221 protein-coding genes, 2 tRNA genes, 1 pseudogene and 1 riboswitch (2 of these 225 only partly in view) are annotated in these 224958 nt (G+C 58.8%); of the genes and pseudogenes, 89 read left to right on the top strand and 135 right to left on the bottom strand.

The genetic code is table 11. The features are described 5' to 3' along the window. Positions 1–154 carry the 3' portion of a YciI family protein gene (locus tag SSARUM2_RS13510; RefSeq protein WP_033634770.1) on the top strand. It extends 143 nt beyond the left edge of the window, so only the last 154 of its 297 coding nucleotides appear in the window; its start codon lies off the left edge, out of view; its stop codon occupies positions 152–154. A gap of 172 nt (positions 155–326) precedes the next feature. Continuing rightward, a complete protein-coding gene (locus SSARUM2_RS13515; RefSeq protein ID WP_039565837.1) occupies positions 327–1268 on the top strand; it encodes an amidohydrolase family protein in 942 nt (313 codons plus the stop codon). A 33-nt stretch (positions 1269–1301) separates the two neighbouring features. Here SSARUM2_RS13515 and SSARUM2_RS13520 read toward each other — a convergent pair whose 3' ends face one another. Then, complete coding sequence (locus tag SSARUM2_RS13520; RefSeq protein WP_060452601.1) at positions 1302–2168, bottom strand: LysR substrate-binding domain-containing protein; 867 nt, start codon at positions 2166–2168, stop codon at positions 1302–1304. Between the two features lie 92 nt (positions 2169–2260). Here SSARUM2_RS13520 and SSARUM2_RS13525 point away from each other — a divergent pair, with 92 nt between their 5' ends. Beyond that, positions 2261–3211: a DMT family transporter gene (locus tag SSARUM2_RS13525; RefSeq protein WP_060452600.1), complete on the top strand. Its 951-nt coding sequence runs from the start codon at positions 2261–2263 to the stop codon at positions 3209–3211. Positions 3212–3228: 17 nt separating this feature from the next. Here SSARUM2_RS13525 and SSARUM2_RS13530 read toward each other — a convergent pair whose 3' ends face one another. Both SSARUM2_RS13530 and SSARUM2_RS13535 read right to left on the bottom strand, forming a co-directional pair. Beyond that, a complete protein-coding gene (locus SSARUM2_RS13530) occupies positions 3229–4230 on the bottom strand; it encodes a LacI family DNA-binding transcriptional regulator (protein ID WP_039565832.1) in 1002 nt (333 codons plus the stop codon). 70 nt (positions 4231–4300) lie between these two features. Next, on the bottom strand, positions 4301–4855 hold the full coding sequence (locus tag SSARUM2_RS13535) for a D-lyxose/D-mannose family sugar isomerase (RefSeq protein WP_039567089.1): 555 nt from the start codon (positions 4853–4855) through the stop codon (positions 4301–4303). A 228-nt stretch (positions 4856–5083) separates the two neighbouring features. On the opposite strand from SSARUM2_RS13535, the gene SSARUM2_RS13540 reads away from it, so the two are divergent. Genes SSARUM2_RS13540 through SSARUM2_RS13560 form a run of 5 tightly spaced genes read left to right on the top strand, consistent with a single transcriptional unit; the run spans position 5084 to position 11237 of the window. Then, entirely contained in the window at positions 5084–6118 is a 1035-nt protein-coding gene (locus SSARUM2_RS13540; RefSeq protein ID WP_033634775.1) for an NAD(P)-dependent alcohol dehydrogenase, read from the top strand. 4 nt (positions 6119–6122) lie between these two features. Continuing rightward, complete coding sequence (xylB, locus tag SSARUM2_RS13545) at positions 6123–7640, top strand: xylulokinase (protein ID WP_060438586.1); 1518 nt, start codon at positions 6123–6125, stop codon at positions 7638–7640. Beyond that, entirely contained in the window at positions 7637–9142 is a 1506-nt protein-coding gene (locus tag SSARUM2_RS13550; RefSeq protein WP_049195458.1) for a sugar ABC transporter ATP-binding protein, read from the top strand. The genes xylB and SSARUM2_RS13550 overlap by 4 nt, the downstream gene beginning before the upstream one ends. A gap of 16 nt (positions 9143–9158) precedes the next feature. Beyond that, on the top strand, positions 9159–10196 hold the full coding sequence (locus SSARUM2_RS13555) for an ABC transporter permease (protein WP_033634777.1): 1038 nt from the start codon (positions 9159–9161) through the stop codon (positions 10194–10196). 33 nt (positions 10197–10229) lie between these two features. Beyond that, entirely contained in the window at positions 10230–11237 is a 1008-nt protein-coding gene (locus SSARUM2_RS13560) for a substrate-binding domain-containing protein (protein ID WP_060438585.1), read from the top strand. 143 nt (positions 11238–11380) lie between these two features. Here SSARUM2_RS13560 and SSARUM2_RS13565 read toward each other — a convergent pair whose 3' ends face one another. Beyond that, a complete protein-coding gene (locus tag SSARUM2_RS13565; protein ID WP_039565828.1) occupies positions 11381–11944 on the bottom strand; it encodes a TetR/AcrR family transcriptional regulator in 564 nt (187 codons plus the stop codon). A 127-nt stretch (positions 11945–12071) separates the two neighbouring features. Here SSARUM2_RS13565 and smfY point away from each other — a divergent pair, with 127 nt between their 5' ends. Both smfY and SSARUM2_RS13575 read left to right on the top strand, forming a co-directional pair. Further along, positions 12072–13544, top strand: coding sequence for a multidrug efflux MFS transporter SmfY (gene smfY, locus SSARUM2_RS13570; RefSeq protein ID WP_033634780.1), 1473 nt, complete (start codon positions 12072–12074; stop codon positions 13542–13544). A gap of 200 nt (positions 13545–13744) precedes the next feature. Continuing rightward, entirely contained in the window at positions 13745–14236 is a 492-nt protein-coding gene (locus tag SSARUM2_RS13575; protein ID WP_004932132.1) for a Dps family protein, read from the top strand. Positions 14237–14281: 45 nt separating this feature from the next. Here the strand turns inward: SSARUM2_RS13575 and SSARUM2_RS13580 are convergent, their stop codons facing one another. After that, the gene (locus SSARUM2_RS13580; protein ID WP_025159792.1) at positions 14282–14458 is read right to left on the bottom strand and encodes a YciY family protein; all 177 of its coding nucleotides are present in this window, start codon (positions 14456–14458) and stop codon (positions 14282–14284) included. 242 nt (positions 14459–14700) lie between these two features. Between SSARUM2_RS13580 and cls the strand changes: the two genes are divergently transcribed. Together cls and SSARUM2_RS13590 are read left to right on the top strand one after the other, a co-directional pair. Then, a complete protein-coding gene (cls, locus tag SSARUM2_RS13585; RefSeq protein WP_025159793.1) occupies positions 14701–16161 on the top strand; it encodes a cardiolipin synthase in 1461 nt (486 codons plus the stop codon). 56 nt (positions 16162–16217) lie between these two features. Beyond that, complete coding sequence (locus SSARUM2_RS13590; RefSeq protein WP_004932139.1) at positions 16218–16541, top strand: HI1450 family dsDNA-mimic protein; 324 nt, start codon at positions 16218–16220, stop codon at positions 16539–16541. Positions 16542–16614: 73 nt separating this feature from the next. Here the strand turns inward: SSARUM2_RS13590 and oppF are convergent, their stop codons facing one another. The 7 genes from oppF to SSARUM2_RS13625 form a co-directional block, all read right to left on the bottom strand. Continuing rightward, entirely contained in the window at positions 16615–17616 is a 1002-nt protein-coding gene (gene oppF / locus SSARUM2_RS13595; protein ID WP_025303071.1) for a murein tripeptide/oligopeptide ABC transporter ATP binding protein OppF, read from the bottom strand. Next, positions 17613–18629, bottom strand: a complete 1017-nt coding sequence (locus SSARUM2_RS13600) for an ABC transporter ATP-binding protein (RefSeq protein ID WP_033634782.1) — start codon at positions 18627–18629, stop codon at positions 17613–17615. Before SSARUM2_RS13600 ends, oppF begins: the two co-directional genes overlap by 4 nt. Before the next feature lie 11 nt (positions 18630–18640). Further along, complete coding sequence (oppC, locus tag SSARUM2_RS13605) at positions 18641–19549, bottom strand: oligopeptide ABC transporter permease OppC (protein ID WP_038877253.1); 909 nt, start codon at positions 19547–19549, stop codon at positions 18641–18643. 14 nt (positions 19550–19563) lie between these two features. Then, positions 19564–20484, bottom strand: a complete 921-nt coding sequence (oppB, locus tag SSARUM2_RS13610; protein WP_033654356.1) for an oligopeptide ABC transporter permease OppB — start codon at positions 20482–20484, stop codon at positions 19564–19566. Positions 20485–20567: 83 nt separating this feature from the next. Further along, entirely contained in the window at positions 20568–22205 is a 1638-nt protein-coding gene (oppA, locus tag SSARUM2_RS13615; RefSeq protein WP_033647597.1) for an oligopeptide ABC transporter substrate-binding protein OppA, read from the bottom strand. A 149-nt stretch (positions 22206–22354) separates the two neighbouring features. After that, positions 22355–23992 (bottom strand): ABC transporter substrate-binding protein, encoded by a 1638-nt coding sequence (locus tag SSARUM2_RS13620; RefSeq protein WP_049235051.1) that lies wholly within the window; start codon positions 23990–23992, stop codon positions 22355–22357. Positions 23993–24688: 696 nt separating this feature from the next. After that, complete coding sequence (locus SSARUM2_RS13625) at positions 24689–25333, bottom strand: YchE family NAAT transporter (protein ID WP_015378089.1); 645 nt, start codon at positions 25331–25333, stop codon at positions 24689–24691. A 531-nt stretch (positions 25334–25864) separates the two neighbouring features. On the opposite strand from SSARUM2_RS13625, the gene adhE reads away from it, so the two are divergent. Further along, a complete protein-coding gene (gene adhE, locus SSARUM2_RS13630) occupies positions 25865–28537 on the top strand; it encodes a bifunctional acetaldehyde-CoA/alcohol dehydrogenase (protein ID WP_033634787.1) in 2673 nt (890 codons plus the stop codon). A gap of 119 nt (positions 28538–28656) precedes the next feature. On the opposite strand, the gene SSARUM2_RS13635 is transcribed toward adhE, so the two are convergent. Next, positions 28657–29241, bottom strand: coding sequence for a thymidine kinase (locus SSARUM2_RS13635; RefSeq protein ID WP_033634789.1), 585 nt, complete (start codon positions 29239–29241; stop codon positions 28657–28659). 700 nt (positions 29242–29941) lie between these two features. On the opposite strand from SSARUM2_RS13635, the gene hns reads away from it, so the two are divergent. Further along, positions 29942–30349, top strand: coding sequence for a histone-like nucleoid-structuring protein H-NS (hns, locus tag SSARUM2_RS13640; RefSeq protein ID WP_004932170.1), 408 nt, complete (start codon positions 29942–29944; stop codon positions 30347–30349). Positions 30350–30535: 186 nt separating this feature from the next. Here hns and SSARUM2_RS13645 read toward each other — a convergent pair whose 3' ends face one another. From SSARUM2_RS13645 to rssA, 5 genes are all read right to left on the bottom strand, one after another. Then, the gene (locus SSARUM2_RS13645; protein WP_033634790.1) at positions 30536–31546 is read right to left on the bottom strand and encodes an NAD-dependent epimerase; all 1011 of its coding nucleotides are present in this window, start codon (positions 31544–31546) and stop codon (positions 30536–30538) included. 9 nt (positions 31547–31555) lie between these two features. Further along, on the bottom strand, positions 31556–32899 hold the full coding sequence (locus tag SSARUM2_RS13650) for a UDP-glucose/GDP-mannose dehydrogenase family protein (RefSeq protein WP_033634791.1): 1344 nt from the start codon (positions 32897–32899) through the stop codon (positions 31556–31558). Positions 32900–32939: 40 nt separating this feature from the next. Next, entirely contained in the window at positions 32940–33857 is a 918-nt protein-coding gene (gene galU / locus SSARUM2_RS13655) for a UTP--glucose-1-phosphate uridylyltransferase GalU (protein WP_033634792.1), read from the bottom strand. A gap of 212 nt (positions 33858–34069) precedes the next feature. Beyond that, a complete protein-coding gene (gene rssB / locus SSARUM2_RS13660; protein ID WP_060452598.1) occupies positions 34070–35083 on the bottom strand; it encodes a two-component system response regulator RssB in 1014 nt (337 codons plus the stop codon). Between the two features lie 103 nt (positions 35084–35186). Next, positions 35187–36089 (bottom strand): patatin-like phospholipase RssA, encoded by a 903-nt coding sequence (rssA, locus tag SSARUM2_RS13665; RefSeq protein ID WP_041035415.1) that lies wholly within the window; start codon positions 36087–36089, stop codon positions 35187–35189. 118 nt (positions 36090–36207) lie between these two features. On the opposite strand from rssA, the gene SSARUM2_RS13670 reads away from it, so the two are divergent. The 7 genes from SSARUM2_RS13670 (at position 36208) to SSARUM2_RS13700 (ending at position 40136) form a co-directional block, all read left to right on the top strand. Next, positions 36208–36672 carry a YchJ family protein gene (locus SSARUM2_RS13670; RefSeq protein WP_033634796.1) on the top strand — a complete coding sequence of 155 codons (465 nt, stop codon included), beginning with the start codon at positions 36208–36210 and terminating at the stop codon, positions 36670–36672. A gap of 68 nt (positions 36673–36740) precedes the next feature. Further along, positions 36741–37589 (top strand): formyltetrahydrofolate deformylase, encoded by an 849-nt coding sequence (gene purU / locus SSARUM2_RS13675; protein WP_016927485.1) that lies wholly within the window; start codon positions 36741–36743, stop codon positions 37587–37589. A 175-nt stretch (positions 37590–37764) separates the two neighbouring features. Next, positions 37765–37849, top strand: a tRNA-Tyr gene (locus SSARUM2_RS13680). Positions 37850–37945: 96 nt separating this feature from the next. Further along, a tRNA-Tyr gene (locus SSARUM2_RS13685) sits at positions 37946–38030 on the top strand. A gap of 179 nt (positions 38031–38209) precedes the next feature. Then, positions 38210–38782 carry a TIGR00730 family Rossman fold protein gene (locus SSARUM2_RS13690; RefSeq protein ID WP_004932190.1) on the top strand — a complete coding sequence of 191 codons (573 nt, stop codon included), beginning with the start codon at positions 38210–38212 and terminating at the stop codon, positions 38780–38782. 101 nt (positions 38783–38883) lie between these two features. Then, a complete protein-coding gene (gene xthA / locus SSARUM2_RS13695; RefSeq protein WP_033647602.1) occupies positions 38884–39690 on the top strand; it encodes an exodeoxyribonuclease III in 807 nt (268 codons plus the stop codon). Between the two features lie 44 nt (positions 39691–39734). Then, the gene (locus SSARUM2_RS13700) at positions 39735–40136 is read left to right on the top strand and encodes a pyrimidine (deoxy)nucleoside triphosphate diphosphatase (protein WP_060438583.1); all 402 of its coding nucleotides are present in this window, start codon (positions 39735–39737) and stop codon (positions 40134–40136) included. Between the two features lie 21 nt (positions 40137–40157). Here the strand turns inward: SSARUM2_RS13700 and SSARUM2_RS13705 are convergent, their stop codons facing one another. The 5 genes from SSARUM2_RS13705 to SSARUM2_RS13725 all read right to left on the bottom strand — a co-directional run bounded on the left by SSARUM2_RS13705 (position 40158) and on the right by SSARUM2_RS13725 (position 45246). After that, a complete protein-coding gene (locus SSARUM2_RS13705) occupies positions 40158–40454 on the bottom strand; it encodes a YnjH family protein (protein ID WP_041035422.1) in 297 nt (98 codons plus the stop codon). Then, positions 40451–42376, bottom strand: coding sequence for a DNA topoisomerase III (locus SSARUM2_RS13710; protein WP_033647606.1), 1926 nt, complete (start codon positions 42374–42376; stop codon positions 40451–40453). The genes SSARUM2_RS13705 and SSARUM2_RS13710 overlap by 4 nt, the downstream gene beginning before the upstream one ends. Continuing rightward, positions 42376–43485, bottom strand: a complete 1110-nt coding sequence (gene mnmH / locus SSARUM2_RS13715; protein ID WP_060418874.1) for a tRNA 2-selenouridine(34) synthase MnmH — start codon at positions 43483–43485, stop codon at positions 42376–42378. The genes SSARUM2_RS13710 and mnmH overlap by 1 nt, the downstream gene beginning before the upstream one ends. Before the next feature lie 8 nt (positions 43486–43493). Further along, the gene (gene selD / locus SSARUM2_RS13720) at positions 43494–44537 is read right to left on the bottom strand and encodes a selenide, water dikinase SelD (protein ID WP_033654374.1); all 1044 of its coding nucleotides are present in this window, start codon (positions 44535–44537) and stop codon (positions 43494–43496) included. Between the two features lie 157 nt (positions 44538–44694). Then, entirely contained in the window at positions 44695–45246 is a 552-nt protein-coding gene (locus SSARUM2_RS13725; protein ID WP_060438581.1) for an NAD(P)H nitroreductase, read from the bottom strand. Positions 45247–45406: 160 nt separating this feature from the next. Here SSARUM2_RS13725 and sppA point away from each other — a divergent pair, with 160 nt between their 5' ends. The 4 genes from sppA (at position 45407) to SSARUM2_RS13745 (ending at position 50537) form a co-directional block, all read left to right on the top strand. Beyond that, on the top strand, positions 45407–47263 hold the full coding sequence (sppA, locus tag SSARUM2_RS13730; RefSeq protein ID WP_033634806.1) for a signal peptide peptidase SppA: 1857 nt from the start codon (positions 45407–45409) through the stop codon (positions 47261–47263). A 93-nt stretch (positions 47264–47356) separates the two neighbouring features. Next, a complete protein-coding gene (gene ansA / locus SSARUM2_RS13735) occupies positions 47357–48373 on the top strand; it encodes an asparaginase (protein ID WP_033638505.1) in 1017 nt (338 codons plus the stop codon). 22 nt (positions 48374–48395) lie between these two features. Beyond that, positions 48396–49028: a bifunctional nicotinamidase/pyrazinamidase gene (gene pncA / locus SSARUM2_RS13740; RefSeq protein WP_033654376.1), complete on the top strand. Its 633-nt coding sequence runs from the start codon at positions 48396–48398 to the stop codon at positions 49026–49028. Positions 49029–49259: 231 nt separating this feature from the next. Next, complete coding sequence (locus SSARUM2_RS13745) at positions 49260–50537, top strand: glycoside hydrolase family 18 protein (RefSeq protein WP_060452597.1); 1278 nt, start codon at positions 49260–49262, stop codon at positions 50535–50537. Positions 50538–50583: 46 nt separating this feature from the next. On the opposite strand, the gene SSARUM2_RS13750 is transcribed toward SSARUM2_RS13745, so the two are convergent. Both SSARUM2_RS13750 and msrB read right to left on the bottom strand, forming a co-directional pair. After that, a complete protein-coding gene (locus tag SSARUM2_RS13750; RefSeq protein WP_033634809.1) occupies positions 50584–50856 on the bottom strand; it encodes a DUF1315 family protein in 273 nt (90 codons plus the stop codon). A gap of 63 nt (positions 50857–50919) precedes the next feature. Next, positions 50920–51333 carry a peptide-methionine (R)-S-oxide reductase MsrB gene (msrB, locus tag SSARUM2_RS13755; protein ID WP_004932219.1) on the bottom strand — a complete coding sequence of 138 codons (414 nt, stop codon included), beginning with the start codon at positions 51331–51333 and terminating at the stop codon, positions 50920–50922. Between the two features lie 348 nt (positions 51334–51681). Between msrB and gapA the strand changes: the two genes are divergently transcribed. Both gapA and SSARUM2_RS13765 read left to right on the top strand, forming a co-directional pair. Continuing rightward, complete coding sequence (gene gapA, locus SSARUM2_RS13760) at positions 51682–52677, top strand: glyceraldehyde-3-phosphate dehydrogenase (RefSeq protein WP_004932222.1); 996 nt, start codon at positions 51682–51684, stop codon at positions 52675–52677. A 207-nt stretch (positions 52678–52884) separates the two neighbouring features. Continuing rightward, a complete protein-coding gene (locus SSARUM2_RS13765) occupies positions 52885–53760 on the top strand; it encodes a D-hexose-6-phosphate mutarotase (protein ID WP_060452596.1) in 876 nt (291 codons plus the stop codon). A gap of 94 nt (positions 53761–53854) precedes the next feature. Here SSARUM2_RS13765 and SSARUM2_RS13770 read toward each other — a convergent pair whose 3' ends face one another. Continuing rightward, on the bottom strand, positions 53855–54619 hold the full coding sequence (locus tag SSARUM2_RS13770) for a MipA/OmpV family protein (protein ID WP_033647613.1): 765 nt from the start codon (positions 54617–54619) through the stop codon (positions 53855–53857). Positions 54620–54727: 108 nt separating this feature from the next. After that, positions 54728–55003 carry a hypothetical protein gene (locus tag SSARUM2_RS13775; protein WP_154067234.1) on the bottom strand — a complete coding sequence of 92 codons (276 nt, stop codon included), beginning with the start codon at positions 55001–55003 and terminating at the stop codon, positions 54728–54730. Between the two features lie 42 nt (positions 55004–55045). On the opposite strand from SSARUM2_RS13775, the gene yeaG reads away from it, so the two are divergent. The 5 genes from yeaG (at position 55046) to SSARUM2_RS13800 (ending at position 60263) form a co-directional block, all read left to right on the top strand. Beyond that, positions 55046–56980, top strand: coding sequence for a protein kinase YeaG (gene yeaG / locus SSARUM2_RS13780; RefSeq protein WP_004932230.1), 1935 nt, complete (start codon positions 55046–55048; stop codon positions 56978–56980). 132 nt (positions 56981–57112) lie between these two features. Continuing rightward, positions 57113–58381 (top strand): YeaH/YhbH family protein, encoded by a 1269-nt coding sequence (locus SSARUM2_RS13785; RefSeq protein ID WP_033634813.1) that lies wholly within the window; start codon positions 57113–57115, stop codon positions 58379–58381. Between the two features lie 337 nt (positions 58382–58718). Beyond that, a complete protein-coding gene (locus SSARUM2_RS13790) occupies positions 58719–58949 on the top strand; it encodes a hypothetical protein (RefSeq protein WP_004932237.1) in 231 nt (76 codons plus the stop codon). 54 nt (positions 58950–59003) lie between these two features. Continuing rightward, positions 59004–59282 carry a hypothetical protein gene (locus SSARUM2_RS13795; RefSeq protein ID WP_049212911.1) on the top strand — a complete coding sequence of 93 codons (279 nt, stop codon included), beginning with the start codon at positions 59004–59006 and terminating at the stop codon, positions 59280–59282. A gap of 804 nt (positions 59283–60086) precedes the next feature. After that, positions 60087–60263, top strand: a complete 177-nt coding sequence (locus SSARUM2_RS13800; protein ID WP_033634815.1) for a GhoT/OrtT family toxin — start codon at positions 60087–60089, stop codon at positions 60261–60263. Between the two features lie 267 nt (positions 60264–60530). Here SSARUM2_RS13800 and SSARUM2_RS13805 read toward each other — a convergent pair whose 3' ends face one another. Then, a complete protein-coding gene (locus tag SSARUM2_RS13805; RefSeq protein WP_033647615.1) occupies positions 60531–60824 on the bottom strand; it encodes a hypothetical protein in 294 nt (97 codons plus the stop codon). Between the two features lie 225 nt (positions 60825–61049). On the opposite strand from SSARUM2_RS13805, the gene SSARUM2_RS13810 reads away from it, so the two are divergent. Further along, on the top strand, positions 61050–61532 hold the full coding sequence (locus SSARUM2_RS13810) for a hypothetical protein (RefSeq protein ID WP_047567085.1): 483 nt from the start codon (positions 61050–61052) through the stop codon (positions 61530–61532). Positions 61533–61543: 11 nt separating this feature from the next. On the opposite strand, the gene SSARUM2_RS13815 is transcribed toward SSARUM2_RS13810, so the two are convergent. After that, positions 61544–61696 carry a hypothetical protein gene (locus tag SSARUM2_RS13815; protein ID WP_223479875.1) on the bottom strand — a complete coding sequence of 51 codons (153 nt, stop codon included), beginning with the start codon at positions 61694–61696 and terminating at the stop codon, positions 61544–61546. Positions 61697–61837: 141 nt separating this feature from the next. Between SSARUM2_RS13815 and SSARUM2_RS13820 the strand changes: the two genes are divergently transcribed. Beyond that, positions 61838–62398 (top strand): 3'-5' exonuclease, encoded by a 561-nt coding sequence (locus SSARUM2_RS13820; RefSeq protein WP_033654385.1) that lies wholly within the window; start codon positions 61838–61840, stop codon positions 62396–62398. Positions 62399–62475: 77 nt separating this feature from the next. After that, entirely contained in the window at positions 62476–63669 is a 1194-nt protein-coding gene (locus SSARUM2_RS13825; protein WP_033647617.1) for a multidrug effflux MFS transporter, read from the top strand. A gap of 8 nt (positions 63670–63677) precedes the next feature. Here SSARUM2_RS13825 and dadX read toward each other — a convergent pair whose 3' ends face one another. Both dadX and SSARUM2_RS13835 read right to left on the bottom strand, forming a co-directional pair. Continuing rightward, positions 63678–64751, bottom strand: coding sequence for a catabolic alanine racemase DadX (dadX, locus tag SSARUM2_RS13830; RefSeq protein WP_049212907.1), 1074 nt, complete (start codon positions 64749–64751; stop codon positions 63678–63680). A gap of 76 nt (positions 64752–64827) precedes the next feature. After that, complete coding sequence (locus SSARUM2_RS13835) at positions 64828–66132, bottom strand: D-amino acid dehydrogenase (protein WP_049232766.1); 1305 nt, start codon at positions 66130–66132, stop codon at positions 64828–64830. A 542-nt stretch (positions 66133–66674) separates the two neighbouring features. Between SSARUM2_RS13835 and SSARUM2_RS13840 the strand changes: the two genes are divergently transcribed. Further along, positions 66675–66992 (top strand): antibiotic biosynthesis monooxygenase, encoded by a 318-nt coding sequence (locus SSARUM2_RS13840; protein ID WP_041035447.1) that lies wholly within the window; start codon positions 66675–66677, stop codon positions 66990–66992. A gap of 46 nt (positions 66993–67038) precedes the next feature. On the opposite strand, the gene zinT is transcribed toward SSARUM2_RS13840, so the two are convergent. Then, the gene (gene zinT, locus SSARUM2_RS13845) at positions 67039–67689 is read right to left on the bottom strand and encodes a metal-binding protein ZinT (protein WP_033647622.1); all 651 of its coding nucleotides are present in this window, start codon (positions 67687–67689) and stop codon (positions 67039–67041) included. Between the two features lie 298 nt (positions 67690–67987). Here zinT and SSARUM2_RS13850 point away from each other — a divergent pair, with 298 nt between their 5' ends. Further along, entirely contained in the window at positions 67988–69523 is a 1536-nt protein-coding gene (locus SSARUM2_RS13850) for a SpoVR family protein (protein ID WP_004932268.1), read from the top strand. Positions 69524–69580: 57 nt separating this feature from the next. Here SSARUM2_RS13850 and fadR read toward each other — a convergent pair whose 3' ends face one another. After that, a complete protein-coding gene (fadR, locus tag SSARUM2_RS13855) occupies positions 69581–70300 on the bottom strand; it encodes a fatty acid metabolism transcriptional regulator FadR (RefSeq protein WP_033634827.1) in 720 nt (239 codons plus the stop codon). A 243-nt stretch (positions 70301–70543) separates the two neighbouring features. Here fadR and nhaB point away from each other — a divergent pair, with 243 nt between their 5' ends. Beyond that, positions 70544–72109 (top strand): sodium/proton antiporter NhaB, encoded by a 1566-nt coding sequence (gene nhaB / locus SSARUM2_RS13860; RefSeq protein ID WP_049212905.1) that lies wholly within the window; start codon positions 70544–70546, stop codon positions 72107–72109. Positions 72110–72229: 120 nt separating this feature from the next. Further along, entirely contained in the window at positions 72230–72760 is a 531-nt protein-coding gene (dsbB, locus tag SSARUM2_RS13865; RefSeq protein WP_060438577.1) for a disulfide bond formation protein DsbB, read from the top strand. Between the two features lie 663 nt (positions 72761–73423). Here the strand turns inward: dsbB and SSARUM2_RS13870 are convergent. The 4 genes from SSARUM2_RS13870 to SSARUM2_RS13885 form a co-directional block, all read right to left on the bottom strand. Then, positions 73424–73870 carry a YcgN family cysteine cluster protein gene (locus tag SSARUM2_RS13870; RefSeq protein WP_025159803.1) on the bottom strand — a complete coding sequence of 149 codons (447 nt, stop codon included), beginning with the start codon at positions 73868–73870 and terminating at the stop codon, positions 73424–73426. Between the two features lie 119 nt (positions 73871–73989). After that, the gene (locus SSARUM2_RS13875) at positions 73990–74646 is read right to left on the bottom strand and encodes a fumarylacetoacetate hydrolase family protein (protein WP_033634830.1); all 657 of its coding nucleotides are present in this window, start codon (positions 74644–74646) and stop codon (positions 73990–73992) included. A gap of 58 nt (positions 74647–74704) precedes the next feature. Then, complete coding sequence (locus SSARUM2_RS13880) at positions 74705–75667, bottom strand: lytic murein transglycosylase (protein ID WP_223307190.1); 963 nt, start codon at positions 75665–75667, stop codon at positions 74705–74707. Between the two features lie 88 nt (positions 75668–75755). Further along, on the bottom strand, positions 75756–76028 hold the full coding sequence (locus SSARUM2_RS13885) for a YcgL domain-containing protein (RefSeq protein WP_033634832.1): 273 nt from the start codon (positions 76026–76028) through the stop codon (positions 75756–75758). A 136-nt stretch (positions 76029–76164) separates the two neighbouring features. On the opposite strand from SSARUM2_RS13885, the gene minC reads away from it, so the two are divergent. The 3 genes from minC to minE are packed head-to-tail and all read left to right on the top strand — an operon-like array spanning position 76165 to position 77971. After that, the gene (gene minC, locus SSARUM2_RS13890) at positions 76165–76860 is read left to right on the top strand and encodes a septum site-determining protein MinC (RefSeq protein ID WP_025303113.1); all 696 of its coding nucleotides are present in this window, start codon (positions 76165–76167) and stop codon (positions 76858–76860) included. Between the two features lie 25 nt (positions 76861–76885). Further along, entirely contained in the window at positions 76886–77698 is an 813-nt protein-coding gene (gene minD, locus SSARUM2_RS13895) for a septum site-determining protein MinD (RefSeq protein WP_016927452.1), read from the top strand. 3 nt (positions 77699–77701) lie between these two features. Next, on the top strand, positions 77702–77971 hold the full coding sequence (minE, locus tag SSARUM2_RS13900) for a cell division topological specificity factor MinE (protein ID WP_004932303.1): 270 nt from the start codon (positions 77702–77704) through the stop codon (positions 77969–77971). A 237-nt stretch (positions 77972–78208) separates the two neighbouring features. Here the strand turns inward: minE and rnd are convergent, their stop codons facing one another. The 5 genes from rnd to SSARUM2_RS13925 form a co-directional block, all read right to left on the bottom strand. After that, positions 78209–79330, bottom strand: a complete 1122-nt coding sequence (rnd, locus tag SSARUM2_RS13905) for a ribonuclease D (RefSeq protein ID WP_125460729.1) — start codon at positions 79328–79330, stop codon at positions 78209–78211. An 81-nt stretch (positions 79331–79411) separates the two neighbouring features. Beyond that, entirely contained in the window at positions 79412–81100 is a 1689-nt protein-coding gene (gene fadD, locus SSARUM2_RS13910; RefSeq protein WP_033654397.1) for a long-chain-fatty-acid--CoA ligase FadD, read from the bottom strand. 208 nt (positions 81101–81308) lie between these two features. Beyond that, entirely contained in the window at positions 81309–81899 is a 591-nt protein-coding gene (locus tag SSARUM2_RS13915; protein WP_033638506.1) for a Slp family lipoprotein, read from the bottom strand. 100 nt (positions 81900–81999) lie between these two features. Then, the gene (gene tsaB, locus SSARUM2_RS13920; protein WP_041035465.1) at positions 82000–82701 is read right to left on the bottom strand and encodes a tRNA (adenosine(37)-N6)-threonylcarbamoyltransferase complex dimerization subunit type 1 TsaB; all 702 of its coding nucleotides are present in this window, start codon (positions 82699–82701) and stop codon (positions 82000–82002) included. 79 nt (positions 82702–82780) lie between these two features. Then, positions 82781–84697 (bottom strand): ATP-dependent DNA helicase, encoded by a 1917-nt coding sequence (locus SSARUM2_RS13925; protein WP_033647629.1) that lies wholly within the window; start codon positions 84695–84697, stop codon positions 82781–82783. 133 nt (positions 84698–84830) lie between these two features. Between SSARUM2_RS13925 and SSARUM2_RS13930 the strand changes: the two genes are divergently transcribed. Continuing rightward, the gene (locus tag SSARUM2_RS13930; protein WP_033654399.1) at positions 84831–85175 is read left to right on the top strand and encodes a RidA family protein; all 345 of its coding nucleotides are present in this window, start codon (positions 84831–84833) and stop codon (positions 85173–85175) included. A 62-nt stretch (positions 85176–85237) separates the two neighbouring features. Here SSARUM2_RS13930 and mdtI read toward each other — a convergent pair whose 3' ends face one another. From mdtI to zwf, 4 genes are all read right to left on the bottom strand, one after another. Next, complete coding sequence (gene mdtI, locus SSARUM2_RS13935) at positions 85238–85567, bottom strand: multidrug/spermidine efflux SMR transporter subunit MdtI (protein WP_033634839.1); 330 nt, start codon at positions 85565–85567, stop codon at positions 85238–85240. Then, complete coding sequence (mdtJ, locus tag SSARUM2_RS13940) at positions 85554–85922, bottom strand: multidrug/spermidine efflux SMR transporter subunit MdtJ (protein WP_033634840.1); 369 nt, start codon at positions 85920–85922, stop codon at positions 85554–85556. Before mdtJ ends, mdtI begins: the two co-directional genes overlap by 14 nt. 550 nt (positions 85923–86472) lie before the next feature. Beyond that, positions 86473–87114 (bottom strand): bifunctional 4-hydroxy-2-oxoglutarate aldolase/2-dehydro-3-deoxy-phosphogluconate aldolase, encoded by a 642-nt coding sequence (locus SSARUM2_RS13945; RefSeq protein WP_033634842.1) that lies wholly within the window; start codon positions 87112–87114, stop codon positions 86473–86475. A gap of 154 nt (positions 87115–87268) precedes the next feature. Further along, the gene (zwf, locus tag SSARUM2_RS13950; protein WP_033634844.1) at positions 87269–88744 is read right to left on the bottom strand and encodes a glucose-6-phosphate dehydrogenase; all 1476 of its coding nucleotides are present in this window, start codon (positions 88742–88744) and stop codon (positions 87269–87271) included. 447 nt (positions 88745–89191) lie between these two features. Here zwf and SSARUM2_RS13955 point away from each other — a divergent pair, with 447 nt between their 5' ends. The 3 genes from SSARUM2_RS13955 (at position 89192) to SSARUM2_RS13965 (ending at position 92666) form a co-directional block, all read left to right on the top strand. Further along, positions 89192–90064, top strand: a complete 873-nt coding sequence (locus SSARUM2_RS13955; protein ID WP_033634845.1) for a MurR/RpiR family transcriptional regulator — start codon at positions 89192–89194, stop codon at positions 90062–90064. A 189-nt stretch (positions 90065–90253) separates the two neighbouring features. After that, on the top strand, positions 90254–91696 hold the full coding sequence (gene pyk / locus SSARUM2_RS13960) for a pyruvate kinase (RefSeq protein WP_019452801.1): 1443 nt from the start codon (positions 90254–90256) through the stop codon (positions 91694–91696). Between the two features lie 88 nt (positions 91697–91784). After that, a complete protein-coding gene (locus tag SSARUM2_RS13965; protein WP_041035471.1) occupies positions 91785–92666 on the top strand; it encodes an adenylate cyclase in 882 nt (293 codons plus the stop codon). Positions 92667–92715: 49 nt separating this feature from the next. On the opposite strand, the gene lpxM is transcribed toward SSARUM2_RS13965, so the two are convergent. The 3 genes from lpxM to znuA form a co-directional block, all read right to left on the bottom strand. Then, a complete protein-coding gene (lpxM, locus tag SSARUM2_RS13970) occupies positions 92716–93684 on the bottom strand; it encodes a lauroyl-Kdo(2)-lipid IV(A) myristoyltransferase (RefSeq protein ID WP_033638507.1) in 969 nt (322 codons plus the stop codon). Positions 93685–93835: 151 nt separating this feature from the next. After that, positions 93836–95158, bottom strand: a complete 1323-nt coding sequence (mepM, locus tag SSARUM2_RS13975; RefSeq protein ID WP_033634847.1) for a murein DD-endopeptidase MepM — start codon at positions 95156–95158, stop codon at positions 93836–93838. A 21-nt stretch (positions 95159–95179) separates the two neighbouring features. Next, a complete protein-coding gene (gene znuA / locus SSARUM2_RS13980; RefSeq protein WP_060430831.1) occupies positions 95180–96124 on the bottom strand; it encodes a zinc ABC transporter substrate-binding protein ZnuA in 945 nt (314 codons plus the stop codon). Between the two features lie 78 nt (positions 96125–96202). On the opposite strand from znuA, the gene znuC reads away from it, so the two are divergent. Together znuC and znuB are read left to right on the top strand one after the other, a co-directional pair. Continuing rightward, complete coding sequence (znuC, locus tag SSARUM2_RS13985) at positions 96203–96961, top strand: zinc ABC transporter ATP-binding protein ZnuC (RefSeq protein WP_004932357.1); 759 nt, start codon at positions 96203–96205, stop codon at positions 96959–96961. After that, positions 96958–97743: a zinc ABC transporter permease subunit ZnuB gene (znuB, locus tag SSARUM2_RS13990; protein ID WP_033634849.1), complete on the top strand. Its 786-nt coding sequence runs from the start codon at positions 96958–96960 to the stop codon at positions 97741–97743. The genes znuC and znuB overlap by 4 nt, the downstream gene beginning before the upstream one ends. Before the next feature lie 228 nt (positions 97744–97971). On the opposite strand, the gene ruvB is transcribed toward znuB, so the two are convergent. The 7 genes from ruvB to SSARUM2_RS14025 all read right to left on the bottom strand — a co-directional run bounded on the left by ruvB (position 97972) and on the right by SSARUM2_RS14025 (position 103600). Further along, positions 97972–98976 (bottom strand): Holliday junction branch migration DNA helicase RuvB, encoded by a 1005-nt coding sequence (ruvB, locus tag SSARUM2_RS13995; protein ID WP_033634851.1) that lies wholly within the window; start codon positions 98974–98976, stop codon positions 97972–97974. Positions 98977–98995: 19 nt separating this feature from the next. Continuing rightward, positions 98996–99610 (bottom strand): Holliday junction branch migration protein RuvA, encoded by a 615-nt coding sequence (gene ruvA, locus SSARUM2_RS14000; protein WP_033634852.1) that lies wholly within the window; start codon positions 99608–99610, stop codon positions 98996–98998. Between the two features lie 112 nt (positions 99611–99722). Beyond that, entirely contained in the window at positions 99723–100244 is a 522-nt protein-coding gene (gene ruvC, locus SSARUM2_RS14005; RefSeq protein ID WP_004932367.1) for a crossover junction endodeoxyribonuclease RuvC, read from the bottom strand. A 57-nt stretch (positions 100245–100301) separates the two neighbouring features. Beyond that, positions 100302–101045 (bottom strand): YebC/PmpR family DNA-binding transcriptional regulator, encoded by a 744-nt coding sequence (locus SSARUM2_RS14010; RefSeq protein ID WP_033647638.1) that lies wholly within the window; start codon positions 101043–101045, stop codon positions 100302–100304. Between the two features lie 19 nt (positions 101046–101064). After that, positions 101065–101511, bottom strand: a complete 447-nt coding sequence (gene nudB / locus SSARUM2_RS14015; RefSeq protein WP_004932373.1) for a dihydroneopterin triphosphate diphosphatase — start codon at positions 101509–101511, stop codon at positions 101065–101067. Continuing rightward, positions 101511–103295: an aspartate--tRNA ligase gene (gene aspS / locus SSARUM2_RS14020; protein ID WP_033647641.1), complete on the bottom strand. Its 1785-nt coding sequence runs from the start codon at positions 103293–103295 to the stop codon at positions 101511–101513. Before aspS ends, nudB begins: the two co-directional genes overlap by 1 nt. Before the next feature lie 74 nt (positions 103296–103369). Further along, positions 103370–103600, bottom strand: coding sequence for a zinc ribbon domain-containing protein (locus SSARUM2_RS14025; RefSeq protein WP_320204121.1), 231 nt, complete (start codon positions 103598–103600; stop codon positions 103370–103372). A gap of 215 nt (positions 103601–103815) precedes the next feature. Here SSARUM2_RS14025 and SSARUM2_RS14030 point away from each other — a divergent pair, with 215 nt between their 5' ends. From SSARUM2_RS14030 to cmoB, 5 genes are all read left to right on the top strand, one after another. Then, positions 103816–104394 carry a hydrolase gene (locus SSARUM2_RS14030; RefSeq protein WP_033648128.1) on the top strand — a complete coding sequence of 193 codons (579 nt, stop codon included), beginning with the start codon at positions 103816–103818 and terminating at the stop codon, positions 104392–104394. Positions 104395–104447: 53 nt separating this feature from the next. Next, positions 104448–105263, top strand: a complete 816-nt coding sequence (locus tag SSARUM2_RS14035; protein ID WP_120151017.1) for a DUF72 domain-containing protein — start codon at positions 104448–104450, stop codon at positions 105261–105263. A gap of 102 nt (positions 105264–105365) precedes the next feature. Continuing rightward, a complete protein-coding gene (locus SSARUM2_RS14040) occupies positions 105366–105761 on the top strand; it encodes an MAPEG family protein (RefSeq protein WP_004932387.1) in 396 nt (131 codons plus the stop codon). 102 nt (positions 105762–105863) lie between these two features. Then, on the top strand, positions 105864–106607 hold the full coding sequence (gene cmoA, locus SSARUM2_RS14045) for a carboxy-S-adenosyl-L-methionine synthase CmoA (RefSeq protein ID WP_060438574.1): 744 nt from the start codon (positions 105864–105866) through the stop codon (positions 106605–106607). Then, entirely contained in the window at positions 106604–107575 is a 972-nt protein-coding gene (cmoB, locus tag SSARUM2_RS14050; RefSeq protein WP_033634857.1) for a tRNA 5-methoxyuridine(34)/uridine 5-oxyacetic acid(34) synthase CmoB, read from the top strand. Before cmoA ends, cmoB begins: the two co-directional genes overlap by 4 nt. Positions 107576–107611: 36 nt before the next feature. On the opposite strand, the gene SSARUM2_RS14055 is transcribed toward cmoB, so the two are convergent. The 3 genes from SSARUM2_RS14055 to cutC all read right to left on the bottom strand — a co-directional run bounded on the left by SSARUM2_RS14055 (position 107612) and on the right by cutC (position 111032). Continuing rightward, the gene (locus SSARUM2_RS14055; protein ID WP_060438573.1) at positions 107612–109444 is read right to left on the bottom strand and encodes an FKBP-type peptidyl-prolyl cis-trans isomerase N-terminal domain-containing protein; all 1833 of its coding nucleotides are present in this window, start codon (positions 109442–109444) and stop codon (positions 107612–107614) included. Beyond that, complete coding sequence (locus SSARUM2_RS14060) at positions 109441–109845, bottom strand: hypothetical protein (protein ID WP_033654407.1); 405 nt, start codon at positions 109843–109845, stop codon at positions 109441–109443. Before SSARUM2_RS14060 ends, SSARUM2_RS14055 begins: the two co-directional genes overlap by 4 nt. Before the next feature lie 428 nt (positions 109846–110273). Then, entirely contained in the window at positions 110274–111032 is a 759-nt protein-coding gene (cutC, locus tag SSARUM2_RS14065) for a copper homeostasis protein CutC (protein ID WP_282488496.1), read from the bottom strand. Positions 111033–111133: 101 nt separating this feature from the next. On the opposite strand from cutC, the gene SSARUM2_RS14070 reads away from it, so the two are divergent. Beyond that, complete coding sequence (locus tag SSARUM2_RS14070) at positions 111134–112282, top strand: PatB family C-S lyase (RefSeq protein ID WP_041035479.1); 1149 nt, start codon at positions 111134–111136, stop codon at positions 112280–112282. Here the strand turns inward: SSARUM2_RS14070 and SSARUM2_RS14075 are convergent. Beyond that, on the bottom strand, positions 112279–112845 hold the full coding sequence (locus SSARUM2_RS14075) for a VOC family protein (protein WP_060452593.1): 567 nt from the start codon (positions 112843–112845) through the stop codon (positions 112279–112281). The two genes, SSARUM2_RS14070 and SSARUM2_RS14075, sit on opposite strands and share 4 nt — an antisense overlap. Positions 112846–113673: 828 nt before the next feature. Here SSARUM2_RS14075 and argS point away from each other — a divergent pair. Next, a complete protein-coding gene (gene argS / locus SSARUM2_RS14080; RefSeq protein ID WP_033634864.1) occupies positions 113674–115404 on the top strand; it encodes an arginine--tRNA ligase in 1731 nt (576 codons plus the stop codon). Positions 115405–115466: 62 nt separating this feature from the next. Here argS and murJ read toward each other — a convergent pair whose 3' ends face one another. The 4 genes from murJ to rimJ all read right to left on the bottom strand — a co-directional run bounded on the left by murJ (position 115467) and on the right by rimJ (position 119263). Continuing rightward, on the bottom strand, positions 115467–117002 hold the full coding sequence (gene murJ / locus SSARUM2_RS14085; protein WP_033654412.1) for a murein biosynthesis integral membrane protein MurJ: 1536 nt from the start codon (positions 117000–117002) through the stop codon (positions 115467–115469). Between the two features lie 106 nt (positions 117003–117108). Continuing rightward, entirely contained in the window at positions 117109–118029 is a 921-nt protein-coding gene (locus SSARUM2_RS14090; protein ID WP_041035483.1) for a Gfo/Idh/MocA family oxidoreductase, read from the bottom strand. Then, positions 118022–118669 carry a YceH family protein gene (locus SSARUM2_RS14095; RefSeq protein WP_049232802.1) on the bottom strand — a complete coding sequence of 216 codons (648 nt, stop codon included), beginning with the start codon at positions 118667–118669 and terminating at the stop codon, positions 118022–118024. Before SSARUM2_RS14095 ends, SSARUM2_RS14090 begins: the two co-directional genes overlap by 8 nt. Before the next feature lie 9 nt (positions 118670–118678). Beyond that, on the bottom strand, positions 118679–119263 hold the full coding sequence (gene rimJ / locus SSARUM2_RS14100) for a ribosomal protein S5-alanine N-acetyltransferase (RefSeq protein WP_033638511.1): 585 nt from the start codon (positions 119261–119263) through the stop codon (positions 118679–118681). 346 nt (positions 119264–119609) lie between these two features. On the opposite strand from rimJ, the gene mdtH reads away from it, so the two are divergent. From mdtH to SSARUM2_RS14125, 5 genes are all read left to right on the top strand, one after another. Next, positions 119610–120815 carry a multidrug efflux MFS transporter MdtH gene (mdtH, locus tag SSARUM2_RS14105; RefSeq protein WP_049232803.1) on the top strand — a complete coding sequence of 402 codons (1206 nt, stop codon included), beginning with the start codon at positions 119610–119612 and terminating at the stop codon, positions 120813–120815. Between the two features lie 73 nt (positions 120816–120888). Then, positions 120889–121137 (top strand): hypothetical protein, encoded by a 249-nt coding sequence (locus SSARUM2_RS14110; RefSeq protein WP_033634870.1) that lies wholly within the window; start codon positions 120889–120891, stop codon positions 121135–121137. A gap of 127 nt (positions 121138–121264) precedes the next feature. Then, complete coding sequence (grxB, locus tag SSARUM2_RS14115) at positions 121265–121912, top strand: glutaredoxin 2 (protein ID WP_047571591.1); 648 nt, start codon at positions 121265–121267, stop codon at positions 121910–121912. Positions 121913–121944: 32 nt separating this feature from the next. Then, positions 121945–123585 (top strand): AarF/UbiB family protein, encoded by a 1641-nt coding sequence (locus SSARUM2_RS14120; RefSeq protein ID WP_049232807.1) that lies wholly within the window; start codon positions 121945–121947, stop codon positions 123583–123585. Between the two features lie 152 nt (positions 123586–123737). Next, on the top strand, positions 123738–124301 hold the full coding sequence (locus SSARUM2_RS14125) for a lipoprotein (RefSeq protein ID WP_004927555.1): 564 nt from the start codon (positions 123738–123740) through the stop codon (positions 124299–124301). Positions 124302–124357: 56 nt separating this feature from the next. Here SSARUM2_RS14125 and yebF read toward each other — a convergent pair whose 3' ends face one another. From yebF to cspC, 5 genes are all read right to left on the bottom strand, one after another. Next, positions 124358–124717 carry a protein YebF gene (yebF, locus tag SSARUM2_RS14130; protein WP_041035491.1) on the bottom strand — a complete coding sequence of 120 codons (360 nt, stop codon included), beginning with the start codon at positions 124715–124717 and terminating at the stop codon, positions 124358–124360. Positions 124718–124787: 70 nt separating this feature from the next. Further along, on the bottom strand, positions 124788–125096 hold the full coding sequence (gene yqfB, locus SSARUM2_RS14135; protein WP_004927562.1) for a N(4)-acetylcytidine aminohydrolase: 309 nt from the start codon (positions 125094–125096) through the stop codon (positions 124788–124790). A 39-nt stretch (positions 125097–125135) separates the two neighbouring features. Beyond that, the gene (locus tag SSARUM2_RS14140; protein ID WP_033654419.1) at positions 125136–125459 is read right to left on the bottom strand and encodes a YebG family protein; all 324 of its coding nucleotides are present in this window, start codon (positions 125457–125459) and stop codon (positions 125136–125138) included. Positions 125460–125547: 88 nt separating this feature from the next. Next, positions 125548–126930 (bottom strand): ATP-dependent RNA helicase DbpA, encoded by a 1383-nt coding sequence (gene dbpA, locus SSARUM2_RS14145; protein ID WP_060421399.1) that lies wholly within the window; start codon positions 126928–126930, stop codon positions 125548–125550. 147 nt (positions 126931–127077) lie between these two features. Next, complete coding sequence (cspC, locus tag SSARUM2_RS14150; protein ID WP_004927572.1) at positions 127078–127287, bottom strand: cold shock-like protein CspC; 210 nt, start codon at positions 127285–127287, stop codon at positions 127078–127080. A 246-nt stretch (positions 127288–127533) separates the two neighbouring features. Here cspC and purT point away from each other — a divergent pair, with 246 nt between their 5' ends. After that, a complete protein-coding gene (purT, locus tag SSARUM2_RS14155; protein ID WP_120150971.1) occupies positions 127534–128712 on the top strand; it encodes a formate-dependent phosphoribosylglycinamide formyltransferase in 1179 nt (392 codons plus the stop codon). A gap of 34 nt (positions 128713–128746) precedes the next feature. Here the strand turns inward: purT and SSARUM2_RS14160 are convergent, their stop codons facing one another. After that, positions 128747–128992: a YoaH family protein gene (locus SSARUM2_RS14160; RefSeq protein ID WP_060452588.1), complete on the bottom strand. Its 246-nt coding sequence runs from the start codon at positions 128990–128992 to the stop codon at positions 128747–128749. 70 nt (positions 128993–129062) lie between these two features. Next, the gene (locus SSARUM2_RS14165; protein WP_060452587.1) at positions 129063–130064 is read right to left on the bottom strand and encodes a glycosyltransferase; all 1002 of its coding nucleotides are present in this window, start codon (positions 130062–130064) and stop codon (positions 129063–129065) included. Positions 130065–130584: 520 nt separating this feature from the next. On the opposite strand from SSARUM2_RS14165, the gene pabB reads away from it, so the two are divergent. From pabB to SSARUM2_RS14185, 4 genes are all read left to right on the top strand, one after another. Further along, positions 130585–131958, top strand: coding sequence for an aminodeoxychorismate synthase component 1 (pabB, locus tag SSARUM2_RS14170; protein ID WP_060452681.1), 1374 nt, complete (start codon positions 130585–130587; stop codon positions 131956–131958). Continuing rightward, complete coding sequence (locus SSARUM2_RS14175; RefSeq protein WP_033654422.1) at positions 131955–132533, top strand: CoA pyrophosphatase; 579 nt, start codon at positions 131955–131957, stop codon at positions 132531–132533. Before pabB ends, SSARUM2_RS14175 begins: the two co-directional genes overlap by 4 nt. Positions 132534–132979: 446 nt before the next feature. Continuing rightward, positions 132980–134344 (top strand): L-serine ammonia-lyase, encoded by a 1365-nt coding sequence (gene sdaA / locus SSARUM2_RS14180; protein ID WP_047571586.1) that lies wholly within the window; start codon positions 132980–132982, stop codon positions 134342–134344. Positions 134345–134611: 267 nt separating this feature from the next. Beyond that, positions 134612–136198: an EAL domain-containing protein gene (locus SSARUM2_RS14185; protein ID WP_060452586.1), complete on the top strand. Its 1587-nt coding sequence runs from the start codon at positions 134612–134614 to the stop codon at positions 136196–136198. Between the two features lie 16 nt (positions 136199–136214). On the opposite strand, the gene SSARUM2_RS14190 is transcribed toward SSARUM2_RS14185, so the two are convergent. Beyond that, the gene (locus SSARUM2_RS14190) at positions 136215–137759 is read right to left on the bottom strand and encodes a TerC family protein (protein WP_060438570.1); all 1545 of its coding nucleotides are present in this window, start codon (positions 137757–137759) and stop codon (positions 136215–136217) included. Positions 137760–138322: 563 nt separating this feature from the next. On the opposite strand from SSARUM2_RS14190, the gene manX reads away from it, so the two are divergent. The 5 genes from manX to mntP all read left to right on the top strand — a co-directional run bounded on the left by manX (position 138323) and on the right by mntP (position 142493). Beyond that, positions 138323–139282 (top strand): PTS mannose transporter subunit IIAB, encoded by a 960-nt coding sequence (manX, locus tag SSARUM2_RS14195; protein WP_033654424.1) that lies wholly within the window; start codon positions 138323–138325, stop codon positions 139280–139282. 56 nt (positions 139283–139338) lie between these two features. Then, a complete protein-coding gene (locus tag SSARUM2_RS14200) occupies positions 139339–140139 on the top strand; it encodes a PTS mannose/fructose/sorbose transporter subunit IIC (RefSeq protein ID WP_033634888.1) in 801 nt (266 codons plus the stop codon). A 15-nt stretch (positions 140140–140154) separates the two neighbouring features. Beyond that, entirely contained in the window at positions 140155–140997 is an 843-nt protein-coding gene (locus SSARUM2_RS14205) for a PTS mannose transporter subunit IID (protein ID WP_033634889.1), read from the top strand. Between the two features lie 54 nt (positions 140998–141051). Then, positions 141052–141510: a DUF986 family protein gene (locus SSARUM2_RS14210; RefSeq protein ID WP_060452584.1), complete on the top strand. Its 459-nt coding sequence runs from the start codon at positions 141052–141054 to the stop codon at positions 141508–141510. Between the two features lie 218 nt (positions 141511–141728). Beyond that, a riboswitch (yybP-ykoY riboswitch) is annotated at positions 141729–141916 on the top strand. Between the two features lie 7 nt (positions 141917–141923). Further along, a complete protein-coding gene (mntP, locus tag SSARUM2_RS14215; RefSeq protein ID WP_033647683.1) occupies positions 141924–142493 on the top strand; it encodes a manganese efflux pump MntP in 570 nt (189 codons plus the stop codon). 64 nt (positions 142494–142557) lie between these two features. Here the strand turns inward: mntP and rlmA are convergent, their stop codons facing one another. Continuing rightward, positions 142558–143376, bottom strand: coding sequence for a 23S rRNA (guanine(745)-N(1))-methyltransferase (gene rlmA, locus SSARUM2_RS14220; protein ID WP_060438569.1), 819 nt, complete (start codon positions 143374–143376; stop codon positions 142558–142560). Between the two features lie 161 nt (positions 143377–143537). Between rlmA and pgeF the strand changes: the two genes are divergently transcribed. Continuing rightward, positions 143538–144254: a peptidoglycan editing factor PgeF gene (gene pgeF / locus SSARUM2_RS14225; RefSeq protein ID WP_060452583.1), complete on the top strand. Its 717-nt coding sequence runs from the start codon at positions 143538–143540 to the stop codon at positions 144252–144254. A 52-nt stretch (positions 144255–144306) separates the two neighbouring features. On the opposite strand, the gene cspE is transcribed toward pgeF, so the two are convergent. The 3 genes from cspE to SSARUM2_RS14240 form a co-directional block, all read right to left on the bottom strand. Then, positions 144307–144516 carry a transcription antiterminator/RNA stability regulator CspE gene (cspE, locus tag SSARUM2_RS14230; RefSeq protein WP_002221949.1) on the bottom strand — a complete coding sequence of 70 codons (210 nt, stop codon included), beginning with the start codon at positions 144514–144516 and terminating at the stop codon, positions 144307–144309. Between the two features lie 41 nt (positions 144517–144557). Beyond that, positions 144558–144674 (bottom strand): DUF2627 domain-containing protein, encoded by a 117-nt coding sequence (locus SSARUM2_RS14235; RefSeq protein WP_002211058.1) that lies wholly within the window; start codon positions 144672–144674, stop codon positions 144558–144560. Between the two features lie 682 nt (positions 144675–145356). Further along, positions 145357–146391 carry an MBL fold metallo-hydrolase gene (locus SSARUM2_RS14240; protein WP_060452582.1) on the bottom strand — a complete coding sequence of 345 codons (1035 nt, stop codon included), beginning with the start codon at positions 146389–146391 and terminating at the stop codon, positions 145357–145359. A 220-nt stretch (positions 146392–146611) separates the two neighbouring features. Between SSARUM2_RS14240 and SSARUM2_RS14245 the strand changes: the two genes are divergently transcribed. Next, positions 146612–146902: a hypothetical protein gene (locus SSARUM2_RS14245; RefSeq protein ID WP_033647690.1), complete on the top strand. Its 291-nt coding sequence runs from the start codon at positions 146612–146614 to the stop codon at positions 146900–146902. A 46-nt stretch (positions 146903–146948) separates the two neighbouring features. Here the strand turns inward: SSARUM2_RS14245 and SSARUM2_RS14250 are convergent, their stop codons facing one another. The 3 genes from SSARUM2_RS14250 to SSARUM2_RS14260 all read right to left on the bottom strand — a co-directional run bounded on the left by SSARUM2_RS14250 (position 146949) and on the right by SSARUM2_RS14260 (position 149099). Then, on the bottom strand, positions 146949–148310 hold the full coding sequence (locus SSARUM2_RS14250; RefSeq protein WP_060421412.1) for an amino acid permease: 1362 nt from the start codon (positions 148308–148310) through the stop codon (positions 146949–146951). A gap of 175 nt (positions 148311–148485) precedes the next feature. Beyond that, a complete protein-coding gene (locus tag SSARUM2_RS14255; RefSeq protein WP_025303167.1) occupies positions 148486–148722 on the bottom strand; it encodes a DUF4060 family protein in 237 nt (78 codons plus the stop codon). A gap of 74 nt (positions 148723–148796) precedes the next feature. Then, the gene (locus tag SSARUM2_RS14260; RefSeq protein WP_004927682.1) at positions 148797–149099 is read right to left on the bottom strand and encodes a phage protein NinX family protein; all 303 of its coding nucleotides are present in this window, start codon (positions 149097–149099) and stop codon (positions 148797–148799) included. 170 nt (positions 149100–149269) lie between these two features. Between SSARUM2_RS14260 and fos the strand changes: the two genes are divergently transcribed. Beyond that, a complete protein-coding gene (gene fos / locus SSARUM2_RS14265) occupies positions 149270–149677 on the top strand; it encodes a fosfomycin resistance glutathione transferase (RefSeq protein WP_033634897.1) in 408 nt (135 codons plus the stop codon). A 36-nt stretch (positions 149678–149713) separates the two neighbouring features. Here fos and SSARUM2_RS14270 read toward each other — a convergent pair whose 3' ends face one another. Continuing rightward, the gene (locus SSARUM2_RS14270) at positions 149714–149989 is read right to left on the bottom strand and encodes a YebO family protein (protein WP_060452581.1); all 276 of its coding nucleotides are present in this window, start codon (positions 149987–149989) and stop codon (positions 149714–149716) included. An 81-nt stretch (positions 149990–150070) separates the two neighbouring features. Then, positions 150071–150187, bottom strand: a complete 117-nt coding sequence (mgrB, locus tag SSARUM2_RS14275) for a PhoP/PhoQ regulator MgrB (RefSeq protein WP_019452853.1) — start codon at positions 150185–150187, stop codon at positions 150071–150073. Between the two features lie 203 nt (positions 150188–150390). Between mgrB and SSARUM2_RS14280 the strand changes: the two genes are divergently transcribed. Next, the gene (locus SSARUM2_RS14280; RefSeq protein WP_004927690.1) at positions 150391–150624 is read left to right on the top strand and encodes a YobH family protein; all 234 of its coding nucleotides are present in this window, start codon (positions 150391–150393) and stop codon (positions 150622–150624) included. 40 nt (positions 150625–150664) lie between these two features. Here the strand turns inward: SSARUM2_RS14280 and SSARUM2_RS14285 are convergent, their stop codons facing one another. Beyond that, the gene (locus tag SSARUM2_RS14285; protein ID WP_004927692.1) at positions 150665–150904 is read right to left on the bottom strand and encodes a DUF2766 family protein; all 240 of its coding nucleotides are present in this window, start codon (positions 150902–150904) and stop codon (positions 150665–150667) included. A 184-nt stretch (positions 150905–151088) separates the two neighbouring features. Between SSARUM2_RS14285 and SSARUM2_RS14290 the strand changes: the two genes are divergently transcribed. Together SSARUM2_RS14290 and SSARUM2_RS14295 are read left to right on the top strand one after the other, a co-directional pair. Beyond that, entirely contained in the window at positions 151089–151301 is a 213-nt protein-coding gene (locus SSARUM2_RS14290) for a YccJ family protein (protein WP_004927694.1), read from the top strand. A gap of 446 nt (positions 151302–151747) precedes the next feature. After that, the gene (locus SSARUM2_RS14295; protein ID WP_004927697.1) at positions 151748–152134 is read left to right on the top strand and encodes a helix-turn-helix domain-containing protein; all 387 of its coding nucleotides are present in this window, start codon (positions 151748–151750) and stop codon (positions 152132–152134) included. Between the two features lie 21 nt (positions 152135–152155). On the opposite strand, the gene SSARUM2_RS14300 is transcribed toward SSARUM2_RS14295, so the two are convergent. The 5 genes from SSARUM2_RS14300 to lysM all read right to left on the bottom strand — a co-directional run bounded on the left by SSARUM2_RS14300 (position 152156) and on the right by lysM (position 155037). Next, the gene (locus SSARUM2_RS14300; RefSeq protein ID WP_033654431.1) at positions 152156–152509 is read right to left on the bottom strand and encodes a DUF1304 domain-containing protein; all 354 of its coding nucleotides are present in this window, start codon (positions 152507–152509) and stop codon (positions 152156–152158) included. Between the two features lie 427 nt (positions 152510–152936). Next, entirely contained in the window at positions 152937–153878 is a 942-nt protein-coding gene (locus SSARUM2_RS14305) for a pirin family protein (protein WP_033634901.1), read from the bottom strand. Between the two features lie 105 nt (positions 153879–153983). Beyond that, entirely contained in the window at positions 153984–154148 is a 165-nt protein-coding gene (locus SSARUM2_RS14310) for a hypothetical protein (RefSeq protein WP_162846224.1), read from the bottom strand. Between the two features lie 23 nt (positions 154149–154171). Further along, positions 154172–154312, bottom strand: coding sequence for a hypothetical protein (locus SSARUM2_RS14315; protein WP_162846225.1), 141 nt, complete (start codon positions 154310–154312; stop codon positions 154172–154174). Positions 154313–154590: 278 nt separating this feature from the next. Continuing rightward, positions 154591–155037, bottom strand: a complete 447-nt coding sequence (gene lysM, locus SSARUM2_RS14320; RefSeq protein ID WP_033634902.1) for a peptidoglycan-binding protein LysM — start codon at positions 155035–155037, stop codon at positions 154591–154593. Positions 155038–155265: 228 nt separating this feature from the next. Between lysM and SSARUM2_RS14325 the strand changes: the two genes are divergently transcribed. Next, positions 155266–155457 (top strand): YebW family protein, encoded by a 192-nt coding sequence (locus SSARUM2_RS14325; protein WP_004934567.1) that lies wholly within the window; start codon positions 155266–155268, stop codon positions 155455–155457. A 123-nt stretch (positions 155458–155580) separates the two neighbouring features. Beyond that, a complete protein-coding gene (locus SSARUM2_RS14330; protein WP_033654433.1) occupies positions 155581–155805 on the top strand; it encodes a biofilm development regulator YmgB/AriR family protein in 225 nt (74 codons plus the stop codon). A 242-nt stretch (positions 155806–156047) separates the two neighbouring features. Here SSARUM2_RS14330 and ompC read toward each other — a convergent pair whose 3' ends face one another. From ompC to SSARUM2_RS14360, 6 genes are all read right to left on the bottom strand, one after another. After that, a complete protein-coding gene (gene ompC / locus SSARUM2_RS14335; protein WP_047571579.1) occupies positions 156048–157130 on the bottom strand; it encodes a porin OmpC in 1083 nt (360 codons plus the stop codon). 567 nt (positions 157131–157697) lie between these two features. Then, complete coding sequence (astE, locus tag SSARUM2_RS14340; RefSeq protein WP_033654434.1) at positions 157698–158681, bottom strand: succinylglutamate desuccinylase; 984 nt, start codon at positions 158679–158681, stop codon at positions 157698–157700. A 10-nt stretch (positions 158682–158691) separates the two neighbouring features. Next, positions 158692–160032, bottom strand: a complete 1341-nt coding sequence (gene astB, locus SSARUM2_RS14345) for an N-succinylarginine dihydrolase (RefSeq protein WP_049232831.1) — start codon at positions 160030–160032, stop codon at positions 158692–158694. Between the two features lie 52 nt (positions 160033–160084). Then, complete coding sequence (gene astD / locus SSARUM2_RS14350; protein ID WP_041038021.1) at positions 160085–161557, bottom strand: succinylglutamate-semialdehyde dehydrogenase; 1473 nt, start codon at positions 161555–161557, stop codon at positions 160085–160087. After that, complete coding sequence (gene astA, locus SSARUM2_RS14355) at positions 161557–162591, bottom strand: arginine N-succinyltransferase (protein ID WP_033647701.1); 1035 nt, start codon at positions 162589–162591, stop codon at positions 161557–161559. The genes astD and astA overlap by 1 nt, the downstream gene beginning before the upstream one ends. 52 nt (positions 162592–162643) lie before the next feature. Continuing rightward, entirely contained in the window at positions 162644–163858 is a 1215-nt protein-coding gene (locus tag SSARUM2_RS14360; RefSeq protein ID WP_060452580.1) for an aspartate aminotransferase family protein, read from the bottom strand. Positions 163859–164513: 655 nt separating this feature from the next. Here SSARUM2_RS14360 and SSARUM2_RS14365 point away from each other — a divergent pair. Continuing rightward, positions 164514–165488 carry an alpha/beta hydrolase gene (locus SSARUM2_RS14365; RefSeq protein ID WP_043147591.1) on the top strand — a complete coding sequence of 325 codons (975 nt, stop codon included), beginning with the start codon at positions 164514–164516 and terminating at the stop codon, positions 165486–165488. Positions 165489–165503: 15 nt separating this feature from the next. Here the strand turns inward: SSARUM2_RS14365 and SSARUM2_RS14370 are convergent, their stop codons facing one another. Continuing rightward, positions 165504–166922 carry a PLP-dependent aminotransferase family protein gene (locus tag SSARUM2_RS14370; protein WP_033647705.1) on the bottom strand — a complete coding sequence of 473 codons (1419 nt, stop codon included), beginning with the start codon at positions 166920–166922 and terminating at the stop codon, positions 165504–165506. 144 nt (positions 166923–167066) lie between these two features. Between SSARUM2_RS14370 and SSARUM2_RS14375 the strand changes: the two genes are divergently transcribed. The 3 genes from SSARUM2_RS14375 to SSARUM2_RS14385 are packed head-to-tail and all read left to right on the top strand — an operon-like array spanning position 167067 to position 169644. Beyond that, a complete protein-coding gene (locus SSARUM2_RS14375; protein WP_033647706.1) occupies positions 167067–168467 on the top strand; it encodes a cytochrome ubiquinol oxidase subunit I in 1401 nt (466 codons plus the stop codon). A gap of 2 nt (positions 168468–168469) precedes the next feature. Beyond that, positions 168470–169477 carry a cytochrome d ubiquinol oxidase subunit II gene (gene cydB / locus SSARUM2_RS14380; protein WP_033634913.1) on the top strand — a complete coding sequence of 336 codons (1008 nt, stop codon included), beginning with the start codon at positions 168470–168472 and terminating at the stop codon, positions 169475–169477. A 14-nt stretch (positions 169478–169491) separates the two neighbouring features. Next, positions 169492–169644, top strand: a complete 153-nt coding sequence (locus SSARUM2_RS14385) for a DUF2474 domain-containing protein (protein WP_071605360.1) — start codon at positions 169492–169494, stop codon at positions 169642–169644. Between the two features lie 9 nt (positions 169645–169653). On the opposite strand, the pseudogene SSARUM2_RS14390 reads toward SSARUM2_RS14385, so the two are convergent. The 27 genes and pseudogenes from SSARUM2_RS14390 to SSARUM2_RS14520 form a co-directional block, all read right to left on the bottom strand. After that, a pseudogene (locus SSARUM2_RS14390) lies at positions 169654–169919 on the bottom strand (hypothetical protein). Next, positions 169916–170140, bottom strand: coding sequence for a hypothetical protein (locus tag SSARUM2_RS14395; protein ID WP_025303190.1), 225 nt, complete (start codon positions 170138–170140; stop codon positions 169916–169918). Before SSARUM2_RS14395 ends, SSARUM2_RS14390 begins: the two are co-directional and overlap by 4 nt. A gap of 106 nt (positions 170141–170246) precedes the next feature. Next, positions 170247–171332, bottom strand: a complete 1086-nt coding sequence (locus SSARUM2_RS14400) for an acyl-CoA desaturase (protein WP_060452579.1) — start codon at positions 171330–171332, stop codon at positions 170247–170249. Further along, positions 171329–172411 (bottom strand): acyl-CoA desaturase, encoded by a 1083-nt coding sequence (locus SSARUM2_RS14405; RefSeq protein WP_060452578.1) that lies wholly within the window; start codon positions 172409–172411, stop codon positions 171329–171331. The genes SSARUM2_RS14400 and SSARUM2_RS14405 overlap by 4 nt, the downstream gene beginning before the upstream one ends. Further along, positions 172404–173537: a sterol desaturase family protein gene (locus SSARUM2_RS14410; RefSeq protein WP_060452577.1), complete on the bottom strand. Its 1134-nt coding sequence runs from the start codon at positions 173535–173537 to the stop codon at positions 172404–172406. Before SSARUM2_RS14410 ends, SSARUM2_RS14405 begins: the two co-directional genes overlap by 8 nt. Continuing rightward, a complete protein-coding gene (locus tag SSARUM2_RS14415; RefSeq protein WP_049234798.1) occupies positions 173534–174151 on the bottom strand; it encodes a phosphatase PAP2 family protein in 618 nt (205 codons plus the stop codon). The genes SSARUM2_RS14410 and SSARUM2_RS14415 overlap by 4 nt, the downstream gene beginning before the upstream one ends. Next, positions 174148–175434, bottom strand: coding sequence for a F390 synthetase-related protein (locus SSARUM2_RS14420; RefSeq protein ID WP_049234800.1), 1287 nt, complete (start codon positions 175432–175434; stop codon positions 174148–174150). The genes SSARUM2_RS14415 and SSARUM2_RS14420 overlap by 4 nt, the downstream gene beginning before the upstream one ends. Further along, the gene (locus SSARUM2_RS14425; protein WP_033647714.1) at positions 175431–176237 is read right to left on the bottom strand and encodes an MBL fold metallo-hydrolase; all 807 of its coding nucleotides are present in this window, start codon (positions 176235–176237) and stop codon (positions 175431–175433) included. The genes SSARUM2_RS14420 and SSARUM2_RS14425 overlap by 4 nt, the downstream gene beginning before the upstream one ends. Beyond that, positions 176230–177246 carry an NAD(P)-dependent oxidoreductase gene (locus SSARUM2_RS14430; protein ID WP_043147593.1) on the bottom strand — a complete coding sequence of 339 codons (1017 nt, stop codon included), beginning with the start codon at positions 177244–177246 and terminating at the stop codon, positions 176230–176232. Before SSARUM2_RS14430 ends, SSARUM2_RS14425 begins: the two co-directional genes overlap by 8 nt. Then, a complete protein-coding gene (locus SSARUM2_RS14435; protein WP_033634922.1) occupies positions 177243–178250 on the bottom strand; it encodes a 3-oxoacyl-[acyl-carrier-protein] synthase III C-terminal domain-containing protein in 1008 nt (335 codons plus the stop codon). The genes SSARUM2_RS14430 and SSARUM2_RS14435 overlap by 4 nt, the downstream gene beginning before the upstream one ends. Before the next feature lie 276 nt (positions 178251–178526). Beyond that, positions 178527–179204 (bottom strand): respiratory nitrate reductase subunit gamma, encoded by a 678-nt coding sequence (gene narI, locus SSARUM2_RS14440; RefSeq protein WP_025303199.1) that lies wholly within the window; start codon positions 179202–179204, stop codon positions 178527–178529. A gap of 2 nt (positions 179205–179206) precedes the next feature. Then, a complete protein-coding gene (gene narJ / locus SSARUM2_RS14445; protein ID WP_060438561.1) occupies positions 179207–179929 on the bottom strand; it encodes a nitrate reductase molybdenum cofactor assembly chaperone in 723 nt (240 codons plus the stop codon). Continuing rightward, positions 179926–181470 (bottom strand): nitrate reductase subunit beta, encoded by a 1545-nt coding sequence (gene narH, locus SSARUM2_RS14450; RefSeq protein ID WP_049234802.1) that lies wholly within the window; start codon positions 181468–181470, stop codon positions 179926–179928. Before narH ends, narJ begins: the two co-directional genes overlap by 4 nt. Further along, a complete protein-coding gene (locus SSARUM2_RS14455; protein ID WP_060452576.1) occupies positions 181467–185228 on the bottom strand; it encodes a nitrate reductase subunit alpha in 3762 nt (1253 codons plus the stop codon). Before SSARUM2_RS14455 ends, narH begins: the two co-directional genes overlap by 4 nt. A 292-nt stretch (positions 185229–185520) precedes the next feature. Then, a complete protein-coding gene (locus SSARUM2_RS14460; protein WP_225369031.1) occupies positions 185521–187389 on the bottom strand; it encodes a carbohydrate-binding protein CenC in 1869 nt (622 codons plus the stop codon). Positions 187390–187391: 2 nt separating this feature from the next. Further along, positions 187392–188135 (bottom strand): glycosyltransferase family 2 protein, encoded by a 744-nt coding sequence (locus SSARUM2_RS14465; protein ID WP_033634927.1) that lies wholly within the window; start codon positions 188133–188135, stop codon positions 187392–187394. A 7-nt stretch (positions 188136–188142) separates the two neighbouring features. Further along, on the bottom strand, positions 188143–189198 hold the full coding sequence (locus tag SSARUM2_RS14470) for a glycosyltransferase family 4 protein (RefSeq protein ID WP_033653670.1): 1056 nt from the start codon (positions 189196–189198) through the stop codon (positions 188143–188145). A gap of 1 nt (position 189199) precedes the next feature. After that, positions 189200–190105 carry a glycosyltransferase family A protein gene (locus tag SSARUM2_RS14475; RefSeq protein ID WP_033647723.1) on the bottom strand — a complete coding sequence of 302 codons (906 nt, stop codon included), beginning with the start codon at positions 190103–190105 and terminating at the stop codon, positions 189200–189202. Between the two features lie 3 nt (positions 190106–190108). Continuing rightward, on the bottom strand, positions 190109–191263 hold the full coding sequence (locus SSARUM2_RS14480) for a hypothetical protein (RefSeq protein ID WP_060438558.1): 1155 nt from the start codon (positions 191261–191263) through the stop codon (positions 190109–190111). Between the two features lie 6 nt (positions 191264–191269). Then, complete coding sequence (locus SSARUM2_RS14485) at positions 191270–192118, bottom strand: ATP-grasp fold amidoligase family protein (RefSeq protein WP_033647726.1); 849 nt, start codon at positions 192116–192118, stop codon at positions 191270–191272. Then, positions 192099–193397, bottom strand: a complete 1299-nt coding sequence (locus tag SSARUM2_RS14490) for a flippase (protein WP_039565578.1) — start codon at positions 193395–193397, stop codon at positions 192099–192101. Before SSARUM2_RS14490 ends, SSARUM2_RS14485 begins: the two co-directional genes overlap by 20 nt. Positions 193398–193401: 4 nt before the next feature. Next, positions 193402–195582 (bottom strand): polysaccharide biosynthesis tyrosine autokinase, encoded by a 2181-nt coding sequence (locus SSARUM2_RS14495; RefSeq protein WP_033647729.1) that lies wholly within the window; start codon positions 195580–195582, stop codon positions 193402–193404. A 27-nt stretch (positions 195583–195609) separates the two neighbouring features. Next, positions 195610–196743: a polysaccharide export protein gene (locus SSARUM2_RS14500; protein WP_033647730.1), complete on the bottom strand. Its 1134-nt coding sequence runs from the start codon at positions 196741–196743 to the stop codon at positions 195610–195612. 45 nt (positions 196744–196788) lie between these two features. Further along, positions 196789–197838 (bottom strand): UDP-N-acetylglucosamine--undecaprenyl-phosphate N-acetylglucosaminephosphotransferase, encoded by a 1050-nt coding sequence (wecA, locus tag SSARUM2_RS14505; protein WP_033647732.1) that lies wholly within the window; start codon positions 197836–197838, stop codon positions 196789–196791. A gap of 174 nt (positions 197839–198012) precedes the next feature. Further along, on the bottom strand, positions 198013–198975 hold the full coding sequence (locus tag SSARUM2_RS14510; protein ID WP_033634936.1) for an NAD-dependent epimerase/dehydratase family protein: 963 nt from the start codon (positions 198973–198975) through the stop codon (positions 198013–198015). Positions 198976–199155: 180 nt separating this feature from the next. Further along, positions 199156–200061, bottom strand: coding sequence for a helix-turn-helix domain-containing protein (locus tag SSARUM2_RS14515; RefSeq protein WP_282488497.1), 906 nt, complete (start codon positions 200059–200061; stop codon positions 199156–199158). Positions 200062–200832: 771 nt separating this feature from the next. Further along, complete coding sequence (locus tag SSARUM2_RS14520; RefSeq protein ID WP_033647734.1) at positions 200833–202227, bottom strand: NarK family nitrate/nitrite MFS transporter; 1395 nt, start codon at positions 202225–202227, stop codon at positions 200833–200835. A gap of 351 nt (positions 202228–202578) precedes the next feature. Between SSARUM2_RS14520 and narX the strand changes: the two genes are divergently transcribed. Beyond that, positions 202579–204363, top strand: coding sequence for a nitrate/nitrite two-component system sensor histidine kinase NarX (gene narX, locus SSARUM2_RS14525; protein ID WP_060438557.1), 1785 nt, complete (start codon positions 202579–202581; stop codon positions 204361–204363). A 10-nt stretch (positions 204364–204373) separates the two neighbouring features. Further along, positions 204374–205024, top strand: coding sequence for a two-component system response regulator NarL (gene narL / locus SSARUM2_RS14530; RefSeq protein WP_004934684.1), 651 nt, complete (start codon positions 204374–204376; stop codon positions 205022–205024). On the opposite strand, the gene SSARUM2_RS14535 is transcribed toward narL, so the two are convergent. Next, entirely contained in the window at positions 205021–206532 is a 1512-nt protein-coding gene (locus SSARUM2_RS14535; protein ID WP_080377032.1) for a YchO/YchP family invasin, read from the bottom strand. The genes narL and SSARUM2_RS14535 overlap by 4 nt on opposite strands. A 429-nt stretch (positions 206533–206961) precedes the next feature. On the opposite strand from SSARUM2_RS14535, the gene SSARUM2_RS14540 reads away from it, so the two are divergent. Further along, positions 206962–207720, top strand: coding sequence for an A24 family peptidase (locus SSARUM2_RS14540; protein ID WP_225369032.1), 759 nt, complete (start codon positions 206962–206964; stop codon positions 207718–207720). Positions 207721–208032: 312 nt separating this feature from the next. Here the strand turns inward: SSARUM2_RS14540 and SSARUM2_RS14545 are convergent, their stop codons facing one another. From SSARUM2_RS14545 to SSARUM2_RS14570, 6 genes are all read right to left on the bottom strand, one after another. Beyond that, positions 208033–209607: an ABC transporter substrate-binding protein gene (locus SSARUM2_RS14545; protein WP_060438556.1), complete on the bottom strand. Its 1575-nt coding sequence runs from the start codon at positions 209605–209607 to the stop codon at positions 208033–208035. Between the two features lie 132 nt (positions 209608–209739). Next, positions 209740–210411, bottom strand: coding sequence for an ATP-binding cassette domain-containing protein (locus tag SSARUM2_RS14550; RefSeq protein ID WP_033634942.1), 672 nt, complete (start codon positions 210409–210411; stop codon positions 209740–209742). Beyond that, positions 210408–211250 carry an ABC transporter ATP-binding protein gene (locus tag SSARUM2_RS14555; protein WP_060438555.1) on the bottom strand — a complete coding sequence of 281 codons (843 nt, stop codon included), beginning with the start codon at positions 211248–211250 and terminating at the stop codon, positions 210408–210410. The genes SSARUM2_RS14550 and SSARUM2_RS14555 overlap by 4 nt, the downstream gene beginning before the upstream one ends. After that, positions 211240–212109, bottom strand: a complete 870-nt coding sequence (locus tag SSARUM2_RS14560) for an ABC transporter permease (RefSeq protein WP_033647740.1) — start codon at positions 212107–212109, stop codon at positions 211240–211242. Before SSARUM2_RS14560 ends, SSARUM2_RS14555 begins: the two co-directional genes overlap by 11 nt. After that, positions 212106–213161, bottom strand: a complete 1056-nt coding sequence (locus SSARUM2_RS14565) for an ABC transporter permease (RefSeq protein WP_033647742.1) — start codon at positions 213159–213161, stop codon at positions 212106–212108. The genes SSARUM2_RS14560 and SSARUM2_RS14565 overlap by 4 nt, the downstream gene beginning before the upstream one ends. After that, entirely contained in the window at positions 213161–214729 is a 1569-nt protein-coding gene (locus SSARUM2_RS14570) for an ABC transporter substrate-binding protein (RefSeq protein WP_039565559.1), read from the bottom strand. The genes SSARUM2_RS14565 and SSARUM2_RS14570 overlap by 1 nt, the downstream gene beginning before the upstream one ends. Positions 214730–215008: 279 nt before the next feature. On the opposite strand from SSARUM2_RS14570, the gene SSARUM2_RS14575 reads away from it, so the two are divergent. Continuing rightward, entirely contained in the window at positions 215009–215419 is a 411-nt protein-coding gene (locus tag SSARUM2_RS14575; RefSeq protein ID WP_225369033.1) for a hypothetical protein, read from the top strand. 226 nt (positions 215420–215645) lie between these two features. Next, a complete protein-coding gene (locus tag SSARUM2_RS14580; RefSeq protein WP_033634949.1) occupies positions 215646–215837 on the top strand; it encodes a hypothetical protein in 192 nt (63 codons plus the stop codon). Positions 215838–215879: 42 nt separating this feature from the next. On the opposite strand, the gene cbl is transcribed toward SSARUM2_RS14580, so the two are convergent. The 3 genes from cbl to chaB all read right to left on the bottom strand — a co-directional run bounded on the left by cbl (position 215880) and on the right by chaB (position 218311). Next, positions 215880–216833, bottom strand: coding sequence for an HTH-type transcriptional regulator Cbl (gene cbl / locus SSARUM2_RS14585; protein ID WP_033634950.1), 954 nt, complete (start codon positions 216831–216833; stop codon positions 215880–215882). A 302-nt stretch (positions 216834–217135) separates the two neighbouring features. Then, positions 217136–217831, bottom strand: coding sequence for a gamma-glutamylcyclotransferase (locus SSARUM2_RS14590; RefSeq protein ID WP_060438554.1), 696 nt, complete (start codon positions 217829–217831; stop codon positions 217136–217138). A 252-nt stretch (positions 217832–218083) separates the two neighbouring features. After that, the gene (gene chaB / locus SSARUM2_RS14595) at positions 218084–218311 is read right to left on the bottom strand and encodes a putative cation transport regulator ChaB (protein WP_033647745.1); all 228 of its coding nucleotides are present in this window, start codon (positions 218309–218311) and stop codon (positions 218084–218086) included. Between the two features lie 130 nt (positions 218312–218441). On the opposite strand from chaB, the gene SSARUM2_RS14600 reads away from it, so the two are divergent. Together SSARUM2_RS14600 and chaA are read left to right on the top strand one after the other, a co-directional pair. Continuing rightward, the gene (locus tag SSARUM2_RS14600) at positions 218442–219260 is read left to right on the top strand and encodes a siderophore-interacting protein (protein WP_033634954.1); all 819 of its coding nucleotides are present in this window, start codon (positions 218442–218444) and stop codon (positions 219258–219260) included. 294 nt (positions 219261–219554) lie between these two features. After that, a complete protein-coding gene (chaA, locus tag SSARUM2_RS14605) occupies positions 219555–220658 on the top strand; it encodes a sodium-potassium/proton antiporter ChaA (protein ID WP_033647747.1) in 1104 nt (367 codons plus the stop codon). 37 nt (positions 220659–220695) lie between these two features. On the opposite strand, the gene lpxO is transcribed toward chaA, so the two are convergent. The 4 genes from lpxO to efeO form a co-directional block, all read right to left on the bottom strand. Further along, positions 220696–221598, bottom strand: a complete 903-nt coding sequence (gene lpxO / locus SSARUM2_RS14610; RefSeq protein WP_033634956.1) for a lipid A hydroxylase LpxO — start codon at positions 221596–221598, stop codon at positions 220696–220698. A gap of 235 nt (positions 221599–221833) precedes the next feature. Beyond that, positions 221834–222622 (bottom strand): phosphate starvation-inducible protein PhoH, encoded by a 789-nt coding sequence (phoH, locus tag SSARUM2_RS14615; RefSeq protein ID WP_015378226.1) that lies wholly within the window; start codon positions 222620–222622, stop codon positions 221834–221836. Between the two features lie 719 nt (positions 222623–223341). Beyond that, positions 223342–224640 carry an iron uptake transporter deferrochelatase/peroxidase subunit gene (gene efeB / locus SSARUM2_RS14620; RefSeq protein ID WP_033647748.1) on the bottom strand — a complete coding sequence of 433 codons (1299 nt, stop codon included), beginning with the start codon at positions 224638–224640 and terminating at the stop codon, positions 223342–223344. 11 nt (positions 224641–224651) lie between these two features. Beyond that, positions 224652–224958, bottom strand: the 3' end of a protein-coding gene (gene efeO / locus SSARUM2_RS14625; protein ID WP_033647749.1) for an iron uptake system protein EfeO. 830 nt of this gene lie beyond the right edge of the window; the window shows 307 of its 1137 coding nt (coding positions 831–1137); its start codon lies off the right edge, out of view; it ends in the stop codon at positions 224652–224654.

Below are 224958 nucleotides of genomic sequence, written 5' to 3' on the forward strand. Positions count from 1 at the left end.
CAACGATCCCGGCGCCGCCGGCTTTACCGGTTCGACGGTGATCGCCGAATTCGAGTCGCTGGCGCAAGCCCAGGCCTGGGCGCAACAAGATCCCTATATCGCCGCCGGTGTCTATGCCGACGTGACGGTGAAACCGTTCAAGCAGGTGTTCTGATCTCCAGCCCTCCCAATACCGGGAACGCCCGTTCGCGCGCCGTTCCCGGATCAATGCGTGCTCTCACCCTAACCCGTCGGTAGAAAAAATGCTCTCCCTTCAGGAGGCGTCGCGTCGCCCGCCTATACTCTCCTGAACCCGCGGCATCGCCGCGAAGCCGGGAGATAGACCGATGCGACTCGACGTACACGCTCACCTGTGGAGCACAGAGTATCTGGATCTTTTGCAAGCGCATGGCGTGCACGACGTCGCCGCCTATCGGCAACTGGGCGCCGGCCGCACCGAGCGCGAACTCGACGCGCGCTTCGCCCTGCTGGACAGCGCCGGCATCGACATGCAAATCCTGTCGGCGACGCCGCTGTCGCCGCATCTGGAAGACGAACAGGCGGCCGTTGATGCCGCGCGCCGGATCAATGATGAATATGCGGAACTGGTAGCGCGTTATCCCACCCGCTTTCGGGCTATCGCTTCTTTGCCGCTGCCGCATATCGACGCGGCGTTGCTCGAGCTTGAAAGGGCCTTTACCCAGCTCAATATGCTGGGCGCCTGCATCACCACCTCGGTGCTCGGGCTGTCTATTGCCAACCCGCTGTTCGAGCCGCTCTATCAGGAACTCAATCGCCGCCACAGCGTGCTGGCCATTCATCCCGCCGGCCGCGGCGCGCATTCGCCGCTGATCGCCGATTACGCTTTGACCTGGTCGATTGGCGCGCCGATCGAAGATACGGTCGCCGCCATGCACTTTATTCTCCACGGCATCCCCCAACGCTTTCCGGAGATGAAAATCATTGTGCCGCACCTGGGCGGCCTGCTGCCGATGACGCTGGAGCGTCTCGACCAAACCGTCGCATGGGAAGCGCCGCATACGCCGGAACCGCCGAGCCGCGCCGCCCTGCGCATGTGGTACGACACGGTAGGCCACGATCAGGTGCCCGCGTTGCAAGCGGCGGCGGCAACCTTCGGCGCAGAGCGGCTGCTGTTCGGCACCGATTTCCCGTTCCAGCCGGGCGACCTGTTTCAAACCACGGTGGACTACATCCGCCGTGCGGGATTGCCGGAGGCAGACGTGAACGCCATTTTGGATCGCAATGCGGCGGCGGTGTTTGGGCTATAGGATGTGAGGCGGCCCTCCCAGGTTTGGCCGCGCTTACTGCGCGATGCGTTCACCGGTCTGAAAATACTCGCCGATGACTTTCTCCAGCATCGTCGTCGCAGGCTCGCCGTCGGCGGCGAAAGAGCGCAGCAGCTGCACCTCATACGGCGCGACCGGTGGCAACTCTTCGAGTATCCGCATCGCGCCAGAGAGCCGCGCCCGATCGAGCAACGTGACGGCTAGCCCCGCCTCTATGCAAGAGGCCACCACGCTGGCCGAGGGACTGCTTAAAATGACCCGCCATGGCCGCCCCGCGGCCGTCAACGCCTCGAGCATCGCTTCGCGATAAGGGCAATCGGCGGCATGCAACGCCAGCGGCAACGGCCGGTTAGCCTGCAGCGCCAGCGAACGGCCTCCGGCCCACACCGGCGCAGTCACCGCAAGCGGTGTCTGGCACTGTCTCCCCGAGGGTTGAACCACCAGCGCAAGATGCAGCCGATTACGGCCAATTTGTTCCGCCAGCGCCTGGCTGGCGGCGGTAGAGACCTCCAGCTCCACTGCGGGAAAACTGTCGGCAAACCGCGGCAAAATATGGCGTATCACATGAGAAGCGTACTCATCGGGCAATCCCAATTTGATATGGCCGCTCAGCGGCGCGCCCTGCAGCTCGCGCAGAATATCGTCATGGGCGTTCAGCAGCACGAGCGTCGAGGCCAGCAGCCTGTTTCCCAGCGGCGTCAGCGCCACGGACTGATTGTCACGCTCCAGCAGGCGCCCGCCCGCCAGCTGTTCCAGGCGCTGGATATGCACGCTCACGGCGGCGGGGCTGCGATTGACAAATGCCGCCGCCACGCGAAATTGCCCCAAACGCGCAATGGCGTGAAAAGTGCGCAAGAGATCGATATCCAATGTCGGCCGCATGATTTAACTCCATTAAACAACTAAACAAAAATTATTCGATTTATTAAATTATAACCACTCACTACCATCGGGCGGAAAAGGAGGTGACCACCATGTCCCTGCCACAATTCCGCCCCTCTTCCCACTGCGGCAAAGCCGCCCTCTGGCTGGCTGCGGCCGAGGTTCTGCTGATCGTGGCCTGGAGCTCCGGTTTCGTCGGCATCCGCTTCGCCGCCGATTACGCGCCGGTGTTGCTGGTGGCGTTCTGGCGCTGCGTGTTGGTCGCGTTCGCGCTGCTGCCGTTTAGCCTGAGCGCCATAAGGCGCGCATCTCCGCTGACGGTAGCTGTTCACGCCGGGATCGGGTTGCTCGCCATGACCGGTTACCTGACCGGCGTCAGCAAAGGCATTGAATATGGCGTGCCGGCCGGGCTGGCCGCGCTCATCGCCGATTTGCTCCCTCTCGGCACGGCGCTGCTGAGCATGCTGGTGCAACGTCGCCTGCCCGATGGCCGCGTCTGGTTCGGGTTAACATTGGGGGTTAGCGGTGTGACACTGGCGACCGGCAGCGCCATCTCATGGGGAAACGCCCCAATGTGGAGCTACTTGTTGCCGCTGGCGGGGATGCTGTCGCTGGCGCTGGCGACGCTGTGGCAGCAAAGGCTGCCGCAGACGCAGGCAATGAGTTTGCCGGCCGCGCTGGGGATACAAAGCGCGGTTTCAGCACTGGCTTTCGCCGCGATGGCCGCCGCTGAAGGCCCGTTGCTGCCAACCATGACGACGGGTTTTGTGATCGGCGTGCTTTGGACCGCGCTGCTGGCGACGCTGGGCGGCTACGGGCTGTACTGGTTTTGTCTAAGGCTCACCTCTGCGCTGCGCGTGACGAGCCTGCTGTTTCTCAGTCCCTTCGTCACTTTCTGCTGGGCATGGTTAATGTTCGATGAGCCCCTTTCCTGGCCGATGCTGCTGGGCGCGGCGGCCGCAGGAAGCGGTTTGTGGTTGCTAATCCGTCCCGCCGGGGGGATGAGCCGTAAACGGCGCAACGCGCTGAAAAATGACGGGTAAAGCGAACGGCGCCACCGCTACGCGATGAGTTTTCCCCGCACCACCACCTTGCCCGGCTTGATATCGGGGTCGGCAATGCGCCGGATCGCCAGATTCAACGCTTGCCAGGCGATCTCTTGCAAATCATGCGACACGCAGGGGAAATGAAAACCGTAGATCTCAGCATGTGAAACCTCATCGATGCTGAACAGCGACACGTCCTGCATCAACGGCAGCCGGTGTTCAATGCAGGCCTTGATAATGCCCAGGGAGATCTGGTTATTGCAGCCGACGAAAAAGTCCGGTGCGCGGTTATTGGCCAACCAACGGCTCGTCTCTTGCCAGGCGACATCCATAAAGAAATCGGCATACAGCACTTCAAGCGACGCCACCTTGCCTTGTAATGCCGCTTGCAAGCCAGTGACCCTGTCACGTGCCACGTTGGAGTTTTCCGGCCCGGAGACCACCACCACCCGCTGCGCCTTCTGTTCCAGCAGCCAGCGCCCCGCCTGGAGGCCGCAGTCCAGGTTATCGATATACACCCCGCTGCAGTGGCGATTGTCCAGCTCCCGGTCGATCAGCACCACCGGAATATTCAAGGTTTCCAACCGTTTTAGGTAGGAAGGCTGGTACAGATGATCGTTGGAAATGACCGAGAGAATGATCGCATCGACGTTGTAGCCAATCAGTTTGTCGATGATTCTGTCTTCGCTTTCCTGAGACTCATAGGAGTCGAACACCAGGGTGTCGTATCCCATTTTTTGCGCTTCAAGCGTCATCAGCCGCGTCAGGCCGCCAAAGAACGGGTTGGCCATATCAGGGTTGACGATACCGATGGTTCTGCTGCTTTTTGCCCGCAGGTTACGCGCCGCGGCATTGACCACATAGCCGAGCTCGGCAGCGGTCTCCCGAATGCGGCGCAGCGTTTCCGGATGAACTTTGTCCGGCTGTGAAAATGCCCGCGACGCGGTGATTTTACTGACGTTTGCCTGTGCGGCCACGCTAGCCAGCGTCGCTTTCCGTCCTCGACCCACTGCCAAATGCAGCTCCTTAGCTTTGAGTATCATTTTGTACCATTAACAACATCATGACAGAACTTTCATCGTGGCGCTAATGGTTTACGCCCGCCAGGCGGTTAATCCGGGGATCGGTAAAGATATCCAGCTCGTCACGGCTCTCGGAAGAGAACTCGGACACCACCGCCCCCCGCTTTCCAGCCTGAAACCAGTGCCGGGTATTGGGCGCGATGGTGTATTGCTCGCCCGGCCGCAAGAGGATATAGCGATTGCAGGTATACCAAGGCTCCGCGCCCTCTGGCACCCGGCATACCGGTTCACCGCCGGCGTCATTAAGCGTCAGGTTTTCATCATCGACAAACAGAAACACCTCGCCCCAACGGCAGCGAAACGTCTCTTGCTTGCCCGGCGTGCAGGCGAAAGGAGGATGCAAATGTTCCGGGCAAGTCTGCTCTGGAAACAGCACCAACTCTTTCGCACAATAGCGAGGCGAGTTGACATAGGTCAGCAGCTGCAGCCCTGAGGCGGGATAGTCGGCCAGGCCAAATGTCGCAATTTCAATACGTTGCTGTTCTTCTTCGGTCAGAATAATGTCCGCCTTGCGCAAATATTCCAGCGTAGCGGCTATGGCGCTTTGTCGTTTGTTCATCATTTCCCCTGCAAAGTAACGGTATCGATATCAGCACGCTGATATTAAAACCGTCATTGCATCGCCGATTTTGTGATCGCTATCCCCATATTGAATAACAACCCACCAGCAAAATTAACTCTCGTCGAGTAATTCCAACATCGATCACAGTTTACCCCCTCGCTTTGGCCCAATATCGCCGCATTGAAATGATACCGTTACCATAAAAATGATTCACCAGGAGGCAATATGAAAGCATTAGTGTTGGCCAAAGCGGGGGAAATCGCTATCGAGGACGTCCAGCTTGCCGAAACGCTGGGCCCCGATGATGTGCAGATAAAAATTCATTCCGTGGGCATCTGCGGCAGTGATGTGCACTATTACCAACATGGCCGCATTGGCCCGTTCGTGGTTAACGCCCCGATGGTGCTCGGCCATGAAGCCTCCGGCGTGGTGCTCGCGACAGGTAAAAACGTCACTCACCTCAGCATCGGCGATCGCGTTTGCATGGAGCCCGGCATTCCCGATCTCAACTCGGCGCAGACGCGCGCCGGTATTTACAACCTTGACCCGGCCGTTCGCTTCTGGGCGACGCCGCCGGTACACGGTTGCCTGCGCGAAACCGTCATCCACCCTGCCGCCTTCACGTTCAAATTGCCGGACAACGTCAGTTTCGCTGAAGGCGCCATGGTGGAACCCTTAGCCATCGGCATGCAAGCGGCCACCAAAGCCGGGATCAAACCCGGCGATATCGCGCTGGTGATCGGCGCCGGGCCGATCGGCGTGGTCACCGCCCTCGCGGCGCTGGCGGGCGGCTGCTCGGACGTCATTATTTGCGATCTGTTCGACGAAAAACTCGCCGTTGCGGCCAGTTACGAGGGGCTGCACGCCGTCAATATCAAAACCGGCGACCTGGCGGGGAAAGTGGCCGCCCTCACCAGCGGCAATGGCGCCGATGTCGTGTTTGAATGCAGCGGCGCGAAACCGGCTATCGCTACGCTGGCCGAACATGCGGCGCCCGGGGCGACCGCCGTGCTGGTCGGCATGCCGATCGATGCCGCGCCGCTGGATATCGTCGCCGCGCAGGCCAAGGAAATTACCTTCAAGACCATTTTCCGCTACGCCAACATGTACCCACGCACGCTGCGGCTGTTGAGCAGCGGCAAGCTGCGCGTCCAGCCGTTGATAAGCCAAACCTACAAGTTCTCCGACAGCGTGGCGGCCTTCGAGCGCGCGGCGGCGGGACATGCCTCAGACATCAAAATCATGCTGGAGATGGAGTGATCCTATGGCGCTCTATGCTGGCATAGACTGCGGTACGCAAGGCACGAAAGTCGTGATTGTCGACAGCACACAGGGCGTGATCCTCGGTGAGGGCAACGCCCCTCACCGTCTCATCAGCCAAGCCAATGGCCGGCGCGAACAGGAGGCCGACTGGTGGATTGAGGCGCTAGTCATCGCTTTTCGCCAAGCCGTGACTCACGCCGGCGTTGATGCACGGGAGATTCACGCTCTGGGGGTCTCGGGCCAACAACATGGGTTTGTGCCGCTGGACGCAGACGGCAACGTGCTGCACAGCGTCAAGCTGTGGTGCGATACCGAAACCGCAGAAGAAAACGAACGGCTCCTGCAACAGCTCGGCGGAGCCAACGGCTCGCTGGAAACGCTTGGCCTGCGGATCGCCACCGGTTATACCGCGTCAAAAATCCTTTGGTTCAAGACGCACCATCCGGCGCTGTGGGCACAACTGCATACCGTGTTGTTGCCCCATGACTACTTGAACTTCTGGCTGACCGGGGAGCGCGTAGCGGAATATGGCGACGCTTCCGGCACCGGCTTGTTCGATGTGCGCACCCGTCGCTGGAGCAAAACCGCCGTCGATCTTATCGACGACAGCGGCCGCCTGTGGCAAGCCCTGCCGCCGCTCAAAAGCGCGGAGTGCTGCATCGGCACGGTGCGCCCCGCCGCGGCGGAAAAACTCGGCCTCGGCCCGGCAGTGCGGGTCTCGACCGGCGGCGGCGACAACATGATGGCGGCCATCGGTTCCGGCAACATCGAGGCCGGCACCCTCACCCTGAGCCTGGGCACCTCCGGCACGCTGTTCGCCTGGTCCGCCGCCCCCGTCACGGCGGAATCGGACATGATTGCCGGCTTCTGCTCCAGCACCAACGGGTGGCTGCCATTGATTTGCACCATGAATGTCACCTCGGCCACCACCGCGGTACAAACGCTGCTGGACCAAGATCTTGCCGGCTTTAACGCTTTGCTGGCGCAGGCTTCGCCTGGCGCAGGCGGTGTCGAGATGCTGCCGTTCTTCAATGGCGAACGCGTTCCGCCATTGCCCTACGCGCGCGCCAGCCTGCATAACCTCGATAGCGACAACTTTACCCGCGCCAATCTCTGCCTGGCGGTGGTCGAAAGCGCCACGTATGGGTTGCGCTATGGCATCGAGCTGTTTCGCCGTCAGGGCATCGAAGCGCGCGAAATCCGCCTCACCGGCGGCGGCGCCCGCAGCGCCGCCTGGCGACAAATCGTCGCGGACGTAATGGGATGCCCGGTGGTCTGTCTGAAAGCCAAAGAGACCGCGGCGCTGGGCGGCGCCATTCAGGCGATGTGGGCGACGATGTTGGCCGACGATCCGCGCCGGAACGCCGCCGCATTGCTGGCCGAACTGTGCCAACGCTTCGTTGCACTGGATGAGGCCACGCGCACGCTGCCAAACGCCGGCAGGCAGGCGCAATACGAGACGCTTTATCAACGCTACCTGCAACGCTTGCAGCAGACCTACCCGGAGGTGCAACTGTGACGCGAGATCCCCATACGCCAGCGCCCGCCTACCTGCTGGAGGTCAGCGGCGTCAGGAAAGCCTTCGGCCCGGTCGTGGCGCTCAAGAATGCGGAGTTTTGCCTGCGGCGCGGATCCATCCATGCCCTGTGCGGCGGCAACGGCGCGGGTAAATCCACTTTTCTCAGCATTCTGATGGGCTTTATTCAACCCGACGGCGGCGACATTTTTATCAATGGCCAACGCTGCGAATTTCATCATCCGCGGGAAGCCCTCAATGCCGGCATCGCCATCGTGCAGCAGGAGCTGAGCGCGATCCCGGATCTGACGGTGGCCGAAAACATTTGGCTGGGCCGCGAGCCGAGACGCCTGGGGTTCGTCGATTTCGCAACGCTCAACCAGCGCACGACCAGCCTGCTCAAAGAACTCGATTTCAAGATCGACGCCCGAGAAAAAATGCGCAACCTGAGCGTCGCCGAACAGCAGCTGGTCGAGATCGCCAAGGCGCTGTCGCATGCCAATGCCGACATCATCATCATGGATGAACCCACCTCGGCGATTGGCGAAGAGGATGCGCAGAAAATCTTTCAGACGCTTCAGCAATTGGCGGCAAAAGGTAAAGGCATTATTTACGTCTCTCACCGTTTGTCAGAGATATTCCAAATCGCGGACAGCTACACCATTTTCCGCGACGGCGCCTATATCCATGAAGGCTATATCGCCGACATTACCCGTGAACAGCTGATCGAACACATTATTGGCGGCGAGTACGACAGCGAGTTCGCCAAATTCAACCAGCCCGGCGAACAGGTCTTGCTGGCGGTCAATAACCTGTGTTGGCGCAGCAAGATAAAAGATATCAGCCTGCAGCTGAAGCACGGTGAGATCCTGGGCATCTATGGGCTGGTGGGATCGGGCCGCAGTGAATTTCTCGATCTTATCTTCGGCATTCAGCATGCCGACAGCGGCACGATTCGCCTGGGCGACAAGACGCTGAACCGCCACTCTCCGCGCGAGGCCATCGACAGCGGTATTGCCTACGTGACGGAAGATCGCAAGGAAACCGGCCTGGTGCTGTGCCGTTCCGTCAGTGAAAACATCAATATCGCCTCTTTTGCCGCCATCAGCCGGATGGGGTTTGTCAGCGAGAAACGGGAGCAGGCGCGAACCCGCGACATGATCCAGCGCTTTAACGTTAAAACCCACGACGGCGAACAGCCGGTGGGCAACCTGAGCGGCGGCAACCAGCAAAAAGTCGTGCTGGGCCGTTGGGCGCTGCTGGATCCGGAGGTTTTGCTGCTCGACGAGCCGACGCGCGGTATCGACGTCGGGGCCAAGAAAGAGATCTATCGATTTATGTCGGAGTTCGCCTTGCAAAACAAAGGGATCATTATGGTTTCCTCCGAGCTTTCGGAAATTATCGGCATGAGCGATCGCATATTGGTGTTTCGTGACGGGCAGTTGGCCGGCGAGCTTTCGGCAGCCGATGCGACCCAGGCAGCACTGATGAAACTTGCGGTTTAACAGAGAGAGAAAAAAAATGAGCAGCGCCCACTCCTTATCACCAGGAATTTCATTTTTCACCCGCAATAAGCGCCGTATGCACAAATACGGCATTATCATCGCCTTTTTCGCCCTGTGCCTGATCGTGGCGCTGATTGGCGAATATCAGGTCGCTCAGGGGGCCTGGAGCAGCAACTATTTTCTCAGCAATGAAAACACCCTGATCGTCCTGCGCCAGGTCTCGATCAACGGCATTCTGGCGATCGGCATGACCTTCGTCATTATCACGGCAGGCGTCGATCTCTCCGTGGGCTCGGTGCTGGCGTTAAGCGGGATCGTCGCCGCCCGCTTCGCCACCAACAACAGCGGATTGGCTATCGGCGACACCGCGACCGCCGTCATGGCGCCGCTGATTGTGGCGCTGGGCATCGGCATCGTCTGCGGCCTGATGAACGGCACCGTGTTAGCCCGTTATCGGCTGCAGCCGTTTATCGTCACCATGGGCATGCTCTCCGCGGCGCGCGGTTTAACCATGCTGACCACCAACGGCAATCCGGTATCGCAATTGAACAGCGATTTCCGCTGGTTAGGCAATGGCTATGTCGGCGGCGTTCCGGTGCCCGTCATCATCTTCATCGTGCTGTTCGCCCTCGCCTGGCTCGTGCTGAATAAAACCCTCTTCGGGCGCTACATCTACGCCGTCGGCGGCAACCCGAAGAGCGCGCGCACCTCGGGGATTAACGTGACACGCATCAAAATACTGGTGTATACGCTGTGCGGCGCGCTGGCCGGCATCGCCGGCCTGATCCTCACGGCGCGCACCGGTTCGGCGCAGACCAATGCGGGCGCAGGGTATGAGCTGGACGCCATCGCGGCGGTGGTGATCGGCGGCACCAGCATGGCCGGCGGCGTCGGTACGCTGGTCGGCACCTTCTTCGGCGTGCTGATTATCGGGGTGATGAATAACGGCCTCGATCTGCTCGGCGTGCAGTCGTATTACCAACAAATTATCAAAGGCGCATTGATCGTCCTTGCCGTATTGCTCGACCCCTCGCGTAAGCAACAGCGCGATTAATAACATCAGACCCAACTCTACCAGGAGAAAACCATGAATAAGACCAAGATAGCGTTGTTTGCCTCTGCCCTGATGCTGGGCAGCCTGTCGGCAGCCCAGGCCGCCCCGGTTAAAATCGCGGTATTGATGTACGGCAACAAAGCCGAATTCGTGCAATTGATGGAAAGGTTCGGCAAGGAACACCCGGCGGTGAAAAGCGGCGAAGCCGTGCTGACCTTCTACGATGGGCGTTATGATGCATCGGTGCAAAACGATCAGGCCGCCACCGCTATCCAGACACGCGCCGATGCCATTATCGTCAACCCTATGGATTTTGAGGCCAATATCGATATCGTCACCAATGCCAACGAGGCCAAAATCCCGGTGGTGGTCACCAACGCGCGCCTGAACACGGACGCGATGACGTCTGAAGTGGTGTCTAACGACGAGTTGGGGGGATATCTGGAAGCCAAAGCCGTACTGGACAAACTCGACTGCAAGAACCATAAGGTGAACGTGGTGATTATCGAAGGCCCGAAAGGCGGCAGCGGCGAGATCCAGCGCGGCAAGGGCAATGATAAAGCGATAGCCGAGTGCGGCGCCGGCCAGGTCACCGTGCTTGAACGCAAAACGGCCAACTGGTCACGCGCGGAAGCGCAGCCGCTGATGGAAAACTGGCTGCAGAAACATCGGGGCAAAATCAACGGCGTGATTGGCCAAAACGACGAGATGGCGCTGGGCGCTATCGAGGCGATTAAAGGCGCCGGCCTGAATGTGAAGGACTTCGCGATTGCCGGCGTTGACGGCGTTTCCGACGCGATTCATGCGGTGCAGGCCGGTGAAATGGTCTCTATCCTGCAAGATGCCAAAGGCCAGATGCAGGGGTCCATCGACGTCGCGCTGCGCGCCGTGGAAGGTGAAAGCTATCAGCCGCAGTCGGATATCTGGAAACAGTACGCCAAGGATCTGAAATGGGAAGGCGGCACGCAGAAGCATTACTACATTCCGTGGACCGTCGTCACCGCAGAGAACGCCCAATCGCTGTTGGACGCCCGTAAATAATCCCCCCCGCCCCCTGCCTCCAGGGGGCACCGCTTGGGCGCTTGCCTGCAAACAAAAAAAAAGCCAGCACGGAGTGGCTGGCTTAAAAGTTCTTCGAGGGAATATCTTGTTCGATAACCATACGCCCTTCACTGCGGGCTTTACTAGCTATCAGTGCGATAGGCATCCTCAGTTAAAATCAACGCCTGCATATCGGTGAACATCGTTTCCCATTCCGCCTGGTCGATATCCATCAAACCAAAATAACGCAGCATAAAGGCGCCTTCGGTGGCGAGAAACGCCAGGCGCGCGCGCTTGCCCTCTTCGGTGGTCAAATCGAGCCCGGCGATGCGGCTGCGATACCATTCGCGCGTGCTCGCCAGATGCTCCGGCGTTTGAATCAGCGTCGCCATCAGCCCGGCGGCCTTGGCGCTGGCGGTCTGATCCGAACTGTGGGTGGCCAGCATATGCGCCCGCACAGCGGTCTGCGGTGAAGGATCATCGCCAGCGATAGCCGTGAACAGCGTTTCATAGGCACTACCCCAGCGATCGAACATGGCATCAATCAGGGCGTCTTTGCTGCCAAAGCAATACTGCACCCCGCCCTTGGAGATCCCCATCGCTTTGGCGACGGCGTCAATGGTCAAGCCGGCGGCGCCCTGGGTGGCGACGATTTCTTCGGCGATGTCCAAAACCTTGTCGCGATCGATGCTGCGTTGACGTCCCATTAAGAAACCCTTCTTTTCAATACGAACGTATGGATATATATTATCACCAGTATACCACCCGGCATCGCCGGTGGGTTATCTGAATGGCGGCGCCTCCGCGCGGCCCACTTTAACTGGATTATGACTTATGTACGCCAAGAACCGCTGGTTGATCCTGACGATGGTCGCCAGCGCCCTGTTCCTGATCGTCATCGATATGACGGTGTTATATACCGCCCTGCCGCGCTTAACCCAGGCGCTGGACGCCAGCGCCTCGCAAAAACTCTGGATCGTCAACGCCTATCCGCTGGTGGTGGCCGGCCTGTTGCCCGGCGCCGGCATGCTGAGCGATCGCATCGGCCATAAACGGCTGTTTCTCGCCGGACTGCCGGTGTTTGCCGTCGCGTCGCTGTGCGCCGCGTTCTCGCCCACCGCCGAGTGGCTGATCGCCGCCCGGGTGTTCCTCGCCGTTGGCGCGGCGATGATGATGCCCGCCACGCTGTCCATCGTGCGCCACGTCTTTACCGACGAACGCGAACGCGCGCTGGCGATCGGCATCTGGGCCTCGGTGGCCTCCGGCGGCGCGGCCATCGGCCCGGTGGTCGGCGGCCTGCTGCTGGAGTATTTCTGGTGGGGTTCGGTGTTCCTGATCAATGTGCCGGTCGTGCTGCTGGTCTGGCCGCTGGCGTGGAAACTGATCCCGCGCTGCGGTGGCGATAACCCGCGCCCTTCGGACATCGTCGGCTCTGTGCAGATCATGATTGGCCTGGTCGGCGCTATCTATGCGCTGAAGGAGCTGAGCAAGCCGACGCCTGATGTGAGTGCCTTGCTTGTGGCAGCCCTGATCGGCGTGTTGTTCCTGGCCCTGTTCGTGCGTCGTCAGCAGCGCAGCGCCCACCCGATGATCGATTTCTCTCTGTTCCGCAACCGGCTGTTCGCCGGCGGCATCGGCGTGGCGCTGCTGTCGATGGTGGCGCTGATCGGCATCGAACTGGTGCTCAGCCAACGCCTACAGCTGGTGCTCGGCCTCAGCCCGCTGCAGGCGGCGCTGTTTATTTTGCCGATCCCGCTGGCCTCGGCGCTGGCGGGGCCCGTAGCCGGCCTACTGTTGCCGCGCTACGGCGAACGCAGCATCATCCTCGGCGGTTTTGTCCTGACCACTCTCGGCATCGCCGGTCTTGCCGCGTTATACCAGAGCGGCATGGCATTGCAATTGGTCAGCCTGGCGCTGGTGGGCTTTGGCCTCGGCGGCGTGATCACCGCCGCTTCCACCGCCATCATGCTGAACGCGCCGGAGGAAAAATCCGGCATGGCGGCGTCGATCGAGGACGTCTCCTACGAGCTGGGCGGCGTGCTGGGCGTGACGCTGCTCGGCGGGTTGATGACGGCGGTTTACAGCCATAGCCTGGCGCTGCCGGCGGAGCTGCCGGTCAACCCGCTGGCATACGACAGCATCGACGAAGCCCTGCGCCTGGCGGCCGGGATGGCGGCCGATCGCGCGCAGCAGCTGACGCAACTGGCGCGTCTGGCCTTTGATCGCGCGTTTATTACGGTACTGATCGCCGCCGCGCTGTTAATGGCGCTGGGCGCCGGGGCGGTAAAACTGGCGCTGCGCAAGTAACCGATAAAAGCGGCTTTTTTCGCCGGCGGAACCTGCGTAAACTGATTCGGCAATTTGCTCGACGGATTTGTCGTCATCGGTTTGAACGATGGCAATAATGCCTGTTATCGTGTTTAACCCTGCGATAAATCCGGTTACTGTATCCCCTATGGAAATTGATTCTGTCTACTATCGGAACAGATAATCAGGAGAAGATTATTATGGCAACGGCAAAGAAAGCAGCGAAAACCCATATCGGCCTCGACAGTAAACAATCGGCAAAACTCGCCGAAGCGCTGAACGCGCTGTTGGCGAACTATCAGGTGCTGTATATGAACGTGCGCGGCTATCATTGGAACATTACCGGCCCGCAGTTCTTTGAACTGCACGCGAAGTTCGAAGAGACATATAACGATCTGCTGACCAAGGTGGACGAGCTGGCGGAACGTATTCTGACGCTGGGCTCGCAGCCGCGTCACGCTTTCAGCGACTATCTGAAAACCGCCGACATCAAGGAACACACCAACGTGACCGATGATAAGGGCACGCTGCGCGGCCTGTTGGAAGGGTATTCAATCTTGCTGCAACAGCAGCGTGAACTGCTGACGGTGGCGGCGGACGCCGGCGACGAAGGCACCGCGTCGCTGATGAGTGATTACATCAAAGAGCAGGAAAAACAGGTCTGGATGCTCAACGCCTATCTGGGCAAATAACCCTGGCGCCATAACAAAACAGTCCCTTACGGGACTGTTTTCGTTTTACCACTCGCAGGATACCGCAAACAGCAGCGCGCGCCGATGCTGATCGTCCAGGCGGCGCCGCACCCGGATGATATGGCGATTGCTGCACGACTGGCGCTCCAGCCAGCGATGCCGGCGGCGTTGGCTCTGCCGCAACATGCGCCAGCGGCCCACTTCATTTCTACTGCGTCTCATAATTCCGTCACTCGTTCGTCTAATGCCAACCGCGGGCATTATAGCCCTTTCCGCCCGTGATCCAAGCCGCCGTTATCGGCGGCACAGCGGACGCCGCGCGGGCAAAAGCCGCCCTTTCATTTTCAGCAAGTGCCTTAACTTCATCATATTTATGTAACATAAGCGCCGATAAAAGGTTTCGCCTTGCCCGATCTGTGCGTACACTCATCATTGGTGGTTTGCGAACGGGATTTTTCGCCTTTATGACAACATTTTATACCGTAATCAGTTGGCTCATGGTGTTCGGCTACTGGCTGCTGATCGCCGGCGTGACGATGCGCATTTTAATGAAACGCCGTGCGGTTCCCTCTGCCATGGCCTGGCTGCTGGTTATCTACATTCTGCCGCTGTTCGGCATCGTGGCCTATTTATCGTTCGGCGAGCTGCATCTGGGCAAGCGCCGGGCCGAGCGCGCCAAGGCCATGTGGCCGTCGACCGCCCGTTGGCTGAAGGAGCTGAAAGAGAGCCGCCGCATCTTCGCCACCGAATACAGCGAAGTCGCCGAACCGCTGTTCCAGCTGTGCAACCGCCGCCAGGGCATCGACGGCGTCAAGGGCAACCAGCTGCAGCTGCTCACCACCACCGACGACACGCTGAAAGCGCTGATCCGCGACATCGAGCTGGCGCGCCACAACATCGAAATGGTGTTCTATATCTGGCAGCCCGGCGGCCTGGTCGATCAGGTGGCCGAATCGCTGATGGCCGCCGCGCGGCGCGGCGTACACTGCCGCCTGATGCTCGACTCCGCCGGCAGCCTGCAATTTTTCCGCAGCCCCTACCCGGCGATGATGCGCAATGCCGGCATCGAAGTGGTGGAAGCGCTGAAGGTCAACCTGCTGCGCGTGTTCCTGCGCCGCATGGATCTGCGTCAGCATCGCAAAGTGGTGCTGATCGACAACTACATCGCCTATACCGGCAGCATGAACATGGTCGATCCGCGCTACTTCAAGCAAGATGCGGGCGTCGGCCAGTGGATCGACCTGATGGCGCGCATGGAGGGCCCGGTGGCCACCACCATGGGCATCGTCTATGCCTGTGACTGGGAGATTGAAACCGGCAAGCGCATTCTGCCGCCGCCGCCGGACGTCAACATCATGCCGTTCGAGCAGGAGAGCGGCCACACCATTCAGGTGATCGCCTCCGGCCCCGGCTTCCCCGAGGAGATGATCCACCAGGCGCTGCTGACCGCGGTCTATTCCGCCCGCGAGCAGCTGATCATGACCACGCCGTACTTCGTGCCGAGCGACGATCTGCTGCACGCCATCTGCACCGCCGCCCTGCGCGGCGTCGAGGTCAGCATCATCGTGCCGCGCGACAACGATTCGATGATGGTGCGCTGGGCCAGCCGCGCGTTCTTCTCCGAGCTGCTGGAGGCCGGCGTCAAGATCTATCAGTTCGAAGGCGGCCTGCTGCATACCAAGAGCGTGCTGGTGGACGGGCAACTCAGCCTGGTCGGCACCGTCAATCTGGATATGCGCAGCCTGTGGCTGAATTTCGAGATCACGCTGGTGATCGATGATGACGGCTTCGGCAGCGATTTGGCCTGCGTGCAGGAAGATTACATCGCCCGTTCCAAACTGCTGAACGCCAAAGAGTGGCTGAAGCGGCCGTTCTGGCATCGCCTGGTCGAGCGCCTGTTCTACTTTTTCAGCCCGCTGCTGTAAAAGCCGCGACGAGCGTGCTTTAATAGCGCCAAATCATTTGTTATCAGGATTTTTTTATGGATTTGAATAACCGCCTTACCGAAGACGAAACGCTGGAACAGGCCTACGACATCTTCCTCGAATTGGCCGGCGACAATCTGGATCCGGCGGATATTCTGCTGTTCAACCTGCAGTTTGAAGAGCGCGGCGGCGCCGAACTGTACGACCCCTCCGAAGACTGGAGCGAGCACGTGGATTACGATCTGAACCCGGACTTCTTCGCCGAGGTGGTGATCGGTCTGGCGGACAGCGACGGCGAGCCGATCAACGACGTGTTCGCCCGCGTGCTGATCTGCCGCGAGAAAGACCACAAGCTGTGCCACATTCTGTGGAAAGAGTGATTCGCCGATAGCATATCGGATAAAAAAAGCCCCGCTCATTCAGCGGGGCTTTTTGTTGCCGGCTAGCGGCGCATTACAGCGGATCGACCTTCAGGCACGAAACTGCATGGCGGAAACTGCCCTCCAGCAGCGGACGCGTCTTGGCGCACTCCGGCCCAGCGATCGGGCAGCGGGTGCGGAACACACAGCCGGTCGGCGGGTTGATCGGCGAAGGCAGCTCCCCTTCCAGCAACTGGATCTGCTTTTCCTTCTCCTTGTCCGGATCCGGGATCGGCACCGCCGACATCAGCGCTTTGGTGTAAGGGTGCTGCGGATTGTGGTACACCTCGTCATAGGTGCCCAGCTCCACCGCATGGCCCAGATACATCACCAGCACGCGATCCGAAATGTGCTTCACCACCGCCAAGTCGTGGGCGATAAAGATCAGTGACAGCCCCATCTCGCGCTGCAGCTGCTGCAGCAGGTTCACCACCTGCGCCTGAATCGACACGTCCAGCGCGGAGACCGGTTCGTCGCAGATCACCAGCTTCGGCTCGAGGATCAGCGCGCGCGCGATGCCGATACGCTGGCACTGGCCGCCGGAAAACTCGTGCGGGTAGCGGTTGATCAGGTTAGGCAGCAGGCCGACCTTCAGCATCATCGCCTTGACCTTGTCCTTCACTTCCTGACGCGGCATTTTCGGGTAGTAGGTGCGCAGCGGCTCGGCGATGATCTCGCCGATGGTCATGCGCGGGTTGAGCGACGCCAGCGGATCCTGGAAGATCATCTGGATATCGCTGCGGGTTTTGCGCCAGTCGGCGTCGCTCATGCCCAGCAGATCTTTGCCCAGCCAGGCGACGCGCCCGCTGGTGGCTTTCACCAGGCCGATGATGGCGCGCGCGAAGGTGGATTTGCCGCAGCCGGACTCGCCGACCACGCCCAGGGTTTCCCCCTCGAACAGCCGCAGCGTGACGCCATCGACCGCTTTCAGGGTTTTCGGCGGCTGCCAGAACCACTGCTTGTCGTCATGAATGTCGAAGTGCACTTTCAAATCGGCCACTTCGAGCAGCACTTTCTTGTCAGTTACCGCTGTCATACCAACGCCTCCACCGGTTTAAAGCAGGCGCGCAGGCGCCCTTCCCCAAATTGCTCCAACGGCGGAGCGCTCGCACACTGTTCCATGGCGTACGGGCAGCGCGGCTGGAACGGGCAGCCTTTCGGCAGCCGCAGCAGATTCGGCGGGTTGCCGGGAATGGTCAGCAACGCTTCGCCTTCGGCGTCGAGGCGCGGCACCGCATTCAACAGGCCGATGGAGTACGGATGGCTCGGCTGGTAGAACACCTCGCGCGCGCTGCCGTATTCCATGGTGCGGCCGGCGTACATCACCAGCACCTTGTTGCAGATGCCGGCCACCACGCCCAGGTCGTGGGTGATCATGATGATCGCGGTGTTGAATTCGCGCTTCAGTTCGTTGAGCAGCGTCATGATCTGCGCCTGGACGGTCACGTCCAGCGCGGTGGTCGGTTCGTCGGCGATCAGCAGCTTCGGCCGGCACAGCAGCGCCATGGCGATCATCACGCGCTGGCGCATGCCGCCGGAAAACTCGTGCGGATACATGCGCATGCGCTTGCGCGCTTCCGGCATTTTCACCGCGTCGAGCATGCGTACCGACTCTTCGAAGGCTTCGCTTTTGCTCATTTTCTTATGCAGCATCAGCACTTCCATCAGCTGTTCGCCAACGCGCATATAAGGGTTGAGCGAGGTCATCGGGTCCTGGAAGATCATCGAGATCTCTTCGGCCCGCAGCTTGTTGAGCTGATTTTCCGGCAGGTTGAGAATTTCACGGCCGTTGAATTTGGCCGAGCCGCCGATGCGGCCATTGCTGGCCAGCAGCCCCATCAGGGCGAATGCGGTCTGCGATTTGCCGGAACCGGATTCACCGACGATGCCCAGCGTTTCGCCGGCGCGCAGGTCGAAGTTCAGATCGTTCACCGCCGTCACGTCGCCGTCCGGGGTGGAGAACGTGACGCGCAGGTCTTTCACGTCCAGCAGCGGCGACGTTTTGACGCCGGCGCCGGTTTGCAGTTGAGGATGTTCAATGGTGCTCATGATTGCACTCCTTAACGATCTTTCGGGTCGAGGGCGTCACGCAGGCCATCGCCGATAAAGTTGAAACAGAACAGAGTGACAACCAGGAAACCCGCCGGGAACAGCAGCAACCACGGTGAAACTTCCATTGAGTTGGCGCCGTCGCTGAGCAATGCGCCCCAGCTGCTGAGCGGCTCCTGCGTGCCCAGCCCCAGGAAGCTGAGGAAGGATTCGAACAGGATCATGCTCGGCACCAGCAGCGAGGCATACACCACCACCACGCCGAGCACGTTCGGCACGATATGCCGCAGCACGATATTGCGCGTGGAGACGCCGCACACCAGCGCCGCTTCGATGAACTCCTTGCGCTTGAGACCGAGGGTTTGGCCGCGCACGATACGCGCCATATCCAGCCACGACACCATGCCGATCGCCACGAAGATGAGCAGGATGTTCTGGCCGAAGAAGGTCACCAGCAGGATCACGAAGAACATGAACGGGAAGGAGTTAAGGATCTCCAGCAGGCGCATCATCACCGAGTCGACCTTGCCGCCCAGATAGCCGGACATCGCGCCGTACAGGGTGCCGACCACCACCGCCACCAGCGCCGCCGCCACGCCGACCATCAGCGAGATGCGCCCGCCGATCGCCACGCGCACCAGCAGATCGCGCCCGGAGGAGTCGGTGCCGAAATAGTGCCCCGATTCCACGCTTGGCGCGGCGGACATCATCGCCCAATCGGTATCGTCGTAGGCAAATTGCGACAGCATCGGCGCCAGCACCACAAACAGCGTGATCAACACCAGAATGAACAGGCTGCTGACCGCCGCGCGGTTGTGCATAAAGCGCCGGCGCGCGTCTTGCCACAGGCTGCGTCCTTCCACTTCCAGCTTCTCGCTGAAGTGTTCCAGAGCTTCGCTGTTCTTTTTAGTCAACATCATTCGCGTGCTCCAGATTAATAACGGATTTTCGGATCGATGACCGCATACAGCACATCGACGATCGCGTTGAACAGAATGGTCAGTGCGCCCACCAGAATGGTCAGGCTCAATACCAGGGAGTAGTCGCGGTTCAGCGCGCCGTTAACGAACAGCTGGCCGATCCCCGGCAGACCGTAGATGGTTTCGATCACCATCGAACCGGTGATGATGCCGACGAACGCCGGCCCCATGTAGGACAGCACCGGCAGCAGCGCCGGCTTCAGCGCGTGGCGGAAAATGATGCGACGCATCGGCAAGCCTTTGGCGCGCGCGGTGCGGATGAAGTTGGAGTGCAGCACTTCAATCATCGAGCCGCGCGTGATACGGGCGATGCTGGCAATATAGGCCAGCGACAGCGCCACCATCGGCAGGATGATGAATTTAGGCGCGCCGCCGTTCCAGCCGCCGCCCGGCAGCCATTTCAGCGTGATGGCGAAGATCAGCACCAACAGCGGCGCCACCACGAAACTGGGTATCACCACCCCGGTCATGGCGAACCCCATCACCGTGTAGTCCCATTTGGTGTTCTGATTCAGCGCGGCAATCACGCCTGCGCTCACCCCCAGCACCACCGCCAGCAGAAACGCGGCCAGGCCGAGTTTGGCGGACACCGGGAAAGAGCCGGCGACCAGATCGTTGACCGAATAGTCCTTGTATTTAAAGGACGGGCCGAAGTCTCCCTGCGCAAGCTGCGCCAGATAATGACCGTACTGTTTCCAGATCGGGTCGTTCAAATGATATTTGGCCTCGATATTCGCCATAACTTCTGGCGGCAATGCGCGCTCCCCGGTAAATGGACTGCCGGGCGCCAGGCGCATCATGAAGAATGAGATGGTGATAAGGATAAATAGTGTCGGGATCGCTTCCAGCAAGCGACGAAGTATAAATTTAAGCATTGCCCTAACCCTGTGCGACAGCCTGATGACGGCTTATTATTCTCAACATGGGCCGGCGGCCTGCGCCGCCGGCTCTTACCGTATCAATGCTTGATGATGTACAGGTTTTTGTCGTACACGTTATCAAGCGGGTCTTTGCCGGTGTAGCCACCGACGTAAGGTTTCACCAAACGGGCGTTCACGTAGTAATACAGCGGAACGATGGCGGAATCCTTATCCAGCTGAACTTCCGCTTTCTGATACAGATCGGCGCGCTCGTCTTTGGTCTTCGCGGTCAGCACGTTGGCCATCAGCTTGTCGAACTCGGCGCTCTTGTAGTGCGGGGTGTTACTGCTGCTGTCGGACAACATCATGTTCAGGAACGAACTCGGTTCGTTGTAGTCGGCGCACCAGCCGGCGCGCGCCACGTCATAGGTGCCCTGATGGCGGGTATCCAGGAAGGTTTTCCACTCCTGGTTCACCAGCTTCACGTCCACGCCCAGGTTTTTCTTCCAGATGGAGGCGGCGGCGATCGCCAGCTTCTTGTGCAGGTCTGAAGTGTTGTACAGCAGGGAGAAGGTCAGCGGTTTGCCCGGGCCGTAGCCGGCTTCCGCCAGCAGTTTCTTCGCCGCTTCGTTGCGTTTTTCCTGCGTCCAGCCGAACCACTCCGGCGGGGTCAGCTTGGCGCCGTCGGTGTATGGCGGCGTAAAGCTGTAGGCCGGCAGATCGCCCTGGTTTTTCACCTTGTTGACGATGATGTCGCGATCCATGCCCAGCTTCAGCGCTTCACGCACGCGCGCATCGGTGAACGGCGCCTTCTGGTTGTTGATTTCGTAGTAATAGGTGCACAGGTAAGGATCGACATGCACCTCTTTCGGGATCTCTTTTTTCAGCTTCTGGAACAGTTCGATCGGCATGTTGTTGTAGGTCATGTCGATTTCGCCGGTGCGGTAGCGGTTAACGTCGGTCACTTCCGACGAAATAGGCAGGAACGTCACTTTATTGATGATGGTTTTGGCGTTATCCCAATATTCCGGGTTGCGTTCCAGTACGATGCGTTCGTTGACAATCCAGTCTTTCAGTTTGTAGGCGCCGTTGCTGACGTAGTTGGCCGGCAGCGTCCACTTCTCGCCAAACTTCTCCACCGCGTCTTTGTAAACCGGCTTCATGGCGTAGTGCGGGGTCATTTCAACCAGATAAGGCACCGACTCGCTCAGGGTCACCTGGAAGGTGTGGTCGTCGATGGCCTTCACGCCCAGCGTCGACTTGTCTTTTTTACCGGCGATGATGTCATCGACGTTTTCCACATGGGCGTACTGCAGGTAGCTGGCGTAAGGCGACGCGGTTTTCGGATCCACCACGCGCTGCCAGCTGTAGACGAAATCTTGCGCCGTTACCGGCTTGCCGTTGGACCATTTGGCGTCTTTACGCAGGTGGAAGGTCCAGACTTTGAAATCCTTGTTATCCCAGCTTTCCGCGACGCCCGGCACGATGGAACCGTCCGGGCTGTTGTTCGCCAGGCCTTCCATCAGATCGCGGGTGACGTTGTTTTCCGGCACGCCCTCGATTTTGTGCGGATCCAGCGACTGCACTTCGGAACCGTTGTTTTTGACGATTTCTTGCTTGTCGGCCAGCTGCACGCCTGCAGGAACGTCGGCGGCAAAGGCGGAGGTGGTTGCTGTGATGCCCAGCGCGGCGATGACGCCGGCGGCAATGAGCGTTTTCTTCGTGATGTTGGTCATACTTATCGACTCCAGTTTTTTATTATCACAGGCTCTTCGTGGAACCTGCGTTGCCCGTAAGCGGACTCTGTTTTCCCGCCGCCGCGGAACGAATGCGGCGGCCGGCCTTCCCTATATTCCTCCGCGAACTAGCGCCAGGAATACCCCTTTTACTGCTTGATAATGTACAGATTTTTAACGTCGGTATAGTCCAGCGGATCTTTGCCGGTGAACCCGCCCACCGTCGGCTTGATCAACCGCGCGCTGACGCGGTAATAAACCGGGACCAACGCGGAGTCTTTGTCCAGCTGCGCTTCCGCCTGCTGATAGAGCGCGGCGCGCGCGGCCTCATCCGGCGCCTTCAGCGTGGCGGCCATGATGGCGTCGAACGCCGGGCTCTTATAGAACACGGTATTGATGCTGCTGTTGGACAGCACCAGGTTCAGGAACGCGCTGGGCTCGTTGTAATCCCCGCACCAGGTGGCGCGCGCCACGTCGTATTGCCCCTGATGGCGGCTCTCCAGCGACGTTTTCCATTCCTGGTTGCGCAGCGTGACCTCAGCGCCCAGGTTCTTCTTCCACATCGACGCGGCGGCGATCGCCTGCTGTTTGTTTTGATCGGAGGTGTTGTACAGCAGCGAGAATTTCAGCGGCTTGGCGTCGCTGTAGCCCGCTTCCGCCAGCAGTTTCCTGGCTTCAGCGTTGCGCTGTTCCTGGCTCCAGCCGGCCCACGCGGGTTGCGTGAAGTTAGCGCCTTCCGTGAAGGTCGGCGTGAAGCTGTAGGCCGGGATCTGCCCCTGGCCCATGATCTTGTTGGCGATGATGTCGCGATCCAGCGTCATCTTCACCGCCGTACGCACGCGCGCATCGGTGAACGGCGCCTGCTTGTTATTGAGCTCGTAATAGAAGGTGCACAGATAAGGGTTAACGTGCAGCTGTTCAGGCATTTCGCGCTTCATCTTGACGTACAGGTATGGCGGAATGGCGCTGTTGGTGATATCGATCTCGCCGCTGCGGAAGCGGTTAACGTCGCTGACTTCCGAGGTAATCGGCAGGAAGGTCGCCTGATTGATCACCGTCTGCTTGTTGTTCCAGTAGCTCGGGCTGCGCTCCAGCACGATGCGCTCGTTCACCACCCACTCTTTCAGGCGGTAAGCGCCGTTGCCGACGTAGTTGGCGGGCAGCGTCCATTTATCGCCGAATTTCTCCACCACCGCCCGCTTGACCGGTTTGAGCGACGTGTGGCTCAGCATGCTGATGAAATACGGCACCGGCTCGCTCAGCGTCACCTGCAGCGTCTGGTCGTCCAGCGCCTTGACGCCGAGGGTCTGCGGGCTCTTCTTACCGGTCAGGATGTCGTCGATATTCTCGACTTTGGTGTATTGCAGGTAGCTGGCGTAGGGCGAGGCGATTTTCGGATCGGCCAGACGCTGCCAGCTGTAGACGAAATCTTGCGCGGTCAACGGGCTGCCGTCGCTCCACACCGCGCCGGGACGCAGGTGGAAGGTCCACTGCTGATAATTCTGGTTTTCCCAGCTCGCCGCCGCCGCTGGCACCACATGCCCGTTGGCATCGGTGCTCACCAGCCCTTCCAGCAGATTAAGAATGATATTGCTTTCCGGTACGCCCTCGACCTTATGCGGATCCAATGAAGCCACTTCGCTACCGTTGTTGATCACAATATTCTGCTGCTGCGCCAACTGAACGCCGGCCGGCACCTGCGCCGCCCAACCACTATTTACGGCGCCGACGCTCAGCGCGCCGCTAATCAACAAGGTCAAAGAAGTACGCTTCAGGGTTTGCTGCATAATCGAGGCTCCTTTTCACCGACAAGCATCGCTTATCGAAGTTTGTGAAGTGTTTATAAGAATTCTAAATAAACGGATACCAGCAAAAATCATTCCCGTTTTTATGGCGCATTTCAGTTAATTGACCACGGGAAAGTTGCTCGGAAATTAGCAGAAGCCAAATTCCATAGCCAATAAATTTTACGAAAATGTTAAGCAATTCTCTTTTATCGCACGAAGCCCGATCCGTCCCCTGCGTTCGAGGCCAAGAAAAACCAATGTCATTGATATGATTTTAAAGGAAAAAAAACCGAATTCATTTCAATTGAAACCGTCAGCACGATCTCACCGCCGCGAAAAGAAACATTCAGTTAACAATCCAATCATTCAAAGAACAAACACCTGTCTACGGGCGGTTAATCACTAATAACACCTGGATGAAAGTGAGACAAGCCCCACAGAATGATGTGACTAATTTAACAACAGCTTTACCGTTGAACGGGGGCAAAATGCGCGAAAAGGGGGGAGGAAAAGTGTTTGAAATAGCGCTCAGCGTTTTTTTTGAGCAGCAACATGAGATTTATGCAACATAAGAGTGCAACGGCATAATTTTTATTCACTCTGTGCACTATAATAATGCGAACCAATAAATAATTTAAACTTTAAAATTAATTTTAGCCGCGCCGACGCGAAAGGTACGCGGCTAAACAAAGGGTATTACAACAGGCCGGGGAATATCGCCTTAATGCCGGTAACGATAAACTCGATGCCGAGCGCCATCAGCAGCAGACCCATGATACGGGTGATCACGTTGATGCCGGTCTGCCCCAGCAAACGCACCAACAGCGGCGCGGCGCGGAACAACAGCCAGCAACAAAAGGCGAACAAGGCGATCGCCACCGTAAAGCCGAGCAGGCTTTGCCAGTTGTGATAACGGGAACTCCACACGATGGTGGAACTGATCGCCCCCGGCCCCGCCATCAGCGGCAGCGCTAGCGGCACCACGCCGATGCTTTCGCGGATCGCGCTCTCCGATTTCTCCTGCTTGTTTTGCTTGTCTTCCCCCAGCTTGCCGCTGATCATCGACATGGCGATGGTCACCACCAGAATACCACCGGCGATGCGGAACGAATCGATAGAGATGCCGAACATCCGCAGGATCCCTTCGCCCAGGAACAGCGACGTCCACAAAATGATGGCGACCGACAGGTTGGCGGTCAGGTTGGTTTTATTGCGCCCCGCTTCCGCCTGGTAGCTGGTCATGCTGATAAACACCGGCAAAATGCCCACCGGGTTGACCAGCGCAAACAGACCGACAAAGAACTTGATAAAGCCGGAAAGATCCAACAGAGATTGGCCCACAGATGCTCCGCATTAATCGCTATAAAAAAGGTGTGCTGCCTATGCGCGCTAATGTAATGGAATTGGCGCGGGTAATCCATCCGGCCCAAGCAGCATTTTTGACTGTCAGCAAGTTATGCAACGAAACAAATGCCCTTTGTTAAAGTGATGTATGGCCTTTTGATTTTTTATGTTGAAAAAAGAGTCATCGCTCACAGTTATCAAGAATGATTCCCAACACCGGCAAGCTGAAAGGTGTCAGCTTGCACTTTTCATGATTTAGATCACAAATCGACTACCCAACAGTAGGTAAGCTCTTAGTCGTAGTCAGGGAGTAGAACAAAGTCGGCGGCAGCCCAGCCGGTTCCCTTCTCCTCACTGCCTACCCCTCCGGTTGGCGTAGGGTGAAGCTCTTTAAGCAAATCAGCAGCATGCGAAGAAATAACGCGGGAAAGCCCCGGTATTCAAATCACCGTTTATTCCCGTTATGACTATACTAGTGGCTCGCACGGCTTATTTACTGAAAGAGTTTAACATTATCAGGAGAGCATTATGGCTGTAACGAATGTCGCTGAACTGAACGAGCTTGTCGCACGTGTCAAAAAAGCCCAGCGCGAATATGCCAACTTCACTCAAGAGCAAGTGGATAAAATTTTCCGCGCTGCCGCCCTCGCCGCTGCTGATGCCCGTATCCCGTTGGCCAAAATGGCCGTGGAAGAATCCGGAATGGGTATCGTCGAAGACAAAGTGATCAAAAACCACTTCGCTTCCGAGTACATCTACAACGCCTATAAAGATGAAAAAACCTGTGGCATCCTGTCTGAAGATGACACCTTCGGTACCATCACCATCGCCGAGCCTATCGGCCTGATTTGCGGTATCGTTCCTACCACCAACCCAACTTCTACCGCGATCTTCAAAGCGCTGATCAGCCTGAAAACCCGTAACGGCATCATCTTCTCGCCGCACCCGCGTGCGAAGAATGCCACCAACAAAGCCGCCGATATCGTGCTGCAAGCCGCTATCGCCGCCGGCGCGCCAAAAGACATCATCGGTTGGATCGACCAACCGACCGTCGAACTGTCCAACCAGCTGATGCACCACCCGGACATCAACCTGATCCTGGCCACCGGTGGCCCGGGCATGGTAAAAGCCGCCTACAGCTCCGGCAAGCCGGCCATCGGCGTCGGTGCCGGTAATACACCGGTGGTGGTAGACGAAACCGCTGACATCAAGCGCGTGGTCGCTTCTATCCTGATGTCCAAAACCTTCGACAGCGGCGTTATCTGCGCTTCCGAACAGTCGGTCATCGTCGTCGACTCTATTTATGATGCGGTACGCGAACGCTTCGCTTCCCACGGCGGCTATCTGCTGCAGGGTAAAGAACTGAAAGCGGTGCAGGACATCATCCTGAAAAACGGCGGTCTGAACGCGGCCATCGTCGGGCAATCCGCACCGAAAATCGCCGAGATGGCAGGCATCAAAGTGCCGGCCAACACCAAAGTGCTGATCGGCGAAGTGAAGCTGGTCGACGAGTCCGAACCTTTCGCCCATGAAAAACTGTCGCCGACGCTGGCGATGTACCGGGCCAAAGACTTCGAAGACGCCGTCGCCAAAGCCGAAAAACTGGTCGCCATGGGCGGTATCGGCCACACTTCCTGCCTGTACACCGACCAGGATAACCAAACGGCTCGCATCGCCTACTTCGGCGATAAAATGAAAACGGCTCGCATCCTGATCAACACCCCGGCTTCTCAGGGCGGTATCGGCGACCTGTATAACTTCAAACTCGCGCCTTCGCTGACGCTGGGTTGCGGCTCCTGGGGTGGTAACTCCATCTCTGAAAACGTCGGACCTAAACACCTGATCAACAAGAAAACTGTAGCGAAGCGAGCAGAAAACATGTTGTGGCATAAACTTCCGAAATCGATCTACTTCCGCCGTGGCTCGCTGCCTATCGCGCTGGAAGAAGTGGCGACCGACGGGGCAAAACGCGCCTTCATCGTGACCGACCGTTTCCTGTTCAACAACGGCTATGCCGACCAGATCACCAAGGTTCTGAAGTCTCACGGCATCGAAACCGAAGTGTTCTTCGAAGTGGAAGCCGACCCGACGCTGAGCATCGTGCGTAAAGGTGCCGAGCAGATGAACTCCTTCAAACCGGACGTCATCATCGCGCTGGGCGGCGGTTCGCCGATGGACGCTGCGAAAATCATGTGGGTGCTGTACGAACATCCTGAAACCCACTTCGAGGATCTGGCGCTGCGCTTCATGGACATTCGCAAGCGTATCTACAAGTTCCCGAAAATGGGCGTGAAAGCGAAGATGATCGCTATCACCACCACCTCAGGCACCGGTTCGGAAGTCACGCCATTCGCCGTCGTGACCGACGACACCACCGGGCAGAAATACCCGCTGGCCGACTATGCGCTGACCCCGGACATGGCGATTGTCGACGCCAACCTTGTGATGAACATGCCGAAATCCCTGTGTGCCTTCGGCGGTCTGGATGCGGTCACCCACGCGCTGGAAGCCTACGTCTCGGTGCTGGCGAACGAATACTCCGACGGCCAGGCGCTGCAGGCGCTGAAACTGTTGAAAGAGTATCTGCCGGCCAGCTATAAAGAAGGCGCGAAAAACCCGGTTGCTCGTGAACGCGTGCACAACGCCGCCACCATCGCCGGTATCGCTTTCGCCAACGCCTTCCTTGGGGTTTGTCACTCCATGGCGCACAAGCTGGGTTCGGAGTTCCACATTCCGCACGGCCTGGCCAACGCGATGCTGATTTCCAACGTTATTCGCTACAATGCGAACGACAACCCGACCAAGCAGACGGCCTTCAGCCAGTACGACCGCCCTCAGGCGCGCCGCCGCTACGCTGAAATCGCCGACCACCTCGGCCTGAGCGCCCCGGGCGACCGCACCGCGCAGAAGATTGAGAAACTGCTGGCCTGGCTGGACGAGCTGAAAACCGAGTTGGGCATCCCAACCTCCATCCGCGAAGCGGGTGTGCAGGAGGCGGACTTCCTGGCGAAAGTCGACAAGCTGTCGGAAGACGCGTTCGACGACCAATGCACCGGCGCCAACCCGCGCTATCCGCTGATTGCCGAACTGAAGCAAATCATGCTGGATACCTTCTACGGCCGCGAATTCAGCGAAGCGGTAGAAGAGGAAGCTGCCGCTCCGGCTGCCGCCAAAGCCGCGGTAAAGAAGCCCAAGAAATAACGGTTCCGTGAACCGATAAAAAAACCCGCCACACGGCGGGTTTTTTATTGCGCCCGAGGCGCTGCATTTCGACTCAGGTCACCAAAACGCTTCAGCGGGCTTTGGCGGCGTTTTCTCCCCTACTCCAGGGAGTGAATCGCTTCTTTATAATGCTTGCGGCAGACGGAGACATAGCTCTCGTTACCGCCAATCACCACCTGCTCACCGGCGTGCATCGCCTGGCCGTTTTCATCCAACCGCAACACCATATTGGCTTTGCGCCCGCAGTGGCAGATGGTTTTCAATTCCACCAGCTTATCAGCCCAGGCCAGCAAATATTGGCTGCCGATAAACAGCTCACCGAGAAAATCGGTACGCAGGCCGTAGCACAATACGGGAATGTCCAGTTGGTCCACCACATCGCACAATTGCTCAACCTGGGCCTTGGTCAGGAACTGGCTTTCATCCAGCAGCACGCAATGCACCGGCTGCTGTTGATGCTCCTGCTGAATCATGGCGTACAGCATCGAGTCGTTGTTATAGAGCTGGGCCTGCGAGGATAAACCGATGCGCGAGCTGACTTTGCCCACCCCAAAGCGGTGATCGATCTCCGCAGTGAACACCAGCGTGCGCATACCACGTTCTTGATAGTTATATGAAGACTGTAGCAGCGCGGTGGACTTGCCGGCATTCATCGCAGAGTAATAAAAATAAAGTTGAGCCATGGCCCCGCAACTCCGATGGTATAAGAAATATTCAAATGTTGATTAGGACGGTGAGTGTACCATAACCCGCCCCCCGGCTCAGCCCAAAGCGAGCGAATATTGCGTTCGCCGTAATAATGCGCTTTCAAGCGAAACATATCCTTCTGTCGGCCCGTTCTTTTTACCGCTATTTACAGGATAATGTATGCCTGTCATCACTATTAATTCTTGCTAATGGTTAAGCCGGTCATTTGCCGATTAATGCATAATCCCCCCTTTCACCTCGGCAGGCGCCGCGACCGCGGCGGAGTGCTTGCCTATTATACGTGAGGCCAATACAGGGCATTTAATCACCTTCGTTCTCCCCCGACGTTTCCTGACGCAATCTTTACCCAGATACCCCTATTGTTTACAATGTCTGCCTCGTCATGACGTGATTAAGCCCACAGAACCCATTGTAATATTGATATAAATTACAGCGATAACTTATCGATGAAAGCCTTGTGCCACGCGCATTTTAAAGCATGCCTGCTGAAATTTTGACTTAAGTGCGGTGAGGGTAATAGTTAACAGCCCTTCCTATATTAGTCGGACAGATCCGATTAACGGTTTTTTAAAAGGTAAATTTGAGTATTCAAGTCAATTTGGCTATTGCAGAAAGGAAAATAGCACTCTATTATTATCGAGACGCCCCCCACCAATATAATTTGAGACTAGGACAATGAGCGAAGCATTAAAGATTTTGAACAACATCCGCACTCTGCGCGCCCAGGCAAGAGAATGCACACTGGAAACGCTGGAAGAAATGCTCGAGAAACTGGAAGTTGTTGTGAACGAACGTCGCGAAGAAGACAGCCAGGCTCAAGCAGAAATCGAAGAACGCACTCGTAAACTGCAGCAATACCGCGAAATGCTGATTGCTGACGGTATCGATCCGAATGAACTGCTGCAAACCATGGCTGCCAACAAGGCTGCCGGCAAAGCAAAACGTGCAGCACGTCCTGCTAAATACCAATATAAAGACGAAAACGGCGAACTGAAAACCTGGACCGGCCAAGGCCGTACCCCTGCGGTGATTAAGAAAGCTATCGAAGAGCAAGGTAAATCTCTGGATGATTTCCTGCTGTAATAGCGATTCAGTCCGTATCTGAAAGGCTCCCTGCGGGGGGCCTTTTCATTTTAAAGCTTATAGCCGTGATCCCGCCTCATCCCTTTTCTTTTAGTAAATATCCTAATTCGCATTTTCCTCCTTGCACGAAATCCCAGTGAAAAAAAAGGGCCCTAAGGCCCCTTTATCGCATTTACCCTCGTTCAATTATTGAACCTGGTAGAATGCCTTATACCAATCAACAAAGCGCTTCACACCCTCTTCAACGCTGGTTTCCGGCTTAAAACCAATGTCACGATAAAGCTCTGCGGTATCCGCGCTGGTATCCATCACGTCGCCAGGTTGCATCGGCAGCATATTCTTGCGGGCCGTTACCCCCAAAGCCTGCTCCAATGCCGTGATATATTCCATCAGTTTAACGGGGGAGTTATTGCCGATATTATAAACATGATACGGCGCGGAACTGGTCGCCGGCGATCCCTGTTCAACGGTCCATGACGGATCTGCCTGCGGAATAACCGCCTGCAGCCGCACAATCGCCTCGGTGATATCATCAATGTAAGTAAAGTCACGGTGCATTTCACCGTGGTTATATACATCGATGCTCTCCCCCGCCAATATGGCCTTGGTAAACTTGAACAGCGCCATATCCGGACGCCCCCAGGGACCATATACGGTAAAGAAGCGCAGCCCCGTCGTCGGAAGACCGTATAAATGAGAGTAGCTGTGTGACATCAGCTCATTGGCTTTTTTGGTTGCCGCATACAGTGACACAGGGTGGTCGACAGAATCTTCGGTAGCAAACGGCAGCTTGCGATTGAGGCCATAAACAGAGCTGGAGGACGCGTAAAGTAAATGCTCGACCTTATTATGCCGGCAGCCTTCCAGCACGTTCAAATGGCCGATCAGGTTGGCGTCCGCATAAGCCAACGGGTTGACCAGCGAATAACGCACGCCGGCTTGCGCGCCCAAATGAATGACGCGCTGAAACTGATGCTCGGCGAACAATGCCGCCATGCCTTCGCGATCGGCCAAATCCAGCTTGATAAAGCGGAATCCCGGCTTATCCGCCAGTCTGTCCAGACGGGCCGTTTTCAGGCCCACGTCATAATAGTCATTCAGGTTATCGATGCCGACAACCTGATGCCCGGCGGTCAACAAACGCTCTGCAACGTGATAACCAATAAACCCTGCGGCGCCTGTAACCAGGAATTTCATGGTCACTCCTTAAATAACCGGTTTAATCGATGCGCCGCGGCCAATCGCATAGTAGGTAAAGCCACGATTCGCCAAACGCTCCGGATCGTACAGGTTACGTCCATCGAAGATCACCGGCTGTTTCAACGCACCCTTGATCACGTCGAAGTCCGGTGCGCGGAAATTCTGCCATTCGGTGCAAATCACCAGCGCATCGGCGCCGTGCAACGCAGCCTCTTTGGTGCCCATCAGTTTCAGATCGTCACGCTGGCCATAGATGCGCTGAACTTCGTTCATCGCTTCCGGATCGTAGGCTTGAACGGTGGCGCCGGCAGCCCACAGTTGCTCCATCAGCACGCGGCTGGAGGCTTCACGCATGTCATCGGTATTCGGCTTGAACGCCAGACCCCACAGTGCGAAGGTTTTGCCCTTCAAATCGCTGCCGAAATAGTCTTTGATAAAGCTGCTCAGCTTGTCTTTCTGTTGGTAGTTGACCTGCTCTACCGCCTGCAACAGCTTCGGTTGGTAACCGATCTGCTCCGCCGTGCGGATCAAGGCCTGCACATCTTTCGGGAAGCAAGAGCCACCGTAGCCACAGCCAGGGTAGATGAAGTGATAGCCGATGCGTGAATCGGAACCGATGCCCTGACGCACTTTCTCGATGTCCGCGCCCAGCATTTCCGCCAGGTTGGACATTTCGTTCATAAAGCTGATTTTGGTCGCCAACATGCAGTTGGCGGCGTATTTGGTCAGCTCCGCGCTGCGGATATCCATCATGATCATACGATCGTGATTGCGGTTAAACGGCTCGTACAGCTCGCGAATAGGTTCGATCACCTCTTTATTATCGGTACCGATCACGATGCGCTCAGGGCGCATGCAGTCAGCCACCGCAGCGCCTTCCTTCAGGAATTCAGGGTTGGACACCACGTCGAACGGCACGTTGCTGCCGCGCTTAGCCAGCGTTTCCGCCATCACCTGACGCACCTTGTCCGCCGTGCCGACCGGCACGGTGGATTTGTCGATCACCACTTTGCGATCGGTCATGTGCTCGGCGATGGTGCGCGCCACCGCGGTGACATATTTCAGATCGGCGGAGCCGTCCTCATCCGGCGGCGTGCCGACGGCGATAAACTGGATATTCCCGTGCGCCACGCCCGCTTTGGCATCGGTGGTGAAATGCAGGCGTCCGGCCTCATAGTTTTGCTGCACCAGCGGCGCCAGGCCCGGCTCAAAAATCGGGATATTCCCTTTTTTCAGGTTTTCGACTTTTCGCTCATCAACATCGATGCACATAACGTCATGGCCAACTTCAGCCAGCACCGCGGCCTGTACCAGCCCCACATAACCAATACCAAAAACTGTTACTTTCATGTGAAAATCCTAGTTTTTCAAATTAAGACGAAAGATCAAATTACTTCTTGTCAGCGGCAACAACCTGTTGCAGCCACTGAGAAAATTCTTTGCCCAGGCTGGCATGACGCATGCCGTACTCTACAAAAGCCTGCATGTAACCCAGTTTGTTACCGCAGTCATGGCTCACGCCTTTCAGGTGATACGCTTCCACCGTTTCCTGCTGCATCAGCATTTCGATGCTGTCAGTCAGCTGAATTTCATCGCCGGCGCCTGGAGGCGTTTTCGCCAACAGCGGCCAAATATCGGCGGACAATACGTAACGCCCGACAATCGCCAGGTTGGAAGGCGCTTTATCCGGCGACGGCTTCTCGACCACGCTGACCATCGGCGCGCTTTCGCCCGGTTGCAGATCGACGCCCTTGCAGTCGGCTACGCCGTAGTTTCCGACATCCTTATGCGGCACGGGTTCAACCATGATTTGGCTGACGCCGGTGGTTTCGAAGCGCTGCAGCATTTCGTGCAGGTTGTCTTTTTTCGGATCGGCGCTGTATTCATCGAGGATCACGTCAGGAAGCACCACCGCGACCGGCTCATCGCCCACCATCGGGTAGGCACACATAATTGCGTGCCCCAGGCCTTTGGCATTGCCCTGACGAACCTGCATCACGGTAACGCCTTTCGGGCAGATCGACTGCACTTCATCCAGCAATTGGCGCTTGACGCGTTTTTCCAGCATCGCTTCGAGTTCGAAACTGGTATCAAAATGGTTTTCGATCGAGTTCTTGGAGGAGTGGGTGACCAGCACAATCTCGTTAATCCCCGCCGCAATGCACTCATTGACGACGTATTGGATCAGCGGTTTATCAACCAGCGGCAGCATTTCTTTCGGAATGGCTTTGGTGGCTGGCAACATCCGCGTACCCAAGCCTGCAACCGGGATCACGGCTTTTCTGACTTTGCGATTTACAGCAGGCATTATTTCCTCTCTTAAAGCTAAAGCGCTCATTTTATGAGCTTGGCTCGATATAAAAAAACCTTCGGAGTATACCAGCTTATACGCGCCGAGCATTAGCCGGAACACAAATAGAAAACATTTAGGACTATTACCCGTTCGGATAATCGGGAGAATAAATAAACGGTTTAATTACCGATAAGTGAATAGCTTAAGATCTCGCCGATCGCTGCCTGTTATTCAGCGCTGAGCATCAGCCGCAATCGGCCACCGCTGCCCCATACCTGACACTGCCAGGCGGTACAGCGCTGACTGATCTGATTCATATAGGTAGCTCCCAGCGTCCCCAGCGGCACGCCGTTGTTCAGCTGGATTTGATTGTCACCGGTATTGACGTTGGCATGCAGCCCGGCGGAAACCAGGATCAGGTTTTTATTTTCGGTGTGATAATATCCCAACAACAGAGGGAATTGACCGTCTAATTTCCCCTGCCGCAATAATTGATTAACCTGCTTTAACAATGCCGACATTTGCGGCAGACGATGCTGTTGATTAGCCAGATGATCTTGCAGCAGCCCATTAAATAACGCGCGCAACAGCAAAGCCGCCAATACGCCATTATCGCCGGCGCGCGTGACGTCCAGACAATAGAATGCCAGATCCTTTTCTGACAAGGCGGCGATATCCAGCACCAGGCCGGGATTTTCGCCGGTGGTTAACTGCCGATAGTTGATCCGGCAATGCGCAATGGTCTGCTGTACCGGCGGCTGCAATTGTTTAAGCAGTTTGACGGCTTCGGAAGGATTTTTGCTCAGCGCATCCCAATCCTGAAACAGTTCAACCTCTTCAATCGCCTGGGAGGTGAACATATTGGGGTATAAGCACGCCAGCACCGCTTCACGCAGGCGGTTGAGATCGGTCAGCGGCTTGAGCAGCACATCCTGCACGCCCAACCGCAGCACCTTGGCGATGTCCGCCATCTTGTCGGTGGCCGAGATCACCAGCACCGGGATCTGTACCCCCTGCAAACGCAGGTGTTCAACGAATTCGATACCGCCCATTTCCGGCATCGCGAGATCGCACAGGATCAGATCCGGCTTGAAGTCATCGACGGCACTCAACGCCTGTAAACCGTTGGTCGCCTCGCCGGTTTCAGCGCCCAGCGAGGCCAAATAACCGACCAGCACCGAACGAAAAACCTGTTCGTCCTCAACGATCAAGATGCGCTTGTGAGTAAGTGGTAATGCCATCAGCCGAGCCTCGTCCCTTTCCATAGTGTAATAGTGGCTCAAAAAGGTCACTTATGCTCGTCTGAAACAGACTGACCGCGCAATGCCAACCGAGAACCGAGAATTATCTATTTTTTATCAACGGCAACAACCGATCCAGTTGTTTTTCCACCGCCAGCAATCCCGCTTCGATCGCTTCATTGGCGCGGTGGAAATCCAGCGTCGAGATTTGCGGGCAAAAAGGTTGAATCAGCACATCCGGCGGATCGCTCGCCATCCGGTTGCGCTTCAGGCGATTTTCCAGCATTTGAATCGAGGTGCCCATGACCTCCATCGCCGTGGGCGCCGTCGCCGGTTTGCGCTGCCGCATTCTGCCGATGCGCTCCCGCAGACGCCCGCGCCAGGTGGCCGCAGGCGCATCTTCCGGGCTTTCTTCCTCGATACGTATCGAGAACAGATCCTGCTGCATCAGGTGCGCGTCATGCTGCAGATCGACCGCGATGACGATATCGGCGCCCATGGCGCGGCAAAGCGACACCGGCACCGGATTGACCACCGCGCCATCCACCAGCCAATAGCCGTCGGCCCACACCGGTGCCAACAGGCCAGGCATGCTGCAGGAGGCGCGTATCGCCTGATGAATATCGCCTTCGGTCAGCCACAGCTCACGCCCGGTGCTGAGATTGGTCGTCACGGCGCCGAACTTCAGCGCACATTCAGCGATATCATTGATCTTCAACAACTGTCCGACGGCGTTAAACACCCGCTCGCCGCGCAACAGGCCGCCACGGTGCCAGGAAAAATCCATCAGGCGAATCACGTCCCAATAGCTGAACGATCGCACCCACTGCTCCATCGCCGGCAGACGATGGCTGGCGAACGCCGCCCCCACCAACGCGCCGACGGAGCAACCGGCCACGATATCAACCTCAATCCCCAGTTTCTTTATCGCATTAATCACGCCGATGTGCGCCCAGCCTTTGGCCGAGCCCGCCCCCAGCGCCAGTCCGATCTTGATTTGCCGCATAGCGCCATCCTCGCGGTGAAAGGTGTTCTCTGCTTTCAGGGTAGATTGTCACTGACGAATATTGTTAGGTAACATATGCGCTAAATTCATTTTCTGCCTCGTGTTCTCAGGAGTTATTTTGCCCGAATCATGCCCATGCGGCAGCGGACAGGCGTATAACGCGTGCTGCGCCCCTTTTATCAGCGGCAATCAGCCGGCACCCACGCCCGGTCAGCTGATGCGTTCACGCTTCACCGCCTACGTGAGTCATAACGTCGACTATCTGATCGCCACCTGGCACCCCGACTGCGGCGCCGAAGCGTGGCGCAATGCAATCGTCGACAGCTTTAAAAATACCGAATGGTTAGGCCTGACGATCGTGGAAGAGAAAGCCGGTCATGAGCCGGATGAAGGCTTCGTCGAATTCATCGCCCGCTTTATCGATGGCGAAAGCGGCGAACCACAGGCGATGCATGAGCGCTCGCGCTTCCTTCGTCGCGATCAACGTTGGTATTATATCGACGGCACCAAACCCCAGCCCGGCAGAAATGCGATGTGTCCCTGTGGCTCAGGGAAAAAATACAAGAAGTGCTGCGGGCGCTAGCCGGCCGGCGCTTCACGTTTACGCCTGCGCAGACAGGCCGTTCAGTATCAGACAGGATCCTCAAACCCATGCCACACCAAAATGTACAACGGAAAGTGTTACGCACCATCTGCCCGGACGCCAAAGGGCTGATCGCCAAGATCACCAACATCTGTTACAAGCACGAACTCAATATCGTGCAGAATAATGAGTTCGTCGATCACCGCACCGGGCGTTTCTTCATGCGCACCGAGCTGGAAGGCATTTTCAACGACAACACGCTGCTGGCCGATCTGGACAGCGCGCTGCCGGAAGGTTCGCTGCGTGAGCTGCACAGCACCGGGCGCCGGCGCATCGTGGTGCTGGTCACCAAAGAGGCCCACTGCCTGGGCGATCTGTTGATGAAAAGCGCCTATGGCGGCCTCGACGTTGAAATCGCCGCCGTGATCGGCAACCACGACACGCTGCAATCGCTGGTGGAGCGTTTCGATATTCCTTTCCATCTGGTGAGCCACGAAGGCCTGACGCGTGAACAGCATGACCGCGAAATGACGGCCAAGATCGATCAATATCAGCCGGATTACGTGGTGCTGGCCAAATATATGCGCGTGCTGACCCCGGCCTTCGTGCAACATTATCCGAATCAGGTGATCAACATTCACCATTCGTTCCTGCCGGCGTTTATCGGCGCGCGCCCTTATCACCAGGCCTATGAGCGCGGGGTAAAAATCATCGGCGCCACCGCCCACTACGTTAACGACAATCTCGACGAAGGCCCGATCATCATGCAGGACGTGATCCACGTCGATCACACCTATTCCGCCGAGGATATGATGCGCGCCGGCCGCGACGTGGAGAAAAATGTGCTCAGCCGCGCGCTGTATCAGGTGCTGGCGCAGCGCGTCTTCGTCTACGGCAACCGCACCGTTATTCTGTAATCGCTCAATAAATCGGTGCATTTCGTTCAGGGATGCACCGCCAAGAATAAAAAAACGGCAAACGATTCATTTTCTGCATTTCAATGCTTTACACATCCGCTTCATTTGATATGATGCGCCCCGCTTACCGAGACAGCGCTCTCGCAAGCAAGGCCAGTTAAATAGCCATGTATATGGTGGGGTTCCCGAGCGGCCAAAGGGAGCAGACTGTAAATCTGCCGTCACTGACTTCGAAGGTTCGAATCCTTCCCCCACCACCATCTTCTCTCCGCCAGGAGCGAAGACGCAGTAAAGAAACCGGCCAGGTTTCTTCCGGATAAAACTGGAACGACAATTTGTAAATCCATGAATACCATGGTGGGGTTCCCGAGCGGCCAAAGGGAGCAGACTGTAAATCTGCCGTCACAGACTTCGAAGGTTCGAATCCTTCCCCCACCACCATCTCTTGCAGAATATTTCCAAATCGAATCATTATCCTCGCACCAATAAAACTCAAGCTATCTTCCCTTATTCACCGCTTTCACCCAGCCGTTTTGTTTGCTCTCATCCAACCGTAACTTGAACTAAGACCGACAATTCGCTATACCACTGGCTTCTTTTGCGCAGTAAGGAACAGGTGGATGCGAAACAATATTTGCGTTTTTTGTGGCGCCAGCGAAGGCGTCAATCCCGCTTATGCCGAGCAGGCTCGTCAACTGGGGCAGCTGCTGGCCGCACAGGGGCGCCGTTTAATCTACGGCGGCGGCAAAAAAGGATTGATGGGGATCGTGGCGGACGCGGTGTTGGCGGCGGGCGGTGAAGCTGTCGGCATTATCCCCGAGCGCCTGGTTGAAGCGGAAACCGCGCATCGCGGCCTGACTGAATTGGAAGTGGTGCCGGATATGCACACGCGCAAAGCCCGTATGGCGGCGCTGGCGGACAGTTTTATCGCCCTGCCCGGCGGCATCGGCACGCTGGAAGAGCTGTTTGAAATCTGGACCTGGGGGCAAATCGGCTATCACAACAAACCGGTCGGCCTGCTCAACGTCAACGGGTTCTACCGCCCGCTGAGCCAGTTCCTCGAGCACGTCGCCGATCAGGGCTTTATGCGCCACGACTACCTCGGCACCCTGCACATCAGTGAATCGGCGCAAACGCTGCTGCAACAGTTTGACGACTATCAACCCAAAAATTATGACCGCTGGGCGAAATAAAGCCGCTGCGCAGCCAGCGGTCCCGCCGCTGTCTGCGTTACATTTCCCGCCAAACTCTGCTACTATCACAGCACATTTTTATCGTGAAAACGGCACCGCTCATGAAGTTTGTCTCTTTTAATATCAATGGACTGCGCGCGCGTCCGCATCAGCTGGCGGCAATTATCGAACAGCACCAGCCCGACGTGATCGGCCTGCAAGAAACGAAAGTTCACGACGACATGTTCCCGCTGGAAGAAGTCAGCCAGCACGGCTATCACGTGTTCTATCACGGGCAAAAAGGCCATTACGGCGTAGCGCTGCTGACCAAAGCGGAGCCTCTGGCCGTGCGCCGCGGTTTCCCGACCGATGAAGAAGATGCGCAGCGTCGCATCATCATGGCCGATCTGGCTACGCCGCAGGGCACGCTGACGGTGATCAACGGCTACTTCCCGCAAGGTGAAAGCCGCGACCACCCGATCAAATTCCCGGCTAAAACACGCTTTTATCAGGATCTGCAAAACTACCTGGAGCAGCAGCTGTCGGCGGAATCCCCAGTGTTGATTATGGGTGACATGAACATCAGCCCAAGCGATTATGACATTGGCATCGGCGAAGACAGCCGCAAACGCTGGCTGCGCACCGGCAAGTGTTCCTTCCTGCCGGAAGAGCGCGAATGGATGGAACGCCTGCTGAACTGGGGGCTGGTGGACACCTACCGCCACGCCAACCCGGGGCGCAGCGACGAATTCTCGTGGTTCGACTACCGCTCCAAAGGGTTCGACGACAACCGCGGCCTGCGTATCGATCTGCTGCTGGCCAGCACCCCGCTGGCTTCGCGCTGCATCGCCACCGGCATCGATTACCAAACCCGTGGGATGGAGAAACCTTCCGACCATGCGCCGGTGTGGGCGGAATTTACGCTATAAACCCATCACCCCGGCGCTCGCCGGGGTTTTACTCTGTGAAGCCAATGAAAATTATCGACGTGGTAGCCGCCATTCTGGAACAGAACGGCCGCATTTTGCTGGCCCAGCGCGGCGCAGGCAGCGATCAGGCCGGTCTGTGGGAGTTTCCCGGCGGCAAGGTTGAAGCCGGCGAAAGCCAGCCAGAGGCGCTGGCGCGCGAGCTGGATGAAGAGTTGGGGATTTGCGCCCGTATCGGCGACCATGTGGGCAGCAATCAGTGGCAGCAAGGCGAACGCCTCATCCGGCTGCATGCCTGGCGAGTCGCGGAGTTCTCCGGTGAATTGCAGCTGCATTGCCACTCGGCGCTGGTCTGGGTCACGCCGCAACAGGCGCAGGAATACGCCCTGGCGCCCGCCGACGTTCCACTGCTGGCGGACTATATCGCCGCGCAAGACGATGCGCGCTGAGCGCGGCGATAGGTTACATCGTCACTTCTTCAATCGCACCCAAATCAAGGGGTTGGTGCCGATGGTGTTAGGCTCACGCACGCACTGCAGCACTTCCCCTTCGACTTTGAGCACCGCCCCTTCGGAATAATTCTGGTTCTGGTAGACACAACAGCGATTGCAGGGCTGCGCCGGCGGCGGATTGACGCCGCTTTTGGCCGTGCCCCAAATCTCCGGCGAAACCGGCAACACCACGTCCACATCGCCGCGATTGGCGGCGGCCAGGCCGGAAAACGCCAAGACAGCGGCGGCTAAAACCCCACTGAGTCCATGCTTCATTCACTCTTCTCCTGCGCCTTGCCGGCGCTTTTCCTGCGTTTTTTGCCCCCGCTGGAAGGCGGCGGCGGCAACCCACGAAACGCCATGCTCGCCCGGCTCTGCTTGGCCTGATAAATCAGCTCTTGCAGCGTGCCGACCAACGGCTGCATAAAGTCCTGATAGCGGCAGGATTTCTCGCTGATTTGCGTCAGCGTGGCTTCCCAGTTGGCCGTCATATCAGGACGCGCAGCAAGATCCGGCAGCGAGTGAATCAACGCGCGCCCGGTTTCGCTGGAGTGAATATAGCGCCCCTTCTTGTACAGAAACGCCCGTTTGAACAGCAATTCGATGATCCCCGCTCGCGTCGCTTCCGTACCTAAACCATCGGTCGCCCGCAGGATTTTCTTTAGCGCTTTATCTTGTACGAACCGCGCGATGCCGGTCATGGCCGACAACAGGCTGGCGTCGGTAAACGGCCGCGGCGGCTGCGTCTGGCGCTCCACCACTTCACCGCGCTCGCACAGCAGCTCATCGTCCTTGGCCACCACCGGCAGCGGCGCGCCTTCGTTTTCCTCGTCGCGCTCCTTGCTGCCCAGCAGCGTACGCCAACCGGCCTCCGCCAGGAAACGCGCCTTGGCGATGAATTTGCCGCCGGCGATATCCAGCTCGATCACGCATTTGCGGAACACCGCATCCGGACAGAACTGCATCAAGTACTGGCGCGCCACCAGCCCATACACATTCCGTTCATCCTGCGTCAGATTCACCTTGCCGGCGCGGGCGGTGGGAATAATGGCGTGGTGCGCATCGACCTTTTTATCGTCCCAGCAGCGGTTGCGGCGATCGCTGTCGATCACCGGCTGCGGATACAGCTCAGGCTGGTGCACGCTGATGGCGTTCAGCACCGCGTGGCGGCCGGCGAAATGTTCTTCCGGCAGATAGCGGCAGTCGGAACGCGGATAGGTGATCAATTTGTGGGTTTCGTACAGCCGCTGGCAAACGTCCAGCACCTGTTGCGCGCTGAGGTTATAGCGCCGGGCCGCCTCGATTTGCAGCGTAGAGAGCGAGAACGGCAGCGGCGCGGTATCTGATTCCCGTTTATCATTATAGGACGTGACCAGGGCCGGCTGCCCCTCGATGCGCTTGACCACGTGCTCCGCCAACGGCCGGTGCAGCAAACGCCCCTCTTCATCCTGATAAGGTTCGCAGGACTCGCTGGGTTGCCACAGCGCCACGAAGCGCTCTTCTTTCGGCGTGACGATGTGCGCCTTGACCTCAAAGAAGTCTTTTGGCACGAAGTTTTCGATCTCTTCATCGCGGCGCACCACCAATCCGAGCACCGGGGTCTGCACCCTGCCCACCGACAGCACGCCGTCGTAACCGGCGTTGCGGCCCAACAGCGTGTAGGCGCGGGTCATATTGATGCCGTACAGCCAGTCGGCGCGCGAACGCGCCAGCGCAGACACGCACAACGGAATGAAATCACGGTTGTCGCGCAGACGCTCGACAGCACGCTCCACCGCCTGCGGATTGAGATCGTTGATCAGACAGCGGCGCACGTTCTGGCGCTTCTCCGCCGTCAAATCCAGGTAGTCCAGCACCTCATCCACCAGCAGTTGCCCCTCGCGATCCGGGTCACCGGCGTGAACCACTTCATCGGCTTCGTGCAGCAACTTTTTAATCGCGTTGAGCTGTTTGCTGACCGAAGGGCGTGGCTGTAAGCGCCATTTTTCGGGGATGATTGGCAGATCCGCCAACGACCAGCGCGCATAGCGGCTGTCATAGGCGTCAGGCTGGGCCTGCTCCAACAGATGGCCGACGCACCAGGTCACCACGTCGTTGTTGCCACAGGCGATATAGCCGTCGCCGCGGCGATGCGGCTTGGGCAAGACGTCGGCAATGGCGCGCGCCAAACTCGGTTTCTCGGCTATGAACAGTCGCATTAATCACCGTTTTTCTGGCTGAACGTCATCAAGAATTCTCTTACTTCTGCATAGTTCCCGCGGAAGACGATCCGCTGGGCTTTCTTTTCCAACTGATAGCAATACATCGGATCGTAGTACTGCTGCAACAGAGGCGCCAACCACTCGCGGTGCGCGTCGCCCTCGCCGCTGAGGCGCTGCGCCCGCAGCGCCGCCTCCAGCCGCTGCGTCAACTGCTGGAAGCGCTCCAGGCCCAAACGGCGGCGAATGGCGAACAGGCCATGATGCAAATAGTCGTCGTACTGCCGCCAGCCCTCTTCCATGCCATAGGCCTGTTCGAACTGTTCGCGCATACCGTCGATATATTCGGCCTGCAGGCGCGCCAGACGAATATCGAACGGATCGTCGATCACCGCCACCGGCGCCTGCTGCATGCCGTTGAACAACGGCAACGGCAGATTGTTGCTGCCGATGATCCGCCCTTCGTCTTCCAGCACCCAACGGCGGCTGCCACCATGCTGTTTTTTCAGCAATAACACAGCCAGACGATTCTCAAAATCTATCTGCGAGCTCTGCCCCGCCAGCGTTCGGCCAAAAGATGAACCGCGATGGCGCGCCGCGCCTTCCAGATCGACGCCGTCGGCCAGTTCGTTGACCAGCAGCGTCTTGCCGCTGCCGGTATTGCCGCCCACCAGGGCCATCGGCAATTGCGCGCTTTGCGTCAGTACACCGAGCAGATAATTGCGCAGCGCCTTATAACCGCCAGTGATACGCGGATAATCCACGCCGGCCTCGTGCAACCATTGCTGCACCAGCTGCGAGCGCAGCCCGCCGCGGAAGCAGTAAATATAGCCTTCGGGCCGCGCTGCGCAGGCCGCCAGCCAGGCGGCGGTGCGCTGTTCGCGCAGTTTGCCGTTCACCAGGCTGTGGCCGAGCGCGATCGCCGCCTGCTGCCCATGCTGCTTATAGCAGGTGCCGACCGCCTGGCGTTCGCTGTCGATCATCAGCGGTAAATTCACCGCCTGTGCGAAGGCGCCCTGCTGAAATTCGATCGGTGCGCGCACGTCAATCAGCGGCACGTCCTGCAGGAAAATGCGTGGGTAATCGTCGCTGTCCGGCCTTCCTTGCATGTGGGACACTACACGACCTCGATCAGTGGCTGCCCGGTCTGTGCGGCATGCAATTCACCGATAGCGTTGAGGGTGATACCGTGCTGCCCGGCAATCGCCAGCACCTGCGCTTCCGCCTCTGGCAATACCGCCAACAGCAAGCCGCCGGAGGTTTGTGGATCGCACAGCAGCTGGCGCTGCAAATCGCTCATCTCGCCCACCAGATGGCCATAGCTGTCGAAGTTGCGCCCGGTGCCGCCCGGCACGCACCCTTCGGCGATATACGCCTCGACGTCCGGCAGCTTCGGCACCCGATCGAACCAGACCGTCGCCTGCAGACCGGAGCCCTGGCACACCTCGCTCAGGTGGCCCAGCAGGCCAAAACCGGTGATATCGGTCATCGCCGTGACGCCCGCCACCTCGGCAAAGTCGGCGCCCGGCTTGTTCAGGCGGCACATCACTTCGGTCGCCAGGCCCTGATGCTCAGTGCGCAGTTTGCTTTGTTTCTCGGCGGTCGTGAGCACGCCGATGCCCAGCGGCTTGGTCAGATAGAGTTTCGCCCCGGCCTGTGCCGCGCTGTTTTTCTTCACCCGTTCGGTATTGACCACGCCGGTGACCGCCAGGCCGAAAATAGGTTCCGGCGCATCGATGGAATGGCCGCCGGCCAGCGCGATCCCCGCCTGCTGGCAGGCGAAACGCCCGCCGTCGATCACCTGCTGCGCCACCTCCGGCGGCAGTTTGGCGATCGGCCAGCCGAGAATGGCGATCGCCATGATCGGTTTGCCGCCCATCGCATACACGTCGCTGATGGCGTTGGCGGCCGCAATGCGGCCGAAATCGAACGGATCGTCGACGATCGGCATGAAAAAGTCAGTGGTGCTGATGATGCCGACGCCGTTGCCGATGTCGTACACCGCCGCGTCGTCGCGGGTTTCATTGCCGACCAACAGGCGCGGATCGACAAACTTTTCTCGCTCGCTGTGCAAGATGGTTTCGAGAACTTTCGGTGAGATTTTGCAGCCGCAGCCAGCGCCATGGCTGTACTGGGTTAAACGGATCGCTGGCGATGTCATAGTCCACTCCCTTCGGTAACGGCACTCAAGATAACATAGGGTAGCGCTTGCCGAAGGGATTGATAAGAGCGCGCCAGCGATAAGCGAACGGCCTGCTCAGAAACCATGCGATTTTGCGGGGTTTGGCGCATTTTCGCCGCGCCCCGCGGGAGAAAACTCAGAAATAGCTGACGAAAGGCGTGCTGTCCGGCGGCGTCACCTTGGTGGCGGCCTTCAGCTGCGGCGTGCCCAGATAGAGGAAACCGACGATCTCGTCCTGCTCGCGGCAGCCGAAGGCTTCGCGCACCAGCGCATGCTCGGTCCAGGCGCCGGTGCGCCAGATGCCGTTAAAGCCCTGCGCCAGCGCCGCCATCTGCATCGCCTGCACCGCGCAACCGGCGGAAACCACCTGCTCCCAGCGCGGCACCTTGGTCTCTTCAGTGCAGTGCGCAATGACGGTGATGATCAGCGGCGCGCGGAACGGCGCCTTGGTGGCCTTTTCGATCGCCGCTTCGTCCAGTTGATCCTGTTTCGCCGCCGCCTGCAGCAGCTGGCTGAAGCGCTCCAGACCCTGATTTTCGATCAACACGAAACGCCACGGCTGCAGCGCGCCGTGATCGGGCGCACGCAGGCCCGCGTTGATGATATTTTGGCGCACTTCCCCCGCCGGCGCCGGTTCCGCCAGGCGCGAAGCCGAGCGGCGATTCAATAAAAGATCCAGAGCATCCATCGTAAACTCCTGATAACAATTTTCATTCCGGCCACGTTAACATAGCTAAACGACGAGTTACAGCCTCGGCGATAGCGTCTGTGTGCCACGATTTAAAGCTGACATTTCCCCGGCCGCTCATTAGGATAGCGGAACATTCTCGACTCTTGTTGGAGAGCACATGCGCACATTGTGGCAAATTATTGCCGGCATTTTCCGGTGGACATGGCGTCTGCTGAATTTTATCAGGGAACTGATCCTTAACCTGTTCCTGGTCTTGCTGATCCTGGTTGGGGTTGGCATCTATCTGTCCTTCCAAAGTTCCTCCACCACGACGGCTCCGGCGCGCGGCGCGCTGCTGGTCGATTTAAGCGGCGTGGTGGTCGATCAGCCCTCGGTAAACAACCGGGTGCGGCAATGGGGCCGCGAGCTGTTGGGCGCCTCCAGCAGCCGTCTGCAGGAAAACTCGCTGTTCGACGTGGTCGATAGCATCCGCAAGGCCAAAGACGATAAAAACATTACCGGCATGGTGTTGCAACTGAATGACTTCGTCGGCGCCGATCAGCCGTCGCTGCGCTATATCGGCAAGGCGCTGCGCGAGTTCCGCGACAGCGGCAAGCCGATCTTCGCCATCGGCGACAGCTACAACCAGACGCAATACTTCCTGGCCAGCTACGCCAACAAGGTCTATCTGTCGCCGCAGGGCGCGGTCGATCTGCACGGTTTCGCCACCAACAACCTGTATTACAAGTCGTTGCTGGACATGCTCAAGGTCACCACCAATATCTTCCGCGTCGGCACCTATAAATCGGCGGTCGAACCGCTGATCCGCGACGATATGTCTCCGGCGGCGCGCGAAGCGGACAGCCGCTGGATTGGCGGCCTGTGGCAGAACTATCTGGAAACCGTCGCGGCCAACCGCCAGCTGACGCCACAGCAGCTGTTCCCGGGTGCCGCCGGCGTGCTGAGCGGCCTGCAGGCGGCCGGTGGCGACACCGCTCGCTATGCGCTGGACAATAAGCTGGTGGACGAGCTGGCCTCGCGCACCGCGATCGAAAATCAGCTGGTCAAGACCTTCGGCTGGGATAAACAAGCGAACGATTTCAACGCCATCAGCATCTACGACTACCAGCCGAAGCCGGACGCCAATCAGGGCGGCAAGATCGCCGTGGTCTTCGCCAACGGCGCCATCATGGACGGCCCGCAGACGCCGGGTAACGTCGGGGGTGATACCACCGCCGCCGAACTGCGTCAGGCCCGTCTGGATCCGGCCATCAAGGCCGTGGTGTTCCGCGTCAACAGCCCGGGCGGCAGCGTCAGCGCATCCGAAGTGATCCGTTCCGAACTGGCCGCCGTGCGCGCCGCTGGCAAACCGGTGGTGGTTTCGATGGGCGGCATGGCCGCGTCGGGCGGCTACTGGGTTTCGACGCCGGCCGACTACATCATCGCCAGCCCGAGCACCCTGACCGGTTCCATCGGCATTTTCGGCATCATCAACACCTACGAGAAAACCCTGGATACGCTGGGCGTGCACACCGATGGCGTGGCGACCTCGCCGCTGGCCGACATTGCGGTCACCAAGGCGCTGCCGCAGGAGTTCTCGCAGATGATGCAGCTGAACATCGAAAACGGGTATAAGAACTTCCTCGATTTGGTCGCCAAATCGCGCAAGATGACCCCGCAGCAGGTTGACCAAATCGCCCAAGGCCACGTCTGGCTCGGCAGCGACGCCAAGGCCAACGGCCTGGTCGATCAATTGGGCGATTTCGACGACGCGGTGAAAAAAGCCGCCGAGCTCGCGAAGCTGCAGCAGTGGCAGCTCAACTGGTTCGTCGATACCCCAAGCCTGAGCGATATGGTGCTCAGCCAGTTCGGCGTTTCCGTTCACGCCATGCTGCCGGCGGCGATTCAGGCCATGCTGCCCGCTCCGCTGGCCTCGGTCGCCAACGCGGTGAAAGAACAGCCGGGTTTGTTCAATAACCTGAACGATCCGCAAAACCGTTATGCGATCTGTCTCACCTGCGGAGAAGTCCGCTAACAAATTATTCTGCAGCCCGGCCATCGCCGGGCTTTTTTTCTGCCGCCATGCCCCTATAATTCAGCCCATCTTATCTTTGTTAAAATCATGACCATGCAAAAGAAATCCATTTACGTCGCCTACACCGGCGGCACCATCGGCATGCAGCGTTCCGATCACGGCTATATCCCGGTTTCCGGCCACCTGCAGCGCCAGCTGGCGCTGATGCCCGAATTCCATCGCCCGGAAATGCCGGATTTCACCATTCATGAATATGCGCCATTGATTGACTCTTCGGATATGACACCGGAAGACTGGCAGCACATCGCCGACGACATCAAGCAGAACTACGATCGGTACGACGGCTTCGTGATCCTGCACGGCACCGACACCATGGCGTTCACCGCGTCGGCACTCTCCTTCATGCTGGAAAACCTGGCTAAACCGGTGATCGTCACCGGCTCGCAGATTCCGCTGGCGGAGCTGCGTTCCGATGGCCAGACCAACCTGCTCAACGCGCTGTATCTGGCGGCCAACCATCCGGTGAATGAAGTCAGCCTGTTCTTCAACAACAAGCTGTTCCGCGGCAACCGCACCACCAAAGCGCACGCCGACGGCTTCGACGCCTTCGCCTCCCCGAATCTGCCGCCGCTGCTGGAAGCCGGTATTCACATTCGCCGCCAGCAAGGCATCGACAGCCCGCCATGCAACGGCGCGCTGCGGGTGCACGACATTACGCCGCAGCCGATCGGCGTGGTCACTATCTATCCGGGCATTTCCGGCGCGGTGGTGCGCAACTTCCTGCTGCAGCCGGTCAAAGCGCTGATCCTGCGTTCCTACGGCGTCGGCAACGCGCCGCAGAAGGCCGAGCTGATCGACGAGTTGCGCGCGGCTTCAGAACGCGGCATCGTGGTGGTGAACCTGACGCAGTGCATCTCCGGGCGCGTCAATATGGAAGGCTACGCCACCGGCAACGCGCTGGCGCACGCCGGGGTGATCAGCGGTTTCGACATGACGGTGGAAGCCGCCCTGACCAAGCTGCACTACCTGCTGAGCCAACCGCTGACGCCGGAACAAATCCGCGCCCTGATGCAGCAAGACCTGCGCGGCGAACTGAGCATCAACGGTTAACCTACTGAACTCTGGAGCGGCGATGAAAACGGCCCTGTTGTTGATCGATCTGCAAAACGATTTCTGCCCCGGCGGCGCGCTGGCGGTCACTGCGGGCGACGCCGTCATCCCGGTGGCCAATCAGGCGATCGCCGCCTGTCTCGCGCGTGGCGAGCCGGTGGTGGCCAGCCAGGACTGGCATCCCGCCAATCACCGTAGTTTTGCGGTGAACTCCCATGCGCAGGTCGGCACCCTCGGCGAGCTGGAAGGCCTGCCGCAGGTATGGTGGCCGGTGCACTGCGTGCAAGGGAGCCACGGCGCCGATTTTCACCCCCAGTTACAGCGGCAACATATCAATGCCGTTTTTCGCAAAGGGCAGGATACGGATATCGACAGCTACAGCGCATTCTTCGATAACGGCCACCGAGCGCAGACCGAACTGCACGGCTGGCTGCAATCGCAGGGCGTCCGGCGGCTGGCAATCATGGGCCTGGCGACCGACTACTGCGTGAAGTTCAGCGTGCTGGATGCGCTGGCTGCCGGCTATCCAACGCAGGTGATCGTCGACGGCTGCCGCGGCGTGAATCTGCAGCCGGACGACAGCGAGCGGGCGCTGCAGGACATGGCGTGCGCCGGTGCGCAACTGGTTACCCTGTCACAATTCCTCGCCAACTAAATCCTCCAGGGCGCCATCAGCGCCTTCTCCGAGCGGCGGCGAAACTTCGACGCCGCTCACAATATCGCCCTTCTTCTCCGCCAGCCGCTTGTGGGCAGCAGGCGCTTTTGCTGTTATGGCTGCGACGCTTTTGGCGTCAATCGGTTATACGCATCCGGGGCCCACTGAGCCCGGCTTTATTGTGACCGCCTCAGGCGGTACGGTCGGCCTTGCCGACCCAAGGAGAAAGACATGAAAATAACCCGAAAACTGCTGCCTTTACTGGCGGCGGTGCAGTTGGCTATGGCCGGCGCAGGCACGGCCCAAGCGGCTTATCTCTCCGTTGGCTACTTCAACGGCGGCGGCGACGTCACCGCCGGCCCCGGTGGCGACATCGACAAGCTGGACGTCACGCAAATCACCCACCTCAACTATTCGTTCGGCCTGATCTACAACGGTGAGAAAGACGAAGCCAATGCAGCGCTGAAAGACCCCGCTCGCCGCCACCAGATCTACCTGTCGCCGAAGGTCACGGCCGATCTGCAACGGCTGCCGATACTGCGTAAACAGAACCCCGAGCTGAAAGTGCTGCTGTCGGTCGGCGGCTGGGGCGCACGGGGTTTCTCCGGTGCCGCGGCAACTGCGGAAAACCGGGCGATATTCATCCGCTCCGCGCTGCAGGTAATCGCCCAGTATCAGCTGGATGGCATCGATCTGGACTGGGAATATCCGGTGAACGGCGCATGGGGGCTGGTGGAAAGCCAACCGGCGGATCGCGACAACTTCACCCTGCTGTTGAAAGAGCTTCACCAGGCGCTGGGTAAAGGCAAGCTGTTAACCATCGCCGTCGGGGCCAACGTCAAAAGCCCGCAGGAATGGGTCGATGTGAAAAGCATTGCCCCTTACCTCGACTACATCAATCTGATGACCTACGACATGGCTTACGGCACGCAGTACTTCAATGCCAACCTGTACGATTCAAAGCGTTGGCCAACCGTGGCGGCCGCCGATCGCTACAGCGCCGATTTCGTGGTCAAGAATTATCTGGCTGCCGGCCTGAAACCGGCGCAGATGAACCTGGGCATCGGTTTCTACGGCCGGGTTCCGAAACGGGCGACCGAGGCGGGTATCGACTGGGACAAGCCGGACGCCGCCAAACATCCGGTGACGCAACCTTACTTCAGCGCGCGAGAAACCGCCCTGTTCAGCGCGCTGGGGCTGGATCTCAGCAAAGACACTTACTTTAAATACCACGATATCGTCAGTAAATTGCTCAACGATCCGCAGCATCGTTTTCGCGAGCACTGGGATGGCGACGCCAAAGTGCCTTACCTGACGCTGCAATCCGCCGAAGGCAAGCCGCTGTTCGCAATCTCCTACGAGAATCCGCGTTCGGTGGCCATCAAGGCCGAATACATCAAAAGTCAGGGATTGGGCGGTGCGATGTTCTGGGAATACGGCGCGGATGACGACAACCGGCTGGCGCAGCAGCTGGCGGAATCGCTGGGGATTAAGGGCGAAAAACGGTGAATCGACGGGGCGATGGCGACATCGCCCCGCTTTCTTAAGGGAAGCCTTACTGCGGTTTGAGTTTGGCCAACGGCTCGGCAACGAACTGCTGTTTCAGCTCTTGCTTGCTTTTCATCACGATCTGCCCGTCGGTGCCGATGCTCATGTGCTGCGGATCGACGTTGTTCATCGACTGCCACAGCATCACCGCCTGCAGGCTGTTTTCTTTTTGCTCCGGCGTCAGCGCCACGCCGTCCGGCCATTTGCCCAGCTCAACCGCCTGTACCAGGCGCTGGTATATCTCGGGCGTCATCGCCGCAATCAGATCTTTCACGTCCATCAGAGCCCTTCTCGCTTACGGATGAATAATTAGCTGAATCGATTTTGTTGGTTAAATTACCACTTAACCGGCCGTTTGGTCGCCATTTTCGCCATCGGTAAAGCTCAGTGAAGCGGAATTGACGCAGTAGCGATCGCCGGTCGGCTGCGGGCCATCGGGGAAAACGTGCCCCAGGTGTGCGTCGCAATGGCCACAGCGGATTTCAACACGATGCATATTATGTGAATTATCATCAAGATAACGGATAGCATCGGCGGAAACCGGCTCATAAAAGCTCGGCCAGCCGCAGCCGGAATCGTATTTGGTTTCGGAATAGAACAGCGGCTGGTTACAGCACAGGCAATGGTACACGCCCTCGCGCTTGTTGTGCAGCAATTTGCCGCTGAACGGCGCTTCGGTGCCGCGCTGTTGCGTCACATAACGTTGGATTTCATTCAGTTCCGTGACCGGATGACCGGGGGTTGTCTCTTTAGCCATTTGTGCTTATCTCTGAATGTGGATAATGTCAACGAAAACAATGATTAATAATAACAAAAAATTAACACCACTGCAGGGGTTTTTGGCCTAAACTGTAGCCCATAAAGGCCACGTCACGATGATATGTGATAGCGATCACACATCTTGCGTATGCTGACTTTATACTTGGCGGCTTGTCCCCATATAACGGATGAGGCCGAGCGCAAATGGACTGTGCAATAAGCGTGCAAAACCACCCTTCCGGTTTGACTTGCCGCAAGAATTGACACGATTCCGCTTGACGCTGGGTAAGGTTTTTGTAATTTTACAACCAACCTTTTATTCACTAACAAATAGCTGGTGGAATATATGACTATCAAAGTAGGTATCAACGGTTTTGGCCGTATCGGTCGCATTGTTTTCCGTGCTGCTCAAGAGCGTTCTGACATCGAGATCGTTGCAATCAACGACCTGTTGGACGCAGAGTACATGGCTTACATGCTGAAGTATGACTCTACTCACGGCCGTTTCAACGGTACGGTAGAAGTTAAAGACGGCCACCTGGTTGTTAACGGCAAAACCATCCGTGTTACCGCAGAGAAAGACCCGGCTAACCTGAAGTGGAACGAAGTGGGTGTTGACGTGGTTGCTGAAGCGACCGGTATCTTCCTGACCGACGAAACCGCACGTAAGCACATCACCGCTGGCGCCAAAAAAGTGGTTCTGACTGGCCCATCCAAAGATGCGACCCCAATGTTCGTGCGCGGCGCCAACTTTGACAAATATGCCGGCCAGGACATCGTGTCCAACGCCTCTTGCACCACCAACTGCCTGGCGCCACTGGCTAAAGTCATCAACGACAACTTCGGTATCGTTGAAGGCCTGATGACCACCGTTCACGCGACCACCGCAACTCAGAAAACCGTTGATGGCCCGTCCCACAAAGACTGGCGCGGCGGCCGCGGCGCATCCCAGAACATCATCCCTTCTTCTACCGGCGCAGCGAAAGCGGTTGGCGTTGTTCTGCCAGAGCTGAAAGGCAAACTGACCGGTATGGCGTTCCGCGTACCGACGCCAAACGTATCCGTTGTTGACCTGACCGTGCGTCTGGAAAAAGCGGCTACCTACGAAGAAATCAAGAAAGCCATCAAAGACGCCGCTGAAGGTTCTATGAAAGGCGTTCTGGGCTATGTTGAAGACGACGTGGTTTCCACCGATTTCAACGGCGAAGTGCTGACTTCCGTGTTCGATGCCAAAGCCGGTATCGCACTGAACGACAACTTCGTGAAACTGGTTTCCTGGTACGACAACGAAACCGGTTATTCCAACAAGGTTCTGGATCTGATCGCTCACATCTCCAAGTAATGGCATGATGTTAAGCTGATAATGAGGGCGACATTTTTGTCGCCCTTTTTTTACCCGTCATCTTTCGAGTCACCGCGTTGTTGGCTGCACACACTCATCCCAGTCACTTACTTAAGTAAGCTTCTGGGAGTTCCTGCACTTGCCGCCTAGCTGTGACCCGAAAGCTATAGGGTTCATGTGTATCTCCGGCAAACAATAGGTCATGAAATGAACGAGAAAATTTTCACCCTGCCCGTTTCCGAACAGATTTCGCCTTACATCAGCCAGCGGCAACTCGATGAGCTGGGCGTGGTTGTGGTGTCGCATCCGAAAGTGCGCGCGGCCGTCGCGCTGCAGGGCGCCCATTTGCTGGCCTGGCAGCCCAGCGGTGAGCAGCCGGTGATTTGGCTCAGCAACAATACCCCCTTCGCCAAAGGCAAGGCCATCCGCGGCGGCGTGCCGATCTGCTGGCCGTGGTTCGGCCCGGTGGCGCAACCCTCCCACGGTTTTGCCCGCAACCAGCCCTGGAGCCTGACGGCGCACGATGAAGATGACAACGGCGTCATCCTGACCTTTACGCTGAAAGACAATGAGCAGACCCGCAAACTGTGGCCGCACGCCTTCACGCTGATTGCCCGCTTCAAGCTGGGTGCGGAGTGCGAAATCGAACTGGAATCGCACGGCGATTATCAGGCCACGGCGGCGCTGCACAGTTACTTCCAGGTCGGCGACATCGATCTGGTCAGCGTGGCGGGCCTGGGCGAGCCTTATATCGACAAGGTGGCGGGCGGCGCAGAGGCGCTTCAGGAAGGCGAAGTGACCTTCGTCGGCCAAACCGACCGCGTCTATACCCGCCCGGAGGCCTTCAGCCAGATCCGCGATCCGGCGCTCGCGCGCACCATAGAGGTTCACCACCATCATATGAGCGACGTCATCGCCTGGAACCCCGGCGTGGAGCTCTCCTGCAGCATGGGGGATATGCCGAACGACGGTTACAAGACCATGGTCTGCATCGAGACCGGGCGCGTCAGCAAACCGCTGGTCGCCGCCGGCGAGCAGCCCGCCCGTTTGGGCGTGACCTTCCGTAGCCGTAAGAAGGCCTGAGGCGCCGCGCGCGACAGCGCACTGCAGATGTGCAAAAGGGGCGCCAGCGCCCCTTTTTGATGCACGCCATGCACGATAATCGTGCAATGCGTGATTAGAAGGTGTAGCTCACACCCGTCATCAACAAACCAGTGTAGGATTTATCCACCATCGGGCTGTCTTTCACTTCATCCGACAACTTCACATAGCGGCCGAGGAAGAAGGCGTTCCAGCTTTTATTGATCTGGTAATTGGCGCTCAGCTCAAGGTACGGCGCCCAGCTATCGCCTGGGGTATAGCTGTCCAGGCCGCTGCGGCGCGATTCATTAGCGCTAACGCCGTAGTAATATTTGTTCTGGTTTTTGCTGTTCCACATCACGCCTACGCCCGGGACCAGCGTCAGCGCGTCCAGATCAAACTTGTACAGATAAGCCACATCGCCCACCAGCCCGTTGCTGTAGTTCAACGTGTCGCCGGTGAAGGTGGTGCGGAGGGTGCCCCACTCCGCGTGGTGCGAATAAGCCAGGCCGGCCATCAGCGTGCCGCGGCGTTTGTCGAGACGCTTCATGCGATCGTCATCGCTGTCGCCAGGGCGGTAACCCCATGGCGTGTAGTAACCCATGATGCTCAGCTGGTTTTCTTGATCTTTCCACAGGTAGTAACCGGCGGTCAGAGTACGGAAGTAGAAGTCGTCACCTTCATAGTCGATGACGGGCACCGGATATACGCGATCCTGATAACCGCGATACGCGTCCGGGCTAACCAGCGCGCCGGCGCCGAGTGACCAGGTTCCCGCCTGAGCACTTTGCGCACAAACCATTGCGGAAGCGATAATTGCTAGCGTTTTGAGTTTTGAAATCTTCACTGGTTCTTTTTCCATAAATTACAGGGTTAATAGCCGCAATAGTTTATGTGAAAATTTAGTTGCGCGCCTAATCTTTACAATAGAAAACGACCAAGATCGAATAACTTATAGCGGAATTATGAATTAATCATGGCGGAACGATGACGTTTCATCCTGCAGGCCGCGCCAGACAAGGCATTTGGCTTCCACTGTAATAACTGAGTCATTGATATGACTTAAAAAAAGCTTTTTCTGCGGCAGGAAATTTTCCGGCAAGCAAACTAAGCTTAAATCAGAAGGTGAATTTATCCTGAGCCCAGTGGCAAACAGCGCAACTCGCGATAATAAGCGCACCAAGTTGGCATACGGGTTGCTGTACTCAGGCGTATTCTCATCTTCCGGGGGCCAGAACACTATCACACGCTCTCTTTAACCTGTGCTAATAACGAAAGGACGGGCATCATGAACATATTTGACCACTATCGCCAGCGCTACGAAGCTGCCAAGGACGAAGAGTTCACACTGCAGGAATTTCTTACCATTTGCCGGCAAGATCGCAGTGCCTATGCCAACGCGGCCGAACGTCTGCTGATGGCTATCGGTGAACCTGTGATGGTCGACACTGCGCTAGAATCACGCCTGTCGCGCCTGTTCTCCAACCGCGTGATCGCACGCTATCCTGCCTTTGAAGAATTCTACGGCATGGAAGAGGCCATCGAACAGATCGTCTCTTACCTGAAACACGCCGCGCAGGGCCTGGAAGAGAAGAAACAGATCCTGTACCTGCTCGGCCCGGTGGGCGGCGGTAAATCCTCGCTGGCGGAGCGTCTTAAGGCGTTGATGCAGCGCGTGCCCATCTACACCCTCAGCGCCAACGGCGAACGCAGCCCGGTCAACGATCATCCGCTGTGCCTGTTCAACCCGCAGGAAGATGCCTCGATCCTGGAGAAAGAGTTCAACATCCCAAGTCGCTATCTCGGCACCATCATGTCGCCGTGGGCGGCGAAGCGCCTGCATGAGTTCGGCGGCGACATCACCAAGTTTAAAGTCGTCAAAGTGCGCCCTTCCATCCTGGAGCAGATCGCCATTGCCAAAACCGAACCGGGCGATGAGAACAACCAGGACATCTCGGCGCTGGTCGGTAAAGTGGACATCCGTAAGCTGGAGAACCATGCGCAGAACGATCCGGACGCCTACGGCTACTCCGGCGCCCTGTGCCGCGCCAACCAGGGGATAATGGAATTCGTCGAGATGTTCAAAGCGCCGATCAAGGTGCTGCACCCGCTGCTGACGGCGACCCAGGAAGGCAACTACAACGGCACCGAGGGCATCTCCGCCCTGCCGTTCAACGGCATCATTCTGGCGCACTCCAACGAATCCGAGTGGGTGACCTTCCGTAACAACAAGAACAACGAAGCGTTCCTCGACCGCGTGTACATCGTCAAGGTGCCTTACTGCCTGCGCGTGTCGGAAGAGATCAAGATTTACGACAAGCTGCTGGATCACAGCGAGCTGACCCACGCGCCCTGCGCGCCGGGCACCCTCGAAACGCTGGCGCGCTTTAGCGTGCTGTCGCGGTTGAAAGAGCCGGAAAACTCGAGCATTTACTCGAAAATGCGCGTGTATGACGGCGAAAGCCTCAAGGATACCGATCCGAAAGCCAAGTCCTATCAGGAGTACCGCGACTACGCCGGGGTTGACGAAGGCATGAACGGCCTCTCCACCCGTTTCGCCTTTAAAATCCTCTCGCGGGTATTCAACTTCGATCACGCCGAGGTGGCGGCCAACCCGGTACACCTGTTCTATGTGCTGGAGCAGCAGATCGAACGCGAACAGTTCCCGCAGGATTTGGCCGAGAAATACCTGGAGCACCTGAAAGGCTATCTGATCCCGAAATACGCCGAATTTATCGGCAAAGAGATCCAGACCGCCTATCTGGAATCCTACTCGGAATACGGGCAGAACATTTTTGACCGCTACGTGACCTACGCGGACTTCTGGATCCAGGATCAGGAGTATCGCGATCCCGACACCGGTCAGCTGTTCGACCGCGAGTCGTTGAACGCCGAACTGGAGAAAATCGAGAAGCCGGCCGGCATCAGCAACCCGAAAGATTTCCGTAACGAAATCGTGAACTTCGTGCTGCGCGCCCGCGCCAACAACAACGGACGTAATCCGAACTGGACCAGCTACGAGAAGCTGCGCACCGTGATCGAGAAGAAAATGTTCTCCAATACCGAAGAGCTGTTGCCGGTCATTTCGTTTAACGCCAAAACATCGACGGACGAGCAGAAGAAACACGACGACTTTGTCGACCGTATGATGGAGAAAGGCTATACCCGCAAGCAGGTGCGCCTGCTGTGTGAATGGTATCTGCGGGTCAGAAAATCCTCATAACGCCTCAGGTAAGCGGCATTATCAGGGCCATGTCCACAGTCATGGACGTTGCAGCGCAGCCCAGGGAGGGGCTGGCATATTGCGCTGTCGCGGCCGGGACATGAAGAGTTGGCAACGTCGTTTGGGGGAAGTATGGCCTATTTCATTGACCGGCGGCTGAACGGCAAAAACAAGAGCATGGTGAACCGCCAGCGCTTCTTGCGCCGTTACAAGTCGCAAATCAAACAGTCGATTGCCGAAGCCATCAACAAGCGTTCGGTCACCGACGTAGACAGCGGGGAGTCGGTCTCCATCCCCACTGACGATATCAACGAACCGATGTTTCATCAGGGGCGCGGCGGCACTCGCCATCGCGTTCACCCGGGCAATGACCACTTCGTGCAGAACGATCGCGTTGAGCGGCCTCAGGGCGGCGCAGGCGGTGGCGGCGGCCAGGGCAACGCCAGCCAGGACGGTGAAGGCCAGGATGAATTCGTCTTCCAGATCTCCAAAGACGAGTACCTCGATCTGCTGTTCGAGGATCTCGCCCTGCCCAACCTGAAAAAGAATCAGTACAAGCAGCTGACCGAGTTCAAAACCCATCGCGCCGGCTATACCGCCAACGGCGTGCCGGCCAACATCAGCGTCGTGCGTTCGCTGCAGAACTCGTTGGCGCGACGTACCGCCATGACCGCCGGTAAAAGACGCGCGTTGCACGAGCTGGAAGACGCGCTGACCCAGCTGGAAAACACCGAACCGGTGCAATTGCTGGAAGAGGAGCGGCTGCGCAAGGAAATTGCCGAACTGCGCAAGAAAATCGAAAGCGTACCGTTTATCGATACCTTCGACCTGCGCTACAAAAACTATGAGCGCCGGCCGGAGCCTTCCAGCCAGGCGGTGATGTTCTGCCTGATGGACGTGTCCGGTTCGATGGATCAGGCGACCAAAGACATGGCCAAGCGCTTTTACATTCTGCTTTATCTGTTCCTGAGCCGAACCTACAAGAACGTCGAGGTGGTCTATATTCGCCATCACACCCAGGCGAAAGAGGTGGACGAACAGGAGTTCTTCTATTCGCAGGAAACCGGCGGCACTATCGTCTCCAGCGCGCTGAAGTTGATGAACGACGTGGTCGAAGAGCGTTATGACCCGGCGCAATGGAATATCTACGCCGCGCAAGCGTCGGACGGCGACAACTGGGCTGACGACTCACCGCTGTGCCATGAGCTGTTGGCGAAGAAGATCCTGCCGATGGTGCGTTATTACAGCTACATAGAAATCACTCGCCGCGCTCACCAAACGCTGTGGCGCGAATATGAGGATCTGCAGGCAAGATTCGATAACTTCGCCATGCAGCATATCCGCGAACCGGACGATATCTATCCGGTATTCCGCGAACTGTTTCGCAAACAGACCGTGTGAATAACGTCGCGTGAATGTCACCACAGCCGGAAAACGCCGTTTTCCGGCTGTTTCTTTTTCGCATTATATATTTACATCACCTATGTTTGATTTTCAGGCAATGGCAATATCAATAATAAGTCAGATTCCCCAGAACGGCCGTCTCTATTATTTGTTCTTCTGAGGTTATTCCTAAACATTCGCCTCTGTGCCCACACGGCTTGATAGGAATATTCCCATTCAGTTATCGTTACCCCGTCGCTTAAGTCTCTTCCTAAGCGAAATTTGCCTCATTTTATTTTTCTATGGCTTCTCAGCCCGCTGCGGCGGGCATTTACCTGTCAGCAGGTTAGACATCATGATCGATTACACCCTCTATGGCCTCAACAAGCACGATGTTGATGAATACCATAAGCAAATATGCTGCCTGCTTGGCAAAAACGTGCTGCTGGTGCTGACCGCCAACAAGCCGATAACCAAACAGAACCTGCTCGCCAGCCTTATCCAGGAGATAGAAAAACAGCCCGATGATTATTTTCAGCGGTTGCATCGTGCAGCCATAGAAATGATCGGCGTTAACGGACGCTAAGGCGATATACGTAAGGCAGGCATCTAAGCCATTATTGCCGCCACCGTCGTGTCGATGATGCTGTTGATTATTAATATCGATAGCGATACCAGCGAAGGGATAGCCTGCCGCAGAATGTCATCTTTTAGTCCGAAAACCCTTTCTGCCCTTGCTGTATTTCGCGCCGGCCGCCTCATCAATCAAACCCGCCACCTCATCGGCATGGAAACCAGCGAGGTCAACGCATTTCCACCGTATGAATCGCCGAATATCCCCTGCGCGACGCCGTCCCAGAATCAGCGTACCAGCACGATAATGGGTTGCGTGCTCATTGCCGACTCCTTCATCTCATAGTAAAGGACCGCAGGTAGATGAACAGCCCCCTTAAGGAACGTGCCCGGCTGCCTTCGACGCCACGCAGTCCCCATTTTCTATAGTCAGCCTCAGGCGTTCAGCAATGGCGACGACGAGTTAGCGTTCCCGGTTTTCCGGCGTCGCCACGGCCTTATCGAAGCGGCTTACGCCGCAAGGGGGGAGAAAAAAACGATTAAAACTAGGATTTTTACCCATGTCGATCTAAAATTTCGCGCAAAAACAAAGAGAAGTAAATTTAGCCCAACGGGAAAAGGAATGAAGTTGTGAAGGAAATGATCTCCATCGTTTTTATGGCATGCCTGCTGGCGCTGCTGTTTTCGTGGCTGTTCGTCTACGGTCTTAACATTCATTAAACCCGCAACGTCCACAATTCCCCTCCCTGGCCGGCTGGCGGCGCATCGTGACAGATGCGCTAAAACCGGCACATGAAGGGTTCACGTACCGCCAAACCCACGCCACCTCACCTTAGCCGTCCGTCCGCCAATACATCATTAATTTTTATGAGTCATAACCCCCATCGCGTTCCCCCCTTCACCGGCTCTTTTACTGCTTAGGGGAGTCACCTCCAGAAAGAGGGTTTGCCAAACGCGAAATGTTACCGGTAACTATGCTGTTGATTTCTTTTGGTTATAAACGTAAAGCAGTTAATACCCCTACGTTCTTTATAGAAATAAATTATGCATTCTTATGGATAAAGGTTTGAATAAACGGCCTTTGGTCATTGATTATCACCCGCCAAGCTCCTAGAATTCGCGCGTAAAAATACAACTGGGATCGGGTTTCATGTCGTCGCTGTGGGTTGCAACGCAATACTGTTATTTTATCGGCCTGTTAGTTTCTATGATTTTCACCTACCTGGTTAGCCGGGACACCGTCAAAATTCGCTGTATCAGCGCGCTGACCATCGGGTTAACCTGGCCGTTAAGCCTGCCGGTGGTGTTGCTGTTTTCGCTGTTCTGACGCCCCCAATACCTCGCGTGGGTTTTTAAACAGGCATGCTAATGAAAAGAGGCCGACCACCGGCGCAGTGGATTTTTGGCGCGGGATAAAAAAACGCCAGCACAAGGCTGGCATGAAAATTGGAAGCAATGTGAGCAATGTCGTGCCGGATCGGGGGGCACAGAAGGAGACAACCCTTTTCCCCTCACCGGCGATTCAAATGATAATACGTCTCATTATTGAATGTAAAGTCATTTCCCTGCGTAACTCTTCCCCCCTGGAAAAATATCAGCCGCGCGGCGCACGCCAGCGTTGATACAGCCGCCCTGCGCCCCACACCAGCAGCCAGAGAAAAATATTCAACCCCAACCATAACATCAGCAAGTAGAAGAACGTCTGATAACCGGGTATGCCCCGATCGGCTGAAAACGGGTTAAAGTGGAAAAATTTAACGATCGCAAACGGGTTAAGATTGAAACGGTCAAACACGGCCGCCGTCAACAACGGCGGCAACAACGTATAAAACGCCAGGCTGAACAGCAGCAGGATTTTTGTGCCCGAGGTGTTTTTATAATCTTTCATATCAATGCATTACGTCTTCCATTGTGGTGCGAACACCGCCAGGCGTTCACACGCCAATCGACCCCGCAAGCGCAAAAGAGTTCCAGGCAAACGCGGAAATAAAGCCGATCCGGCGTTTAATTGTCATTTAGCGCTCGGGTGATATATACCCTGTGGATTTTAAATTACGATGTCGCCGCGCCGCCTTCAACCGCAGCGTTCGCATGGCATCATCAGGAGGCATTAATGAAACCGGACGCACTCTCTCTGCCGCCGAACCCGAAAAAGCTCAAGGTCATCTACGGCTGGTATATTTACGTGATCTATACCCTGCTGGTTTTCAACATTTACATGGCGGTCTACAACGTCTGCGTTCGGCATCCGATCGAGGCCCCGCTGCTGTCGCTGTTTCACAGCCTGTTCCTCGCGCTGATGCTGCAGCAGGTGCTCAAGAAGAACGTCGTTTTCGCCTGGGTCTTGCTCAGCTATTTTATTCTGATGCGCCTGTATTACGCCAATGTGCTGCATGTTGAGTTCACGCTGGTGAGCCGTGGCCTGGTGCTGCTGATTCTGACGCTGCTGCTTACCGGCGCCGTGGCCGTCGGGCAACTGGCCACGCCACCGCAGCGACATGACTGGCTGGCGCGGCTGGGCTGGCGGCAATGGGGAGCGCTCACAGCGCTGGCGGCTATCCTGACGCCGCTGATTACCACCGACTATCTGGGATAAACAGGGGGCTATTAGGGGATGTGCGGTTCGGAAATGTCTACGATACGGCAGATTTTAGTGTAGTTACCCGCCTTCTCACAGATCTTGTCCGTGACGAACATGCCAAGGTAGCCCAGCAGCAGCAAGTAGCCGACCATGCACAGAATAAAGATAAGCGTTCTCACCGATAGCGACCAACCTGACAAGAGTATCCCGAATATCATAACCTGAACGCGGCGCTTTAAAAGGATTTCATGCGCACACAGCCCTCATCGGCGCACGTTCTGTAGTAACATTAAGCCACCACGCAACCGCCGGATACGCCGATGCACCATCTGATGTTAGACATTGAAACCCTGGATATAAAACCCAGCGCCGTCATTCTGGTGGTGGCGGCGGTGTTTTTCGATCCCCGAACCGGGGAGCTGGGCGCCGAATTCGAAGCCGCCATCAGCAGCCAGAAAGACCAGCCGGGCCGTACCATCAGCCTGGACACGGTCGCCTGGTGGGCGAAACAGTCCGATGAGGCCCGCAAACAGGCCTTCAGCGGCACCGAGAGCCTGAAACGCGTGCTGAGCAGCCTCAGCCGCTTTATCCATATGAACAGCACCGACACGGTGAAAGTCTGGGGCAATGGCAAAGAGTTCGACTGCGCGATCCTCGAACACGCCTTCCAGCAATTGGAAATGCCCTGCCCGTGGAAATTCTGGGATACCCAGGACGTGCGCACGGTGATCACGCTGGCGGAACTGCACGGCTTTAACCCGAAAAAAGCCCGCCCGTTCGAAGGTATGCCGCATCGCGCGCTGGATGATGCTCGCCACCAGGCCCGTTATGTGGCCGATACCGTCTCGGCGCTCTATTACCGCCAAGGGGCGCAGCGCTGACCCGCTTTGCCCCTTTTCATTTGCCGCCAGAGTCTCTACTCTAGCCCTCTTTGTCACTTGGACGTGCCTTTCCTGTTATGCAAAAGTTTCTGTTTATGCTTCTCAGCCTGGTGCTGCTCGGCCCATTAGGCATCGATCTTTACCTGCCGACCATTCCCGCCATTGCCGTCGGCCTGGGCAGCAGCGAAGCGCTGATCCAATCCACCATTTCACTGTTTATTCTGGTGCTTGGCCTCGGCCAGGTCATCGCCGGGCCGCTGGTGGATAACTATGGCCGCAAGCCGGTGGCGCTGGCCGGCATTATCCTCTACATGATCGGCGCCGCGATGGCGGCGCTGGCCACCAGCCCGACGATTTTCATCGCTTCGCGTCTGCTGCAAGGGGTGGCGGTTTGCTGCACCGCCGTCGTCGCCTTCAGCGGCGTGCGCGATCGCCTGAATGGCGACGATGCCGCCCGCGCTTTCGGCTTTCTCAACGGCACGCTGAACATCATCCCTGCGCTGGCGCCGCTGCTCGGCGGCCTGCTCGCCGAAGCCTTCGGCTGGCGCGCCCCCTTCTGGTTCCTGGTCGGCTACGCGCTGCTGGTGTTGGTGCTGATCGCGCTGCGCCTGCCGGAAACTCGCCCTGCCGACACCGTGCCGGTCAAAGGGTTGCCGGTGCGCCAATACGCGCGCATCCTCAGCGATCGCCGTTTCCTCTCCTTTGCGGTGGTGAACTCCGGGGCGATGGGCATGGCGCTGACCTACGTTTCTCTGGCGCCGAACGTGCTGATGGGCACCGCCGGCCTGACCCCGCTGCAATTCTCGCTGGTGTTCGGCGCCAACGGTTTCTGGATCATGCTGGTCAGCTTCTTCGCCAACCGCATCATCCACAAGGTCGGCCGCCCGGTTTGTCTGGCGACCGGCGGCATGTTGATGGGGCTGGGCTGTCTGGGCCTGCTGCTGGGCGTCATGCTACTGCCCGCGACGGCGCAAGCGCACTGGCTGGCGTATATGTTGCCGGTCGCCAGCGCCTGCGCCGGGTTGGCGTTCGTGATGGGCCCGGCCACCAGCTACGCGCTGGAGCCGTATTCCAATGAGGCCGGCGTCGCGTCCGCGCTGGTCGGTTTCGTGCAGATGGCGGGCGGTGCCGCGCTGGGTCTGGTGGCGATGGCGTTGCCGCTGCAACCGAAGCTGTCGCTGGCGCTGGTGATGCTGGCGGGCTGCCTGCTGGCGCTGCACGCGCGGCGGCTCAGCAAGCAGATTAAAGGGCAGATCAGAAAAGTCGCCTGAGCCGCGGCTCAGGCTTCAATGGCGACCGGCACCCGCGCCGCTAACGCCGACAGCAGCTCATAGCCCAACGTTCCTGCCGCCGTGGCCACCTCGTCCACCGGCAGGCGTTTCCCCCACAGCTCCACTTCGGCGCCCAGCTCGACTAGCGGACAGGGCGTCAGATCCACCGCCAGCATATCCATCGATACCGTTCCCAGGGTGCGCGTCAGCACGCCGTCAACCCATACCGGCGTGCCGGTCGGCGCATGACGCGGATAGCCGTCGGCGTAACCGCAGGCCACCACGCCAATACGCTGCGCGCCGGCGGCGCTGTAACGGCCGCCGTAACCCACGCGATCGCCAGACTTCAGCTGCTGAATGCCGATGATCTCGCTGCTCAGCGTCATCGCCGGCTGCAACCCCGTCGCCGCAACGTCATTCCAGCACCCACTCGGCGAAGCGCCATACAGAATGATCCCTGGGCGTACCCAACTGCCGTGGGTCGAAGGATGCCACAGCGTGGCGGCCGAGTTGGCCAGGCAGCGCGGCAGCGGGATATCGGCAGCGGCCGCCTCGATGGTAGCCATCTGCTGGGTCACGCCTTCCGGGCCGTCGGCGGTGGCGAAATGGCTCATCAGCGTAAGCTCGCCGATGTTGGCAATCGCCTGCGCCCTGCGCCACACCTCGTGCAGCCGCTCGGGTGCGAACCCCAGCCGATTCATGCCGCTGTTCACTTTCAGATAGACATTGAGCGGTGCGCTCAGCGTGGCATCGGCGATCGCCGCCAGCTGCCAGTCGCTGTGCACCGCCGTCGTCAGGCGATAACGATCGAGCAACGCCAAATCCTGCGGCTGGAAGAAACCTTCCAGCAGGAGAATCGGCCCTTGCCAACCCGACTCACGCAGCAGCACCGCTTCGGCCAGATCCAGCATGGCGAAGCCGTCGGTTTGCGCCATGCTGCGCCAAACGTGTTTGATGCCGTGGCCATAGGCGTTGGCCTTGACCACCGCCCAGACTTTGGCGCCGGGGGCGAAACGGCGCACCACCTGCAGGTTATTTTCAATTGCGCCAAGATGCATCGTGGCGGTTATCGGACGGGGCATCGCTTCTCCTTGGGGCAGCGTACAGCGGCCACGCGCGCCTGCGCGTGGCCAGGAAAGTCTATGACAGCGTCGACGATTAACGCGCGGGATGCACGTCGTTCAGCGGAACCGCGTGTTGCTGGCGAAAACCGGCGCTGTAACGCGCCACCGCCAGATCATCGGAAGGGATCGCCGGCGTAATGCCGGACATCAGATCGGACAACAACTGCCCGGAACCGCAGGCCATCGTCCAGCCCAACGTGCCATGCCCGGTATTGAGATACAGATTCTTCAGCGAAGTGCGGCCGACAATGGGCGTACCGTCCGGCGTCATCGGCCGCAGGCCGGTCCAGAACGTCGCGTCTTCCACTCTGCCGCCGTTCGGGTAGAGATCGCGCACCACCATCTCCAGCGTTTCGCGCCGTTTTTGCTCCAGCTGCGTATTGAAACCGACGATCTCCGCCATGCCGCCGACGCGGATGCGCTGATCGAAACGGGTGATGGCGATTTTGTACGTCTCGTCCAACACCGTGGAGAACGGCGCCGCCGTTTCATCGGTGATAGGAATGGTCAGCGAATAGCCCTTCAGCGGATAAACCGGGATAGAAACCAGGCCGCGCAGCAGCGCCGTGGAATACGAACCGAACGCCACCACGTAGCTGTCGGCTTTAAACACGTCCTCGCCGCACTGCACGCCGGCGATCTTGTCGCCCTCCACCAGCAGGCGGTCAACGCTGCGGTTGAACAGGAAGGTTACGCCCGCCTGCTGCGCCATTTTCGCCAGCTGCTGCGTAAACAGCTGGCAATCGCCGGTTTCGTCGTTCGGCAGCTGCAGGCCGCCGGTCAGCTTGTGCGCCACCTGTGCCAGCGCCGGCTCGACGCTACCGAGCTGGCCGGCTTCCAGCAATCTGTAAGGCACACCGGCATCTTCCAATACCGCAATGTCTTTCGCTGCGTTTTCGAACTGTTGTTGGGTGCGGAACAGCTGCAGCGTGCCGCCCTGGCGACCTTCGTACTGGATGCCGGTCTCCTGACGCAGCGCCTTGATACAGTCGCGGCTGTATTCCGCCAGGCGCACCATGCGGCCTTTGTTGGTCATGTAGTGTTCGGTGTTGCAGTTTTTCAACATCTGCCACATCCAGCTCAGCTGGAAGCTGCTGCCGTCGAGGCGGATCGCCAACGGCGCATGGCGCTGGAACATCCACTTGATGGCCTTCAACGGCACGCCCGGAGCCGCCCAGGGCGCGGCATAGCCCGGTGAAATCTGCCCGGCGTTCGCCGCGCTGGTTTCCAGTGCCGGACCTGGCTGACGATCGATCACCGTCACCTCATGCCCTGCCTTCGCCAAATACCAGGCACTGGCTACGCCCACCACTCCACTACCTAAAATTACCACTCGCATCGCTGACTCCAGCCCAAGGCTTCACAAAGCATAATCTTCTGCTCACAGGAAATTAACTCAGTGAAAAAATCCGTCCAACAACTTCGTCATCAAACGTGACAATATTCACAATTAATTTATCGTCGATGAGCCGAGCATTTGCAATAGCCGCTCGTAAATAGCGATAAGATGCGGTTTAGAAGGGATTATAGCGTCAGACCGCCGCTGAATCGATAGCAACGCTATCAATGACAGCAGTCAAAAAAGGCGTAATAAGCAACATAGATTTAACAGAATATAAAAACACCAGCCAACATATAAACAGAATAAAAAGCCGATAAAATAAAAAATACCAACATAACAGACAGAATGAATCCCCTCTCCCCGCAGCAGAAAAAACGCGTAAAATTTCGGCAAAAAATTAACCTTGTTTTTACCACTGGAATAAAACAGGCTAATGCCTTAGCCCCGCCCGTTTAGGTTGAACGCGGCAGCACGATATGAACGTTGAAGCCAGAAGCAGATCCTAAAGTTCACATTGTCGCTTTTCTGGAGAACCCCTTATGTTCATCGCCATCTACCGGTTCTCAGTCAAAACCGGGCACGAACACGCCTTTCGCCTGGCCTGGCTTGAGTTGACCCAAGGGATCTATCTGCAGCGCGGCAGCCTTGGCTCGCGCCTGCATCGGGAGGTGGGCGGGAAGTTTATCGGCTATGCGCAGTGGCCAAGCCGAGCCGCATGGGAAAACGCCGGTGATATTCAGTTGGATGAACGCTACCGGCAAGCCCGGGAGCGAATGCGGGCGACCCTGTTGGCGGATGAAACATTATTTGAAATGGCAGTGACGGACGATTACCTGCAAATCAGACCGTTTGACTGAACACAAGCCCACATAAGCGGGCTTGTGGTGACGGGAGCGAGTGGCATCAATGATGCAGCATCTCGTCCACGACTTCTTTGGTCTGCAGTTGGAATGGGTAATAAGTCGGCCAGTTGTCCATTTCTTTCAGCAACGCTTCCTGCGACGTGTTGCCCATAAAGATATGGAAATGTGCCGATTTGCGCGGGCCGATAATATGATCGCTGAACTGCACGAATTTCGGCGCCAGGCTGCCGGCATCCTGGCATTCGAACAGATACCGCACGCCCTTTTTACCGGAAACATAGGTCAAGATCTTGTGCCCGGCGTACTTATACTGACAGGCGCTGGATTGGTCGCCGCGATGAAACTCCATGACGCCGTTTTCAATGCCGATGGTATCCACATCGGTAGCATACCCTTTGCGGTAATACGCCTTTACTTCCGCGAAGGTCTTACTCTTATCCTTTGCCGCTTTCTTCTTGAACACCGGGTCAAGATCCCCATTGAGCAGATAAGGATACACGGATTGCCAGACGCCCTCCCAATCCGCCAAGTTGCGATCTTTGACGTCCTTATCGTCGAACACGCCCGCCTCCGCTTTTTTTTCCACCTCCGTCAGCGGCTTGCCATGTGAATGATGCCCGTGGGCAAACGCCTGCCCGCTGATAAACAGTGCGGCCAGCGCCACCGCCAGTTTGCCAAAATGCCTCGCCAAAATGCGCTCCTTGTCCGTTATTGAGAAAAACTAAAAGTTACAATATAACATAACATTTTTCAATCCCTGTCGCGCAGCAGGCAGTGTGTTGCGCGCCCTTGTCACAGGGCTATACTCGGAGAGGGAGCCAGGTGCTGAGGCGCTTTCTGCCGGGACGGGCGTCAAATTGACCGCCGCTCGCTCCCGTGCGTACCGGCATTTTTATTTCACTGATTTGCAATGGTTAATTATGACTTGAACTATGCTTGATACAGGGTCTGCCGTTTGAGCAAGACCCGTGAATAATGAGGGTGCGCTGATGACTACTTCAACACATGAAAAGGTCAAGGATGACAAACGTCTGAGCGATGGACCGGACTGGACGTTCGAACTGCTGCAGGTGTATTTGGAGCAGATTGACCGCGTCGCCAAGCATTACCGGCTCGACACCTACCCCCATCAGATCGAGGTGATCACCTCCGAGCAGATGATGGACGCCTATTCAAGCGTCGGCATGCCGATCAACTATACCCATTGGTCCTTCGGCAAGAAATTCATCGAAACCGAACAGCGCTACAAACAGGGCCAGCAAGGGCTGGCGTATGAAATCGTCATCAACTCCAATCCCTGCATCGCCTACCTGATGGAGGAGAACACCATCACCATGCAGGCGCTGGTGATGGCGCACGCCTGCTATGGCCACAACTCGTTCTTCAAGAATAACTATCTGTTCCGCAGTTGGACCGACGCCAGCTCCATCGTCGATTATCTGCTGTTCGCCCGCCACTACATCAGCCAGTGCGAAGAACGCTACGGCGTCGATGAAGTGGAGCGGCTGCTGGACTCCTGCCACGCGCTGATGAACTACGGGGTCGACAGGTACAAACGCCCGCAGAAAATCTCACTGGTGGAAGAGAAAGCGCGCCAGAAAAGCCGCGAAGAGTATCTGCAAAGCCAGGTGAACACGCTGTGGAAGACCCTGCCACGCGTCGAACGTGAAGAGTCGCCGGAGCAGGCGCGCCGCTATCCGAGCGAGCCGCAGGAAAACATCCTCTATTTTATCGAGAAAAATGCGCCGCTGCTGGAACCCTGGCAGCGTGAGGTGCTGCGCATCGTGCGCAAAGTCAGCCAGTATTTTTATCCGCAAAAACAGACTCAGGTGATGAACGAGGGCTGGGCCACTTTCTGGCACTACACCATCCTCAACCATTTGTACGACGAGGGCCGTGTGACCGAGCGGTTTATGCTGGAGTTTTTGCACAGCCACACCAACGTGGTGTATCAGCCGCCGTACAACAGCCCGTACTATAACGGCATCAACCCTTATGCGCTGGGCTTCGCCATGTTCCAGGACATCAAGCGAATCTGCCAGTCGCCAACCGAAGAAGACCGCTACTGGTTCCCGGACATCGCCGGCAAAGACTGGCTGGACACCTTGCACTTCGCCATGCGCGACTTCAAGGACGAGAGCTTTATCAGCCAGTTCCTGTCGCCCAAAGTGATGCGCGATTTCCGGTTGTTCACCGTGCTGGACGACGATCGCAACAACTATCTGGAAATTGCCGCGATCCACAACGAGGCCGGTTACCGGGCGATCCGCCAGGAGCTGTCGGCGCAATACAACCTGAGCAATCACGAGCCGAACATTCAGATCTGGAACGTGGATCTGCGCGGCGATCGCTCGCTGACGCTGCGCTACATCCCACAGGAACGCGCACCGCTGGATAAGAGCCGCCGCGACGTGTTGAAGCACCTGCATCGCCTGTGGGGCTTCGACGTGATCCTCGAACAGCAAAACGAAGACGGCAGCGTGGAGTTGCTCGATCGCTGCCCGCCGCGGCCGACGCCGCTGTAACCGCCACAACGACAAAGGGCGCCGCATGGCGCCCTTCGTTATTTCATCGACACGCGATTAGCGACGCGCTTCGGTCAGATCGCTCGGCATGGTGCCCTGCATGCTCTGCCAAATCGCCCCGCTGTCTTTACCGTAGTTGCGCACGGTATCCATCACCTGGTCGTACAGCTTCTCATGGCACAGCGTGGACAGCTTGCTGTAGAAGGCCAACGCCAGCTTGCGCGCTTCCGGGTTGGAGAAGTAGTAACGGCCCACGCGGGTATACAGCCCTTTCAGGCCGTTGAAAATCAGGCCGTAGATCGGGTTGCCGGAAGCGAACGCCAAGCCGCGGAAGATCTCGTAATCGAGCAGATTGAAAGCGTCCGCCTGATCTTCCACCTCGGCGGCTTTCGCCAGCACTTCCTGCGCCTGCTCAGGATGATTGCGCACCGCGGCGCGAATAAAGATCGACGCGATATTGGTGCGCACGGACAACAGGTTATCGATCAGCTGCGGGACGCTTTTGTGATCGAGACGGGCTACGGTCTCAAGGATATTGAGGCCGGACGTTTCCCAGAAATTGTTCACTTTGGTCGGTTTGCCATGCTGAATGGTCAACCAGCCATCGCGGGCCAGACGTTGCAACACTTCACGTAACGTAGTGCGCGTGACGCCAATCAACTCCGAAAGCTCACGCTCCGCGGGCAAAATAGAGCCAGGGGGGAAGCGATTATTCCAAATACTCTCAATAATGTACTCTTCCGCGAAACCGGCAGGACTCTGCGCCTTTATGACCATGTGTTTGACGTTCCGTTGCGACGATAAAATCAGTAAAAGTAATCAGCTCATCATACCAGATCGCGCTGACATGACATAGCGTGAGCGAAAAACAATAAACGAAAGTGTGCATAACGTGGCAAAAAACGAGCAAAAACACCGGCCGGCAGAAATTTGCCGCCGTAAAACAAGCTCCGGTTGCGCCCGCCCCCGCCGCATTGTTAGGGTACGTGCTACGACTGATTTAAGGATGCATAAAGGACAATGGAAACAACCTTGCGCAGCGCCCTGCTCAAAAATTTTCTGGGGCAATCTCCCGACTGGTACAAACTGACCATTCTCATTTTTCTGGCGATCAACCCCCTGGTGTTCTTTTTCGCCAGCCCGTTTATCGCGGGCTGGCTGCTGGTGGTCGAGTTCATCTTTACCCTGGCGATGGCGCTGAAATGCTATCCGCTGCTGCCGGGCGGCCTGCTGGCGCTGGAGGCGGTGGCCATCGGCATGACCAGCCCGGCGCAGGTTTCGCAGGAAATCGAACATAACCTGGAAGTGCTGCTGCTGCTGATCTTTATGGTGGCCGGCATCTACTTTATGAAGCAGCTGCTACTGTTCGTGTTCACCAAGCTGCTGCTCAATATCCGTTCGAAAACGCTGCTGTCGCTGGCGTTCTGCCTGGCCGCCGCCTTACTTTCCGCCTTCCTCGACGCGCTGACGGTCGTGGCGGTAGTGATCAGCGTGGCCACCGGCTTTTATTCCATCTATCACAACGTGACCTCGAATCGCCCCGATGGCGACATCGGCGATGACAGCGATTTCGCCGGTGAAGAGCGTAAACAGACGCTGGAGCAATTCCGCGCCTTTCTGCGCAGCCTACTGATGCACGCCGGCGTCGGCACCGCGCTCGGCGGGGTCATGACCATGGTGGGCGAGCCGCAGAACCTGATCATCGCCAAAAACGCGGGCTGGGGCTTTATCGATTTCTTCCTGCGTATGGCGCCGGTCACGCTGCCGGTGCTGGTGTGCGGCCTGCTGGTTTGTTGGCTGGTAGAACGTTTTCGCCTGTTTGGCTACGGCGCGCAGTTGCCGGAGGCGGTGCGCGACGTGCTGAAAGAGTATGACCGCAAGGCCACCGCGGGCCGCAGCAAGCAAGAACGGCTCAAACTGGTGATGCAGGCGCTGATCGGCGTTTGGCTGGTGCTGGCGCTGGCCTTCCACCTGGCGGAAGTGGGGCTGATCGGCCTGTCGGTGATCGTGCTCGCCACCTCCCTGTGCGGCGTGAACGATGAGCACGCCATCGGCAAAGCGTTCCAGGAAGCGCTGCCGTTCACCGCTCTGCTGACGGTGTTTTTCACCGTGGTCGCGGTGATCATCGAACAGCACCTGTTCAGCCCGGTGATCCAGTTCGTGCTGCGCGCCGAGCCCGCCTCTCAGCTTTCGCTGTTCTATCTGTTCAACGGCCTGCTGTCGTCGGTTTCCGACAACGTGTTCGTCGGCACGGTTTACATCAACGAGGCGCGCACCGCGCTGGAAACCGGCGCTATCGGGCTGAAGCAGTTCGAGCTGCTGGCGGTCGCCATCAATACCGGCACCAACCTGCCATCGGTTGCCACCCCTAACGGGCAAGCGGCGTTTCTGTTCCTGCTGACGTCGGCATTGGCGCCGCTGGTGCGTCTGTCGTATGGCCGTATGGTGTGGATGGCCCTGCCTTATACGGTGGTGCTGACGGTGGTTGGCTTGCTGTGCGTCCAGTTCACGCTGGAACCGGCGACCGAGCTGTTGACCCAGTGGCATTGGCTGACGCTGCCGCCCGTCGACGCCGTCGGCCACTGAAACGGTGCCGGCAGGGTGAACCGACTATTTTTACGCTGAATCCAGCCCAGGTGGCTGGCAGCGAGGAGGAATTGGTTTACACTGCCGGTTCAATTGCTTACTGCATGGAAGAATCTAGATATGTTGCAATTCTTTAACCGCTGTTCACAAGGACGCGGCGCCTGGCTGCTAATGGCCCTGACAGCGTTGGTGTTGGAACTGGTCGCGCTCTATTTTCAGCACGTTATGCTGCTGCAGCCGTGCGTGATGTGCATTTATGAGCGTTGTGCGCTGTTCGGCATTCTCGGTGCCTCTCTGGTGGGCGCCATCGCGCCGAAAACCCCGCTGCGCTACGCGGCGATCTTGCTGTGGATCTACAGCGCCTGGGAAGGCCTCCAGCTGGCGTGGAAGCACACCATGATCCAGTTGCACCCTTCGCCGTTCAATACCTGCGACTTCTTCGTGAGCTTCCCTTCGTGGCTGCCGCTGGACAAATGGCTGCCGGCGGTGTTCCACGCTTCCGGCGACTGCTCCGTGCGCCAATGGCAATTCCTGACGCTGGAAATGCCGCAGTGGCTGGTCGGCATCTTCGGCGCCTATCTGCTGGTGGCGCTGATTGTGCTGATCGCACAATTTGTTCGCCCACGTCGCCGCGATCTGTTCGGCCACTGATCGGCTGACAAACAACAACGGCGCCGAAAGGCGCCGTTTTTTTAGGTATTGCTGTCACATTCCGAGATAAAACCCTCTCAGGTATGTGTAAGGAAGTAAACGAGCACGATCAGCGCTCCAGCCACGGCAAACAGACGGACCATTTTCATTGTTATACTCTCGAACTTGCGGGAGAGCGGCCAAATTACCCAACTTATCGTTTGAAAAGAAGCATCCTGGCGCGGTTAAGCGCGTAATTTACATAACATTAAACTTCTGCGACGCCGGCGGGTAAAAACAGGCTGCGCCAGCGCGGCCCTCCCTACCTACAGGCATCAATAAATTACCGTTACTAATGAACGACTGCACCTTTGTCACATTCAGAGCACAATATTTTGGTGAAGTTTACCCATAAAATCCTTATAGTATCGGCAAAGTGAGTACTACCGATTTCCCTGGTGTTGTTGTGTGTCTTGCCCCTCATCTTTGCAGGGGCTTTTTTCCCCCTACCTCCTATTACGCAAGCCCCTATCATCCTTGAATCAAATGTTGAAATTTCCCTCTGTCCGGCCTCGAGCGTCAACGCCATTCGCACGCCAATGGTTAAATAATGCAAGAGGGCGGCATGTCTGAACACGCCGCCCTCTTGCATGAAGCCCCATTTTGCCCTGCAGGCGCCCGCCTTTATCTGGCCCAGTCCGGCTTGTTGAGGATATGGTCCTGCCAGTCCACCACTTCGCTCTCGCGCACCGCGATATGCCGCACCGTGATGCGCTCGCCGTGCATCGCCGCCTTGGAGCCGCTCAGCAGCGGATGCCAGGGGAACAGCGGCTTGCCTTCGCCGATCAGGCGATAGGCGCAGGTCGGCGGCAACCAATCGAAGGTGGTGAGGTTCTCGCGCGTCAGTTTGATGCAGTCTTCTTCCAGCTCGAAGCGCCGCTCGTAGTTGCGGCATTGGCAGGATTTGATGTTGAGCTGGTTGCAGGCTACGTTGGTAAAATAAATCTCGTCGGTATCTTCGTCGATCAGCTTATTCAAACAGCATTGCCCGCACCCGTCGCACAGCGATTCCCACTCTTGTTCTGACATTTCCGCCAGCGTTTTCTGTTGCCAAAAAGCGAGTTGTGACATGTTAGCGTCCGGTTTCGGTAAATGGATAAGTCACCTGCGCACAGGTTCGAGGGGGGACTATATAGACATTTTAGCCGCAAGATGCAAGCTTTGCCGCCGACGGCGCCGGCGGCGAGAGATCAGATCACGCGGGTGCTGAGCATTTTGCCGTTCAGACTGATTTTCAGCATGTCGCCGGAGGCCATCGGGCCTACGCCCTGCGGCGTGCCGGTCAGGATGATGTCGCCGGCGCGCAGCGTGAAGAAACGGCTCATGTAACTGATAAGCGGCAGGATCGGCGTGATCATGTCACGCGTATTGCCCTGCTGGCGCAGTTGATCGTTAACGGTCAATGACAGCTCGGCGTTTTGCGGATCGCCAAATTCCGCCACCGGGATAAACCCCGACATCGGGCAGGAACCGTCGAAAGCCTTGGCCTTTTCCCACGGCTGACCGGCCTTTTTAAAACCCGCCTGCAGATCGCGCAGCGTCAGATCGAGCGCCACGCCGTAGCCAGCGATCGCCCGCGCAACGCGGTCTTCGTTGGCCTGTTTCAACGGCGTGCCGATCAATACCGCCAGCTCCACCTCATGGTGCACCGCACCGAACTCTTTGGGGATAGCCACCGGCTGACGAATATCGCACAGCGCCGTTTCCGGTTTGATGAACACCACCGGCTCGACGGAAACCGCACTGCCCATTTCCTTGATGTGATCGGCGTAGTTGCTGCCGACACAAACCACCTTGTTCACCGGGAAATCGAGCAGCGAACCCTGCCAGTCTCTATGTTGATACATACCGCTTCTCCCAAACTGTGGAGGCTTGGCGCGCCAAGCCGATTATTGGTGTGCCGGATCAATGCCCGATCGCGTCCGCCATCATACCCACGGCGATGGCGAAATAGTAAGAGCGATTCCAGTGCATGAGGGTGCGGAAATTATCATAGACCAGGAACGTCCGCCCCTGGAGATCATCCGGCGCGATGATCCAACCGCGCTGGACGGCATGCGGCAATGCACTGCCATCCGCACGACGCACCCCGCGCTGTTGCCAGGCGTTGACGCTGCGCGCCTGCGCGTCTTTCAACCCCAGCTCGGATCGCTTGAAACCGGCGGGCAGTTTAACCTCGCGCCCCCAGCCGATACCGGGCTGCCAGCCCTCCTTGGACAAATAACTGGCCGTAGACGCAAAGACGTCATCAATGTTATTCCAGATATCGATGCGCCCGTCACCGTCGCCGTCCGCCGCGTAGCGTAAGAAAGAGCTCGGCATAAACTGGCATTGCCCCATCGCGCCGGCCCATGAGCCTTTCAGCGGCGTATCGCCGACGTGCCCCTGCTCGACTATCCGCAGTGCCGCCATCAGCTCCTGGCTGAAAAAGGCCTCGCGGCGCCCTTCAAACGCCAGCGTCGCCAGCGCGGACACCACGTCTTCCCGCCCCTGAATCTTGCCGTAGGCGCTCTCCATGCCCCACAGCGCAATGATATAGCGCCCCGGCACCCGGTAGCGTTCGCTGGCGCGCGCCCATTGCGCCTGGCGCTGCCGATACAGTTCGCGCCCTTGGCGCACCTTGGCGGGCGACATCACTCGCCGCAGGTAGTCGTCCAGGGTAATTTTCTGCTCCGGCTGATTGCGATCGGCCTTGATCACCCGATCGACGAAATGGATTTGCGCAAAAGCGCGGTCAAGGGTGCCCTGGCTGATGCCCTGCTCCCGCGCCCGGCGCTTGAGCTGCTCGACATACGCCGGGAACTGCGCCGGATCGCGGCCGCTCGCCGCCAGCGTCGTCTCCTGAGCCGCCTGCGGCGCGCCGGGCATCAGCACACCGCCCAGCGCCAGCCAGGCGGCCAATACGGTTCTTCTCGCCGAACGTGTCATCGCGCCTCCCTTGCCCGTGGCGACTGTCTCAGGCCTTGTCGCCCGCCAGATGCTGATTGAGCAGGTTTTCAACCGGCGGCGGGAACTGCAGGTAATAGCCTTCGTCTTTCAACGCCTGCTTCACCTTTTCGATATCCGCCGAGGCCAATTTCTTGCGCTCATCGAGCGAAAGCATCATGGCGAATTGCGGCACGCCGAAACTTTTCATCAGATCCTCTGGCACACGAGAGAAATCGTCTTTTTTTTCGACATAAAGATAAGTTTGATCGCGTTTCGGGCTTCTATAGATCACACAAAGCATTTTTTTAACTCTATTTAATTGAGGGAGCGTCTTGCCTGGATATAACTCTGACTATAACATGCTTATAGTACATCGGAATATCGCACCCCGAGTGGTATTCCGGGGATTTAAAGTTGCTGAGACTGAGTCAGGATAGATGTCACAATCGCCAATTGAGCTAAAAGGCAGCAGTTTTACCCTATCGGTTGTTCATTTGCATAATTCGCAGCCCGAGGTAATACGTCAGGCGTTACAGGAAAAAGTTGAGCAAGCGCCCGCTTTTCTGAAAAACGCCCCTGTTGTTATCAACGTCGCAACGCTGGAAGGTGATGCGAACTGGAAAGAACTTCAACAGGCTGTCGCGGCAGCAGGTCTGCGCGTTGTGGGTATCAGCGGTTGCAGAGATGAGCGTCAAAAGCGCGCGATAGCCCGCGCCGGGCTGCCGCTGCTGAGCGAAGGCAAAGGCCAGAAAATGGCGGCGCCGGAGCCTGCACCTGCGCCCGTGGTGGCGGATAACGCCCCCGCCAAAACGCGCATCATCAGCACGCCTGTCCGTTCCGGCCAACAGATTTACGCCCGCAACTGCGATCTTATCGTGACCAGCAGCGTCAGCGCCGGCGCCGAACTGATTGCCGACGGCAACATTCATGTCTACGGCATGATGCGCGGTCGCGCACTGGCAGGCGCGTCAGGCGACACGCAATGTCAGATTTTTTGCACCCACCTGGCGGCTGAGCTAGTCTCTATCGCAGGGCAGTACTGGTTGAGCGACCAAATCCCGTCCGATTACGTCGGGCAGGCCGTACGACTCAGCCTGTTGGATAACGCTTTAACCATACAACCTTTAAATTAAGCCCTTTTGACAAGGAATCCATTTCATGGCACGCATTATTGTTGTTACATCGGGTAAAGGGGGCGTTGGCAAGACCACTTCGAGCGCGGCCATCGCTACCGGCCTGGCCCAGAAAGGCAAGAAAACCGTCGTGATCGATTTCGATATCGGCCTGCGTAATCTTGACCTGATCATGGGCTGCGAACGTCGGGTAGTGTATGATTTCGTGAACGTGATTCAGGGCGATGCCACGCTGAATCAGGCGTTAATCAAAGACAAACGCACTGAAAACCTCTATATCCTGCCTGCTTCGCAGACGCGCGACAAAGACGCGTTGACCCGCGAAGGCGTTGAAAAAATTCTCAACGATCTCGGCGAGATGGATTTTGACTTCGTGGTGTGCGATTCACCGGCCGGTATCGAAACCGGTGCGCTGATGGCGCTGTATTTCGCCGACGAAGCTATCATCACCACCAACCCGGAAGTGTCTTCGGTACGCGACTCCGACCGTATCCTGGGCATCCTCTCCTCCAAGTCACGCCGCGCCGAGAAAGGCGAGTCGCCCATCAAGGAACACCTGCTGCTGACCCGTTACAACCCGGGCCGCGTCAGCCGTGGCGACATGCTGAGCATGGAAGACGTGCTGGAAATCCTGCGCATTCCACTGGTGGGTGTGATCCCGGAAGACCAGTCCGTGCTGCGCGCTTCCAACCAGGGTGAGCCTGTCATTCTGGATGCCGAGTCAGACGCCGGTAAGGCGTACGACGATACCGTTTGCCGCTTGTTGGGGGAAGAACGCCCATTCCGCTTCATTGAAGAAGAGAAGAAGGGTTTCCTGAAACGCCTTTTTGGGGGATAAACCATGGCCTTATTAGACTTCTTTCTGTCCCGCAAAAAACAGACAGCCAATATAGCCAAGGAACGGCTGCAGATTATCGTCGCAGAGCGTCGTCGCGGGGACAGTGAGCCCCCGTATCTGCCTGATCTGAAACGCGATATTCTGGCGGTTATTTGCAAATACATTCAGATCGATCCTGAAATGCTGCACGTGCAGTTCGAGCAGAAAGGGGACGATATTTCGGTACTTGAACTTAACGTGACATTACCGGAATCGGAAGAAGCAGCTAAATGATTGCGACGCATTAATTACCCCCTGTATATTTTATGCAGGGGGTAACTGTATGTGCATCCAGTTATTAAGCTTTATCGGCAGCAAAAAAGCGATTTTTCCCTTTGGGACTATTCCCAATTAACTTTGCCGCCGCCTCGTTTAAAGTAAATTCTGGCCAGATTTACCTTCAACGCATTATTTCCTGCCTATATTCACCCGAGCAGAGTTTCCCTACCCTGCCCTGATGATAATCAGCGATTAATAATCTTTCAGGATGTCCTGCAGCGGTGCCATTAATAGATCGCCGCGCCAGCCGCTGATTAATTCAGGGCGACTTTCGCCGTCTTTCAGTTGCCAATGCCAGTTCAGCAATTGGTTAATTTGGCGACGGGATGCCAGCAGCTCGCTGCTCAACCCGCTTTGCTCGCTGACGGTAGCGATCGCCGCCTTGATGTCTTTGAACACCTTCTTGTAGCCCGGCTGATCGATCAGGTTAGCCAACGGCGCCGGCAGCTCGGATTCGTCCAGCGCTTCGGCCTCCGCCACCAGCGCCAGCAGCGTTTTACCGTGATAACGGATCTCCGGCCCGCTCAGGCCCAGCGAATCCAGTTCTCCCAGCGAAGACGGCATACAGCGCGCCACCTGCCACAGGTTTTCCTCACGCACCACGAAGTTTACCGCCAGATCGCGCTCGCGCGCCTGGCGCAGCCGCCATTGCGCCAACTTCTGCAAACAACCGAGCTGACGCGGGCGCAGCTGCCAGGCATTGCTGATTTCGCGATAGGCCAATTCCGGCACCAGCGCCTCGCTGCGGCGCTGGCACAGCAGCAGGCACTCATTGTTGGCCGCCGCGGTCCAACCGGCCTCTTCGGTCTCCTGCACCAGCTGTTTGGCCATCGGCAGCAGATAGAACACGTCGGCGGCTGCGTACACGCACTGCCTTTCGGTCAGCGGGCGCGCCAGCCAGTCGGTGCGCGACTCGCTCTTGTCCAGCTCAACTTTCATATACTCCGCCACCAGCGTCGCGAAACCGCAGGAGAGCGGCCGGCCGGTAAACGCCGCCAGGATCTGGGTATCGACCATCGGCGTCGGCAGCGTTTTAAAGGCGTTGAGAAACACTTCAAGATCTTCACTGCCGGCATGCAGGAACTTCACCACGGCGGTATCGGCCAGCAGGTCGACAAACGGCTGCCATTGCTTGATCGGCAGAGGATCGATAAGGGAGAGTTGTTCACCGTCGTAGAGCTGGATCAGGCCCAGCTGCGGATAGTAGGTGCGCGTTCTGACAAACTCGGTGTCCAGCGCAATCTGGGCATGCTTTCTCGCCTGCTCGCAGACCTGCTGCAATCCGGCATCGGTAGTGATCAACTGATAATTCAAAACATCATTCTCTTGTAGGATTCAAACACAACAACGCCGGCATTCACCGGCGTTGTCGATAGTCAGGCGCAAGAGCGAAACCTAGGCGGCATCGGCCGGTTTCGGCGTTTTTAGCTCATCGCGCAGTTCTCGCCGCAAAATCTTGCCGACGTTCGACTTCGGCAATTCATCGCGGAACTCAACAATTTTAGGCACTTTATACCCGGTCAGGTGCCGACGGCAATGGGTCAACAGCTCTTCCTTGGTCAGCGAGGCGTCTTTCTTCACCACGCAGATCTTCACCGTCTCGCCGGAGACCTCGCTGGGTACCCCGATCGCCGCACATTCCAGCACCTTCGGATGCTGGCTGACCACGTCCTCGATCTCGTTCGGGTAAACGTTGAAACCAGAGACCAGGATCATGTCTTTCTTACGGTCGACGATGCGCACAAACCCCTGCTCGTCCACGGTCACCACATCACCGGTCGCCAACCAGCCATCTTTCAGCACTTCGTCGGTAGCTTCCGGGCGTTGCCAATAGCCTAACATAACTTGCGGGCCTTTGACCCACAGTTCGCCCGGTTCTCCCGGCGGCACATCCTGGCCATTGTCGTCCAACAGCCGAATATCCGTCGACGGCACCGGTAAGCCGATGCTGCCGCTGTAGTGTTTCAGATCGTAAGGGTTGCCGGCCACCAGCGGCGCGCACTCCGTCAGACCATAGCCTTCCAGCAGGTGTTTGCCGGTGGTTTTCTCCCACTTCTCGGCCACCGCTTTTTGCACCGACATGCCGCCGCCGACCGAGAAACGCAGCGTGGAGAAGTCGAGTTTGTGGAACTCTTCGTTGTTCAGCAACGCGTTGAACAAAGTATTCACCCCGCTCATGGCGGTGAACGGGTATTTGCCCAGCTCCTTCACCAGCCCCGGAATATCGCGCGGGTTGGTGATCAGCAAATTGCGCCCGCCCAGATCGATAAACAGCAGGCAGTTCACCGTCAGCGCGAAAATGTGGTACAGCGGCAACGCCGTCACCACCAGTTCCTGCCCTTCACGGAACAGCGGCGAGTAGGCGGCTTTGGCCTGTTCGAGGTTGGCCTGCATGTTGCGGTGCGTCAGCATCGCGCCTTTCGCTACGCCGGTGGTGCCGCCGGTGTATTGCAGGAAGGCCAAATCGGTATTAATGATGTCCGGCTTTACATATTGCAGACGGCGTCCGCGCTGCAGCGCGCTGCGGAATGAAATGGCGTCCGGCAGATTATATTTGGGCACCAGGCGCTTAATGTACTTGACCACAAAGTTGACCAGCGTGCCTTTGGCGGCCGAAAGCTGATCGCCCATGCGCGTGAGGATCACGTGCTTGACCTGGGTGTTGAACACCACTTTTTCCAACGTATGGGCAAAGTTGGAGACGATAACGATGGCGCTGGCGCCGCTGTCGTTCAACTGGTGTTCCAGCTCGCGCGGGGTATACAGCGGGTTGACGTTAACCACCACCATACCGGCGCGCAGAATGCCGAACAGGGCGATGGGGTATTGCAACAGATTAGGCATCATCAGCGCGACGCGGTCGCCCTTCTTCAGGCCCAGTTCATTTTGCAGGTAAGCCGCGAAAGCCCGGCTGCGCTCTTCCAGTTTGCGGAAGGTCATCACCTCGCCCATGTTGATAAAGGCGGGCTGATCGGCATAGCGCTGCACGGCATGCTCAAACATTTCGATCAACGACGAATAGCGATCGGCATCAATCTCTGCGGGCACATCTGCCGGATACCGTTTTAACCAGACCTTATCCAAGGTATTACTCCTGAAATCATTACTAATTATCATCGCAGCCTCAAACTCGCAGCCTAACCATAACAATATTTTAACTCAGCAGACCAGTGCAGGTTTTAAACATTATTCAGGTTGCGATGTACGTCACTAATTGTCGGATATTCCTTATCCCAAAAAGCAAAAGGGCGGCCTGAGCCGCCCTGTCAAATGTGATCACATCAAGCGTATGCTACTCGGTTACGATGGTTTGCACCTGTGCCGGGCCAGGATTGTACCAACCATAGCCTGCGCCCCAACCGGGTCCCCACGGGCCACCGCGCCAGCCCCAGGGGCCCATTGGCGCAGGCGGCATCACCACCTGCTGCACCAGGTGCCAGCGTTTGAAACCGGTCACGTTCATCGTCACGAAGCGATACGGCGTCATGCCGATACGCCCCTCTTTCAGACCGGTAATGGGGCCGACGACGGTCACCAACTGACCTTTGAAATCAACCGGTTCGAGGAAACCGTTTACCGTGGCCAGCAAGCGGCCGCGCGACGGTTCGCCCAAAATCGGCCGCGCACCGCTGTCGAGCGGCACCGCCGCGATCTCCAGCACCGTGCGCCCTTGCTCGTTGGCGACGTTAACCACGGTGCCGCCGAAGCGGGCTTCCGCGCCGGTAAACAGATTAGGTGCATTTTGTACCGAGGAAAGCTGAGTCACCGGCGAAGGGGTGGAACCTTTGATCGCATCCGGTACGGTGACGCACCCGGACAGAACCAGCGCGCCGCAGGCGACGGCCAGCAGCGACAGCTTTTTACTTGCAGTGCGGATTAACATGGTCGCAATCTCCTGAAATGGCTGTAACTTTGACCGCGTTTCATCGTTCAAGTTGCAGGCTTTCATCGCCCGGCCTCAACAACAGCACAATAGGCCGCGCTTACTCGCGGCCCGGCAGTTTTTTCCAGGTGACTTCATTGCGCAGATAGGTCGGTTCGGCGTTTTCCACCGCCACCGCCAGCCCCAGTTGCCAGGCGTGCAGCGCCAGCGGCAGCATGTCTTGCGCCTGCGGCAACAGCATCTGCCCGTCACGCACGCTCAGCGTAGACCCCTTGACCAGATCGGGATAGGTTTGCCAGCCGGTGCCGACGTGGGCCCATTCGCCCTGCAGGCGCTGCGCACGCTCCAGCGCCTGCGCCGGCGACAACACCGCCTCGCCTTCGCTTTCCAACCAGCTACCGTCCGCCTGGCGTTCGAACTGCCCCCAGTAGACTTCGCCCATGCGCGCATCTATCGCCGCCAGCACCCGCTCCGCCCCGCAGACGCGCCAGGCGCCCTGCGCCATGGTTTGCAGCGTGGAAATACCGAGCATCGGCAGATCGGCGCCCAGCGCCAGGCCCTGAGCGATGCCAATGCCGATGCGCACCCCGGTAAAGCTGCCGGGGCCGCGGCCAAAGGCCAGCGCATCGAGCTGGTTGAGCGCCAGGCCGGATTCCGCCAGCACCTGCTGCACCATAGGTAAAATACGTTGCGTATGCTCGCGTGGGCACAGCTCAAACAGGGCGTGGATTTCGCCTTGATTCCAGACGGCGACGGAACAGGCTTCCGTCGCGGTATCGATCGCTAAAATTCGCGTGGACATGCCAACCTCTGGCGGGAATAAAACTGGGTTTTTCATACAGGGCGCGCATTGTAGCACAGCCCCGTAAGCCCTTCATCTTTCACGTGGCCGACGTGTCGGCGGCCTGCAGGAAGGCGATCGCCTGCTTCAAATCGCGGGTGCGCGGCGTAGGCGGCAGGCTATTGAGGAACACCTCGCCGTAGGGCCGCATGACCAGACGGTTATCGCAAATCACCAGCACGCCGCGATCGTCGGTGTCGCGGATCAAACGGCCGACGCCCTGTTTCAGGGTGATGACCGCATCCGGCAGCTGCACGTCATTGAACGGATCGCCGCCGCGCAGGCGGCAATCTTCAATGCGCGCCTTCAGCAGCGGATCGTCCGGTGAAGTGAACGGCAGTTTATCGATGATGACGCAGGACAGCGCATCGCCGCGCACGTCCACCCCCTCCCAGAAGCTGCTGGTCGCCACCAGCAGCGCGTTACCGGCGGCGACGAACTGCGCCAGCAGCTGCCCTTTGCTGGTTTCCCCTTGCAACAGCACCGGCAACGTCATCGTGGCGCGGAACTCTTCCGCCAGCTCGCGCATCATCTGGTGCGAGGTGCATAAAAAGAAGCAGCGGCCGTTGTTGGCTTCAATTAATGGCCGCAGCATGCGCGCCAGCTGGCGCGCTCCGCCGCGCTGATTCGGCGAAGGCAAAAAGCGCGGCACGCACAGCAGCGCCTGCTTGGCATAGTCGAACGGGCTCGGCAACAGCAGCGTTTTGGCCTTGGTCAGCCCCAACCGTTCGGTGAAGTGGCCCAACCGATCGTTGACCGACAGCGTAGCCGAGGTAAAGATCCAACTGCCCGGCTTCTCGTCCAGCATTTCGCGGAACCGATCGGCTACCGTCAGCGGCGTCAGCGCCAGCACGAAATGGCGCGAGTTGCATTCATACCAATAGCTGTAGCCAGGCTCCGTCACCGCCTTCAGCCGCTTGAGGCGCGCGCGGTACAGCGTGGCGCGCTCAAAGGCGGCGTCCAGCAGCGCCGAACGCCCCAGCGACAGTTTCATCACGTCATAACACAGCTCCAACGCGTCATCGAGCAGCAACAGAGCGCGCTGCACGTTCGGTTCGCCGAGCACGTCACGCAAATTGCCGCGAAAACCCGGCTCGCCCAGATTCAGACGGAAATCTTGCGTGCTCAGGCTGAGACGGTCGGCACTTTTTTGCAGTTGAGCGGCGTCGCGCACCTCGGTGCGGTAGGCGATGGTGATGTCCTTCGCCAAATCCAACAGTTGGCGGCTGGTGAGCTGCTGGCCGAAATACTGGCTGGCGATGTCGGGGATTTGGTGCGCTTCGTCGAAAATCATCACCTCGGCTTCCGGGATCAGCTCGGCGAAACCGCCCTCTTTCACCACCATATCCGCCAGGAACAGGTGATGGTTTACCACCACCACATCCGCATCCATCGCGCGGCGGCGTGCCTTGACCACGAAGCAATCCTGATACAGCGGGCAATCGCTGCCCAGGCAGTTGTCATTGGTGCTGGTCACCAATGGCCAGACGAAGCTGTCTTCCGCCACTTCGCTGCAGGTGCTGATGTCGCCCTCTTTGGTCTGCGACGACCACTTGCGCAGCTGCACCAGATCGATCAGCGTCTGCCCCGCCAGCTCGCCGCCGGCCATCGACTGCTGCTCCAGCCGCTCCAGACACAGATAATTGGAGCGCCCCTTCAGCAGCGCCAGCTTGCCTTTGTACTTCAACGCTTTGGCGACGGTGGGCAGATCGCGCGCATACAGCTGATCCTGCAACGCTTTCGAACCGGTAGAGATGATCACTTTGCGATCGGCGCGCAGCGCCGGCGCCAGATAAGCGAAGGTTTTGCCGGTGCCGGTGCCGGCTTCCACCACCAGCTCCTGCTTGAAATTGATTGCCTCGGTGACGGCTTGCGCCATCTGCCGCTGCGGCTCACGCGGTTTGAATCCCTTGATAGCCTGCGCCAATGCGCCGTCTGTTGCAAAATCGTCTGTCACGCTGTCTCTCTGCCGGTGTCATTCAGCGGTGATTATGCCAAGCCTGCCGCCCGGCTACCACCCACTTTATCGCCGCACTTTTTCATTACCGGCTGTGCTACCCTTAGCGGGACTATGATATGGAGATAAGCAAATGAATATCGAAAGAATTGATCCCGATCAGCGCTGGTCCGAAGCCGTGGTGCACAACGAGACCGTTTACTACACCAGCGTGCCGGAGAACCTGGACGACGACGCGACCGCGCAGACCGCCAACGCCCTCGCCGCCATCGACGTGCTGCTGGCGCGCGTAGGTTCGGACAAAAGCCGCATTCTGGACGCCACCATCTTCCTGGCCAACAGCACCGACTTCGCCGCGATGAACGCCGCCTGGGACGCCTGGGTGGTCGCCGGCAGCGCGCCGGTGCGCTGCACGGTGCAGGCGCAGCTGATGAATCCGAAGTACAAGGTGGAAATCAAAATCATCGCCGCGCTGTAAGCCTGAGCGCAGACGAAAAAAAACCGCAGACGGCAACGCCTGCGGTTTTTTATTGCCCGTTATCAGGACAGTTTAAGGATCACCATCCCCATCAGCAGCAGCGCCAGGCCAATCCAGCCTTTGGCGTTCAACCGCTGGCCGAACATGATCCAGCCTGCGGCGATGGTGGCGGCGATACCGAAACCGCCCCACAGCGCATAAGCGATCGAAAGATCGATGCCCTTCACCGCCTGCGCCAGGGCGCTGAACGCGCCGAGCACCGACAGCAGCGACAACAGCCCCAGCCAAATTTTACGGAAGCCGTCCGACATCTTCAGGAAGATGTTGGCGATGATTTCCAGCACGATCGCCAGCCCCAGGAACCCAATGTGGTACAACTCAAACTGTTGCATGGTTGTTACCTCGCGGGCTGACCTGTTTTCGCTCTTTGCGGGTACCGGATTTCACCAGCATGATGCCGGCGATCAGCGTAGCCAGACCCAGCACCTTCAGCGCCGAGATTGGCTCGTCGAACCACAGCACGCTGAACAGGGTAATGAACAGAATACCGATGCCTTCCCACAGCGCATAGGCCACGCCCAGCGCCACGCGTTTTACCGCTACGGACAGCAACACATAAGACGCGGTGATCATCACGTACATCACGATGTGCCCAATCATGCCGCCATTGACGCTGGCGTATTTCATCGACAAGGTGCCGATGATTTCGGTCATGATGGCCAAACCTAAAAAGATCCAATAAATCATAATTTTTCTCCCAAACGGCGAATAACGCGCGCCAAGGCATATTTATCCCGATTTATCTCGTCGAACGGCCGCATTGCGGCGCGCAAGACGCAGAGATCCCTGGGGATAAACTGACCCAAACGCAAAAAGAATGTTTGCCCGGCTGAACGGTAGAGCGAAGGCGAAAGCCCGCTACCGGCACCGGTTAAGGGAGAAAGACGCTATAGCTCGCTGCACCAGTGATGCTCACTGGCAAGGATCGCAGACAGGAAGAGTTGGCACGTAGAGGTTCTGAGGGTAATTCCGTTAATAGTCATCATAATCGTTCTCTATTATCAGCCGCACACCGTGCGATTTGCCCAATATCCTCATGAAATTAAAATTTTCGACTGAGATATTTTTACCACAGCCAAAATAAGAAAGCAAACTGCCGTTTTCATAAAAATCGAAAAAAAACGGTTTAAAAATAAGAACGTTAATCACGATAAAAATTAAAAAAGGCTCAACGGAGCGTTGAGCCTTGCGATACTCGCGGCGCGCAAATAAGCGCCAACCCCAGACGCGGCGCGGGTTACAACGCAGCCCCGCTGACGGCGCTGCGCGCCAGTTCAGTGATGCGCGCGTAGTCGCCGCTTTCGAGCGCGTCCGCCGGCACCAGCCAGGAACCGCCGATGCAAAGTACGCTGTTCAGCGCCAGATAATCGCGGTAGTTGTTCGGCGTAATGCCGCCGGTCGGGCAAAAACGCACCTGCGGGAACGGGCCGCCGATCGCCTGCAGCGCCTTCACGCCGCCGTTGGCTTCCGCCGGGAAGAATTTGAACTCGCGCAGGCCGTGATCCATGCCCTGCATCAGCTCGGAAACGGTGCTGATGCCCGGGATCAGCGGGATTGGCCCCGCCGTCGCCGCCTGCAGCAAGGCTTCGGTCAGCCCCGGGCTGATGGCGAACTGCGCTCCCGCCTCGGTCACCTCCCGCAGCTGCTGCGGATTGATCACCGTACCGGCGCCGATAATGGCCTCCGGCACCTCTTTGGCGATAGCGCGGATCGCCTCCAGCCCACAGGCGGTGCGCAGCGTCACCTCCAATACCCGCACGCCGCCGGCAACCAGCGCTTTCGCCAGCGGCACCGCCTGCTCCAGCTTGTTGATCACGATAACAGGCACCACCGGCCCTGCCGTCAGGATCTGCTCGGCGCTGGTTTTCCAGTTTTTCATCGTTATTTCTCCATTACTCGCGGTTAACAATGGCACGCCCCTGCCACAGGGCTCCGCGCAAATGCGCGGACGTCCGGCCGTACCGTAAGTGATGTGGCCCACGTGCAGATCGCAGGCAAAAAAAAGCCGGCAGACAGGCTGCCGGCATTGCGCATTACTCGAACTCGTTCCAGGAACGGCCGTCGCGGGTGATCATCGCCACCGAGGCCACCGGCCCCCAGGTGCCCGCCTGATAAGGCTTCGGCGCCTCGTTGTCGGCTTTCCATGCGTCCATGATGGAGTCGACCCACTTCCAGGCCTCTTCCACTTCATCGCGGCGCACAAACAGCGCCTGAATGCCGCGCATGGTCTCCAGCAGCAGGCGCTCGTAGGCGTCCGCCACGTGCTCCTGGTTGAAGGTTTCCGAGAAGCTCAGGTCCAGCTTGGTGGTCTGCAGACGGTGCTTATGATCCAGCCCCGGCACCTTGTTCAGCACCTGAATTTCGATGCCTTCGTCCGGCTGCAGGCGGATGGTCAGCTTGTTCTGCGGCAGCTGTTGGTAAGAGTCGCTGAACAGGTTAAGCGGTGGGTTTTTGAAGTACACCACCACTTCCGAGCATTTGGTCGGCAGACGTTTACCGGTACGCAGGTAGAACGGCACCCCGGCCCACTGCCAGTTGTCGATATCCACGCGGATGGAGACGAAAGTTTCGGTGCTGCTGCTCTTGTTCGCCCCTTCCTCTTCCAGATAACCCGGCACTTTCTTGCCCTGGACGAAACCGGCGGTGTACTGACCACGCACGGTGGTTTCCCGTACATTGGTCTGATCGATGCGGCGCAGCGAACGCAGTACCTTCACCTTCTCGTCGCGGATACGGTCAGTGGTCAGATCCGCCGGCGGCGACATGGCGATCATGGTCAGGATCTGCAGCAGGTGGTTCTGGATCATGTCGCGCATCTGGCCGGCCTGGTCGAAGTAACCCCAGCGCCCTTCGATGCCCACCTCTTCCGCCACGGTGATCTGCACCGAATCGATGGTGCGGTTATCCCAGTTGGATGCGAACAGCGAGTTGGCGAAACGCAGCGCCAACAGGTTCAGCACCGTCTCTTTACCGAGATAGTGGTCGATACGGTAAACCTGGGATTCGTTGAAGTACTCCGCCACCTGGTCGTTGATCACGCGGGAAGACGCCAGATCGGTGCCCAGCGGCTTCTCCATCACCACGCGCGCCGGCTCATGGTTCAGCTTGGCTTCACCCAACCCTTTGCAGATGGCGCCGAAGGTGCTTGGCGGCATGGCGAAGTAGTTGATGGTGGTGCGGTGTTTCTGATCCAGCATTTTACCCAATTTGGTAAAGTTCTTGCTGTCGTTGACGTCCAGATTGCAGAAGTCCAGGCGTGCGCTCAGCGTGGCCCAGAGTTCGTCATCCAGTTTTTCCTTCATGAAGGTGCCAAGCGCTTCCTTGACCACTTCGGTATAGGCTTTTTTATCCCACTCCGCGCGGCCGACGCCGATGATCCGCGTTTCCGGGTGGATGTGTCCGGCTTTCTCTAACTGGTACAGGGAAGGCAGCAGCTTACGGCGCGCCAAATCACCTTTCGCGCCGAAAATAACCAGGTCACACGCCTGGGCTGTAGAGGTTACCGCCATGTTCATCTCCTCGTTGCAGGATATTTGTAATTTTCTTACATTACTAATGTACTCTGTTTGACTACGGCCAGCAAACCCAGCGCAGAAGCAGAAAAAAAGACCTCAATATTCCAGTGGAAGCGCCAATGTGCGCCAGCGCCCTCGTCCCGGGCAAAACTGTAATTTTTCGTCTTTTTTGACGCTCTGTTACCATTATGAAAGTTAGACACAGGTCATATTCTGGTGAAAAAAGCCTGCATACGCCCTGTCGAGACTGCCAACGGTTACCAGCACGTAGTATATTTTCACTAAACCGGCATTGATTTCTCCTTTGTTTGAAATCGTCATACCCTATCGATTCCAGGTTACAGCCGCTCGTTTGGCGTCTGCTTGTACGGCGAACACGGGCGAGATTCGACGCTGTTGCTTGAAAGCCACAGGGATAAAACCATGAGTGACTCTCGTTATATGAATACGCTGGACAAAATCCAGAGCCATCTGGAACTCCTGAGCAAATCTGAAAGGAAAGTCGCCGAGGTGATCCTGGCCTCCCCGCAGACCGCCATTCACTCCAGCATCGCCACGCTGGCGCGCATGGCCGACGTCAGTGAACCCACCGTCAACCGTTTTTGCCGCCGCCTTGATACCAAAGGCTTTCCCGACTTCAAACTGCATCTCGCCCAAAGCCTGGCTAACGGCACGCCCTACGTAAACCGTAACGTCGAGGAAGACGACAGCGTCGATGCTTATACCAGCAAGATCTTCGAATCGGTCATGGCCAGCCTGGATACAGTAAAGGCAAATTTGGATATTGCCGCAATCAATCGTGCGGTTGACCTACTCACCCAGGCAAAAAAGATCTCTTTCTTCGGCCTGGGCGCCTCCGCGGCGGTAGCGCACGATGCGATGAACAAATTTTTCCGCTTCAACATTCCGGTGGTCTACTTCGATGACATCGTTATGCAGCGCATGAGCTGCATGAACTCCGGCGAAGGCGACGTGGTGGTGCTGATCTCACACACCGGCCGCACCAAGAATCTGGTGGAGATGGCCCACCTGGCGCGAGAAAACGACGCTACGGTACTGGCTATCACCTCGCGCGACACCCCGCTCGCCCAGGCGGCGACCCTCGCTCTGCTGCTCGACGTGCCCGAAGACACCGACGTTTACATGCCGATGGTGTCACGGATCGCGCAATTAACGCTCATTGACGTGCTCGCCACAGGATTTACCTTGCGCCGAGGGGCTAAATTCAGAGATAACTTGAAGCGGGTCAAAGAAGCGCTCAAAGAATCGCGCTTTGATAAAGGCGTGGTCATTCCCAACAGTTTTGATTCGTGACCCGACGAAGAAAAAATCGCCGTTCAACAGACATTTGAATGACGGCATCAGAGGCGGTACCCTGTTAACATGCTCATGCGGGTAACCCGGGTGAAATATCAGTGTTGTAAAATTACATTTCACGCCTGGTTTCGTTATCCGACGTTATCGCAACACCAATATTTGCTTCACCAGTCAACGGAGTAATACATGTCCAGACGGCTCAGAAGAACCAAAATCGTTACCACCCTGGGTCCGGCTACTGACCGCGACAATAATCTGGAAAAGATCATTGCCGCCGGCGCCAACGTAGTTCGGCTTAACTTCTCCCACGGCAGCCCGGAAGATCACCAGGCTCGCGCTGACAAAGTGCGCGAAATCGCCGCAAAACTGGGACGTCACGTCGCTATACTCGGCGATCTGCAAGGGCCGAAAATCCGCGTCTCCACCTTCAAGGAAGGCAAAATCTTCCTCAACGTGGGCGATAAATTCCTGCTGGACGCCAACCTGTCAAAAGGCGAAGGCGATAAAGAAAAAGTCGGTATCGACTATAAAGGCCTGCCTGCCGACGTGGTGCCGGGCGATGTCCTGCTGCTCGACGACGGCCGCGTTCAGTTGAAAGTGCTCGAAGTTCAGGGCATGAAAGTGTTTACCGAAGTGACCGTCGGCGGCCCGCTGTCCAACAACAAGGGCATCAATAAGCTCGGCGGTGGCCTGTCGGCCGAAGCGCTGACCGAAAAAGACAAGGCGGACATCGTGACCGCCGCCAAGATTGGCGTCGACTATCTGGCGGTTTCCTTCCCGCGCACCGGTGAAGACCTGAACTATGCCCGCCGCCTGGCGCGCGACGCCGGCTGCAACGCCAAGATCGTGTCCAAGGTTGAGCGTGCCGAAGCGGTCTGCAGCGACGAAGCGATGGACGACATTATTCTGGCCTCCGACGTGGTGATGGTTGCCCGTGGCGATCTCGGCGTCGAAATCGGCGATCCGGAACTGGTCGGCATTCAGAAGAAACTGATCCGCCGCGCCCGTACCCTGAACCGCGCGGTGATCACCGCAACTCAGATGATGGAGTCGATGATCACCAACCCGATGCCGACCCGCGCCGAAGTCATGGACGTGGCCAACGCCGTGCTGGACGGCACCGACGCCGTTATGCTGTCGGCGGAAACCGCCGCCGGCCAATACCCGGCGGAAACCGTGGCGGCGATGGCGCGCGTTTGTCTGGGCGCCGAGAAGATCCCGAGCATCAATGTTTCCAAACACCGCCTGGACGTGCAGTTCGACAACATCGAAGAAGCGATTGCCATGTCTTCGATGTATGCCGCCAACCACCTGAAAGGCGTTACCGCGCTGATCGCCATGACCGAGTCCGGCCGCACCGCGCTGATGATGTCGCGCATCAGCTCCGGCCTGCCGATCTTCGCCATGTCGCGTCATGAGCATACGCTGAACCTGACCGCGCTGTATCGCGGCGTGACGCCGGTGTATTTCGACAGCCACAAAGACGGCGTGATCGCCGCCAATGAAGCCGTCAATCGCCTGCGCGACAAGGGCTTCCTGGTCTCCGGCGATCTGGTGATCGTTACCCAGGGCGACGTGATGGAAACCGTCGGCACCACCAATACCAGCCGTATCCTGCGCGTCGAGTAATCCACGCCGCAGACGAAATGCCGGCCGGCTCACGTTGGCCGGCATTTTTTTTTTTGCCCCTGCACCGCCATGAACGACGGAGAACGCCATGCTCCACCAACACACTCCCGCAGCGAGCGGTGATGAGCTCGATCTCGACGGCCACGGCCTGACGCAGCTCGACGAGTCGCCGTTAGCCGGCCACGCGCTGCGCAAGATTAGCCTGTACGACAATCAGCTGACGGCCCTCCCTGTCGCCCTCTTCAGGCACCGAAATCTGCGGGTGCTGAATATCTCCTGCAATCAGCTCGACCGCCTGCCGCCGGAGATTGGCCAGTTGCAACAGCTCGAGATGTTCGACTTTGGCCACAATCGCGCAAACGAACTCCCCGAAGAACTGGGGCAGCTGCATCGGTTGAAATACCTCTATCTGAGCGATAACGGCTTTAGCGATCTGCCGCGCTCGCTGGCGCAGCTGCAGCAGTTGGTTTACCTCAACGCGACCGACAACCATTTAACCGTTTTGCCACAGGCGATACCGAGGCTGGCGGCATTGCAGGAGCTGCGTTTATACAACAACCGCATCGGCAACCTGCCCGCCGAAATCGGGCAACTGCACGCGCTGCGCGAACTGCATATCATGAAAAATGCCCTGACCTCGCTGCCGGCGGAAATGGCTCAGCTCGGTGAGCTGGAGATACTCGACGCGGCTAACAATGCCATCGCCGAGCTGCCGCAGGCCTTCTGCCGGCTGCCGCGGCTGAGCGAGCTGAATCTGCGTTTCAATCAGCTGACGCGCCTGCCGGAAAATATCGGCGAGCTGACGGCGCTGAGAAGTCTGGATCTGCGCGCCAACCGCCTGAGCGACCTGCCGGAAAGCCTCGGCGAACTGAGCCGACTGCGCAAACTGGACCTGCGCTGGAATGATTTCACCCGCACGCCTAAAGTCGTCGACATCCTGCGGGCTCGCGGCTGTAGGGTGCATATATGAAGAGACGCCGGCCGGATTGCGGCCCGGCCGGCGTTAGCGGCAGAAAGGATTAACGATACAGATCGTCGCGCGAGTAAGGTTCAATCTCCCCTTCCTTGCGCGTCTTCAGCAGTTTGAGGATCCAGGTATACTGCTCCGGATTCGGGCCCACCAGATTTTCCACTTCTTCATTCATGCGGCGGGCAATGCGCGGATCGTCGGCTTCAGCCAGATCGTCCATCGGCTCGCGAATATAAATATCCAGCATGCTGGTTTTGCCGTCGTACACCGGGAACAAAGGCACGATCGCCGCACGACACACCTTCATCAGCCGCCCCACCGCCGGCAGCGTCGCCTTATAGGTGGCGAAGAAATCGACGAACTCGCTGTGCTCGGCGCCGTGATCCTGATCGGGCAGATAGTAGCCCCAATACCCCTGCCGCACCGAACTGATAAACGGTTTGATGCCGTCGTTGCGCGCGTGCATGCGGCCGCCGAATTTACGCCGCACGGCGTTCCACAGGTAGTCGATCAGCTGATTGCGCTGGTTGTGGAACATCGCCGCCATCGGTTGGCCGCGCGCGGCCATCAGCATCGCCGGCACATCCACCGCCCAGCCGTGAGGCACCAGGAAAATCACGTTGCGCCCTTCCGCCCGGATCTTGTCCAGCACCTCTTCACCGTGCCAACGCACGCGCTTGAGCACTTTCTCGGGCTTGGTGCAGGCCAGCTCAGCCATCAGCACCATCGACTGCGGCGCACAGGCGAACATCTGGTCGATAATGTGCTCGCGGTCGCTTTCCGGCAGCCCCGGCAAGCAATACAGCAGGTTGATGCGGGCACGACGGCGCGCGCCCTTCGCCAGCTTGCCGGCCAGTTTGCCGACCGCACCCAGCACCGGATCGCGCAGGCGCGCGGGCACCAGCGAAATGCCGGCCATCAGGCCGGTTCCCAACCACACGCCCCAGTAGCGCGGATATAAAAAGGCTTTTTGAAACTGCGGGATGAACTCTACGTTCGATTTCTTCTCGTTTTGCATGCACATGCTCTTAGCTTAGCGATTCGGCTAATCATAATTGCCATCACCGATTTTGCAATTAACAACCGCGAACCGCCCAGATAAAACAGCATCGGCCCGCAATCAGGCCGATGAAATTAGCGGCGCCGAAGCGCCGGAAAAAGGGCGGGCGTTAATCCAACTGCAGTTGAGGAACCACTTCCTTCACCTGCGCCAGATAATCGCTGCGATCTTTGCCGCTCAGCCCTTCGGAACGCGGCAGCTTGGCCGTCAGCGGGTTCACCGCCTGTTGGCCGGTCCACAGTTCAAAGTGCAGGTGCGGCCCGGTGGAGCGGCCGGTGTTGCCGGAGAGCGCAATGCGATCGCCGCGTTTCACCTTCTGGCCCGGTTTCACCAGCAGCTTTTTCAGGTGCATATAACGCGTGGTGTACTGGCGACCGTGGCGGATCGCCACATAGTTGCCCGCCGCGCCGCTGCGTTTGGCGATCACCACTTCACCGTCGCCGACCGCCAGCACCGGCGTGCCGACCGGCATGGCGAAATCGACGCCTTTGTGCGGCGCCACGCGGCCGGTCACCGGGTTCACGCGGCGCGGGTTGAAGTTGGAGGAGATGCGGAACTGTTTCATGGTCGGGAAACGCATGAAGCCGCGCGCCAGGCCTGAGCCCTGACGATCGTAGAATTTGCCGTCTTCGGCGCGGATCGCGTAGTAATCCTTGCCGCCGGTGCGCAGACGCACGCCCAACAGCTGGCTTTGCGATTTCTTGCCGTCGAAATGCTCGCGCGACATCAGCACGGAGAACTGGTCGCCTTTGCGCAGCTTGCGGAAATCGAGCTGCCACTGCAGCGCCTTAATCACCGAGTTGATTTCGTTACGGCTCAGCCCGGCGTCGCCGGCGCTGCTGACAAAGCTGCCGTTGACCCGGCCGCTGATCACGTTGTTGCGCCATTCGCCCTGCTGCGCCTCTTTCGACTCTTTGAAGCTGTTGCCGACGCGGTCATAGGTGCGGGTTTCGCGGCGGGAAACTTCCCAGGTCAACTGCTGCAGATCGCCCGCATCGTTCACGGTCCACGACAACTGTTGGCCGATCTTCAGATTACGCAGATCGCGGTTTTGCGAGGCCAGCAGCGTGACATCCGACATATCGATGCCATATTGCGTCAGAATGCTGCCGAGGGTGTCGCCGGTGGAAACCACATATTCATGCACGCCATCGTCGCCGGCGTCTTTCTGATCCAGCTCATCCTGCGGGATTTCGTCATCGGGAGTGGGTTGGTCGGCATCAATCGGCTCACTGGCTTCGGGGAGCAATGACCGCATCTGGCTGGATTCTAACTCGACGCTCTTGGCGATGGGATTGTGTTCTGGGTGGTAAACAAAAGGCCGCCAAACAGCGACGGCCAATGTGACGACTGTCAGCGACCCCAGCATGACGCGGTGGGGCCGTGGCAGGTTGTTATACGCCAGAGCGATAGTTCGGACTATCTGCTGCACTCGATATTATCCTCATAAGCTTTACTTCAGGCAGCTCACGTACTGGTTTGACAGCTGAGTCAGGAATTTCCCGTAGCTGTCCTTCCCCAGCGCGATGCCGACGCCCAGCGGGTCCAGCGTTCCGGAACGCACTTTGGTACCCTTGGCGACGGCATTGATTACGGCCGGCCTGAATTGTGGCTCAGCAAAAACGCATACCGCTTTCTGCTCAACCAACTGTGTTCGAATTTGGTGTAGGCGCTGTGCTCCAGGCTGAATTTCGGGATTGACGGTGAAATGGCCCAGCGGACTCAAACCGTAGTGTTTCTCAAAGTAGCCGTAAGCATCATGAAAAACAAAATAACCCTTACCTTGCACAGGCGTAAGCATGTTACCAACATTTTTGTCAGTTTGCGTCAGCAGATTCTCGAACTGGCGCAGGTTTGCGTCTAATTTGTCCTTATTTTGCGGCATAAGTTCCAACAATCTGTCGTGAATCGCGATCGCGGTCACTTTTGCTATCTCCGGCGACAGCCAAACGTGCATATTGTACTCGCCGTGATGATGCCCATGATCGTCATCGGCATGGTTATGCGCTTCGCCTGCATGATCATGATCGTCGTCCTCTTCGCCTTTCATCAGCAGCGGCTTCACCGCCGACAGTTCGCTGATGGCCAGCTTTCGGGTCGCCGAGATCGGCACCAGCGCCTTGTTCAGGAACGCCTCCATATCCGGCCCAACCCACAGCACCAGGTCCGCGGAACGCAAGCGCTGGATATCGGAAGGACGCAACGCAAAATCGTGCGGTGAAGCGCCATCCGGCAGCAACACTTCGGTCGGCGTCACGCCGTCGGCGATGGCCGAAGCGATAAAGCCCAACGGACGAATCGAGGTCACCACCGCCGCGGAAGCGCTGCTCAGCGGGCCGGCCATCAACAGTGCGCTGGCCAGCAGCGTGCGCTGCAGCCATTTATTTTTCTTTGCCATCATCAGTAATCCCATCGTTTTCATCAACAAGGCGTGATATTATAACATTCGCTTCGTTCTGCAACCTGTAATCTCGAGATGTCTACACTGATAACGCTAAAAAATATCTCCGTCGCCTTCGGCAGCCGCAAGGTGCTGTCGAACATTTCCCTCAGCCTGCAACCCGGCCGTATTCTCACGCTGCTGGGCCCGAACGGCGCGGGCAAGTCTACGCTGGTGCGCGTAGTGTTGGGATTGGTCAAACCGACCGCCGGCACGCTGGAGCGTGAGCCCGATCTGCGCATCGGCTACGTGCCGCAAAAGCTGCATCTTGACGCCACCCTGCCGCTGACCGTCAGCCGCTTTATGCGCCTCAAGCCCGGCGTCAAGAAAGCCGACATTCTGCCGGCGCTCAAGCGCGTGCACGCCGCCCACCTGCTCGACCAGCCGATGCAAAAGCTCTCCGGCGGTGAAAACCAACGCGTGCTGCTGGCGCGAGCGCTGTTGAACAAACCGCAGCTGCTGGTGCTGGACGAACCCACGCAGGGAGTGGACGTCAACGGTCAGCTGGCGCTCTACGATCTGATCGATCAACTACGTAAAGAGCTGGGCTGCGCCGTGCTGATGGTGTCGCACGATCTGCATCTGGTGATGGCGAAAACCGACGAGGTCTTGTGCCTCAATCAGCACATCTGCTGCTCAGGGGCGCCGGAGGTGGTGTCGATGCATCCCGAATTCATCGCCATGTTCGGCAACCGCGGCGCAGAGCAGCTGGCGGTATATCGCCACCATCACAATCACCGCCACGACCTGCAAGGAAGAATTGTCTTGAAGAAAACCGGGAGCCGCGAAGCATGATCGAACTGTTACTTCCCGGCTGGCTGGCCGGCGTGTTGTTGGCCGGCGCCGCCGGGCCGCTGGGCTCCTTCGTGGTCTGGCGCCGCATGTCCTACTTCGGCGATACCCTGGCGCACGCCTCGCTGCTCGGCGTCGCCTTTGGTCTGCTGCTGGACATCAATCCTTTCTATGCGGTGATCGCCATTACGCTGCTGCTGGCTCTGGCCCTGGTGTGGCTGGAGCGCCGCCCGCAGCTTTCGGTGGATACCCTGCTAGGCATTCTGGCCCACAGCGCCCTGTCGCTGGGGCTGGTGGTGGTGGCGCTGATGTCCAACGTGCGGGTCGATCTGATGGCCTACCTGTTCGGCGATCTGCTGTCGGTTACGCTGAGCGATATCCTGATGATCGCCGGCGGCGTCGCCGTGGTGCTGTTGGTGCTGTGGTGGCAGTGGCGCGATCTGCTGTCGATGACCATCAGCCCGGAGCTGGCGCACGTCGACGGCGTCAATCTGGCGCGGGCGCGCACCGTGCTGATGCTGGTGACCGCGTTGACCATCGGCCTGGCGATGAAATTCGTCGGCGCGCTGATCATCACTTCGCTGCTGATCATTCCTGCAGCCACCGCTCGCCGCTTCGCGCGCACGCCGGAACAGATGGCCGGCGTCGCGGTGCTGCTCGGCATGGTGGCCGTCACCGGCGGCCTGACTTTCTCGGCGTGTTACGATACGCCGGCCGGCCCTTCGGTAGTGCTCTGCGCCGCCGTGCTGTTCACGCTGAGCCTGTTCAAAAAACAGCAGGCTTGATTGAAGCCAGAACCAGAATATGACGAGGGCCGCAGATGCGGCCCTTTCTACTGCTGACAGAGGAGGAAAAAACGCGGTTTTTCCTCCTCTGTGGTGAGCAGCCGAAAATCAATGAATTGATTTTCCTTATTTTTTATATGCGCCTTCTATTAATCCGATAACGTCATCAAGTTCAATATTAACGTCAAGGGCCGCAGATGCGGCCCTTTTGTATGGAGGATGGCAAACTTATGCTTCGCGTTCCAGCCCGAAATGCCGGTAGGCATGCTGGGTCGCCAAACGGCCGCGCGGCGTGCGCTGGATAAAGCCCTGCTGGATCAGGAACGGTTCAATCACGTCCTCGATGGTTTCGCGCTCTTCGCCGATCGCCGCCGCCAGGTTGTCCAGCCCGACCGGGCCGCCGGTAAACTTGTCGATAATCGCCAACAGCAGCTTGCGGTCCATATAGTCGAAGCCTTCGGCGTCAACGTTGAGCATATCGAGCGCCTGCGCCGCCACCGCGCCGCTGATCACGCCGTTGGCGCGCACCTCGGCAAAGTCGCGCACCCGGCGCAACAGGCGGTTGGCGATACGCGGCGTACCGCGCGCACGGCGGGCCACTTCATGGGCCCCCTCATCGGACAGCTCCAGCCCCAGGCAGCCGGCGCTGCGCGAGACGATGTGCTGCAGATCCGCCACCTGATAAAACTCCAACCGCTGGACAATGCCGAAGCGATCGCGCAGCGGCGAGGTCAGCGAGCCGGCGCGGGTGGTAGCGCCCACCAAGGTAAACGGCGGCAGATCGAGCTTAATCGAACGCGCCGCCGGCCCTTCGCCGATCATGATATCCAGCTGATAGTCTTCCATCGCCGGATACAGCACCTCTTCCACCACCGGAGACAAACGGTGGATTTCGTCGATGAACAACACGTCGTGCGGTTCGAGGTTGGTCAGCATCGCCGCCAAATCACCCGCCTTCTCCAGCACCGGGCCGGACGTGGTGCGCAGATTCACGCCCATTTCGTTGGCCACGATGTTGGCCAGGGTGGTCTTCCCTAAGCCCGGCGGGCCGAAGATCAGCAGATGGTCGAGCGCGTCGCCACGCTGCTTGGCCGCCTGGATGAAGATCTCCATCTGCTCGCGCACGTGCGGCTGGCCAACGTATTCGCTCAACAGCTTGGGACGAATGGCGCGATCGAGGACTTCTTCCTCGTTGATCGGTTCGGCGGAGATCAGGCGATCGGCTTCAATCATTATCTACCTCTTAGCGGCCTTACAAAGCCGCGCGCAGCGCGTCGCGGATCAGGGTCTCGCAGTCGGCGCCCGGTTTGGCAATTTTGCTGATCATGCGGCTGGCTTCCTGCGGCTTATAGCCCAGAGCCACCAACGCCGAGACAGCTTCGGCTTCTGCGTCCGCTTCCGGCGCGTTGGCGGCGGCGGACGGCAGGCTGATCTCGCTGCTGCTGTTGAACAGATCGCCGTTCAGCCCTTTGAAGCGGTCTTTCATCTCTACCACCAGGCGCTCGGCGGTTTTCTTGCCTACGCCCGGCAGCTTGACCAGCGCGGTGATCTCTTCGCGCTCCACCGCGCTGACGAACTGCTGCGCGGACATGCCCGACAGGATCGCTAGAGCCAGCTTCGGCCCGACGCCGTTGACCTTGATCAGCTCGCGGAACAGCGCGCGCTCCTGCTTGTCGTTGAAACCGTACAGCAGCTGCGCGTCTTCACGCACCACGAAGTGGGTAAACACGATGGCCTCTTGCCCCAGTTCCGGCAGCTCGTAAAAGCAGGTCATCGGCATGTGTACCTCATAGCCCACGCCGTTCGCCTCCAGTAACACCAGCGGCGGCTGCTTTTCCAGAATATTTCCTCTGAGACGACCTATCATTTACCCTCCTGCAGAATGACCGGGCATGGCGCCCTGCCATACCGTTGCTGGTAAAGCTTATAACATAAAAAAGGCTGGATGAATATCCAGCCTGAGCAATCATCGCTTTGCGTCAGCGCAAACGCCCGCGCGCCAGGTTCAACCGCCCTTCGCTCATCCGCAGCACATTCTGGCTGAGGTGGCAGTGGGTAATGGCGATGGCCAGGGCATCGGCGGCGTCCGCCTGCGGGTTGGCCGAGAGTTTGAGCAGCGAGCGCACCATGTGCTGTACCTGCGCCTTTTCGGCCGCGCCGGTGCCGACCACGGTCTGTTTGACCTGCCGCGCCGCATACTCGAACACTTCCAGATTCTGATTCACCGCCGCGACGATCGCGACGCCGCGCGCCTGGCCGAGCTTGAGCGCCGAGTCCGGGTTCTTGGCCATAAACACCTGTTCGATGGCGAAGAAATCGGGCTGAAACTGGGTGATGATCTCACTGACGCCGGCGTAAATCAGCTTCAGCCGCGTCGGCATGTCGTCCACCACCGTGCGGATGCAGCCGCTGGCGATATAGCTCAACTGACGCCCCTGCTGGCGGATAAGGCCATAGCCGGTGACGCGTGAGCCGGGATCGATACCGAGTATGATCGCCATATCTACATCCACCTTGCATGCACGGCGCCGCCGAACGGCGGCGCCCGTTTTACCGGATTACAGCGTCGCCGCCACTTCGTCGGAGATTTCACCGTTATGGTAAACTTCCTGCACGTCGTCGCAGTCTTCCAGCATATCGATCAGGCGCAGCAGCTTAGGCGCGGTTTCCGCGTCCATGTCAGCCTTGGTCGATGGGATCATCGACACTTCCGCCGCTTCGGCTTCGAAGCCCGCCGCGGTCAGCGCGTCTTTCACCGCGCCCAGGCTTTCCCAGGCGGTGAACACGTCGATAGCGCCGTCGTCATAGGTCACGATGTCTTCCGCACCGGCTTCCAGCGCAGCTTCCATCACGGTGTCTTCATCCAGGCCCGGTGCGTAGGTGATCACGCCCTTCTTGGTGAACAGGTAAGCCACGGAACCGTCGGTGCCGAGGTTGCCGCCGCATTTGGTGAAGGCGTGGCGCACTTCCGCCACGGTGCGGTTGCGGTTGTCGCTCAGGCATTCGATCATCACGGCGGTGCCGCCAGGGCCGTAACCTTCATAGATGATGGTTTCCATATTGGTATCATCATCGCCGCCCACGCCGCGCGCGATTGCACGGTTCATGGTGTCGCGCGTCATGTTGTTCGACAGCGCCTTGTCCATCGCCGCGCGCAGACGCGGGTTGGAATCCGGATCGCCGCCGCCCAGCTTGGCGGCCGTGACCAGCTCACGAATAATCTTGGTGAAAATTTTACCGCGCTTGGCGTCCTGCGCCGCTTTACGGTGCTTTGTGTTGGCCCACTTACTATGACCTGCCATAAAAAATCTCCGAAAAAAACTACTGGACTGAATTGATCACGAACTCTTCAATCGCCTGCTGATTGCTCCACGACTTGGTCAACTTCACGGCCTCGGCCGCCTCAAGCCATTGGTAAGCGTGATGCTCGGTAATCACCGGATCGCGCTCTTCGGGCAACGCCAGACAGAACCAGTGCTCTTTATTGCGCGTGGTTCCCGGCGCATAGCGATGCCGCAAATGGACAAAGAGTTCAAACTCCACGCAGCGTTGGCAATCGAACAACGGCAGATGCTCTGCTTCGATATCGATGCCGACCTCTTCCATGACTTCACGCCGCGCGGCATGCGGCGGCGACTCATCCTGTTCCAGGCTGCCGGTGACCGACTGCCAGAACTCGGTATCGTCGCGCCGCTGTAACATCAGCACCCGACCACTGGATTTCGCGTAAATCACTACCAGGATAGATTCAGGGCGCTTGTAACTCATCACTCGCTCTCTTGTTCCGCACCGGCTTTCTTTACCACGCTGATCGCCAGCTCCTGCAGCGCAGCCGGGTTAGCGAAGCTCGGCGCGTCGGTCATCAGACAGGCCGCCGCGGTGGTTTTCGGGAAGGCGATGACGTCGCGGATGTTGTCGGTGCCGGTCAACAGCATCACCAGACGATCCAGGCCGAAGGCCAGGCCGGCGTGCGGCGGCGTACCGTACTTCAGCGCGTCCAGCAGGAAGCCGAACTTCTCGCGCTGTTCGTGTTCGTTAATGCCCAGAATGCTGAACACCGTCTGCTGCATTTCGCTACGGTGGATACGCACCGAACCGCCGCCCACTTCGTAACCGTTGATCACCATGTCATAGGCGTTGGCGATGGCGTTGACCGGCGCTGCCGCCAGCTCTTCCGGGCTCATGTCGCGTGGCGAGGTGAACGGGTGGTGCATGGCCGCCAGGCCGCCCTCGTCGTCTTCTTCGAACATCGGGAAGTCAACCACCCACAGCGGTGCCCAGCTGTCGAGTTGGGTCAGCGCCAGATCGCGCCCCAGCTTCAGGCGCAGCGCGCCCATCGCATCGGTGACAATCTTGACGCTGTCGGCGCCAAAGAACAGGATATCGCCGGTCTGCGCATCGGTGCGCGCCAGGATGCCTTCCAGCACGTCTGCGCTGAGGAATTTGGCGATCGGGCTCTGCACGCCTTCCATGCCGGCGGCGCGGTCGTTGACCTTCAGCCACGCCAGGCCTTTGGCGCCGTAGATATTGACGAAAGCGCCGTACTCGTCGATCTGCTTGCGGGTCAGCTGCGCGCCGCCCGGTACGCGGATCGCCGCCACGCGGCCTTTGGCGTCGTTGGCTGGGCCGGAGAAGACTTTAAACTCGACGTCTTTGACCAGGTCGGCCACGTCCACCAGCTCCAGCGGGTTACGCAGGTCCGGCTTGTCGGAGCCAAAGCGACGCATCGCTTCGGCGAAGGTCATGACCGGGAAATCGCCCAGATCCACGCCCTTCACGTCCAGCCACAGCTCGCGCGCCAGCTTCTCCATCACTTCACGCACCTGATCGGCGGTCATGAAGGAGGTTTCGACGTCGATCTGGGTGAATTCAGGCTGACGGTCCGCACGCAGGTCTTCGTCGCGGAAGCATTTGACGATCTGGTAGTAACGATCGAAGCCGGACATCATCAGCAGCTGTTTGAACAGCTGCGGGGACTGCGGCAGCGCGTAGAATTTGCCCTTGTGTACGCGGCTCGGCACCAGGTAATCGCGGGCGCCTTCCGGCGTCGCCTTGGTCAGCATCGGCGTTTCGATATCGAGGAAGCCGTGGCTGTCCATGAAGCGGCGCACGAAGCTGGTGATTTTGGCGCGGGTCTTCAGACGCTCGGCCATTTCCGGGCGGCGCAGATCCAGGTAGCGGTATTTCAGGCGCGCTTCTTCGCTGTTGACCTGATTGGAGTCCAGCGGCAGCGGCTCGGAGCGGTTGATGATCTCCAGCGCGTGGGCGAACACTTCCACTTCGCCAGTGGCCATATCTTTATTGATCTGGCTGTCCGGACGCGCACGCACGGTGCCGACGATCTGGATGCAGAACTCATTGCGCAGGTCGTAGGCCTTGTCGAACGCCACTTTCTGGTCCGGATCGAAGAACACCTGCACGATGCCTTCGCGGTCGCGCATATCAATAAAGATCAGGCCGCCGAGATCGCGACGACGATTGACCCAACCACACAGAGTGACTTCCTGGCCCACGTGGGACAGATTCAACTGCCCGCAATATTCAGTACGCATACGCTATCCTTTTACACAGCCGATGCCGCGCCGGGCTACTGCGCCCTTGTCGCGCGGCTGTTATCTGATAAATTCTACTTGTTACCCGGTTTAAAATCCGTCGCATACCAGCCGGTGCCCTTAAGCTGGAAACCGGAGGAAGAAATCAACTTGGTCAACGCGGGCTGCCCACACGCCGGGCAGTCTGCCAGCGGCGCATCGGAAAATTTTTGCAATTTCTCTAACCGATGGTTGCAAGCACCACATGCATATTCATAAATCGGCATAGGTCGTTGGATTAAAGAGTGTTGAAAAAAGGGAGTCATTATAAAGGAAATTCATCCGCCCGATAAGTGCGAACACAGCATTGTTACTGCACTAAATGGCGCGTTTTTGCTCGAATCAACACATCGGTTAACAAATTTCCCATTAACCTGCGACAGTTTTTTCACGTAGCCTGATTCTCCCCCGGTTTTGCGCCGAACGCAGCTCGCCCGGCGCGCCGAACAGTTTTTATCCACTTCGCAACGAGATGATATCCATGCTGAAACTTGACGCCCAAACCACCGCTCTGGTGCTGATCGATTTGCAAAACGGCATTCTGCCCTACGCCGGCGGCCCGCACAGCGCCGACCAGGTGGTGGCGAACGCCGCCCTGCTGGCCGCCCGTTTTCGTCTGCTGGGCGCGCCGGTGCTGCTGGTGCGCGTCGGCTGGTCAGACTCCTTCGCCGAAGCGCTGAAACAGCCGGTGGACAAGCCGGCTCCCGCGCCCGCCGGCGGCTTGCCGGCCAGTTGGTGGGAGTTTCCCGCGCCGCTGGCGGTCTGCGACAGCGATATTCTGGTCACCAAGCGCCAATGGGGCGCCTTCTACGGCACCGATCTGGATTTGCAGCTGCGCCGTCGCGGCATCAAATCCGTGGTATTGGGCGGCATATCCACCAATATCGGCGTGGAATCCACCGCCCGCGCCGCCTGGGAGCATGGCTATGAGCTGGTGATCGCCGAAGATGTCTGCAGCGCGCAGAACGCGGAAATGCACCGTTTCGCGTTCGAACACATCTTCCCGCGTTTGGCACGGGTGCGCGACACCGGCGAAATTCTTGCCGCGCTCGAGCGGTAACGTTAAGTTGTAGCCTGATAAGCCAAGGACAAGTAAAGGAAGACGACGCCGTGATCTACATCGGACTGCCGCAATGGCAACATGCAGCCTGGAATCGCATCGGGCTGCGTGATTTGGCGGATTACAGCCGCTATTTCAACTGCGTGGAAGGCAACACTACCTTCTACGCGCTGCCGAAGCTGGAAATCGTGCAGCGCTGGCGCGACATGACCGGTGACGATTTTCGCTTCTGCTTCAAATTCCCGTCGGACATCAGCCACAAGGCCTCCCTGCGCAACTGCGCCGCCGAGCTGCAGGCGTTTTACCACTGCCTGAGCCCGGTGCATCAACGCATCGGCCAACTGTGGCTGCAGTTGCCCGCCGCCTTCGGCCCCGATGAGCTGCCGCGCATGTGGCAGTTCTTCGAAAACCTGCCGAAGGAATTCACCTACGGCGTAGAAGTGCGTCATCCGGCGTTTTTCGCCAAGGGCGAGGAAGAGCGTGTGCTGAATCAGGGATTGCACCAGCGCGGCATCAATCGGGTGATCCTCGACAGCCGCCCGGTGCATCACGCCGCCCCCAACACCGCCGCCGTGCGCGATGCCCAGCAGAAAAAGCCGAAGCTGCCGGTGCACGCTCTGGTCACCGCCGACCAACCGCTGGTGCGCTTTATCGGCGGTGACCAATTGGCCGACAACCTGCGCTGGTTCGAGGCCTGGCAGCAAAAACTGCCGCTGTGGCAGCAACAGCATCAGCCCTATCTGTTTATTCATACGCCGGACAACGGCGATTCGCCCCAGCAGGCGCAAAAAATTTGGCAGCAGCTACGGCTGGCGATCCCCGATTTGCCAGCGCCGCCGGACTGGCCAGAACAAGATGCACTGTTTTGACCTATTAATCTGACCAATAACATCAAATATTTCCCCGCGACAGTGAATACAATGACGGCTATGATGCTGGCTGCCAGTTTTGGTTAGGGAACGGAGTTAAAAATGGTAAGCGCGCTTTATGTGGTGCTCGGCGCATTGTTGTTGATCAAACTCTCTTATGACGTAGTCAGATTAAGGATGCAGTACCGCGTAGCCTATGGCGACGGCGGTTTCTACGAATTGCAGACCGCCATCCGCGTGCATGGCAACGCCGTTGAATACATTCCGATTGCTGCCGTCTTGCTGGTGATTATGGAAATGAACGGCGCGGAAATCTGGATGATTCACCTTTGCGGCCTGATGCTGATGGCCGGGCGACTGGTGCATTACTACGGTTTGCGCAACCGCGAGGTTCGCTGGCGCCGTTCGGGCATGGCCGCGACCTATATCTCTTTGTTGTTGATGGTTCTGGCAAATATCTTCTATCTGCCCTGGGATCTGATTTTCAGCCTGCACTGATCTCGTTTTATCATCAGGCGGCCGCGCCGCCTGCTTCCGCTCCGCTTTTTTGCGCTTTTCTGTTAGACTACGCAGCTTCGAATTCTGAACTGATTTGCCGCTATGCCAAACCGCGATACCCTTTTTTCCGCCCCCATCGCCAAACTGGGCGACTGGACCTTTGACGAACGCGTCGCCGAAGTGTTCCCCGACATGATCCAACGCTCCGTTCCCGGCTATTCCAACATCATCTCGATGATCGGCATGCTGGCCGAGCGCTTTGTGCAACCCGACAGCCGGGTGTATGACCTGGGCTGCTCGCTGGGTGCGGCGACGCTGTCGATGCGGCGGAATATCAAGGTGCCCGGCTGCAATATCGTCGCCGTCGACAATTCGCCGGCGATGGTGGAACGTTGCCGCCGCCATATCGATGCCTTCCGCGCCGACACGCCGGTCGATGTCATCGAAGCCGACATTCGCGACATCGAGATCGAGAACGCCTCGATGGTGGTACTGAACTTTACGCTGCAGTTCCTCGAACCGGCCGATCGCCTGCGTCTGCTGGAGAAAATCTATCGTGGCCTGCGCCCGGGCGGCGCACTGGTGCTGTCGGAGAAGTTCAGCTTTGAGGACACTGAAGTCGGCGAGCTGCTGTTCAACATGCACCACGATTTCAAACGCGCCAACGGGTACAGCGAGCTGGAGATCAGCCAAAAACGCAGCATGCTGGAAAACGTGATGCTCACCGACTCGGTGGAAGCGCACAAGGCGCGCCTGCAACAGGCCGGGTTCGAGCATGCCGAAGTGTGGTTCCAATGCTTCAACTTCGGTTCGCTGATCGCCCTGAAAGCGGGGGATGCGCAATGATCGAGTTCGGTGATTTCTATCAACGCATCGCCAAAAGCCCCCTCAGCCATTGGCTGGACACGCTGCCTGCGCAGCTGAGCGCCTGGCAACGCGAATCGCTGCACGGCAAATTCAAACAGTGGTTCAACTCGGTCGAGCATTTGCCGACGCTGACCCCAACCCGCCTCGATCTGCTGCACGGCGTGCGCGCCGAGATGGAGCCGGGCCTGTCGCCGGGCCAGCTTGAAGGCATCGAGAAAATGCTGCGCACCCTGATGCCATGGCGTAAAGGGCCCTTCTCGCTGTATGGCATCGATATCGATACCGAATGGCATTCCGACTGGAAGTGGGATCGCGTGCTGCCGCACATTTCTCCACTGGCCGGCCGCACCATTCTCGACGTCGGCTGCGGCAGCGGTTATCACCTGTGGCGCATGATTGGCGCCGGCGCACACCTCGCCGTCGGCATCGATCCGATGCAGCTGTTCCTGTGTCAGTTCGAAGCGGTGCGCAAGCTATTAGGCGGCGATCAGCGCGCCCACCTGCTGCCGCTCGGCATCGAGCAGTTGCCGGAATTGGCGGCATTCGACACCGTGTTCTCGATGGGGGTGCTGTATCACCGCCGCTCGCCGCTCGATCATCTGTATCAGCTGAAAAACCAGCTGGTGGCTGAAGGTGAACTGGTGCTGGAAACGTTGGTGGTGGAAGGCGATCGCCACCAGGTGCTGGTGCCGGGCGATCGTTATGCGCAGATGCGCAACGTGTATTTCATCCCTTCCGCCGAGGCGCTGAAATGCTGGTTGGAGAAGTGCGGCTTCGTCGACGTGAAGATCGCCGATATGTGCGTCACCAGCCTCGAAGAGCAGCGCCGCACCGGCTGGATGACCAGCGAATCACTGGCCGAATTCCTCGATCCGAACGATCGCAGCAAAACGATCGAAGGCTATCCGGCGCCCCTGCGCGCCGTGCTGACCGCCAAAAAGCCCTAGCGCTCGCTAATCGGGCCGGCCAGGGCCGGCCCGACGTTACCCGTTGTTGACATCGACAATCCGCAGCTCATACACCATGGTCGCGTTCGGCGGGATCTGCGGCGCATAGCCCGTTTCACCGTACGCCAACGCCGGCGGCACCACCATCGTCAGCGAACCATGATTTTTCAGATGGCCGATCGCCTCGCGGAACAACGGCGGATAGGCAGAGAGCGGCTGTGACATCACCTTCCCACTGCGATCCATATCCTGAATCACGCTGCCGTCGGTTAAACTTTCCTTCACCACGATGTCCACCCGCGCGTTTTCCTTAATGGCTTCATCACCCGCATAATCGATGCGATACCAGAAACCGGAAGGCGACTTCTGCGTGCCCTTTTTCTTTTTAAACTCGGTGACGAACGCCTCGCCCTTGCTGGTTTGCACCTTCGCAGCCTGGTTCCGGGCGTCGTTCACCGCTTTTTCCGACTCCGCCAGCGCACGGGTCAACTGCGCATCGCTTAGCTGGTAATGGCCGTTGAAGGTATCGATCACGCCCGCCAGCAGCACGGTTTTATCGGGATTGATGCCCCAATTTTTACGCTCCGCCAGCATCGTTTGAATATCGCGCCCCAAAGCGACACCGGCAGCATAGCTCTGTTGCGCCGGCTTTTTCTCGAGCGCCTGCGCATCCGGCAGCCATTTGGCGCGAGAGCGCAGCCCATCCAGCTCCTCACGCAATGCCTGCTGCGTTTGGTTGGCGTCCGCTAGCGCCAATGCGTTTTTTTTCGCCTGCTCCGTCGTTCTCGCCAGTTGCAGCGTTGATTTTTCGCTTTCCGCCACCGCCGTTGCCAGCCGCTGCGCCAATGCCTTCGCCTGCTCGGTTTGCGTCTTGTTTTTTTCCTGTAGCTGCGCCAGCTGATGCTGAAGTTCTCCCGTCGCCTTGACGGCTTCGGCCTTTTGCTGTTCCAGCGCCGTTTTCAGGCTTTTCTCTTGCCGCTCGGCCTGTTGCCGTTGTTCATCCAGCTCTTTCTGCCGCAGTGCCAGCTGTTGCTGAAGTTCACCCGTCGCCTTGGCGACTTCGGCCTTTTGCTGTTCCAGTGCCGTTTTCAGGCTTTTCTCTTGCCGCTCAGCCTGTTGGCGTTGTTCATCCAGCTCTTTCTGCCGCATTGCCAGCTGCTGCTGAAGTTCTCCCGTCGCCTTGGCGGCTTCCGCCTTCTGTTGCGCCAGCTCAGCGGCGGCCGCTTGTTTGTCCTGCTCATAACGCTGGCGCGCTTTGTCGTTGGCGGTCTGCGCCGCCGTCAGTTTCTCCTGCCAGGCGCTATCCGCCTGTTCAGGCAACGCCGCCAGCCGTTGTTCCAGCAAGGCGATACGCCGATCGCGCTCCTCGGTTTGTTGTTTTTCCTGCGCTAACGCTGCCTGCGCCTCGGCGATCTGCGCCTGAGCCTTGCGCTCCTGCGGCGTCAGGTTCAGCGCCCGTCGCACGCCGCTGGCGAAGTCGCTCAACGCGCTCAGATCGGGAGCAGCTGTCGGTTTATCGGCAGTCGTCAGGGACGACGCAACCCGCAACGCGGTCAGCTCCTGCTGCAGTGATTGAATAGCGGTTTGCTGTTGCTCCAATCGAGCCTCTTTCTCGCGCAGCGTCTTTTGCAACTGCGCCAGTTGCTTTCTCTGCGAGCTCGTTTCACGCGGTTGAACCGGCCGGGGCGCCGACTTTTGGGTTTCCCGGGAGGGAGTAACCGCGGCGTCAGCTGCCGGTGCGTCCTGCCGCTGGTAGCGCTCGGCGAACTGCAGTAATGCCGGCACATCGTCATCCGCTGCGGCCATCGCTGGCGCAAACGCCAGCGGTATCATCAGGCTCAGTAATGCCTTTCTCGCACGAGGGGTCATTGGGCGCGCTCTCCGCGCTCAGCCAGGCCGGTCATCATGGCAGAACTGATGTCTGCGCACAGACGGCTGGTGCGATAACGATACAGGGCGTCGACGGTTTCCTGCGTGCCCGTGTTGACCCGCTGGCGTACCCCGGCATACTGCGCGGCGCCGCCCATCAAGGTATCGAATTCACGTTTGAATTTTTGGTATTTTTCGTTATCCATGCCGCGCATGGCATCCAACTCGCGCTGGCACTGCTGTATACGCTCGGCTTCACGCTGCCGCTTGTCTTGTTCCGCAATGTCTTCTGCGCTGGGCGGCTTACTTAATGTAGAAACAGGCCGCTTGGCGGTCTGGCACCCGCTCAGGGTCAAGGTCAGCAAAAGCGCAGCGGTCAAACAGTGTGCCGTTCGGGTCATTATCGTTATCTCCTTGTTAAGTCCGCCGCCAACGCGCTCCGCGGCTGCATCGACGGCTCTCCTCATTAATGCTGTGATGTTCCGGCCATAGGCCGGCGATGAACGGGTATGAAAATGCAGACGTGGCGATGAGCGGCAGAGCGCAAATCATTCACCACGAAAATGCATACCAAAAAATCATTTAATATTATGATATTTAAAGGATTTTAACTCACAAACTTATCAGCAGGGCATGATGAGCGCAAGAAGAGATGGGGGGCAGTGCGACAGAGAAACAGCGTGAAACGGGCACCGCGTCTTCGCAAGACATAAAAAAAGCCCCGGCAAAACGCCGGGGCCTGGTACTTGCGTGATCGCCGAGGGCTCAGTGACACGCAAAGGGGTCTTACGGCCCGGAAACCGGTTGTCAAACGCGGTTAGCTGCGTGTTTATGCGCTTTGCGCCAGGGGATCAACCAAGGCCAGCGCGTTTTTCATCGCCTCCACCATTTCGCCATCCACGCAATAATGGCTAAATTCGTCAAACTCGTTATCAGAACACATGGTGACGCCCGCCTTGCGGTAACGCATGGTCGACGGCACCAGGTGACCGGAAGAGCTGTGCAGTTCATGCAGACCAATATCGACAAACTTGTGCAGATTGCTGAGGCGCACGCCGGCACCCGCCATGATTACCGGGCCCTGACTGGCCTGGCGCAAATCGTGCAGCAACGGCAGGCCCAGCTCGGCGCTCTGCTGCTGGCCGGAGGTCAGAATGCGCGCCACGCCCAGCTCGCTCAGTTGCTCCAACGCCACCATCGGGTTCTGGCACATATCGAACGCGCGATGGAACGTCACCGCCATGCCCTCGCACAGCCTCATCACTTCGCGCATGCGCGGCAGATCGATGTGCCCTTCTTCGTCCAGCATGCCAACCACTACGCCGGGGAACCCCATCTCGCGGATCTGGCGGAGATCCTGTTTGATCACCTCGAAATCCACCGCGCCGTAGCAGAAATCGCCACCGCGAGGGCGAACGATCGGATGCACCGGGATCGAAACCCGCTCGCGCGCCAGACGCAGCGTGCCATAGCTCGGCGTCAATCCCCCCTCGCTCTGGCTGGCGCACAACTCAATGCGATCGGCGCCCGCCCGTTCGGCCGTCAGCGCACAGTCGACGCTAAAGCAACAAACTTCCAGTTTTATCATTGTCACCCCCAGATAACGGCCAACATACGGCGGCAATTGTTCATTTCTTCATTTCTCACGTAGGCTCATGCTTAGGCATAAACCGGCTCAGGGTTGTAACTATGGCATTCAATTTTGATCAATGGGTAGACCGCAGTCACAGTGACAGCGTTAAGTGGGATAAATATCGCGGCAGCGACATCATCCCGCTTTGGGTCGCCGACAGCGATTTCACCTCACCACCGGCGGTGATCGAAGCCTTGCAGCGGCGCGTGGCGCACGGCGTATTCGGCTACACCCACCCATCCCCTGATCTTATTGAGGTTTTTACCCGCCGCATGGTAGAGCGCTACGGCTGGCACATCAAGCCCGAATGGATCATTTTCCTGCCTGGGCTGGTGTGCGGCCTGAATTTGTGCGTGCGCGCCTGCACCGAAGGACATCAGAGCACGCTGGCCCCCTCTCCCATTTATCCGCCGTTTCGCAAAGCGGCCAAATTCGCCGGGCGCGAGCACCTCGCGGTGCCGCTGAAGGCGACCGGCCAACGCTGGGTGCTGGATTTTTCCTCGCTGCATGATCGGCTGAGTGGCAACGAGAAACTCCTGTTGCTGTGCAACCCGCAGAACCCCGGTGGCACCGTTTATCGCCGGGATGAGCTGTTGCAGCACCATCAGTTCGCTCGCGAACACGATTTAATCGTCTGTTCCGATGAGATCCACTGCGAACTGCTGCTTGAGCCCGGCGTGCGGCATATCCCTTTCGCCACCCTGAATGACGATGCGGCCCAACGCAGCGTGACGCTGATGTCGCCGTCAAAAACGTTTAATCTCGCCGGACTGGGCGCTTCACTGGCGATCGTTCCCAACGAAGCGCTGCGACAAAAGCTGAAACGCGCGCGCAGCGGTATCGTGCCGGAGGTCAATCTGTTGGCGCTGGTGGCGGCGCAGGCGGCTTATCAATACGGACAACCCTGGCTGGATGAGCAGTTGATTTATCTGCGCGCCAATCGCGATCGGCTGATAAAGCGTATCAACGCCATGCCGGGATTGACGTTGCTGCCTGTCGAGGCCACTTACCTGGCCTGGATAGACTGCAGCGCGTTGCCGGTGGATAACCCGCATCAGTTCTTCGAACGTGCGGGCGTTGGGCTAAGCGCCGGTTTGGACTTTGGCGATCGGCGCTTTGTGCGGCTTAACTTTGGTTGCCGATGGGCCCTGCTCGATGAAGCGCTCGATCGCATGGCGCGAGCCTGTGCGGCACTGCCTGGCTAAGCTTGTTCGCTGGCGACGATGTCTCGAATGGAATAAGGATGAAACTTGATCGTGACCGTTCCATCGGTGATGGCCAGCGTCGGGTTCGGCAGCCGTTCGCCCTCGCCCTTTGGCGAGCTTTGCTTCAGCTTGATCCCCGGCGCCAGCAACGCTTCATCGGCCAGGTGGCTCAACGCCCGGGCGTACAGCGTCTGCGGATCGCCACTGAGCACTAATTCGACGTGTTCCCAGCCTTCGTGCGGATAGCGTTTCTCCCCCGGATACGGCAGTTCGATGCAGTCTATCCGCCATGGCCCAACGGCCAGCGGCTGAGACAAGTCGAACAGACAGATAGGCCGCCCGTTGATCATCGATTCGGACAGCAATGTCCCGCACTGCATCAGCCCCTGGCGCCAGCGCTCGGCGGTAGCGTTCTGGTGACAGCGCAGTGAGATGTGATCGGCGGTAAACGCGGACAGATCAAGCCGCAATTTGGCGGCAAATTGGTGCAACGCCTGTTCGAAACGCGGCAGGTCGAGCTTCAGATCGTCAAGCTCGGCAATGGCCTGCAAGGGAGTGGTCATAGGAACCTCAAAACAACGGGGCGCAAAGTTAAACGCCGTAATTTACACGCTGGCGACAGCGCTCGCCAGCGTTGCGAGGTTTTTCGGCGGCAGTTCAACATGATTTTTGGTTGCGGACAGGGAGAATAAAAGCCGGATTTTTATTAAGGTGACAGCTTATTAAATCAACGGAAAAATAAAAAATAAGATTTTTCGCAAGACATTATACCTTTTCTTTATGACGCTATGATTTAAGTTATTTTGCACAAAATCCTCTGCAGGCCATTGGTCAAGCCGATTGAATCGCTGGGTTTAATCAAAACGACTCACTTATCAATGTCGCACAAATCCGCAATCACAACCCATTGTAAAAAAAGAAAATAAAACGCATTAATTGATTAAAAGCTAAGGATTATCTTAATTTAACCCCAGACAATTGATTCACCAAGACAACTCGGCTACTTTGGAGGAAATTTAAATTCGAGATGATCATTATGTTATTGCTGACGATATCCTTGGTGTTGATAATTATCGCCGTATACGCCATCTACCGTCATTTCAAATCACGCAGCGTCAACACGCTGGATGCCGGTCGCCGCAATAAAAAGCGCTAGCTTCGCAACTCTCCCCTCCGTACATTCTGTTCAGCTCATTCCGCTTTTCACCTTCCGGCAATCAACGCGCCGCACCCGACAACTGTTTCATCGCAGCGGCCGCGCCAACTGCTGACGGACTCCGTCAGATCGGTTACAATTGCAGGCTGTTTTGTGGCGGTCGCCCATCGCGCCCGCCACCGTTGAATCCCACAGGGGCTGGCTTCAGCCCCTCGTTCGTCATTAAGGTAACCCGGTGAATATTCAGGTTCTTCTTTCAGATAAAGTCAGCCAGGCGCTGATCGCCGCTGGCGCGCCAGCCGATTGCGAAGCGCAGGTCCGCCCTTCCGCCAAGGCGCAGTTTGGTGATTACCAGGCCAACGGCGTGATGTCCGTCGCCAAAAAGCTGGGCATGCCGCCCCGGCAGCTGGCGGAAAAAGTGGTGCAACTGCTGGATCTCGGCGACGTCGCCGGTAAAGTGGAAATCGCCGGTCCCGGCTTTATCAACATTTTCCTGAACAGCGACTGGGTCGCCCGCCAGGCCGACCAGGTGCTGAACGCACCGAAACTGGGCATTGCGCCGGTTGAGCCGCAAACCATCGTTATCGACTACTCCGCGCCGAACGTGGCGAAAGAAATGCACGTCGGCCATCTGCGCTCCACCATCATCGGCGACGCCGCGGCGCGTACCCAGGAGTTTCTGGGCCATAAAGTGATCCGTGCCAACCACGTCGGCGACTGGGGCACCCAGTTCGGCATGCTGATTGCCTACCTGGAAAAAATGCAGAACGAAAACGCCAGCGACATGGGCCTGTCCGATTTGGAACAGTTCTATCGCGAAGCCAAGAAGCATTACGACGAAGACGCCGAGTTCGCCGAGCGCGCGCGCGCTTACGTCGTCAAGCTGCAGGGCGGCGATCAGTACTGCCTGAAAATGTGGCGCAAGCTGGTCGACATCACCATGGCGCAAAACCAGCTGACCTATAACCGCCTGAACGTCACGCTGACCGAAGACGACGTGATGGGCGAAAGCCTGTATAACGCGATGCTGCCGGGCATCGTCGCCGATCTGAAAGCCAAAGGGCTGGCGGTAGAAAGCGAAGGCGCCACCGTGGTGTTCCTCGACGAATACCAGAACAAGGACGGCGATCCGATGGGCGTCATCATCCAGAAAAAGGATGGCGGCTATCTCTACACCACCACCGATATTGCCTGCGCCAAGTACCGCTACGAAACCCTGGGCGCCAATCGCGTGCTGTATTACATCGACTCCCGTCAGCATCAGCACCTGATGCAGGCCTGGACCATCGTGCGCAAGGCCGGTTACGTGCCGGAGTCCGTCTCGCTGGAACACCACATGTTCGGCATGATGCTGGGCAAAGACGGCAAGCCGTTCAAAACCCGCTCGGGCGGTACGGTGAAGCTCTCCGATCTGCTGGATGAGGCCATCGAACGCGCCGAACAGCTGATCGCCGGCAAAAACCCGGACATGCCGCAAGACGAAATGAAGACCGTGGCCCGCGTGGTCGGCATCGGCGCGGTGAAATACGCCGATCTGTCGAAAAGCCGCACCACCGACTATGTCTTCGACTGGGATAACATGCTGGCCTTCGAAGGCAATACCGCGCCTTATATGCAATACGCCTATACCCGCGTGGCATCGGTATTCAAGCGCGCCGGGATCGACGAAAGCAGCCTGACGCTGCCGCTGACGCTGACCGAAGAGCGTGAAATTGCGCTGGCTACCCGCCTGCTGCAGTTCGAAGAGGTGCTCACCACCGTCGCGCGTGAAGGCACGCCTCACGTCATGTGCAGCTACCTGTACGATCTGGCCGGCTTGTTCTCCGGTTTCTACGAGCACTGCCAGATCCTGAACGCCGACAGCGAAGAAGCGCGTCAGAGCCGCCTGAAGCTGGCGCTGCTGACCTCGAAAACGCTGAAAACCGGTCTGGATACGCTGGGCATCGAAACCGTCGAACGCATGTAAACCGCACCGCGCGGAAAGCAAAAAGGTCGCCTGGGCGACCTTTTTTTGTTCTTGCTTTCGGCTCAGGCGGCGCGGCGCGCAAAGTCGCGCGGGCGGAAGCCCAACCCTACCAGCACGCCAAAGTAGGCCACCACACCGGCCACCACCACCGCAGCCAAACGCAGCAAACGTTCCAGCATATTGCCCTGATCCCAGGCCGGCATCAGCCACATCACGCCAATCAGCACCGCCGACATCACCAGCACGGCGATCACCAGCTTGGTAAGGAACAGCGCCCAACCCGGCTGCGGCTGGAAAATCTTCTGCTTGCGCAGTTGCCAATACAGCAGCGAGGCGTTCAGGCAGGCCGCCAAACCGATCGACAGCGCCAGGCCGGCATGCTTCAGCGGGCCAATAAACGCCAGGTTCATCACCTGCGTCATAATCAGCGTGATGATGGCGATCTTGACCGGCGTTTTAATGTCCTGCCGCGAATAGAAGCCCGGCGCCAGCACTTTAACCACGATCAGCCCCATCAGCCCAACCGAGTAAGCCACCAGCGCGCGTTGCGTCATCGCCGCGTCAAAGGCGCTGAACTTGCCGTACTGGAACAGCGAAACGGTCAATGGCTTGGCCAAAATGCCGAGCGCGATGGCGCTCGGCAACGCCAGCAGGAAGCACAGACGCAGCCCCCAATCCATCAGGCGCGAATACTCGTCGTGGTTGCCGCTCGAGAAGCTTTTGGCCAGCGACGGCAGCAGGATGGTGCCCAGCGCCACGCCCAGCACGCCGGAGGGAAACTCCATCAGGCGGTCGGCGTAGTACATCCAGGACACCGAGCCGGACACCAGGAACGAAGCGAAAATGGTGTTGATGATCAGCGAGATTTGGCTGACCGACACCCCGAGGATCGCCGGCCCCATCTGGCGCATCACTCGCCAGACCCCGGCATCGCCCAGCTTGAGGCGCGGCAGCACCAGCATGCCTATCTTGCGCAGATGCGGCAGCTGATACCCCAGCTGCAGCACGCCGCCCACCACCACCGCCCAGGCCAGCGCCAGCACCGGCGGGTTGAAATACGGAGCGGCGAACAGCGCGAAACCGATCATGCTGACGTTAAGCAGCGTTGGCGCAAAAGCCGGGATCGAGAAGCGGTTCCAGGTATTGAGGATCGCCCCCACCAGCGACGCCAGTGAGATCAACAAAATATAGGGGAAGGTGATGCGCAGCAGCGCCGACGTCAGGGCAAACTTGTCGGGCGTATCGGTAAAGCCCGGCGCAGTAATGTAAATAACCCAGGGCGCGGCCAGCATCCCCAGCACCGTCACCACCGCCAGCACCAGCGTCAGCAGCCCGGAGACGTAGGCAATAAAAGTGCGCGTCGCCTCTTCACCCTGCTGGCTCTTGTATTCGGCCAGGATCGGCACGAAGGCCTGCGAAAACGCCCCTTCGGCAAAGATACGGCGTAACAGATTCGGGAGTTTGAACGCCACGAAAAAGGCGTCCGTTGCCATGCCAGCCCCGAACACGCGCGCGACGATCGCATCGCGGGCAAAGCCCAACACCCGCGAAAACATCGTCATCGAGCTGACGGCAGCCAAGGATTTGAGTAGGTTCATGTGGTTGTCTGATAGGTACCGTAAATATCAACGCCTGCAACAGCAGGCGTCAGTGAAACAATCGGCTCAGTTTACGCATCCGGAAAAGAATAGCTACCGCCATATGTTACATAGAGTTATCCCGCAGCAAACGCTCGACCACCCGCTGGGCGGCCAGCGCCTGTTCGCCGCCGGTTTCCGGCGCGCTCTGGTTGGCGACGGCATCAAGGAAATGCCGCACCGCACCGTCGAAGCCGCGTTGCACCAGCGTGCTTTGCCAGCCCGGCACCGGCTGCTCCAACTCGCCCTGCGCATCTTCACGCAGCCAGTGGCGCATATCGGTCAACTGATACAGCGCGCCGTCGGTCACCGCCTGCACGCTTTCGCGCTGGCTGCCGCCGCGGCGATGCATACTGGTCGTCACCTGCGTGTCGCCGCAGGCGAAGTGATGCTCGGCGTACAGCATTTCACCGGCGGCGTTGGCGCGCAGGCTGCCGCTCAGCAGTTGCTCCCGCCCGCCCGCCAGCCACAGCGCAGTGTCCACCACGTGCAGGTAATCATCCAACAGGGTAAAACGCAGATCGTGCGGGCCGACGCTGTCCGCCCGATGTTTATCCATGCGAATGGAGGCCGGCTGGTTCATTTGCTGTTTGAGCTGCCGGTAAAGCGGCGCGAAACGGCGGTTGAACCCCACCATCAGCGTTTTGCCTCGCCGCTCGGCCTGCTCAAGCAGTTGCTCGCCCTGCTCCAGCGTCTCCGCCAGCGGTTTATCGACGTAAACGTGCACGCCGCGGTTCAGCAGCTCGCCTATCACCGAAAAATGGCTGGCGGTGCTGCTGTGAACAAAGACCGCATCGCACTGTTCGGCCAGGCTGTCCAGACGGGAGAAACAGGCCATACGGTAGCTGTCGCACAGCGGCTGGGCTTTTTGCTGATTGGGCGAAAAACCGCCCACCAGCGTCCAATCCGCCGCCTGGCCAAGGATTGGCAGATACGCCTTCTGCGCGATACTGCCCAACCCCACCACGCCTACACGCAATTTAGTCATTCGCATCCCTCGCCAACAGCTGTTGCAACTGCCGTTTCAGCTCCGCCACTTCGCTTTCCAATGCGCTGACTCTGGCGCTCAGTTCGCCGTCGTCCTCAGCGTCGAACGCCGCCGGCGGCGCTTCATCAATCGGGCCGCTGAACAGATGCATGAACCGGCTTTCGCGCTTGCCCGGCTCACGCGCCAGGCGCACCACGAACGGGCCATCTTCGCGCGTGGCCAGTTGCTGCAGCACCTGTTCGACCTCGCTGACATCGCTGAACTCGTGCATCCGATTGGTGCGGGTGCGCAACTCGCCCGGCGTTTGCGCGCCGCGCAACAGCAAGGTGGCGATCACCGCCAGTTCGGCAGGCGAGAGTTTCAGCTGGCCGAACTCGGAGTTGCAAAACCGCTGTTCGTACTTCACCACCCGATTGCCGAACCCGCTGAGGGTGCGCAGGAAATGTTTGCGCAGCAACAGATCGAGCAGTTGCTGCACTTCGCTTTCGCTCAGGTCCATCACCGGTTCGCGGTTGGTTTTTTGGTTGCATGCCAGCGTAATGGCATTCAGCGAAAGCGGGTATTGATCCGGTGTCGTGACCTGTTTTTCCAACAGGCAGCCGATAACCCGAGCCTCTCTGGCGTTCAATTCATATTTCATCGTTTGGCCTCAACGTGGGGGTAGCCACTCTTTATTGGTGTATGCCGTCAAAACGTGGTCTTGCCACTGGCCGTCGATCAGCAGGTAATCCTTGGCGTAACCTTCGCGTTCGAATCCCAGACGCGTCAGCAATGCGCCGCTGCGCTGGTTGTGTGGCATATAGTTGGCCATGATGCGGTGCATGCGCTGTTGGCGCAGCATATAGCGGATGGCGGACTGCAAGGCTTCGAACATCAGCCCTTGCCCCTGCCACTTTTCCCCCAGCGAATAGCCGAGGAAACAGGCATGAAACGAACCGCGCAGCACGTTGCTGAAGTTCGCCACGCCGCGCACTTCCTGCTCTTCTGGATCGAGCAGGATAAAATAGTAGGCGCTGCCCTGCTTTTGCATTTCGGTGATCATGCCCAGACGCGCCTGCCAGCCGGAAGGATAACAGTGGCTTTCGTCGCGCACCGGCTCCCAGGGTTTGAGAAAGGCTCGGTTCTCGGCATAATAATCCGCCAGACGGTAGGCATCCCGTTCATTCACTAAACGGACCACCATCCGGTCGGTTGTAAGACGTACTTTTGGCGATGCAGAGCGATAGCCGAACATCATTTCCCCCGCAGTCAAAACGGTTCGATAAGAAGTATTTATTGGGAAGCCGCGTGGATAATTCTCCGGCGCCGACCTGATGCCATGACTTTATTTTGCCAATAGCGCCTCAGAACCGCACTTCCCCGCATTCAATATAACCGTAGCCCGCCCCCGAGGTAAAATCCCGGTCGCTCAGTAAATCGCCGAATACGCGTTTTACGGCGTTTTTCCGCCCATTTTGCAGCACAGGTAACACCTTGACGATAAAAAAATATTATCTACACGCCCCCTGTCGCCGTAGGGGAATTGGGTAGAGAATGGAAGCGTTGTTCCCCCCTCTTTCTTTAATTGCTCATGGTGAAGCATGTCTCTGGTGTCGCAAGCACGCAGCTTGGGTAAATATTTTCTGTTGCTCGATAATCTGCTGGTGGTTTTAGGCTTCTTTGTCGTTTTTCCGCTTATTTCGATCCGCTTTGTCGATCAATTAGGATGGGCGGCGCTGATCGTCGGCATCGCGCTGGGTTTGCGGCAGCTGTTGCAACAAGGGCTCGGCATCTTTGGCGGCGCCATCGCCGATCGCTTCGGCGCCAAGCCGATGATCGTCACCGGCATGTTGCTGCGCGCCGCCGGTTTCGCCACCATGGCGATGGCCGATGCCCCCTGGATCCTGTGGTTCTCCTGTGCGCTTTCCGCCCTCGGTGGCACGTTATTCGATCCGCCGCGCACCGCTTTGGTGATCAAGCTGACCCGTCCGCACGAACGCGGCCGTTTTTTCTCGCTGCTGATGATGCAGGACAGCGCCGGTGCGGTGGTCGGCGCGCTGATCGGCAGTTGGCTGCTGCAGTACGATTTCCACTTTGTCTGCTGGGTTGGGGCGGCGATCTTCGTGCTGGCCGCCGGCTGGAACGCCTGGCTACTGCCGGCTTACCGCATCTCTACCGTGCGCATACCGATGAAGGAAGGCATATTGCGGGTCGTGCGCGATCGCCGCTTCCTCACCTATGTCCTGACGCTGACCGGTTATTACATGCTGGCGGTGCAGGTGATGCTGATGATGCCGATCGTGGTCAACGAAATCGCCGGTTCACCGGGGGCAGTGAAATGGATGTATGCGATTGAAGCGGCGCTGTCGCTATCGCTGCTCTATCCGCTGGCGCGTTGGGGAGAAAAACACTTCCGGCTAGAGCAGCGCCTGATGGCGGGCCTGTTGCTGATGACACTCAGCCTGCTGCCGATCGGTCTCGCCACCAGCTTGCAGGGTGTATTCACGCTGATCTGCTGCTTCTATCTGGGATCGATCATCGCCGAACCGGCGCGCGAAACGCTGAGCGCTTCGCTGGCCGATCCGCGTGCGCGCGGCAGCTATATGGGCTTCAGCCGCCTCGGCCTGGCGCTGGGCGGCGCGTTGGGTTATACCGGCGGCGGCTGGATGTACGATACCGGCCGGACGATGAACATGCCGGAGCTGCCCTGGTTGCTGCTTGGTGCAGTAGGCTTCGCTACGCTGCTGGCGCTGTACTGGCAGTTCAGCCCGCGGCGCAGTGCGTCGATGATGCTGCGCGGCGGTTGACGCCATAGAAATCCGGCCGAATCGGCAACAGCTGCTATCCTGTTAGTAAAAACACCCACAGGAGCCCGTCGGCATGAGTGAAGAAGCAAAATTACCGCAACTACTCGAACATATGATACTGAACTTGCGCATGATTTATGCGCGCGCCACCCTGGTGGAGAAGGCGCTGGCCCATATCCTCGCCAGCGACGCCGGCCTGAAAAACGATATTATCAAACAGCTGCAGGTCGTCACCGCCGCCAACGAACGTGACCGAATCGATCTGGATGAAGCTCGCATTCACCTGATCGATGTGCTCAACTCAGTACCGGCCAAGAAATAACGCCCCCTGGCCCGCGCCGATGCGCGGGCAATTTCGCAATAACGCACCATCCAACACACGCACGTCAAGACAGCCTCGATAAGCTGTGGTAACTATTGCTGTTAAAACCTGACAACCCGGAGCAAGCATGAAACTGTTTATTTACGATCATTGCCCATTCTGCGTGAAAGCCCGCATGATTTTCGGCCTGAAACGTCTGCCGATTCGCCTGGTCACGTTGCTCAACGACGATGAAACGACTCCGTTTAACCTGATCGGCCAAAAAATGGTGCCTATCCTGGTCAAAGACAACGGTGAAGCGATGCCGGAAAGCCTGGATATCGTGCGCTATGTCGATGCTCTGGACGGCAAGCCGGTACTGACCGGCCGCACCAACCCGGCCATCGCCGAGTGGCTGCAGCGGGTGGGCGGTTACAGCGCGAAATTGTTGTTGCCGCGAATTGCGCATGCCGATTTCGAAGAGTTTGCCACCGACAGCGCCCGCCGTTACTTTATCGATAAAAAGCAGGCGTCAATCGGGGATTTCGCCGAGCATCTCGCCAATAGCGCCGATCTGATCGCCCAGTTGGAAGCCGATCTGCAAGCGCTGTCGCCGCTGATCGTCTCCGCCGACGCGGTGAACGGCGAACTGTCCGAGGACGATATTCACCTGTTCCCGCTGCTGCGCTCATTGTCGATCGTCGCCGGGGTTGCGCTGCCGGATAACGTGGAAGCCTACCGCAACCGCATGGCGCAGCGCAGCGAGGTGCCGTTGCTGCTGGATATGGAACAATAACGTTTGAGCAACCAAAAGGATATGGCGTACTGATGCTGAAAATGGTGCTCGCCACCGCTCGCGATCGGGCGCGGCTGAAGGAAATAACCTCCGTTCTGATCCGTTATGGTCTGCAAGACGTTCTGCGTCTGCTGGGCCTGGGGGCTTTGCTGCGCGGCGCCCGCGCTGGATCCGCCCAACAGGACGCCCAAACCCTGCCTGAGCGGCTGCGCGAAGCGCTCGAGGCGCTGGGGCCTACCTTCGTCAAATTCGGCCAGATCCTGGCCACGCGCTCCGACCTGCTGGATCCGGCCTGGACCGACGAACTGGATCGCCTGCACAGCCGGGCGGCAGTGTTGCCATGGGAAACGCTGGCGCCACAGATCGTTGCCGACCTGGGCGGCGAACCCGAGCGGCTGTTCGCCGAATTCGATCGCACGCCGCTGGCGGCGGCGTCGATGGCGCAAATCTACCGCGCACGCCTGCACAGCGGCGAACAGGTGGTGGTGAAAGTGCTGCGGCCCGGTCTGGCGAAAACCATCCACGCCGATTTGCGGCTGCTGGCCTCGCTGGCGGAAACCGTAGAGCAGCAGAGCCCCGCGCTGGCGCGCTATCGGCCGCGGCAGATGGTCAGAGCGCTGGCGACGGCGCTCAATCATGAACTGGATTTGACCCACGAAGGGCATAACTGCGACCGCGTCGCCGGGATGTTCGCCCATCAACCTGACGTCGTCGTGCCCAAAATCTATTGGCAATGGTCTTCTCCGCGCCTGTTAGTGCAGGAATACCTGCCCGGCACCGCGCCGGAAAACCCTCAGCAGCTGGCGGCGGCGGGCTTTGACGGCCCGCTGCTGGCGCAACGCGGCGCCCGCGCCTTTATGAGCATGGTACTGGAGCATCGGCTGTATCACGCCGACCCTCACCCCGGCAACGTCATGGCGCTGAGCGGTGACCGCGTCGGCTTTATCGACTTCGGCATGGTGGGCCAGCTGTCCGAGCGGCGGCGCAACCAGTTGCTCCTGCTGCTGCAGGCCATCGCCGATCGTCAGTCCGAAGGCATCGTCAACACGCTGATCGCCTGGTCGGACAGCGAACCGCTGGATCTGATGGATCTGGAGCTGGCGGCGCAAAACTTTCTCGACAAACAGGCCGCCGCCACTCTGACCTTGGGCAAGGCCCTGACCGACCTGCTGGTGATGGCGCGTGAGCACCAACTGGCGCTGCCGCCCGATCTGGTGCTGCTGTTCAAGGCGTTAATCACCGCCGACGGCGTGCTGCACCGATTGGATCCGGCCTTCGACATCGTCGCCACGCTCAAACCGATGCTGCAACAAACGGTGCTGCAACGCTATGCCCCGGACGCCGTGCGCCAGCGGCTGTTGGCTCTGGGCGGGGAAGCGCTCGACGCCGGAGAAGAACTGCCGCAAACCCTGCGGCTGATGGTGCGCCGTCTGAAACGCGGGCAGCTCAATGCCGATATCAACGTCAGGAACCTCGGTCAGTTGAGCAAAGCGCTGGAGCGCGCCGCCGTCACCCTGGCCATCGCTATCGTCACCGCCGCTTTTGCCCTGGGCCTGGCGCCTTATCTGATGCATTCTTCGCTGCGGCTGTGGGGCATTCCCCTGTTCCCGCTGTTGGGGGGCGCGGCCTGCCTGGCCGGCGTGGCGCTCTTGGCGCTGCGATTGCGACGTTGACGCTTTCGGCGTTATCCGATAGGTGTCGCCCACTTTTGCGCGCACTATCCCCTGCACATCGCCGCCTGCCGTTTTCAGGCGCAGGCGGAACGTTTATAATGATTAATCAATTATCTGCAGCACTTTTCGCCAGCAGTCGCAATGAGGCATGAATGAAGAAGATCCTGATGGGCGCAGCCGCCCTGCTGTTCGCCGGCGTATTGGCCGGTTGCAATCAACTGACCCAGTACACCCTGAGCGAGCAGGAAGTGAATGATTACCTGCAGAAACACAACGATTATCAGAAGCAGATCGGCGTGCCCGGCCTGGTGGACGCCAACATCGTACTGACGCAGCTGCAAAGCCAGATTGGCCGCAGCGAGCCGGGCAAGGTCACCCTTTCCGGCGATGCCAAGGTCAATATCACGTCGATTCTCGGCCCGCAGGCGGCGGATCTGAAGCTGACGCTGAAAGCGCAGCCGGTTTACGACCGTGCACAGGGCGCCATTTACCTGAAAGACATGGAACTGACCGATTACAGCGTGCAGCCGGAAAAAATGCAGACGGTGATGAAAGCGCTGACGCCATATCTGAATCAGTCGCTGAAGTCTTACTTCGACCAAAAGCCGGCTTATGTGCTGAATCCTGACAACAGCAAAACCGAAGCGCTGGCGAAAAAACTGGCGAAGGGATTGGAAGTGAAACCGGGTGAGTTGGTGATCCCGTTTAGCGACTGACCGCCTCTTGATGCATCAAGCCCGCCGCCAGGCGGGCTTTTTATTGCGGAAAACGATTACTGCGGCGCGCTGTAGGCGATCTCGCCGGTGTTGCAGTTGAGCGTCACGTTGTAGGTTTTATCCGCTTTGGTGCCGCGCACCGTCAGCGGCACCTGCCACACCTGATCCTTGCCGGTGATGGCATCCGGGCTGATCCAGGCGATCGGGGTAGCGGTGCCCAGCAGTTTTTTGTCCGCCTCCCAGCGCGTGATGCGGTTCTGCAAGAAGTCGCGCTTGACCTGGGCGGCGATATCCGCCGGCTGCAGCCCCGCACACTGCCCCACCTTGGCGCTGCGTTGCTCTTGAACCTGCGCCCACACCGCAGTCGATGCTCCCATCATGGCCAACAAGGCGATAGCCAAAGCCGTTTTTTTCATGTGTCCTCCCGTTGTGATTAGCGCTATCCGGGCGCCCATCCCTGGCTCACAACAGGGTTTCGGCAAAGGGTTACCGTTTGACGAACTCGATGACAAACAGCGCATCCAGGCCCGGATAGATTTCCTTGATCACCTGCTTCAGTTCGCCGAGCGACATGTTCTCCTGCTGTGCATGGCGTTCGGTCAGCGCATCCAGGCGCACCGGCGTTACCGACAGCACTTCGATAAAGCAGAAAAATACGCCGTCTTCATTGCGGCTTACGCGCAATACCTCGCCCGGTTCGAAGTGCGACTCACTGGCATCCCGAATGGTGATGGTTTTGCGCCCCGCCAGAATGTCTTGCTCAAAGCGGCTGAAGAAAGTTATTTCACGGCTCATTTTAGATCCTTTTTCATCACAACACCGCAACATAAGCCATTATGCCGCTTGCTTTTCTGACGCAGATCCCTCTTTTGAGTTAGAGACCGTTTTTTTCGCTTTCGCTTCCGTCGGTTTTTTGCCGGTTTCCGCCGGTGATGCGCCGCGCAGGATCAGCCCCAGCGCATCCTTATTCTCCGCCAGGAAGAAGCTCAGCCCTTCGCGCTGTTCGTCGTCCAGCTTCAGCGGCGCCTGTTGCAACCACTCTCCGAGGTTATCCGCCAAATCCAGCATTTTGTCGTAGGCGTCGGCTTCTTTCTTGCTCGCGAAAGTCATTTTTTCCTCACCGTTTCTCACCACCACATATTTAACTTCAACCGCCATGCGTGCGTCCTCAAATGCTCAAATACCTGTAAATATACACAGTATAAATAGATAGCGGCGGGAAGGCAAACCGCCGCCCGCCTTCGGCTTATTTCAGCAGCCGCACCTTGCAGCTCTTGCCTTTGATTTTGCCCTGTTGCAGCTGTTGCAGCGCCTTGCGTGCGCTGGCTTTACGGATCGCGACGTAGGCATGCACCGGGAACATGTCGATCTTGCCCACTTCCGCCGCCGTCAGCCCGGCATCGCCGGTCAGCGCGCCGAGGATATCGCCGGGGCGGATCTTCGCCTTGCGGCCGCCGTCGATGCACAGCGTTACCATCTCCGCCTCCAGCGAGCCGTTGGCCGCCCCGCTCAGCTCGGACACCGGCGCCCAATCGACGGTCATCTGCAGGTAGTCTTCAATCGCATGCGCCCGCGCCATTTCCTGCGGCGTGCACAGGCTGATCGCCAGCCCACTCATGCCGGCACGGCCGGTACGGCCAATACGGTGCACGTGCACTTCGGGATCGAACGCCAGTTCGTAGTTAACCACCAGCTCCAGCTCTTTGATGTCCAGCCCGCGAGCGGCGACGTCGGTCGCCACTAGCACCCGGCAACTGCGGTTGGCGAAGCGCACCAACACCTGGTCGCGATCGCGCTGCTCCAGATCGCCATGCAGAGCCAATGCGCTGATGCCGCGGGCCTCCAGGGCCTCAAGCACCGTCTGACAATCGCGTTTGGTATTGCAGAACACCACGCAGGACGCGGGTTGATGATAACGAATGGCCGACACCAGCAGCGCCGGGCGCTGATCGCGCGTGGTCTCATAGAAACGTTGTTCGATGGCGGTCTGCGCTTCGTCATCGCCCACTTCGACGCTCAGCGGCTGGCGCTGAACGCGTTCGCTGATGCGTTCGATACCCGCCGGATAGGTGGCGGAAAACAGCAGCGTCTGACGCTGCGGCGGCGTGTAGCTGATCACATCGTCGATATCGTCGGCGAAGCCCATGTCCAGCATGCGGTCGGCCTCATCCAGCACCAGCACCTTCAGTTCGTCCAGCAGCAGCGTTTTCTTGCGCAGGTGCTCCTGAATGCGCCCCGGCGTCCCCACCACGATGTGCGGCGCGTGCACCAGCGAATCGAGCTGCGGCCCCATCGGTTGGCCACCGCACAGCGTCAGGATTTTGATGTTTTGCGTGAAACGCGCCAGGCGACGCAGCTCTTTGCTCACCTGATCGGCCAATTCACGGGTGGGACAGAGCACCAGCGCCTGCGTGGCGACCTGAGCGACGACGATATTATTCAGCAGACCAATGCCGAACGCCGCCGTTTTGCCGCTGCCGGTTTTCGCCTTGGCGCGCACGTCCCGCCCTTGCAGAATGGCGGGCAACGCGGCGGCCTGCACCGGCGTCATTTTGGCGTACCCCAGTTCGTTGAGGTTGGCCAACTGTTCGGCTGGCAGCGGCAGGGAAGAAAAAGAAACTGTGCTCACGGCGATAACTCTTATATGACGAATGGAATGGCGGCGCGCCCGCAGGTTGGCGCCGAATCAGCGGCAAATGATAACAGAGATGGGCGGCGTTACGGGCAGCGGGCATAAAAAAACCCGCCGGCGGCGGGTTTCTTGGCGGCTCCGTCGTTAAATGGCGACGACGTTGGCTGCGGCTGGGCCACGTTGGCTGTCCTGGATGGAGAACTCAACCTGCTGGCCTTCAGCCAGGGTCTTGAAACCATCGCTAACGATAGCGGAAAAATGAACGAAAACGTCTTTAGAACCGTCGGCAGGCGTGATGAAGCCGAAACCTTTGCTTTCGTTGAACCATTTAACGTGACCAGTGATCTTGCTCATTTGTGTTTCCTTTACTTGATAAACCTGCCTTGACGGCACGAGACGCGAAAACCATGCGATATGTGGGCCTTCTTTCGTCGTCGGTTATTAACGCATAATCGCCCATGCAGGGCAAATATTTCTGCTTGTTATAAAAACAGCAAGTTAGCAACAAACTTGGCGCAGCGGCTGCGCACGCAATCGTTTTCGTATATACTGCCCGCCGATCATCAATCCGCTTACTTTCACCGATCCAGGTACGAAACTATGTTAACGATTGGAACCGCCCTGCGCCCTTCCGCCACCCGCGTTATGTTGCTCGGCTCCGGGGAGCTGGGTAAAGAAGTCGCCATTGAATGCCAGCGCCTCGGCCTGGAAGTGATCGCCGTCGATCGCTATCCCGACGCCCCCGCCATGCACGTGGCGCACCGCAGCCACGTCATTAATATGCTGGACGGTGACGCGCTGAAAGCCGTTATCGAACAAGAGCGGCCGGACTATATCGTTCCCGAAATCGAAGCGATCGCCACCGCCATGCTGGTCGAGCTTGAACGCCAGGGCCACCGCGTGGTGCCCTGCGCCGAAGCCACGCGCCTGACCATGAACCGTGAAGGCATCCGCCGTCTGGCGGCGGAAGAGCTTGGCCTGCCCACCTCCAGCTACCGCTTTGCCGACAGCGAGGCGACTTTCCGGCAGGCGGTCGAGCACATCGGCTACCCGTGCATCGTCAAACCGGTGATGAGTTCTTCCGGCAAAGGACAAAGCCTGATCCGCACGCCTGAACAGCTGCAAAGCGCCTGGGATTACGCCCAACAGGGCGGCCGCGCCGGCGGCGGCCGGGTGATCGTCGAAGGGCTGGTAAGATTTGATTTTGAAATTACCTTGTTGACCATCAGCGCCGTGGACGGCGTACATTTCTGCGCGCCGATCGGCCATCGTCAGGAGGATGGGGACTATCGCGAATCCTGGCAGCCGCAGCGCATGTCAGCTGCGGCGTTGAGCCGCGCTCAGGCTATCGCGGAGAAGGTGGTGAAGGCCCTGGGCGGTTTCGGCCTGTTCGGCGTGGAGCTGTTCGTCTGTGGTGACGACGTGATCTTCAGCGAGGTGTCTCCGCGACCGCACGATACCGGCATGGTCACGTTGATCTCACAGGATCTGTCCGAGTTCGCCCTGCACGTTCGCGCATTTCTCGGGTTGCCGATTGGCGCCATCCGCCAGTTCGGCCCTTCCGCTTCGGCGGTGATCCTGCTGCAGCTGACCAGCAGCGATGTGCGCTTCAGCGGCCTGGAACACGCGCTGCGCGGGCACAGCCAGCTGCGCCTGTTTGGCAAACCGGAGATCGCCGGGCAGCGTCGACTGGGCGTGGCGCTGGCGACGGCGGACACGACGGAACAGGCGGTGGAGCAAGCGAAACAAGCCGCCGCCGCCGTAGCGGTCAACGGCTGATACTCACGGGGCCGCTTGCGCGGCCCCGATAACGTCAATAGTCTTCGTCTTCTTCAGCATCGTCATTCCGCGACGCCTCCGGGGCGGTTTCATGCTGCTCGTCTTCATCATCGTCATCGAACAGTACCGCAACCTGAGTGCCCTGATGCTTCTCGCGAATTTCCTGCGCAACGCGAGCAATGGCTTCACCGCTGCTCATGCCCTGCTCCATCAGTTGATGGATGCGATCCGCCGCTTCCTGCTGCTCCGCGTGACTCAGTAATGGCATACCTGCATGCATGTGTCGTTTTCTCCGGCAAAAGGGAGAAGGAGTATACGCGCTAACGCGGCGGATCCCAACGTCTTGTGGCTCAGGCCGGTTGCGAGCAGCCGTTATCGCTGCGCCACTGCTTCAGCCGATGCCGCCACAGCATGACATGCCACCCCTGTTTCAGGCCGCGCGCATTGGCGAACATCGCTCTGTCGATGCCGCGCTGATAGAACTCTTCGGTGATCTGACTCTGGGCAGCCGGATCCGGCTCACGACGAATGCTGTGGCAAATACCCAGCGCTTCGCGGGTGATTTGCCAATGGAAAGCCGGACGAATGGCGACAGTGCCGGCATAGCGCCGGTTGAGCCGCTCCAGCATCTCGACGATTTTCATATAGTGGCGTTGATAATCCACGTTCGCCTGACCGGTGCGACGGCGGTTGCTGATCGATTTGTCGTGCACCCGTTGACGGTACAGCGGCGTGCTTAAATATTTGACCCGTTTGGCATTAAACATGACTTCCGTTGTCCAGGGAATATCCTGGTGATGCAATCCCGGCTCGAAATAAAGCCGATGCTGGCGAATAAAGTCGAGGCGATATATTGCCAGCCATACAACGTGAATAAACTTTCGCGATTTCAGCGCACGTTCAAACCACTGTACGCCGGTGATAACGTCGGTGGTGCGCAAACGCGCCTCGGGAAAAATCAGCTGCAATTCATCCTGGCTGGTGAAATAGCGTTCGCCATTGCATTGCATCACGTCTAATTGGTGTTGTTCCGCCTGTTCCAGCAGCGTGGAATACATGTCCGGCGCCAGCACATCGTCGGCATCGGGAAACGCCACATATTTGCCTCGGGCAACGGCGAGCCCGGCATTGCGCGCGTTAGAAACACCGGTATTGGCTTGATCGATCACACGAATATGCGGATGCGCCGCCGCGTAACGGTGTGCGATCTCCCCCGAACCGTCGGTGGAACCATCGTTAACGATGATCACCTCCAACCGCTGCTCACGCTGGGCCAGCAGCGAGGCCAGGAAAGGCTCCAATAATTCCCCCGCATTGTGCATCGGGACGATCACGCTCAGCATTAACGACATAGGCAGCTCTTCAAGGATAATGTAACAAAATAATAATTTTACTTTTCTAAAAGACGCATAGGGTTCAGCGCACGCTGAAATAGCGTGACGCCTGCAAATTCCCGCAGCGGCTAATGGAACCGAACCTGCTTTTCTTTATTCAAACCAGCGCCAGAAAGCGCTAAGTAATTAACCCATTAATTCCAAAGGGCGGCGACGCTGGCTAAAATCAGGCAAAACCACGCCGCTCCGCATCTAATAACAAGCAGAAATAATAAATTTATGAAATTAACGAATCTTTTTTTATATTTTTCGGGCCTTGCGCCCGCGGAAAATAGGCTTCCAGTGCATTTGACGTTAAATTTTTAACATATCGAAGTATAATCAATGGCGCAAAAAATGCCTTATTTCAGGTTTATTGAACTGCCGTTTATGTGAACTGTGCTGCATGCCGCGCATGGCAAAACATGCATGACGTGACCGTCTATGGCACACTAGCCGCCAGATATCGCCGCCCTCACAGCCAGGTTTATTGACGTTCATGAGCGTAACCGCCCCAAACATAAAATCGTTGCCCTACAGCCGCAGTGCCCTGATGACGCTTTTCGCCCCGCTTTCAGCACAGCCCTGGGCGATGCTGCTGCATTCTGGCTTCGCCGACCATTCGCATAACCGCTTCGATATCCTGGTCGCACAGCCGCGCGTTACGCTCACCACCCAGGGCGCCTGCACGACAATCGAAAGTGACGGCGTCACCATTGAGTCTCAGGAGGATCCGTTCTCCCTGCTGCACCAGCAGCTGGCGGCGCAAGGCTGGCAGCCGGCGTTTAACCCGGATCTGCCGTTTCAGGGCGGCGCCCTGGGGCTGTTCGGCTACGATCTCGGGCGCCGGGTGGAAACCTTGCCGCAGTTGGCTGAAGCCGACCTCGCTCTGCCGGACATGGCGGTGGGCATTTATGACTGGGCATTGATCGCCGACCACCAATTGCAAACCCTGACGCTGCTCAGCTATGGCGATGTGGAGCAGCGCTGGCGCTGGCTTACTAGCCAAACCGCGCCGACGGAGCGCCCCTTCACGCTGCTAAGCGGCTGGCGTGCCAATATGAGCCGCCGGCAATACGGCGAGAAGTTCCAACGTATTCAACACTACCTGCGCAGCGGCGACTGTTACCAGATTAATCTGGCGCAGCGGTTCTCCGCCGACTATCAGGGGGATGAATGGCAGGCGTTTTGCCGACTGAGCGCCTGCAACCGCGCGCCGTTTTCCGCTTTCCTGCGGCTGCCGCACAACAGCGTGCTGAGCGTCTCTCCCGAGCGCTTCCTGTGGCTGGCGCAGCAGCGCATCCAAACCCGCCCGATCAAGGGTACGCTGCCGCGGCTGGCGGACGCGGAACAGGACGCCGCACAGGCGCGCCGATTGGCCGATTCGCCCAAGGATCGCGCTGAAAATCTGATGATCGTCGATCTGCTGCGCAACGATATCGGCCGCGTCGCCCAGCCCGGCAGCGTACGGGTGCCGGAACTGTTCGTCGTGGAGCCGTTCCCCGCCGTGCACCACCTGGTGAGCACCATTACCGCCACCCTGCCGGAGCAGGCCTCGGCCACCGAGCTGCTGCGCGCCTGCTTCCCCGGCGGTTCGATCACCGGCGCGCCCAAGGTGCGCGCGATGGAAATCATCGAAGAGCTGGAGCCGCAGCGGCGCAACGCCTATTGCGGCAGCATCGGTTACCTGAGCGCCTGCGGCGCCATGGACACCAACATCACCATCCGCACGCTCGTCACCGAAAACGGCCGCATCCACTGCTCCGCCGGCGGCGGCATCGTGGCGGACAGCCAGGAGCAGGCGGAATACCAGGAGACCTTCGACAAGGTTGGCCGTATTCTGCCGCAGCTTGGGGAGTATGCCCCGTCGTGATCCCATCGAACTCACCGGCCTCGCTGCACGCCTTTATCAGCCGTTTTCAGCTGCAGCTGCCGCAGGCGGCGCAGATATCGCACAATGTGCGCCCGGCGGCGGTGCTTATCCCGATCGTCTGCCGCGCCGAGCCGACGCTGCTGTTGACCCGCCGCGCCGACTCGCTGCGCAAACATGCCGGCCAGGTGGCCTTCCCCGGCGGCAAGACCGACGCCGAAGACGGATCGGCGATCGTCACGGCGCTGCGGGAAGCTCAGGAAGAAGTGGCGATACCGCCGCACGCGGTGACCGTCCTCGGCCAAATGGCGCCGCTCGACAGCAGCACCGGATTTCAGGTCACGCCTATCGTCGGCCTGATCCCGCCGGACGTGCAGTTTCGCGCCAACGAGGGTGAAGTGGCGGACGTGTTCGAGATGCCCCTGCGGGAAGCGCTGACCCTGTCGCGTTACTACCCGCTGGATATTCATCGTGCCGGCCGCACGCACCGCATTTATCTCTCTTGGTATCACAGCCAGTTTATCTGGGGGCTGACCGCCGCCATCATTCGCCGCCTGGCGCAGCAGGTCAGTATTTAGCCCGCATTGCGTGATCTGACTCGCAATCTGGCATGGCCGTCGGCGTCAGCTGCAGGTAAAGCGATCGAAATCACTTCATTTGATCGCTTTTTCAACTACCGTTCCGGTTGAATGGTTTTAAAAAAACTGTAAACCCTCTCTTAAACCTTACGAAATACCTGTAAAATACCACCGTCCGAGATAAACCACTGTAGAAACAGGGATTAAGCCGGCGGCGTTCAGCACGGAAGGCTGGCGCGATTACCGTTAATGGAGCTTGGGCGAAAGCGGATACCCCGCTTAAGGGTTCGCCCCGGGTAATCAGTAAAAAAAGCGACACCACGGATTATTTAATTTCATGCGAAAAAGGCAGCCGAACCCGCACGGCCCTTTTACAATATCGCTGTTCCCTGCGCGGTTTTTAACCGCTGCAGCCATAACAATACGTCTCTTTAAGGAGTTTTAGCGTGATTAGCGTTTTCGACATGTTTAAGATCGGCATCGGCCCGTCCAGCTCTCATACGGTTGGACCGATGAAAGCCGGCAAACAGTTTGTCGACGATCTGGTAAATAAAGGCCTGATGCCTTCTATCACGCGTGTTGCCGTAGACGTTTACGGCTCACTCTCATTGACCGGTAAAGGTCACCATACCGATATCGCCATCATTCTCGGCCTGGCCGGCAACATGCCGGACACCGTCGATATCGATAGCATTCCGGGTTTTATTCGCGATGTAGAACAACGTCAACGCCTGATGCTGGCCAACGGCCTGCATGAAGTCGATTTCCCGCGCGACGGCGGCATGGTCTTCCGCAGCGACAACCTGCCGCTGCATGAAAACGGCATGCAGATCCACGCCTTCGCCGACGATAAAGAAGTGTACAGCAAGACCTATTACTCTATCGGCGGCGGTTTCATCGTCGACGAGGAGAACTTCGGTAAGGACGCCGAGCAAGAGCTGCAAATGCCCTATCCGTTCAACTCCGCGCGCGAAATGCTCGATCACTGCCGCGAGACCGGGCTGTCGCTGTCCGGCATGGTGATGCAGAACGAACTGGCGCTGCACAGCAAGCAAGAGATCGAGACCTACTTCGGCAACGTCTGGCAAACCATGCGCGCCTGTATCGATCGCGGTCTGAACACCGAAGGCGTGCTGCCGGGGCCGCTGCGCGTGCCGCGCCGTGCCTCCGCGCTGCGCCGCATGCTGGTGGCGTCGGACAAACTGTCCAGCGATCCGATGAACGTGATCGACTGGGTCAACATGTTCGCGCTGGCGGTTAACGAAGAAAACGCCGCCGGCGGCCGCGTGGTTACCGCGCCGACCAACGGCGCCTGCGGCATCGTGCCTGCGGTACTGGCTTACTACGATCACTTCATCGAGTCCGTCAGCCCGGATATCTACATCCGCTACTTTATGGCGGCGGGCGCCATCGGCGCGTTGTACAAGATGAACGCCTCCATTTCCGGCGCCGAAGTCGGCTGCCAGGGTGAAGTCGGCGTAGCCTGCTCCATGGCGGCGGCCGGCCTGGCCGAACTGCTGGGCGGCAGCCCTGAACAGGTGTGCGTGGCGGCGGAGATCGGCATGGAACACAACCTGGGTCTGACCTGTGACCCGGTCGCCGGCCAGGTGCAGGTGCCGTGCATCGAGCGCAACGCCATCGCCTCGGTCAAGGCGATCAACGCCGCCCGCATGGCCCTGCGCCGCACCAGCGAGCCGCGCGTTTCGCTGGATAAGGTGATCGAGACCATGTACGAAACCGGCAAAGACATGAACGCCAAGTACCGCGAAACGTCACGCGGCGGACTGGCAATCAAGGTGCAATGCGACTGACAGATAACCCCGCCGCCCGGCGGGGTTTTTTATGGGTAATCAATTCATTGAACGTTTTAGTGACAATGTCACCAGAAAAAATCCTGCATTTTTCTCATCGATCCGGCGGTTAGCCTGCAAATTGGCCTTCTGTTTTACCAAACTGAAATAATTTACTGAGTTACCATCAATCTTGTATAACCTCAGGCTAGAATTAGCCGAGCACAACTTAAGGATCAATCGCCTGACTGTGACTCGGAGCTGGATTACCGAACAAGGATTTACCGGATGTTGATGACCCACCTCGCCGCGTCCCGATATCGTTACTACCGTTGGCTGCTGGCCGGAGCGGTGGGCGCGGCTATTCTGTTGGTATCGCTGTATACCCGTTACTATCAAGAGGTCAAAAGCATCGAGTTGAGCCAACACACGTTGGCCACCCGCACCGTCGGCAAGCTCAACCAGTTGCTGACGCCGGCGCAGCTGCAGGCGGAACGCAGCATGGACATGCTGAACCAGTCCTGCGAGAACGTGTCATCTACCCTGCGCTTTCGCGCCGCGCAAAATCAGGCGCTGCGCGCCATGTTGCTGGTGAAGAACGGCATTATTTATTGCTCCAGCCTGTTTGGCGCCCGTCATTATCAGCTGGCCGCGGTGATGCCCTCCTTCGTCAACAGCGACGCCAGGCTGGCGCTGCGCCCCTCGCTGGCGGTGAGCAAAGGTCTGCCCACGCTGGTGCTGTGGACGCCATCGCCCCGCGATAAAACCAGCGGCGTGCTGCACGTATTCAATATCGAGCTGCTGTCCAACTTTTTACTCGAGCCGCAGGAGCCTTACGTTCAGCGCGTGGTGCTGAACGTGGCCGACAGCAGCCTGGAATACGGCCGCCGCGAAATCCTGAGCCGCGATACCCTGACCAACGATCTGCGCTACACCGCCGGCTCTGCGCTGTATCCGTTCTCGATTTCGCTGTTCGGCCCGCAGATCGGCATGCTGGCGCTTTCCGCCCTGCCGCGCCATATTCCGCTGGCGCTGCTGATCAGCCTGTTGGCCGCCTATGTGGTCTATCTGCTCACCGCCAACCGCATGAGCCTGTCTTATCACATCGGCCATGCCATCACCCATCGCGAGTTCCGCGTCTACTGCCAGCCGATCATCCACAGCGATACCGGGCGCTGCGCCGGCGTCGAGATGCTGCTGCGTTGGAAAAAGAAACGACAAGGGTGGATCTCGCCCGACGTGTTTATTCCGCTGGCCGAGCAGCATGAGCTGATCATTCCACTCACCCGCTACCTGATGAGCACCGTGACGGAAAATCTGCAGCTGTTCCCGCCCCGGCCGTCGTTCTACATCAGCATCAACGTCGCCGCCGAGCATTTTAAAACGCTCAACATCATCGACGATATTCGCCAGATTTGGCTGCCGGCGCACCCGATGCCCTCATTGATGCTGGAGCTGACCGAACGCACCGCGCTGTCGGCAATTCAGTATGACCAGATCCGCACGCTGAAAGACATGGGGATCATGCTGGCCATCGACGATTTCGGTACCGGCCACAGCTCGCTGAGCTACCTGAAGAACCTCAGCCCGGACGTCTTGAAGATCGATCGCGGGTTTACCGCCGCCATCGGCACCGACGCGGTCAACGCCACGGTGACCGACACCATCATTACGCTGGCGCAGCGCCTGAAGCTGAAACTGGTGGCAGAGGGGGTGGAAACGGAGGAACAGGCCGACTATCTGCGCTCACGCGAGGTCAATGCCCTGCAGGGATATTATTTCGCCAAGCCGATGCCGATCCACGTTTTCCCGCTGTGGTTGCAGCAGTACGAATCGCGCATCAGGAAAGCGGAAGAGGATCCGCCGGAGGCCTGAGCCCCCGGCGTGAGGGTTACGCGTGCGCCGTCTCGTCCAGGACGACGCGGGTAACGCGCACCAGTTCGATACGGTATTCGGACACCTCAACGATATCGAACCGCAGGTGGTTCAGCTCAATGCTATCTCCCGCCACCGGCATCTGCCCGTAATGGGCCAGCAACAGCCCCGCCAGGGTGGCATAGTCGGCGGTGGGGCTGACCAGGTCATCGCAGGCCAGCGCCTGTTCCAGCGAGTGCAGATCGGTTCCGCCCTTCACCTGCCAGCCGTCGCCTTCCGCCACGATGTCCGGCGTTTCGTCCTCGTCCGGGAATTCACCGGCAATCGCTTCCAGCACGTCCAGCGGCGTCACCAGCCCCTGCACCACGCCGAACTCATTGGTGACCACCACCAGACGCCCTTTGGCGCGGCGCAGCACCGCCAGCAGCTTGATGACGTCCATGGTTTCCGGCACCACGATCGGCGGCGTGCGGGCGGCGAACTCGGCGATATCTTCCCCTTGCTCCAGCGCCACCAGCAGATCCTTGGCGCGTACCACGCCGACGATCTCATCCACCGAATCGCGGCACACCGGGAACAGGCTGTGTGGCGTATCCAGCAGCTGTGCGCGCACCTCCTCGCGGGAGCGCTCGCAGTCGACCCAGGAAATGTCGGTGCGCGGCGTCATCACGCTGCGCAATGAACGCGAGGCCAGCGTCAACACGCCGCTGATCATATAGCGCTCTTCCGCCGCAAAGGTTTCATCCCTCGGCAAGGTGACTGCATCGTCCGTCTGCTGCGCACGCTGCTGCCCCATCAGGCGCATGATCGCTTCCGCGGTGCGCTCGCGCATCGGGCGACGCGCTTGATGCTTGATAAAGTTGCGGCGCGCGATCTGGTTGAACAATTCAATCAGGATCGAGAAGCCGATAGCGGCATACAGGTAGCCTTTAGGAATGTGCAAACCGAAGCCTTCGGCGATCAGGCTCAGGCCGATCATCAACAGGAAGCTCAGGCACAGCACCACGATGGTCGGGTGCGCGTTGACGAAGTTGGTCAACGGCTTCGACGCCAACAGCATCACCGCCATCGCGATCACCACCGCCGCCATCATCACCGGCAGATCGTTCACCATGCCCACGGCGGTAATCACCGCGTCGAGCGAAAATACCGCGTCGAGGATCACGATTTGCACCACCACCGCCCAGAACTTGGCGTAACCGCGGTTAGCGCCGTCTTGATGCGTCTGCCCTTCCAGTCGTTCATGCAGCTCCATGGTGGCCTTGAACAGCAGGAACACCCCGCCGAACAGCAGGATCAAATCGCGGCCGGAGAAGCTGAAATCGCCGACGCTGAACAGCGGCGTGGTCAGGGTTACCATCCAGGAGATCACCGACAGCAGGCCCAAACGCATCAGCAATGCCAGCGACAGGCCGATAATGCGCGCCTTGTCGCGCTGCTTCGGCGGCAGCTTGTCGGCCAAAATGGCGATGAACACCAGGTTGTCGATGCCCAGCACAATTTCCAGCACCACCAACGTCAGCAACCCCGCCCAAATAGAGGGGTCCATTAAAAATTCCATATCAGACTCCAGCGAAAAGTGGGAATGCGCGCACGCCGCGCAGACGTGACGATGCCGCCGCTGCGTGGGCGCAGTCGACACTAGCAAAGTGACGGAATGGGGTTACCGGGAGATGGCCGAAGGGCCGAACAGCATATGCAATGCCAGCAGGTGGCGGATGAAACCTGGAAAAACAGTAACTTCGGTGACAGTCCATAGGGAGGGCTGAGGCCCTTCACTCCTTAGTAATGAAAGAAGGAATTACTGTATCAGGATTTTTCTGGGGGACAAAGCGGCTTTTTCAACGGCGGTTTAGGGTGACGCCCCCGTCATGTCATCTGCGACAGCTAAGATTTCTCCGAGCATTCAATAGCGGAGCAGCGTCACAAAAAATATTTTTTCACTCACTAAAATAAATGTCGCGTTCGTGAAGTATTGCGCACAGGCATTTGAAACTGCGTGAGAAATGTTAGGCGTGCGTTTCTTTTTTTCTACCATAATGTATCTGAACCGCGGAAGTGACTGCCAAGACGGCGCGGAGAAACGACACAAACCGCGCCTGGAGTTCAACGAGGAGGTAGCGAGTGGCAATAGCTATTATCATCGGCACACACGGGGCTGCAGCGGAACAACTGCTGAAAACGGCGGAGATGCTATTGGGCGAGCAGGACAACGTCGCCTTTATAGACTTCGTTCCCGGTGAGAATGCCGAGACGTTAATCGTCAAGTACAACGAGAAAATCAGTGGGTTGGATACCAGCGGCGGCGTGCTGTTCCTGGTGGATACCTGGGGCGGCAGCCCGTTCAACGCCGCCAGCCGCATTGCGGTCGACAAGGAAAACTATGAGGTCGTCACCGGGGTCAACATTCCGATGCTGGTGGAAACCTTCATGGCGCGGGACGACAACCCCGCCTTCGATGAACTGGTGGCGCTGGCTTTGGAAACCGGCCGCGAAGGCGTGAAAGCGCTGAAAAAACCGCAGGAAGAACCCGCAAAACCCGCAGCACCCGTCGCCAAAGCCGCTGCCCCTCAGGCGCCGCTGGGGCCGAATGACCACATGAAAATCGGCCTGGCGCGCATCGATGACCGCTTGATTCACGGCCAGGTCGCTACCCGCTGGACCAAAGAGACCAACGTCAGCCGCATTATCGTCGTCAGCGATGAAGTCGCCGCCGACCATGTGCGCAAAACCCTGCTGACCCAGGTCGCCCCGCCGGGCGTCACCGCTCACGTGGTGGACGTGGCGAAGGCCATCCGCGTCTGGAACAACCCGAAATACGCCAACGACCGCGTGATGCTGTTGTTTACCAACCCGACCGACGTCTTGCGTCTGGTGGAGGGCGGCGTGGATATTCAATCCGTCAATATCGGCGGCATGGCGTTCCGTCAGGGGAAAACCCAGGTGAACAACGCCGTTTCCGTCGATGAAAAAGATATCGAAGCGTTTAAGAAACTGAACGATCGCGGTATCGAGCTGGAGGTGCGTAAGGTCTCGTCCGACAGCCGGCTAAAAATGATGGACCTGATTAACAAACTCAATTAGTGGCGCCAGCCGCTGATTATTTTACTCAGAGCTTTTTTGGTCATAGGAGAAGTGCAATGGAGATCACCACTCTTCAGATTGTGCTGATATTTATCGTTGCCTGTATCGCCGGGATGGGTTCCGTCCTCGACGAGTTTCAGTTCCACCGTCCGCTGGTCGCCTGTACCCTGATCGGCTTCATTCTCGGCGATATGAAAACCGGCATCATTATCGGCGGTACGCTGGAAATGATCGCCCTGGGCTGGATGAACATCGGCGCGGCGGTCGCGCCGGATGCCGCCCTGGCGTCCATCATCTCGACCATTCTGGTCATCGCCGGCGGGCAAAGCGTCGGCGCCGGTATCGCCCTGGCCATTCCGCTGGCGGCGGCCGGCCAGGTGTTGACCATCATCGTGCGCACCCTCACCGTGGCCTTCCAGCACGCGGCGGACAGCGCGGCGGAGCGCGGCAGCCTGCGGGCCATCACCTGGATCCACATCGGCGCCCTGCTGCTGCAGGCGATGCGTATCGCCATCCCGGCGGTCATCGTCGCCATCTCGGTCGGCACCGCCGGGGTACACGCCCTGCTCAACTCGATCCCGGAAGTGGTCACCAGCGGCCTGAACATCGCCGGCGGCATGATCGTGGTGGTCGGTTACGCGATGGTGATTAACATGATGCGCGCCGGCTACCTGATGCCGTTCTTCTACCTGGGTTTCGTGACCGCCGCCTTCACCAACTTCAACCTGGTGGCGCTCGGCGTCATCGGCGTGGTGATGGCCGTGCTGTACATCCAGCTTAGCCCGAAATACAACAAGTCTCAGGTTGTCCAGGCCGGCCCGGCTAACGCGAACGATCTCGATAACGAACTCGACTAGGAATAGGTGAGAGAAATGGTTGATACAACTGCTCAAAAGAAACTCACGCCGGCCGATATTCGCGGCGTATTCCTGCGCTCGAACCTGTTCCAGGGTTCGTGGAACTTCGAACGCATGCAGGCGCTGGGTTTTTGCTTCTCGATGGTACCGGTGATCCGTCGCCTGTATCCGGAAAACAATGACGATCGCAAACAGGCGATCAAGCGCCACCTCGAGTTCTTCAACACCCACCCTTACGTGGCGGCGCCGGTGCTCGGCGTAACCATGGCGATGGAAGAGCAACGCGCGAACGGCGCGCCGATCGACGACGGCGCGATCAACGGCATCAAGGTCGGCCTGATGGGGCCGTTGGCGGGCGTCGGTGACCCGATCTTCTGGGGCACCGTGCGGCCGGTGTTCGCCGCGCTCGGCGCCGGCATCGCCATGAGCGGCAGCCTGCTCGGGCCAATCCTGTTCTTCGTGCTGTTCAACCTGGTGCGCCTGCTGACCCGCTACTACGGCGTGGCCTACGGTTACCGTAAAGGGGTGGATATCGTCAACGACATGGGCGGCGGCTTCCTGCAGAAACTGACGGAAGGGGCGTCCATTCTCGGCCTGTTTGTCATGGGGGCGCTGGTCAACAAGTGGACGCACGTGAATATCCCGCTGGTGGTGTCCAAGATCACTGACCAGACCGGGCATACCAACGTGACCACGGTGCAGACCATCCTCGACCAATTGATGCCGGGCCTGGTGCCGTTGCTGCTGACCTTCGCCTGTATGTGGCTGCTGCGCAAGAAAGTCAACGCGCTGTGGATCATCATCGGCTTCTTCGTCATCGGTATCTTTGGCTATTGGATTGGCCTGCTGGGCCTGTAATCGTTCGAAACGGCCGGGGGGCAACCCCCGGCTTTTTTATGTGTGGAGCAAGAGATGTCACTGACCGACGCCGTACTGATGCTGTTTATCACCCTGCTGTTGCTGTACTCGCTGTATGACGAATTCGGCATGGATCTGCTGAAAGGCAAAACGCGCCTCAAGGTGCTGCTCAAACGCCGCCACCGCCTCGACAGCCTGATTTTCGTCGGCCTGATCGCCATTCTGATTTACCGCAATGTCACCGACAATGGTGCGGTATTAACCACCTACCTGCTTATTTCCTTGGCGCTGCTCGCTATCTATTTTTCTTATATTCGCGCTCCCAAGATGGTGTTTAAAGCGCAGGGTTTTTTCTTCGCCAATGTGTTTGTTGAATATAACCGCATTAAAGCCATGAATTTATCGGAAGACGGTATTCTGGCCATCGACCTGGAACAGCGCCGGCTGTTGGTTCAGGTGACACACCTGGACGACCTGGAGAAGATTTATCAGTTTTTCGTTGATAATCAATAGATAAATAAATTACCGCCTTGTTACCGCTCAAACCTTGCGCGGCCTGTGGGTAATTAATGGGCTGCGTCACTTTCACTCTGACTATTATTTCCGCAACATTGTTACCCACGTCTACATTATATTCCCACATGAAATTAGATTAATGAAAACGAGTCTCAATTAAGCGCGAACATCACGCCAGAATAAAGTTGTCGGTGGCGGAAATAATATGGTATGGTTGCGCCGTCATTGGGGAGTAGCCGGTTTCTGGAGAATAAAACGCCAGAAACGCCCGTATCAACATACTCGTTTCGCCGTATGAAACGTGGTGCGGGCAGCCAGGTAAGGTTGGCGAGACCATAGACACGTAACTCCGTCGTTTGGTTGGGGGTGGGTTACGTGTATATGGAGCCACCCGGCCGAGGCTATTTCACATGAACCTTTCAGCAACACTCATTCTCGCTTTCGGCATGTCCATGGATGCTTTCGCCGCTTCGATCGGCAAAGGCGCCAGCCTGCATCAACCCCGTTTCCGCGAAGCGATCCGCACCGGCCTGATCTTCGGCGTGGTCGAAGCGATCACCCCGCTCATCGGTTGGGCCATCGGCCTGTTCGCCAGCCAATACATCATGGAATGGGACCACTGGGTCGCCTTCTCGCTGCTGTTCATTCTCGGCATGCGCATGATTGTCGAAGGGGTGCGCAACAAACCCGATGAAGAAGAGAAGGTCAAACGCCACGGCTTCTGGATCTTGGTGGCTACCGCTATCGCCACCAGCCTCGACGCCATGGCTATCGGCGTCGGCCTGGCCTTCCTGCAGGTCAATATCGTGCACACCGCCATGGCCATCGGTTGCGCCACCATGATCATGGCGACGCTGGGCATGATGATCGGCCGCTTTATCGGCCCGCTGCTGGGCAAACGCGCCGAGATCCTCGGCGGCGTGGTGCTGATCGGTATCGGCGTCAACATTCTGCTGGAGCATCTTGGCTACCTGGCCTGAGGCGCTCGCGCTACAAAAAAACCTGCCGCGGCAGGTTTTTTTGTTTCTGGGCTCACTGCGCCTGTTAAGCACGGCGCCGGTACAACGCCAGCACGAAATCCGTTTCGCACTCAAACTCGCCGCCGTGCGCCAGCCGCTGCTGCACCTCCGGCGTAGCGCGCCAGGCGAACGGTGTCATCTGCAGCAGGTTGGCGGCCTGTGCGCCCGGCAGGGCCATCGTATAGGCCAGCGCCTCTTTACGCTCGCACTCGAAACCGTCGAACTGTTCGTCCTGCTCGGCATGCAGCTGCACCTGCTGGTAGACCTGCTCTTTCAGCTGGTACAGATGACGCGGGCCCGGCGAAACCGTCACCACCACGCCGCCCGGCTTCACCACTCGCGCCAGCTCCGCCGCCTTGCAGGGCGCATAGATGCGCAACACCGCATCCAGCGCCCCGTCGGCGAACGGCAGGCGATGGCTGGAGGCGACGCAGAACGAGACCGCGGGATAACGCTTGGCAGCGTAGCGGATCGCCACCTTGGCGACGTCCAGCCCATAAACCGCCATATTGCGCTGCTGCGCCAGCCGTGCGGCCACGGCGGCGGTGTAATACCCTTCCCCACAGCCTATATCCAATAACGCGCCTGCATCGGCCGCCAGCGCCAAATCCAGCCACTCTGCCACCTGCTGTTGCAGCGGCTGATAAAAACCGCCGTCGAGAAACGCGCGCCGCGCCTGCATCATTTCCGCGCTGTCTCCCGGCTGCTTCGATCGCTTGTGCTGTACCGGCAGCAGATTGACGTAGCCTTCTTTGGCTTGATCGAACTGATGATTGCCGTCGCAACGCCAGTGTTGCGATGAGAAATGCAGCGGTTGATGACACAGGGGGCATTGATAAGACATGAATGGGCTTCCAGAAAGACAGGGCGCGGCTAGTCTAAAGAAGGCGTCGGCTCGATGCAAGGCGCATCCCCGCTCGCTTTCGCCGCCAACAACGCCTGGTCAAGCGGGGAAAAAGCTGGCTACACTGTGAGTCTGTTTTCTCACGCAGGTGAAAATAACTTATGAGCGATCGTTCCGCGCTGCTCGATGCGGTGCCCCACATTCAGCACGGCTTCGGCAGCAAACTCGCGCTGCTGCCGGGGCATCTGCTGCCCTACAGCGCCACGCTGCCGGAAAAGAAGCAGGTGCACGGCACCCGTATCGTCGAGGTGCTGCAACCGGCGCAGGCGTGCGGTGAAGCCGACGGCTTCTACACCCGCCAGCCCGGCATTCTGCTCGGCGTGCTGACGGCGGACTGTCTGCCGGTGCTGTTCAGCCGCCGCGACGGCGGCGCCATCGCCGCGGTTCATGCCGGCTGGCGCGGGTTGCTGGACGGCATTCTGGAACAGATGGCAGCGCGCATTCGCCAGGACGGCGACACCGCCGACTGGGTGGTCTCTATCGGCCCCGCCGCCGGCGCGTGCTGCTACGAAGTCGACGAAGCGCTGGTGGAGAATTTTAAACAGCGCCTGCCGCTGCCCGCCACGCTGATCAGCCCGCATTACCGGCATCTGGATTTGGCCGCGATTGCCGAATACAAGCTGGCGGCGCTGGGCTTCGCCGCCGTTGACCGCGCCGGCAGTTGCACCATCTGCACGCCGGACGTCGACCCGCAGCGGCCGCAGCGCTTCAAGTACACCAGCTATCGCCGCAACAGCCATCAGCGCGCGCAGGATCCGACGCATCCGGGGATAAAAGGCCGCAACCAGTATGCCGGCATCATCATCGCCGCCGGATGACGGAAACGAAAAAGCCCGCGCGGAGGCGGGCTTTTTGTACAGCTGACGCTGATTAGATAGCAGTAACGTTTACTGCAGATGGGCCTTTCTGGCCATCTTGGATTTCGAACTCAACGTTCTGGCCTTCAGCCAGGGTTTTGAAGCCGTTACCCTGGATTGCAGAGAAGTGTACGAACACGTCTTTGCTGCCGTCAGCCGGGGTGATGAAACCGAAACCTTTAGACTCGTTGAACCACTTAACTTGACCTTTGATCTTTGCCATCTTGAGTATTTCCTTTGGATTGTTTAAACCGCCCGTGGGCGTTACATAGACAAACTAGAGTCGTTACTGCTTGAGGCACTAAGATAAGGATCGGCAGAGAAGCGGTATTCAACGCTAACGTCTTTACTCAGAACTTCTTTACTGAAAATGCCACACATATACAGAACTGTACCTCGTTTTACCCAGATGCGTTATCACATACTCTGTATGCGATGGCAAGCCATTTTTAATCACTGAACGACATGTCGCACATATTTGAAACGGTCGAGCGCCGCATTTGCTTAAATAGCCCAAAAGATGTTGAAGCATCGGCTATTTTCTGCTTGCCAAAATCACTGCGCCAGACCCCGCATTCTGATAGCGTTTTAACAAAACTTTCATCGTTTTGACGCCTCTCCTTCTCGGCACTTTCGCTTTTTTGCCGCTTATAGCGTTAAAAAATTTGAATCTTTATGGAATGTCATATGCAACATTTGAATATCGATGAACGGGGGCCAATTTATTCAATGCTCCTCCGACCCTTTAGCGCCGGAAAGCGCATTCATCGTCGGTCTTCAACCCTGCCGCCACAGGGTGAGAACCCCATCGCGTCGGAAGGCGCAAGTGAAGCGGGTACCGCGGGCAACGGTTGCATAAGCATGCAACCTCCAGACGCCTCTCCCGCTGGCCGGTTGTTTCATCCTAAATAATCCGAAAGCCACGAGTCTGAATAACCGGAATAATCTTATGAATAGCGAAAGTGTGGCATGGAATTAAATCTTGAAGATCGGGTGGTTATTTGAATCACCACCCGTGCTTATCGATTCTGCTAATTACCGCCACGCTTTCAAACCGTTGATCTTATTCTTTCCCCGGTACCGCAGGGTGAAGAGAGAACGCTTGCTGCGAGTCCTGCAACGCGATCCGCTCGCCAATCTTCAACGGGTGGAATTGATGCTGATCCAGCCCCGCCTCGCTCAGCGCCAGGTTCAACTGCTGCGGCGGCTCGTCGAGCGATTCGTCCGCCAATTCGAATACCCCCCAATGGATGGGAATGGCGCGCGGCTGATTCAGCTCGCGATATAGCGTCACCGACTGCTGCGGATCCATATGCTGCTCCTGCATGAACCAGCGCGGCGCATAGGCGCCAATCGGCAGCGCCGCCACGTCGAACGGCCCCAGCCGTTGACCGATCTCCGCCAGCCGTTCCGAATAGCCGCTGTCGCCGGAAAAATAAAACCGCAGCGCCGGATGGTGGATCACCCAGCCGCACCACAACGAGCGATTGCGATCCCACAGCGTGCGCATGCTCCAGTGCCGCGCCGGCGTGGCGTAGACCGTCAGTTCGCCCAGCGACAGGCTCTGCCACCAGTCCAGTTCATGCACCTTCAGCCGATAGCGGCGAAACCAGCGCTTCAATCCGAGCGGCACGATAAACTCGGCCTGTGGAAAGCGCCGCGCCAGCTGCCGCACCGTGCGCTTGTCGAGATGATCATAATGATTATGGGAGATCAGCACCGCATCCACCGCCGGCAGTTGTCCCACCGTCAGCGGCGTCGGCGTTCTGCGCTTCGGGCCGTAGAAGCTCAGCGGCGATGCGCGTTCGGACAACACCGGGTCGATCAGGATATAGCGCCCGCCCAACCGCAGCAGCATTGACGCATGCCCAAGCCACCAAATGCTGTCATCGCCGCCGCTGAGATCGGCGGGTTGCCACCAACGCTCGGTAAATTGCGCGTAGCCCTGCTGCGGCGGCCTGGGCAGCCCCTGCCGCTTGCGTTCATCCTGCCAACGCTGCAGGTCGCCCTCCTGGCGCTGCGAGGGTTCCGGGTTGCGAAATCCCTCCGGCGTGTGATGCGCCTTGGCCGCGTCGTAATAACGGTTGATTCTCTTCATCCTGCCTTTTCTCCCGACCACTGCGCCCTGCACGGGCATGACTTTCAGTGTAACAAACCCGATGAAGCTCGCACTTTGTCAGCCGTGCGCTGCATCTCGGGACCTTTTGCCGTATGCTGTTGTCTCACTCCGGTGAGACAGCCAGGGCCGCCAAGAGCTCGTTAAGACTCTCTTAAGATCTTTGTGATTGACTTGTAGGGCATACAGAAAAGGAGAAGTTATGAGTCGTTCTACATCCCGCAAATCAGGCATCGGCCTGGGGCGCCGTATTCGCAGCGCGCTGCTGGCGCAGAAGCAATACTGGAAAATGTATTTCGCCATGAAGCTGCGCCGTCTGCGCGTACCTGCCCCGCTGGTGGTGCTGGGCGGTTCGCTGCTCGGATTCTTCATGCTGACCCTGCTGATGCTCAGCGTGGTCGCCATCGACGTGATCAGCACCCTGCTGCTGCTGTGTCGGAAACTGCTGGGGCGGGGGCATAGTGAGGGGCGCGCCTTTATGCCGCGCGGCTAACGAGAAAAGAAGCGGAGGCGCGCAATACGCCTCCGCAGCATACCGATTAACGCTTGGTGCCTTTACGGCGCGTCAGCATAAACCCGCACCACAGCACCGCAATCCACACCGGCATCAGCAACACCGAAATGCGGATCCCTTCGCTGAAATACATAATCACCAGAATCAGGCTGAGGAACGCCAGGCACAGGTAGTTGCCGAACGGGTACCACAGCGCCTTAAAGCTGGGAATGACGCCCTGGCGGTTCTTGGCGGCGCGGAATTTCAGGTGCGCCAGGCAGATCATCACCCAGTTGATCACCAACGTTGAAACCACCAGCGCCATCAGCAGCTCAAACGCCTTGCCGGGCATCAGGTAGTTAATCAGCACGCCGATCGAGGTAATCAACGCCGATAGCGCAATGGACAGCACCGGCACGCCGCGCTTGTTAACCCGCGTCAGCGCCTGCGGCGCATTGCCCTGGCTGGCCAGCCCGAACAACATGCGGCTGTTGGCATAAACGCCGCTGTTGTAGACCGACAGCGCGGCGGTCAGCACCACCACATTGAGCACGGTCGCCACCAGATTGCTGTTCAACGCATGGAAAATCAGCACGAACGGGCTGCCCCCCTCCACCACTTGCCCCCACGGATAGAGCGACAGCAGCACGGTCAGCGAGCCGATATAGAAGATCAGAATGCGGTACACCACCTGATTGGTGGCTTTGGGAATGCTGCGGCGCGGATCGGCGGCTTCCGCCGCGGTGATGCCGACCATTTCCAGGCCGCCGAACGAGAACATGATCACCGCCATCGCCATCACCAGCCCGGAGAAGCCGTGCGGCATAAAGCCGCCCTGCTGCCACAGGTTGGTGATGCTGGCCTGCGGCCCGCCGTTGCCGCTGACCAACAGCCAGGCGCCGAACACGATCATGCCGACAATCGCCACCACTTTGATGATGGCGAACCAAAACTCGGTTTCGCCGTACAGGCGCACGTTCACCAGGTTAATCAGGTTGATCAGCACGAAAAACAGCGCGGCGGAGGCCCAGGTGGGGATCTCCGGCCACCAGTACTGAATGTAGATGCCGACAGCGGTCAGTTCCGCCATGCCGACCAGAATGAACATCGCCCAATAGTTCCAGCCGGAAAGAAAGCCGGCGAAGTCGCCCCAATATTTATAGGCAAAGTGGCTGAACGATCCGGCGACCGGCTCCTCCACCACCATTTCGCCCAGCTGGCGCATGATTAAAAACGCGATAAAACCACCGATGGCGTAACCCAACAGCACGGCGGGGCCGGCCATTTTAATGGTTTGCGCAATGCCGAGAAATAAACCGGTACCGATGGCGCCCCCGAGGGCAATAAGCTGTATATGTCTGTTTTTTAAGCCGCGTTTTAGCGGAGTATCCTGATGCTGACCGCCCATCTTATCCTCATATGGCGTACACCCTTGCCGCTATCGGCCAAGATTTCACCAATCAATAAATGTATCTGCGGGCGGCTTTTTAACACTTAACCCCGTGAGCATCAAGGAGAAGCGCCCCGAGACGGCAGGCCGGAGCGCGATTTTTTAACCGTGAGAAAGTATGCAACGGTGGCGTTCAGCCAGGCATACCGCACAGTTTGGTCAGGTTGCGCGCGCCGATCATCAGCGTGGCGACATAGGATTGGCGACGCGTGACCACTTCCACCGCCACGCGATCGTTTTGATATTTTATCAGGTAGGTCGAGGGCCAGCCCTGACGGCGCTGGCCGAAGCTTTCGGCATGACGATCGATCGCCGCATGGGCAATCACCAGATGAGACAAGTTTTTATCACCTTTGATAATGCGCTTCATAAACAGCCTCCGCCAACGACAGCTCTGTTATTAGAAAAAGGAGAAACTCTTACCAATCACCGGTATTGTTCGACTCAGTTAGCCTGTCGGCTCATCAGGAAGCAGATCATCGCCGCGCGCAGCGGGCTGGCGCTGTCCGCCTGCCATTCACCGCCCTGGGTGCTCATGCGCGCCTGCCATTGCGGGCTGTCGCTTTGGTTATCGGGGTTCAGACTGATTTTGTTGGCGCAAATGATCGGCCAGGCATCGGAGGGATTCTTGCAGTAATCTTTACCTTTCACACCACCGTAGGGATACCACTTGTCCGGGTTCTCTCCGGTCAGCAGCGCGATGCTGCGGTTCACTTCGGCATCGCTTTCTTCGTACCATTTAATCATCGGCTTCATCCATCTTTCGTAAGGTTCGCGCTACATTACGATGTCTGTACGACAGTTTTATGACAGCGCCGCCGGTTTTCACATTATCTCTACTAATGCTTTGCCCCCTTTATCTTTCCTGAGCGCCTGCGTACACTTTTCTCTCTGTTCTGCGCCCAGGAAACGCATGCATGTTGACCGGCCTCAACCATCTGACGCTTGCCGTCAGCGATCTCGATCGCAGCTTCGATTTTTATCGTCATCTGTTGGGTTTTACCCCGCACGCCCGCTGGCAAGGCGGCGCCTATCTTTCATTGGGGTCATTGTGGCTATGCCTGTCGCTGGATGAAAGGCGCACGCAACAACACGAGCGCGATTACACCCATTACGCCTTCAGCGTAGCGCCGGAACATATTGAACAGGCCAGCCAGCGGTTGCGCCAGGCCGGCGTCGAAGAGTGGAAAAGCAATCGCAGCGAAGGCGAATCGCTTTATTTTCTCGATCCTGATGGGCATCAATTGGAGATCCATGCCGGCGATTTGGCCAGCCGCCTGGCGGCATGCCGGGAAAAACCTTATCAGGGCATGGTGTTTTACTGAGGCGCCCCGGCGGCAGCGCCAGCCGGAGCATCATGCTCAACGTTCGGGGATAAAACCTTTGAAATCCAGCGCGGGGCTGAGATCGTCGTCATCTGCAGCAGCGCCGTCAGTGCCAGCGCGGTGCGCCATACGCTTCAACAGCGCCGTTTGCTGACGTTGTTGCTCGGCAATCTCTTGCAGCAGGCGAATCTGCTCGTTGGCGCGCACGCTGGCGCGGTTCACCAGGAACCAAACCCACAGCCCGGCCAGCAACGCCAAGGCGGCGAGGGCCAGCGACAACAGGCCGTTCTGGCCAAAACCTAAATCGTACATGAAAAACCCTATCTACTGCGACATTCAGGCCGCCATCTTAACACTCGCGGCGGCCGTGCGAACATCCCTGCCGAAAATTGCTTACCAGGGCACGAAGCGGGTCACCGAACAGATGCCCAACGCAAAATTTCCACCATCGTCGCAATAGCTGTCCAGCGCCAGCAGGTAGAAAAACAGGCAGGCAGCGACGGCCGTCATTATCACGAGGATTTTTTTTCGCAACAAATTTAGCAGCCTCATTGTTATCTGGGTAATCTATCGCGCATGTTATCACAGCGAAGTTAAACGAAGTTTAACTTTTCGTTTAGATTTCTGGCTATCGCCCGGTTTTCAGACTGTTACCCTTGCCCTCGCATGCGCGCCGTGGCTAGATGCTCTCTCAGGGACAACGAGGAAATGCGATGAGTAAATTGATTAAGTGGGTACTGGTGTTGGCGGTCATTTACGGCGGCTTTTTGATCTCGGGTTACGGCGTGCTGATCGGCAGCAACAAAAACGTTGGCGGGTTGGGATTGCAGTGCAAATACCTGACGGCGCGTAACGTGGCGATCGCCCAGTACGTGAATGGCGACAACGGTTTCATCGGCGTAGCCGACTGCCCGCTGTTCAAGAAAATCGAAACGGTGGTGGATTAACCGCCACCGCCCGACGCCGCCGCTCTGCGGCGGCCCCGCCTCAGTTGCGGGTAAACTTCATCTCGATCAGCGCAATCGCCTTGTCAATCGCTCGGCGGGTCACCGGATCGGCGCCAGCAGGGTGCGTGGAGAAATCGATGCTTTTGAGCTGACCCGCCATCTTGTCGCGCACTTCGGTCGGCGCAATCACGTCGATAACGTCCAGAATCTGTTTGATGACCAGTTGGCAAGCGACCAGATCGGAAGCCAATTCCTGCTCGTTGCTCAGCATGTCAGACATAATAACTTTCCTTCTTGATTCAAACGCCGCACAGAATAGCATGGCGTCCGCGCCATTGCCCGCTCTCCCCGTCTTTTTCCCCCTTCTGCGCACCGCCGGGCAAAAGCCCGCGGCGGATTAGCCTATACTTGCAGCATGACGGTGGCAAAAACCACCCCCAAGCCACAACCAACAGGAGAAAGTTATGGCGAATCACAATGTGAAATCCTGGGCGACAGTGCGTGAAACTTCGGTGGAGATCGCCGAAGCCATTTTTGAACTGGCAGGGAACGACGAAGTGTTGGCGCAGAAAATCTGGGAAGAAGGCAGCGACGAAGCGCTGGAGAAGGCCTTTGCCAAAACCACCGCCGACCAGCTTTATTGGGGAGAGGAAACCGTCGAGCGGAAAAACGTTTGAGCGCCTGCGCAACAAAAAGCCCGGGTTTCTGACCCAGGCTTTCCCGATTGGCGTTCGCCCCGCTCAGCGGCGTGCAATATCTCTTGCTCTCACGGTTCTTCACCTCCCACACCTTCCGCGTTTTTCATGCTCATCACCGGCATCGCCATAAAAGCGCCGACGCCCACGATTACAACCAGAGTAATAATCACTGTCATTAACATGCGATCACCCCATCAACGTTGAGTTGTTACGGCTGACTCTGTTTTGGCGGTTACTTGCTGCGGCCTTCTTTGCGTCCCCCACCGAGGCGGTGACCGTCTCAGATTAGCCGTTTTTCCTTTCGGCTGACAAGCGGCGGTTACGCGGTTTTCCGAATAATTGCCGCCCGACACCGGCGGCGTTTTTGTCCACGGCGGCAAGTTGTGTATACTTCACCGCTATGTAGGTCTCACACTGACGCACTGATGATACAAGAACACCACCTCTCATTGGTCTGCGCCCTCAGCAAATGGGTCGAAACTCACCTCGGACGAGTGATCCATCTCGAAGAGCTGGCCGAGTACTCCGGCTACTCGCTGTGGCACATGCAGAAGCTGTTCAAAGAAGCGACGGGAATTTCGCTCGGCAAATACATTCGCGAACGCCGTCTGGCCGGCGCGGTCTACCAACTGCGCAGCAGTGAAGCGTCGATCTTCGATATTGCCCTGGACTTTGGCTTCGGTTCACAGTCTCACTTCACGTACATGTTCAGAAAGCGTTTTAATATCACGCCCTATGATTTCCGCCAGGATTTGAGCGTCGATCTGCATATCGATCCGCCGCTGCACGTCATTCACCAAAAATCCGCCTGAAGCCCGCCGCAAACCGGCGGGTTAACGCGCCGCCCATGCCGCCAGTATCGCGATCGCGGCCGGCAGCGCCTGCACCCACAGAATTTTGCGGCTGGCGGTCAGCCCGCCGAACACGCCGGCCGCCAACACGCACCCGAGAAAGAACAGCTGCAGCGCCATATCCCCACGCCAGTAGCTCCATGCCAACCCCACCGCCAGAAAGCCGTTGTACAACCCCTGATTGGCGGCCAGCACCCGGGTGGCGGCGGCGAACTCCGCCGTCGTGCCGAATGCGCGCCTGCCGAGTGGCGTACGCCACAGGAACATTTCCAGCACCAGGATATAAAGATGGAGCGCTGCGATGAGCAGCAGCAAAATATCGGCAAAGAGCTTCATGAGGATCCCGGTCGTTTATTGAAGATGTCATCAATTATAAACTCCGCCTCTCATCTTCCCATCGGCGGAGATAAAAAAACCCGCCGAGGCGGGTTTATGCAGGAGTCATTTTTTGAGGTTAGTTTAATACGGCGACCAACAATGCCGCGACAGAGGCCCAAAACAGCGCCGTGGCAACCACGACATGGGACAGTCTTGCACGATAGAGTACCTGGCTCATAATGACCTCACTGACATCTGACTAACGGGAGACAACCTTACTTCCTGAGGATTATCCTAAACTTCTTCTCGCTGTCATTATATGCGCCAGATCACTTTTCCGCCGATAAACCTTATATTGTCGTAAAGCTGGAGCCGCGATCACATTAATTGCGCCTTATTAGAGCGAAATAAGCCGAATAATCGCGGCGATTATATCCTAATGCTATCAAACATCGCTCCAGGGCAGGCGTGGCGCGGTCATGCGCTCACCAGAATAACCGCTAACCGCCGGGAAGCGCGGCGCCCCTTGTTCCCAATCATGCTGAGCCCGAGTAATTTCAGCCTTGCTATGGCCAACGAAATTCCACCAGATAAGGATCTCTTCGTTTAATGGCGCCCCACCGATTAATAATCCCCGGCTCCCCTTTTGCGCATTTAACCCAATAGAGTTATTCTTCATGCCCAAATAGGCGAACTCATCAGGTGAAAAAGTTTCACCATTAAGTTCAAATGCACCAATAAGGGGCAAAAAGCCGATTTCATAATCATCGCGCAGCGGCAATTCGATCCTCGCCGCTTCCTGCCATTCCAGGTCAATGGCGATTAATGGCGAAAGCGTAAACACCGGTGAACGGTAAGCGCCAAATTCCCCAACCAGCAAACGGTGATTCACGCCGTTATTCTGCCATTGCGGCAAGTCAGGATAATGATCGAAGCGTGGCGCCATGTCGGCATGTTCGGCCGGCAGCGCGATCCATAATTGTGCGGCATGCAATCGCCGTTGCTCACCCACCGACTGTTCGGTATGCGCAATGCCGCGCCCTGCGGTCATCAGATTAACCTGGCCCGGGCGAATCACCTGCTCACTGCCGAGGCTGTCTCGGTGCAGCACCTCCCCCTCTATCATCCAGGTGAACGTTTGCAGCCCGATGTGCGGATGCGGCCCCACATCCATGCCGGGCGAGGTGCCGTTGAATACCGTCGGCCCGGCGTGATCGAGAAAACACCAGGCGCCGACGGTGCGCCGCTCCCGGGTTGGTAACGCGCGGTTGATCGGGATGCCCCCCACTTCTGCGTTACGCACGGCAATACGTTGTATCTGGCGCACGCCGTCAACGACAGGGCATTCGCGTGCAGGTGAAGAGAGCGTAGGACGTGACTGACTCATCGCAAAGACCTCCTGAATGGCGCCGATTCGCCAAGGGTAACCGCCCAAGCTTAACACAGGACAGCTTCCCCACAGAGCGGCGACGCTCCGGCGCAGTTGCGCGGATCAGGACGCTTTGATATAGCAGCTCATGATGTCTATATCGTCCTGCGCGTGCCTGAGATCGGAGAAATAGGTCACGCCAAAGAGAATTGATACCACCAGCAGCACGGACACCAACAGGCCGATAATCGCCAGCAGTTTGGTCTCATCATGGAGATTAGGCTCCATTTTATCTCCCCTAGTTAATCGCGTCAGGTCACCCACAGCGTGACCGCCAGCGTAAAGATAATCAGTGAGCAGGACGCCACCGCCAACACGACGATCGCAAATTGCGCATCACCCAAGGTTTCTCGATAGTTTTTATCCGTTGAGGCGTTACGCTGTTGTTTCACTAAATCGGTTTCACTCGTTCAACTGCTGCATTGCTGTTTGACGGGGCAAAACATCCCCTCAGAATAAGGCGCCAACGTTGCCGCCTTGGTCGTTCCGGCTCAACCGGGGGATGACGCTATCAATTTTCCCCATCAGGGTCAACACCGCGCCTGCCGGCAAGCGAGCGGGTACACAGGGGAAATGTAACCGGCATCAAGATCGCAGGGAAATAAGAGACACCTATTGCAGAGGACAAAAAAAAGCCCGGTACGCAACCGGGCTATGGCAGACCGACGCGTTATTGCGGGATACGCAACACCTGCCCAGGATAAATCTTGTCCGGGCTCGACAGCATCGGCTTGTTGGCTTCGAAAATCTTGTTGTACTGATTGGCGTTGCCGTACATCTCTTTAGAGATGGCGCTCAGCGTATCGCCCTTCTTCACGGTATAGAAGCGGCTCTCGGCGTCGGGTTGCGTCACCGCCACCTTATCCTCCACGCCGCTGATGCCCGCCACGTTGCCGACAGCCACCAGGATCTTCTCTTTTAACTCCTGGCTGACGGCGTCGCCGGTCACTACGGCTTTACCATCGATCACCTGCACATTGACTTTGTCGGTGCCCGGCAAGCCGCTCTTATCGAGATGCTCCTTGAGTTTGGCGCCTTGATCTTCGGCGGAGGCATTGCCGGTGACTGTGTCCCACAGTTTTTCGCCCGCTTCTTTGACGAAGTTAAACAAGCCCATATTCACTCCTTTTGATGGTTTCACTAATGCGTTTAAGTAAGGCTTGTTAAGCTTAGCATCGACAAAAGGATATGCCATCCGCTCACGGCGTCAGAAACGGTTAGAGTATTCCGAAAGTGTCGTCAACGGCGTTTCGGTGGCGATTAATCGCGCAATGATGCTGAAAAATCGCGCTTTTTTACCTACACTGTTGCAGACAGAGCAACTCGACGAAGGAGGCGTGCAACGATGTACGCATTGGTGATGTTTGTCTGTTATCTGGATGGTGGCTGCAGTGAAATGGTGGTCGACATATTGCGCGACGAGCCGCAATGCCTGGTCGCGATGAAGGAACAGAACTTGCGACACGCCGGCTGTTATCCCATGGAAGAGTTTATCGACGGCTTCTGGTTGCCAGCCAGCGAATATTCGGATTTTTAACGCCCTCCCCGCGCGACGCTGAGGAATTTCTGATTTCATCGGAAACTGCGTCTTCCTCCGAGGCATAAGGCCGCTGTTTTGCTAAATTGCGGCTCCCGAAGAAGAAAGAGACAGAGAAAGGTCATGCCAGCATCGGCTCACTCCAACGAGCAATATGAAACTCTGCTGCACGACGTCAGCCTGGCGTTAGGCGACGCAGTGTTGCAGTTAATCCAAAACCATAAAAAGGTCTCCGGCAGCAATATTCTTTCACAGCTGGTGAACGAAATAGAGCGTGAGCAGGATCAGCAACGTTTCGCCGCGCTGCGTTCCGCCATTGAGCTGGTCGGGCTGGCGCCCAAAGGCTGAGATCCCGATAAAACGAAGGCCGGGCTTGCGCCCCACCTGAGGTTAATGACAAGCCTGGTGACATTGCCAGGTTTACCGAAAACAGCATTTAAAATAAGGGAAATCAATTCATTGATTTTCGGTTGCTCACCACAAAGAAGGAAAAACCACGCTTTTTCCGCCTTTGTCAACGAGCTAAGGCGGGGCTTGCGCCCCGCCTGATTACCAATCCCGACACAGGATGAAGGTAAGGGAATTGCAGATTAGAAGCGATACGTCAGGCTGACGGCAACAATATCATCGTTGGCCAATTTCAGTTTGTTATCGTCGCTCAGCTGGTTGATTTGGTAATCAACGTAGGTGTACATATTTTTGTTGAAGTAGTAAGTCGCCCCCACTTCCACGTATTTCACCAGGTCGGCATCACCGATCCCTTCGATATCCTTGCCTTTGGACTGCACGTAAGCCACGGAAGGACGCAGACCGTTCTCGAATTGATACTGGGCCACAACTTCGAAGTTTTGCGTTTTATTGGCGAAGCCGGAAGTGCCGTTGACACTGATCGGCGTCATGTTGCGGGTTTCGGCATACATCGCAGCCAGGTAAACCTGGTTGGCATCGTATTTCACCGCAGTGGTCCATGCGGTGGCGCTGTCGCCTTTACCGTACTGCAGCGCTTTTTGAGCGCTGGTGCGGTTGGAGTCGGAGAACGCCGCCGCTACGCCGATGCCGGAACCGCCGATGTCCTGATAGTCCAGAGACAGGCCGTAACCGTCGCCGTTTTGCTTGGTCACGCTGCGGCCGTCGCCATCGTTTTTACCCTGGTACTGCACCGCCAGATTCAGGCCGTCCACCAAACCGAAGAAATCACGGTTGCGGTAGGTGGCCAAACCGTTGGAACGGGCGGTCATAAAGTTATCGGTATAGCTGTAGGAGTCGCCGCCGAACTCCGGCAGCATGTCGGTGTAAGCCTCGGCGTCATAGACCACACCGTAGTTGCGGCCGTAGTCGAAAGAACCGTAGTTGCCGAATTTCAGCCCCGCGAAGCCCAGACGCGTTTTGGTGCCGGTAGTGCCCTGCGCTTCGTCATGATTGGCCTGGACGTTGTATTCCCACTGGCCGTACCCGGTCAACTGATCATTGATTTGCGTTTCGCCTTTGAAGCCCAGGCGAACATAGGTCATATCACCGTCGCTGGATTTACTGTCGCTGAAATAATGCTTGGCGTTAACACGGCCGTACAGGTCGAGTTTATTGCCATCCTTATTGTAGATTTCAGCCGCGTTGGCGAAGGAGGTGATCGCCCCGAGGGCGACAGCTAAGGCTAATACACTGCGTTTCATCATTTATTTTCCTAGATATTATAATTAGAACCCTGCCCGTCACGCCCATTTATAATTTGGGCTGTGATTTTATCTTTTGGTATTTTATGAGCACCCCTAATACGGGGGTGATGTGACATTAGCATCATGAATCAAAACTTAAAATCAAAAAGTTCATGAAACAACGAGGAGAAAGCATGTTTATTTGTAACCAAACATTACAAACCAAGCACCGCACAACTCATTAAATATATGAATATTTTGCCACATAAGTTATAACCAAAATGGTGCAACGCACCGATATGGTGCATTTAGGTTTCGTTTTGCGTGCTTTCTGCGCGATTCAAAAGTAACAATAAAATTAGCATGGTTATTAAAAACGTTACTTATTTCACATTTTTGTCTTAACATATTCACCAGGCAATTAAGACTTTCAGCTAATCATCTGACACCGCCTTTTATTCATTCACATAAGGGAATCTCTTCAGAACGAATAAAATTCGCCTTACGGCAATTAAAATAGCGGGAAATAGCAGACTAAAATAATGAAGGGAATAACGGCGGCGCGCTGAGGGCGCCGCCGTGGATAAATCAATACAGCGTAGAACGGGAAACTTCGCTCAACAACATACCGGCACGCAGGCCCAACGCCACACCGGGGTTAGGGAACAGTATCCACGCCCCCTCCTGGCCCACGCGATACTCCTCCTGCGGCTGCTCGCACAGCAACATCCCCGGTTTCAGCTCGGTGAAGTTGGCCGTGTCATCGTCCAGGTGCAGCTTGAAATCTTCGCTGTGCTTGATCAACGAGTGCATCACACGGAAAACCCGAATCTCGGCGCCCGCACGCACCGGCGGCGGCCCTTCGCTGACCGCCGCCCGCAGCGCGCGATCGATGGCGGCGAATTGCTGCAGATCGTTACTGCCGAACGGCCGCGCCTTGCCCAACTCGAGCGTACAGCTCGCCGCATTGAGATGTTCGCTGGAGTAGTGGCTAAAGGTACCGCCCGGCGCGCTGTGCACCACCAGCGCATCCAGATCGGCGGCATCCAGCAGCTGCAACATCGGCTCGCTGTACGGGCGTTTCTGGAAGGGCAGAATGCCGAAGCGCGGCAAACGCGATTCACGGATGGCGGTGTGCAAATCGTAGTGGAAACGCGCCGCCTGCTCGCCATCGAAAAAGGCGGCGAGCGCACGCTCCAACTGCTGCGCGCGCACGGTTTCGCCGCTGGCGGCGAAGTTGCGGTAGCGGCCGCCGAACATGCGGTTCATATCGCTGTGCAGATAACGCTTGCCGGCCCGCATCGCCGCCGGGTTACCCAGCACCACCAACAGCCGCACCTTCAGCGGCAACCGGCCGGCCAGCAGATCGCCGACCAGCTGATTGAGCAGTTCAATCGGCGCGGTTTCGTTGCCGTGCACGCCCGCCGACATCACCATCGCCTGGCGGTAAGGCTGCCGCGGCGTGAGCTCCAGCACCCCTTCCCCCTGCCAGCGCCAGCGCAGCTGTGGTGTTTCACCCTGCCATTCGACGGGTTCGTTCCCTTCCAGCGTCAGGGGCAGTAGATCGATCATGCCGCCTCCCTTAGCGTTGGAATGGATAGATGGAACCGAGGCCGAGGATCGACGTCAGCGCATCCAGCGCCTCGCGCCCTTCGCGCAGCAGCAGCGGATCGGCCAGGTCATCCTGCGTCAGGCGATCGCGGTAATGACGATCCACCCATTCGTTCAGCGTCGCAAACAGCCGCTCGTTCATCATCACGCGCGGATTGACCGCTCTCAACTCTTGTTCGTTGAGCGCCACCCGCAGCCGCAGGCAGGCCGGGCCGCCGCCGTTGCGCATGCTTTCGCGCAGGTCGAACACGCGGATTTCATCGATCGGGCCGCCGCTGCCGACCATGTCGTTCAGATAACGCCACACGCCGGCGTGCTGACGCGACTCTTCCGGCACCACGATCATCATCCTGCCGTTCGGTTTGGTAAGAATTTGGCTGTTGAACAGGTAGGTCGCCACCGCGTCCGCCACCGAAACGCGCTCGGTCGGCACCTCGATCGCCACCAGCTCGCTGTCCAGCGTCGCCATCTTGCGGCGCACTTCATCCAGCGCCTGCTGCTGGCGGTGAAACGCCTGCTGGTGGTGGAAAAGTACGTTTTGGTTGCTGACCGCAATCACGTCGTTATGGAACACGCCCTGATCGATCACCGCCGGGTTTTGCTGCACGAAGACCGTATGCTGCTCGTCCAACTGATGCAGGCGAGCGATCGCCTCACCGGCTTCGCGCGTCTGGCGCGCCGGATAACGCGCCGGCGCCGTTTCGCCGCCGAACTCCTGCCGACCGTAGACGAACACCTGCACGCTGCGCTTGGCGTAGTCGCCGCCCAAACGGTTGTGGTTGGCGGCCCCTTCGTCGCCGAACAACGCCACCTGCGGCAGCGCCTCATGGTGGGCGAAATGCCGATCGTCGCTGAACATCGCCCGCAATACGGCGGTGGTGGTTTCCGCTTCGATGGCGCGGTGGAATTTGTTGTTCAGGTTGGCGGCGGTGAAATGCACCTTGCCGTCGGCGCTGTCCGCCGAAGGCGACACCGTAGCCGCATTGGCGGTCCACATACACGACGCCGAGCTGAGCGCCGACAGCAGGCGCGGCGACTGACGCATCGCCTGCGCCAGCACCGCCTCATCGCTGCCGCTGAAACCCAGGCGCCGCAGCATCGGCAAGTGCGGCCGCTCCTGCGGCGGCAATACCCCTTGCTGGAAACCGAGATCGGCCAGCGCCTTCATTTTCAGCAAACCTTGTTTCGCCGCCAGCTTCGGGTTCGATACGCTGTTTTGGTGCTGCGTCGAGGCCTCATTGCCGAACGACAGCCCGGCATAGTGGTGCGTCGGCCCCACCAAACCGTCGAAATTGACTTCATATCCTGACATGGCTATCCCCTGGGGATGGCCTGCGGCGGCGCCATCGCGCCGCCGCAGACGATTAACGGAACGACAAGCCCGGCGAGAGCGTCGCCGGCAGCGACAGGCTTTCGCTTTCCAGCGAAGCCATCGGCCAGGCGCAATAGTCCGCCGCATAGAAGGCGCTTGGGCGATGGTTGCCGGAGGCCCCCACGCCACCGAACGGCGCCGCGCTGGACGCCCCGGTCAGCGGCTTGTTCCAGTTGACGATGCCGGCGCGCGCTTCCAGCAGCAAGCGCTCGAACAACTCGCGCTGCGGCGATACCAGCCCCACCGACAGGCCGTAGCGCGTCCGGTTGGCGAGCTGTAGCGCTTCGTCGAAATCGCGGTAACGCACGATGGTGGTCAAGGGGCCGAAATACTCTTCGTCCGGTACGCCGGCCACGCCGGTCAGATCGACGATGCCCGGGCTGAGCAGCGAACTGCCCGGTTCCAGCAGGCGCATGCTCAGCAGCGATTTGCCGCCCAGCGCCAGCAAGCGCTGCTGCGCGTTCAGCATGTTTTCCGCCGCGGCTGCCGACACCACCCCGCCCATGAACGGCTGCGGTTCGGCATCCCAGCGGCCGACGCGCAGTTCGCCCGCCACCTGGACCAAACGTTCGATAAAGGCGTCGCCTTCCGCCCCCTGCTTCACCAGAATACGGCGTGAACAGGTGCAGCGTTGGCCGGCGGAGATAAACGCCGATTGGATAGCCAGGTTGACCGCCGCATCGCGATCGTCAAAACCGTCGACGATCAGCGCGTTGTTGCCGCCCATCTCCAGCGCCAGGATCTTCTCCGGCTGCCCCGCCAATTGGCGATGCAGGTGATAGCCGGTGCCGGCGCTGCCGGTGAACAGCAGGCCGTCGATATCCGCACTGGCCGCCAGCGCTTCGCCGGTCTCGCGGCCGCCTTGCACCAGGTTGATCACCCCGTCCGGCAGGCCGGCCTGCAGCCACAGCTTCAGGGTCTCCTCGGCGGTCAGCGGCGTCAGCTCGCTCGGTTTGAATACCACGCAGTTGCCGGCCAACAGCGCCGGCACGATATGGCCGTTCGGCAGATGGCCGGGGAAGTTGTAAGGCCCGAACACCGCCAGCACGCCGTGCGGACGATGGCGCAGCACCGAAGCGCCATCGGCCATCGCCGTCTGGCTAAAGCCGGTACGCGTCTGATAGGCCTGCAGCGAAATGCCCACCTTGCCGATCATCGCCTGAATTTCGGTCAGCGTTTCCCAGCGCGGTTTGCCGGTCTCGCGGCTGATGGTTTCCGCCAGCGACTGCTTGTGTTCTTCCAGCAAGGCGGCGAAGCGTTTTACCAGCTGTTCGCGCTGCTCGAACGGCGTCCGCGCCCAGGCCGGGAACGCGGCGCGCGCGGCTTCGCAGGCGGCGGCGACGTCGTCGGTATCGGCGGCGTTGGCGCGCCACAGCGGCTGGTTGCCGACCGGATCGGCCTTGCCGAACTCGGCACCGCGGCCCTGCCGCCAGACGCCGTTAATCAACAGTGCAGGATGAGACATCATGCTTTCTCCTGTGCAATAAGGGGGAGCACCCGCACCGGGCTGCCCTGTTCGACGCCCAGCGCCGCGGCGGTGGCGGCGTTGATATGCAGGCGGTCGTCATACAGATCGGCATTGACCAACAGTGCGCGGTAGTGCTGATAGTTGTCGTTGGCCACCAGATGCACCGGCGCATCGGCGCGCATCGGCGTGTCATCCAGCACCACTTTCACCAGGCGGCTCTGCTTCACCGCGCGGATGTGGTCGATCTCGGCTTCCAGCGTCGGGCCGCCGTCGAAGATATCGACGTAGCCCTGATAGCTCAGGCCTTCCGCCTCCAGCAATCGGCGCGCCGGCAGGGTTTGCGGATGCACTTCGCCGATCACTTTCTGCGCGTCTTCGGCCAGGAAATCGACATACAACGGGTGTTTCGGCATCAGTTCGGCGATAAACGCCTTTTGCCCGGTGCCGCTCAGGTAGTCCGCCTTGGCGAACTCGATGGAGAAGAAATGGCGCCCGACGCTCTCCCAGAACGGCGATCGGCCGTTTTCATCGGAGAAACCGCGCATCTCGGCGATCAGGCGCCGGGAGAAACGTTCGCGGAACGCGGCAATAAACAGGAAACGCACCTTCGACAGCAGCTTGCCGTTCTCGCCGTGACGATAATCCGGATCGAGGAACAGCGTGCACAGCTCCGAATGGCCGGTATGGTCGTTGCTGAGGAACAGCGTCGGCACCGATTTATAGACGTTCAGCTGTTTGGAAGCGTGCACCTGCGTGCCGACGCGGAAGCTGTACCAGGGTTCCGCCAGGCCGACGGCCACTTCGATCGCGCAGACCCCGACCACCTGACGGCGCTCGCTGTCTTCCAACACGAACAGATAACACTGGTCACTTTGCGGAAGTTCGCCTTGCCAGGTTTTTAACGCCCGCTCAATGCGTGCCGACAGGGTATCTTCATTTTGCGGCAGTGAAGTGAGACCGATGCCGGATTTACCGGCCAGCGTCAATAAATCCGCCAGATCGCGACGCTCTATAGGGCGAATAATCATCATAATGCGAACCTCTTCTGAATCAGGCTGCGCCGGTGAAGGCGCAGCCCGCTGATTAGCTGCAAATGCGCGCCACGGCGCGCGCGAATCGCGCCAGCCCCTCTTTCACATCCTGCTCAGGGATGATCAGCGACGGCGTGAAACGCACCACGTCCGGGCCGGCGATCAGCGCGATAACGCCTTCTTCGTTGGCCAGTTGGGTGATCTGCTTCGCTTTGCCGGCATAGTCTTTCGTCAATTGGCAGCCGATCAGCAAACCGCCGCCGCGAATGTCGGCGAAGATCGGGTACTGACGGTTGATGTCGTTCAACCCGTCGATAAACCACTGGTGACGCTGTTTGACGCCCTCCAGCACTTCCGAGGTGTTGATGATGGAGAACACCGTCCCCGCCACCGCCGTCGCCAGCGGGTTGCCGCCGTAGGTGGTGCCGTGGGTGCCGACGCCCAGCGTTTTCGCCAGCGCATCGGTGGTCAGCATGGCGCCGATAGGGAAGCCGCCGCCCAGCGCTTTGGCGGTGGTCAGCACGTCCGGCACCACGCCGTACTGCATGTAGGCATACAGGTGGCCGGTGCGGCCGACGCCGGTCTGCACTTCGTCGAAGATCAGCAGCGCATTATGGCGATCGCACAGCTCACGCAGCCCCTGCAGGAAACTGGCTTCCGCCGGCAGCACGCCGCCCTCGCCCTGGATCGGCTCGACGATCACCGCGCAGGTGCGATCGTTGATAAGCTCGGCCGCCGCGGCCAGATCGTTGTACGGCGTATGGGTGATGCCGCCCGGCAGCGGCGCAAAGTCCTGCGAGTATTTTGGCTGGCCGCCGGCGGACACGGTAAACAGCGTGCGGCCGTGGAACGCGTTGTTGAACGCCACAATCTGATCCTTACCGGCGCCGTGCTGGTCGTGCGCATGCTTGCGCGCCAGTTTCAGCGCCGCTTCGTTGGCTTCGGCGCCCGAGTTGCAGAAGAACACCTTGTCGGCGAAGGTGGCGTCGATCAATTTTTTGGCCAGGCGCAGCACCGGTTCGTTGGTATAGCCATTGCCCAGATGCCACAGTTTGCCCGCCTGCTCCACCAGCGCCGCCTTGACCGCCGGGTGCGCATGCCCCAACGCGTTAACCGCGATGCCGCCGGCGAAGTCGATGTAAGACTTACCCTGCTGATCCCACACCTGCGAGCCTTCTCCCCGCACCAGAATAAAATCGGCAGGGGCATAAACCGGGACCATCCAGTCATCGAAAGACTGGCGGGTAACTGCGATTGGCTGTTCCATAGTGACCTCATAATCTCAGCAAAGGCTGAATTTTGACTGTAAGGGCCGCTCAGGCCCGGCTAGGCCGCCACATTGCAAAAAAACCGTTGTTCAAAACCGACTTTCACGGCGGAGAAAATGCTGCCCCTTACCGCTGATTTAGAAACAAATCTGTTACATAAAATCGGTTTTTCACTATTTATGGCGTATATCCGGTCCCTGAGCGGGGAGTAAATGTTAACGAGCAGTTAAAATACATGTCGTTTGATAAAGAGTGTAGAGCAGCTATCGTGCCAAAACGGGATTTTTACCGGATTTTGCTATTTCTGGCGTTAAAACAACGGCTTATATTGCATAGTTATTCATTTTCTATGCATTGGTAATGCATAAATTAAAAAATAAGGCCTAAAATCATCATTGCGCGCGAAATCCTATTCAATTGCGAAAAACTTCAGGATTTCTGATCGGGCTCGCAAAAATAATTTCGCCGGATTTGCTCGCTATCACACTTTTTGCCCCCAGTGGGTGCAGCAGTGCGCCAGAATGGTGCATCGCGGCAGCGACGCGAGACCCCACCGGCCAAAAGGGGCCACGCTGGCCGCGGCTCCTGCTTTGTGCGCCAGCGACTACACTGTGATCCTGACCGCCCCTTCTCTTCTGCGCACAAGGAGTCCCCATGCCCAAGAAAACCGTCGATCTCAGCCAGCCGCACGCCCAACACGACATCCGCGCGTTTCTCGACGCGCTGAATGCCGGCGGCGGTAAACCTATGGAACAGATGAAGCCCAAAGAGGCGCGCAGGGTGTTGGAGGACGCGCAACGCAGCGTCGAGGTGCCGCTGCGCGAGGTCGAGATCAGCGAGAAAACCATTCACGTAGAAGGTCAGGATATTCTGCTGCAGCTGGTGCGGCCGGCCAGGGTCAAAGAGGCGCTGCCGGTATTCATGTTCTTCCACGGCGGTGGCTGGGTGCTGGGCGATTTTCCCACCCATGAACGGCTGGTGCGCGATCTGGTGCACAGCTCAGGTGCGGCGGCGGTGTTCGTCAATTATCCCCGCTCACCGGAGGTGCGCTACCCTGAGGCGATCAACCTGGCTTACGCCGCCACCGAATGGGTGGCCGAGTACGGCGAGAAGATCAACGTCGACGGCTCGCGGCTGGCGGTGGTCGGCAACAGCGCCGGCGGCAATATGGCGGCGGTAGTCAGCCTGATGGCCAAACAGAAAGGCATACCGGCGCTGCGTTGCCAGATCCTGCTGTGGCCCGTCACCCGCGCCCAGTTTGATACCGATTCCTATCATCAGTTTGCCGAAGGCCATTTCCTGACCCGCAACATGATGAAGTGGTTTTGGGACAGCTACGCGCCCGATAAGGCGCAGCGCAAAGATATCTACGCCTCGCCGCTCAACGCCACGCCGGACCAGCTGCGGGGGTTGCCGCCGGCGCTGGTGCAAACCGCCGAGCTGGACGTACTGCGCGATGAGGGCGAAGCCTACGCGCGTCTGCTCGATGCCGCCGGCGTCGAGGTCACCTCCACCCGCTATAACGGGCTGATCCACGACTACGGCCTGTTGAATCCGCTCGCCCACGTCCCGGCGGTGCATTCGGCGATCCACCAGGCCGGGCGCGCGTTGAAACACTATCTGTCCTGACGCCAGGTGTGCCGTTCAGCCTGCCGCCGCCAGCCCCCGGATAAGCTTGGCTAAGGTTTTGATCGCCTCTTCAAAGCGGTCGTTCCATTCAAAAGAGGCATTGAGGCGGAAGCAGTGGTTGAAATGGTCGCCGGTGGTGAACATGCGCCCCGGCGCGATGCTGATGCCCCGGGAAAGGGCCCGCCGGTACAGTTCCATCGACGACAGCGCCGGATCCAGCTCCAGCCACAGGAAGTAGCCGCCGTCGGGCTGGCTGACCTTCACCGTCGGCGGGAAATGGTGGGCGATCGCCTGACGCATCGCGCTTTGGCGCTGGGCCAGCAGGCGCCGCAGCCGCCGCAGATGGGTATCGTAGCCGCCGTGCAGCAGATAATCCGCCAGCGCCATCTGGGTCGGCACGCTGGTGGAAACGGTGCTCATCAGCTGCAAACGCTGGATCTGCTGCGCATAACGCCCCGCCGCCACCCAGCCGACGCGAAAGCCCGGCGCCAGGCATTTGGAAAACGACGAGCAGTGCAGGATCTGGCCGCCGCTGTCGAGCGCCTTGGCCGGCAGCGGCCGTTCCGCGCTGAAGTACAGTTCGCCGTAGACGTCGTCTTCAATCAGCGAGATCTGCCGTTCGCGCAGCAGCGTCACCAGCCGTTGCTTGTTGGCCTCCGGCAGGGTGGCGCCCTGCGGGTTCTGGAAATGGGTCATCAACCAGCAGGCTTTGATCGGATACTGGTCCACCGCCTGCTGCAGCGCGTCCAGATCGATGCCGTCCTGCGGATGCGTAGCGATCGCCACCGCCTTTAACCGCAGCCGTTCCAGCGCCTGCAGCGCGCCGTAAAACGCCGGCGATTCGATCGCCACATAGTCGCCCGGTTGGGTCACCGCCTGCAGGCTGAGGCTGAGCGACTCCATCGCCCCGGCGGTGATGACGATTTCGTCCGGCGCGACCTGCATGCCGCTCAGCGCATAGCGTTGGGCGATGTGCCGCCGCAGCGCGTCGTTGCCCGGCGGCAGGTTGGCCAGCGAACTGTGCGGCGTGAACTTGCGCGCCACGCTGCTCAGCGCGCGCGCCAGCTTCGGCTGGGCGAACAGCGTGGCGTCGGGAAAGGCCGAACCGAAAGGCACGATATCCGGATCCTTGCAGGCCTGCAGCACGTCGAAAATAAAGGCGTTGATGTCCACCTGCTCGCTCAGCAACAGCTTCTCGCCGCGCGAAGGCTGGGGCAGCGGCTGCGGGCGCGCCGCCACGTAGTAGCCCGACTGCGGCCGGGCGACGATCCACCCCTGGCTCTCCAGCAGTTGGTAAGACTGCACCACCGTCATCAGGCTCAGTCCGGCGCGTTTGCCGCTCTCGCGCAGCGAAGGCAGCTTGTCGCCCGCCCGCCACACCCGGTTCTGGATCTGTTCTCTAATCTGCTGCGCAAGCTGCTCGTATCGGGTCATAACCATTAACTGTTATATGAAAAAGTAAAATAACTGTCACTATTATAGTCACTGTACTCCGTGCTTAACTTAACGCCAAGTATTTCACATAAAAATGACAGCTATACTCAAGAGGTTAATTTATGTTCAACCCTAGGAGGCGCCATGCTGGGTCTTGATGCACTGGAACTCGCCAGAATACAGTTCGCCTTCACCGTGTCTTTCCATATCATCTTCCCCGCCATCACCATCGGTTTAGCCAGCTATCTGGCGGTGCTGGAAGGATTATGGTTGAAAACGCACAATGAAGCCTACCGTGAGCTTTACCACTTCTGGTCAAAGATTTTCGCCGTCAACTTCGGCATGGGCGTGGTGTCCGGGCTGGTGATGGCCTATCAGTTCGGCACCAACTGGAGCTTCTTCTCCGAGTTCGCCGGCAGCATTACCGGGCCGCTGCTGACCTATGAAGTGCTGACCGCCTTCTTCCTCGAAGCCGGTTTCCTCGGCGTAATGCTGTTCGGCTGGAACCGCGTCGGCCCCGGCCTGCACTTCTTCGCCACCTGCATGGTGGCGCTCGGCACGCTGATCTCCACCTTCTGGATCCTGGCTTCCAACAGCTGGATGCAGACGCCACAGGGGCATGAAATCATCAACGGCCAGGTGGTACCGGTCGACTGGCTGAAGGTGATCTTCAACCCGTCCTTCCCGTACCGCCTGCTGCACATGTCCACCGCCGCCTTCCTCTCCTCGGCGTTCTTCGTCGGCGCCTCCGCCGCCTGGCACCTGCTGCGCGGCCGCGATACCCCGGCGATGCGCAAAATGCTGTCGATGGCGATGTGGATGGCGCTGATCGTCGCGCCGGTGCAGGCGCTGATCGGCGATGCGCATGGCCTGAATACGCTGAAACACCAGCCGGCGAAGATCGCCGCCATCGAAGGCCATTGGGAAAACCCGCCGGGCGAAGCCACGCCGCTGATCCTGGTCGGCTGGCCGGACATGGAGCGCGAAGAGACCCGCTTCAAGCTGGAAGTACCGTACCTCGGCAGCCTGATCCTGACCCACAGCCTGACCGAACAGGTGCCGGCGCTCAAATCCTTCCCGCCGGAAGATCGCCCCAACTCCACCGTGGTGTTCTGGTCGTTCCGCATCATGGTCGGGCTGGGCATGCTGATGATCCTGGCCGGGGTGTGGAGCCTGTGGCTGCGCTGGCGCGGCGGGCTGTATCAGTCGCGTCCGTTCCTGTACTTCATCCTGTGGATGGGCCCTTCCGGGCTGCTGGCGCTGCTGGCGGGCTGGTTCACCACCGAGATCGGCCGCCAGCCGTGGGTGGTGTACGGCCTGCTGCGCACCAAGGACGCGGTCTCCGCGCACGGCGATCTGCACATGAGCATCAGCCTGCTGGCGTTCATCATCGTCTACTGCTCGGTGTTCGGCGTGGGCTATTCCTACATGATGCGCCTGATCCGCAAAGGGCCGCAGCCGCATGAACACCAAGAAGACAATACCGAGGGCCGGCCGGCGCGTCCGCTGTCCGCGGTCAACGACACTCTGGACGACAGGAGCTGAACATGGGCATCGATCTTCCGCTGATTTGGTTTGTGATCATCGTGTTCAGCACCATGATGTACGTGGTGATGGACGGTTTCGACCTGGGCATCGGCATCCTGTTTCCGTGGGTGAAAGAGAGCGGCGACCGCGATCTGATGATGAACACCGTCGCCCCAGTGTGGGACGGCAATGAGACCTGGCTGGTGCTGGGCGGCGCCGCGCTGTTTGGCGCCTTCCCGCTGGCCTACTCGGTGATCCTCGACGCGCTGGCGATCCCGCTGACGCTGATGCTGATCGGGCTGATTTTCCGCGGCGTGGCCTTCGAGTTTCGCTTCAAGGCGACGCCGGAGAAACGCCATATCTGGGACAAGGCATTCATCTGGGGCTCAATCTTCGCCACCTTCAGCCAGGGTGTGGTGGTGGGCGCCGTGATCAACGGCTTCCCGGTCGAAGGCCGCACCTACGCCGGCGGCGCACTGGACTGGCTGACGCCGTTCGCGTTGTTCTGCGGACTGGGGCTGGTGGTGACCTACGCCCTGCTAGGCTGCACCTGGCTGGTGATGAAAACCGCCGGTGATCTGCAGGCGCGCATGTATCATCTGGCGACGCCGCTGCTGGCGATCCTGTTGCTGGTGCTGGCCGCGGTCAGTATCTGGACGCCGATCGCGCATCCTGAAATCGCCGCCCGCTGGTTTACGCTGCCGAATTTGTTCTGGCTGCTGCCGGTGCCGGTGCTGGTGCTGCTCAGCGCCTGGGGAATTCAGCGCGGGGTGAAACGCGGCGCGCACTACTCGCCGTTCATGCTGACGCTGCTGCTGGTGTTCCTCGGCCTGAGCGGGCTTGGCATCAGCATCTGGCCGCACCTGATCCCGCCGGCCATCAGCCTTTGGGACGCCGCCGCCCCGCCGCAGAGCCTCGGCTTTATGCTGGTGGGCGCGCTGTTCATCATCCCGATCATTCTGGTCTACACCTTCTGGAGCTACTACGTGTTCCGCGGCAAGATCAGCCATGAACACGGCTATCACTGAGAAGGGAGGACGCTATGCAAGATAAAACGGCAACCGCCGCGCCGGCGCCCTGGTGGAAACGCATCGGTTGGCTGGTGATCATCTGGAGCGCCAGCGTGCTGGGGCTGTTCGTGGTCGCCTCGCTGTTCCGCCTGCTGATGACCGCGGCGGGCATGAAGTCGCATTGACGCGGCGCCTTATCTGGCCGCGCTGGTGGGAAAGTAGAAGGAAACCACCAGCGTGACCAGCGGCAAGGCGCCGATCTTCACCAGTTCGAACGCTTGCCTCAGCGCTTCATTTTTGTCCCAATACGCGTGGGCGGCGAATACGCCACGCTGACCGCGAATATCCCGCACAATACCTGGCGCGCCAGGCGCAGACGCTCCATTTCGTCGAAGACCAACACCTGCTCCAGATAAACCTGGCTGGCCTCATCGCGCAGATTACGGCTTTCGATGTTCATGGGAAGATCTCCACGACCCGCCCCACCGCTTCAAGCTGTTCACCCTTCTCCCGTACAATGCCAAGAGAAGTACCATCCTGTTTCATCCAGTACTTATCGGCAAGGGTAATCAGTGCAAACGCCATTTTGATTACCTCGGTTTTTTCCATCCCATGACGCCGGGCAATATCGTTCAGATCATCATCAATTTTGTTCGATAACCGAATCGGCAAGCTGCGCATAGTCCACCTCCTGTGGCCGTTGATTCACAGGAGGAAAGTCTACTGGAAGGGCAACTATCGTTCAATTAGTGAACTGCGTAACGCCTCGCACAATCCGCATGCAACGCTAATGCGGTTTGCGCCCCATCGCGCTGAGGAAGCGCTGCTGCAGGCGCAACAGCTCCTCCAACTCCAGCAGGCGGTAGTCGATGCCGAAACGCGGCGCTACCTCGCCGATGATGCGGCTCAGCGCCGGGTAATGGCGGTGGCTCCAGTGCGGGAACAGATGATGCGTCAAATGCAGGTTCGCCCCGCCGAGCCAGTAACCCAGCCAACGCGGCCGGGTCAGCCAGTCGAAGGTGGTGGCGAACACATGGTGATACCAGCCGTGCGGCATCGCACCCTGCGCCGGCGCCTGGTAAAAATTGGCCTTGGCCCAGTGGGTGCCGATGATCAACATCACGAACAGCAATGAAGAAAGCATCTGGCTCAGCAAATAGACCAGCAGGATTTGCCCGATGCCGATGGCCGGCGGCAGCAGCCAGCACGGGATCGCCAGCGCCAGCAGCAGGTGCGCCGCCTTGCCCGCCAGAAACTCGCACCAGCCGCGCACGCCCTGCTGCGCCATGCGTGCCGCCACGCGGGTGCGGCCCGCCCGATCCAGCCAGTCGAACAGCCAGATGTAGTACGGGAACGTCAGCGCCGCCACCAGCGGCCAATAGTAGCGCTGGGCGCGCATAAAGGGCCGCCAGCGCTGGAACGGCGTTTGCCGCAGCACGCCGTTGGCGTCGATGTCGGGGTCGTAATGTTCGATATTGTTATGGGCATGGTGGAACAGCACGTGCCGCACACGCCAGCAGTCGGGATCCAGCCCCAGCGGCACGCTCACCAGGGCGTTCAGCCAGCGGTTGGCCCAGGGCCGACGGAAAAACGCGTTATGTGAGGCATCGTGCACCACGTTCACCGTCAGGAACATGCCGATAAAGATAAAACCGAAGTAGCAAGCGAAAAACGCCCAGCCGTTTTGCTGCTGCAGGCTCAACCCGTAACACAGGCCGCACAGCGCCAGCAGCAGCGCCACCTTCGCCAGCATGCCGCCGTCGGCGAAGCGGTGATCGCCGTTGGCCGTCAAATAATGCTGGGCGGCCTGCATCAGCGCACGATGTAGCCCACTGTCGTCACGCCGGTAGGCTAACGGACGCAGCGGCTTCATGGCTGCCCCATCCGGCGTAAGAAGCGCTGTTGCTGCGCCAGCAGTTCGCGATAGCCGATGCAGCGGTACGCCATGCCGTGCCGATGCGCCACTTCCGCCACTGCGGCGGCCAGCGCCGGGTAGTGGCGGTGATTCCAGCCGGGAAACAGGTGATGGGTCAGGTGATAGTTCAGCCCGCCGGTCAGGTGCTCCAGCCAGCGCGGCTCGGGCTGCCAGTCGCAGGCGGTGGCGAAATTGTGCCGGTACCAACCGTGCGGCATGCTGTCGCCCGCCGGCGCCGGATAGAACTCGGCCTGCGCCCAGTGGGTGCCCAGCAGCAGGAACACCACCAGCAGCGAGGCAAACATCTGGCTGAGCACGTAAGCCAACAGCACCCAGCCCCAACCGATGCCGTGCCGGTGGCACAGGATCAGCGGCACCACCAGCACCAGCGCCACATGAAGCAATTTGCACAGCACGAACAGCGTCCAACCGCCGCGCCCCGCCAGCACGCGTTTTTCCCGCAGCGGCGTTTTATCGAGCCGATCGGACCAATCGAAAATCCACGCGATGTAGGGCAGCGAGAGCGCGGCGATCAGCGGCCAGTACAGATGCTGATAGCGCATATGCGGCCGCCAGCGCTGGAACGGCGTCTGGCGGAAAAAGCCGTTCTCTTCGGTGTCCAGATCGTAGTGTTCGACGTTGGCGTAAACGTGGTGGTAATCCACGTGCCGCGTGCGCCAATAGTCCGGATCGACGCCCAGCGGCAGCGTCACCAGCCGCCCCACCAGGCGATTGGCCCAGGGCGCGCGCAAGAAGGCGTTATGCGAAGCATCGTGGTTGACGTTGACGTTGAGCAGCATGCCCATGGCCACGAACAGGAAATAGCAGAGGAAAAACGCCCAGGGCTGATGCTGCAGCAGGCTCAGGGCATAAAACCCGACGCACAGCGCCAGCAACAGCGCGGCCTTGGCCAGCCGCACGGTATCGGCATAGCGATGATCGCCCGCCAGGCAGGCGTGCGCCGCGCGCTTGAGATCGCGGTGAAACGCCTGCTCGCCATCGGCAGGGAAACGCAGCGGCGGTAATGAGTCAGCCATGCGGTTCCTCCACGGCGGCCGGCGCGGCCACTCGCCCCCAGCCCAGCGCCACGCACAGGGCATGCAGCGCGACGGCGGCCATGGCGATATGCCAATAGCGCTGCGGCCAGCCAAGATAGCCGATAAACAGCAGCGGCATGCCCAGCGCGATCAGCAGCCAGACGGCGCTCGCCCACCGCCGCCCTTCCGTCATGCCGCCCAGCGCTACCGAGCCCAACGCCAGCAGCACCAGCAACGCCATTTGCGGCCAGCTGATGTCGCCGTAGCCGTAACCGTATTGGTAGACGTAACCGACCACCAGCGAGAACAGCAGCATGGCGCCGCTGAAAACGCTGAGCGCCGAACGGCGGTCGCGCGGCCGGCCCAGCGCCGGGCGCCATGCCAGACGGAAATAGCGCAGAAACGGCAGATTGCTCGCCCAGAACGGGTTGGCGGACGGCCGGTCGCCGCCGACGCCGTAGCTGAACGGCGTGGTCGGCAACGCCGGGCAGAACGTGCCGAACAGCTTGTCCCAGAAGATAAAGCTGCCGCCGAAGTTCTTATTGGAATACGCCATGTCCTTGACGTGGTGCACCCGGTGGTGCGCCGGCGTGACCAGGATTTTTTCCAGCGCGCCCAGCTTCGGCGTCAGCGCATTGTGGTTAAACAGCTGAATGCTGTAGTGAAAAATCGACACCGTGACGAACACCGACAGCGGCACGCCCGCCAGCGCCAGCAGCAAAAAGAACGGGATCGACGTCAACGACGAATACCAGGAGTTGCGCACCCCCAGCGACAGGTTGAAGTGCTCCCCCTGGTGGTGCACCACGTGTACCGCCCACAGCACGCGGAAGCGGTGGTGCAGGCGATGCAGCCAGTAGAAACCGAAGTCCCACGCCAGCAGGGCGAACAGCCACATCAGCAGCGGCGGCCAGGCGTCCAGCAGCCCCAGACTGAAATGCGCGGCCACGTAGCCGTAGCAGGTGATCTCCAGCCCGCGGAACAGCCACAGCATGATATGGCCGGAGTTCAGGTTAAACACCAGATCGTGCCAGTTGACCGGCTCACGGCGCCCCCACTGCAGCGCCACCGCCTCGGCCACCACGATGAACAGCATGAACACTATCGGCAACGCCAGATCGCTCATCCCATTTCTCCTTTAACCACCCGCCGGCGCAGGGTCTTGATGCGCAGGGCCAACCACCCGGCGCACAGCGCCAGCAGCGCGCCGGCGGCCAGATCGACAAACAAATGGCGGCGCAGCTGCAGAATGGAGAACGCGATCGCCACACCCCACAGCATCCACAGCGCCGTCCGCATTTTGCGCTCGCCGTCGCTCAGCGCCCACACCGCCAGCACCGTCAGCGCCATATGCAACGAAGGCAGGCAGTTCTGCGGCGAATCCACCTGGGTTAACGCCGCCAGCAGCTGCGCGCTGATCCCAACGCCATCGTTCCGCGGATAGGCCATGGTGGTCGGCCACAGCAGGTAAACTGCCCCGGCGCCCAGCGCCGTCAGCTGCATCGCCAGCGTCAGCCATTTGATTCGCTGCAGCGGCGCCAGCAAATAGCCCGCCGGGACGATGAGGAAGAACGACAGGTAAAGCCAAATGGCCGCCGGGCTGAACGGGATCGCCCGATCAAGCGCCGACGGCGGCAACAAAGTTCCCGTCCCCTGCAGGCGATCGGTCAGGCTATACACCACCCCGACCGTCCCCCAGCCGAGCAACATGTGCCCTAGCCTGAACAGCGTATTTTTCATGCTTCCTCCGCCTGGCGCACGATGCGCCGCCGCTTGCGATCGAACTGCGGCAGCACCGCCTGCGCCGTCAACCGCCATTCGAGCCGATCGGTGGCGATGCACTGGCGAGCGAACAGCGCGATCAGCTGCGCCTGGCAGTGCGCCAACGCCGCCGGGCTGCAATCGGCGATCAACTCCAGCCGGTGCTCGCCGCGCTGGATCAGGCGGTAATCGCTGGTCAGCGGCAGCGCATTGGCGATCGTCCGGCTGCAGGCATCGGCGAACACCGCCTGCGGTTGCCGCTGCGCATCGGGCAGCATCAGCTGATCGTCGCGCCGCCCTTCGATACGCGCAATCGCCCGCGTCGGCTGCCCGCACGGGCAGGGTTCCTTGCGCAGCACCAGCACATCGTCCAGCCGATAACGCACGATCGGCTGCGTGCTGCGGGTGAAATCAGTGATCAGCGGCGTGAAACGCAGTTCGTCGATCCACTGCGGTTCGATATGCAAAAACTCTTCGTTCAGATGCAGGGTGCCGTGCGCGCAGGTCGCGGCCAGGAACCCCTCGGTGGCCTGATACACTTCGCCGACCGCCGGAAACACCTGCATCAGCAGGCGGCGATCCTGTTCTTCCAATACCTCGGCGACCGAAATCACTTTTTTGACCGGCAGCTTCACCTGCCCGGCCAGCACCGCCAGCGCCAGGGCGCGCAGCACCTGCGCCGGCGCCACGATGATGCTGGGCGCCTGCCGTTCCAGCGCGGGCAGATGCTCGCTGAACGGCGCCAGCAAATCGTAAAACGCCAGGCTCAGCCAACGGTTGTTTACGCTGTGATAGAGGTTATTGTCCGCCCGCAGAAACAGCGCGACACGCTCACCGGCCAGCAGCCCGTCCGGCAGCATCTTCGCCAGCATGCCGCCGGCCCACACCTGCTGTTCGCGCGGGCTGACGACAAACACGCCGCGCTGCCCGGAGGTGCCGGACGACAACCCGACGCTGTAGCGGCCGATCTTTGGCGTGAAATCGCGATCCGCCTCGCTGCGCTGCGCGCAGGCCAGCACCGCCTCCCGGCTCAGCCCGGCGGTATTCATCCGGTCGAACTGCGCCATCATCAGCGCCTTGTCCATCTGCGGCCATTCGGCGAACGGCCGGCGGCTGAAGCGCTGAAAATAGGGGCTCTTGCTCAGCACCCGGCGGGCAAAGCCCGCGAGCTGCCGAGCCTGATGCGCCTCCAGCGCCGCACGATCGCCAAAGCGCAGGCGCCGGGCGCGGAAGTAGTGCCACAGGGTCATGAAAGGGATCACAGGTCCCCCTCGTGGCACAGCAAAATGTTGACCTGGCCGCCCGCCCACAGTTGGTTAAGCCGTTCCAGCGTGCGGGTGTACGCCACCGCGTCGTCCATCACCAGATTGGCCAGGCGCGAAGGCCCGCGCAGCGTCTGGTAGCTCTGCGGCGACCAGGCGGCGTCGCTGGCCAACAGCGTCCAGCCGGCGTCGGTGAGGATAAAGGCGCCGATATGGCCGGCCGCATGCCCCGGCAGCGGCACCAGCACGATTTGCCCTTCACTGCCCGGCAGCGCGTAACCGCGATCGAACGGCGCCAGCAGTGCGGGCAACGCCACCGAGGGAAAAGACTCCATAAACTGCAGGCGGCTCTCGAAATCCGCCGGGATCAGGCCGGGAATAAAGGCGCGTTTCAGCGCCGCGAAACCGCGCAGCCCACGGGTTTGCTGCCAGCCTTCGCCGCAGCAAATAAAATCGAGGCGGCTGAAATCCTGCAGCCCGGCGATGTGATCCGCGTGAAAGTGCGAGACGATCAGCGCCTGGATGTCGCCTTCGGCGTAACCGGCTTCGCGCAGCTGGTGCGCCAACGACTCGGCGGGATCGAAATAGACCGGCGTCATGCGGCGGTAAAGGCTGAACACCCCCGACTGCGTGTGCTGCTGAAAATAATGCGCATAGCCGGTATCCCACAGCCAGCGGCGCTCTCCCACCTCCAGCAGATAGGCGCGCGCCGGAAATTTACACACCCGGAACCCGGCACCGCGCAGCGCCATGCAGCCGATATGCGTGCAATAGCCCACTTCAAAAACGGTGACCTTAGCCATGCGGTATGCCTCCTTGCTGCCGCAGCCACTCGCCGGTCAGGCGGATCCCCTCTTCCATCGAGTAACGCGGCCGATAGCCCAGCTCTTCGATCGCGCGGGTCTGGCTCAGGGTCATGTCGAAATGCACCGCCGCCACGCTGTAGCGCGTCAGCGGCGGTTCTTTGCCGCTCAGCGTTGCCCACAGCTCCATGCCGCCGGCCAGCGTATGAAGCAGCGGATAAGGCACGGCCTGCAGCCGGTAACGCAGCCCCAGCTCCTGGCGCAGCAGCGCATCCAGCATCTCCGCCAGCCGCTGCGGTTGGTGGTTGGTGATGTTATACACGGCGCCGGACGGCAATCCGCGCTGCCGGCTGGCCAGCTCCATGGCGTGCACCACGTTGGGGGCAAAGGTCAGATCCAGCAGCGCTTGCCCGCCGCCGGGCAGCCGCAGCACGCCGCGATCGCGTTCGAGCTGTTGCAACAGCCGCGGCACGATCACCCGATCGTGCGGGCCAAACAGGCCGCGCGGCCGCAGCATAACATAGGTGGTTTGCGGGTAGATTTTCGCCTGCGCCAACAGCCGCTGCTCGGCGGCGTGCTTGCTGGCGGCATAGTGATTGGCGAAGCGCCGGGCGCGATAACCCTCATCAAGATCGTAATGCGGCTGAAAATCGAAGTAGATTGCCGGCGTGGAGATATGCACGAAGCGCCGCACGCCGCAGCGCCCGGCCGCCTCCGCCAGTTTCTCCGTCGCCGCGGCGTTGATGCGGTGAAATTCCGCTTTGCCGCCCCAGGGGGAAGACTTGGCCGCACAGTGCCACACCCACTCGCAGTCGGTCACCAGCTCCCGGCACTGCTGCGGCGTGGCCTGCGCCAGATCGCGCGAGTAAAATTCAGCGCCCATCTGCCGCAACGCTTCGCCGGCCCGCTCATCGCGGCCGGTGGCTCGCACCTGATGCCCGGCCTCCAGCAACCACTGCGCCGCGTTGCGCCCCAGCCCGCTGGTCGCCCCGGTCACCAGCACCCTCATGGCAGCAACACCATGCCGGCCAGCGCCAGCCCGGCGGCGGTGCCGATCAGCATCACCGGCTGGCCGGGGTTGAAGCGCCCGCTGGTCACGGCGGCATGCAGCGCGGTCGGGATAGAGGCCGCCACCTGGTTGCCGTGATGGCGGTAGATGTCCACCAGCGCCTCGCTGGAGACGTGCAGCCGTTTGCGCATATGTTCGAGCGACAAATGGCTGGCCTGGTGCGGCACCACGGTGGCGATCTGCCCCAGGGTCAAGCCGCTGGCGCTCAGCAGCCGGTCGAGGTAGTCCTCAATCAGCGCCGATGCCTGACGGAACAGCGGCTTGCCCTGCATATGAAACAGGAAGTCTTGCTCGCACATGCCGGCGCGCGGGTTGCGGCGCGTGCCGCCGGCGCGGATCTCGCACAGTTCGCTGCCGGCGGGATAGGTTTCCACCAGGCTGGCGAGGATGCCGCCGGTGCCGTCGCCGCGCTCCACGATGGCGCAGGCGGCGCCGTCGCCGAAAATCAGCGACGACTCTTCGTGCTGCCAGTCGATGCCGCGCGAAGCGAGATCCGCCGAGACGATGGCGATACGCCGATACGTCCCGGCGTTCAACAGCCCCGCCGCCACCTGCAGCGCAGAGATAAAGCTGACGCAGCTGCTGTTGATGTCGAAGCCCGGCGTACCCGGCGCCAATCCGGCGATCTTGAGAATATGCGCGGCAGAGCACGGCAGCGCCTGTACCGCTATCGCCGAGGCGGAGATCAGCAGGTCAATCGAAGCGGCCGGAATAGTGCTGCGGGCCAGCGCGTCTTGCAGTGCGGCGGCGGCGAGCTCGGCCTGGCTGGCGTCGTCGGCGGCGTGATAGCGGTAAACGATGCCCGAGCGCTTTTCAACGTAGCCGGCCGGTTTCCCCAGGCGGGCATCGAGCGTAGAGGAGGCCACGCGGTTGGGCGGCAACGCGGCCCCGGTGGCGATGATTTTCAGAGGCAACAGCTCGGGTGAGCGACATTGTGTGGTCATTATTGTTATTGATTAACCTGACTATCCATAAAGCGATTCTCCCGCGCGGCGCGAAGGCCATGCGGATCATCCCCGGTTTTTATGTCCCAAAAGGCCTTTCATCAAGGCGCTATCTCTTGTTATCGGCTACCACGGGCCGACCTCCGTCGGCGCAAGCATAAGCGTAACATGACTGAGATAGTTAGTTTACGACAAGGCGGCGAGAATGGGCAGACGGCAGGGGAATTATCGGAATAGCGCCGCCGCTGGCGATCGGCGGCGGCGGCGGGGTCAGGCTCAGCGGCGGTTGCGCACCAGCTGGTAACGGCGGGTCAGATACTCTACCGGCGCACTCCAGATATGCACCAGGCGGCAGAACGGGAACAGCACGAACAGCGTCATGCCCAGCACCATGTGCAGTTTGAAGATAATCGCCACGCCTTCCAGGTGCGCAGAGGCGCCGGCGTGGAACGTCACCACCGCCTGTGCCCAGGCCACCAGCTTCATCATTTCGCTACCGTCCATATGCTGGGCGGAGAACGGAATGGTCAGCAGGCCGAGGCACACCTGCACCACCAGCAACGTCAGGATCATGATGTCGGCGAAGCTGCTGGTGGCGCGCACCCGCGGATTGGTCAACCGGCGCTTCAGCAACAGCGCACCGCCGATTAGCGTCATCAGGCCGCAGGCGCCGCCGGCGATCATCGCCAGCTTCTGCTTCACGTCGATCGGCAGGAAAGCCTCATACATCCAGTGTGGCGTCAGCATGCCGAGGAAATGGCCCGCGAAGATGCCGATAATGCCGATGTGAAACAGGTTGGACGCCAGCCGCATGCCCTTTTTATCCAGCATCTGGCTGGAGCCGGCGCGCCAGCTGTACTGCCCGTAGTCGTAACGCAACCAGCTGCCGATCAGGAATACCGCGCCGGCCAGATAAGGGTAAATATCGAAGAAGAACTGATTCAAAAATTGCATGATTAGCGTCCTTTGGTTCCGGTTAACGCATCCGTCAGGTCCAGATACTGTGGCGCCACCGCGCCGGCGAAGCGCCGCTGGTGCGCCGTCTGCTGGGCGGAGGCGCAGCCCTGTTCGCCGAGAAACTTGACCTGCTCCTCTTCCCACACCGCATCCAGCGCCTGCGGCGTATCGTCGCGCGCCTCTTGCGCCACCTGGGTTTCCAGCGCCTGAGCCTGCACCTCGCTGCCGGACAGCAATAGCAGCAGATCGAACAGCACCGCGTACGGGCTTTCTCGCTGTTGCAGGCGCGCGCCCAGCAGCGCCAGGATCGGCGCGATGTCCTGCAGCCCTTCCCGCGCCTGCGCCGCGCTGCGGCTGGCCAGATACTCCAGGTACAGCGGCAGGAAATCCGGTAGCTCGCGGCTGTCGATCTCCAGTCCGGCGGCGCGGTACTGCGCCATCAGATCGACCATCGCCTGGCCGCGATCGCGCGACTCGCCGTGCACGTGCTCAAACAGCAGCAGCGAGGTGGCGCGGCCGCGATCGAACAGCTCGCAATAGTCGGCCTGCGCGTCCAGCAGCGGGCGGGCGCACAGGCGGCGGATAAACAGAATCAGCTGCGCGCTGTGGTGCAGATCCAGCTCGCTGGCCGGCTCCAGCGCCTCAATCAGCGCCTGCTGATGGTCAAACAGGACCTGCTCCGGGTAATCCAGCAGGCGGGCGATCACTTTCAGGCTGATCATGAGGCATCCTCCGGCCGCGCGGTTTTCGCGGTCACGTCGATGGCGTCGATGCGGCGGCTGTTGAACAGGTTGAACTTGCCGTCGCTGCCGTGGCAGCCGTCGCCGAAGCTGAAACCGCAGCCTTTGCTTTCAGGGAAGGCTTCGCGCGCCAGCTCGCGGTGGCTCGACGGCACCACGAAGCGATCTTCATAGTTGGCGATCGCCAGGTAGCGATACATCTCCCGCGCCTGCGCTTCGCTCAACCCGACCTGCTCCAGCGCGCTGGTGTCCACCACGCCGTCGACGGTTTCCGCCCGCTTGTAGTGGCGCATCGCCAGCATGCGCTTCAGCGCCAGCAGCACCGGTTCGGTATCGCCGGCGGTCAACAGGTTCGCCAGATACTGCACCGGAATGCGCAGGCTCTCGACGTCCGGCAGCACGCCGCTGTGCGCCAGCTCGCCGGCGTCGGCGGCGGACTGAATCGGCGACAACGGCGGCACGTACCAGACCATCGGCAGCGTGCGGTATTCCGGGTGCAGCGGCAGCGCCAGTTTCCAGTCCATCGCCATTTTGTACACCGGCGACTGCTGGGCGGCTTCAATGACGCCCTGCGGCACGCCGTCCGCCAGCGCCTGAGCAATCACCTTCGGGTCATGCGGATCGAGGAAGATGTCGAGCTGGCTCTGATACAGATCCTTGTCGTTCTCCACCGCCGCCGCCTGCTCGATGCGGTCGGCATCGTACAGCAGCACGCCGAGGTAGCGAATGCGGCCCACGCAGGTCTCCGAACACACCGTTGGCTGCCCGGCTTCGATGCGCGGGTAGCAGAAGATGCACTTCTCGGACTTGCCGCTCTTCCAGTTGAAGTAGATTTTCTTGTACGGGCAGCCGGTCAGGCACATGCGCCAGCCGCGGCACTTGTCCTGGTCGATCAGCACAATACCGTCTTCGCCGCGCTTGTAGATCGCCCCGCTCGGGCAGGTGGCGACGCAGGCCGGGTTGAGGCAGTGCTCGCACAGGCGCGGCAGGTACATCATGAAGGTGTTTTCGAACTGGCCGTACATCGCCTTCTGCAGGTTGTCGAAATTCTTGTCCTGCGAGCGTTTTTCGAACTCCCCGCCGAGGATCTCCTCCCAGTTCGGGCCGCTTTCGATCTTGTTCATGCGCTGGCCGGTGATCAGCGAGCGCGGGCGGGCCACCGGCTGGTGCTTGCCCTGTTTGGCGGTGTGCAGATGCTGGTAGTCGTAATCGAACGGCTCGTAGTAGTCGTCCAGCGCCGGCACGTCCGGGTTGGCGAAGATTTTCGCCAGTACGCCGACGCGGTTGCCCATGCGCGGTTCCAGCTTGCCGTTGATTTTACGGATCCAGCCGCCCTTCCATTTTTCCTGATCTTCCCAGGCGTGCGGATACCCGACGCCGGGCTTGCTTTCCACGTTATTGAACCAGGCGTATTCCATACCTTCACGGCTGGTCCAGACGTTCTTGCAGGTGACCGAACAGGTGTGGCAACCGATGCACTTGTCCAGATTCAGCACCATGCCGACTTGCGAACGAATTTTCATTTGCTGTTCTCCTGCTGACTGCCCTGCGCGTAGTCGTTGCCTTCGTCGTCCAACCAATCAATGCGGTTCATCTTGCGCACCACCACGAACTCGTCGCGGTTGGAGCCGACGGTGCCGTAGTAGTTGAAGCCGTAGGCCAGCTGCGCATAGCCGCCGATCATGTGGGTCGGCTTCGGACAGGCGCGGGTCACCGAGTTGTGGATGCCGCCGCGCTGGCTGGTGATCTCCGAGCCCGGCAGGTTCACGATGCGCTCCTGCGCGTGGTACATCATGGTCATGCCGGCCGGGATACGCTGGCTGACCACCGCGCGCGCCGTCAGCGCGCCGTTGGCGTTGAAGGCCTCGATCCAGTCGTTGTCCGCGATGCCCAGATCTTTGGCGTCGTCTTCGCTCAGCCAGACGATCGGGCCGCCGCGCGACAGCGTCAGCATCAACAGGTTGTCGCTGTAGGTGGAGTGAATACCCCACTTCTGGTGCGGCGTCAGGAAGTTCAGCGCCTTCTCCTTGTTGCCGTTCGGTTTGCTGTTGAGCAACGGCTGCGCGGCGCGGGTGTCGATCGGCGGCCGGTATACCAGCAGGCTTTCACCGAAGGCGCGCATCCACTCGTGATCCTGATACAGCTGTTGACGGCCGCTGAGGGTGCGCCACGGGATCAGCTCATGCACGTTGGTATAGCAGGCGTTGTAGGATACGTGTTCGTCCTCCAGACCGGACCAGGTCGGGCTGGAGATGATTTTGCGCGGCTGCGCCTGAATGTCGCGGAAGCGAATTTTCTCGTCTTCCTTGTTCAGCGCCAGATGGCGGTGATCGCGGCCGGTGACGTTGCTCAGGGCCTCCCAGGCTTTTACCGCCACCTGGCCGTTGGTTTCCGGCGCCAGCGACAGGATCACTTCCGCCGCGTCTATCGCGCTCTCGATCTTCGGCCGCCCCGCCGCCGGGCCGTCGGCCTTGACGTAGTTAAGCTGCTTGAGGAAGTCGACCTCGGTTTGGGTGTTCCAGCTGATGCCCTTGCCGCCGTTGCCCAGTTTGTCCAACAGCGGCCCCAGCGAGGTGAAGCGCTCGTAGGTGGCCGGGTAATCGCGCTCCACCGCGATGATGTGCGGCGCGGTTTTGCCCGGGATCAGATCGCATTCGCCTTTCTTCCAGTCCTGCACGCCGTAAGGCTGCGCCAGTTCGGCGGCGGAATCGTGCTGGATAGGCAGGGTCACCACGTCGGTTTCCTGGCCCAGATGGCCAACGCACACCTCGGAGAAGGCCTTGGCGATGCCCTTGTAGATCTCCCAGTCGCTCTTCGAATCCCAGGCCGGATCGACCGCCGCCGACAGCGGATGGATGAACGGGTGCATGTCGGAGGTGTTCATGTCGTCTTTTTCATACCAGGTGGCGGTCGGCAGCACCACGTCGGAGTACAGGCAGGTGCTCGACATGCGGAAATCGAGCGTCACCACCAGATCCAGCTTGCCTTCGCCGCCCTGCTCACGCCATTCCACTTCCTGCGGCTTCACGCCGCCCTGCTGGCCGAGATCTTTCCCCTGAATGCCGTTTTCGGTGCCCAACAGGTATTTGAGCATGTACTCATGGCCCTTGCCGGAGGAGCCCAGCAGGTTGGAGCGCCAGACGAACAGGTTGCGCGGGAAGTTCTGCGGATTGTCCGGCTGCTCGGCGGCGAAGCCCAGCGAGCCGTTTTTCAGGCTGTCGACGGTGAACTCGACCGGCGACTGACCGGCCGCGCGGGCCTGCTCCGCCAGGCGCAGCGGGTTAGTGCCCAGCTGCGGCGCCGACGGCAGCCAGCCCATGCGCTCGGCGCGCACGTTGAAGTCGATCAGGCTGCCGCCGAAGCGCGATTTGTCCGCCAGCGGCGACAGCAACTCGTCGGTGCCGACGGTTTCATAGCGCCATTGGCTGGAATGGTTGTAGAAGAACGAGGTGCTGTTCATGTGGCGCGGCGGGCGCTGCCAGTCGAGGCCGAACGCCAGCGGCAGCCAGCCGGTTTGCGGCCGCAGTTTTTCCTGGCCGACGTAGTGCGCCCAGCCGCCGCCGCTCTGGCCGACGCAACCGCAGAAGATCAGCATATTGATCAGGCCGCGGTAGGTCATGTCCATGTGATACCAGTGGTTGACGCCGGCGCCGACGATGATCATCGAACGGCCGTGGGTCTTCTCGGCGTTTTCCGCGAACTCGCGGGCAATGCGGATGATGTTGTGGCGCGACACGCCGGTGATCTGCTCGGCCCAGGCCGGGCTGTAGGCCTTGACTTCGTCATAGTCGGCGGCGCAGTTGGCGTCACCCAACCCGCGCTCGAGGCCGTAGTTGGCAAGCGTCAGGTCGTACACGCTGGTCACCAGCGCTTCGCTGCCGTCCGCCAGCTGCAGGCGTTTCACTGGCAGTTTGTGCAGCAGGATCTCGTCCAGCGCCACGCTGTTGAAATGCTCGCTGTCGGCGCCGCCGAAGTACGGGAAGCCCACCTCGGCAACATCGTCATGCATGCCCAACAGGCTGAGCTGCAGCTCGACTTCCTGTTGCGACTTGCCCTCGCGCTGTTCCAGGTTCCACTTGCCCTTCTCGCCCCAGCGGAAGCCGATGGAGCCCTGCGGCGCCACCAGATCGCCGCTGCGGCTGTCGATAGCGACGGTTTTCCACTCGGGGTTGTTTTCCTGGCCCAGTCCGTCCACCAAATCGGCGGCGCGCAGCAGGCGGCCGGCGGCGTAATGGCCGCCTTCACGCGCTTCCAGCAGCACCAGCATCGGCATGTCGGTATAGCGGCGCACGTAGTCGCGGAAGTAGCCGACTTCGCGATCGAGATGGAACTCTTTCAGCATCACGTGGCCCATCGCCAGCGCCATCGCACTGTCGGTGCCCTGCTTCGGATTCAGCCAGTGGTCGCACAGCTTGGCGACTTCGGCATAGTCCGGCGTCACCGCCACGGTTTTGGTGCCCTTGTAACGCACTTCGGTAAAGAAGTGGGCGTCCGGGGTGCGCGTCTGCGGCACGTTGGAGCCCCAGGCGATAATGTAGGAGGAGTTGTACCAGTCGGCGGATTCCGGCACGTCGGTCTGCTCGCCCCAGGTCATCGGCGAGGCCGGCGGCAGATCGCAATACCAGTCGTAGAAGCTCAGGCAGGCGCCGCCGATCAGCGACAGGTAGCGGGCGCCGGCGGCGTAGGACACCATCGACATCGCCGGGATCGGCGAGAAGCCGATGATACGGTCCGGGCCGAAGGTTTTGGCGGTATAGACGTTGGCTGCGGCGATCAGTTCATTGACCTCCTGCCAGCTGGAGCGGACGAAACCGCCGCGGCCGCGCGCCACCTTGTAGCTTTTGGCTTTTTCCGCATCGCCGACGATAGAGCCCCAGGCCGCGACCGGATCGCTGTGCTGCGCTTTCGCCTCGCGCCACAGCTTGAGCAGACGCTTGCGCATCAGCGGGTATTTCAGCCGGTTGGCGCTGTACAGGTACCAGGAGTAGCTGGCGCCGCGCGGGCAGCCGCGCGGTTCATGGTTGGGCAGATCGGGGCGGGTGCGCGGGTAGTCGGTTTGCTGGGTTTCCCAGGTCACCAGGCCATTCTTCACGTAGATCTTCCAACTGCAGGAACCGGTGCAGTTCACGCCGTGGGTGGAACGCACCACTTTGTCGTGCTGCCAACGGCTGCGGTAGCCGTCTTCCCAGTCGCGGTTGGTGTTCAAGGTCTGGCCGTGATCGCCAGAAAAAGGCTCCGCCAACTGCTTGAAATAGCGGAAACGGTCTAAAAATTTGCTCATCCGGAATGCTCCTGAAGGCTCTTGTCGTTATAAGAAGACATGCTCAATCTGCCGCCAGCCTACTGACGGCCAATCGGCGGCAAATTGATTGCGATCAAGAGAAAGCGGGAGGCGATACACGCGCCGGGTGAGAAATACCACCAAAGTATAGGTGCGATAAACGAGATTAATATGTTGAATTTAAATGAATAAATCAGGAGTGGAAGACAGAGGCTGACGGGCGGGAGGCAAGATGGGGTATTTGGGGGTAGGACGCGGGAGAAACCTCCCGCGTAACGCTAACTCGACGCATTCAGCGTTGGAGCCACAGCGTCGCGGTGCCCACGGCGGGCAACGCCAGCTGGATCTCCGTCCCCCCTTCCTGCTGCCGCCAGCCCGCCGGAAGGCGCAATCGGGTGCTTCCCTCTCGATAGTAAGGGTTGGCTACCAGCAGCAAGGCGCGATCGCCCAGAACAAACATCCGCGCCGGCATTTGAGAGTTGCTTCCCGCCAGCGGCGTCGATTTTCCCGTCAGCAGATAAGGGGTGAAGGCGGCGATTTGCTGCGACACGGCGGCCACACCGCGCCAGGTGGCGTCAAACTCCCGTTGGTCGAAGCGGCCGGTTTTACGCTTGTAAAACAGATCGGTATAGGAATAAAACAACAGCCCCTTGGCGCCGCCGATCAGCGCCTGCCAGGCCTGATTGCGGATTTCCGCCTCTGACGGCGGATGTGGCTTGCGGCGGGCGTCATAAGCGGCGTGATCCATGATTTGCATCACCACCCAGGCCCCGCGCGATTGGCGGGCGGCCTGCACCGTCAGTTCGGTATAACGCGTGGTGCGCGTCAGATCGCGATCGTTCCCCACCGGGTAAGGGTCGGTCGCCAAAATGTCGCTGCTGTTGAAGTGAGCGTCCAACTCCCCGGTTTTGTTCAACACCTGGAAGGTAGGATGATCGCCGTCAAGCCGCTTTATTTGCAGGTTTTTTTCCTCGATCTTATCGAGATATTCCGGCCCCAGCTCATCGTTGATGTACCAGGCGAGCAGGTTGGGCTGAGAGCGCAAGCGCTGCACGTACCAGGCCGTCATCGCCGCGTAATCGCCGCCGCGCACGGCCGGCGCGAAGCGGCTGCCGCGGTACTGATCTTTGACGGAGTAAATGACCAGCAGCCCGCGCTGGCGTGCGTTGCGGAAAAAGGCGTAAGGGTCTTTCTTCTCCCCATAATCATAATTCAGCACCGTGTTGAATCCCGCCGATGCGATGCGCGCCAAATGCTCATCGGTCGCCACGTTGGCGTAAATACCCAACGGGAAAAGCCGTTGACCGTCGCGCAGGGTAAAGCCTTCGCTGTCGATCGCCACTTTGGCCGCAGGCTGCCCGACGCGAAAAGACAGCTCGCTGTCCGGTGCCGGCCGGGATTGCTGCCCGGTGACCTGCTGACGCAGGCGGTATTCGCCCTGGGCCAGGCCGGCCGGCAGTGGGTATTCGATACGGCGCTGCCCTTCAACCTGATAACGGTCGCGGCTACGGTGAACAACCTGCCCCTCGGCATTGAGCAATTCGCTGTCGACCTGCAAACGCTGCGGCTGCGAAGTGACGACCAGCGTGTCGACCTTCCCCTGCGCCGACGCGCCGAGCTGATACAACGCAGGCGTAGGCGCTCGAGCACACGCATAGGCGTCGTCAAACCAGGCGGTACCGGTGCTCCCCTTGCGCAGATAAACGCCAAACGTGATTCGCGCCGCCTGCGGCGGCACGGTATAGCTGGCGTTCACCTGCCGCCAGCCGCTGTCGCCGGTCACCCCAGCCGGATAGCTGCCCTCCAGAAAGCGCCCCTGCGCATCAAAGCTCTGCAGATAAACCCCGGCGCCGCCGTCGCGGCTTTGCCCGCGTACGCCGCGGGTCTTGAGCCAGACGCCAAAATCGATCGTCTGTCCGGGCGCAACCTGCAGCGCCTGGTTGAAGGTGCGGTACTGCGCGGCATCTGCATTGTCATAGCGCAAACTGCCATTGCCGCTGTGCGTATCGCCGTCGGCCTGCGCGCCCTGCGCTCGCCAGCCGCCGAGCCCCTGCTCAAAGCCGGGGTTGGCCAACAGATTGGGTTGGCAGCTCTGCGCCAGAGCCGAAGCGCCCCAAAAGGCGCAACAGCCCAGAACCACCCTCTGATACATCCCCCTCATGGTCATTTCCTTTTCACCACGGCATTGAACAGATAGGTGGCGAACAGATAGCAGGATTTCTGATAAGACAGCCCCAAATGCTGACGGTAAATCCGCCATTGCCAGTCAGCGGCGCGGATTTTGTTGCCCGACAGCGAATGGGTAGACAATCGATAACAGGCCAGCGGTTCGGGAATGCAGTAGGCCAGGCCGTTACGCGCCTTCTGCAGCACCGCCAGCCACATCAAATAGTCCTCATGACCCACTTTTTGCTGATACACCTTGCCGATGCGCTTTTGGTTGTAGATGCCGGTGAGATTGCCGATCCAGTTGCTTTTCAACATGTCCTGATAGCCGATAAGCTCTTCCGCGCCACGGGTGTTTTTGATCAATTTCAGGTCGTCTTCGAAGGTGTAGTAATGGGAACACACCACGTCGTAGCGGCGGGTTTGCAAAATGCTCGCCTGGCGCGACAGCTTGTTGGGGAGCCATACGTCATCGCTGTCGCAGAAGGCGATATAGTCGCCGTTCGCCGCCTCAATGCCGATGTTGCGCGTTTCCGCCACGCCCTGATTATGCTCATTGCGTATATAGGTGAGGCGATCGTGGATAAACGGCCGCACCACCTCGGCAGTATCGTCGGTGGACGCATCATCGATCACATACAGGTGATAATCGGTAAATCGCTGGTTCAGCACGCCTAGAATCGACTCTTTGATAGAGTTCGCGGCATTGTAGGCCGGCATGATTACGGATATCTTTTCCATTTTGTCCTCACTCGGTGAGCTGTTGCCACTGGGGATAAATACGTTCGGGAGAAAAACGGCGAGACTTCTCTAACGCGGCGACAGAAAAGTGCTCGCGCAAACCCGGATCGAGCATCAGTTTGATCACCCCTTCGCTGAAGGCGGCGGCGTCGTCATCGGGCACCAGATAGCCGTTGACGCCGTCGTCTATCAACTCGGCCGGGCCGGTCTTGCAGTCGTAGGCCACCAGCGGCAGGCCGAAACTCATGGCTTCGATCAGCACCATCGGCAATCCCTCATAGCGAGAGGTCATCAAATACAGGCTGGCCTGGCGATAATAGTCCGCCACGTCGGCGGTGGCCGGCAGCAGACTCACCTGCCGCGCCAGCCCGGCGTCTTCAATCTGCCGCCGCAGCGCATCGCGCTCCGGGCCGTCGCCAATAATCAGCAGCCGCCAATCCGGCACCTGCGCCGCCACCCCTCGCCACAGCGCGATCAGACGATCGAAGCCCTTCTGATTGCTCAAGCGCCCCACCGCCAGCGCCACCTTTTGCTGCAGCGCCGGCGTTGGCGCCTGTGCGCGGAACGGCGAAACGTTCTCGATCACCCGACATTTCCCGGCCCCCACCCAGCGAGCGATGGCGTCGCTATCTTGCCGCGTCAGGAAAATCACGCGATCGCTCAGCCGGTAAACCAGCAACTTCAGCCACTTAAATACGCGCGGATACTGGTGAAAGCTGACGTGCTCACTCAACAGCAGCCGGCTGCGGGCACAGAACAAACGCAGGAAAGGCGTCATCACCACCGACAGTTTCCCCATGGAAACGGTAATGATCACGTCCGCGCGTTCACGCCGCAGCGCGAACGCCAGCCGCCACGGCCAGAACAGCGAATCGCCACCGCCGCAGCGCAACCGGACGTCGCTCGCCAGCGGAAAGAAGCTCCGCTCGCCAAACAGCGAAAACACCGCGACCTCGTAACCCGGCAAACGCGCCAGCGCATTGGCCAAACCGCTGGCGACCCGTTCAGTACCGCCCTTGCCCGCCATATTTTCGATAACGATGATTATCTTGCGTGGTTGCATGTCATCTCCTGAATCCCTGGCGCACGTTGCGCAGCAGCCGGCCGCCAACCGAGAACAACCCCAACCGCGCCAGACAATCGCCATACCATTTGATCATCTTGAACTTGCCGCTCAGGCTGTGCCGCACGATGCGCGACGAGTAATAATTGAACGCCTGGGCGTTTTCCGAATACAGCGAGGCCAGCAGATGCTTACAGGCGAATCCGCTGATATGGCGATCGCTGGGGCTGAGGAAGGTATTGATAAAGCGGTCGCTGGCCTCCAGATTAAGCTTCGCCGTCATGCGCCCATAGCGCCCCACGTCGAGAAACACCCCGCCGCCGGCGTCATGCGCCACTTGCGCGCCCAAATTGGTGGCGTTGACCAGAAAACCCCAATCCTGATGCTTGTTGAGAAACTCGGGAAATAAAAAGCGGCGATCGCTTTTTTTACGCATGCTGATGGTGGATGACCGAATATCGCCCATTTCCAGAAAAAGAAAATCTTCGCCGGAAGAACCGGATTTGTAGTGGAAGTTGAAGTCGCGTACCGAATCGCCGCTCACCTCCGCATAGTTGCCGAAGATAATATCAATCTGGCGATCTTCATGCTTCTTCATGCGGCGAATAATATAGTTGGTCGTGAAGTAATCATCGGAGTCGAGGAAAAACACGATCTCCGATTGCGCTAACTTGGTGCCTAAGTTGCGCGATACCGCCGCATTGCTCTTCTGTTTTTTCTCATGCAGCATCACATTGCTATTGGTCGCCGCTATCTGGCGGATAGATTTGATGTCATCCTCGTCAGAGCAATCATCAACCAAAATCACCTGATAGTCGAACCCTTGGCAAGCGTTGAAAATTCGCTTCAGCGTTTTAGGCAGGTAGCGCGAACTATTATAAATAGGGATCACGATAGAGAAATCCATTTCTTAACCCTCCAGCTTAGAATTTATTATTTCTTTTCCACGGCAAAGCAACAATAACGACACGTTAAATACCGGGACCAAAAAATAGGTTTCCGTCAAGGTTGTTAACAGGAAAACCACCACCACCCAGCGCATGAATCGACTCAGCCTGCGCATATTGCCCAACAAGTGAAAATAACAAAAAAGCATGACGACAGAGGCGATGCCACCGGCCGAATAAAACATGGCGATGAAGAAGAAATCGACTGGCTTATACGGCTCTATATTCATGCCGAACAGCGGATTGGGTAGCCCCACCGCCTGAAACATCTGCCAGGAGAACCAGATCCGGCCGGTCAGCGCCTGGTTCAAGATCACGTCCAATGCCGGATTGTTCCCCCAGCGTATAACGCTGGCGAATTGAAAGCCTACAATGACCAACGTCAGCGCGATGCAGACTTTTCTGTTGGGGGCGACACGCAGCAGCGGCGCCAGCCAAAACAGCAGCAGCATCAACAACGCCAGCATAAAACAGGTGCGAGAATAGGAATACATCAGCACCGGGAGAATTAACGCCGATACCGCCAACGAAGCGATATTTTTCATTCCACGCGTTAATTTCGCATGGTCGATCAGGCACAGCAGTGTGGCGAACAAGGCAAAAGAATAATACGCCAGGGTATTCGGGTTATCGAACCCCAGCGTTAATCTGTTGCCATAGCGTTCATCAAGGTAAACAAACCCATCAGTGTAAAAGGTATAGGGAATAACCACCAGCAACCCTGCCACCACAAAGGTGATGGCAAACATTTCAGCGCCACGCCCCATTTCGATACGACGAAATAAAATTATCACCGCCGTGCTGAATACCGCACCAAACAGATAATCACCATGCCCGGTGGCAATATTCATAAGAAACAGCATAACCAAAAAACCCGCAACCGCCTTTTCCGCCAGCGTAGCGATAAAAAATGCATAGCCAACATAGAGCAACATCAGGCCATTCAGCCCCAGCACGGCTTTATTAATCAGCTCGCTGTTGAACGATCCCGAGGTCAGGAAGGTTTTCACGAAAAACATCAGCAGGAAGGTCAATACGATGGATTGATTGATCAAATCCCGCGACTGATTATAACCGGCATTGGCATGCATTTGAAAATTGGAGGCGACTCTTTGCATAAGCGTTTACTCAGTAAAATAACTGCCCCATTCCTGCTCAATGTTTTTCGGCATCAGCTTGCTTAGCCCCGCACCAGGCGTAAACGTCAACTCACCGAAATACACCTTCTCGCCGACCTGGTAGAAATCCACGCGCACATAAGAGAACTGCTGCGCCGTCTGGCGAGCCAAACGTATCATTTCATCCAGCCGCGTAGGGCGCGGCATCGGTTCGTCGGCATTGGGCAAGCTGATGCGGATTTCGGTGCGGTTCCAGTCGACATCAAAAATATCGCGCCGATGGGTGCCGAAGCGCTGATAATCCACCTGGATGAACATGCGAATTTCATGATTGTCGTTGAAACAATGAAACTTGATATCGTTCGGCACCTGTTCGCCATCCAGCAACATGCGCTCCACCATGATGCAGGGTTCGATATCCAGATAATGCTTTTCGCGACTCTGCTCATAAAAGTTACTGCGCATCCACGCGTTGCTGAGATCGTACAACTCCGCGTAGCTAACCTGCCGCTTGTCGAACACCAACCGGTTATAACCGCTGCCGTGGTTGGCCTTCAGCACAAAGGCGTTGGGCAATTGCCTGAACATGTCGTAGCTGAGTTCAGTGCCATGCGCATACAGCTCCACCAGGTACTCCTCGCCCCACAGACCGGCGATAAATTCACGTACCTTGAACTTGTCCGACAAGGTGGTGTAGATGCTGCGCGGGTAAATTTTGCGGCGCATGATCTTTTCGCTGAAGCCGGTCGGTTTTGACAGGTGCGGCAGCTTCTTGAAATAGAGCGCGTATTTAACCTGATGGTGCCAGGCATCGGGCAGGCGCTTGGAAATGTTTTTAACCAGGATGTTTAACATGCTCTCTCCTTAATTTGCTGACAAGACGCGGCAGGCAGTAAAAACAGGTCAGCTGCAGTCGGGTAATTTTTCCGCCACGGAATAAACTGTTCAGCACGAAGAACGAAATGAATTCCGCCAGCAGCGTAGACACCGCCGCGCCGATCAGGCCATAGCGCGGGATCAGCAGCAGATTCATCACCACGTTCGCCACAGCCACCAACGGCATCTTGATGGCAATAAAGCGATAGCCGGCGAACAGCACGATGCTGCGGTACGAAACCGTCCCCATGACCGAAAACAGCGAGGTCAGCGTACAAATAGCCAGGATGCTGGCGGCCGGTTGGAAAGCGGCGCCGTACAGCAGCGCAATGGCCGGGTGGGCGAACCACCACAGGCCCAGCAACACCGGCAACGACAGGCCCAGGACCACCAGATAAAGCACCCGGATACGGTACTCCTGCTCCAACGGATCGCGGCAGCTGGCAATGCCCGGCATCAACGAGGTGATCAGCGCCATCGGCACGAAAACCCAGCCTTGGCTAAGGGTGGTGGCGGCGCTGAACCAGCCTACCGCCTGTTCGCCGACCAGATTGCCCAGCATGATTTGATCGATGCGGGTATAGATCACTATCGACAGGCTGGAGATGGCCAACGGCAGCCCCACCTTTAGCAAGTAACGGCCGTAGCGCCTGGCCTGGCGCGGCGTAACCCGCGGCGAGGCCGCAGCTTCCCCACGGAATAACCAGAGGCGCACCAGGTAAGGCACGGCGCTGCTGAGGATGTAGGGTACCGCGAACCACACCAGCGGCAGCGCGGCGCTCACCAGCGCCAGCCGCAGCCCGATCGACAGCAGCAGCGCCAGGTTGTTGATCAGCGTATTGCGTTTCGACTGCAGGCGGGCATCGTAATAAATCTTGTACACGTCCTGAATCGAGAAATAGGCGCTGACAAGCAGCAACAGCGTCATCAGTTGGCTGGCGGGCGTTTGGCTGAAATAGCTCCATATCAGTATCGGCAGCGCCACCACCAGGAACAGCCGGCGGCGCAGGCGTATTGACGCCAGCATCAGGCGAATGCCGCTCGGCTGTCGGCGGGCGACGCGGTTGAAAATGATGCTGTCGGCGCCCAACTGCACCAGTGGCACCACGATGGCGATCGTCGCCAACAGATAGTTGAGCGCGCCAAACTGCGCGGGCCCCAGATAGCGCGCAACGTAAATGGAGACGAAGATGCCGGACAGGCTGAGCGAAACGCGTTCGAGCATCAGCCACAGGGCATTGGTGATAATGGCCTTCACCCGCTTACTCCCCTGCCTGCGGGCGTTCTTCCCGATGGCTTGGGTAGGCGAAGTTGTAATAGCTCATGTCGGTTGCCGCCTTCTTCACCATGCCGTTGAGGATCACGCCCTTGATCGTCACCCCATTCTGTTCGAAGCGGCGCATGCTGGTTTCGATCTGCTTGACGGTATTCACCTCAAAGCGCACCACCAGCAGCGAGGTGCCCGCGTGATTGCCGACGATCGCCGCGTCCGTCACCGCCAGAATCGGCGGCGTGTCGATCAGCACCAGATCGTAGTTTTGCCCGGCCCAGCGCAGAAAATCGGCGAAACGGCGGTGCATCAGCAGTTCGGACGGGTTCGGCGGCACCTGGCCGCGCGGCACGAAGTCCAGGTTGGCGATGGCGGTTTTCCGCACCGCCTGTTCCGCCGTCACGTTGCCCACCAGCATGTCGGACAGGCCCTGATGCCCATCATCCGCCAACCAGCGGTGCAGGAAGCCTTTGCGCATATCGGCGTCGATCAACAGCACCCGCTGCCCGGCCTGCGCCACCACCACCGCCAGGTTGGTGCTGGTAAAGCTCTTGCCGCTTTCCGGGCTGGCGCCGGAGACCATCAGAATGTTGTTTTTGGCCTCCATCATGGCGAAATGCAGGCTGGTGCGCAGGCTGCGGATCGCTTCCACCGACAGATCCGTCGGTTCGGCCACCGCCAGGATCGGCAAGCGCCGGCCGCCGGATTTGGGCAGCAAATGACGCTGCTCGCGGTTGCGCTTGACCTGCCACGGCGACAGCGGCACCGTGGCGTAGACGTTGATGCCCCGCTTCTCCAGGGTATCGATATCATTGATGCCGCGATGGAAAGCCGCGCGCAGCAGCACCACCGAGGCGGCGCCTCCCGCCCCCAGCAGCAGCGCCAACAAGACGATCAGCATCTTTTGCGGCTTAATCGGCCGGATAGCGGTTTCCGCTTCGTCGATGATGCGAACGTTGCCCACCGTGCCGGCCTTGCTGATGCTCAGCTCCTGCTGCTTGTTCATCAGCTGCATGTAAACCTGCTGATCCACCTGCACGTCGCGGGTGAGGCGCAGGATCTCCTGCTGCATTTTCGGCAGCGTCTGCACCTGTTTACCCAGCCGTGCCTTTTCCGCCTCCAGCGTGGCGCGCTTTTCCAGCAGCGCCCGGTAAGCCGGGTGCGCGCGGGTATAGAGTTTGGAGATCTCCGCTTCCTTGAAGGTCAGCTCATTGAGCTGGGCTTCGAGCTGCACCTGAGTATCCAGCACCGATTTGGCTTCCAGCGACAGATCCACCGAGTCGTTTTGCTGGCGGAACTGATTGAGCTGGGTTTCGGCATTGTTCAGCGAGGTTTGCGTTTGCGGCAATTGCTCTTGCAGGAACGCCAGCATGCGCTGTGCCTCTTCCGTTTTGCGGTCCACGTTCTGTTGCAGGTAGTTGTCGGTGATGTTCTTCAGCATCGCCTCGGCGCTCTGCGGATCTTCGCTCGGCAGCGTAAAGGCCATGATGCCGCTGTCCTTGCCGCCCGGTACCACGTCCAGGTATTTGCGCAGATCGTCCACCGCTTCTTGACGCGCGACTTTGACCACGGTAAAGCTGGCGCCCGGCGCCGCGTCCAGCGCCGAGACGGTCATGTTCCAACCGCCCTGCGCCACCGGCTGCCCGACCACGCCGCTGAACAGTTTATCGCCGTCATGGCTCAATTCGTAATGCTGCCCGTCGCGCACCGTCAGCGTCAGCGCTTCGCCCTGCATGTCCGCCGGCGTCGTCAGCGTGGTGATGTTCAGCACCGGCGGCTTTTCACCGCTCAACCGGGCAAGGCCTTTGCCGAACACCGGGAAATAGTCCGGGCTGACGCGCACCGTCAGGCCGAGGGCGTCCACCGTTTTGCCGAGCACGTAGCGTGACTTGGCCAGCGTCACCTCATCCTGCGTCGCCGAGCTTTGCCCCATCGTGCTGTCCAGCGTTTCACGCAGCAGCGAATCGCCGGACAGCTGCTTCTCCACCTGCACCACCGCCGTGGCCTGATACACCGGGGTGGCCAACAGGGCGTAGGCGACGCCCAGCACGCCGGCCAAACCGGTCACGACGGCGATCCGCCAACGGTTATCCCACAGCGGCCCGATCAGCCGCTCCCACTCCAGCTTTTCATCTTGTTCGGCCACCATCACGGACAGCGCATTGTTTTTCATCTTCTGTTCCTTATTCACCCTGCGGAGTTACCAGTTGCGCACGCGCAAGGTAGCCTCGCTGAGATCGTTAAAGCTGCTGATGGTCGGCACCAGCTGGCTGATCAAACGGTTCCAGCGCGCGATCGGCGCCGCAGTGACGTACACGACGTCGTAAGGTTGCAGCTGAAATTCAGCGCCCATCGCCAGCGCGCTGGCGTCGGAGAGATCGAACTGATACAGCGTCGCCAGCCGCTGCGGCGTTTTACCGCCGCTCGGCCGGATCACGAACACCCCGGTCGCATCCGCCACCGTCTGGCTGATCCCTTCGGAAGATCCGAGGGCTTCGGTCAGGGTCATGCCGCTGCGATCCATCTTCAGCGTCGCTTGCTTGCCCACCTCGCCCATCACGAACACTTTCAATTCGTCATTGCGCGGGATGTAGAGGATGTCGCCCGGCTGCAGCAGCGCGTTCTGGCTGATGTCGCCACGCTGCATCAACGCCTGCAGCGAAATAGCCCGCTCTTTGCCCTGATGGGTCAGCACCACGTTGCGCCAGTCGGCGTTGTCCGTCAGGCCGCCGGCGGCGTTGATCGCGTCCAGAATGGTCAACGGCACGTTGGTGATCGCCTGTTGGCCGGAGGTTTTCACTTCGCCGGTCACGTAGGCCTTCTGCGAACGAAAAGCGGCGATGCTGACGTCCACCTGCGGGCTTTCCACGTACTGCGCCAGACGGCCGGCGATCAGGCTGCGCACTTCGGTGACGGTCTTACCCACCACCGCCACTCGCCCGATATAGGGATAAAAGATCGTGCCATCTGCATGCACCCAGTTGCCGGTATCGCTGGCGCTGCGGTACTGCCCGGCCGGCGTGGTCAACTCGGGGTGATCCCAGACGGTGACGTTCAACACGTCGCCGACGCCGATGCGGTATTGATAGTTCTGCAACCGCTGATCCAGCGCCGGATTCGGCCGGGCGACCGGTTCTACGCGCCGCATTTTCTGCAGCAGCATCGGCGACATGCGGTAAACCTGCACCTGGTCATTCAAATCGAAATCGTCGTCCTGCTGTACGACGATGGCTTTTCCGCTGGTCGGTAAATGTGAGCCGGGGACCACCGTACACCCGCTCAACAACGCGGAGGTGAAGGCCAACGGCATCAAAAGGGGCAAATGAAAATTCATGGAAGTACCGTGATAAGCGGGCTGCTGCCGCAGCCCGTGAGGGGATTAACGGCCGACGGTCGGATTATCGCTGAACACCGTCGCCTGACGCGGTTCGCGCAACATGGCGAAATAACCGCAGAAACAAAACAGAAACGCCACCAGCATCAGGCTTTCCTGCAGCTGCAGCACTTCGCTGCAAATGCCGACGCAGGCCAGCGTCACCGCCAGCATGGTGCTCATCGCCAGCGCCTGGCGCGCATTGAGCCCGCGACGCATCAGAATATGGTGCAAATGATCGCGGCCCGCTTTGAAGGGGCTTTGGCGGCGCAACAGGCGGCGCACCATCACGGTCACCATGTCCATCAGCGGAATGGCGATCAGCCACAGCGCGGTGACCGGGCGCATTACCGCCTGCGGCCCCTGAGTCGCCAGCAACACCAGCCACAGCACGCTGAAGCCGATCACCATGCTGCCGGCGTCCCCCATAAAGATCTTGTTGCGCGCGCCGAACAGGCTCAGGTTGAACAGCAGATAAGCCGCCAGCGCAGCGATCAGGCCCAGGCACCACAGCGCCAGATCTTCCCGGCCGCCCAATCCGAACACGATGGCCAATGCAACGAAGGTAACGCAGGACAAAGCGCCCAGTTGCCCGTCGATGCCATCCACCATGTTGTAGGCGTTGATCGCTCCCCATACCGCCAGCGGCGTAAGCAGCAACGCGCCATAGCCGAGCATCACTTCCTGATGCCCCCAGACATAGCCCAATGAGGAAAGCTGCATCCCTGCCGCCAGCATCATCGCCAGCGCGATCCCTCCCTGCACCATGACGCGCGGCGCCACGGGCAGATCAAAGCGGTCATCCAGCACGCCCAACACCACCAGCGCCGTAATGCACAGCAGATAGACGGTGCTGTCGGGCAGCCAGGCGGGTTGCCACAGCGTCATCAGCATCAGCGTCAGGTATACGGCGATGCCGCCGACCAGCGGAATATGTCCCAGATGTTGCTTGCGCGCATTGGGCTTATCCACCAATCCCACCGTCAAGGCGGCCCGGCGGGCAATAAGCACCCAGGCGACCGCCAGCACAAATATCACGCTCAGTTGATATAACATCGTTCCTCCAGCGAATAAGCACGCTACCGCCCTTGAGTTACAGCTCCCAATGCGCTATTAACAAAAACAAAATTGATCCGGCCAGGATATAAGTCAGCATGAGTTAATCCTGAAAAATACAGATTTATCCGCTTGTCGGCGGAAATACGTAAATAACGTCAGCGTGCGGTTAAGTTATCTATCAGAAAACTCATGTTTAATGGTTCTTTCGATTGCCGAATCAAGTTCAACCGGCGCCACGAAATTATTTTGCACATTACTTTTAAATTGCGTTCTGGCGCAGAATTTCTGCACTCTGACGCGGCTGATTGGGAATTTTTTACGACTTATTTTACTCACGACATCCAATGCGGTCGCCCCGCATATGCCCACCACATAAGGAATGCGAATCGTCTTATTTTCTCTGCCCAGCGAGGAGGAAATAACGTCGACCAATTGATTCATCGTAAAGTCCGGTTTATCGACGTAGTTGCTGACCTGATAACTTGACTGCTGGTCCAACGCATGTTCCAGCCGCGCGGCAATATTTTCAACGTAAGCCATCGACTTCATATTATTGCCGCTGCCAATCATCACGAATCGGCCGCTGGCGATCTGGCGGAACAGGTTATACACATTGCCGCGGTTGCCTTCACCGAATACCACCGTCGGGCGGATGATGGTCAGTTTGTTTGCGCTATCCGCCTTGCGCCACGCTTCATAAACGTATTCCGCTTCGAGCTTGGACTTGCCGTAATGGTTGAAGGGATCGAAACGTCCCCCTTCATCGGTTTCCTGCTCGACGAACCCGTAAACGGCCACCGAGGAAGTGAAAATGATTTGGCGGATATTCAAGGCGGAGGCGGTCATGCAGACATGGCGTGCGCCTTCGACATTGACCTGATAATAGAGCGAAATAGGATCGACGTTGTCCTGATGCTCCGCCGCCAGATTAATGATGGCGTCACAGCCCGCCAGCGGTTCTTGCAGGGTCTGGGGCTGTGTCACGTCGCCATACTGATAGAGCGCCGGAAAATGCGCGCTGGGTTGCTTGTCAACGATGACCAACGTCAGATCATCGCGCGCACTGAGACGTTTTGCCAGGCGTGTTCCGATAAAACCGGAACCCCCGATAATAGCTACTTTACGCTTATCCATAATTTGTCACTCAGCAGGTTCTCATTATTCCTGTCACCTCGATGGAAACAGGACACTAATATGCGTTAGGTAATGAGTTCCAGACTGGACAAATCGAACCTGGCTTTCAAATAACAAATAATGAAATAAAAGATTTCATCAAATGTAAAATTATCGCTAAAGATAAAACCTCATTCAGCGCTAATTTTTAACATCGTAAGCAACTTGATATTGCAAGGTTTTGTTAGGCAATATGAGATTAATCCGACCTTTACCCGGCGTAGAAGAAGTCTCATATTTTACCGGCAACTTAAGCTGCCCTTGCTTGGGGTCGACACATTCGATGGTCGCCTGCTCCATGCTCTCGCCCTGGTACAGGCAGAGCAGGGTTTGCGGGCTGTTGGTATGGGGATTATTCAGCGTCAGCGTCAGCGTCAACACCACGCGCGTGTTGTTCTGAATATCATTGATCACCGGTGGACGAGTTTGGTTGCCGAGCACATATGAAAAATGTGAAATAACCAGCAACGAAGCGAATACCGTCAGGTATTTCACTACGCGGCTGGCGGGCATGCTGAAAAAGCGCCGCACCGTCGTCGACTTTTTTTCACGCGTGGGTTCATGGGCTGACTCTACCGTAGCAACAGGCGCAGCCACCAGCGTCGATTTACGCGGCTTATCTATTTTTTCATCGTTTGTTTCAGACGACTCACTTTCATTTTCAGAAAGTTCCGCTTGAATATCAACGCCAATATTTTCATCGCCATTTAATATATCATCATCAGCGTAGCCCTCATCCTCGGATATAAAGTGAAAAGCCGCTTGATTTTCCACCTTGTAACCCAAACGGGGAATGGTTCTGATAAGCGTATGTTCCGTGTCGCTAATTTTTTGGCGAATAGATTTAATTGTTTGATTTATCGTTGAATCTGAGCAGTAAGTTCCTTTCCAGATATTTTCTATAATTTCCGTTCGTGTAACCAGTTCTGGCGATCTGGCGACAAGCAGCGAAAGAATTTGATACTCCTTCCAACGCAGACGAAATTTCTCCCCGGCAGGAGTCAGAACATCGAGATTCCTAATCTTTATTCTTTTATCAAGATTCACTTTTAATTTCCTTAGCGTGCCTGTCCTGCACACTTTGTATAGAAATATCAAAAAATGTTCAAGAAATTAAATGTAAACTCAACAGGTTGCATTCATCGGATATTGGCCTTTATAAAAATTTTCTGATTTCATTTTTTACATTAGGCCTTATTAAGGATGTTCCGTTTACCCAAATGACTCTTTTTCCCTGCTGGCAACATGGATTTCTTTCATGGCTACCGTAAAATTCAAATGGTCACCTCATTGATTTAAAAAGGAAAAACTAGCGGCGTTGTTAGATTGTTAATCGAATAAAATTGTGAAATTTCATTCTTATCCGTGAATTCATTGTGTTTTTCCACCTAATCTGATTGTCAGATAGACTACAAAAAGCCGGAAAAAACAGAATGAGAGTTATCTGATTTAACCCCGTTACACATTCCACTCAGTGCGTGTAGCATCTATGACAAAACCCTATTACTGATTTTATAACAATCGCACTAATTATGCCTTACCGTCCCGGAAATTTCATTTAATCTGCGGAAAGATATTAACGCCTTAATGTAAGAATACTCTCAATAAAACGGAAAAAACGTACAAATAATATAATCCGTTTTGGCGAAAATATTCCCACATTGAGAGATAGTGCTATAAAAAAAGAAAAAAACGGCAAGCGGAGATGAGAATTTTACCTAAAGACAGAAAATTTCACTGAGGAGGCGAGGAGAGATGACTCGGAATGAGCGAAATATCCCTCCCCTGCCGGGAGGGATTGAGAAAGACGTTTGATACTCAGGCTTTTTTCTTGCGGCCATACACCGCCCAGGTGATCACCACGCACAAGATATAGAACACCAGGAATACTTTCATTGCCCCCGCCGGCGAACCGGTCAACGCCAGCGAGGTGCCGAATGCCTGGGGAATGAAGAAGCCGCCGGCGGCGCCGATCGCCGAGATAAAGCCCAATGCGGCGGCGGAGTCCGTCACCGCTTCACGCTGCGCGCTCTCGTCGCTGCCGCCGGCCGCTTTCACGCGATCGACAGTGATTTTACGGAAAATGACGGCGATCATTTGGAAAGTCGACCCGCTGCCCAGCCCCGCAGTGAGGAACAGCACCATAAAGATGCCGTAGAAGGCGATGAACGAACCGCCCTCACCCGCCGTCGGCAAGGTCAGGAACAGCAGCGCGGCGAATACGGCCATCACCACAAAGTTGATCAGCGTCACTCGCACGCCGCCGAAACGGTCAGACAGCGCGCCGCCGACCGGCCGCGCCAGCGCACCGAGGAACGGCCCGAAGAATGCGTAATGCAGGATCACGATGTCCGGGAATTGCGTCTTCGACAGCATGGCGAAACCGGCGGAGAAACCGATGAAAGAACCGAAGGTCGCAAGATACAGCAAACTCAGCATCCACAAATGCCCACGCTTGAGCACCGGCAGTTGCTGGCGCAACGAGGCTTTGGCCGCCGCCAGATCGTTCATGCCGAACCAAGCCGCCAGGGTGGCAACCAGCAGGAAAGGCACCCAGACCCAGGCGGCGTTTTCCAGCCACAGCTGCCCCCCCTCCGCCTGATTTTGCGCCGTGCCGCCAAACAGGCCGAACAGGCTGAAAGAAATCGCCAGCGGCGCGACCAGCTGCATGACGCTGACGCCCAGATTTCCTAACCCGCCGTTGAGCCCTAACGCGCCGCCCTGGCGCGCTTTCGGGAAGAAGAAGCTGATGTTGGCCATGCTGGAGGCAAAGTTGGCGCCGGCGAAGCCGCACAGCAGGGAAATGATGACGAACACGCTGTACGGCGTGCTGCTGTCTTGCACCGCGAACCCCAGCCACAGGCACGGCACCAGCAGGAAGCAGGTGCTGATGGCGGTCCAGCGACGGCCGCCAAACAGCGGGATCACGAATGAATACGGCACGCGTAAAATAGCGCCCGACACCGACGGCAGCGCCGTCAGGAGGAACAGCTGGTCGGTGGTGAAGTTGAAGCCCACCTTGTTCAGGTTGACCGCGACGGCGCTGAACAGCATCCAGACGCAGAAGGCCAGCAGCAGGCAGGGAATGGAAATCCACAGGTTGCGGGTGGCGATGCGATGGCCACGCTGCTGCCAAAAGGCGCTGTCTTCAGGACGCCAGTCCTGAATCAGCGCACCGGTTTTCTTTGATGAAGGCGTTGCAAGTTGCGACATAAAAACCTCAGACACGGGGGATCATTCTGCACACCCTAGGGGGCGGCCCCGGCGGCAAAGTTGATGTATATCAACCCGAATGCAAGTAGTTGGCGGCATAAATAGCGCCTTCATCCCCTTAGGGGTACGCCCCGAATAAAAATTAAATCAATTTAAATCAACGCATTAGAAAAAATCACGCCGCTACTCTCACCGCTTCACCGTCCCGCCGGAAACTAATGGGTACTTCATTCGAGGTATGGGGTTATGCTCAGGGATAATCAAAAATACGGCTGAATCGTTACTTGTTTACCCCGTCGCCGCCTTCTCCCCCTGAGTTTCAGCGGCGCCAAATGCCAGGAACCCGCGCTTATGAAACGCCTGTTGGCCCCGCTTTCGATCGTGAATCAGGTCGCCCTGCTGATGTTGCTGTCGGGCATTCTGGGCGTGGCCGGCATGGGGATTTCCGCCTGGATGTCGCAAAGCATTCAGGGCAATGCGCACGCCATCAACAAGGCTGGCTCACTGCGTATGCAAAGCTACCGCTTGCTGGCGCAGGTGCCGCTGGATGAACGGCATGAAGCGTTGATTCGCGAACTGGAGCGCGACGAAAACAGCCCCGACCTGCAGCGCTCGGTGGAGCAGGAAGGGTTGACACAACCTTTCGACGCCTTGCGCGACTACTGGCAACAGACCCTGCAACCATGCCTGCGCAGCGCGCAGCGCCCGGCCGACGCCGCGCCGCAGGTGGCGCACTTCGTGCAGCTGCTGGATAAGCTGGTGTCGGATATCGACAGGCAAACCGAGCGCCGCCTGCTGATGGTGACGCTGGTGCAGGCCGGCTTCATCGCGCTGACCCTGCTGCTGCTGATCGGCACCACCTGCTACCTGCGCCGCCGGTTGCTGCATCCGTGGCGACAGCTGGTAGAGATGGCGTTGGCGGTGGGCCGCGGCGACTTTAGCCGCCGCTTCGCGCAGCGCGGCCATCAGGATGAAATGGCGTCGCTCGGCGGCGCGTTGAACACCATGTCTGACGAACTGTCGGCCACCTACAGCGGGCTGGAGCAGCGCGTGGCCGAGAAGACCGCGGACCTGCAGCAAAAGAATCAGGTGCTGAGCTTCCTTTATCGCGCCAGCCGCCTGCTGCACGCCAGCGAGCCGCTGTGCAGCCGCCTGACGCCGCTGCTCAACCAGCTGCAAACCCTGACGCCGCTGCGCGCCATTCAGGTGCGACTGTATGAAAACGACAGCCGGGAACCGCTGCTGCAGCTGAGCGGCAACCAGCCGCTGCGGCCGGAGCATTGCCATAACCCGGTGTGCAGCGCCTGCCTGAACGACAGCGACTGCGAGCATCCCGACAATCCGTCGCTGAGCTGGAGCCTGAGCGACAAGCTCGGCGACTACGGCGTGATCGTGGCGCAGCATGCGCCGCAACAGCCGCTGAACGATGAGCACCGCCAGCTGATCAACACCCTGGTGGAGCAGCTGACCAGCGTGCTGGCCATCGAGCGTCAGGTCGACCATCAGCAGCAGCTGATGCTGATGGAAGAACGGGCAGCGATCGCCCGCGAGCTGCACGACTCCATCGCCCAATCGCTTTCCTGTCTGAAAATGCAAATCGCCTGCCTGCAGATGCAGGGCGAAACGCTCTCTTCCGCCAGCCAGGCGCTGGTGCAGCAGATGCGCGAAGAGCTGAACGGCGCTTATCGCCAGCTGCGCGAGCTGCTGACCACCTTCCGCCTGCAATTGACCGAACCGGGCCTGCTGGCGGCGCTGCAATCGACGGTGGCGGAGTTCAATCCCAAACTGGGCCTGACCATCAGCCTCGATTACCAACTGGGGCCACGCACGGTGCCGGCTTACCAGGCCATTCACCTGCTGCAGATCGCCCGCGAGGCGCTCAGCAACATCCTTAAGCATGCCGCCGCCAGCGAGGTGAGCATTCAGGTCATCAACAAGCGGGGCAAAGTGACCCTGAGCGTATGCGACAACGGACGCGGCCTGCCGGCCGAGACGTCTCGTCCCGACCATTACGGCTTGATCATCATGCGCGATCGCGCCAAGAGCCTGCATGGCCGCTGCGATATTTTACCGCGCAGCGGCGGCGGCACCGAGGTGCGGGTCAGCTTCACGCCGGATAACCACGCCATCGACTAACGGAGACACCATGACGACAGAAACCGCCGCCACAATCTTACTGATAGACGACCACCCGATGCTGCGCAACGGCGTAAAACAGCTGATTGGCATGGACGCCCGCCTGCAGGTCATCGCCGAAGCCAGCAACGGTGAGCAAGGGGTCGCGCTGGCGGAGCAGCACGATCCGGATCTGATCCTGCTCGACCTGAACATGCCCGGCATCAACGGGCTGGAAACGCTGGATCGCCTGCGACAGACCGACCTCTCGGGGCGCGTCGTGGTGTTCAGCGTGTCCAACCATGAAGACGACGTCGTCAGCGCGCTCAAACGCGGCGCCGACGGCTATCTGTTGAAAGACATGGAGCCGGAGGATCTGCTGAAGGCGCTGCATCAGGCGGCGGCCGGGCAGATGGTGCTGAGCGAAACGCTGACGCCGATCCTCGCCGCCAGCCTGCGGGAAAACCGCCCCAGCGCCGATCGCGATATTCAGCAATTGACGCCGCGCGAGCGGGATATCCTGAAGCTGATCGCCCAGGGGCTGCCGAACAAGCTTATCGCCCGCCGCCTGACCATCACCGAGAGCACCGTCAAGGTGCACGTCAAACACCTGCTGAAAAAGATGAAGCTAAAATCCCGCGTCGAGGCCGCGGTGTGGGTGCTGCAGGGTAAAAACGGTTAATCGCCGCCGTACAGCGGCCCGGTTTGCGCCGGGATCGGCGGCGGCGTCAGGGTTTTGATCGGCAGCAGGCCCGCATCATCACCGGCGGTCGCCGTCAGCGGCGGCGCCACTTTCAGCTCTATCCAGTTGGAGGTCACGCGCTGCTGCTTTTCGTCCTCCAGCGTGACCGACAGCCGGTAGCTGTTGGCGGCGCCCGGCGCGTCGTCCCACGGCGGCACGATCGCCGTCCAGCCCTGCGGATCGTTGGCGTTGTGCGGCGGCGTCAGGCTCAGCGCCTGCGTATCCCCCTGCCAACTGACGTGAGCGATGCCGTTCAACGCCTTGATTTCCAGCACCAGCGGCACGGTTTCCCCTGCCTGCAGGCTCCACGGCGGCGTGGCCAGGAACACCTGCAGCGTTTTGCGCTGGCGGAATTCCAGCACCGGCACGTTCTTGCGTTCGATGGGATCATAGCGGCTGCCGCGCAGCGACTTGGCCTGCGCCACATACTCCGGCGAAATCTGCTTCGCCAGCGGTACCCCGAGCCGATAGCTCAGCGCCAGTTCGACCTGATCCTGGCTCTGCCCGCCCGCGCCAATCTTATGCAGCGCCTTCATCGTCACCAGCGGCACCGGCGTGTAATTGAGCCCCAGCTGCATCGCGCGCGGATCGTTTTGTTTTTTGCCGCTGCCAAACAGATCGACATTATCGCCCAGATACTGCTCATAGCTGAGCGAACCGCCGATCTGGCGATAAAACGGCAGATAGCCTTGCGTCGTGATGTCGTAACCGCGCGCCGGACGGCTGAAAAACACGCCATCGCCGGGCTGTTGCGCCAGCGCCGACAGCGGGTAGTAATAGTTGGTGGAGAAACGCAGGTAGTCTCCCCAGGCTTCCGCGCCGACGCTGCCGCGATTGCGCTGCCGGGCGAAATCGCTGTCGAGCGCCGTGTTGTAACCCAGCAGCCAGTCGCCGACGATCCAGCGCTGCCCCAGCGCAAAATTGCCGAGCGCCCCGGCGCTTTGCTGCAGCCAGCCGATCTGGCTGTAGGTCAGCAATCCGTCGACGTCGTACAGCGGGCTGAATAACTGCCCGTTGCTGCCGGTAAAGTCCCCCTCACCGGTCATCTTCAGCGATAGCCGGGCGGTGCCCAGCGGCGACAACAGCTCCTGCGCCTGTTGCTGCAGCGTGTCGGCCGCCTGGCCGAGCAGGTAATCCTCGGCGCGGCTGCGCATCTGCTGACGGGAAACGTTATTCAGATCTTTTTCGCCAAACTGCTTGGCCATCTCGGCCCACTGCTTCTCGCGCGCGGCATCGTCGGGCGCACCGCCCAGCTCCGGCAAACTCTCGGCCGGATCCGCGGCTTGCCGTTCGGAAGAAATAACGGCGTCCGGCGCCGGCGGGGATTCGGCGCACACGGGCGCCGCGCCGGCCAGCCACACCAGCGGCCCGGCCAGCCAGGCCGCCCGGCGGCGGCGCCAGAGTCGTTTTTTGATTTTGATGAGTCCTGCCTGAATTTCGTCTTTCATGACACCGTTGGCCTCCCTCCCTCCTGGAGCATGCCAACCCACTGCTTTGCTGCCGCCTTTCCCGCGGCAGATCTGAAAAACCTTACGTCCCGGCCTGTCGGGGCGCCTCTCCCTTAAAGCCTAACGGCTTGACGAGCAGAAACAATAGGATAAACCCCAATCACCTCTCAGTGACGCCGTCACTTACGCCATTGGCCGCTCCATTCCGGCCGCTAGGTGAATTCACACCCTTTTAGCGCCGATTTTGCCGATAAAAAGCGCAGCAACCCACTGCTGCGCGCCACCGCGCATGGCATTGTATCACTCTGCAATACCTAAAGTGGCGATGCGCACGACTGCGCATTCCTCACAACCCACCGCATTTCACTCCGATGAAATACGCATTTTGCCGTTATTTTAAACATCTGTTTCACGACTGACGGAGCCTTGATGTTTCTTTTCTCACTGTGGCACGCGCTGTTTTTTACCGCGCTGCTGTCGGCAGGAATGGTCGCCTTCGCGCTCATCACCCGGCTGGAGCGAACGGCGGCCGTGCGCGCCAGCCCGCCGAGATTGCGCCGCCGCAGCCTGCTGCTGACGGCCTTGGGTGTGGCGTTGGCGACGCTGCCTTTCGTCCCGCCGGCAGCACACCGGCTGTGGTTACCGCCGGCCGCGGCGCTGCTGATCGCCCTGGCCTGGCTGGACTGGCGCCACCGCTGGCTGCCGGACCGGCTGACCCAGCCGCTGCTGTGGGGCGGGCTGCTGTGCAATCTCGACGCTCGCTGGGCGCCGCTGGACGATGCAGTTATAGGCGCCGCCGCCGGCTACGGGGCGTTGTGGCTGCTCAACGCGCTTTATCGGCAGCTGCGGCGGCGTAACGGCATCGGCCAGGGCGACTTCAAACTGCTTGCGGCGCTGGGCGCCTGGCTCGGTTGGACGATGCTGCCGCTGCTGGTCTGCCTCGCGGCAATGTTCGGATTAGGCATGGCCTTGGCGCGCGGCCTGCGCAACCGTCGCGCCTGGCGAACGCCGCAACCTTTCGGCATCGCCTTGGCGGCCGCCGGCTGGCTGTTGCTCTTGATGAACGCCGGCCAGAACGCGCCGGCGTTGTTCGGTGAGTTCTTCAGCGTCTCGATCAGCCGATTGAGCAATCCAGCCACTTCTGCCGTGCTGGCCGTTGCCGGATTGGCCCGTGGCTGGAAACCATAAAAACTGTTCCGGCGTCACAACCTCACCGGCGGCGAGCCAGGTTGCCGCGCGCTCCACTGAAACGTTTCCGTTATTGTCCATAATATCTCCTGAGGTGATGTGTCCGCCTCATTGCGGACAACCGCGGTGAAAGACGTAAACAACACCGCCTTTCAGCGCCAATTTATCAGCGCCATGTGAGCACGTTATGAAATTTCATTTTATTTCATCCTGACAAAACCTCTCACGATTCCAGGTTGCAGCAGCAAGCGATTTCACGCACGGGCGACCTTTGGTGCGATAGAAAGCTCGGCCAGGCGCGCGGCGTTGGCGCTACTTGCTGACCCGATCCAGATACAGCATGCTGTTGGCGATATCCAACCGGGCACCTTTGACGTTGTCGCGCAATGCCACCAGCGTTTGCCCCTGCAGCGCCACTACATAGGGCGAGCTGGCCTGCAGTTCCCGTTGCAGCGCGGCATAACGTGCGCGGCGCGCGGCGCTGTTGCCCTCTGCGGCCGCGGCACGCGTTTCCGCGCTGATGGCGGGAATGCCCCACTGGGTGCGCCAGGCCAGGGTTTTCGGCCCACCGGGCACGTTGTAGGCAAAGGCGCTGGCGTTGGTGTTCGGATCCAGGTAGTCGGCGCCCCAGTAGGTGAAGATCGCCTGAAAATCGCGGCCGCGCATCTTGCCCCACAGGTCGCTCTCCACCACCGGATGGATATCCAGCCGCAGCCCGGCCTGCGCGAAGCTGGCCTGCAGCGCCTGCGCGATGTCAGTGTACGGCGGCTGATTGATGACGATAAGATCGAGGCGCGTACCTTCGGCAATACCGGCATCGCGCAGGATCTGTTTGGCTTTGCCCACGTCGAGCGTAAACGGCCGATCGTCGAGCGCCCCATCCAATCCCTGCGGCAAGAAGGCCTGATGCACGCGATATTGCCCTTTCAGCAGTTGCTCGGCGATGCTTTGATAATCCACCAGCCAGCGCGCCGCCCGCCACAGCGCCGGATTGCCCAGCGCCGGGTTGTCTTTGCTGCCGGTGTTGAAACCGAGGTAATAGACCCGGGGCGCATCGGCCTGCTCGATGCGCACGCCAGACGCGTTGCGCAGCGAGTCGAACTGATCGGCGCCCAGATCGTAGGCCACGTCGGCATCTCCTTTCAGCAACAGCAAACGGCGGGTGCCGGCGTCGCTGACGTTCTTGAACAACACCGTTTTCAGCCGGGCCGGCGACGGCGCATAGTCGTTGCGGCCAAACAGCAGCGCTTCGTGCGGCACATAGTTGCTCACCCGATACGGGCCGCCGCCGGCGGAATGGCCGCGCAGCCAGGCATTGCCGTAATCCCCCTGCTGCGCGTGCTCGTTCAGCAGCTTTTCATCCACGATCGAGGCCACATTCGCCGTCAGCAGCCGCATCGCCAGCTCGCTGCCGATGTTGGCAGGCCAACTGAGTTGCACCTGGTTATCCCCCACCTTCTTCAAATGCTGCTCAACGTTATCCGGCGTCCAGCCAAACTCACCGAGAATAAACGACGGCGCCTTGTTCAGCTTCACCGCGCGAACCAGCGAGAAAATCACGTCTTCGGGCCGCAGGGGATTGCCGGAAGCGAAGCGCTGCTGCGGTTTCAGGGTAAAGATCAGGCTGTGGCCATCGGCGCCCGCTTGCCAACTGGCGGCGGCGTCCGGCGCCAGCGTTTGCGGCGCACCGCGATCCGGCGCCACCAGGCGCTGATAGAGATTGACCAGATTGGCCGAGCTGACGGTTTCAAAACTCTCAGCCGGATCGAGGCTGATAATGCCCTCCAGCGAACTGACCACCACCAAGGTGTCCTGCGGGGTGGCGGCCTGTACACCGAACGCGGTCGCCAGCGCGCCATACAATAAAGTTGGGATTAACCGTTTCATCGATACACTCTCCACTATCACGCGGTTGCGCTGTTTTTCGAGTGTAGGGGGTAAGAATTAACGGAAGAACGACGATAAATTGCTTTATTTATTACCAGGATGGATATGCCCGCCGCGTTGGCGGGCATAGGGTCAAACGATGATGCGGCCGTGCGCCATCGCCACCGAACGATCGCACATGTGGTCAATCACGTCCGCATCGTGGCTGACCAGCACCATCGTCAGATCGCCCGCCTGTTTCAGCTCGTTGAGCAGGTTGAGGATCTCCGCCTGCACCGACATGTCCAACGCCGAGGTCGGTTCATCCAGCAACAGCAGCTTCGGCCGCAGCAACAATGCGCGCACGATCGCCACACGCTGACGCTGGCCGCCCGACAGCTGATGCGGGTAGCGCTCCAGCAGGCGCGGATCCAACCCCACCTGGCGAAAGCCCGCGCTGATTTTACGTTCGATATCGCTTTCCTGCAGCAGTTTGAGCGGCTCCGACAGCGTACGCAAAAGCCGGTGCTTGGGGTGTAGCGAAGCATAGGGATCCTGAAACACCATCTGCACCTCGCGCCGCAGCTCGCCGGTAAACGCCTGGCCCGGCTGCAGCCGTCGCCCCAGCAACTCAAAGCCGCCCTGCCAGCTGCCATTCAGCCCGGCCAGCACCCACAGCAACGAGGACTTGCCGCAGCCGGAAGGCCCCACCAGTCCGAAACACTCGCCCGGTTCGATGCGCAGGTTAACCTCATGCACCACGGTGCGCAGTTCGTAGCCCTGGCGATGACTGACGCTCAGGTTCTCCAGTGCGATCACGCTCATTTCAACGTCTCCAACAGCGCGCGATCCAGCACCGGCAGCGGTTTGCCGCGCGTCTCGCGTCTCGGCCGGCACGCCCACAGCGTGCGGGTATAAGGATGCGTGGCCTGCGCCAGCTCTGCTGCCGGCAGCTGATCCAACAGCTCGCCTTTGTACATCACCAGCACCCGCTCGCAGTGGTGCGCCACCTGCTGCAAATCGTGGCTGATCAGGATAAGCCCCATATTGCGTTGCGCCACCAGGTTTTCTATCAGCTGCAGCACCTGATCGCGAATCTGGTGATCCAGCGCCGAAGTCGGTTCGTCGGCAATCAACAGCTGCGGATCGTTGATCAACGCAATGGCCAGCATCACCCGCTGCCCCATGCCGCCGGAGAGCTGATGCGGATAGCGGCGGCACAGCGCAGCCGGATCGGGCAAACCCACCGCCGCCAGCATCTCCAATACTTTTTCACGCCGCTCGGCGCGGCTTAGCTTCGCATGCAGCACCAGCGGCTCCTCCACCTGACGGCCGATCGGCTGATTGGGATTCAGCGCATGCTTGGGATCTTGCATCACCATCGCCACCCGATCGCCGCGCAGCCGGCTCCACTGGCGTTCGCTCAGGCGCGTCAAGTCTTCATCGCCCAGCGTCAGGCGCTGCGCCTGCAGCTGCAACGGCGGCGGCAATAGCCCCATCAGCGCACGCGCGGACAACGATTTGCCGGAGCCGGACTCACCGACCAGCGCCAGCCGCTCCCGCCCCATGCTGAACGAAATATGCTTCACCAACGTCACCGGCTGTAGCCCCGGCACGCCGATCGCCAACCGTTCGACGGTCAATAAGGTGTTATCAGTGCCCATGACGAGGATCCATTTTGTCGCGCAGGCCATCGCCCAGCAGGTTAAACGCCAGGCTGGCGAACAGGATCGCCCCGCCCGGCGCGGCGGCGACCCACCATTGGTCGAAAATCACTTTACTGCCTTCAGCCACCATCGAGCCCCATTCGGCGGTCGGCGGCGCGACGCCCATGCCGAGGAACCCCAGACCGGCGGCGGACAGGATGATGCCGCCCAGGCTGAGCGCCGCGCGCACCACCGCGCTCGGCAGGCATAAAGGCAAAATATGGCCGACCATCAGCCGCAGCCCGTTGATGCCCTGCATGCGCGCCGCCGCCAGGTAATCGCTGCGGCGCAGCGCCAGGGTTTCGGCCCGCGCCTGGCGGGCAAAGGCCGGCCAACTGGTCAATGCCAGCGCCAGCGCGCCGTTCATCAGCCCCGGCCCCATGACCGCCACAAACGCCAGCGCGATCACCAGGCTCGGCAGCGACAGAAAAATGTCGGTCAGGCGCATCAAAATGCGCTCTACCCAGCCGCCGAGGTAACCGGCGCCAATGCCGACCAGCAGGCCGATGGGAATGGTCAACACCAGAATCAGCGACACCAGAATCAGCGTCGGCCGCGCGCCGTAAATCACGCGGGAGAGCAAGTCGCGGCCAAAACCGTCGGTGCCCAGCCAATGTGCGGCGGAAGGCGGCAGTAACCGCAGCTCGATATGCTGCAGATTGGGATCGAAAGGCGCCAGCCACGGGGCCAACAGCGCGGTGACGATCAGAATCGCCACCAGCGCCGCGCCCAGCGTCAGCGTGGTCAGGCGCCGGCCACGGCGGTAACCGACGGCCGGCTCGCTTTGCGGTTCGTGTTCAGAGAGATATTGGCTCATCGGGTTCGCGGATCCACTAAATAGGTCAAGGCGTCGGCCAGCGCATTCAACAGCACGAAACAGGTGCCGATCAGCAGTGTGGCACCGAGGATCGCCGGCGTATCGGCGGCAAACAGCGCCGAGGTCAGGTAACGCCCGACGCCGGGCCAGGCGAACACCGTTTCGGTCAATACCGCCCCCTCCAGCAGGCTGGCGTAAGAGAGAGACAGTACGGTGATCAGCGTGCCCAGCACGTTGGGAAACACATGGCGCAGCAGAATGCGCAGGCGCCCGGCCCCCTTGGAACGCGCCAGCGTCACGTATTCCTTGTTGCACTCTTCCAGCATCGCCGCCCGCAGCAACCGAGTAATGCCCGCCATCGACAACAGCGCCAACGCCACTACCGGCAACCACAGGTGGCCGATGGCGTTGTAGAACATATCGCGATCGCCGGACAGCCAGCTGTCGATCAACACGAAACCGCTGCGCGGCTCCATGCTGTACAGGTAGATGTCGTCCAGCCGCCCCGGCCCCGCCGACCAGTGCAGCGTGGCGTAGAACAGCAGCAGCCCGAGCAGGCTCAGCCAGAAAATCGGCACCGAATAACCGATCAACGACAGCAAACGCGCCGCGTTATCCAGCCAGCTGCCCGGTTTGAGCACCGCCAGAAACGCCAGCGTAATGCCGCCGAGGGCGCCGAGGATAATGGCGCAGGTGGCCAGCTCCACCGTCGCCGGGAAGGTACGCAGCAGATCGCTCAACACCGGCTGGGCGGTGATGCGCGAAATGCCCAAATCGCCGTGCGCCAGGTGCACCAGATAACGCCAAAACTGCACCGGCAACGGCTGATCCAATCCCAACTCATGCCGCACCTGTGCGTAGGTGGCTTCGCTGGCATGATCGCCCGCCACCTGCAGCGCCGGATCGATCGGCGCCAGATGCGACAGCATGAAGGTGAACAGCAGCAGGCCAAGCAACGTCAACGCCAGCGACAGCGCGCCGCCGAGCAGCCGCCCGCCCCAGCGCCAATACCGCCGGGCCGCCCCGGCGGAGGCGGACAGTTCAGCGGCCATTACTTGCTGACCTTGCTGTAGAACACCATGTCAGGGTTGATGCCCTGCACATAGCCCTTGAGGTTGTCGCGCACCGCAATCAGGCTGCGCGCCTGCAGGCCGATGACGAACGGCGAGCTTTGCTGCACCTGTTTTTGCAGTTGCTGGTAGTCGGCCACCCGTTTGGCGGTGTCGTTTTCCGCGGTGGCGGCCAGCGTCAGCTTGCTCAGCGCCGGGATCTGCCAGTTGGCGCGCCAGGCCAGCGTCTTGCTGCCGTCTTCCGGGTTGTAGGCGAAGGCTGCGGCGTTGGTGTTAGGGTCGAAATAATCCGGCCCCCAGGAAGTCAGCGTCGCATCGTAGTTAAGCGTTTTCACCTTGGTGGAGACCTGCGAGCTGATGCCCGGCACCAGTTCCACCTTCACGCCGCCCTGGGCAAAACTGGCCTGCAGCGCCTGGGCGATATCCAGGTACGGCGGCTGGTTGTTGACGTCCAGACGGAAACTGACGTTGCTGAGCCCCGCTTTGGCCAGTATTTCTTTGGCTTTCTGTGGATTGAAGCTGTACGGCTGATCCTTGAGCGCACCCAGATAACCGTCCGGCAGGAATGCCTGATGGCTCTGGAACTGCCCTTTCAGCAGATCGTCGGCGATGCCTTGGTAATCGAACAGCCAGCGCGCCGCCTCCCAGAACGCCGGATTGCCGAGCGCCGGCGACGCCTTGGCGTTGAACTGCAGGAAATAAAGTGAGGCGTAAGGAATGGCCAAGGGTTTGACGCCCGGCTTACCCTTCAGGGCCGCCATCTGGTCTGCCCCCAGGTTGCGCGCGATATCGGCATCGCCCTGCTCGATCAGCAAACGGCGCGCGGCCGGATCGGGCACGTTTTTGATCAGGATAGTTTTCAGCGTCGGCGCCCCTTCCGGCGAGCCTGGGTTGGCGTCCAGCACCACCACCTCGTGCGGCACATAGGTGCGGATTTTGTAAGGGCCGCTGCCGGCGGAGTGGCTGTTCAACCATTGGTGCCCCAGATCGTCGCCCTGCTGGTGCGCCAGCGCCTCTTTGGCGTCGACGATCGACGATACCGGCGCCGACAGCAGGCTGAGCACGAAGGCCGGGCTGACGTTTTCACTCCAGCTGATTTTTACCTGATGGTCATCCACCTTGCTCAAGTGTTGCTCCACGTTCTTCGCGTTCCAGCCCAGCTGCGTCAGGATAAACGACGGCTCCAGATTCAGTTTTACCACCCGTGAAAGCGAGAAGATCACGTCTTCCGGCCGCAGCGGATTGCCGCTGGCGAACCTGGCGTCCGGGCGCAGGCTGAAAGTCAGGCTGCGATTGTCGGCGCCGACCTGCCAGCTGCTGGCCAGGGTTGGCTTGAGATCGATAGGGTTGTGCGGATCGGACTGGATCAGACGCTGATACAGGCTGTTGAACGACTGCACCGTGGTTAACTCAAATCCCTGGGCCGGGTCAAAGCTGACCACGTCATCGATAGACTGCGCGATCACCAGCGTGTTGGCCGGCGTCGCCGCCTGCGCGTTAACGCTGGCCGCCACGGCTAAAAACAGCAAAGAAGGAACGAGCGCTTTCATCTGAAACTCTCCAAGCAGATGGAATTTATAATAATTTCGCGAGTGTATGCGAGCACGATCGGCAGCTGAAGGTACTTAAATCACTATAGATATTCTTTTTATGTATATAGATGGGGTTTTGATTATTAGAGAGAGTATTGCACGCCAGATCGCACGCTCGCGGCAGCTGGCCGCAATGGATAACTGTCTTTGCGGCGCAGTTCGCAGCGATGAAAGGCGGGGTTTGAGTCTGTTTCATTGGGTGATTAACGTCAGTTCGGTCACCCAAGGGACGGGAAAATGGAAAACCATCCATCAGAAAATGGCGTCTCACACCGGCATGAGAGAGCGATAGAGCAAACACTGGCAGACATGAACAGCGTCCTGCTTGAGTCGGATCTGTTTATGGCTCGTCTGACGGTACAAGACCGGCGCTGGCAAAAAGGCAGAAAAAACGGGCATACGTTAAATTGGCGCTCTCTTTTTAAATATCATGCCCAAACGCCGATGAGTTTCGCTTTCGTCTATCGGCAAATGGCCAGCCCGCTGAGCCGCGCCGGCTTTTGCCTGTGCCGTTATCTCCAGGCAGAGAACGTTATCGAACTTGTCGCGTTGGAGAATTTCTCCCTGCGTGAAACGCAGCATCCACTGAAAGGCAATATGCTGCGCAACTGCTTGCAGGTACTGTATCTGTATGGCCTGAACCTGTAAGAGCAGAGGCTGACGCCGGTGCCTCCGCCGGACATACTTATCAGCCACGCAATCAATCACCGCGTGTTGGCGCTGTATACTCGTCAGGCCGCCTTTGAGGTGATACCCGGGACCATGACATGTAAAACCAGCTTCAACGCACTGAAAAAGTACATACAATCGCTGGAAAAGTACGGGGCCAAATGTGATAAGGTGCGTATAAATAACGAGCAGAAAGGAAGCCAAAATGGAAAATAAGGATCTGACCGACCCTACGCTCTCCATTCAAGAGCAAAAACGCATCGCCATCGAGATTTTGCGCCAACACCATCGCTGGGAGATGGCCAACCCGCGTCCGCCTGAAGAACTCCCGGAATGGGAAGCCATCGGCCCGTTCAGAAAAAGTAAACGTCACCTGATCGAACGTACCGACGACTAATCCCCCTTCCCCGTGGCAATCCGGCGGGGCCCAGCTGTCCGACTAAATCTGGTAGTCAATCACCGCATCCAGCTGCGACGAGAAGACCTTGTCCTTGATTTCGGTCAGCGACAGCGTCGGGTTGCACAGTTGGATAAAGCGCCAGGCATAGTTGCGCTGCAGCTGGCTGCGCTTGAGGCCCAGCCATACCGTATTGGGTTCAAACAGGTGCTCGGCGTTGAGGCTCACCAACCCGCGATCGCGCTCTTTTTCATACGACATGTCCGCCAGCACGCCCACGCCCAATCCCAATTCGACGTAGGTTTTAATTACGTCGGAATCCTGCGCGCTGAGCGCGATGTCCGGCGTCAGGCCCGCCGCTTTGAACGCCGCATCCAGCTTCGCACGCCCGGTAATGCCCTGGCGGTAAGTGATCAGCGGCAAGGTGCTGAGCATCTCCAGCGTCACCTGCGGCTGGCGCGTCAACTCGTGCCCTTCCGGCACCAAAATGGTGTGATGCCAGCGGTAGTACGGGAATGCCGCCAGCGACTCGTCGCTCATCAGCCGCTCGCTGGCGATGCCGATATCGGCTTCGCCGGCGGCCAGCATCGAGACGATCTCTTCGGGGCTGCCCTGATTGAGCACCACCCGCACCCGTGGATAAAGCGCGCGAAACTCTTTGATCACCCCCGGCAGGCTGTAGCGCGCCTGGGTGTGCGTCGTCGCGATATGCAGCTGCCCCGAATCGTTGCTGCTGAAGACGTCCGCCAGGCGACGGATGTTGTTGGCGTCGTTGAGAATGCGTTCCGCCACCACCAGCAGCTCTTTGCCGGGCTCGGTCATGCCCAGCAGCCGTTTGCCGCGGCGAATGAATATTTCGATGCCCAGCTCTTCTTCCAGCTCGCGAATATGCCGGCTGACGCCGGACTGCGAAGTAAATAAGGTATTGGCGACCTCGGTCAGGTTGTAGTTGCAGCGCGCCGATTCGCGAATAATTTTTAATTGTTGAAAGTTCATCCCCGTCTCCCTGTTTCTTGCGGTAGCGTCTGCCATATTGATACGGAGTCCTGCGGGGCTGAACAAATAAGAAATAGCCTTTAGTTATGCAATTTAATACTAAGTGAATTATTTATCGTGACTCTCGGGGTGTGAAAACGGAGGAAAATGATGAATGGCTTTAAAAATAATGAGATAAATAACCACACAAAGTGACTGGCTTAAATAATCATGCAGAATAAAGTTATTAAATAGAGGTATTAGATATATGAAAAAGGGCTCCGCACGGTGAGCCCTTTACTGTCTGCCGCCCCGCCAACGCCTCAGGCCGTGGCCTCGGCCCCGAAAGTGCCGGGGCGGTTCTGCTGCAACCATTGCTGCACGTAACGCACCAGATCGCCGATGCAATCATCCTGCATGCCGTGGTGCTTCAGCTCGTTATCCAGCGCAAACAGGTATTGCGCGTTGGTGCCCAGCGGGCCGCTGGCGCTGGCGATCAATGGCGCGATCACCTGGTGGCTGGTGTCTGCTTCAAACAGCGGATGCTGCGGGTTCATCACGAACACCAGCGCCGTGACGGCCTCACCGCCCTCCAGCTGCAGCTCACACCAGGTCGGCACGTAGCAATCGGTGATCATCTCGCGCTTCCACAGCAACTCCAGCTCTTCGCGCAGCGTGCTTTCCGGCAGACGGAAGGCCAATCCGGTGGTCAGGCCGCCCTCTTTCAGCGCCAGCATGCGCCCCGGCTGATGCAGCGTGCCGCGCCCGGCGGTCAAACGCATGCAGAACGCCCGATGCCAGCCCTGCAGTATGGCTGGCCGCACTTCTTCCGATTCGAAAACCGGATTCCACATCAGCGAACCGTAACCGAATACCCATACCGGGCTGTGATCCGGCCGGCGCGATAATGTGCACGCCAACGAGGCTGCGCGCTGTTCAGGCGTCAGCAACAGCGACTCCTCAATAGCGCCAAAGGCGGTTTTGCAATCCGCTTTTTGCAGAAAATCTCGCGTTAACACTGTTACAACCTCCCGGGAATACGATTTCTCGTCCTCCCTCGCCACTACTGAACCTTTGCAATTTTATTTTTTGGTGCGGAATTTTATTAATTCAATAACCGCGCCTATTAATAATGACCATATTCTTTTCCCGCCGCGCAATCAAGTTGCAAAGCGGCGTTAACGTGGAAAAGTATTTGTACTGAGCAGCAATAATATTAATTGCCGAGGTCAGCATAACGTCTGCGCGATTTTTACCGGGCATAAAAGGCGTTACTTTTTGTGCCAGCGCTCATCGTCACCCTTGCGATAGCTTTGTTTGACCGCTGCCCAGGCCACCTTGTGCGCCGTCTCTTCCCGGCCGGCGTCACCGCGTCGATCTTCAGGATCCCGATATTGTTGCCAGGCGCTGTTGAACGCTTCTTTATAAATCGCCTGCGCATGGGCCGGCAGCACATGCTTCACATTGTCCGGCAAGTCGTTCGTGTCTTGGTATGGCATCACGTCCTCCCGTGCGTATTGCGTGAACCTTAAGCCTAGCTCACAGGCGATTGCGCCTCAATGAGCAAACAATTCTCATTATCAAACGGCATGGTATACTCACCGCCAAACGAACTATAAGGAGATCCCCGTGACTACCGAAGCCCCTCGCTCACGCGCCCCCTACCTGATCGCCGTCAGCGCCGTACAGGACATTACGCCGCACCTGCGCCGCATCACCTTTACCGCGCCCGATCTGCGCTACTACCCGGCCAACGCCGCCGCTGCGCACATCAAAGTCTTTTTGCCGCTCGCCGACCAAACTCAGCCGGATCTGCCGACGCTGACCGAAAACGGCCCGCGCTGGGCCGCGGACGCCGTGCGCCCGATCGTGCGCACCTATTCCATTCGCGCCGTGCGCCCGGAACAGGCGGAAGTGGACATCGAATTTGCGATTCACGATCACCGAGGCCCAGCGGTCGACTTTGCGCGCCAGGCGAAAATCGGCGATAAAATCGGTATCAGCAACCCGGGCGGCCCCAAACCGATGCTGCCGGCGGCCGATTTCTACTGCCTGGCGGGCGATCCTTCCTCGCTGCCTGCGCTGGCCGCGCTGCTGGAAAACCTGCCGCCGCACAGCGCCGGGCGCGCTTTCGTCCGCGTCGACAGCACCGCTGACATGATTGACCTGAAAAAACCCGCTGATGTTGAAGTGAATTGGATCGTCGGCGGCACGGAGAAAACCGACGAACTGATCGCTCAGTTCCGCGCGCAGTCCCTGCCGCAGGGCGAAGCGCACTTCTGGCTCGCCGGTGAAGATCGCCTGGTGGTGGGGTTGCGCCGCTACCTGCGCCGTGAACGCCAATGCGATCGCAATCGTCTTTATGCCGTACCTTACTGGCGTGAGGGGCTAAATGAAGAGGGTTACCACAATAAACGGCATGAAATCATGGATAATATTGATGACTGACGGTCTCGTTTTCCTTGATTAACCAAGCGGTAAATGAGTAAACACAACTTTTCTCAAATCTAACGTTAAAAATTGGCGTTACTGCGTAAAAGTAAGTAAATAAAACCGCACCCCGTGCGGTTTTTTTGCTACCCTGATCACATAAAGCAAGCAATTGCTTTCTCAGATAAAAACAACATCACACCGGCGCCGCGGGTGTATCCTAATATAAAATACCTACTGGAAACGCAGAGTTGCCGTGCCACGGCGACCGGCGCCGACGGGCTACGCTGTTTGAGAAGGAGTGCCACCCTCATGAAGTCGCAACACGATCCTGGCCGATCCACCAAATCTCGCCACACCGAATACTCGCTGATCTTCCCCATCGCCGCGCTGGTGGTGTTGAACCTGTGGAGCAGCACCGCTAACTTTCCGCTGATCGTCGGCATCAATATTCTCGCGCTGGTGGGGATCCTCAGCAGCGCCTTCAGCGTGGTACGTCACGCCGACGTGCTGGCTCACCGGTTGGGCGAACCCTACGGCTCGCTGATCCTCAGCCTGTCGGTGGTGATCCTCGAGGTCAGCCTGATCTCGGCACTGATGGCCACCGGCGACGCCGCGCCGGCGCTGATGCGCGATACGCTGTACTCCATCATCATGATCGTTTCCGCTGGCCTGGTCGGCTTCGCGCTGCTGCTCGGCGGGCGCAAATTCGCCACCCAGTACGTCAATCTGGGCGGCATCAAACAGTACCTGATGGCGATTTTCCCGCTGGCGGTGATTGTGCTGGTATTCCCGAGCGCGCTGCCGGGCGGCAACTTCAGCACCGGGCAAGCGCTGTTGGTAGCGCTGATCTCCGCCGCCATGTATGGCGTGTTCCTGGTGATCCAGACCAAAACCCACCAGAGCCTGTTCGTGTACGAGCATGAAGACGACGACGGCGACCCGCATCACGGCAAGCCTTCTTCCCACAGCAGCGCCTGGCATGCCGCCTGGCTCATCGTGCACCTGATCGCGGTTATCGCCGTCACCAAGTTCAACGCCAATCCGCTGGAAGGTCTGTTGACCAAAATGAACGCGCCGGCGCAGTTCACCGGTTTCCTGGTGGCGCTGCTGATCCTGTCGCCTGAAGGGCTGGGCGCGCTGCGCGCCGTGTTGAACAATCAGGTGCAACGCGCCATGAACCTGTTCTTCGGCTCGGTGCTGGCGACCATCTCCCTGACCGTGCCGGCGGTCACCATCATCGCCACCCTGACCGGGCAGACGCTGATCTTCGGCCTGCAAACGCCGCATATCGTGGTGATGCTGACGGTGTTGCTGCTGTGCCAGCTGTCGTTCTCGACCGGCCGCACCAACGTGCTGAACGGCACCGCCCATCTGGCGCTGTTCGCCGCCTACATGATGACTATCTTCGCCTGATCAAAAAGGGGCGCACACCGTGCGCCCCCGCCTTCGTTTATACCGAGAAGAATATCGCCGCGGCGATCCCCCCGAACAAAATCCACTTGATGATGTAGTAACCGGTGCGATTCCAGGCCTTCAGGCGTTTCCCCACCCGGCGTATCGCATAGATGTATTTGAACATCTTGTTGACGCCGCCGGTGCGATCGCCCTCTTCATTCGGCGCGGTGGCGGCGCTCATCAGATTGCGCCCCAGCCAGTGGTTCACCGCCTGCGCCCAGCGGTAGCGCATCGGCCGTTCGATGTCGCAGAACAGGATCAGACGGTTCTGCCCGCTCTGGTTTTCCGCGTAGTGCAGATAGGTTTCATCGAACATCACGCCTTCCCCGTCGCGCCAGCTGTAGCGCTCGCCGTCCACCTCAATGAAGCAGCGGTCATCGTTGGGGGTAATCAGCCCCAGGTGATAACGCAGCGAACCGGCGTAAGGGTCGCGGTGGCGCGGCAAACGGCTGCCGTCCGGCAGTTCGGCGAACATCGCCGCCTTGACCGAAGGCAGGCTGCGCAGCAGTTCCGTGGTCTGCGGGCACAGGGTCATGGCGGAGGGATGGCTGTCTTCATACCATTTCAGATAAAAGCGCTTCCAACCGGTCTTGAAAAACGAGTTGAAACCGGCGTCGTTGAATTGATCGGACGCCTTGATCTGCTGGATCTCCATCAGCTTCTGTCCTTCGTCGCGGATGGTTTCCCAGTTATCTCTTAACACCGCCAGCTCAGGAAACTGCTCCGGTTTCAGGTACGGCGTGGTCGGCACGCGGGAAAACAGATACATGAAGACGTTCAATGGTGCGGTAAAGGTGGAATGGTCAGACAGCTGCCGCCACACGTTGTAGCGCACCCGTCCGCGGTAATGCACATAGACGACGCATAAAATAAGCAAAATCAGAACGATGTATTTCATGTTTGAATCGCATCAAGGAACCTACACGCTATGCGCCGCGCGGCGCACACCCCAGATAATGTCCTTTTGGCAGCACAGGCAAATTGCGCGCCAATCTGGCACTCACTAATCATTGACGCTAACTCAACGAAAATCTATACAAAAAACCACAATAATTTACACAAAGGTTAAACGAAATGATAAATGAGGGGCGATAAAAAAGGCCGCCGAAGCGGCCTTTCCATTAGCGGATAGGTTAACTGTAAGCGTTGAGCGTGCGCTGGCACAAAGCGGAACGCACGCAGTCCTGTTTTTCAAAGCGGATAACGCCGATCATCTCGTCCTCTTCAAAGCGCTCCAGGGCATCGCTGAGGCCGGATTTCACGCCGCGCGGCAAGTCGCACTGGGTCACGTCGCCGTTAACGATAACCGTCACGTTTTCTCCCAGGCGGGTCAGGAACATTTTCATTTGGCTGGCGGTCACGTTCTGGGCTTCATCCAGGATAACGACCGCATTTTCGAAGGTGCGCCCGCGCATATAAGCGAACGGCGCAATCTCTACCTTGCCGATTTCCGGGCGCAGGCAGTACTGCATAAAGGAAGATCCTAAACGACGTACCAGAATGTCATACACCGGGCGGAAATAAGGCGCGAACTTCTCGGAGATATCCCCCGGCAAGAAACCGAGGTCTTCATCCGCCTGCAAAACAGGACGGGTAACGATAATCCGATCCACCTCTTTATGAATCAGCGCCTCCGCCGCCTTGGCGGCGCTGATGAATGTTTTGCCACAGCCGGCTTCGCCGGTGGCGAAGATCAGCTGCTTATTCTCTATGGCTGATAAGTAATGACCCTGAGCTTCGGTTCTAGCCTCGATGGGTGAGCTATCGCGCTTGTCTCGCGCCATGCCGATAGACTCGACTCCCCCCATTTGCACCAGCGAGGTCACAGACTCTTCTTCCAGCTGGCGATGACTACGAGCGTCACGACGAATAACGCGTTTCGCTTCACGACGTGCTTTGATCACTGCTTTCTGTCTACCCATAGTGGCACCTTACAGTTTGTTTCACCTACCGCAACGGCCTGGCCGCGCGATTATGTTTCACACACGTATTAGGTTTTGGCCTCCTCCGAGCCAATAAGAGCCAAGGGACAAGGTGAATTGACGGCAACGCTTAAGCGCCGTGTCTTCACGGGACAACGCGGACTGCATCTGTAAACGTGGAGTAAAAAGTGATGAGATTCGGTAACGATAAGAGTGCGGAGTTGCCGGTAAAAGAGAGTCGGAGAGATAACCCTCGTTACAACGAGAAATCAGGGGAGATGTGTTATTTTTTCTTTCCAGCCCAACCAAGGACTTTACCATTAGCGATCCCCGCAGTGATATTTACAGCTTCAAGCTGTGCACCGTGTGAAAACTACCGCCAGATGATTACAGTATAATGACATTCAATCTCGTCGCGTTACTAAAATGTAAAAAAATTTAATATCTTTTGTTTTCAGTCAGCGCTAAAACACTATATCACGCTCGACACGTCATTCCAGAAAAATTTTTACCCCAAAAATATCAATGAATTGCAATTAAAAACCACAAATGACACTTTGGTTTCTCGATTAAATTTTGCGCAATCCAAAGCCGGTGAGCCGTGCAGATTTTTTTAATCCGCAGGCAAAGCATCGAATTGAACTTCGTCGCGCAATGTCCCGCGCAATAGGCAATACAAAGTAAAACGAGGCGGAAGATCGCGCCTCGTCATTGCGCACTCAGGCCTTGAGCAAGCCGCTGGCCAGATAGTCGCCGCCCTCTTTCACGCCCGGCAATACGAAGAAATACCCGCCGCCGATCGGCTTGATGTATTCCTCCAGCGCTTCGCCGTTGAGCCTTTTTTGCACCGTCAGGAATCCTTTTTCCAGATCGGCCTGATAGCAGACGAACAGCAGCCCCATTTCCAGCTGCCCGGCATTCGAGACGCCAAGGGAATAGCTGTAGCCACGCCGCAGCATCAGGTTGCTTTGGCTTTCCGGCGTGCGGGGGTTCGCCAACCGAATGTGCGCATCCATCGGTATCACCTTGCCGTCGGGATCGTTCGCGTAGTTCGGCTCGTCATGTTCATGCTTCATGCCGAGCGGCGCGCCGCTGTGCTTTTCGCGGCCAAAGATGGTTTCCTGCTCCTGCAGCGGCGTGCGATCCCAAAACTCGACGCGGAAGCGAATAATGCGCGCCGCCTGGTAGCTGCCGCCCGCCGTCCACGCTGGCTCGCCGGCGCCGTCGCCAACCCAAACCACTTTATCCATCAGCGGTGTGTCGTCGGTTTTCGGGTTGGCGGTGCCGTCTTTGAAGCCCAGCAGGTTAATCGGCGTTTCTTTGCCTTTGCTGCGCGCCGCATGCGCCGAGATGAACCCTTCCCGCTTCCAGCGCACGCTGAGCAGATCCGGCGAATGCTTGATGATATCGCGCAGCGCGTGGAGAGCGGTTTCATTGGTGTTGGCGCAGATCTGCAGCAGCAGGTCGCCGTGGCACAGCGCGGCGTCCAGCGCATCGTTGGGGAAGCGCGTCATCTTCTGCAACCGCAGCGGTTTTTGCGCCTGCAGGCCAAAGCGTTCGTCAAACAGCGATGCGCCGACCGAAACGGTGATGGTCAGGTTGTCCGGGTAAATCTCCGGCCCCATGATGCCCGAATCGAGCGGCGGCAGCTTGGCATCCACTTCCGGCGCCTTGCCGCCGTGGGTCAGGAACGCGATGCGATCGGTCAGCAGCCGGAACAGACGCTCCAGATCCGCTTTGCTGGTCGCCAGCACGTCGAACGCCACCAGCATCATCGCCGCCTGTTGCGGCGTCAGCACCCCGGCCTGATGGCGACCATAAAACGGCTGTTTCTGCCAACGCTCATCCTGCGGCGTCGCCAACGGCTCCGCCGCGTTGCCCGCCGCCTGCGCCAGGCGGCTGCCGCCCAGCGCCAGTGCGCCCAGCCCCAGCCCTTGCAGCAAACGGCGCCGCGAAGGCGAAGCCGCCCCCTGCGATTGCGGATGCGGCCCGCTGTTCGGGCCTGCCTTGTTGCTCATAATACTATGCCTCAGTCCAGACCCAACACGCCGCGCAGTTGGGAAAGGTCTTCCGCCAGCGTGGTGATCGGCCCTTTCAACGCGTTGCGATCGGCTTCGCTCAGCTTCTCGTAGGACTCATAGCCCTCTTTGGTTTTGTACTTCGCCAAAATGGTGTCCACGGTTTTGAAGTTGGCGTCAATCTTGTCCAGCAGCGGCTTGTTGGCCTTGACCAGCAGCGGACGCAGCAGGTTAACGATCTTCTGCGCGCCGTCGACGTTGGCCTGGAAATCCCACAGGTCGGTGCGGCTATAGCGGTCTTCTTCACCGCTGATCTTG

It is taken from the genome of Serratia sp. K-E0102, assembly GCF_029962625.1.
Classification (GTDB): domain Bacteria; phylum Pseudomonadota; class Gammaproteobacteria; order Enterobacterales; family Enterobacteriaceae; genus Serratia; species Serratia sarumanii.

Bases quoted from the DNA above. Each gene is read 5' to 3' on its own strand.
- SSARUM2_RS13515 (WP_039565837.1), top strand. From the start codon at position 327: ATGCGACTCGACGTACACGCTCACCTGTGGAGCACAGAGTATCTGGAT.
- SSARUM2_RS13520 (WP_060452601.1), bottom strand. From the start codon at position 2,168: ATGCGGCCGACATTGGATATCGATCTCTTGCGCACTTTTCACGCCATT.
- SSARUM2_RS13525 (WP_060452600.1), top strand. From the start codon at position 2,261: ATGTCCCTGCCACAATTCCGCCCCTCTTCCCACTGCGGCAAAGCCGCC.
- SSARUM2_RS13535 (WP_039567089.1), bottom strand. From the start codon at position 4,855: ATGAACAAACGACAAAGCGCCATAGCCGCTACGCTGGAATATTTGCGC.
- SSARUM2_RS13540 (WP_033634775.1), top strand. From the start codon at position 5,084: ATGAAAGCATTAGTGTTGGCCAAAGCGGGGGAAATCGCTATCGAGGAC.
- xylB (WP_060438586.1), top strand. From the start codon at position 6,123: ATGGCGCTCTATGCTGGCATAGACTGCGGTACGCAAGGCACGAAAGTC.
- SSARUM2_RS13555 (WP_033634777.1), top strand. From the start codon at position 9,159: ATGAGCAGCGCCCACTCCTTATCACCAGGAATTTCATTTTTCACCCGC.
- SSARUM2_RS13560 (WP_060438585.1), top strand. From the start codon at position 10,230: ATGAATAAGACCAAGATAGCGTTGTTTGCCTCTGCCCTGATGCTGGGC.
- SSARUM2_RS13565 (WP_039565828.1), bottom strand. From the start codon at position 11,944: ATGGGACGTCAACGCAGCATCGATCGCGACAAGGTTTTGGACATCGCC.
- smfY (WP_033634780.1), top strand. From the start codon at position 12,072: ATGTACGCCAAGAACCGCTGGTTGATCCTGACGATGGTCGCCAGCGCC.
- SSARUM2_RS13575 (WP_004932132.1), top strand. From the start codon at position 13,745: ATGGCAACGGCAAAGAAAGCAGCGAAAACCCATATCGGCCTCGACAGT.
- SSARUM2_RS13580 (WP_025159792.1), bottom strand. From the start codon at position 14,458: ATGAGACGCAGTAGAAATGAAGTGGGCCGCTGGCGCATGTTGCGGCAG.
- cls (WP_025159793.1), top strand. From the start codon at position 14,701: ATGACAACATTTTATACCGTAATCAGTTGGCTCATGGTGTTCGGCTAC.
- SSARUM2_RS13590 (WP_004932139.1), top strand. From the start codon at position 16,218: ATGGATTTGAATAACCGCCTTACCGAAGACGAAACGCTGGAACAGGCC.
- oppF (WP_025303071.1), bottom strand. From the start codon at position 17,616: ATGACAGCGGTAACTGACAAGAAAGTGCTGCTCGAAGTGGCCGATTTG.
- SSARUM2_RS13600 (WP_033634782.1), bottom strand. From the start codon at position 18,629: ATGAGCACCATTGAACATCCTCAACTGCAAACCGGCGCCGGCGTCAAA.
- oppC (WP_038877253.1), bottom strand. From the start codon at position 19,549: ATGATGTTGACTAAAAAGAACAGCGAAGCTCTGGAACACTTCAGCGAG.
- oppB (WP_033654356.1), bottom strand. From the start codon at position 20,484: ATGCTTAAATTTATACTTCGTCGCTTGCTGGAAGCGATCCCGACACTA.
- oppA (WP_033647597.1), bottom strand. From the start codon at position 22,205: ATGACCAACATCACGAAGAAAACGCTCATTGCCGCCGGCGTCATCGCC.
- SSARUM2_RS13620 (WP_049235051.1), bottom strand. From the start codon at position 23,992: ATGCAGCAAACCCTGAAGCGTACTTCTTTGACCTTGTTGATTAGCGGC.
- adhE (WP_033634787.1), top strand. From the start codon at position 25,865: ATGGCTGTAACGAATGTCGCTGAACTGAACGAGCTTGTCGCACGTGTC.
- SSARUM2_RS13635 (WP_033634789.1), bottom strand. From the start codon at position 29,241: ATGGCTCAACTTTATTTTTATTACTCTGCGATGAATGCCGGCAAGTCC.
- hns (WP_004932170.1), top strand. From the start codon at position 29,942: ATGAGCGAAGCATTAAAGATTTTGAACAACATCCGCACTCTGCGCGCC.
- SSARUM2_RS13645 (WP_033634790.1), bottom strand. From the start codon at position 31,546: ATGAAATTCCTGGTTACAGGCGCCGCAGGGTTTATTGGTTATCACGTT.
- SSARUM2_RS13650 (WP_033634791.1), bottom strand. From the start codon at position 32,899: ATGAAAGTAACAGTTTTTGGTATTGGTTATGTGGGGCTGGTACAGGCC.
- galU (WP_033634792.1), bottom strand. From the start codon at position 33,857: ATGCCTGCTGTAAATCGCAAAGTCAGAAAAGCCGTGATCCCGGTTGCA.
- rssB (WP_060452598.1), bottom strand. From the start codon at position 35,083: ATGGCATTACCACTTACTCACAAGCGCATCTTGATCGTTGAGGACGAA.
- rssA (WP_041035415.1), bottom strand. From the start codon at position 36,089: ATGCGGCAAATCAAGATCGGACTGGCGCTGGGGGCGGGCTCGGCCAAA.
- purU (WP_016927485.1), top strand. From the start codon at position 36,741: ATGCCACACCAAAATGTACAACGGAAAGTGTTACGCACCATCTGCCCG.
- SSARUM2_RS13690 (WP_004932190.1), top strand. From the start codon at position 38,210: ATGCGAAACAATATTTGCGTTTTTTGTGGCGCCAGCGAAGGCGTCAAT.
- xthA (WP_033647602.1), top strand. From the start codon at position 38,884: ATGAAGTTTGTCTCTTTTAATATCAATGGACTGCGCGCGCGTCCGCAT.
- SSARUM2_RS13700 (WP_060438583.1), top strand. From the start codon at position 39,735: ATGAAAATTATCGACGTGGTAGCCGCCATTCTGGAACAGAACGGCCGC.
- SSARUM2_RS13705 (WP_041035422.1), bottom strand. From the start codon at position 40,454: ATGAAGCATGGACTCAGTGGGGTTTTAGCCGCCGCTGTCTTGGCGTTT.
- SSARUM2_RS13710 (WP_033647606.1), bottom strand. From the start codon at position 42,376: ATGCGACTGTTCATAGCCGAGAAACCGAGTTTGGCGCGCGCCATTGCC.
- mnmH (WP_060418874.1), bottom strand. From the start codon at position 43,485: ATGCAAGGAAGGCCGGACAGCGACGATTACCCACGCATTTTCCTGCAG.
- selD (WP_033654374.1), bottom strand. From the start codon at position 44,537: ATGACATCGCCAGCGATCCGTTTAACCCAGTACAGCCATGGCGCTGGC.
- SSARUM2_RS13725 (WP_060438581.1), bottom strand. From the start codon at position 45,246: ATGGATGCTCTGGATCTTTTATTGAATCGCCGCTCGGCTTCGCGCCTG.
- sppA (WP_033634806.1), top strand. From the start codon at position 45,407: ATGCGCACATTGTGGCAAATTATTGCCGGCATTTTCCGGTGGACATGG.
- ansA (WP_033638505.1), top strand. From the start codon at position 47,357: ATGCAAAAGAAATCCATTTACGTCGCCTACACCGGCGGCACCATCGGC.
- pncA (WP_033654376.1), top strand. From the start codon at position 48,396: ATGAAAACGGCCCTGTTGTTGATCGATCTGCAAAACGATTTCTGCCCC.
- SSARUM2_RS13745 (WP_060452597.1), top strand. From the start codon at position 49,260: ATGAAAATAACCCGAAAACTGCTGCCTTTACTGGCGGCGGTGCAGTTG.
- SSARUM2_RS13750 (WP_033634809.1), bottom strand. From the start codon at position 50,856: ATGGACGTGAAAGATCTGATTGCGGCGATGACGCCCGAGATATACCAG.
- msrB (WP_004932219.1), bottom strand. From the start codon at position 51,333: ATGGCTAAAGAGACAACCCCCGGTCATCCGGTCACGGAACTGAATGAA.
- gapA (WP_004932222.1), top strand. From the start codon at position 51,682: ATGACTATCAAAGTAGGTATCAACGGTTTTGGCCGTATCGGTCGCATT.
- SSARUM2_RS13765 (WP_060452596.1), top strand. From the start codon at position 52,885: ATGAACGAGAAAATTTTCACCCTGCCCGTTTCCGAACAGATTTCGCCT.
- SSARUM2_RS13770 (WP_033647613.1), bottom strand. From the start codon at position 54,619: ATGGAAAAAGAACCAGTGAAGATTTCAAAACTCAAAACGCTAGCAATT.
- yeaG (WP_004932230.1), top strand. From the start codon at position 55,046: ATGAACATATTTGACCACTATCGCCAGCGCTACGAAGCTGCCAAGGAC.
- SSARUM2_RS13785 (WP_033634813.1), top strand. From the start codon at position 57,113: ATGGCCTATTTCATTGACCGGCGGCTGAACGGCAAAAACAAGAGCATG.
- SSARUM2_RS13790 (WP_004932237.1), top strand. From the start codon at position 58,719: ATGATCGATTACACCCTCTATGGCCTCAACAAGCACGATGTTGATGAA.
- SSARUM2_RS13795 (WP_049212911.1), top strand. From the start codon at position 59,004: ATGATGCTGTTGATTATTAATATCGATAGCGATACCAGCGAAGGGATA.
- SSARUM2_RS13800 (WP_033634815.1), top strand. From the start codon at position 60,087: ATGTCGTCGCTGTGGGTTGCAACGCAATACTGTTATTTTATCGGCCTG.
- SSARUM2_RS13805 (WP_033647615.1), bottom strand. From the start codon at position 60,824: ATGAAAGATTATAAAAACACCTCGGGCACAAAAATCCTGCTGCTGTTC.
- SSARUM2_RS13810 (WP_047567085.1), top strand. From the start codon at position 61,050: ATGAAACCGGACGCACTCTCTCTGCCGCCGAACCCGAAAAAGCTCAAG.
- SSARUM2_RS13820 (WP_033654385.1), top strand. From the start codon at position 61,838: ATGCACCATCTGATGTTAGACATTGAAACCCTGGATATAAAACCCAGC.
- SSARUM2_RS13825 (WP_033647617.1), top strand. From the start codon at position 62,476: ATGCAAAAGTTTCTGTTTATGCTTCTCAGCCTGGTGCTGCTCGGCCCA.
- dadX (WP_049212907.1), bottom strand. From the start codon at position 64,751: ATGCCCCGTCCGATAACCGCCACGATGCATCTTGGCGCAATTGAAAAT.
- SSARUM2_RS13835 (WP_049232766.1), bottom strand. From the start codon at position 66,132: ATGCGAGTGGTAATTTTAGGTAGTGGAGTGGTGGGCGTAGCCAGTGCC.
- SSARUM2_RS13840 (WP_041035447.1), top strand. From the start codon at position 66,675: ATGTTCATCGCCATCTACCGGTTCTCAGTCAAAACCGGGCACGAACAC.
- SSARUM2_RS13850 (WP_004932268.1), top strand. From the start codon at position 67,988: ATGACTACTTCAACACATGAAAAGGTCAAGGATGACAAACGTCTGAGC.
- fadR (WP_033634827.1), bottom strand. From the start codon at position 70,300: ATGGTCATAAAGGCGCAGAGTCCTGCCGGTTTCGCGGAAGAGTACATT.
- nhaB (WP_049212905.1), top strand. From the start codon at position 70,544: ATGGAAACAACCTTGCGCAGCGCCCTGCTCAAAAATTTTCTGGGGCAA.
- dsbB (WP_060438577.1), top strand. From the start codon at position 72,230: ATGTTGCAATTCTTTAACCGCTGTTCACAAGGACGCGGCGCCTGGCTG.
- SSARUM2_RS13870 (WP_025159803.1), bottom strand. From the start codon at position 73,870: ATGTCACAACTCGCTTTTTGGCAACAGAAAACGCTGGCGGAAATGTCA.
- SSARUM2_RS13875 (WP_033634830.1), bottom strand. From the start codon at position 74,646: ATGTATCAACATAGAGACTGGCAGGGTTCGCTGCTCGATTTCCCGGTG.
- SSARUM2_RS13880 (WP_223307190.1), bottom strand. From the start codon at position 75,667: ATGCCCGGCGCGCCGCAGGCGGCTCAGGAGACGACGCTGGCGGCGAGC.
- SSARUM2_RS13885 (WP_033634832.1), bottom strand. From the start codon at position 76,028: ATGCTTTGTGTGATCTATAGAAGCCCGAAACGCGATCAAACTTATCTT.
- minC (WP_025303113.1), top strand. From the start codon at position 76,165: ATGTCACAATCGCCAATTGAGCTAAAAGGCAGCAGTTTTACCCTATCG.
- minD (WP_016927452.1), top strand. From the start codon at position 76,886: ATGGCACGCATTATTGTTGTTACATCGGGTAAAGGGGGCGTTGGCAAG.
- minE (WP_004932303.1), top strand. From the start codon at position 77,702: ATGGCCTTATTAGACTTCTTTCTGTCCCGCAAAAAACAGACAGCCAAT.
- SSARUM2_RS13915 (WP_033638506.1), bottom strand. From the start codon at position 81,899: ATGTTAATCCGCACTGCAAGTAAAAAGCTGTCGCTGCTGGCCGTCGCC.
- tsaB (WP_041035465.1), bottom strand. From the start codon at position 82,701: ATGTCCACGCGAATTTTAGCGATCGATACCGCGACGGAAGCCTGTTCC.
- SSARUM2_RS13930 (WP_033654399.1), top strand. From the start codon at position 84,831: ATGAATATCGAAAGAATTGATCCCGATCAGCGCTGGTCCGAAGCCGTG.
- mdtI (WP_033634839.1), bottom strand. From the start codon at position 85,567: ATGCAACAGTTTGAGTTGTACCACATTGGGTTCCTGGGGCTGGCGATC.
- mdtJ (WP_033634840.1), bottom strand. From the start codon at position 85,922: ATGATTTATTGGATCTTTTTAGGTTTGGCCATCATGACCGAAATCATC.
- SSARUM2_RS13945 (WP_033634842.1), bottom strand. From the start codon at position 87,114: ATGAAAAACTGGAAAACCAGCGCCGAGCAGATCCTGACGGCAGGGCCG.
- zwf (WP_033634844.1), bottom strand. From the start codon at position 88,744: ATGGCGGTAACCTCTACAGCCCAGGCGTGTGACCTGGTTATTTTCGGC.
- SSARUM2_RS13955 (WP_033634845.1), top strand. From the start codon at position 89,192: ATGAATACGCTGGACAAAATCCAGAGCCATCTGGAACTCCTGAGCAAA.
- pyk (WP_019452801.1), top strand. From the start codon at position 90,254: ATGTCCAGACGGCTCAGAAGAACCAAAATCGTTACCACCCTGGGTCCG.
- SSARUM2_RS13965 (WP_041035471.1), top strand. From the start codon at position 91,785: ATGCTCCACCAACACACTCCCGCAGCGAGCGGTGATGAGCTCGATCTC.
- lpxM (WP_033638507.1), bottom strand. From the start codon at position 93,684: ATGCAAAACGAGAAGAAATCGAACGTAGAGTTCATCCCGCAGTTTCAA.
- znuA (WP_060430831.1), bottom strand. From the start codon at position 96,124: ATGGCAAAGAAAAATAAATGGCTGCAGCGCACGCTGCTGGCCAGCGCA.
- znuC (WP_004932357.1), top strand. From the start codon at position 96,203: ATGTCTACACTGATAACGCTAAAAAATATCTCCGTCGCCTTCGGCAGC.
- znuB (WP_033634849.1), top strand. From the start codon at position 96,958: ATGATCGAACTGTTACTTCCCGGCTGGCTGGCCGGCGTGTTGTTGGCC.
- ruvB (WP_033634851.1), bottom strand. From the start codon at position 98,976: ATGATTGAAGCCGATCGCCTGATCTCCGCCGAACCGATCAACGAGGAA.
- ruvA (WP_033634852.1), bottom strand. From the start codon at position 99,610: ATGATAGGTCGTCTCAGAGGAAATATTCTGGAAAAGCAGCCGCCGCTG.
- ruvC (WP_004932367.1), bottom strand. From the start codon at position 100,244: ATGGCGATCATACTCGGTATCGATCCCGGCTCACGCGTCACCGGCTAT.
- SSARUM2_RS14010 (WP_033647638.1), bottom strand. From the start codon at position 101,045: ATGGCAGGTCATAGTAAGTGGGCCAACACAAAGCACCGTAAAGCGGCG.
- nudB (WP_004932373.1), bottom strand. From the start codon at position 101,511: ATGAGTTACAAGCGCCCTGAATCTATCCTGGTAGTGATTTACGCGAAA.
- aspS (WP_033647641.1), bottom strand. From the start codon at position 103,295: ATGCGTACTGAATATTGCGGGCAGTTGAATCTGTCCCACGTGGGCCAG.
- SSARUM2_RS14025 (WP_320204121.1), bottom strand. From the start codon at position 103,600: ATGACTCCCTTTTTTCAACACTCTTTAATCCAACGACCTATGCCGATT.
- SSARUM2_RS14030 (WP_033648128.1), top strand. From the start codon at position 103,816: ATGCTGAAACTTGACGCCCAAACCACCGCTCTGGTGCTGATCGATTTG.
- SSARUM2_RS14040 (WP_004932387.1), top strand. From the start codon at position 105,366: ATGGTAAGCGCGCTTTATGTGGTGCTCGGCGCATTGTTGTTGATCAAA.
- cmoA (WP_060438574.1), top strand. From the start codon at position 105,864: ATGCCAAACCGCGATACCCTTTTTTCCGCCCCCATCGCCAAACTGGGC.
- cmoB (WP_033634857.1), top strand. From the start codon at position 106,604: ATGATCGAGTTCGGTGATTTCTATCAACGCATCGCCAAAAGCCCCCTC.
- SSARUM2_RS14055 (WP_060438573.1), bottom strand. From the start codon at position 109,444: ATGACCCCTCGTGCGAGAAAGGCATTACTGAGCCTGATGATACCGCTG.
- SSARUM2_RS14060 (WP_033654407.1), bottom strand. From the start codon at position 109,845: ATGACCCGAACGGCACACTGTTTGACCGCTGCGCTTTTGCTGACCTTG.
- cutC (WP_282488496.1), bottom strand. From the start codon at position 111,032: ATGATAAAACTGGAAGTTTGTTGCTTTAGCGTCGACTGTGCGCTGACG.
- SSARUM2_RS14070 (WP_041035479.1), top strand. From the start codon at position 111,134: ATGGCATTCAATTTTGATCAATGGGTAGACCGCAGTCACAGTGACAGC.
- SSARUM2_RS14075 (WP_060452593.1), bottom strand. From the start codon at position 112,845: ATGACCACTCCCTTGCAGGCCATTGCCGAGCTTGACGATCTGAAGCTC.
- murJ (WP_033654412.1), bottom strand. From the start codon at position 117,002: ATGAACCTACTCAAATCCTTGGCTGCCGTCAGCTCGATGACGATGTTT.
- SSARUM2_RS14090 (WP_041035483.1), bottom strand. From the start codon at position 118,029: ATGACTAAATTGCGTGTAGGCGTGGTGGGGTTGGGCAGTATCGCGCAG.
- SSARUM2_RS14095 (WP_049232802.1), bottom strand. From the start codon at position 118,669: ATGAAATATGAATTGAACGCCAGAGAGGCTCGGGTTATCGGCTGCCTG.
- rimJ (WP_033638511.1), bottom strand. From the start codon at position 119,263: ATGTTCGGCTATCGCTCTGCATCGCCAAAAGTACGTCTTACAACCGAC.
- mdtH (WP_049232803.1), top strand. From the start codon at position 119,610: ATGTCTCTGGTGTCGCAAGCACGCAGCTTGGGTAAATATTTTCTGTTG.
- SSARUM2_RS14110 (WP_033634870.1), top strand. From the start codon at position 120,889: ATGAGTGAAGAAGCAAAATTACCGCAACTACTCGAACATATGATACTG.
- grxB (WP_047571591.1), top strand. From the start codon at position 121,265: ATGAAACTGTTTATTTACGATCATTGCCCATTCTGCGTGAAAGCCCGC.
- SSARUM2_RS14120 (WP_049232807.1), top strand. From the start codon at position 121,945: ATGCTGAAAATGGTGCTCGCCACCGCTCGCGATCGGGCGCGGCTGAAG.
- SSARUM2_RS14125 (WP_004927555.1), top strand. From the start codon at position 123,738: ATGAAGAAGATCCTGATGGGCGCAGCCGCCCTGCTGTTCGCCGGCGTA.
- yebF (WP_041035491.1), bottom strand. From the start codon at position 124,717: ATGAAAAAAACGGCTTTGGCTATCGCCTTGTTGGCCATGATGGGAGCA.
- yqfB (WP_004927562.1), bottom strand. From the start codon at position 125,096: ATGAGCCGTGAAATAACTTTCTTCAGCCGCTTTGAGCAAGACATTCTG.
- SSARUM2_RS14140 (WP_033654419.1), bottom strand. From the start codon at position 125,459: ATGGCGGTTGAAGTTAAATATGTGGTGGTGAGAAACGGTGAGGAAAAA.
- cspC (WP_004927572.1), bottom strand. From the start codon at position 127,287: ATGAGCAAGATCACTGGTCACGTTAAATGGTTCAACGAAAGCAAAGGT.
- purT (WP_120150971.1), top strand. From the start codon at position 127,534: ATGTTAACGATTGGAACCGCCCTGCGCCCTTCCGCCACCCGCGTTATG.
- SSARUM2_RS14160 (WP_060452588.1), bottom strand. From the start codon at position 128,992: ATGCATGCAGGTATGCCATTACTGAGTCACGCGGAGCAGCAGGAAGCG.
- SSARUM2_RS14165 (WP_060452587.1), bottom strand. From the start codon at position 130,064: ATGTCGTTAATGCTGAGCGTGATCGTCCCGATGCACAATGCGGGGGAA.
- pabB (WP_060452681.1), top strand. From the start codon at position 130,585: ATGAGCGTAACCGCCCCAAACATAAAATCGTTGCCCTACAGCCGCAGT.
- SSARUM2_RS14185 (WP_060452586.1), top strand. From the start codon at position 134,612: ATGTTGATGACCCACCTCGCCGCGTCCCGATATCGTTACTACCGTTGG.
- SSARUM2_RS14190 (WP_060438570.1), bottom strand. From the start codon at position 137,759: ATGGAATTTTTAATGGACCCCTCTATTTGGGCGGGGTTGCTGACGTTG.
- SSARUM2_RS14200 (WP_033634888.1), top strand. From the start codon at position 139,339: ATGGAGATCACCACTCTTCAGATTGTGCTGATATTTATCGTTGCCTGT.
- SSARUM2_RS14205 (WP_033634889.1), top strand. From the start codon at position 140,155: ATGGTTGATACAACTGCTCAAAAGAAACTCACGCCGGCCGATATTCGC.
- SSARUM2_RS14210 (WP_060452584.1), top strand. From the start codon at position 141,052: ATGTCACTGACCGACGCCGTACTGATGCTGTTTATCACCCTGCTGTTG.
- mntP (WP_033647683.1), top strand. From the start codon at position 141,924: ATGAACCTTTCAGCAACACTCATTCTCGCTTTCGGCATGTCCATGGAT.
- rlmA (WP_060438569.1), bottom strand. From the start codon at position 143,376: ATGTCTTATCAATGCCCCCTGTGTCATCAACCGCTGCATTTCTCATCG.
- pgeF (WP_060452583.1), top strand. From the start codon at position 143,538: ATGAGCGATCGTTCCGCGCTGCTCGATGCGGTGCCCCACATTCAGCAC.
- cspE (WP_002221949.1), bottom strand. From the start codon at position 144,516: ATGGCAAAGATCAAAGGTCAAGTTAAGTGGTTCAACGAGTCTAAAGGT.
- SSARUM2_RS14235 (WP_002211058.1), bottom strand. From the start codon at position 144,674: ATGTGTGGCATTTTCAGTAAAGAAGTTCTGAGTAAAGACGTTAGCGTT.
- SSARUM2_RS14240 (WP_060452582.1), bottom strand. From the start codon at position 146,391: ATGAAGAGAATCAACCGTTATTACGACGCGGCCAAGGCGCATCACACG.
- SSARUM2_RS14245 (WP_033647690.1), top strand. From the start codon at position 146,612: ATGAGTCGTTCTACATCCCGCAAATCAGGCATCGGCCTGGGGCGCCGT.
- SSARUM2_RS14250 (WP_060421412.1), bottom strand. From the start codon at position 148,310: ATGGGCGGTCAGCATCAGGATACTCCGCTAAAACGCGGCTTAAAAAAC.
- SSARUM2_RS14255 (WP_025303167.1), bottom strand. From the start codon at position 148,722: ATGAAGCGCATTATCAAAGGTGATAAAAACTTGTCTCATCTGGTGATT.
- SSARUM2_RS14260 (WP_004927682.1), bottom strand. From the start codon at position 149,099: ATGATTAAATGGTACGAAGAAAGCGATGCCGAAGTGAACCGCAGCATC.
- fos (WP_033634897.1), top strand. From the start codon at position 149,270: ATGTTGACCGGCCTCAACCATCTGACGCTTGCCGTCAGCGATCTCGAT.
- SSARUM2_RS14270 (WP_060452581.1), bottom strand. From the start codon at position 149,989: ATGTACGATTTAGGTTTTGGCCAGAACGGCCTGTTGTCGCTGGCCCTC.
- mgrB (WP_019452853.1), bottom strand. From the start codon at position 150,187: ATGACGGCCGTCGCTGCCTGCCTGTTTTTCTACCTGCTGGCGCTGGAC.
- SSARUM2_RS14280 (WP_004927690.1), top strand. From the start codon at position 150,391: ATGAGTAAATTGATTAAGTGGGTACTGGTGTTGGCGGTCATTTACGGC.
- SSARUM2_RS14285 (WP_004927692.1), bottom strand. From the start codon at position 150,904: ATGTCTGACATGCTGAGCAACGAGCAGGAATTGGCTTCCGATCTGGTC.
- SSARUM2_RS14290 (WP_004927694.1), top strand. From the start codon at position 151,089: ATGGCGAATCACAATGTGAAATCCTGGGCGACAGTGCGTGAAACTTCG.
- SSARUM2_RS14295 (WP_004927697.1), top strand. From the start codon at position 151,748: ATGATACAAGAACACCACCTCTCATTGGTCTGCGCCCTCAGCAAATGG.
- SSARUM2_RS14300 (WP_033654431.1), bottom strand. From the start codon at position 152,509: ATGAAGCTCTTTGCCGATATTTTGCTGCTGCTCATCGCAGCGCTCCAT.
- SSARUM2_RS14305 (WP_033634901.1), bottom strand. From the start codon at position 153,878: ATGAGTCAGTCACGTCCTACGCTCTCTTCACCTGCACGCGAATGCCCT.
- SSARUM2_RS14310 (WP_162846224.1), bottom strand. From the start codon at position 154,148: ATGGAGCCTAATCTCCATGATGAGACCAAACTGCTGGCGATTATCGGC.
- lysM (WP_033634902.1), bottom strand. From the start codon at position 155,037: ATGGGCTTGTTTAACTTCGTCAAAGAAGCGGGCGAAAAACTGTGGGAC.
- SSARUM2_RS14325 (WP_004934567.1), top strand. From the start codon at position 155,266: ATGTACGCATTGGTGATGTTTGTCTGTTATCTGGATGGTGGCTGCAGT.
- SSARUM2_RS14330 (WP_033654433.1), top strand. From the start codon at position 155,581: ATGCCAGCATCGGCTCACTCCAACGAGCAATATGAAACTCTGCTGCAC.
- ompC (WP_047571579.1), bottom strand. From the start codon at position 157,130: ATGATGAAACGCAGTGTATTAGCCTTAGCTGTCGCCCTCGGGGCGATC.
- astE (WP_033654434.1), bottom strand. From the start codon at position 158,681: ATGATCGATCTACTGCCCCTGACGCTGGAAGGGAACGAACCCGTCGAA.
- astB (WP_049232831.1), bottom strand. From the start codon at position 160,032: ATGTCAGGATATGAAGTCAATTTCGACGGTTTGGTGGGGCCGACGCAC.
- astD (WP_041038021.1), bottom strand. From the start codon at position 161,557: ATGTCTCATCCTGCACTGTTGATTAACGGCGTCTGGCGGCAGGGCCGC.
- astA (WP_033647701.1), bottom strand. From the start codon at position 162,591: ATGATGATTATTCGCCCTATAGAGCGTCGCGATCTGGCGGATTTATTG.
- SSARUM2_RS14360 (WP_060452580.1), bottom strand. From the start codon at position 163,858: ATGGAACAGCCAATCGCAGTTACCCGCCAGTCTTTCGATGACTGGATG.
- SSARUM2_RS14365 (WP_043147591.1), top strand. From the start codon at position 164,514: ATGCCCAAGAAAACCGTCGATCTCAGCCAGCCGCACGCCCAACACGAC.
- SSARUM2_RS14370 (WP_033647705.1), bottom strand. From the start codon at position 166,922: ATGACCCGATACGAGCAGCTTGCGCAGCAGATTAGAGAACAGATCCAG.
- SSARUM2_RS14375 (WP_033647706.1), top strand. From the start codon at position 167,067: ATGCTGGGTCTTGATGCACTGGAACTCGCCAGAATACAGTTCGCCTTC.
- cydB (WP_033634913.1), top strand. From the start codon at position 168,470: ATGGGCATCGATCTTCCGCTGATTTGGTTTGTGATCATCGTGTTCAGC.
- SSARUM2_RS14385 (WP_071605360.1), top strand. From the start codon at position 169,492: ATGCAAGATAAAACGGCAACCGCCGCGCCGGCGCCCTGGTGGAAACGC.
- SSARUM2_RS14395 (WP_025303190.1), bottom strand. From the start codon at position 170,140: ATGCGCAGCTTGCCGATTCGGTTATCGAACAAAATTGATGATGATCTG.
- SSARUM2_RS14400 (WP_060452579.1), bottom strand. From the start codon at position 171,332: ATGAAGCCGCTGCGTCCGTTAGCCTACCGGCGTGACGACAGTGGGCTA.
- SSARUM2_RS14405 (WP_060452578.1), bottom strand. From the start codon at position 172,411: ATGGCTGACTCATTACCGCCGCTGCGTTTCCCTGCCGATGGCGAGCAG.
- SSARUM2_RS14410 (WP_060452577.1), bottom strand. From the start codon at position 173,537: ATGAGCGATCTGGCGTTGCCGATAGTGTTCATGCTGTTCATCGTGGTG.
- SSARUM2_RS14415 (WP_049234798.1), bottom strand. From the start codon at position 174,151: ATGAAAAATACGCTGTTCAGGCTAGGGCACATGTTGCTCGGCTGGGGG.
- SSARUM2_RS14425 (WP_033647714.1), bottom strand. From the start codon at position 176,237: ATGGCTAAGGTCACCGTTTTTGAAGTGGGCTATTGCACGCATATCGGC.
- SSARUM2_RS14430 (WP_043147593.1), bottom strand. From the start codon at position 177,246: ATGAGGGTGCTGGTGACCGGGGCGACCAGCGGGCTGGGGCGCAACGCG.
- SSARUM2_RS14435 (WP_033634922.1), bottom strand. From the start codon at position 178,250: ATGACCACACAATGTCGCTCACCCGAGCTGTTGCCTCTGAAAATCATC.
- narI (WP_025303199.1), bottom strand. From the start codon at position 179,204: ATGCAATTTTTGAATCAGTTCTTCTTCGATATTTACCCTTATCTGGCC.
- narJ (WP_060438561.1), bottom strand. From the start codon at position 179,929: ATGATCAGCCTGAAAGTGATCGCCCGCCTGCTGGATTACCCGGAGCAG.
- narH (WP_049234802.1), bottom strand. From the start codon at position 181,470: ATGAAAATTCGTTCGCAAGTCGGCATGGTGCTGAATCTGGACAAGTGC.
- SSARUM2_RS14455 (WP_060452576.1), bottom strand. From the start codon at position 185,228: ATGAGCAAATTTTTAGACCGTTTCCGCTATTTCAAGCAGTTGGCGGAG.
- SSARUM2_RS14460 (WP_225369031.1), bottom strand. From the start codon at position 187,389: ATGAGGGGGATGTATCAGAGGGTGGTTCTGGGCTGTTGCGCCTTTTGG.
- SSARUM2_RS14465 (WP_033634927.1), bottom strand. From the start codon at position 188,135: ATGGAAAAGATATCCGTAATCATGCCGGCCTACAATGCCGCGAACTCT.
- SSARUM2_RS14470 (WP_033653670.1), bottom strand. From the start codon at position 189,198: ATGCAACCACGCAAGATAATCATCGTTATCGAAAATATGGCGGGCAAG.
- SSARUM2_RS14475 (WP_033647723.1), bottom strand. From the start codon at position 190,105: ATGGATTTCTCTATCGTGATCCCTATTTATAATAGTTCGCGCTACCTG.
- SSARUM2_RS14480 (WP_060438558.1), bottom strand. From the start codon at position 191,263: ATGCAAAGAGTCGCCTCCAATTTTCAAATGCATGCCAATGCCGGTTAT.
- SSARUM2_RS14485 (WP_033647726.1), bottom strand. From the start codon at position 192,118: ATGTTAAACATCCTGGTTAAAAACATTTCCAAGCGCCTGCCCGATGCC.
- SSARUM2_RS14495 (WP_033647729.1), bottom strand. From the start codon at position 195,582: ATGAAAAACAATGCGCTGTCCGTGATGGTGGCCGAACAAGATGAAAAG.
- SSARUM2_RS14500 (WP_033647730.1), bottom strand. From the start codon at position 196,743: ATGAATTTTCATTTGCCCCTTTTGATGCCGTTGGCCTTCACCTCCGCG.
- wecA (WP_033647732.1), bottom strand. From the start codon at position 197,838: ATGTTATATCAACTGAGCGTGATATTTGTGCTGGCGGTCGCCTGGGTG.
- SSARUM2_RS14510 (WP_033634936.1), bottom strand. From the start codon at position 198,975: ATGGATAAGCGTAAAGTAGCTATTATCGGGGGTTCCGGTTTTATCGGA.
- SSARUM2_RS14520 (WP_033647734.1), bottom strand. From the start codon at position 202,227: ATGTCGCAACTTGCAACGCCTTCATCAAAGAAAACCGGTGCGCTGATT.
- narX (WP_060438557.1), top strand. From the start codon at position 202,579: ATGAAACGCCTGTTGGCCCCGCTTTCGATCGTGAATCAGGTCGCCCTG.
- narL (WP_004934684.1), top strand. From the start codon at position 204,374: ATGACGACAGAAACCGCCGCCACAATCTTACTGATAGACGACCACCCG.
- SSARUM2_RS14535 (WP_080377032.1), bottom strand. From the start codon at position 206,532: ATGAAAGACGAAATTCAGGCAGGACTCATCAAAATCAAAAAACGACTC.
- SSARUM2_RS14540 (WP_225369032.1), top strand. From the start codon at position 206,962: ATGTTTCTTTTCTCACTGTGGCACGCGCTGTTTTTTACCGCGCTGCTG.
- SSARUM2_RS14545 (WP_060438556.1), bottom strand. From the start codon at position 209,607: ATGAAACGGTTAATCCCAACTTTATTGTATGGCGCGCTGGCGACCGCG.
- SSARUM2_RS14550 (WP_033634942.1), bottom strand. From the start codon at position 210,411: ATGAGCGTGATCGCACTGGAGAACCTGAGCGTCAGTCATCGCCAGGGC.
- SSARUM2_RS14555 (WP_060438555.1), bottom strand. From the start codon at position 211,250: ATGGGCACTGATAACACCTTATTGACCGTCGAACGGTTGGCGATCGGC.
- SSARUM2_RS14560 (WP_033647740.1), bottom strand. From the start codon at position 212,109: ATGAGCCAATATCTCTCTGAACACGAACCGCAAAGCGAGCCGGCCGTC.
- SSARUM2_RS14565 (WP_033647742.1), bottom strand. From the start codon at position 213,161: ATGGCCGCTGAACTGTCCGCCTCCGCCGGGGCGGCCCGGCGGTATTGG.
- SSARUM2_RS14570 (WP_039565559.1), bottom strand. From the start codon at position 214,729: ATGAAAGCGCTCGTTCCTTCTTTGCTGTTTTTAGCCGTGGCGGCCAGC.
- SSARUM2_RS14575 (WP_225369033.1), top strand. From the start codon at position 215,009: ATGGAAAACCATCCATCAGAAAATGGCGTCTCACACCGGCATGAGAGA.
- SSARUM2_RS14580 (WP_033634949.1), top strand. From the start codon at position 215,646: ATGGAAAATAAGGATCTGACCGACCCTACGCTCTCCATTCAAGAGCAA.
- cbl (WP_033634950.1), bottom strand. From the start codon at position 216,833: ATGAACTTTCAACAATTAAAAATTATTCGCGAATCGGCGCGCTGCAAC.
- chaB (WP_033647745.1), bottom strand. From the start codon at position 218,311: ATGCCATACCAAGACACGAACGACTTGCCGGACAATGTGAAGCATGTG.
- chaA (WP_033647747.1), top strand. From the start codon at position 219,555: ATGAAGTCGCAACACGATCCTGGCCGATCCACCAAATCTCGCCACACC.
- lpxO (WP_033634956.1), bottom strand. From the start codon at position 221,598: ATGAAATACATCGTTCTGATTTTGCTTATTTTATGCGTCGTCTATGTG.
- phoH (WP_015378226.1), bottom strand. From the start codon at position 222,622: ATGGGTAGACAGAAAGCAGTGATCAAAGCACGTCGTGAAGCGAAACGC.
- efeB (WP_033647748.1), bottom strand. From the start codon at position 224,640: ATGAGCAACAAGGCAGGCCCGAACAGCGGGCCGCATCCGCAATCGCAG.